General features: G+C 62.6%; 206 protein-coding genes, 1 other RNA gene and 1 riboswitch (1 of these 208 only partly in view). Of the genes, 79 read left to right on the forward strand and 128 right to left on the reverse strand.

The window, feature by feature from the left end; all coding sequences use genetic code 11:
* Both ACT6QH_RS09985 and ACT6QH_RS09990 read right to left on the reverse strand, forming a co-directional pair.
* The coding region (locus ACT6QH_RS09985) for a bile acid:sodium symporter (RefSeq protein ID WP_444974682.1) at positions 1–189 on the reverse strand (189 nt) is incomplete at its 3' end.
* 253 nt (positions 190–442) lie between these two features.
* Positions 443–1,408, reverse strand: coding sequence for an XdhC family protein (locus ACT6QH_RS09990; RefSeq protein ID WP_444974683.1), 966 nt, complete (start codon positions 1,406–1,408; stop codon positions 443–445).
* A gap of 400 nt (positions 1,409–1,808) precedes the next feature.
* On the opposite strand from ACT6QH_RS09990, the gene ACT6QH_RS09995 reads away from it, so the two are divergent.
* From ACT6QH_RS09995 to ACT6QH_RS10005, 3 genes are read left to right on the forward strand one after another with little or no spacing between them, the layout of a single operon-like run.
* The gene (locus tag ACT6QH_RS09995) at positions 1,809–2,816 is read left to right on the forward strand and encodes an iron ABC transporter substrate-binding protein (RefSeq protein WP_444974684.1); all 1,008 of its coding nucleotides are present in this window, start codon (positions 1,809–1,811) and stop codon (positions 2,814–2,816) included.
* A 9-nt stretch (positions 2,817–2,825) separates the two neighbouring features.
* On the forward strand, positions 2,826–4,427 hold the full coding sequence (locus ACT6QH_RS10000) for an ABC transporter permease (RefSeq protein ID WP_444974685.1): 1,602 nt from the start codon (positions 2,826–2,828) through the stop codon (positions 4,425–4,427).
* A gap of 20 nt (positions 4,428–4,447) precedes the next feature.
* Positions 4,448–5,509, forward strand: a complete 1,062-nt coding sequence (locus tag ACT6QH_RS10005) for an ABC transporter ATP-binding protein (protein WP_444974686.1) — start codon at positions 4,448–4,450, stop codon at positions 5,507–5,509.
* Between the two features lie 23 nt (positions 5,510–5,532).
* On the opposite strand, the gene ACT6QH_RS10010 is transcribed toward ACT6QH_RS10005, so the two are convergent.
* The 16 genes from ACT6QH_RS10010 to ACT6QH_RS10085 form a co-directional block, all read right to left on the reverse strand.
* Positions 5,533–5,706: a hypothetical protein gene (locus tag ACT6QH_RS10010; protein ID WP_444974687.1), complete on the reverse strand. Its 174-nt coding sequence runs from the start codon at positions 5,704–5,706 to the stop codon at positions 5,533–5,535.
* A 330-nt stretch (positions 5,707–6,036) separates the two neighbouring features.
* Positions 6,037–7,020, reverse strand: a complete 984-nt coding sequence (locus ACT6QH_RS10015) for a 2Fe-2S iron-sulfur cluster-binding protein (RefSeq protein WP_444974688.1) — start codon at positions 7,018–7,020, stop codon at positions 6,037–6,039.
* A gap of 2 nt (positions 7,021–7,022) precedes the next feature.
* Positions 7,023–7,358 carry a non-heme iron oxygenase ferredoxin subunit gene (locus tag ACT6QH_RS10020; RefSeq protein ID WP_444974689.1) on the reverse strand — a complete coding sequence of 112 codons (336 nt, stop codon included), beginning with the start codon at positions 7,356–7,358 and terminating at the stop codon, positions 7,023–7,025.
* Positions 7,359–7,395: 37 nt separating this feature from the next.
* Positions 7,396–8,175 carry an SDR family oxidoreductase gene (locus ACT6QH_RS10025; protein ID WP_444974690.1) on the reverse strand — a complete coding sequence of 260 codons (780 nt, stop codon included), beginning with the start codon at positions 8,173–8,175 and terminating at the stop codon, positions 7,396–7,398.
* A complete protein-coding gene (locus ACT6QH_RS10030) occupies positions 8,176–8,775 on the reverse strand; it encodes a flavin reductase family protein (RefSeq protein WP_444974691.1) in 600 nt (199 codons plus the stop codon). It lies immediately after the preceding gene.
* Complete coding sequence (locus ACT6QH_RS10035; protein WP_444974692.1) at positions 8,765–10,054, reverse strand: styrene monooxygenase/indole monooxygenase family protein; 1,290 nt, start codon at positions 10,052–10,054, stop codon at positions 8,765–8,767. The genes ACT6QH_RS10030 and ACT6QH_RS10035 overlap by 11 nt, the downstream gene beginning before the upstream one ends.
* A 4-nt stretch (positions 10,055–10,058) precedes the next feature.
* Positions 10,059–10,562: a nuclear transport factor 2 family protein gene (locus ACT6QH_RS10040; protein WP_444974693.1), complete on the reverse strand. Its 504-nt coding sequence runs from the start codon at positions 10,560–10,562 to the stop codon at positions 10,059–10,061.
* Positions 10,559–10,909, reverse strand: a complete 351-nt coding sequence (locus ACT6QH_RS10045) for a hypothetical protein (protein ID WP_444974694.1) — start codon at positions 10,907–10,909, stop codon at positions 10,559–10,561. Before ACT6QH_RS10045 ends, ACT6QH_RS10040 begins: the two co-directional genes overlap by 4 nt.
* Before the next feature lie 10 nt (positions 10,910–10,919).
* A complete protein-coding gene (locus ACT6QH_RS10050) occupies positions 10,920–12,131 on the reverse strand; it encodes an aromatic ring-hydroxylating oxygenase subunit alpha (protein WP_444974695.1) in 1,212 nt (403 codons plus the stop codon).
* A gap of 12 nt (positions 12,132–12,143) precedes the next feature.
* Positions 12,144–13,442, reverse strand: coding sequence for an acetamidase/formamidase family protein (locus ACT6QH_RS10055; protein ID WP_444974696.1), 1,299 nt, complete (start codon positions 13,440–13,442; stop codon positions 12,144–12,146).
* A 28-nt stretch (positions 13,443–13,470) separates the two neighbouring features.
* Positions 13,471–14,235: a SphA family protein gene (locus ACT6QH_RS10060; protein WP_444974697.1), complete on the reverse strand. Its 765-nt coding sequence runs from the start codon at positions 14,233–14,235 to the stop codon at positions 13,471–13,473.
* Between the two features lie 275 nt (positions 14,236–14,510).
* A complete protein-coding gene (locus tag ACT6QH_RS10065; RefSeq protein ID WP_444974698.1) occupies positions 14,511–15,170 on the reverse strand; it encodes a response regulator transcription factor in 660 nt (219 codons plus the stop codon).
* Positions 15,167–16,678 (reverse strand): PAS domain S-box protein, encoded by a 1,512-nt coding sequence (locus tag ACT6QH_RS10070; protein WP_444974699.1) that lies wholly within the window; start codon positions 16,676–16,678, stop codon positions 15,167–15,169. Before ACT6QH_RS10070 ends, ACT6QH_RS10065 begins: the two co-directional genes overlap by 4 nt.
* A 591-nt stretch (positions 16,679–17,269) precedes the next feature.
* On the reverse strand, positions 17,270–18,106 hold the full coding sequence (gene fghA / locus ACT6QH_RS10075) for an S-formylglutathione hydrolase (protein WP_444975135.1): 837 nt from the start codon (positions 18,104–18,106) through the stop codon (positions 17,270–17,272).
* A gap of 28 nt (positions 18,107–18,134) precedes the next feature.
* Positions 18,135–19,247 carry an S-(hydroxymethyl)glutathione dehydrogenase/class III alcohol dehydrogenase gene (locus tag ACT6QH_RS10080; RefSeq protein ID WP_444974700.1) on the reverse strand — a complete coding sequence of 371 codons (1,113 nt, stop codon included), beginning with the start codon at positions 19,245–19,247 and terminating at the stop codon, positions 18,135–18,137.
* A 25-nt stretch (positions 19,248–19,272) separates the two neighbouring features.
* A complete protein-coding gene (locus tag ACT6QH_RS10085) occupies positions 19,273–19,584 on the reverse strand; it encodes a metal-sensing transcriptional repressor (protein WP_444974701.1) in 312 nt (103 codons plus the stop codon).
* 244 nt (positions 19,585–19,828) lie between these two features.
* Here ACT6QH_RS10085 and ACT6QH_RS10090 point away from each other — a divergent pair, with 244 nt between their 5' ends.
* The 6 genes from ACT6QH_RS10090 (at position 19,829) to ACT6QH_RS10115 (ending at position 29,355) form a co-directional block, all read left to right on the forward strand.
* Entirely contained in the window at positions 19,829–22,060 is a 2,232-nt protein-coding gene (locus tag ACT6QH_RS10090; protein WP_444974702.1) for a DUF3141 domain-containing protein, read from the forward strand.
* A gap of 174 nt (positions 22,061–22,234) precedes the next feature.
* Positions 22,235–23,443, forward strand: a complete 1,209-nt coding sequence (locus ACT6QH_RS10095) for a polysaccharide deacetylase family protein (protein WP_444974703.1) — start codon at positions 22,235–22,237, stop codon at positions 23,441–23,443.
* Between the two features lie 208 nt (positions 23,444–23,651).
* Positions 23,652–24,710, forward strand: coding sequence for an HlyD family secretion protein (locus ACT6QH_RS10100; RefSeq protein ID WP_444974704.1), 1,059 nt, complete (start codon positions 23,652–23,654; stop codon positions 24,708–24,710).
* Positions 24,711–24,727: 17 nt separating this feature from the next.
* Entirely contained in the window at positions 24,728–27,436 is a 2,709-nt protein-coding gene (gene rbbA / locus ACT6QH_RS10105; protein ID WP_444975136.1) for a ribosome-associated ATPase/putative transporter RbbA, read from the forward strand.
* Between the two features lies 1 nt (position 27,437).
* Complete coding sequence (locus tag ACT6QH_RS10110; RefSeq protein WP_444974705.1) at positions 27,438–28,613, forward strand: ABC transporter permease; 1,176 nt, start codon at positions 27,438–27,440, stop codon at positions 28,611–28,613.
* A gap of 79 nt (positions 28,614–28,692) precedes the next feature.
* Positions 28,693–29,355, forward strand: coding sequence for a GAP family protein (locus ACT6QH_RS10115; protein WP_444974706.1), 663 nt, complete (start codon positions 28,693–28,695; stop codon positions 29,353–29,355).
* A 3-nt stretch (positions 29,356–29,358) separates the two neighbouring features.
* Here ACT6QH_RS10115 and ACT6QH_RS10120 read toward each other — a convergent pair whose 3' ends face one another.
* The 3 genes from ACT6QH_RS10120 to ACT6QH_RS10130 form a co-directional block, all read right to left on the reverse strand.
* Positions 29,359–29,805 (reverse strand): RrF2 family transcriptional regulator, encoded by a 447-nt coding sequence (locus tag ACT6QH_RS10120; RefSeq protein ID WP_444974707.1) that lies wholly within the window; start codon positions 29,803–29,805, stop codon positions 29,359–29,361.
* A gap of 51 nt (positions 29,806–29,856) precedes the next feature.
* On the reverse strand, positions 29,857–30,426 hold the full coding sequence (locus ACT6QH_RS10125; protein ID WP_444974708.1) for a septation protein A: 570 nt from the start codon (positions 30,424–30,426) through the stop codon (positions 29,857–29,859).
* Positions 30,427–30,615: 189 nt separating this feature from the next.
* The gene (locus ACT6QH_RS10130; RefSeq protein ID WP_444975137.1) at positions 30,616–31,230 is read right to left on the reverse strand and encodes a biosynthetic peptidoglycan transglycosylase; all 615 of its coding nucleotides are present in this window, start codon (positions 31,228–31,230) and stop codon (positions 30,616–30,618) included.
* A gap of 373 nt (positions 31,231–31,603) precedes the next feature.
* On the opposite strand from ACT6QH_RS10130, the gene ACT6QH_RS10135 reads away from it, so the two are divergent.
* The 3 genes from ACT6QH_RS10135 (at position 31,604) to ACT6QH_RS10145 (ending at position 34,671) form a co-directional block, all read left to right on the forward strand.
* Positions 31,604–32,545 carry a polyprenyl synthetase family protein gene (locus ACT6QH_RS10135; protein WP_444974709.1) on the forward strand — a complete coding sequence of 314 codons (942 nt, stop codon included), beginning with the start codon at positions 31,604–31,606 and terminating at the stop codon, positions 32,543–32,545.
* Between the two features lie 220 nt (positions 32,546–32,765).
* Complete coding sequence (gene apaG / locus ACT6QH_RS10140) at positions 32,766–33,158, forward strand: Co2+/Mg2+ efflux facilitator ApaG/CorD (protein ID WP_444975138.1); 393 nt, start codon at positions 32,766–32,768, stop codon at positions 33,156–33,158.
* Between the two features lie 10 nt (positions 33,159–33,168).
* Positions 33,169–34,671 carry a TrkH family potassium uptake protein gene (locus ACT6QH_RS10145; RefSeq protein WP_444974710.1) on the forward strand — a complete coding sequence of 501 codons (1,503 nt, stop codon included), beginning with the start codon at positions 33,169–33,171 and terminating at the stop codon, positions 34,669–34,671.
* A 48-nt stretch (positions 34,672–34,719) separates the two neighbouring features.
* Here the strand turns inward: ACT6QH_RS10145 and ACT6QH_RS10150 are convergent, their stop codons facing one another.
* The 10 genes from ACT6QH_RS10150 to ccoN form a co-directional block, all read right to left on the reverse strand.
* Entirely contained in the window at positions 34,720–35,505 is a 786-nt protein-coding gene (locus ACT6QH_RS10150; RefSeq protein WP_444974711.1) for an SDR family oxidoreductase, read from the reverse strand.
* Positions 35,506–35,574: 69 nt separating this feature from the next.
* Positions 35,575–36,699 (reverse strand): MFS transporter, encoded by a 1,125-nt coding sequence (locus tag ACT6QH_RS10155; RefSeq protein ID WP_444974712.1) that lies wholly within the window; start codon positions 36,697–36,699, stop codon positions 35,575–35,577.
* Positions 36,696–36,848: a cbb3-type cytochrome oxidase assembly protein CcoS gene (ccoS, locus tag ACT6QH_RS10160; RefSeq protein WP_444974713.1), complete on the reverse strand. Its 153-nt coding sequence runs from the start codon at positions 36,846–36,848 to the stop codon at positions 36,696–36,698. Before ccoS ends, ACT6QH_RS10155 begins: the two co-directional genes overlap by 4 nt.
* Positions 36,845–39,058, reverse strand: coding sequence for a heavy metal translocating P-type ATPase (locus ACT6QH_RS10165; RefSeq protein WP_444974714.1), 2,214 nt, complete (start codon positions 39,056–39,058; stop codon positions 36,845–36,847). The genes ccoS and ACT6QH_RS10165 overlap by 4 nt, the downstream gene beginning before the upstream one ends.
* Positions 39,059–39,203: 145 nt before the next feature.
* Positions 39,204–39,743, reverse strand: coding sequence for a FixH family protein (locus tag ACT6QH_RS10170; RefSeq protein WP_444974715.1), 540 nt, complete (start codon positions 39,741–39,743; stop codon positions 39,204–39,206).
* Positions 39,744–39,821: 78 nt separating this feature from the next.
* Positions 39,822–41,282 (reverse strand): cytochrome c oxidase accessory protein CcoG, encoded by a 1,461-nt coding sequence (gene ccoG, locus ACT6QH_RS10175; RefSeq protein ID WP_444974716.1) that lies wholly within the window; start codon positions 41,280–41,282, stop codon positions 39,822–39,824.
* Between the two features lie 339 nt (positions 41,283–41,621).
* The gene (gene ccoP, locus ACT6QH_RS10180; protein ID WP_444974717.1) at positions 41,622–42,506 is read right to left on the reverse strand and encodes a cytochrome-c oxidase, cbb3-type subunit III; all 885 of its coding nucleotides are present in this window, start codon (positions 42,504–42,506) and stop codon (positions 41,622–41,624) included.
* 4 nt (positions 42,507–42,510) lie between these two features.
* Complete coding sequence (locus tag ACT6QH_RS10185) at positions 42,511–42,672, reverse strand: cbb3-type cytochrome c oxidase subunit 3 (RefSeq protein WP_444974718.1); 162 nt, start codon at positions 42,670–42,672, stop codon at positions 42,511–42,513.
* Positions 42,673–42,674: 2 nt separating this feature from the next.
* Positions 42,675–43,421, reverse strand: coding sequence for a cytochrome-c oxidase, cbb3-type subunit II (ccoO, locus tag ACT6QH_RS10190; RefSeq protein ID WP_444974719.1), 747 nt, complete (start codon positions 43,419–43,421; stop codon positions 42,675–42,677).
* 13 nt (positions 43,422–43,434) lie between these two features.
* Positions 43,435–45,099, reverse strand: coding sequence for a cytochrome-c oxidase, cbb3-type subunit I (ccoN, locus tag ACT6QH_RS10195; protein WP_444974720.1), 1,665 nt, complete (start codon positions 45,097–45,099; stop codon positions 43,435–43,437).
* A gap of 792 nt (positions 45,100–45,891) precedes the next feature.
* Here ccoN and treY point away from each other — a divergent pair.
* Entirely contained in the window at positions 45,892–48,696 is a 2,805-nt protein-coding gene (treY, locus tag ACT6QH_RS10200) for a malto-oligosyltrehalose synthase (protein WP_444974721.1), read from the forward strand.
* Between the two features lie 89 nt (positions 48,697–48,785).
* Complete coding sequence (locus ACT6QH_RS10205; RefSeq protein WP_444974722.1) at positions 48,786–49,151, forward strand: hypothetical protein; 366 nt, start codon at positions 48,786–48,788, stop codon at positions 49,149–49,151.
* A gap of 115 nt (positions 49,152–49,266) precedes the next feature.
* Here ACT6QH_RS10205 and ACT6QH_RS10210 read toward each other — a convergent pair whose 3' ends face one another.
* Entirely contained in the window at positions 49,267–50,220 is a 954-nt protein-coding gene (locus tag ACT6QH_RS10210; RefSeq protein WP_444974723.1) for a pirin family protein, read from the reverse strand.
* Between the two features lie 214 nt (positions 50,221–50,434).
* Here ACT6QH_RS10210 and ACT6QH_RS10215 point away from each other — a divergent pair, with 214 nt between their 5' ends.
* Positions 50,435–50,722 carry a TM2 domain-containing protein gene (locus ACT6QH_RS10215; protein ID WP_444974724.1) on the forward strand — a complete coding sequence of 96 codons (288 nt, stop codon included), beginning with the start codon at positions 50,435–50,437 and terminating at the stop codon, positions 50,720–50,722.
* 108 nt (positions 50,723–50,830) lie between these two features.
* On the opposite strand, the gene typA is transcribed toward ACT6QH_RS10215, so the two are convergent.
* Positions 50,831–52,660, reverse strand: a complete 1,830-nt coding sequence (gene typA / locus ACT6QH_RS10220; RefSeq protein WP_444974725.1) for a translational GTPase TypA — start codon at positions 52,658–52,660, stop codon at positions 50,831–50,833.
* Positions 52,661–52,905: 245 nt separating this feature from the next.
* On the opposite strand from typA, the gene thiE reads away from it, so the two are divergent.
* The gene (gene thiE / locus ACT6QH_RS10225; protein ID WP_444974726.1) at positions 52,906–53,541 is read left to right on the forward strand and encodes a thiamine phosphate synthase; all 636 of its coding nucleotides are present in this window, start codon (positions 52,906–52,908) and stop codon (positions 53,539–53,541) included.
* A gap of 374 nt (positions 53,542–53,915) precedes the next feature.
* Positions 53,916–55,616 (forward strand): 30S ribosomal protein S1, encoded by a 1,701-nt coding sequence (gene rpsA / locus ACT6QH_RS10230; RefSeq protein ID WP_444974727.1) that lies wholly within the window; start codon positions 53,916–53,918, stop codon positions 55,614–55,616.
* A gap of 278 nt (positions 55,617–55,894) precedes the next feature.
* Here rpsA and ACT6QH_RS10235 read toward each other — a convergent pair whose 3' ends face one another.
* The 12 genes from ACT6QH_RS10235 to ACT6QH_RS10290 form a co-directional block, all read right to left on the reverse strand.
* A complete protein-coding gene (locus tag ACT6QH_RS10235) occupies positions 55,895–57,061 on the reverse strand; it encodes an iron-containing alcohol dehydrogenase (RefSeq protein ID WP_444974728.1) in 1,167 nt (388 codons plus the stop codon).
* A gap of 35 nt (positions 57,062–57,096) precedes the next feature.
* Entirely contained in the window at positions 57,097–58,557 is a 1,461-nt protein-coding gene (locus tag ACT6QH_RS10240) for an NAD-dependent succinate-semialdehyde dehydrogenase (RefSeq protein WP_444974729.1), read from the reverse strand.
* A gap of 190 nt (positions 58,558–58,747) precedes the next feature.
* A complete protein-coding gene (locus ACT6QH_RS10245; RefSeq protein WP_444974730.1) occupies positions 58,748–59,905 on the reverse strand; it encodes an iron-containing alcohol dehydrogenase in 1,158 nt (385 codons plus the stop codon).
* A 51-nt stretch (positions 59,906–59,956) separates the two neighbouring features.
* On the reverse strand, positions 59,957–60,601 hold the full coding sequence (locus ACT6QH_RS10250) for an ATP-binding cassette domain-containing protein (RefSeq protein WP_444974731.1): 645 nt from the start codon (positions 60,599–60,601) through the stop codon (positions 59,957–59,959).
* On the reverse strand, positions 60,598–61,401 hold the full coding sequence (locus tag ACT6QH_RS10255) for an ABC transporter ATP-binding protein (RefSeq protein ID WP_444974732.1): 804 nt from the start codon (positions 61,399–61,401) through the stop codon (positions 60,598–60,600). Before ACT6QH_RS10255 ends, ACT6QH_RS10250 begins: the two co-directional genes overlap by 4 nt.
* The gene (locus tag ACT6QH_RS10260; RefSeq protein ID WP_444974733.1) at positions 61,398–62,384 is read right to left on the reverse strand and encodes a branched-chain amino acid ABC transporter permease; all 987 of its coding nucleotides are present in this window, start codon (positions 62,382–62,384) and stop codon (positions 61,398–61,400) included. Before ACT6QH_RS10260 ends, ACT6QH_RS10255 begins: the two co-directional genes overlap by 4 nt.
* Before the next feature lies 1 nt (position 62,385).
* Positions 62,386–63,285, reverse strand: a complete 900-nt coding sequence (locus ACT6QH_RS10265) for a branched-chain amino acid ABC transporter permease (protein ID WP_444974734.1) — start codon at positions 63,283–63,285, stop codon at positions 62,386–62,388.
* Between the two features lie 177 nt (positions 63,286–63,462).
* Positions 63,463–64,815: an ABC transporter substrate-binding protein gene (locus ACT6QH_RS10270; protein ID WP_444974735.1), complete on the reverse strand. Its 1,353-nt coding sequence runs from the start codon at positions 64,813–64,815 to the stop codon at positions 63,463–63,465.
* 31 nt (positions 64,816–64,846) lie between these two features.
* Positions 64,847–66,271, reverse strand: coding sequence for an ABC transporter substrate-binding protein (locus ACT6QH_RS10275; RefSeq protein WP_444974736.1), 1,425 nt, complete (start codon positions 66,269–66,271; stop codon positions 64,847–64,849).
* Between the two features lie 266 nt (positions 66,272–66,537).
* Positions 66,538–67,905 carry a sigma-54-dependent transcriptional regulator gene (locus ACT6QH_RS10280; RefSeq protein ID WP_444974737.1) on the reverse strand — a complete coding sequence of 456 codons (1,368 nt, stop codon included), beginning with the start codon at positions 67,903–67,905 and terminating at the stop codon, positions 66,538–66,540.
* A 36-nt stretch (positions 67,906–67,941) separates the two neighbouring features.
* Positions 67,942–69,711, reverse strand: coding sequence for a sensor histidine kinase (locus ACT6QH_RS10285; protein ID WP_444974738.1), 1,770 nt, complete (start codon positions 69,709–69,711; stop codon positions 67,942–67,944).
* Between the two features lie 36 nt (positions 69,712–69,747).
* Positions 69,748–70,752 carry a LysR family transcriptional regulator gene (locus tag ACT6QH_RS10290; protein WP_444974739.1) on the reverse strand — a complete coding sequence of 335 codons (1,005 nt, stop codon included), beginning with the start codon at positions 70,750–70,752 and terminating at the stop codon, positions 69,748–69,750.
* 107 nt (positions 70,753–70,859) lie between these two features.
* On the opposite strand from ACT6QH_RS10290, the gene ACT6QH_RS10295 reads away from it, so the two are divergent.
* Positions 70,860–72,032, forward strand: coding sequence for a CaiB/BaiF CoA transferase family protein (locus ACT6QH_RS10295; protein ID WP_444974740.1), 1,173 nt, complete (start codon positions 70,860–70,862; stop codon positions 72,030–72,032).
* A gap of 66 nt (positions 72,033–72,098) precedes the next feature.
* On the opposite strand, the gene ACT6QH_RS10300 is transcribed toward ACT6QH_RS10295, so the two are convergent.
* The 8 genes from ACT6QH_RS10300 to leuS all read right to left on the reverse strand — a co-directional run bounded on the left by ACT6QH_RS10300 (position 72,099) and on the right by leuS (position 80,439).
* Positions 72,099–72,854: a carbonic anhydrase gene (locus ACT6QH_RS10300; RefSeq protein WP_444974741.1), complete on the reverse strand. Its 756-nt coding sequence runs from the start codon at positions 72,852–72,854 to the stop codon at positions 72,099–72,101.
* Between the two features lie 78 nt (positions 72,855–72,932).
* Positions 72,933–73,580 carry a thiamine phosphate synthase gene (locus ACT6QH_RS10305; RefSeq protein ID WP_444974742.1) on the reverse strand — a complete coding sequence of 216 codons (648 nt, stop codon included), beginning with the start codon at positions 73,578–73,580 and terminating at the stop codon, positions 72,933–72,935.
* 1 nt (position 73,581) lies between these two features.
* Positions 73,582–74,364, reverse strand: coding sequence for a thiazole synthase (locus ACT6QH_RS10310; RefSeq protein ID WP_444975139.1), 783 nt, complete (start codon positions 74,362–74,364; stop codon positions 73,582–73,584).
* Positions 74,365–74,468: 104 nt separating this feature from the next.
* Positions 74,469–74,675: a sulfur carrier protein ThiS gene (thiS, locus tag ACT6QH_RS10315; RefSeq protein WP_444974743.1), complete on the reverse strand. Its 207-nt coding sequence runs from the start codon at positions 74,673–74,675 to the stop codon at positions 74,469–74,471.
* Positions 74,676–74,692: 17 nt separating this feature from the next.
* Positions 74,693–75,931, reverse strand: a complete 1,239-nt coding sequence (gene thiO, locus ACT6QH_RS10320) for a glycine oxidase ThiO (RefSeq protein ID WP_444974744.1) — start codon at positions 75,929–75,931, stop codon at positions 74,693–74,695.
* A riboswitch (TPP riboswitch) is annotated at positions 75,922–76,017 on the reverse strand. It overlaps the preceding gene by 10 nt.
* A gap of 125 nt (positions 76,018–76,142) precedes the next feature.
* Positions 76,143–77,171: a DNA polymerase III subunit delta gene (holA, locus tag ACT6QH_RS10325; protein WP_444974745.1), complete on the reverse strand. Its 1,029-nt coding sequence runs from the start codon at positions 77,169–77,171 to the stop codon at positions 76,143–76,145.
* A 3-nt stretch (positions 77,172–77,174) separates the two neighbouring features.
* Entirely contained in the window at positions 77,175–77,807 is a 633-nt protein-coding gene (locus ACT6QH_RS10330) for a hypothetical protein (protein WP_444974746.1), read from the reverse strand.
* The gene (gene leuS, locus ACT6QH_RS10335) at positions 77,794–80,439 is read right to left on the reverse strand and encodes a leucine--tRNA ligase (RefSeq protein ID WP_444974747.1); all 2,646 of its coding nucleotides are present in this window, start codon (positions 80,437–80,439) and stop codon (positions 77,794–77,796) included. The genes ACT6QH_RS10330 and leuS overlap by 14 nt, the downstream gene beginning before the upstream one ends.
* A gap of 187 nt (positions 80,440–80,626) precedes the next feature.
* Here leuS and ACT6QH_RS10340 point away from each other — a divergent pair, with 187 nt between their 5' ends.
* The gene (locus ACT6QH_RS10340) at positions 80,627–82,042 is read left to right on the forward strand and encodes a sodium:proton antiporter (protein ID WP_444974748.1); all 1,416 of its coding nucleotides are present in this window, start codon (positions 80,627–80,629) and stop codon (positions 82,040–82,042) included.
* 161 nt (positions 82,043–82,203) lie between these two features.
* Here ACT6QH_RS10340 and ACT6QH_RS10345 read toward each other — a convergent pair whose 3' ends face one another.
* The 4 genes from ACT6QH_RS10345 to ACT6QH_RS10360 all read right to left on the reverse strand — a co-directional run bounded on the left by ACT6QH_RS10345 (position 82,204) and on the right by ACT6QH_RS10360 (position 88,436).
* A complete protein-coding gene (locus ACT6QH_RS10345) occupies positions 82,204–83,448 on the reverse strand; it encodes a saccharopine dehydrogenase family protein (protein ID WP_444974749.1) in 1,245 nt (414 codons plus the stop codon).
* 47 nt (positions 83,449–83,495) lie between these two features.
* Positions 83,496–84,590, reverse strand: coding sequence for a carboxynorspermidine decarboxylase (nspC, locus tag ACT6QH_RS10350; protein WP_444974750.1), 1,095 nt, complete (start codon positions 84,588–84,590; stop codon positions 83,496–83,498).
* A 689-nt stretch (positions 84,591–85,279) separates the two neighbouring features.
* The gene (locus ACT6QH_RS10355; protein ID WP_444975140.1) at positions 85,280–86,545 is read right to left on the reverse strand and encodes a Glu/Leu/Phe/Val family dehydrogenase; all 1,266 of its coding nucleotides are present in this window, start codon (positions 86,543–86,545) and stop codon (positions 85,280–85,282) included.
* Positions 86,546–87,173: 628 nt separating this feature from the next.
* The gene (locus ACT6QH_RS10360) at positions 87,174–88,436 is read right to left on the reverse strand and encodes a cyclopropane fatty acid synthase (protein ID WP_444974751.1); all 1,263 of its coding nucleotides are present in this window, start codon (positions 88,434–88,436) and stop codon (positions 87,174–87,176) included.
* A 358-nt stretch (positions 88,437–88,794) separates the two neighbouring features.
* Here ACT6QH_RS10360 and ACT6QH_RS10365 point away from each other — a divergent pair, with 358 nt between their 5' ends.
* From ACT6QH_RS10365 to ACT6QH_RS10375, 3 genes are all read left to right on the forward strand, one after another.
* Positions 88,795–89,376 (forward strand): YqaA family protein, encoded by a 582-nt coding sequence (locus tag ACT6QH_RS10365; RefSeq protein WP_444974752.1) that lies wholly within the window; start codon positions 88,795–88,797, stop codon positions 89,374–89,376.
* A gap of 133 nt (positions 89,377–89,509) precedes the next feature.
* Positions 89,510–89,887, forward strand: coding sequence for a hypothetical protein (locus ACT6QH_RS10370; RefSeq protein ID WP_444974753.1), 378 nt, complete (start codon positions 89,510–89,512; stop codon positions 89,885–89,887).
* Positions 89,888–89,922: 35 nt separating this feature from the next.
* Complete coding sequence (locus tag ACT6QH_RS10375) at positions 89,923–90,480, forward strand: copper chaperone PCu(A)C (RefSeq protein ID WP_444974754.1); 558 nt, start codon at positions 89,923–89,925, stop codon at positions 90,478–90,480.
* Between the two features lie 147 nt (positions 90,481–90,627).
* On the opposite strand, the gene ACT6QH_RS10380 is transcribed toward ACT6QH_RS10375, so the two are convergent.
* From ACT6QH_RS10380 to ACT6QH_RS10390, 3 genes are all read right to left on the reverse strand, one after another.
* Positions 90,628–91,341, reverse strand: a complete 714-nt coding sequence (locus tag ACT6QH_RS10380; protein ID WP_444974755.1) for a DsbA family protein — start codon at positions 91,339–91,341, stop codon at positions 90,628–90,630.
* A 242-nt stretch (positions 91,342–91,583) separates the two neighbouring features.
* Positions 91,584–92,108 (reverse strand): DUF721 domain-containing protein, encoded by a 525-nt coding sequence (locus ACT6QH_RS10385; protein ID WP_444974756.1) that lies wholly within the window; start codon positions 92,106–92,108, stop codon positions 91,584–91,586.
* Positions 92,109–92,253: 145 nt separating this feature from the next.
* Complete coding sequence (locus ACT6QH_RS10390; protein ID WP_444974757.1) at positions 92,254–92,697, reverse strand: MerR family transcriptional regulator; 444 nt, start codon at positions 92,695–92,697, stop codon at positions 92,254–92,256.
* 91 nt (positions 92,698–92,788) lie between these two features.
* Between ACT6QH_RS10390 and ACT6QH_RS10395 the strand changes: the two genes are divergently transcribed.
* Positions 92,789–95,059, forward strand: coding sequence for a heavy metal translocating P-type ATPase (locus tag ACT6QH_RS10395; protein WP_444974758.1), 2,271 nt, complete (start codon positions 92,789–92,791; stop codon positions 95,057–95,059).
* Positions 95,060–95,122: 63 nt separating this feature from the next.
* Here the strand turns inward: ACT6QH_RS10395 and ACT6QH_RS10400 are convergent, their stop codons facing one another.
* The 3 genes from ACT6QH_RS10400 to ACT6QH_RS10410 all read right to left on the reverse strand — a co-directional run bounded on the left by ACT6QH_RS10400 (position 95,123) and on the right by ACT6QH_RS10410 (position 97,549).
* The gene (locus ACT6QH_RS10400; RefSeq protein WP_444974759.1) at positions 95,123–95,908 is read right to left on the reverse strand and encodes a hypothetical protein; all 786 of its coding nucleotides are present in this window, start codon (positions 95,906–95,908) and stop codon (positions 95,123–95,125) included.
* A gap of 115 nt (positions 95,909–96,023) precedes the next feature.
* Positions 96,024–96,485 (reverse strand): GNAT family N-acetyltransferase, encoded by a 462-nt coding sequence (locus ACT6QH_RS10405; protein ID WP_444974760.1) that lies wholly within the window; start codon positions 96,483–96,485, stop codon positions 96,024–96,026.
* Positions 96,482–97,549 (reverse strand): alpha/beta hydrolase, encoded by a 1,068-nt coding sequence (locus ACT6QH_RS10410; protein WP_444974761.1) that lies wholly within the window; start codon positions 97,547–97,549, stop codon positions 96,482–96,484. Before ACT6QH_RS10410 ends, ACT6QH_RS10405 begins: the two co-directional genes overlap by 4 nt.
* A 145-nt stretch (positions 97,550–97,694) precedes the next feature.
* On the opposite strand from ACT6QH_RS10410, the gene arfB reads away from it, so the two are divergent.
* On the forward strand, positions 97,695–98,117 hold the full coding sequence (arfB, locus tag ACT6QH_RS10415) for an alternative ribosome rescue aminoacyl-tRNA hydrolase ArfB (protein ID WP_444974762.1): 423 nt from the start codon (positions 97,695–97,697) through the stop codon (positions 98,115–98,117).
* A 26-nt stretch (positions 98,118–98,143) separates the two neighbouring features.
* Here arfB and recN read toward each other — a convergent pair whose 3' ends face one another.
* Both recN and ACT6QH_RS10425 read right to left on the reverse strand, forming a co-directional pair.
* Positions 98,144–99,862, reverse strand: a complete 1,719-nt coding sequence (gene recN, locus ACT6QH_RS10420; RefSeq protein ID WP_444974763.1) for a DNA repair protein RecN — start codon at positions 99,860–99,862, stop codon at positions 98,144–98,146.
* A gap of 6 nt (positions 99,863–99,868) precedes the next feature.
* Positions 99,869–100,744, reverse strand: a complete 876-nt coding sequence (locus tag ACT6QH_RS10425) for an outer membrane protein assembly factor BamD (RefSeq protein ID WP_444974764.1) — start codon at positions 100,742–100,744, stop codon at positions 99,869–99,871.
* Between the two features lie 416 nt (positions 100,745–101,160).
* Here ACT6QH_RS10425 and ACT6QH_RS10430 point away from each other — a divergent pair, with 416 nt between their 5' ends.
* Positions 101,161–102,039: a uracil-DNA glycosylase gene (locus tag ACT6QH_RS10430; protein WP_444974765.1), complete on the forward strand. Its 879-nt coding sequence runs from the start codon at positions 101,161–101,163 to the stop codon at positions 102,037–102,039.
* 39 nt (positions 102,040–102,078) lie between these two features.
* Here ACT6QH_RS10430 and ACT6QH_RS10435 read toward each other — a convergent pair whose 3' ends face one another.
* From ACT6QH_RS10435 to ACT6QH_RS10450, 4 genes are all read right to left on the reverse strand, one after another.
* On the reverse strand, positions 102,079–102,537 hold the full coding sequence (locus ACT6QH_RS10435; RefSeq protein ID WP_444974766.1) for a CYTH domain-containing protein: 459 nt from the start codon (positions 102,535–102,537) through the stop codon (positions 102,079–102,081).
* 365 nt (positions 102,538–102,902) lie between these two features.
* Positions 102,903–103,823 carry a S49 family peptidase gene (locus ACT6QH_RS10440; RefSeq protein ID WP_444974767.1) on the reverse strand — a complete coding sequence of 307 codons (921 nt, stop codon included), beginning with the start codon at positions 103,821–103,823 and terminating at the stop codon, positions 102,903–102,905.
* A gap of 69 nt (positions 103,824–103,892) precedes the next feature.
* Positions 103,893–104,666 carry a tRNA1(Val) (adenine(37)-N6)-methyltransferase gene (locus ACT6QH_RS10445; protein ID WP_444974768.1) on the reverse strand — a complete coding sequence of 258 codons (774 nt, stop codon included), beginning with the start codon at positions 104,664–104,666 and terminating at the stop codon, positions 103,893–103,895.
* A complete protein-coding gene (locus tag ACT6QH_RS10450) occupies positions 104,666–104,923 on the reverse strand; it encodes a putative signal transducing protein (protein WP_444974769.1) in 258 nt (85 codons plus the stop codon). The genes ACT6QH_RS10445 and ACT6QH_RS10450 overlap by 1 nt, the downstream gene beginning before the upstream one ends.
* Positions 104,924–105,041: 118 nt before the next feature.
* On the opposite strand from ACT6QH_RS10450, the gene ACT6QH_RS10455 reads away from it, so the two are divergent.
* Positions 105,042–106,049 (forward strand): polyprenyl synthetase family protein, encoded by a 1,008-nt coding sequence (locus ACT6QH_RS10455; protein ID WP_444974770.1) that lies wholly within the window; start codon positions 105,042–105,044, stop codon positions 106,047–106,049.
* An 89-nt stretch (positions 106,050–106,138) separates the two neighbouring features.
* Here the strand turns inward: ACT6QH_RS10455 and ACT6QH_RS10460 are convergent, their stop codons facing one another.
* Entirely contained in the window at positions 106,139–107,008 is an 870-nt protein-coding gene (locus ACT6QH_RS10460; RefSeq protein ID WP_444974771.1) for a 4-(cytidine 5'-diphospho)-2-C-methyl-D-erythritol kinase, read from the reverse strand.
* A 259-nt stretch (positions 107,009–107,267) separates the two neighbouring features.
* Between ACT6QH_RS10460 and ACT6QH_RS10465 the strand changes: the two genes are divergently transcribed.
* Together ACT6QH_RS10465 and ACT6QH_RS10470 are read left to right on the forward strand one after the other, a co-directional pair.
* On the forward strand, positions 107,268–109,028 hold the full coding sequence (locus ACT6QH_RS10465) for a tetratricopeptide repeat protein (RefSeq protein ID WP_444974772.1): 1,761 nt from the start codon (positions 107,268–107,270) through the stop codon (positions 109,026–109,028).
* A 273-nt stretch (positions 109,029–109,301) separates the two neighbouring features.
* Positions 109,302–112,154, forward strand: coding sequence for a DUF2339 domain-containing protein (locus ACT6QH_RS10470; RefSeq protein WP_444974773.1), 2,853 nt, complete (start codon positions 109,302–109,304; stop codon positions 112,152–112,154).
* Between the two features lie 181 nt (positions 112,155–112,335).
* Here ACT6QH_RS10470 and ACT6QH_RS10475 read toward each other — a convergent pair whose 3' ends face one another.
* Entirely contained in the window at positions 112,336–112,578 is a 243-nt protein-coding gene (locus ACT6QH_RS10475) for a DoxX family protein (RefSeq protein WP_444974774.1), read from the reverse strand.
* Positions 112,579–112,748: 170 nt separating this feature from the next.
* Between ACT6QH_RS10475 and ACT6QH_RS10480 the strand changes: the two genes are divergently transcribed.
* Positions 112,749–113,720, forward strand: a complete 972-nt coding sequence (locus tag ACT6QH_RS10480) for a LysR family transcriptional regulator (protein WP_444974775.1) — start codon at positions 112,749–112,751, stop codon at positions 113,718–113,720.
* Positions 113,721–113,724: 4 nt separating this feature from the next.
* On the opposite strand, the gene ACT6QH_RS10485 is transcribed toward ACT6QH_RS10480, so the two are convergent.
* The 4 genes from ACT6QH_RS10485 to ACT6QH_RS10500 form a co-directional block, all read right to left on the reverse strand.
* Entirely contained in the window at positions 113,725–114,147 is a 423-nt protein-coding gene (locus ACT6QH_RS10485; RefSeq protein ID WP_444974776.1) for a hypothetical protein, read from the reverse strand.
* 121 nt (positions 114,148–114,268) lie between these two features.
* Positions 114,269–115,546 carry an MFS transporter gene (locus ACT6QH_RS10490; protein WP_444974777.1) on the reverse strand — a complete coding sequence of 426 codons (1,278 nt, stop codon included), beginning with the start codon at positions 115,544–115,546 and terminating at the stop codon, positions 114,269–114,271.
* Positions 115,547–115,728: 182 nt separating this feature from the next.
* A complete protein-coding gene (locus tag ACT6QH_RS10495) occupies positions 115,729–116,397 on the reverse strand; it encodes a Spy/CpxP family protein refolding chaperone (RefSeq protein WP_444974778.1) in 669 nt (222 codons plus the stop codon).
* A 158-nt stretch (positions 116,398–116,555) separates the two neighbouring features.
* Entirely contained in the window at positions 116,556–117,503 is a 948-nt protein-coding gene (locus ACT6QH_RS10500) for a metallophosphoesterase family protein (RefSeq protein WP_444974779.1), read from the reverse strand.
* A gap of 296 nt (positions 117,504–117,799) precedes the next feature.
* On the opposite strand from ACT6QH_RS10500, the gene ACT6QH_RS10505 reads away from it, so the two are divergent.
* The 3 genes from ACT6QH_RS10505 (at position 117,800) to ACT6QH_RS10515 (ending at position 120,911) form a co-directional block, all read left to right on the forward strand.
* Entirely contained in the window at positions 117,800–119,149 is a 1,350-nt protein-coding gene (locus ACT6QH_RS10505; protein ID WP_444974780.1) for a glycoside hydrolase family 2 TIM barrel-domain containing protein, read from the forward strand.
* A 100-nt stretch (positions 119,150–119,249) separates the two neighbouring features.
* On the forward strand, positions 119,250–120,092 hold the full coding sequence (locus tag ACT6QH_RS10510) for an FkbM family methyltransferase (RefSeq protein ID WP_444974781.1): 843 nt from the start codon (positions 119,250–119,252) through the stop codon (positions 120,090–120,092).
* A 99-nt stretch (positions 120,093–120,191) separates the two neighbouring features.
* Complete coding sequence (locus ACT6QH_RS10515) at positions 120,192–120,911, forward strand: adenosylcobinamide amidohydrolase (protein WP_444974782.1); 720 nt, start codon at positions 120,192–120,194, stop codon at positions 120,909–120,911.
* A 34-nt stretch (positions 120,912–120,945) separates the two neighbouring features.
* Here the strand turns inward: ACT6QH_RS10515 and ACT6QH_RS10520 are convergent, their stop codons facing one another.
* The 3 genes from ACT6QH_RS10520 to ACT6QH_RS10530 form a co-directional block, all read right to left on the reverse strand.
* A complete protein-coding gene (locus ACT6QH_RS10520; RefSeq protein ID WP_444974783.1) occupies positions 120,946–121,635 on the reverse strand; it encodes a fumarylacetoacetate hydrolase family protein in 690 nt (229 codons plus the stop codon).
* A 49-nt stretch (positions 121,636–121,684) separates the two neighbouring features.
* Positions 121,685–122,359 carry a peptide-methionine (S)-S-oxide reductase MsrA gene (gene msrA, locus ACT6QH_RS10525; protein ID WP_444974784.1) on the reverse strand — a complete coding sequence of 225 codons (675 nt, stop codon included), beginning with the start codon at positions 122,357–122,359 and terminating at the stop codon, positions 121,685–121,687.
* A gap of 142 nt (positions 122,360–122,501) precedes the next feature.
* Entirely contained in the window at positions 122,502–122,888 is a 387-nt protein-coding gene (locus ACT6QH_RS10530) for a hypothetical protein (RefSeq protein WP_444974785.1), read from the reverse strand.
* 360 nt (positions 122,889–123,248) lie between these two features.
* Between ACT6QH_RS10530 and ppa the strand changes: the two genes are divergently transcribed.
* Positions 123,249–123,782 (forward strand): inorganic diphosphatase, encoded by a 534-nt coding sequence (gene ppa, locus ACT6QH_RS10535; RefSeq protein WP_444974786.1) that lies wholly within the window; start codon positions 123,249–123,251, stop codon positions 123,780–123,782.
* Positions 123,783–123,886: 104 nt separating this feature from the next.
* Here the strand turns inward: ppa and ACT6QH_RS10540 are convergent, their stop codons facing one another.
* The 5 genes from ACT6QH_RS10540 to ACT6QH_RS10560 all read right to left on the reverse strand — a co-directional run bounded on the left by ACT6QH_RS10540 (position 123,887) and on the right by ACT6QH_RS10560 (position 126,450).
* Positions 123,887–124,711, reverse strand: coding sequence for a TIGR00282 family metallophosphoesterase (locus ACT6QH_RS10540; RefSeq protein WP_444974787.1), 825 nt, complete (start codon positions 124,709–124,711; stop codon positions 123,887–123,889).
* 27 nt (positions 124,712–124,738) lie between these two features.
* Positions 124,739–125,407, reverse strand: a complete 669-nt coding sequence (locus ACT6QH_RS10545) for a 5-formyltetrahydrofolate cyclo-ligase (RefSeq protein ID WP_444974788.1) — start codon at positions 125,405–125,407, stop codon at positions 124,739–124,741.
* Positions 125,408–125,478: 71 nt separating this feature from the next.
* Positions 125,479–125,631: non-coding RNA, 6S RNA (gene ssrS, locus ACT6QH_RS10550), on the reverse strand.
* 125 nt (positions 125,632–125,756) lie between these two features.
* Positions 125,757–126,155 carry a cell division protein ZapA gene (locus tag ACT6QH_RS10555; RefSeq protein WP_444974789.1) on the reverse strand — a complete coding sequence of 133 codons (399 nt, stop codon included), beginning with the start codon at positions 126,153–126,155 and terminating at the stop codon, positions 125,757–125,759.
* Entirely contained in the window at positions 126,145–126,450 is a 306-nt protein-coding gene (locus tag ACT6QH_RS10560; protein WP_444974790.1) for a DUF4164 domain-containing protein, read from the reverse strand. Before ACT6QH_RS10560 ends, ACT6QH_RS10555 begins: the two co-directional genes overlap by 11 nt.
* Positions 126,451–126,926: 476 nt before the next feature.
* On the opposite strand from ACT6QH_RS10560, the gene tkt reads away from it, so the two are divergent.
* The 7 genes from tkt to ACT6QH_RS10595 all read left to right on the forward strand — a co-directional run bounded on the left by tkt (position 126,927) and on the right by ACT6QH_RS10595 (position 135,586).
* Positions 126,927–128,918, forward strand: a complete 1,992-nt coding sequence (gene tkt, locus ACT6QH_RS10565) for a transketolase (RefSeq protein ID WP_444974791.1) — start codon at positions 126,927–126,929, stop codon at positions 128,916–128,918.
* A gap of 205 nt (positions 128,919–129,123) precedes the next feature.
* Positions 129,124–130,131, forward strand: coding sequence for a type I glyceraldehyde-3-phosphate dehydrogenase (gene gap, locus ACT6QH_RS10570; protein ID WP_444974792.1), 1,008 nt, complete (start codon positions 129,124–129,126; stop codon positions 130,129–130,131).
* Between the two features lie 23 nt (positions 130,132–130,154).
* A complete protein-coding gene (locus ACT6QH_RS10575) occupies positions 130,155–131,381 on the forward strand; it encodes a phosphoglycerate kinase (RefSeq protein WP_444974793.1) in 1,227 nt (408 codons plus the stop codon).
* Between the two features lie 123 nt (positions 131,382–131,504).
* A complete protein-coding gene (locus ACT6QH_RS10580) occupies positions 131,505–132,524 on the forward strand; it encodes a class I fructose-bisphosphate aldolase (protein WP_444974794.1) in 1,020 nt (339 codons plus the stop codon).
* A 180-nt stretch (positions 132,525–132,704) separates the two neighbouring features.
* Positions 132,705–133,376, forward strand: coding sequence for a thiamine phosphate synthase (locus ACT6QH_RS10585; protein WP_444974795.1), 672 nt, complete (start codon positions 132,705–132,707; stop codon positions 133,374–133,376).
* A gap of 7 nt (positions 133,377–133,383) precedes the next feature.
* On the forward strand, positions 133,384–134,514 hold the full coding sequence (locus ACT6QH_RS10590; RefSeq protein WP_444974796.1) for a tetratricopeptide repeat protein: 1,131 nt from the start codon (positions 133,384–133,386) through the stop codon (positions 134,512–134,514).
* A 268-nt stretch (positions 134,515–134,782) separates the two neighbouring features.
* Positions 134,783–135,586, forward strand: a complete 804-nt coding sequence (locus tag ACT6QH_RS10595) for an inositol monophosphatase family protein (protein WP_444975141.1) — start codon at positions 134,783–134,785, stop codon at positions 135,584–135,586.
* 98 nt (positions 135,587–135,684) lie between these two features.
* On the opposite strand, the gene mutL is transcribed toward ACT6QH_RS10595, so the two are convergent.
* The 5 genes from mutL to rph all read right to left on the reverse strand — a co-directional run bounded on the left by mutL (position 135,685) and on the right by rph (position 141,093).
* Positions 135,685–137,661 (reverse strand): DNA mismatch repair endonuclease MutL, encoded by a 1,977-nt coding sequence (gene mutL / locus ACT6QH_RS10600; protein ID WP_444974797.1) that lies wholly within the window; start codon positions 137,659–137,661, stop codon positions 135,685–135,687.
* A 110-nt stretch (positions 137,662–137,771) separates the two neighbouring features.
* The gene (hemW, locus tag ACT6QH_RS10605; RefSeq protein ID WP_444974798.1) at positions 137,772–138,959 is read right to left on the reverse strand and encodes a radical SAM family heme chaperone HemW; all 1,188 of its coding nucleotides are present in this window, start codon (positions 138,957–138,959) and stop codon (positions 137,772–137,774) included.
* Positions 138,960–139,010: 51 nt separating this feature from the next.
* Positions 139,011–139,631, reverse strand: a complete 621-nt coding sequence (locus tag ACT6QH_RS10610; protein ID WP_444974799.1) for a sulfotransferase family 2 domain-containing protein — start codon at positions 139,629–139,631, stop codon at positions 139,011–139,013.
* Positions 139,632–139,744: 113 nt separating this feature from the next.
* Positions 139,745–140,380 carry an RdgB/HAM1 family non-canonical purine NTP pyrophosphatase gene (gene rdgB / locus ACT6QH_RS10615; protein WP_444974800.1) on the reverse strand — a complete coding sequence of 212 codons (636 nt, stop codon included), beginning with the start codon at positions 140,378–140,380 and terminating at the stop codon, positions 139,745–139,747.
* The gene (gene rph, locus ACT6QH_RS10620) at positions 140,380–141,093 is read right to left on the reverse strand and encodes a ribonuclease PH (protein WP_444974801.1); all 714 of its coding nucleotides are present in this window, start codon (positions 141,091–141,093) and stop codon (positions 140,380–140,382) included. Before rph ends, rdgB begins: the two co-directional genes overlap by 1 nt.
* Positions 141,094–141,258: 165 nt before the next feature.
* Here rph and hrcA point away from each other — a divergent pair, with 165 nt between their 5' ends.
* Complete coding sequence (hrcA, locus tag ACT6QH_RS10625; protein ID WP_444974802.1) at positions 141,259–142,356, forward strand: heat-inducible transcriptional repressor HrcA; 1,098 nt, start codon at positions 141,259–141,261, stop codon at positions 142,354–142,356.
* A 44-nt stretch (positions 142,357–142,400) separates the two neighbouring features.
* Entirely contained in the window at positions 142,401–143,384 is a 984-nt protein-coding gene (locus ACT6QH_RS10630; protein ID WP_444974803.1) for a zinc-dependent alcohol dehydrogenase family protein, read from the forward strand.
* A gap of 57 nt (positions 143,385–143,441) precedes the next feature.
* Here ACT6QH_RS10630 and ACT6QH_RS10635 read toward each other — a convergent pair whose 3' ends face one another.
* Complete coding sequence (locus ACT6QH_RS10635; protein ID WP_444974804.1) at positions 143,442–145,655, reverse strand: PHA/PHB synthase family protein; 2,214 nt, start codon at positions 145,653–145,655, stop codon at positions 143,442–143,444.
* A gap of 532 nt (positions 145,656–146,187) precedes the next feature.
* On the opposite strand from ACT6QH_RS10635, the gene ppdK reads away from it, so the two are divergent.
* Positions 146,188–148,857, forward strand: a complete 2,670-nt coding sequence (ppdK, locus tag ACT6QH_RS10640) for a pyruvate, phosphate dikinase (RefSeq protein ID WP_444974805.1) — start codon at positions 146,188–146,190, stop codon at positions 148,855–148,857.
* Between the two features lie 125 nt (positions 148,858–148,982).
* Here ppdK and ACT6QH_RS10645 read toward each other — a convergent pair whose 3' ends face one another.
* The 6 genes from ACT6QH_RS10645 to rpsF all read right to left on the reverse strand — a co-directional run bounded on the left by ACT6QH_RS10645 (position 148,983) and on the right by rpsF (position 153,453).
* A complete protein-coding gene (locus ACT6QH_RS10645) occupies positions 148,983–150,410 on the reverse strand; it encodes an aldehyde dehydrogenase family protein (protein WP_444974806.1) in 1,428 nt (475 codons plus the stop codon).
* A gap of 314 nt (positions 150,411–150,724) precedes the next feature.
* Positions 150,725–150,853, reverse strand: coding sequence for a hypothetical protein (locus ACT6QH_RS10650; protein ID WP_444974807.1), 129 nt, complete (start codon positions 150,851–150,853; stop codon positions 150,725–150,727).
* 201 nt (positions 150,854–151,054) lie between these two features.
* Complete coding sequence (gene rplI / locus ACT6QH_RS10655; protein ID WP_444974808.1) at positions 151,055–151,633, reverse strand: 50S ribosomal protein L9; 579 nt, start codon at positions 151,631–151,633, stop codon at positions 151,055–151,057.
* Between the two features lie 44 nt (positions 151,634–151,677).
* The gene (locus ACT6QH_RS10660) at positions 151,678–152,631 is read right to left on the reverse strand and encodes a YybS family protein (protein ID WP_444974809.1); all 954 of its coding nucleotides are present in this window, start codon (positions 152,629–152,631) and stop codon (positions 151,678–151,680) included.
* 157 nt (positions 152,632–152,788) lie between these two features.
* Positions 152,789–153,034, reverse strand: coding sequence for a 30S ribosomal protein S18 (gene rpsR, locus ACT6QH_RS10665; RefSeq protein WP_444974810.1), 246 nt, complete (start codon positions 153,032–153,034; stop codon positions 152,789–152,791).
* The gene (rpsF, locus tag ACT6QH_RS10670) at positions 153,034–153,453 is read right to left on the reverse strand and encodes a 30S ribosomal protein S6 (RefSeq protein WP_444974811.1); all 420 of its coding nucleotides are present in this window, start codon (positions 153,451–153,453) and stop codon (positions 153,034–153,036) included. The genes rpsR and rpsF overlap by 1 nt, the downstream gene beginning before the upstream one ends.
* A 680-nt stretch (positions 153,454–154,133) precedes the next feature.
* Between rpsF and secA the strand changes: the two genes are divergently transcribed.
* Complete coding sequence (gene secA / locus ACT6QH_RS10675) at positions 154,134–156,914, forward strand: preprotein translocase subunit SecA (RefSeq protein WP_444974812.1); 2,781 nt, start codon at positions 154,134–154,136, stop codon at positions 156,912–156,914.
* A 215-nt stretch (positions 156,915–157,129) separates the two neighbouring features.
* On the opposite strand, the gene ACT6QH_RS10680 is transcribed toward secA, so the two are convergent.
* The gene (locus tag ACT6QH_RS10680; RefSeq protein WP_444974813.1) at positions 157,130–158,260 is read right to left on the reverse strand and encodes a L,D-transpeptidase family protein; all 1,131 of its coding nucleotides are present in this window, start codon (positions 158,258–158,260) and stop codon (positions 157,130–157,132) included.
* Between the two features lie 314 nt (positions 158,261–158,574).
* Positions 158,575–159,528, reverse strand: a complete 954-nt coding sequence (locus tag ACT6QH_RS10685; RefSeq protein ID WP_444974814.1) for an acetyl-CoA carboxylase carboxyltransferase subunit alpha — start codon at positions 159,526–159,528, stop codon at positions 158,575–158,577.
* A gap of 409 nt (positions 159,529–159,937) precedes the next feature.
* On the opposite strand from ACT6QH_RS10685, the gene ACT6QH_RS10690 reads away from it, so the two are divergent.
* The 5 genes from ACT6QH_RS10690 to cysW all read left to right on the forward strand — a co-directional run bounded on the left by ACT6QH_RS10690 (position 159,938) and on the right by cysW (position 170,089).
* Positions 159,938–161,200 (forward strand): efflux RND transporter periplasmic adaptor subunit, encoded by a 1,263-nt coding sequence (locus tag ACT6QH_RS10690; RefSeq protein ID WP_444974815.1) that lies wholly within the window; start codon positions 159,938–159,940, stop codon positions 161,198–161,200.
* Between the two features lie 27 nt (positions 161,201–161,227).
* Complete coding sequence (locus ACT6QH_RS10695; RefSeq protein WP_444974816.1) at positions 161,228–164,434, forward strand: efflux RND transporter permease subunit; 3,207 nt, start codon at positions 161,228–161,230, stop codon at positions 164,432–164,434.
* Positions 164,435–164,584: 150 nt separating this feature from the next.
* Positions 164,585–167,947, forward strand: a complete 3,363-nt coding sequence (locus tag ACT6QH_RS10700) for a transglutaminase family protein (protein WP_444974817.1) — start codon at positions 164,585–164,587, stop codon at positions 167,945–167,947.
* A gap of 378 nt (positions 167,948–168,325) precedes the next feature.
* A complete protein-coding gene (cysT, locus tag ACT6QH_RS10705) occupies positions 168,326–169,177 on the forward strand; it encodes a sulfate ABC transporter permease subunit CysT (protein ID WP_444975142.1) in 852 nt (283 codons plus the stop codon).
* A gap of 21 nt (positions 169,178–169,198) precedes the next feature.
* The gene (gene cysW / locus ACT6QH_RS10710) at positions 169,199–170,089 is read left to right on the forward strand and encodes a sulfate ABC transporter permease subunit CysW (RefSeq protein ID WP_444975143.1); all 891 of its coding nucleotides are present in this window, start codon (positions 169,199–169,201) and stop codon (positions 170,087–170,089) included.
* 419 nt (positions 170,090–170,508) lie between these two features.
* On the opposite strand, the gene ACT6QH_RS10715 is transcribed toward cysW, so the two are convergent.
* The 4 genes from ACT6QH_RS10715 to ACT6QH_RS10730 all read right to left on the reverse strand — a co-directional run bounded on the left by ACT6QH_RS10715 (position 170,509) and on the right by ACT6QH_RS10730 (position 172,790).
* Positions 170,509–170,853, reverse strand: coding sequence for a lipopolysaccharide assembly protein LapA domain-containing protein (locus ACT6QH_RS10715; RefSeq protein WP_444974818.1), 345 nt, complete (start codon positions 170,851–170,853; stop codon positions 170,509–170,511).
* Positions 170,854–170,858: 5 nt separating this feature from the next.
* Positions 170,859–171,143, reverse strand: coding sequence for an integration host factor subunit beta (ihfB, locus tag ACT6QH_RS10720; RefSeq protein WP_444974819.1), 285 nt, complete (start codon positions 171,141–171,143; stop codon positions 170,859–170,861).
* Positions 171,144–171,262: 119 nt separating this feature from the next.
* Positions 171,263–172,234 carry a signal peptide peptidase SppA gene (sppA, locus tag ACT6QH_RS10725; protein ID WP_444974820.1) on the reverse strand — a complete coding sequence of 324 codons (972 nt, stop codon included), beginning with the start codon at positions 172,232–172,234 and terminating at the stop codon, positions 171,263–171,265.
* 112 nt (positions 172,235–172,346) lie between these two features.
* A complete protein-coding gene (locus ACT6QH_RS10730) occupies positions 172,347–172,790 on the reverse strand; it encodes an NUDIX domain-containing protein (protein ID WP_444974821.1) in 444 nt (147 codons plus the stop codon).
* 125 nt (positions 172,791–172,915) lie between these two features.
* On the opposite strand from ACT6QH_RS10730, the gene ACT6QH_RS10735 reads away from it, so the two are divergent.
* The gene (locus ACT6QH_RS10735) at positions 172,916–173,206 is read left to right on the forward strand and encodes a YggT family protein (protein WP_444974822.1); all 291 of its coding nucleotides are present in this window, start codon (positions 172,916–172,918) and stop codon (positions 173,204–173,206) included.
* Positions 173,196–173,585, forward strand: a complete 390-nt coding sequence (locus ACT6QH_RS10740) for a DUF167 family protein (protein WP_444974823.1) — start codon at positions 173,196–173,198, stop codon at positions 173,583–173,585. The genes ACT6QH_RS10735 and ACT6QH_RS10740 overlap by 11 nt, the downstream gene beginning before the upstream one ends.
* Positions 173,586–173,646: 61 nt before the next feature.
* On the opposite strand, the gene ACT6QH_RS10745 is transcribed toward ACT6QH_RS10740, so the two are convergent.
* A complete protein-coding gene (locus ACT6QH_RS10745) occupies positions 173,647–174,078 on the reverse strand; it encodes a hypothetical protein (RefSeq protein WP_444974824.1) in 432 nt (143 codons plus the stop codon).
* Positions 174,079–174,391: 313 nt separating this feature from the next.
* Here ACT6QH_RS10745 and ACT6QH_RS10750 point away from each other — a divergent pair, with 313 nt between their 5' ends.
* Both ACT6QH_RS10750 and ACT6QH_RS10755 read left to right on the forward strand, forming a co-directional pair.
* Positions 174,392–174,946 carry a type 1 periplasmic-binding domain-containing protein gene (locus ACT6QH_RS10750; RefSeq protein ID WP_444974825.1) on the forward strand — a complete coding sequence of 185 codons (555 nt, stop codon included), beginning with the start codon at positions 174,392–174,394 and terminating at the stop codon, positions 174,944–174,946.
* Between the two features lie 226 nt (positions 174,947–175,172).
* The gene (locus ACT6QH_RS10755) at positions 175,173–176,621 is read left to right on the forward strand and encodes an MFS transporter (RefSeq protein ID WP_444974826.1); all 1,449 of its coding nucleotides are present in this window, start codon (positions 175,173–175,175) and stop codon (positions 176,619–176,621) included.
* 13 nt (positions 176,622–176,634) lie between these two features.
* On the opposite strand, the gene ACT6QH_RS10760 is transcribed toward ACT6QH_RS10755, so the two are convergent.
* The 4 genes from ACT6QH_RS10760 to ACT6QH_RS10775 all read right to left on the reverse strand — a co-directional run bounded on the left by ACT6QH_RS10760 (position 176,635) and on the right by ACT6QH_RS10775 (position 182,339).
* Positions 176,635–177,393: an RlmE family RNA methyltransferase gene (locus ACT6QH_RS10760; protein ID WP_444974827.1), complete on the reverse strand. Its 759-nt coding sequence runs from the start codon at positions 177,391–177,393 to the stop codon at positions 176,635–176,637.
* Positions 177,390–178,907: a Ppx/GppA phosphatase family protein gene (locus tag ACT6QH_RS10765; protein ID WP_444974828.1), complete on the reverse strand. Its 1,518-nt coding sequence runs from the start codon at positions 178,905–178,907 to the stop codon at positions 177,390–177,392. The genes ACT6QH_RS10760 and ACT6QH_RS10765 overlap by 4 nt, the downstream gene beginning before the upstream one ends.
* Positions 178,908–179,140: 233 nt before the next feature.
* Positions 179,141–179,881 (reverse strand): transaldolase, encoded by a 741-nt coding sequence (locus ACT6QH_RS10770; RefSeq protein ID WP_444974829.1) that lies wholly within the window; start codon positions 179,879–179,881, stop codon positions 179,141–179,143.
* A 130-nt stretch (positions 179,882–180,011) separates the two neighbouring features.
* On the reverse strand, positions 180,012–182,339 hold the full coding sequence (locus ACT6QH_RS10775; protein WP_444974830.1) for a TonB-dependent receptor: 2,328 nt from the start codon (positions 182,337–182,339) through the stop codon (positions 180,012–180,014).
* Positions 182,340–182,671: 332 nt separating this feature from the next.
* Between ACT6QH_RS10775 and ACT6QH_RS10780 the strand changes: the two genes are divergently transcribed.
* Positions 182,672–183,052, forward strand: a complete 381-nt coding sequence (locus tag ACT6QH_RS10780; protein ID WP_444974831.1) for a hypothetical protein — start codon at positions 182,672–182,674, stop codon at positions 183,050–183,052.
* Positions 183,053–183,268: 216 nt separating this feature from the next.
* Here ACT6QH_RS10780 and ilvC read toward each other — a convergent pair whose 3' ends face one another.
* From ilvC to ACT6QH_RS10795, 3 genes are all read right to left on the reverse strand, one after another.
* Complete coding sequence (gene ilvC, locus ACT6QH_RS10785; RefSeq protein ID WP_444975144.1) at positions 183,269–184,288, reverse strand: ketol-acid reductoisomerase; 1,020 nt, start codon at positions 184,286–184,288, stop codon at positions 183,269–183,271.
* A gap of 178 nt (positions 184,289–184,466) precedes the next feature.
* Positions 184,467–184,982, reverse strand: coding sequence for an acetolactate synthase small subunit (ilvN, locus tag ACT6QH_RS10790; RefSeq protein ID WP_444974832.1), 516 nt, complete (start codon positions 184,980–184,982; stop codon positions 184,467–184,469).
* Positions 184,983–185,125: 143 nt separating this feature from the next.
* Complete coding sequence (locus ACT6QH_RS10795; protein ID WP_444974833.1) at positions 185,126–186,901, reverse strand: acetolactate synthase 3 large subunit; 1,776 nt, start codon at positions 186,899–186,901, stop codon at positions 185,126–185,128.
* A gap of 563 nt (positions 186,902–187,464) precedes the next feature.
* Here ACT6QH_RS10795 and ACT6QH_RS10800 point away from each other — a divergent pair.
* From ACT6QH_RS10800 to lpxK, 7 genes are all read left to right on the forward strand, one after another.
* A complete protein-coding gene (locus ACT6QH_RS10800; protein ID WP_444974834.1) occupies positions 187,465–187,959 on the forward strand; it encodes a hypothetical protein in 495 nt (164 codons plus the stop codon).
* 31 nt (positions 187,960–187,990) lie between these two features.
* Entirely contained in the window at positions 187,991–188,935 is a 945-nt protein-coding gene (gene ubiA / locus ACT6QH_RS10805; RefSeq protein WP_444974835.1) for a 4-hydroxybenzoate octaprenyltransferase, read from the forward strand.
* A 291-nt stretch (positions 188,936–189,226) separates the two neighbouring features.
* A complete protein-coding gene (locus ACT6QH_RS10810) occupies positions 189,227–190,060 on the forward strand; it encodes a 3'(2'),5'-bisphosphate nucleotidase CysQ (RefSeq protein WP_444974836.1) in 834 nt (277 codons plus the stop codon).
* 22 nt (positions 190,061–190,082) lie between these two features.
* Positions 190,083–190,331, forward strand: a complete 249-nt coding sequence (locus ACT6QH_RS10815; RefSeq protein WP_444974837.1) for a DUF4170 domain-containing protein — start codon at positions 190,083–190,085, stop codon at positions 190,329–190,331.
* Between the two features lie 121 nt (positions 190,332–190,452).
* The gene (locus ACT6QH_RS10820; RefSeq protein WP_444974838.1) at positions 190,453–191,169 is read left to right on the forward strand and encodes a lysophospholipid acyltransferase family protein; all 717 of its coding nucleotides are present in this window, start codon (positions 190,453–190,455) and stop codon (positions 191,167–191,169) included.
* A complete protein-coding gene (locus ACT6QH_RS10825; RefSeq protein ID WP_444974839.1) occupies positions 191,166–192,461 on the forward strand; it encodes a 3-deoxy-D-manno-octulosonic acid transferase in 1,296 nt (431 codons plus the stop codon). The genes ACT6QH_RS10820 and ACT6QH_RS10825 overlap by 4 nt, the downstream gene beginning before the upstream one ends.
* 2 nt (positions 192,462–192,463) lie before the next feature.
* Positions 192,464–193,531, forward strand: coding sequence for a tetraacyldisaccharide 4'-kinase (gene lpxK, locus ACT6QH_RS10830; protein WP_444974840.1), 1,068 nt, complete (start codon positions 192,464–192,466; stop codon positions 193,529–193,531).
* Between the two features lie 13 nt (positions 193,532–193,544).
* Here the strand turns inward: lpxK and ACT6QH_RS10835 are convergent, their stop codons facing one another.
* Together ACT6QH_RS10835 and xseA are read right to left on the reverse strand one after the other, a co-directional pair.
* Positions 193,545–193,784: a DUF2093 domain-containing protein gene (locus ACT6QH_RS10835; RefSeq protein ID WP_444974841.1), complete on the reverse strand. Its 240-nt coding sequence runs from the start codon at positions 193,782–193,784 to the stop codon at positions 193,545–193,547.
* Between the two features lie 194 nt (positions 193,785–193,978).
* A complete protein-coding gene (xseA, locus tag ACT6QH_RS10840; protein ID WP_444974842.1) occupies positions 193,979–195,544 on the reverse strand; it encodes an exodeoxyribonuclease VII large subunit in 1,566 nt (521 codons plus the stop codon).
* 150 nt (positions 195,545–195,694) lie between these two features.
* On the opposite strand from xseA, the gene purD reads away from it, so the two are divergent.
* Both purD and ACT6QH_RS10850 read left to right on the forward strand, forming a co-directional pair.
* Complete coding sequence (gene purD / locus ACT6QH_RS10845) at positions 195,695–196,972, forward strand: phosphoribosylamine--glycine ligase (RefSeq protein ID WP_444974843.1); 1,278 nt, start codon at positions 195,695–195,697, stop codon at positions 196,970–196,972.
* Positions 196,973–197,079: 107 nt separating this feature from the next.
* Positions 197,080–197,589, forward strand: a complete 510-nt coding sequence (locus tag ACT6QH_RS10850) for an acyl-CoA thioesterase (protein WP_444974844.1) — start codon at positions 197,080–197,082, stop codon at positions 197,587–197,589.
* Between the two features lie 8 nt (positions 197,590–197,597).
* On the opposite strand, the gene ACT6QH_RS10855 is transcribed toward ACT6QH_RS10850, so the two are convergent.
* The 3 genes from ACT6QH_RS10855 to ACT6QH_RS10865 form a co-directional block, all read right to left on the reverse strand.
* Positions 197,598–198,128, reverse strand: a complete 531-nt coding sequence (locus ACT6QH_RS10855) for a lysozyme inhibitor LprI family protein (RefSeq protein ID WP_444974845.1) — start codon at positions 198,126–198,128, stop codon at positions 197,598–197,600.
* A 152-nt stretch (positions 198,129–198,280) separates the two neighbouring features.
* Positions 198,281–198,691, reverse strand: coding sequence for a SufE family protein (locus ACT6QH_RS10860; RefSeq protein ID WP_444974846.1), 411 nt, complete (start codon positions 198,689–198,691; stop codon positions 198,281–198,283).
* Between the two features lie 267 nt (positions 198,692–198,958).
* Positions 198,959–199,447 (reverse strand): DUF5330 domain-containing protein, encoded by a 489-nt coding sequence (locus ACT6QH_RS10865; protein ID WP_444974847.1) that lies wholly within the window; start codon positions 199,445–199,447, stop codon positions 198,959–198,961.
* 274 nt (positions 199,448–199,721) lie between these two features.
* Here ACT6QH_RS10865 and ACT6QH_RS10870 point away from each other — a divergent pair, with 274 nt between their 5' ends.
* The 4 genes from ACT6QH_RS10870 (at position 199,722) to ACT6QH_RS10885 (ending at position 202,951) form a co-directional block, all read left to right on the forward strand.
* Complete coding sequence (locus tag ACT6QH_RS10870; protein ID WP_444974848.1) at positions 199,722–201,389, forward strand: sensor histidine kinase; 1,668 nt, start codon at positions 199,722–199,724, stop codon at positions 201,387–201,389.
* The gene (locus ACT6QH_RS10875; protein ID WP_444974849.1) at positions 201,386–202,144 is read left to right on the forward strand and encodes a peptidoglycan-binding domain-containing protein; all 759 of its coding nucleotides are present in this window, start codon (positions 201,386–201,388) and stop codon (positions 202,142–202,144) included. Before ACT6QH_RS10870 ends, ACT6QH_RS10875 begins: the two co-directional genes overlap by 4 nt.
* A gap of 33 nt (positions 202,145–202,177) precedes the next feature.
* Positions 202,178–202,522: a DUF1491 family protein gene (locus ACT6QH_RS10880; RefSeq protein ID WP_444974850.1), complete on the forward strand. Its 345-nt coding sequence runs from the start codon at positions 202,178–202,180 to the stop codon at positions 202,520–202,522.
* 168 nt (positions 202,523–202,690) lie between these two features.
* A complete protein-coding gene (locus ACT6QH_RS10885; protein WP_444974851.1) occupies positions 202,691–202,951 on the forward strand; it encodes a hypothetical protein in 261 nt (86 codons plus the stop codon).
* Positions 202,952–202,983: 32 nt separating this feature from the next.
* On the opposite strand, the gene ACT6QH_RS10890 is transcribed toward ACT6QH_RS10885, so the two are convergent.
* From ACT6QH_RS10890 to dnaK, 8 genes are all read right to left on the reverse strand, one after another.
* Complete coding sequence (locus ACT6QH_RS10890) at positions 202,984–203,742, reverse strand: DUF1254 domain-containing protein (protein ID WP_444974852.1); 759 nt, start codon at positions 203,740–203,742, stop codon at positions 202,984–202,986.
* Complete coding sequence (locus ACT6QH_RS10895; RefSeq protein ID WP_444974853.1) at positions 203,739–204,332, reverse strand: DUF1214 domain-containing protein; 594 nt, start codon at positions 204,330–204,332, stop codon at positions 203,739–203,741. Before ACT6QH_RS10895 ends, ACT6QH_RS10890 begins: the two co-directional genes overlap by 4 nt.
* Before the next feature lie 134 nt (positions 204,333–204,466).
* Positions 204,467–205,090, reverse strand: coding sequence for a 2,3-bisphosphoglycerate-dependent phosphoglycerate mutase (locus ACT6QH_RS10900; RefSeq protein ID WP_444974854.1), 624 nt, complete (start codon positions 205,088–205,090; stop codon positions 204,467–204,469).
* Positions 205,091–205,110: 20 nt separating this feature from the next.
* On the reverse strand, positions 205,111–205,926 hold the full coding sequence (gene dapB, locus ACT6QH_RS10905) for a 4-hydroxy-tetrahydrodipicolinate reductase (protein ID WP_444974855.1): 816 nt from the start codon (positions 205,924–205,926) through the stop codon (positions 205,111–205,113).
* Positions 205,927–206,134: 208 nt separating this feature from the next.
* A complete protein-coding gene (gene pyrF / locus ACT6QH_RS10910; RefSeq protein ID WP_444974856.1) occupies positions 206,135–206,845 on the reverse strand; it encodes an orotidine-5'-phosphate decarboxylase in 711 nt (236 codons plus the stop codon).
* 115 nt (positions 206,846–206,960) lie between these two features.
* Positions 206,961–207,563: a class I SAM-dependent methyltransferase gene (locus ACT6QH_RS10915; RefSeq protein ID WP_444974857.1), complete on the reverse strand. Its 603-nt coding sequence runs from the start codon at positions 207,561–207,563 to the stop codon at positions 206,961–206,963.
* 285 nt (positions 207,564–207,848) lie between these two features.
* Positions 207,849–209,003 carry a molecular chaperone DnaJ gene (gene dnaJ / locus ACT6QH_RS10920; RefSeq protein ID WP_444974858.1) on the reverse strand — a complete coding sequence of 385 codons (1,155 nt, stop codon included), beginning with the start codon at positions 209,001–209,003 and terminating at the stop codon, positions 207,849–207,851.
* A 407-nt stretch (positions 209,004–209,410) separates the two neighbouring features.
* Positions 209,411–211,318: a molecular chaperone DnaK gene (dnaK, locus tag ACT6QH_RS10925; protein ID WP_444974859.1), complete on the reverse strand. Its 1,908-nt coding sequence runs from the start codon at positions 211,316–211,318 to the stop codon at positions 209,411–209,413.
* Between the two features lie 266 nt (positions 211,319–211,584).
* Between dnaK and pncA the strand changes: the two genes are divergently transcribed.
* Complete coding sequence (gene pncA, locus ACT6QH_RS10930; protein ID WP_444975145.1) at positions 211,585–212,235, forward strand: bifunctional nicotinamidase/pyrazinamidase; 651 nt, start codon at positions 211,585–211,587, stop codon at positions 212,233–212,235.
* A gap of 108 nt (positions 212,236–212,343) precedes the next feature.
* Here pncA and ACT6QH_RS10935 read toward each other — a convergent pair whose 3' ends face one another.
* Entirely contained in the window at positions 212,344–212,766 is a 423-nt protein-coding gene (locus ACT6QH_RS10935) for a VOC family protein (RefSeq protein ID WP_444974860.1), read from the reverse strand.
* 204 nt (positions 212,767–212,970) lie between these two features.
* Between ACT6QH_RS10935 and ACT6QH_RS10940 the strand changes: the two genes are divergently transcribed.
* The 7 genes from ACT6QH_RS10940 (at position 212,971) to ACT6QH_RS10970 (ending at position 218,328) form a co-directional block, all read left to right on the forward strand.
* Positions 212,971–213,591: an alpha-ketoglutarate-dependent dioxygenase AlkB family protein gene (locus ACT6QH_RS10940; RefSeq protein WP_444974861.1), complete on the forward strand. Its 621-nt coding sequence runs from the start codon at positions 212,971–212,973 to the stop codon at positions 213,589–213,591.
* 174 nt (positions 213,592–213,765) lie between these two features.
* A complete protein-coding gene (locus ACT6QH_RS10945) occupies positions 213,766–214,791 on the forward strand; it encodes a hypothetical protein (protein ID WP_444974862.1) in 1,026 nt (341 codons plus the stop codon).
* A gap of 107 nt (positions 214,792–214,898) precedes the next feature.
* Positions 214,899–215,879, forward strand: coding sequence for a 16S rRNA (cytidine(1402)-2'-O)-methyltransferase (gene rsmI / locus ACT6QH_RS10950; protein ID WP_444974863.1), 981 nt, complete (start codon positions 214,899–214,901; stop codon positions 215,877–215,879).
* The gene (locus tag ACT6QH_RS10955) at positions 215,872–216,312 is read left to right on the forward strand and encodes a YraN family protein (RefSeq protein WP_444974864.1); all 441 of its coding nucleotides are present in this window, start codon (positions 215,872–215,874) and stop codon (positions 216,310–216,312) included. Before rsmI ends, ACT6QH_RS10955 begins: the two co-directional genes overlap by 8 nt.
* Before the next feature lie 47 nt (positions 216,313–216,359).
* Positions 216,360–217,304: a glutathione synthase gene (gene gshB / locus ACT6QH_RS10960; protein ID WP_444974865.1), complete on the forward strand. Its 945-nt coding sequence runs from the start codon at positions 216,360–216,362 to the stop codon at positions 217,302–217,304.
* A gap of 131 nt (positions 217,305–217,435) precedes the next feature.
* Positions 217,436–217,942, forward strand: a complete 507-nt coding sequence (locus ACT6QH_RS10965; RefSeq protein WP_444974866.1) for a PepSY domain-containing protein — start codon at positions 217,436–217,438, stop codon at positions 217,940–217,942.
* A 74-nt stretch (positions 217,943–218,016) separates the two neighbouring features.
* A complete protein-coding gene (locus ACT6QH_RS10970) occupies positions 218,017–218,328 on the forward strand; it encodes a polyhydroxyalkanoic acid system family protein (protein WP_444974867.1) in 312 nt (103 codons plus the stop codon).
* Between the two features lie 6 nt (positions 218,329–218,334).
* On the opposite strand, the gene ACT6QH_RS10975 is transcribed toward ACT6QH_RS10970, so the two are convergent.
* The gene (locus ACT6QH_RS10975; protein ID WP_444974868.1) at positions 218,335–219,129 is read right to left on the reverse strand and encodes a class I SAM-dependent methyltransferase; all 795 of its coding nucleotides are present in this window, start codon (positions 219,127–219,129) and stop codon (positions 218,335–218,337) included.
* Positions 219,130–219,284: 155 nt separating this feature from the next.
* Between ACT6QH_RS10975 and ACT6QH_RS10980 the strand changes: the two genes are divergently transcribed.
* Entirely contained in the window at positions 219,285–220,817 is a 1,533-nt protein-coding gene (locus ACT6QH_RS10980) for a YifB family Mg chelatase-like AAA ATPase (protein ID WP_444974869.1), read from the forward strand.
* 91 nt (positions 220,818–220,908) lie between these two features.
* On the opposite strand, the gene ACT6QH_RS10985 is transcribed toward ACT6QH_RS10980, so the two are convergent.
* Positions 220,909–221,520, reverse strand: coding sequence for a hypothetical protein (locus ACT6QH_RS10985; RefSeq protein ID WP_444974870.1), 612 nt, complete (start codon positions 221,518–221,520; stop codon positions 220,909–220,911).
* A 541-nt stretch (positions 221,521–222,061) separates the two neighbouring features.
* Between ACT6QH_RS10985 and olsB the strand changes: the two genes are divergently transcribed.
* The 3 genes from olsB to ACT6QH_RS11000 all read left to right on the forward strand — a co-directional run bounded on the left by olsB (position 222,062) and on the right by ACT6QH_RS11000 (position 224,635).
* Positions 222,062–223,027: a l-ornithine N(alpha)-acyltransferase gene (gene olsB, locus ACT6QH_RS10990; protein ID WP_444974871.1), complete on the forward strand. Its 966-nt coding sequence runs from the start codon at positions 222,062–222,064 to the stop codon at positions 223,025–223,027.
* A 160-nt stretch (positions 223,028–223,187) separates the two neighbouring features.
* Positions 223,188–223,979, forward strand: coding sequence for an SDR family NAD(P)-dependent oxidoreductase (locus ACT6QH_RS10995; RefSeq protein WP_444974872.1), 792 nt, complete (start codon positions 223,188–223,190; stop codon positions 223,977–223,979).
* 98 nt (positions 223,980–224,077) lie between these two features.
* On the forward strand, positions 224,078–224,635 hold the full coding sequence (locus ACT6QH_RS11000; RefSeq protein WP_444974873.1) for an NADPH-dependent FMN reductase: 558 nt from the start codon (positions 224,078–224,080) through the stop codon (positions 224,633–224,635).
* 130 nt (positions 224,636–224,765) lie between these two features.
* Here the strand turns inward: ACT6QH_RS11000 and ACT6QH_RS11005 are convergent, their stop codons facing one another.
* The 3 genes from ACT6QH_RS11005 to ACT6QH_RS11015 all read right to left on the reverse strand — a co-directional run.
* A complete protein-coding gene (locus tag ACT6QH_RS11005; protein WP_444974874.1) occupies positions 224,766–225,836 on the reverse strand; it encodes a CHAD domain-containing protein in 1,071 nt (356 codons plus the stop codon).
* Between the two features lie 103 nt (positions 225,837–225,939).
* The gene (locus tag ACT6QH_RS11010; protein ID WP_444974875.1) at positions 225,940–226,410 is read right to left on the reverse strand and encodes an arsenate reductase/protein-tyrosine-phosphatase family protein; all 471 of its coding nucleotides are present in this window, start codon (positions 226,408–226,410) and stop codon (positions 225,940–225,942) included.
* Between the two features lie 154 nt (positions 226,411–226,564).
* Positions 226,565–227,658 carry the 3' portion of a multidrug effflux MFS transporter gene (locus tag ACT6QH_RS11015; RefSeq protein ID WP_444974876.1) on the reverse strand. 229 nt of this gene lie beyond the right edge of the window, so only the last 1,094 of its 1,323 coding nucleotides appear in the window; its start codon lies off the right edge, out of view — the gene reads right to left on this strand; its stop codon occupies positions 226,565–226,567.

Consider the following 227,658-nt stretch of genomic DNA (forward strand, 5'->3'; position numbering starts at 1 on the left):
GCTTTCCACCAGCTTGCGGGTGGAGAGGGAGACGCCATAGAGGAAGAAGACAATGGCGATGCCCCAGCTGGCGGCCTTGTCCGCATGCAGAGGGCCACCGGAGACACCAAGCTGCGGCCACAGCAGGGCGAGAAGAACCACGGCGACAAGCGCCGGCAGGAACGGATCAATTTTCAGACGGGCAGACATCGGCTCAGACATATCGGCAGGAAGCAGGGCTCCGGACCATCACGCCGAAAATGGCCCCGGAAAATGTGCAGCCGGCCATCAGCCGGCTCGGGCCATGCCTCATGCCACCTTATGCGCATGCGACCCTGGCCCAATGCGCGGCAACCTGAGAAACGGGCCTCTGCAAGCTGCAACGCCACCATCTGTAATGGCTCGGCCACATTGCGCCAGGACCATCGCGCCGTCAACTGCGAAGCGTGCTTCGCATTGCCTTTCAAGCCCTGTACCCCGCATTTTTCACCCGCTCTTGCGCCGTGCGCAGGACATTGGCCTCATCAATGATTTCGGCCAGAACCGAGACGGCCAGCGTCCGCGGATCACGCGAGGAGGGAATAAGCCCGATGGGCCCACGGATGCGCGCCAGATCCACCTCCTCCACACCCGTTTCATACAGCCGCGCCAGCCGCGTGGCCTGCGTGGCACGGCTGCCTTGCGCACCAATATAGAAGGCCGGTGTAGAGAGCAGATATTTCAGGATCATCGGCTCATGGTCATGATCGTGATAAAATAGAACCGTGGCGCAATCGGCATCAATGTCCAACGCGTCCAGCTCGCTCACGCGCTGCAAGCGGCGCACATCGCAGCCCAACACCTGCGCCGCCTTCAGGCTGTCCTCCTCATGAGAAACCAGAAGATGTTCAAAGCCCAGACTGCGCACCAGACTCGCGAAGAGTGACGCCTCCGGCCCCGCCCCGAAAATGACGAAACGCACCGGAGGCCGGAAACCGATCGTGAAACCTTCCCCCTGCGGACCCGTCAACTGATACGCTTCCAGACTGAGCCGCCCCTCTGCCGAAACATGCAGCGCCACCGCCTTCCGGGCCCGGCGCGCCGCAACAAGGCGCGCGAGAATATCCGCATCTCGGATCAGGAACAGATGCACCTCAATGGCCCCGCCGCAAGGCAGGCGCATATCCAGAAAGGGCGAGCCCACGCCATAGCGCACATGCCGGCCCTTCCCCGTGCCGCGCACCTCCCGCGCCTGCAACACAAGATCGGCCTCGATACAGCCTGACGACAGCGCGCCGACATATTGTCCATCCGCAAAGATGGCCATGGCCTCACCCGCGCTGCGATAGGCCGGCCCATGGGTCGCTTCCAGCAATGCGATCACGACCCCATCGCCGCTGGCATGGGCCGCCTCCCACGGGTCCATCAGGGCCGGATGAACGCCGTCCATATTCATCTGCATAGGCTCAACCTGAAATTCGAATGTATACATTCAATATAACACGGAAAATACGCAGCCCGCCCTGGAATGAGGCGGGTTTGCCGGCCTCCTCCCGCCCTGCGAACCGTGCCATTCAGAACGCACCGCGCCACGCGCCCGGCACAGTCCACCCCGGAAAGATTCTAATATATACAAAGATAGAAACTGATTAGAATGATTCAAAACTGCAAATTACACGCCGATCTGCACATCAAAAACAGATTATAGACTTCACTTCCACTGAAGACACGCTACATTTCATGTGCATTTCAAACATTGTCCGGCAAAAACAGGGCTGCGACAACACAGCCCTGAGACACGCATGCCCCAGAGCACGCTTCCGCACCGGAACACAGATATGGAGCGCCCCATGAGGAAAAGCCTGCGCATGTCTTTGCTGGCCCTGACCAGCCTGGCCATCAGCCTGCCGGCCTTCAGCCAGATGGCTGCGGCCGATGAAATCACCATTTATTCCGGCCGTGGCGAAAGCTTCATGGCTCCGCTCATCAAGAGCTTCGAGGAACAGACGGGCATCACCGCCAAGACCCGCTACGGCTCCACGGCGGAACTCGCCGCGCTGCTGCGCGAGGAAGCCGACAAGAGCCCCGCCGATGTGTTCATTGCGCAGGATGCCGGCGCGCTGGGCTCCAACACAGATCTGCTGGTCGTACTGCCGGATGGCCTCTTCGAGGAGCAGTTGCCGGCCTTCCGCGCCGAGGACAAGAGCTGGGTTGGCACCTCTGCCCGCGCCCGCACTCTGGCCTATTCCTCCGAACGGCTGAAGGCCGACGCCCTGCCCGCCTCCGTGCATGATCTCGTCAAGCCGGAATGGAAGGGCAAGGTGGGCTTTGCCCCGCGCAACGCCTCTTTCCAGGCCTTCCTCACCGCCATGCGCGCCACCGAAGGTGAAGACAAGGCCCGCGCCTTCGTACAGGGCCTGAAGGATAATGGCGCGAAAACCTACGCCAACAATGTCTCGCTGATTCAGGCCATTGCCGATGGTGAAATCGACGCGGCACTCGTGAACAACTACTATCTGCCGCGCTTCAAGGCGCGTGATCGCAAGTTCCCCGTGGAGCAGATCTTCTTCGAGAAGGGCGATATTGGCAACCTGCTGTTTGTCGCCGGCGCCGGCGTGCTGAAGTCCTCCGGTGAAAAGGACGATGCGCAGAAGTTCGTTGAATTCCTGCTTTCGCCTGCGGCCCAGCAATATTTTGTCTCCACCGTGGGTGAATATCCGGTGGTGAAGGGGGTCATCCCCAACCCGGCTTTGGGCGCTGTGGCCAATCCCGAGGCCGCAGCCCCGGACGTGAAGCTGGATGTGCTTTCCGACACCGCCGGCACAAAGAAGCTTCTGACGGAGCTTGGCCTGCTGTAAGAGACAGGCATGATTGCCTCTCGCGCCACAAGCGGGGCCCGCCCCCCATTGTTTCTCACCCTTCCGGCCTTTCTGGCCGGAGGGGCCATGCTTGTGCCTCTCATCTATCTGCTGGTGCGCGCCTCCAATGTGGAATGGAGCGAGCTGGCCCTCTTATTGTGGCGGCCGGCCACGGCGCAGCTTCTGGCGAACACGCTGGCGCTGGTGGTGTGCGTGCTGGGGCTTTCCACCCTCATCGCCCTGCCTTTGGCGCTTCTTGTCACGCGCTATCGCATCCCGCTGCCGGGGCTGTTCAGCGCGCTGTTCACCCTGCCCCTCGCCATTCCCGGCTATGTCATGGCTTATGCGCTCATCGGCCTTTCTGGCTATTATGGGCCGCTGAACCAGTTTTTCGGCCTGCGCCTGCCGCGGCTGGAAGGGCTGACAGGCGCTTCTCTGGCGCTGGGGCTTTATGTCTTTCCCTATCTGTTCCTGAATTTGCGCACCGCACTGGCGGCGCTGGACCCGGCGCTGGAAGAAAGCGCCCGTAGCCTTGGGCGCTCACGCCTTTCCACTTTTTTCAGCGTGGTTCTGCCTCATCTCAAACCAGCCTTTCTCTCCGGCTGGCTGGTGATCGCGCTCTATACGGTGGGGGATTATGGGGCCATCGCGCTGATGCGCTATGATGTGTTCTCATCCGCCATCTACAATCAATATGCTGGCGCGTTTGAAGTCTATTATGCTGCCTGGCTCTCTTTGATGCTCATGGCGCTGGCCGCCTCCTTCCTGCTGCTGGAAGCCTGGGCGGTGCGCGGCACAAGGCTTGCGCGCAGCGGCACAGGAGCGGCCCGGCCCGTTCAGCGCCGTCCGCTGGGGCGCATGGCCATTCCCGCTGCCCTCTTTATCGGGCTGGTGCTTCTGGCTTCTCTGGGCGTGCCTTTTGGGGTCATCCTGTTCTGGCTGCTGCGCGCGCCGGTGGATCTGGACTGGGCCGGCATTGGCCATTCCGCCCTGCAAACCCTGGGTATTGCCGGGCCGGTTGCGCTCATCGCCATGGCTGGCGCACTGCCCGTCGCCCTGCTGGCGGCGCGCCATCCCGGCCGCATCTCCTTTCTGTGCGAGCGTCTGGTCTATCTGGGCTATACCGTGCCAGCCCTGCCTTTTGCGCTGGCCATGGCCTTTCTCTCGCTCTCGGCCCTGCCCTTCCTCTATCAGAGCATGGGCCTGCTCATTGCCACGCTGGCCCTGCACTTTCTTGCGCTGGCTATCGGGCCGGCCCGTGCGCGGCTGCTTCAGCTCGGCCCAAGGGTGGAGGAAGCGGCGCGCGCTTTGGGCTGCGGGCCGATGGAAGCCTTCTCCCGCGTGACACTGCCGCAGCTTGCGCGCGCGCTGATCGCCGGCGGGCTTCTGGCCTTCATGGTGGCCGCGAAAGAACTGCCCATCACCTTGCTGCTCTCACCCACCGGCACCCATACGCTGGCCATGAATGTCTTCTCGCATACCACTGAGGGTGCTCTTTATGATGCCGCCCCCTATGCCGCGCTGATGATTGTTTTTTCCGGCCTTTTCATCGGCCTTGTCCTCGCCCGCCCGGACAAGAACGCCAGCGGCGAAAGCCGCCTCAATGACTGACCCCGCCTCAGGCCCGATTCATGCTTCAAACCACGCCGCCCGCCGTCGCCCCCCTGCTCTCCCTTTCCGGCCTCACCAAATGTTTTGGTGATGTGCGCGCCGTGGATGGTGTGCACCTATCGCTGGCGCAGGGGGAAATTCATGCCCTTATCGGCCCTTCAGGTTGCGGAAAATCCACCCTTCTGCGGCTTGTCTCCGGCTTTGAGCGGGCCGATGCAGGGCGCATTGAAATGGCCCATGAAGCCATTGGCCATCTGCCGCCTGAGCGGCGGGATATCGGCATTGTCTTTCAGGATTATGCGCTCTTCCCGCATCTGACGGTAGCCGGCAATATCGGCTTCGGCCTCAACCATCTGCCGCGGGCCACGCGGGAGGCTCGCGTGGATGAGCATATGGCCATGCTGCATCTTCAGGGGCTGGAACAGCGTTATCCAGCAGAACTTTCCGGCGGGCAGCAACAGCGCGTGGCTCTGGCCCGCTCACTGGCGGCGCGCCCGGCCATGCTGCTGCTGGATGAGCCCTTCTCCAATCTGGATGCCTCGCTGCGCGAAGCGGCCCGGCGTGACATGCGGCTTCTGCTCAAAACCCATGGCATTTCGGTGCTGTTTGTCACCCATGACCGGGAAGAGGCGCTGTCTTTCGCAGACCGGGTGAGCGTTCTGCGTGCTGGCCGGCTGGAGCAGGCCGGCCCGCCGGAAGAGCTGTATGCCCGTCCGGCCAATGCCTTTGTCGCCAGCTTTCTGGGGCAGACCAATCTTCTCTCAGGCAAAGTGCCCGGCGCTGCACCCGGCCGACAGGCGCTCACTTTTCTGGGCCCACTGGAACTCGACCGCGATGAGCCCCCCGGCCCTGTCACCCTTTCCCTGCGGCCGGAAGCCCTGCACCTGGCCCCGCTTGCGCAGGATGCCCCGCGCTTCCGGGTGCGGGAGCGGATTTTCCGCGGCTTTGCGACAACCTATGTGCTGACCACAGCAGAGGGCCAGGAATTGCAGGCCCTGGCCCCCAGCCATGCCTCCGCCCTGGAGGGAGAAGAGGTTGGCCTGATCCAGATGGCTCCGGCAGTGGTGGTAGAACGCCCCTAGCGCAACAGAGCTGCGCTGGTCCTCTACAGAATATCCACCACCCGCCCGGACATATCGACAGCACGGACCCGGCATCCGGGATGATTGCGGGCTGTCTGCTGCATGGCCACCTGAATATTCGGCGTGAGATTCTGCACCATCATCACGGTGGTCCAGTTTCCGGTCTTGTTCAGATATTGCACCTGCACCTGATCCATCGCCGATCTCGCCCCCAATATTCAGAAACCACCAGCCATGCCGGCCTCGCGAAAAAAGTTGGCACAGGCGCCTGAACCTTCCACGCGTTGCTGGCGATAGCGATATCCGGCAACAGTGAAAATGTCTCGCCCATTTGTGACATTCTGCATGGCCCCTCTTATCGCATGCCTCATGACATGCCCGCACGGCTCAGCGCTTTGGGCCGACAAAAAAGGGGGGCCGCCCAAAGAGCTGCCCCCTCTCGCCCGAACATTGCGGGCAAGGATCGCACACAAAGACCGTCCGCGCCTTCAAACCCGGCAAATCGCGCGGCTCAGCATGAAAGCGTTTCAGAAAAAGCGATCAAACCGCACACGGCTGGCAGGTAACCCCTGCTGCCGCACCAGCCACTCTTCCAGGGCCTGCGTCATCGGCGGCGGGCCAGCACAGTAATAATCATAGGCGTCAATGTCTGCATGTAGATGATTTTGGGCCACCTCATGCAGAAAACCTCGGGTGAGCCCATCCACATCTTCCTCAGAAAGCGCCGGCCTATAGACAAGCCGCTCATCCAGCCCCGTCATGGCCCGAAGACGCGCCTCATCCAGAATATCCCTGCGGGTCCGCCCGCCATGGAAAAAGATGACCCGACGGCGATCCGCCGCATTCTGCGCCACGCCGCGCGCAATGGACACCATAGGCGCAAGCCCGGAACCGCCCGCAAGGCACACAATATCCCGCTCACCGGGTTGCAGGGTGGCCAGCCCGAAGGGGCCATCCAGCGTGACCTCTTGCGGAGGCGCATCAAACAAGGCGTTGCTCATGCGGCCCTCAGGCACGCGGCGCACCATCACCTCCCACTCGCCGACCTCATTGGGGCAATTGGCCAGAGAATAAGCCCGCTCCACGCCCGCCGCCCCGCTCACCATCACATACTGCCCAGGCATGAAATGCGCCGGCTCTGCGGTGTGAAAGCGAAAGCTGCGAATATCGTGCGTCACCTCCATCACGCCCACAAGGCGGGCGCGCAGACGGCGCGGCGACACCGGAGGAACACAGGCCGGGTCCAGCCGCAACTTCACGGTGCAATCACCCTGCGGACGACACTGGCAGGCCAGAACCCGCCCCTTGCGCCTGTCGCGATCAGAAAGAGCCGGCGCATCCGGCCACATATTCTCAACCGCCCCATCCACCACTTCCACCTTGCAGGTGCCGCACCCGCCTGCATTGCACTCATATGGCAAACCAAGACCCGCCCGCAGCCCGGCGCGCAACAAGGTGTCATCGGCGGCGCATTCATAACTTGCACCGCCCGCAATAGTGATCTGCGCCATGATTACTCCTTCAGAAACAGGCGGCCGTCACGCTCTTCAAAAGCGTGTACACGCAGGGCAACGGTGCAGGGCGCGCCACAGGGCTTTCCCGTGGCCAGCTCAAAAGCTCCGGCATGCCAGGGGCATTCCACAATGCCCTCTTCCACATCAATCTCCCCCTCGGCGAGAGATGCCTCGCCATGCGTGCAGGTATCATCGGTGACATGGAAACGGCCTCCCACGCGGAATACGGCCAAGGGCGGACGCCCCTCCAGCTCCACACGCAGCGCGCCATCTTCCGGCACCTCATCCATGCGACACAGGGCGATGTCCGCGGCCATCAGGCTGGTCTCTGTCATGTGCACCTCTCCCTTTTTCTGTTGTCTCACCGGCAGATCATGTCGCCGCGCCGGAGCGGCCCTCAGGGCCAAGTGCGAGATAACCGCCATCCACCGCCAGCGTGGTGCCCGTGATGAGGGACGCGCGCGAAGACAGCAGGAACCGAATGGCTTCAGCCACTTCGTCCGGGTTCCCAACCCGTCCAGTCATGTGGAAAGGAGCCGCAATGGCATTAGCTTTCGCCCGGTCTCCGCCAGCCATCGCGGCGATGGGCGCGGACCAGGTCCAGCCCAGAGCCACGGCATTCACGCGGATGCCTTCTCCGGCCAGATCCAGAGCGGCATTACGGGTAAGCTGTTCCAAGGCGGCCTTGGTGGCGGGGTAAACCCAGCGGCCGCCCTGAGCAACACTGGCGGAAACGCTGGTGACATTCACCACACTGCCACCACCTTGCGCCGCCATGTGCGGCCGGCAGGCCCGGATCATGCCCGCAGCACCAAACACATTCACATCAAAGCTGCGCGCCCAATCCGTCCGGGGAGAATCCGGCCCGTGATCGGCATAGCAGGCGGCCGCATTCACCAGATAATCAATGCGCCCGAACCGCTCCATCGTCACGCGGACCACATCCGCAATCCCCGCATCGCGGGTGACATCGGTGGGGTGGAACAGAGCCCGCCCCTCCAGCGAAGCGACACATCGCGCACCGCCGGCTTCATCAATATCAGCCACCATTGTCCGAGCGCCGGCGGCGACAAGCGCCTCCACAACCGCAGCGCCCAACAATGTGGCTCCGCCCGTTACAATGGCGACCTTGCCGGAAAGATCCTCCTCCATTCACGCCTCCACCGCAGCGGAAGCAGGCGCTGTCGTGGATGACGCCGCCATGCTCGCCAGAGCCATGGGCCAACTGCGCAACACGCCATTGCAGAAAACCAGCGCATCCGCGCCATCACCCTTGCGATGGCTCAGCACCCGTCCCAGCAGAATGATATGATCGCCAGCCTCCACGACCTGTTCCTGGGCACATTCGAAATGCGCCAGACAGCCGGGCAAAAGCGGGGCCTTGCCAGCCCCATGGGCCACATCAAGGCCCGCAAAACGATCCTCCACCGGACGGGAAAAGCGGGAGCACAACTCCTCCTGCTCTGCGGAAAGCACATTCACCGCAAAATGCGAGGCATTGCGGAACAGTTCCAGCCATGGCGAACTGCGCGCGAGGCTCCACAACACCAGAGGCGGATCAAGCGAGACGGAGGAGAAGGAGTTGATGGTCAACCCCACCCGTTCTCCAGAGGGCGCCGTTGTGGTGACCACACAGACGCCGGTGGCAAATAGCCCAAGAGCGCGGCGCAGGGTGCGGCGAGCCTCTGCGGCCGCCGCCTCCGGCGTGAGCTCATGTGACGCTGTTTCAGACGGCATGATTTCACGCGACATCAGCACACTCCCCGTGACCTGCCGCCCCCGTCTTTTCAGCAATGAGGGCGCGCGCGGCGTCCAGATCGCCAAGAGCCGGCCAAAAATCCGGAGGATTGTTGAAGTTGCGACAGAAACCATCCGCAATCGCCTGAACCTGCGAGGCCGCCCCGAGCAATTCCTGAATGGGCGGTGTCGGCGGCTTCAACAGAGCATTGGTAAAGGCTGTCGTATACTGGCCCGATGTTTCCCAGAAGCCATTGAACAGCTCTTCCATCCATTCCCGATCGAAGGGCTTGTCGCCATGCGCCACGATCGCTTCCAGATAGGCCTTCACCATGCGGTTGGTATTGTTGGCCCCCTGCCCGGCAATGGGGTCATTCAACACCACCGCATCGCCAATGCCGAAGACAAGCCGCCCAGAAGGCAATGTCCCCACCGGCTTGCGGATCGTCGGCGTAAAGCTGCCCTTGAGCCAGGCGTTGGCATCGGCCAGCTGCATGTCATCCGGCACATGCTCGGCCTGGTCGGGCGTCAGGCGCTTCACGCAGGTGCGCACGGCCTCCAGCATCTCGGCGCCATCCTTGGCCTGCTGGAAAATGTCCATGGGGCCACCGGGAACCGCCTCGAACAGATAGCTGCGACACTCGCCACGGGTGTGCGTGTAGAAAGGCAGGGAGAAATATTCACCCGCGCCGGCAATAAAGTTGAAGCGCAGGGGACGGAACGGGATCTCCCGCCATGGCCGGTCTCCCGTCAGGTTCGAGCCTGTCACCAGAACCGCGGCCAGAACGCGGGGCGGCGTTTCATGCGTCGAGCGCGCGGCATCCCGCTCAAACAGGCTGGAAATCGCCCCCTTGCCGGCCGCCACGATGGTGAGATCATTCTCCGCCGAAATTCTGTCCAGATCCGTCAGGGAAATGGACTGGATTTCCAGCCGCCCGCCCCGACGGGAAAATTCATTCATCCAGCGATGAAACTTGGTGCGCTGATCCAGCGCCTGCCCGCGATTGTCGCCCAGCCGCCCCTGTACACTGAGCGCCACGGAGCCATCCGGCCCACGGAAATCAACGTGCATCCCCTCACCATAGGGGCACAGATCTTCCCAGAAATTCAGGCACAGTTCGCGCTCAAGCTTCAAGGAGCTTTCGAACATGAAGGCCGTACTGGCCATACGGGCGTGTAAGACCTGCTCCGCCGTGCGGTCGGAGTAGAGGGTCACGTCATAACCCTTGTCGATCAGGCCGAAGCCGAGCAGCAGCCCGCCCTGGCCCCCACCGATGATGGCGATCTTGCGCATGGTCTCATCCTTGTATTTCTGAGGGGCATGGCCGGATGCGAAATCCGGGCATGTGAGGCGTGACGAGAGGCAGATCCAGCGTCACCTTCGCGAAGCGCCAGCCTTCCGGCGTCTGCCGCAAGCGCGCCTCATAGGTGCCGCCCAGAAAATGCGCCACGGGCTCCGCACCAGGCTGTTCGGTGATTTTCGACAGCTCCCACAACCACCAGCGGCAACTTGCGCCAGCCCCATCGGGATCAATCTCCACAATGGGGGAGGTCATGTAGTGCAAGGTCCACACAATGGTTTCGCGGGCGATGCGCGACAGCGCGTCCACAATCTCGTCCCGGCCCTGGAAGCGGCCGAAACCGGCCGCCTCCCATTCTGCATCTTCAGTGAACAGGCCCGTGAAGATCTCCGGATCATTCCGCCTGTCCGCCCCAAGGGCATAGCGGCCAACCAGATTACGAATGGCCTCGGCACTTTCCAGCCGCGCCAGCCGCTCTTCCAGCCGGCCCGGCCCACTCATGCCGGCACCTTGCCATGTTCGGCGACAAAGCGGCCTTCATCGAAGCTGTAGGGCACCTTCGGCGTTCCCCGATACAGCTCCACATGCGGCGCCACTTCTGCAAGAGAAAGCGCCATCCAGAAAATCGGCTTGGCTTCAGTCGGAATCTGCCCAAGCGGATACTGGTCCACATAGTCCAGAATTTCCGGCATCCGCGGCAGGATGGCATCGTAAAAGGCGCGCAGCTCCTGCGTGGTGGAGTGATAGCGCTTCTGCTGGCGCTCATCCTGCGTGGGCAGCACCCAGCCGGAGAAGGGAGCCAGTTCGGCGAAGGCCGCCGGAAGAGTCTTGTCGATCTGCGTGGTCATCTGTACCCCCTCACTCGGCAGCCATATATTCTTCGATGGCGTGGTAGCCGTGGCGGATCAGGATTTCGTCATCCTGTAGGTGCATCACCTTCTTGGCGCCGGATTCGAGCGCGGCCTGGGTGTCTTCCATGGTCGCGGTATCCTCCAGCCAGGCATTGCGCTGTAAAACCTGAGAGAATTCCTGCGCCCACACTTCCGAATTGGTCTTGGGTTGCGGCAGGTAATAACGCCCCTCCCAACGGGTGCGATTGTGCGAGAGTGGCCAGAACTGGTGCGTGAACCAGATGCCTTCAGACACATGCAGCAGCAGGTTGGGGAACAGCACCGAAAGCTCGAAGGAGAAATCCGGCCGGCGTTCGGGGTTGACGCTCGGCGGCAACATGGATGCACCGCGATTGGTCACCAGCGAGGCCCCGGTAATGTCATTGGCCAGCTTGGCCACCGGCTTTTGCTCGCCATTCATCGACAGGCAAACCGCCGTGGTCCGGTGGGGGCCAAACAGCTGCACATTCTCCAGCCCCGAAGAGAACACATTGGGGAAGGAGCCCGCATGAATGGTGGCGACGTGATACGCCTCCGCGAAGGCGTCATGCGCCACCTTCCAGTTGCATTCCAGATCTGTGTAGTAAGAGTAGCAGCGCGGCATCTGCTCATAGGGATAATCGCCCAGATGCACGCCCATGCCACCGAGGAAATCCGCCAGGCTCTGGGTGCCTTCCGCATCCAGATTGATGAAGACGAAACCGGCCCAAACATCGGTGCGCACTGCGGTCAGGCCATTTTCATGCCGGTTGAAGCAGGCGTGGAACTTCTCCTCCTCCGGCACGGAAACCAGATCGCCCTTCGCATCATAGACCCAGCCATGGAAGCGGCAGGTGACCACGGCCGCCTTACTGGAGCCGAAGGTTTCGTCGCCACTTTCCACGATCACCTTGTTGCCGCGATGCGAGCACACATTGTGAAAACTGCGGATTTCTCCATCCTTGCCCCGCATGAGGATGATGGAAGTATGGGCAAAGGCCAGCTTCTTCACCTTGAAGTCACCGGGCTTGGGCAATTCTTCCACCCGCGCCACCTTCAGCCAGGTTTTGCGGAACACCTTTTCCATCTCCGCATCAAAGAAGGAAGGCGAGATGCAAGGCTCGACCGGAATAGGTCCGGTACCGAGATCCGGATAAGCACTGGCCCACCTGGTCTTGTTTTCAGACACATTCGCAGACATTGGACGTCCTCCTCAAAGTTCGTATTGCGCACGTACGAGATGCGCGATGCCGAGCCGCTCCAGAATGGGCATCGGACACAGGAAGGTGACGCGCACGACACCCGGCAAACGGCTGATTTCAATGGAGCCAGTGATGGTTGCGCGGTTCAGGATCTCGTCATATGGAAGGCCGGTCACAGCAGCGGCGCGTTCCAGGCCATTCTTGGTGGCGTCATTGAGATTGGTGGCCGAGCCAATGAAGGTGATGGGCCCGTTTTCCTCAATCTCGATCTGGCCATAGCGCGCGCCCAGCGCCTTCACAGCCTGCTTCTGGGCGGCCGTCATCGGGCGCGCCATGGGGGGCAGGTCCTCAAGGCGTTGCAGCAGGATGGGCCCGTCAATGGCCAGTCCCTTGATGACCTCCACCTGAATTTCCGTTTCACCGGAAACATCCGTGGCATGGCCAGCTATCTCGCCATTGCCCTGCTGGGCGTGCATATCCCCCATATAGATGCCGGCCCCCTTCACCTTGACCGGGCAGATCAGAATGGCGCCCTCACGCACGGAGTTGGTGTCCATGTGCCCGTCCGTCTTGGCCGCAGCGAGGGCTTCGGCGGTCATGGCGTATTTGTGTGGGGCGTCGATCAGGAAGGCGCCAAAATCACCTGCATTGTGTGAATCCGGCAGATCGGCTGATGGCGTCGTGCCGATATTGCCCAGGAAGGGCTGCATGTGCGCCGCAAGGCCAGAAATATCAGCATGTGCCAGCGTGAGAATGGAATGCTGCTGGGCCTCATGCGGCAGCAGGGCAAATTCCTGCGCATGAGAGGCCAGTTCTTCGGCCACCTGCTTGTTCACCGTCAGGCTCACGCCCGCCTCGCGATCCAGGACAATGACATAGCCATTGGATACGCGAAACGCGTTCACTTCCGAGCCACACACATCACAGTGAATGGCATCATCTCCAATGCCTTCCACATGGCTCGGCGGGCTCATGGTGCCGCAGACCGGGCACAGCTTGGCCACGAAGGGATCGCCGCGATAACGCCCCTCCACAAATTCCATCACGCCAGATGAGGTCGCCAGGGAGGTCACCCGCATGCGGTTGATCTTGATGGCCACCGCATCCCCGACTTCCGCCCCCTCCACAGCCACAGGCTGGGTCACTTCATGGCCACCCTCGAATTTGGGAGTAATCATCGGCCCCCAGCAGCCCGGCGGGGTGCCTGTGCGAATGGTGCCGCCATCCGCCACCGGCCCAAGCATGGGAACGGACGGTCCTACAATACCGCCAGAATAAGAGAAAACCTCAATCACGGACGCAGCAGCCATGGTCTTCGCTCCAGATTGTTCAGAAATTTCAAAATGCGGCGATAATTTTCAGCCAGACTTTCTCGCCTTCCGGCCGGTTCTCAACCGCGAATTCTTTTTGATACTTCGCGATGGCTGTCAGATTGCCGGAGGTGTAGGAGATTTGCGGCCCAAGCGCGAAAGCCTGCCCTTCAAACCCGCCCAACACCGCGCCTGTTCCACGGTCTGGCGTGACCTGACGATACGCATAACCACCAAGACCCACGGCCAGCGGACCAAAATGCTTTGCAAGCGTGAAATCCGCATGCAACTCCTGGCCGGATAGATAGTCCGTCGCCATGTTTTTTGTATTGATGTCATACATAATCTTGGCGGAGACTTCGTATCCATCCTTATTCAGCCAGGTGAAGGCGAATACAGGCGTGAATGTCCAGTAATTCCGTCCGGGATTGGCCAGAGAGTTTGCATCATATCGCCCGGTTGGCAAAGTGATGTCGAAGCCCGTCACAATGTGCCAATCCCCGAAGTGCCACCCCAGAATGAAAGGATCAATAATGATATCGCCAATGCCGGTGGAGTTGTTCGTCATTCCACCCATGGTGACATCCACACTGGCGATGGGCAGAAAAGCATGCATGGCCCAGGTGCCACCAAGGATCTGCACATTACTCACATAAACGCCACGAAAAACAGTTGCCGCGACAGTCGCGTTAAAATCATTAAATGCCGGGAAGCTGTTCTGGAAATTATTGGCTGTGTAATACTGGTTATAGCTCATCAGGTAAAAGCCGGGCGGTGGCAATGCGCCGGCCATGAACCCTTCCGCGCCATTGGGGTAATTTCCACCACCGCTTTCCGTGGCCTGCGCCACATCGGGCACCCCACACGCAAGGACAGCCGCAATGCTGGCCCCGAGAAGATAACGCGCTGTGTAAGACATCGTACCCCCAGAAATCCGGCTGGCCATGATCTGGCCTATTCGCCTCGCCCGTCCTGTCTCCGGGCTTTCTGGAATTACGATAAGAAAAGCTTAGCCTCGCCCTCAATTGGGGGGAATCGCATATCTCTAGGGGTTTTCCCTAGGTCGTCTCAGGTTCTGTTTGGCCCTGAGAGCTGCACCCCAAAGACAAGCTGCACAATTTTGGCCAGACTATCCGCCCCCAGCTTCTGGCGAATATTGCTGCGGTGCACCTCAACTGTCTTGGAGCTGATGCCCAAATCATGTGCAATCTGCTTTGTTTGACGCCCTTCTATCAAAAGATCAAGCACATCCCGCTCTCGCGGAGAGAGCGACAAGAGGCGTTCAGCACGCCGGGAACTCTCTTGCGCCGCAGCAAAAACCCGGACACCTTCCGCCAGAGCGGCCTGAATCGTATCCAGCATGACCTGATAATTGAAGGGCTTCTGGATGAAATCAAATGCCCCGTTTTTCAGCGCCCGCACAGACATCGGCACATCCCCATGCCCTGTCATGAACACAATGGGCAAGGGCACGCCCTGCTCGGCAAGGTATTTTTGCAGGTCAAACCCGCCCATCATCGGCATTCGCACATCCAGAACCAGACATCCAGGACAAGTGCGATCATACATTTCCAGAAATTCCGCAGCACTGGCGCAGAGCTTCAGGTGACAACCCACGGATTCGAGAAGAAATCGCAAGGAGCTGCGCACAGCATCATCATCATCCACGATATAGACGACAGATTCCCGCGCCGCCCCGCGCGGCTTTTGAACATGAAGCGCGCTCATGCGTGGCCTCCCATTCTCTCCGCACCCTCCAGCTCCGCGATTGGCAGAGCAACATGAAATACCGTACCGCGATCCCCCGAGGTGGCCCACATATGCCCGCCATGGGAATCGACAATGGAACGGCACAGGCTGAGCCCAATGCCCAGCCCCGTTTTCTTGGTGGTGTAAAAAGCGTTGAAAATCTGATCCGGATTCATACGCGGCAAGCCATGCCCACGATCCGCAATGGAAATGCGCACCGCGAGAGGCAATCTGTCCGTGGAAATGCGCAAGCGCCGAAGGGGATGCGCCGTTTCCGCCATGGCTTCAATCCCGTTGAAACCAATATTCAGAAGCACTTGTTCTATAAGAATCTGATCCACCACCACCTCAAGCGGGGCAGATGAGAGCGCATACTCCATTTCCACATCAGCCCGCTCCGCTTTCAGGTCGATGAAAGGGGCCACGTCGCGGACAATCGTGTTCACGTCCGCCAACTGACGCTCCGGCACATTCCGGCGGGTGAAATTGACAATAGACCCCATGACCTTGCCCGCACGCTCGGCTTGCTGAGCGGCCTCCCGCAACACCTCCAGCATGGCGGCCTGATCGAAACAGCCACCTTCCAGCCGATGAATGCAGCCCCCCAGATAATTGCTGATGGCCGCAAAAGGCTGGTTCAGCTCATGCGCCAATGCGGAGGCCAGCTCCCCCATCGAACGACAACGCGCCACATGCTCCAGATCCCGTTCGCGTTCACGAGCCATGCGCTCGGCTTCAAGGCGCGCCGTCACATCCCTGAAATTCACGAGGATGCCGCCAATGTCCGGCGCATCCGTCAGATCCTTCACAGTGGCCTCATGATGCCGCCACGACCCATCACGATGCAGAATGCGGTAAGCGGCATTGCGCACCCCGCCCGGCCCATCTGCACGGGCATGGTCCAGCGCCAATCGCAAACGGGCCATATCAGCCGGGTGAATATAGCTCAGCGCATTGCGGCCCGTGGCCCGGCGCTCATCATACCCCAGCACAGTGGCGATTGAGGGCGAAACATAACGCACCTGCCCATCCTGCCGCAGAATGGCGATGCCATCAGAAGAATGTTCGATCAGCCGACGAAAGCGGGCTTCGCGAGAGATCAGCCGCTGCTCATAACGCTTGCGCTCCCGCACATCGCGAAACAACGCAAGAACAAGCTGCTGCCCCTCTACCCGGATCAGCCGCAGCGTCACTTCCACGGGAAAATCCTCACCCTTGCGGGGGCGAATGATCCATTCAAACGTGTAGGCACCCTCCTGTGCGGCGCGGTGCACGCAGGCCACCACCTGCCCCACATCAAAGCGGGCGTCATCCGGGCTGATACCCACCACCGTCATGCCCAGCAGCTCGGCCCGGCTGTAACCCGTGAGCGCCTGAGAGGTGCGATTGGCTTCCAGAATATGTCCATCCCGCGGATCATGCAGGAAGATCGCATCGCTCGCATGTTCAAAGGCCGCACGGTAATGGCTATCGGAGATCTGGTACATGGCCGGCTATTCCGATCGGGAACCGTTGCAGAAACACCTTTCTGCAACATCTGCGCCTGCAAGACGCCTGTTTTCAAGTCACAAATTCAGAATGCCTATAATTTAGGCCGCAGATCTCATGACAAAGACAGGCTCATCACCCGAGACGAACCGGGTGCGGAAGGCACATATCTATGCTGCACATGCCAGCCCGACAGCCGGCACCACCGCGCGCGGCCATGAAGCAGAACAGGCCCGAAAACCGGCCGGCACATCTGGTGAGGGGCCTGCGAAGCCCGCATTCATCCAGAGCCAGCCCTTTTGCGCCCCATTACGATGCCAGGTGATGCAACAGCCATCACCTCCGGCAAAAATATACGTTTTCATCTTGGCGTTCCCTTGCCCCGCTCATGTCCCACATGCTTCTGGCCTTCAGCCAACAGCCTGCGGGGTGCCTTGTTTTGGCGCGGAGTCTCATTCTTTATGCAATGGACCGGACAGGAAGAAAAGACAGTCTGCGTTCCTGACCACGCGCAGCCTGCTGGAAAGCCTGTAAAATCCATAAAAAAAGCCGGGCACAAGGCCCGGCTCTCCTGTTCATGTCACCACCCGTTACGCCCCCAGACGAGCCGCGTGCCAGAGCAGGTGATCCTCCATGAAGGTGGAGATGAAATTGTAGGAATGGTCATAGCCGGGGCGCATGCGCAACTCCAACTCGATCCCTGTTCCCGCACAGGCCTCCACCAGATGCTGGGGCATCAGGCCGGTCTTGAGGAAGGAGTCCGCATTGCCCTGATCCACCAATATGGCCGGCACATGCGCACCATCCTCAATCAGCAGGCAGGCATCATAATCACGCCATGCCGCCTCATCAGCCCCGAGATATTTCTCGAAAGCCGGGCGCGACCAATCCGCCACAGAGGGCTTCACGATCGGCGCGAAGGCCGAAACCGAGCAAAAGCGATCCGGGTTCTTCAGCGCAATGGTGAGCGCGCCATGCCCACCCATGGAATGGCCGAAAATGCCCTGCCGCTCCATATCCGCCGGGAAATGCGCGGCGATGATCTCCGGCAGTTCCTGTGTAACATAGCTGTACATGCGGTAGTTTTCGGCAAAGGGCGTTTGCGTGGCGTCCAGATAAAAGCCCGCACCGGAGCCGAACTGCCAGTTATCCTTCTCATCCGGTACGCCATCGCCGCGCGGAGAGGTATCCGGCAGCACGATAATGAGGCCCAGCTCGGACGCCAGCCGGCGATATTCACCCTTGTCCATGCAGTTGGCATGGCTACAGGTGAGGCCGGAAAGATACCACAGCACCGGCAGTTGAGCCCCCGTTTCATGCGGGGGCACATAGACGGCGAAGGTCATGGGGGTTTTCGTCTCCCGCGAAAGATGACGATAGACCCCCTGAATGCCGCCATGCGCCAGCGAGGTGGAGATGGTTTCCAGTTGCGTGGAAGCGTTATTCATCTCGGCCTCAGAACATCACGACAGAGCGAATGGATTTGCCTTCGTGCATCAGGTCGAAGGCGGTGTTGATCTCTTCCAGCGGCATGGTGTGGGTGATGAGATCATCAATATTGATCTTGCCCTCCATGTACCAGTCCACGATCTTCGGCACATCGGTACGGCCGCGCGCGCCGCCGAAGGCCGAGCCCTTCCACACCCGCCCGGTGACGAGCTGGAACGGCCGGGTTGCAATCTCCGCACCGGCCGGCGCAACGCCGATGACCACCGAGGTGCCCCAGCCGCGATGGCAGCATTCCAGCGCCTGACGCATCACATCCACATTGCCGGTGCAATCGAAGGAGAAATCCGCCCCGCCATCGGTGGCGTCAAGAATGGCGGCCACAACCTTGTCTGCCCCCACCTCGCGCGGGTTGATGAAATCGGTCATGCCGAACTTCTTCGCGATTTCGACCTTGGCCGGGTTGATGTCCACGCCGATGATCTTGTCCGCACCCACCATACGGGCGGCCTGAATGACATTGAGGCCGATGCCGCCGAGGCCAAACACCACCACATTCGCGCCCGGCCACACCTTGGCGGTGTAGATAACCGCACCCACGCCCGTGGTGACACCGCAGCCGATATAGCAGATCTTGTCGAAGGGGGCGTCCTCACGCACCTTCGCCAGCGCGATCTCCGGCAGAACGGTGAAGTTGGAGAAGGTGGAGCAGCCCATATAGTGGAACACTTCACCACCATCGCAGGAGAAGCGCGAGGTGCCATCCGGCATCAGGCCCTGGCCCTGGGTGGAGCGGATGGAGGTGCACAGGTTCGAGCGCTGCGACAGGCAGGTTTTGCACTGGCGGCACTCCGGCGTGTAGAGCGGAATCACATGATCGCCCGGCTTCAGCGTGGTGACGCCAGCGCCCACCTCGCGCACAATGCCTGCGCCCTCATGGCCAAGAATGGCGGGGAACTTGCCTTCCGAATCCAGCCCCGAAAGGGTGTAGGCGTCGGTGTGGCACACGCCGGTGGCCATGACTTCCACCAGCACTTCGCCGGCCTTGGGGCCGCCGATTTCCACGGTTTCGATGGTGAGGGGCTTGTTGGCCTCCCAGGCGACTGCGGCGCGAGACTTCATGGCCGGTGTCCTTCTTTCGGGAACGCTATTTCAGATAGGTGCGGATGATGCGCATGATCTGGTCGATCTCTCCGTGCACATCGGGCGGAGAGATATGCTCTTCGGCCGGCTCCGCTTTGCGCGCAGGGCAGCCGGTTTGCGCGAAGGTTTCACGCAGGTGACTTTCCAGCACCTCCGCCATCAGCCCGTTGGTGGCCCCGCGCAGGGCCGCAAGCTGTTGTAGCAAGGCCCCGCATTCCGTACCGGCCTCCACCGCGCGTTCCAGCGCGGCCGCCTGCCCGCGAATGCGCGAAAGGCGGGTGATGACCCGTTTCTTTTCCTCGGGGCTATGGGGCATCGGACCAGTCGGCTCACATACTGGGGGAGAGTATATTCACTCAGTGCTATATACTGGCCGGGAGTATGGCAAGGGAAATTTCCTCACCGTTTCCCCTCGCGTCTCACACCCTGTCAGGCTGGCTCTTCACGCTTGCGCGAGAAATGCCGCACGCCTGCAATCTGAACGCGAAAATGACGTAAAGTCTGATAAAATCCGACCGGAACAAGCGGCAGATCCGCCCATATGAAAGGGAACGCCACGGATGACCGGAACAACAGCACAGGCCCATGAAGGTTCCGCCACGCCCCCCAGCAATATCGCCCTGGCGGCGGTGGAATATGCGGTGGATGCTTGGCAACGCGCCATTCTCTATGCCGATGTGCGTCGCCAGCGGGGAGACCAGTATCAGGCCCATATGGCCGAAACTGTGCCCAATGTGCTGAACTTTCCGGCCGAGTTGGTGATGGATGGGCGCAACCTGCCCCGGCCAGTCAATTACGGGCTGGTGCGCATCCCCGCCCCGGAAGACACACCAACCGACCCGGCCAAACGCCCCTTCGTGATTGTGGACCCGCGTGCCGGCCATGGCCCCGGCATTGGCGGGTTCAAGCCCGATAGCGAGATTGGCGCGGCGCTCAAGGCAGGCCATCCGTGCTATTTCATCGGCTTCACGCCCTACCCCCAGCCCGGCCAGACCATTGAAGACGTGATGCACGCCGAGGCCGCCTTTCTGGAAAAGGTGATCGCCCTGCATCCAGATGCCGGCAAACCGGCCGTGATCGGCAATTGTCAGGCCGGCTGGCAGATCTTGATGACAGCGGCGATGCGCCCGGAACTGTTCGGCCCCATCATCGTGGCCGGCTCTCCGCTCTCCTACTGGGCCGGCTGGCCAGGCAAGAACCCGATGCGCTATTCCGGCGGCGTGCTGGGCGGAAGCTGGATGACCGCACTGGCGGGCGATCTGGGCCACGGCCTGTTTGATGGCGCATCCCTGGTGCAGAATTTTGAAAATCTGGACCCGGCCAATACGCTCTGGAAGAAAAACTACAATCTTTACGCCAATATTGACACTGAAGCCCCGCGCTATCTCGGGTTCGAAAAATACTGGGGCGGCCATGTCTTCCTGAATGCACAGGAAATGCAATATATTGTCGACAATCTCTTTGTCGGCAACCGGCTATCTTCCGGCGAAATTGTCACCTCGGATGGGGTCAGGCTGGATCTGCGCAACATCCGCTCCCCCATTGTGGTGTTCTGCTCCAGGGGCGACAATATCACCCCGCCTCCGCAGGCGCTGGGGTGGATCACGGATCTCTACCAGAGCGACGAAGAATTGCTGGGCCATAACCAGACCATCGTCTATGCCATGCATGACAGTATTGGCCATCTCGGCATCTTCGTTTCCGGCGCTGTCGGACGCAAGGAACATCGCAAATTCGCCAGCAATATCGAATTGATCAATCTCATGCCGGCGGGCGTCTATCAGGCCGTGATCGCGGAACAGGATGCCGGTCCACACGCGCCGGAAGACGATGCATATCTGATGACCATTGAGCGACGTCGGCTGGAAGATGTGCGCCAGGTGGTGCAGCCCGACCCGAAAAGTGACCGGCGCTTTGCCGCCGTCGCCCGTCTGTCGGAGATCAATCTCAGCCTCTATCGCAATTTCATGCAACCCTGGGTCCGCCTGATGGCGACCAGCCAATCTGCCGAAATGTTGCAGAAGCTGCACCCGCTGCGCATTTCCTATGAGTTGTGGTCCGGCCGCAATCTCATGGCCCCGGCTGTGGCGCGGGCGGCGGAACAGGTGCAGGCCCATCGCCAGCCTGCTCCGTCGGACAATCTCTTCCTCAAGATGCAGAATGACGCTTCAGAGCTCATCATCACCGCGCTCGATAACTGGCGCGATCTGCGCGATGCCGCCTGTGAGCGCTGGTTCGAGATGTTCTATGGCTCACCACTGATCTCCGCTCTGGCGGGGCTGGACGCCCGGCCCGGCATGGATGTGCGCCCGCATCTGGGGGTGGCGCCGGAATATCGCGCCATGCTGAACACGGAGCTGGAGACCCTGCGCGGCGAGGTGAATGAAGGTGGCTTGCTGGAAGCCGGCCTGCGCGCCTTGGGCTATGTGGGCAAGGACCACCCCGGATTGAATGAGCGTCAGTATAATCTGGCCATCGAACTGCGTCCCGGCCTGCGCACACTGCCGGCGGAACAGTTTCGGCGAATTGTACGTCGTCAGGCCGGGCTGATGCTGCTGGAGCCGGAGGCCACCATGGCCGCCCTGCCCCTGCTGCTCTCACGCGCGGCCCCGCAGGATATCCGCACCACCGCACAGGTGCTGGAGCAAGTGCGCAATCTCGGTGCGCCCCCCACGCAGGAGGAACAGAACCGGCTGAAGGAGATGCTGGATCTGTTTGAAACCGCCGCTCAGGCGCAGGAAAGCGGGAAAGCCCCGCAAAACAGCCCGGAGAGCCACCTGAAGCTGGTGTGAGGCCGGAAATGCCCCCTTTCCGGCCTCAGTATGGGCGGAAAGGGCTGGCACATGCAGAAAGCACCAACTACACGTACAGGTTGAATCTTCCGCTGCGTCGCGCTTCACGATTTATCCACGAAATTGAGGAAAACTGGGCGCACTGGTCTTGATCTTGTAACGAAAGTGATCGCCGTGAAACCCCTCGTGCTTCTTTCCGGGTGTCTGGCTCTTGGTGCCGCCGGCGTCGCTTTTGCCTTCGCCCCCGGCCTGACGGAGAAGACGCCCACCCAGGCTGAACTGGTGAAGGCCGCCCTTTCCGCTCCGGATGTGGTGCACAAGGCCCATGACACCTTCCGGCAGGAGGAGTTGAAGGCGCTGCCTGAAACGCCCTCCTCCATCGCCGCGCGCAAGGCGACAAAAACCGCGCTGGTATCTTACATGGAGGAGCGCGAAGCCGTGCGCGCCGCCGCAGAAACCGTGCGCACCGCCACGGTGGAAAGCGTAGCTGGCAAGCGACAGGTTGCCTATCGCTCCTTCAATGTGGACCAGCCCTATATCGCCCTCACCTTCGATGATGGCCCCAACCCGGAGACCACCCCCCGCCTGCTGGACATGCTGAAGGAGCGCGGCGTGAAGGCCACCTTCTTCGTGCTCGGCACCCGCGCCGCCAAGCACCCCGAAATTCTGCGCCGCATGGTGGAAGAAGGGCACGAAATCGGCAATCACAGCTGGAGCCACCCACAGCTCACCCGCATCAGCACCGCAGCCTCCGACAAGCAGATTACGGATGCCTCGCAGGCCATCTTCGACGCCACCGGCCAGCGCCCGGTCTATCTGCGTCCGCCCTATGGGGCCATGCGCGGCACCCTGCAAAACCACATCCACCAGAAGTTCGACATGAGCTTCCTGTATTGGAGCATCGACCCGCTCGACTGGAAATATCGGGACTCGAAGGTGGTTTACGAGAATATCATCTCGCAGGCCAAGCCCGGCGCCATTGTGCTGATGCATGATATTCACGCCACCACGGTGGATGCCATGCCGCAGGTGCTGGATGATCTGATCGCGAAGGGCTACCGCTTCGGCACCATCACCCAGATGGTGGCGCTGGACAAGACCGGAAAGCCGGCGGCCCGCCATGTGGCCAATGCCCGCCCCGCAGCCTCGCCTGAAACCACGGGCAGCATTTCCACGGCCCGCATCGCCTCCCCGCGCCCGGCTCCGGCCCCGCAACCGGCCATGCGCCCTGCGACCCGCCCCGCCGCGGCCCCGCCTCCGCTTTATGCGCCAGCGCCTGCCACCGCCGCAGCGCAAGGCCAGCAGAGAGTCACCACGGCATCATCCGAGCCACGGCCGGCACCTGCCACGGCCTATGCTCCGCCCGTAAGCGGGCTTTACTGAGAAACACAGGGGCGCTCCATTCCGGGCGCCCTTTGTTTTTTGCCCCTTCATGCCCTTGCCCGCAGATACACCGCGCGCCAGAGGCTGCCGGCCGAATTTGATCTGCGCAGAGCATTGCAAAAAATGCGCGCCTCCCCGCCACATTGACAAGCACCACAGAAGAGGCCCATGCCTGTGGTCAAATTATCCTGCGGAGGCTGCCCCGCCGATGAAGCGCATCTCTCTTGTTCTGCTCGCCACTTTCATCCTTCTGTGTGTAGCTGGCGTATATCTTTACTACAGCATGTATGCGCATGAACTGCCGCCGGGCATTGCTTCCGGCAATGGGCGCATTGAGGCGACAGAGGTGGATGTGGCCACCAAGGCCCCCGGCCGCGTGCTGGATGTGCTGGCCGAGGAAGGCGATTTCGTCAAGAAGGGGCAGATTGTCGGCCATATGGATGTGGCCGAAACAGAAGCCGCCCTGCGCGCCGCTGAGGCCCAGGCTGCACAGGCCCGCAAGGCCCGTGATGAAGCCAGCCATGTGATCGAGCAGCGCAAGGGTGAGCTGGAGTTGGCCACCAAGGAGCTGGAGCGCCAGGAAACGCTGGTCGCCAAGGGCTTCGCCACCCAGCAGAAGGTGGATCAGTATCGCACCACCCGCATCACCGCCATGGCCGCTCTGGCCGCGGGCGAGAGCAGCAAAGCCGCTGCGGAAGCCGCCATCCGCGCGGCCGATGCCGAAGTTGATCGCCTAAAACGCATGGTAGATGACGGCACGCTGGTCGCCACCGTTACCGGACGCGTGATCTATCGCCTTGCGGAACCGGGTGAGGTACTGGGCGCCGGCGGCAAGGTGCTGACCCTGCTGGATCTTTCCAATGTCTACATGACCATCTTCCTGCCTGCGGCCGATGCCGGCCTTCTGGCGCTGGGCAGCGAGGCCCGCCTGGTTCTGGAGCCCCTGCCCAACCGCGCTGTGCCGGCCAATGTTTCATTTGTTTCCGCCCGCGCCCAGTTCACCCCCAAGCAGGTAGAAACCCAGAACGAGCGCGACCGCATGATGTTCCGCGTGAAACTGCGCGTGCCCCAGATTCTGGTGGATCACTATCTGGAGCATGTGAAAACCGGCGTCACCGGCGTAGGCTATGTGCGCCTGAACCCGAATGTACAGTGGCCCTCCTGGCTCCAGTCCGATCTGGTGGAACAGGCCAAGGCTGGCAATAAGCCGGGCGAGCCGGGCCCCGCCGGCGGGGATGTGAAGCAGGATCGTGAGGTCGTGCAGTGACAGGCCCTTCCGGCCCGATGGCGGAGCCTGCGCTGCGCCTTTCCGGCATCCATCACCGTTATGGCGCGGAGCAGGCGGTGAAGAAGGTGGATCTGACTATCGCGCGCGGGGCTTCCGTAGCGCTGGTCGGGCCGGATGGGGTCGGTAAATCCACCCTGCTGGGGTTGATCTGCGGGGCCAAGCGCATTCAGGGCGGCACAGTCGAGGTGCTGGGGGCCGATATGGCCAAACGGCATTCGCGAGAGAGTGTACAGCCGCGCATCGCCTTCATGCCGCAGGGGCTGGGGCGCAATCTTTACCCCAACCTCACCGTGGCCGAGAATATCGCCTTTTTCGCCCGTCTGTTCGGTGAAAATGCCGATGCTGGCGGCGCGCGCGTCGCCCCGCTGCTGGAGGCCACCGGCCTCACCCCCTTCACTGACCGGCTGATGCGCAAGCTCTCCGGTGGCATGAAGCAGAAACTGGGCCTGTGCTGCGCGCTGGTGCATGACCCCGACCTGCTGGTGCTGGATGAGCCTACCACCGGGGTGGACCCGCTCTCGCGCCGCCAGTTCTGGGAATTCATTGACGCCATCCGTGCCGAACGGCCGGGCCTCACCCTGCTTGTCGCCACATCGGATATGGATGAGGCGACCCGCTTCGACCGGGTGGTGATGATGGATGACGGGGCGCTTCTGGCTGATGGCACCCCCGCCCAGTTGCTTCAGAAAACGGGCGAAGCCAATCTGGAACGCGCCTTCATTGCCCTGCTGCCTGAAGACCGGCGCGGCGAAACCTGCGCCGATATCGAAAGCGCCCCCATTCCGGCCGATGCCCCCATCGCCATCGCCTCCCGCGGGCTCACCCGGCGGTTCGGCAGTTTCGTGGCGGTAGATCATGTGAGCTTCGATATTCGCCGTGGCGAGATTTTCGGCTTTCTCGGCTCCAATGGCTGCGGCAAATCCACCACCATGAAGATGCTCACCGGCCTTCTGCCAGCGAGCGAGGGCGAGGCCCGGCTGTTCGGCGTGCCGGTGAACCCGAAGGATATCGAGACGCGCCGGCGCGTGGGCTACATGTCCCAGGCCTTCTCGCTTTATGGCGAGCTTACCGTGCGGCAAAATCTGGAACTGCACGCCCAACTCTTCAATCTGCAAGAGGCCGACGCGAAAGCCCGCATTGACGAGCTTCAGCGTGATTTTGACCTGTCCGCCCATATGGACGCCCGCTCTGAAGGGCTGCCCTTGGGCGTGCGCCAGCGCCTGTCTCTGGCGGTCGCCATTCTGCACCGGCCGGAAGTGCTCATTCTGGATGAGCCCACCTCCGGCGTGGACCCGGTGGCACGCGACAATTTCTGGGATCATCTCCAGCGTCTCTCGCGCGAGGAGCAGGTCACCATCTTCGTCTCCACCCATTTCATGGCCGAGGCCGAGCGATGTGATCGCATCTCCTTCATGCATGCTGGCAAGGTCATTGCGACCGGCACGCCGGATGAGCTGAAGCAGGCCCAGAACGCGCCCTCGCTGGAGGCGGCCTTCATCTCCTATATGGAGATGGGCGGGCGAGCGGCTGAAACCCACGCCAAGCCGCCGGCACCCGCCGCCCATGGCGCGCGCCGGCATACCGCCTTCTCCCTCACCCGGCTGGGTGCCTATGCCTGGCGTGAGACGCTGGAACTGCAACGCGACCCGGTGCGTCTCGCCTTCGCCCTGCTGGGCACAGCGCTGCTGATGATTATTTTCGGCTATGGCATCACGCTGGATGTAGACAAGGTGCGCTTCACTGTGCTGGACCGCGACCAGACACCGGAAAGCCGTGCCTATATCGACGAATTTGCCCATTCCTCCTATTTCGTCGTGCGCCCGCCCGCCACCAGCCCGCAGGAACTGGAACGCCGGCTGCAATCCAACGACATCGCCTTTTCCATTGAGCTTCCGCCGGATTTCGGGGCTGATCTGCGCTCCGGCCGACCCACGGAAGTGCTGGTGACTCTGGATGGGGCCATGCCCTTCCGGGCCGAAACCATCAAGGGCTATGTGCAGGCGATTCATCTGCAATTTCTGGAAAAGGCGGCGCAGGCCGCCGGCCAGAATGTGACCAGCCTGGCCACGCTGGAAACACGCTACCGCTATAACCAATCCTTCGAGAGTGTTGCGGCCATGGTGCCGGCGGTGATCGGCCTGCTTCTGGTCTTCATTCCCGCCATTCTCACAGCCCTCGGCGTGGTGACGGAGAAGGAGCTTGGCTCCATCACCAATCTCTATGTCACCCCGGTTACCAAGCTGGAATTTCTGCTGGGCAAGCAGGCGCCTTATGTGGCGGTGGCGCTGTTCAATTTCGTGGTGATGGTGCTGATGGCGCTGTTCCTGTTCGGCGTGCCGCTGAAGGGCTCACTGCTGGGGTTGACGCTGGGGGCCATCGCCTATGTGCTGGCCTCCACCGCCATCGGGCTGGTAGCCTCCACCCTCACCAACACACAGGTGGCCGCATTGTTCGGCACCGCCATTGGCACCATGATGCCGGCCACGCAATTTTCAGGCCTGTTGCAGCCGGTGGCGACCCTCACCGGCGCGGGCTGGGTAGTAGGCACCTTCTTTCCCACCACCTATTTCATGCGCATCAGTGTGGGGGCCTTCACCAAGGGGCTTTCCTTCTCGGAACTTGTGCCCTTCATTCTCTCCACGGCATTGTTCTGGCCGGCATTGCTGCTCATCGCGCATCTCATCTTGCGCAAACAGGAGACGTGAGATGACCTCTTCTTCCGTTCCTCCTGCGGCAACTCCTGTCCATCACGGGCTGGCCGCCAGCCTCGGCAATATCCGTCACCTGCTGGTGAAGGAAATCATCAGCCTGTGGCGGGACAGGGCCTTGCTGATCCTTGTCATCTATGCCTTCACGGCCGCCATTTATATCCAGGCCAACGGTATGGTGCATGACCTCAATCGCGCCACCATCGGCGTGGTGGATGAGGATAATTCGCCCCTCTCCCAAGCCCTTCAGGATGCCTTGCTGCCGCCGCGCTTCCAGCCACCTGTCGCCCTGACACCCGCTCAGGCCGATACGGAAATGGATGCGGCGCGCTACACCTTTGTGCTGAACTTCCCGCCGGAGTTCCAATCCGATGTGCTGGCGGGGCGCTCTCCCAAGGTGCAGCTTCTCATTGACGCCACGGCACTGATGCAGGCCGGCATCGGGGCGGCGAATCTGACCGCCATTTTCCAGCAGGAGGTTCAAACCTTCGTCGCCCGCAATGGCCGCAAAATCGCCACGCCGGCGGAACTCCAGATCCGCGCGGCCTTCAATCAGGGGCTGGAATCTTCCTGGTTCACGGGCACGATGGGGCTCATTTCAAACATCACCATGCTGTCCGTCCTGCTGGCCGGCGCGGCGCTCATTCGCGAGCGCGAGCATGGCACGCTGGAACATCTGCTGGTGTTGCCGGTGCGCCCCTCCCAGATCATGCTGGCGAAGATTTTCGCCAACGGCGCCTTCATTCTGGCCTGCACTCTTTTTGCGATTCTGGTCATTCTGCAACTCATCATGCAGATGCAGATTTCCGGCTCCATTCTGTTGTTCATGGCCGGCACCGCGCTTTATCTGTTCTTTACAGCCTCGCTCGGCATCTTTCTGGGCACGCTGGCCGGCTCCATGCCACAGTTCGGCCTGCTCTTCTTTCTCATCGTGCTGCCCATGAACATGCTCTCCGGCGGGTTCACCCCTCTGGAAAGCATGCCTCAATGGCTACAGATGGCGATGCAGGTTTCGCCCTCCACCCAGTTCGTGTCTTTCGCGCAGGCCATTCTCTATCGTGGGGCAGGGCTGGATATTGTCTGGCCGCGCTTTCTGGCAACCTTTGCGGTAGGTATGGTGTTCTATGGCATCGCGCTGGCGCGCTTCCGCTCCTTCCTCGCCTCGCAGCAATGAGGCGGGAGCAGAGCGCGCATATCACGGAGCCGCCACCGTCCGGGAATTTTCACCCCAGCCCATAGAGTGAAGGCCCGATATGATGACGACCAATCTGCTGGATGTATTCACCCATGGGCTGGGCGTTGCGATCAGCCCGCTTGTGATTATCGCCCTTGTCATGATCCTGCTTTCTCCACGCGCGAAAGAGAACGGGATCGCCTTTCTGGCAGGCTGGCTGTTCGGGTTGGGCGCGCTTGGCGGCGTCATCTTCATGATTGGCGGCTTGAGCGGCATGGGGCACAGGCCCGTCATCCACGGCGCGCTGGCCCTCACCTTCGGCCTGCTCTTGTTCGCTCTGGCCCTGCGCAGTTGGGGGCATCGCAAGGACAAGCAAGAGACCTCCCGATGGCTTTCCGCCGCAGATCATTTCACACCCCTCCAGGCCGGCGCGGCCGGGTGTTTTTTTGCAGCGATCTATCCGAAAAACCTGATCCTGACCGCCGCCATGGCCTCGAAACTGGCAGAGACGGCCAGCCCGCAGCGTATTGAGGATTACGGCCTGTTCATCGTGATTGGCAGCCTCACCATTGCCGGCCCGGTGGTGCTGTATCTTCTGGCCGGAAAAACCATTCAGCCCCGTCTCGATCGTAGCAAGGACTGGCTGGTGCAGCACAGCCGGCAGATACTGATCGCGCTGCTCTGCTTTTTTGGCGCCAGGCTCTCCATACGCGGGCTTCTTCTGCTCACCGGCGGCGGGTGAAGCTCAGATATAGTCCACGAAAGAGGCAAATTCTTCCTGCGAGAGATCGCGCATCTGGGCGAGAGTGTATTTGTCGAGCACCGTGCCAATCGCATCACGCACCCGCACCATCAGCAGGCGCACTTCACACCGGCTCACGTCACAATCCTCGCAGGGCTCATAGGCATTGCGGCTGGCGCAGGGGAAAGGCGCAAGCGGCCCATCCAGCGCGCGGATCATGTCGCCAACGATGATCTCTTCCGGCGGGCGGGCCAGCCGGTAGCCGCCCAGCTTGCCCTTCTTGCTGACCAGAAAACCGGCATTGCGCAATTCACCCAGAATCACATCCAGAAACTTTTTCGGAATCTGGTTGGTCTCGGCAATATCCGCCACCTGTGTGGAGGCCCCCGCAGGCAGGCGGGCCAGATGCACGGTGGCCTTGAGGCCGTATTTGCCCTTCTTTGTCAGCATTCAGAACCCCTTCAGATAAGGCTTATGGGGGCCCGCACCACGCACGTCAACTCAGGGGCGTGAGGCCCCCTCCTCTGCGGCGTCATCCTTCAGTTCATGACGCACCATCAGCGGGGCCTGCGCCATGACGAACACCACGGTCAGCGGCAGGAAGCCGAAGGATTTGAAAGTCACCCAGGTGTCCGTGGAAAAATTGCGCCACACCAGTTCATTCACCACCGCCATGACGAGGAAGAACAGCCCCCAGCGCAGGGTGAGAATACGCCAGCCCTCATCCGTCAGCCGCACCATGTCATCAAACACATAGGGCAGCAGCGGCCGGCGCACCGCCAGCCCACCCAGAAGCACCACGCCGAACAGCGCATAAATGATGGTGGACTTGATCTTGATGAAATGGTCATCCTGCAACCACAGGGTCAGGCCACCGAAAATCACCACCAGAAAGGCGGAGACCAGCGGCATCACGGCAATGCGGCGGGCCAGCACCCACATCACCCCCAGCGCCACAAGGGTGGCCACCATGAAGACGGCCGTGGCGGTGAAAATGCCGGCATAGCTGTTGGTGAGGAAGAACACGCCCAGCGGGCCCAGCTCCAGCGCCATCTTGAGAAGCGGGTTCATATGCCCACGGGCGGCGGGGGCTGGGCGCGGCGAAGTCATCGGATCAGACATAAAAACGGCTACCAGTCAGGTCACGCATGGGGAGACGCATGGGAGAAAAATCCTTCATCATCTGCCTTCATCTGGACCGTGCAGCGGGCCGGATCAAGGGTTGGGCATGAAAAGCCGCCCAAAGACAGGTTTCGCAGCTCAATAGATACAGGCTGCGATCTGCGGCCCCTCTTTCGGCACACGCGCCTGAAGGCGGGCCGCCAGCCGGCGCACACCCGGAGAAGGCGCACCGGCATGGCGGCGCTGCGGGTTGGGCAGCATCACCGCCAGCAAGGCTGCCTCGCGGGCGGAGAGTTTCGAGGGCCGCACACCAAAGGCGGCCTGAGAACCCGCCGCCACGCCGAATTGCCCATCCGGCCCCCATTCAGCGATATTGAGATAGATTTCCAGAATGCGCCGCTTGCTCATCACCAGATCGAGCCAGACAGCCAGCGGCATTTCAAACAGCTTGCGCAGAATTTCCGGCTTCTGCCACAGGAACAGGTTCTTCACCACCTGCATGGTGATGGTGGAAGTGCCGCGCAGATCATCCAGCCCCTGCGCCCGCGAGAGCATTCGCCCCATTTCAGTGATGTCGATACCGCCATGCCGGCAGAATCCAGCATCTTCCGAGGCGATAACCGTGCGCACCAGCGCCGGCGAGATGTCTTCTATCGGGGTCCACTGCCGCTCCACCGGCTGGGCTGTCACCCAGCGGGCCAGCATGAGGGTGGAGACCGGGTTCACCCAGTTATAGAAAATGGCCAGCACCATCGGCACCAGATAGAGAATGGCGACAATCTGGAGCAGCAGGCGCAATATCAGCCCTCCCTTTTCATCCGGCCGCGCAGGGTAAAGATTTCTGCCGGCGGTGGCGAGGGCCGAAGCGCGCCCATTCCCATCTTCTGCGAATGTCATGCCGGTTTATGCTCCAGGCATGACAGTCTCCCGCCTTTGCCATCTGCATGTGACCATCTTTTGGCAACGCCATGGGCCGCCCCTATGGGCAAGCTGGCAAGAGATGTGTAGGTACAGGCTGGGCTACGCCTGATCTGAAGCCGGATCACGGTTCATGCGCCACACACCTGTCTTTCGCTTGCCTGTCCCCTGACTGTCCCTTGCGTCTCTCTGTCTGATGAGGCTGTTCGTGACCCATTCCATCATCACCCGTCTGGAAGCTGCCGCCACCGCAACAGAGGCGCGCCTTGTCGCTGCGCTGAAGGATGTGCCCCTGCCCGGTGAAATCCTGCGACCGGAGCGGCTGATGGCGGCCATGCGCCATGGTGCGCTGGCTGGTGGCAAGCGGCTGCGGCCCTTTCTGGTGCTGGAAAGCGCCGCCCTGTTCGGCCTGCCCCGGCAACAGGCACTGACAGCGGCGGCAGCAGTGGAATGCGTGCACTGCTACTCGCTGGTGCATGATGATCTGCCCGCCATGGATAATGATGATCTGCGGCGCGGGCAGCCTACAGTGCACCGCGCCTATGATGAAGCCACAGCCATTCTGGCTGGTGATGGCCTGCTGACCCTCGCCTTCGATCTGATGTGCGATGACGCCACCCACCCTGATCCCAAGGTACGCCTTGCGCTCACACGCGGCCTGGCGCGGGCCTCCGGTGTGGGCGGCATGGTGGGCGGGCAGATGCTGGATCTGGCGGCGGAAGGCCGCTTTTCCGGCCCGGATGGCGCAGCCGGAACGCCACTCGCCCTTTCCGCAGATGAAATCATCACCCTTCAAAGCATGAAGACAGGGGCCTTGCTGGCCTTCGCTGTCGAGGCCGGCGGCCTTCTGGGGCAGGCAGATGCGCCCGCCCGCACTGCCTTGGCCAGCTATGGCCGGGCACTGGGCGCGGCCTTCCAGATTGCCGATGACATTCTGGATGTGGAAGGCTCCGCCGAGGCTATGGGCAAGAAGGTGGGCAAGGATGCTGCGGCCGGCAAGGGCACGCTGGTATCCACCTTGGGGCTGGATGGCGCACGAGCCCGCCTGGCCACCCTCGTCGAAGAGGCGCAACAGGCGCTCGCCCCCTTTGGCGCACAGGCGGAAACGCTGATCGAGGCCGCCTATTTCGTCGCCGCCCGCCAGAACTGAAACGCGCAGGCGCTGCGGCCCGAACCCAGCCGCAATGCCTGTTTGCAGCCCCTTCACCGTGCGCTCTCCACACCCTGCCCGGCCGTTCCACGGCCCTGTGCCCCCGGCTTGGGCAATATGCTATGGTGCCGCGGCCTTGCGTGCTTCGGCCGCCTTTATCATGGTTCGTGGCGGGCCGGCGCTTTCTGCCGGCACTGGCCCTGAGGGAGATTCACCCGAAATGTACCGCGCCACCACCCGGCAGATTCAGGTGACTGTCACGCCCCGCTACATGGCCGAGCGTTCCGAGCCGGACCACAGCCGCTATTTCTGGGCCTATACAATCGAGCTGGCCAATCTTGGCTCCGAGACCGTGCAGCTGAAGACCCGCCACTGGATCATCACCGACGCGCTGGGCCGCACCGAGCAAGTGCATGGCCCCGGTGTTGTGGGAGAAGAACCCGTGCTGCCCCCTGGCGGGCACTTCGAATATACCAGCGGCGTGCCGCTCTCCACGCCAACAGGCATCATGCACGGCAGCTATGACATGATCTGCGAAACCGGCGAGCGTTTCAGCGTGGAGGTTCCCGCCTTCTCGCTGGATCTGCCTGATGCCCACCGCATCCTGAACTGAAGCCGCCCACATGCACCTGCATTCCGCGCACCTGCCCGAGATCGAGACCCGCGCCGTCTCCATCCTCGATATTCGCCCGGTCGTGGCCATCCTTGGCATTCTGCTCTCCGTTCTGGGCGGCAGCATGCTGATCCCCGCAGCCGTGGATTATGCCTATCAGTCCGGCGGGCACTGGGCGTTCATCGGCTCTGCCGCCATCACCGTCTTTGTGGGCGTGTTGATGTGGATGGCCGGGCGCTCCACCGAAATCCGCAAATTCGATTTGCGACAGGCCTTCCTGCTCACCGGCAGCGTGTGGGTGGTGCTGACTGTTTTTGCCGCCCAGCCCTTCATCTGGGGGGGCGCGCATCTGTCCTTCACCGATGCCATGTTCGAGAGCATGTCCGGCATCACGGCCACCGGCGCGAGCGTCATGTCCGGGCTGGATGCCCAGCCGCGCGGCATTCTGCTGTGGCGGGTCATGCTGCACTGGTTCGGCGGCATCGGCATTATCGCCATTGCCATCGCCATTCTGCCCATGCTGGCCATTGGCGGCATGCAGCTGTTCCGCACAGAATCATCCGACCAGTCAGAAAAGCTCATGCCGCGCACCGGCTCTATCGCCAAGGGTCTTCTGGTCGCCTATTCCCTGCTCACCGTGCTGTGCATTACCGGCTATGCCATGGCCGGAATGAGCACATTCGATGCCGTGACCCTCGCCATGTCGACGGTCTCCAGCGGCGGCTTCGCTAATTCCGATTATTCAATGATGGTGTTTGACGAGCCGCGCGTGGAATATGTCGCCATCGTCTTCATGCTTCTGGCGGCCCTGCCCTTCACCCTTTATGTACGCGCGCTGAATGGCGATGTCCGCCGGCTTTTCCTGAATCCCGAGGTGCGGGTTTTCTTCCTGATCGTCGCCCTTTTTACCGCCCTGTCCTTCTCCCAGCAGGTGATGCAGGGCGTGGCCGATGGTGAGAAAGCCTTCAGGGGAGCGCTGTTCACCGTCTCCTCGGTGATCTCCACGACCGGGTTCATGGCGGTGGATTATACCAACTGGGGAGCCGCCTCGGACGCGATTTTCTTCGTGCTGTTGTTCTTCGGCGGGTGCACCGGCTCCACCTCCGGTGGGCTCAAGGCCATGCGTATCGCCATTACCGCAAAGGCCATTCGGCAGCATCTCAAGCGCATCTGTTTCCGGCGCGGCGTGTTTCCGCTGCGCTATGGCGGCGCCACGGTGGATGACAGCGTCGTCACCTCCGTGCTCAATTTTGTCTTTCTCTATCTGCTCACCTTCGTGGTGGTCGCGCTCATCCTCAACCTGATGGGGCTGGACCCGATGACAGCCGCCAGCGCGGCCATTGCCAGCGTGGCCAATGTGGGTCCGGCTCTGGGGCCGGTGGTGGGGCCTTCCAGCAATTATGCCGGCCTGCCAGACCACGCCATCTGGGTTCTCACCCTGGCGATGATGCTGGGCCGGCTGGAAATTCTCACCGCTCTTGTGCTGTTGCAGGCCCGGTTCTGGTCTCGCTGAAAACCGCAGACGGAATGGCCTCATCCATTCCGTCTGAAGCCGCCTGTTTCAGAAATGCGCGAGATAACCGCCATCCACCGCCAGCACATGCCCGGTGATGTAGGAGGCCGCTGGCGAAGCCAGAAAGACCGCTGCGCCAGCCACTTCCTCCGGCCGGCCCCAGCGGCCCAGTGACGTGCGCCGGGAGAGCCAGTCTCCAATCTCGCGATCATCCGCCCAGGGCAGGTTCGGCTCGGTCAGGAAATAGCCTGGCGCAATGGCGTTCACCGTTATGCCATGGGCCCCCAGATCCGCCGCAAGCGCGCGTGTGAAGGCGGTGATGGCACCTTTCGCCGTGGTATAGGCGGTGTCTCCCGCCCGTGAGATCAGCCCCGCAATGGACGCGATATTGACGATGCGTCCATACATGTCGCCGCCCGCGCGCGCCCGCGCAACCATGGCCCGCGCCACCAGTTGGGTCAGGTGAACCGGAGCCAGCAGATCCTCATCCACCAGCTTGCGGAAATCCGCCATCTCCATATCCAGCAAGGCCCGCCTATCACGCGAGCCGGCATTGTTCACGAGGATATGGATGGGCGGCGCACTGGCGAAATGCGCCTCAACGGCTTCCACATCGAACACATCCAGAATACAGGAACTGGCATCCCCGCCTTCTGCCCGCAAAACCTCCACCGCATGCGCCACGCGGCCTTCATTGCGCCCATTCACCAACACATGCGCCCCGGCCTGCGCCAGCCCTCGGGCAATCTCGAAACCAAGCCCGGAAACAGAGCCCGTCACCAGCGCCGTGCGGCCGGCGAGAGAAAAGGGCATGGGGAGCGCAACAGGGGTCACAGCACATCTCCAGCAGAACCAACCATTGCGGGGGCCTTCAGCAGTCTCAACCCCGCCTGAGCAGGCGCATCAGAACAGGACGCCGCCCAGTGCGGCCCCCACAATGGCGAAGGAAAACAGCGTGCCATCATGCAAGGCCAGCGCCAGCCGGCTAGGCGCGCCAGCACGATAGATCCAGCCCGTAGCGCCAACCGTGGCGACAGACCAGCCCGCCCCCACCAGAATGAGCGCTGCGGTAATCGTCTCCGGCGTGCCTTCATATTGCAGGGGCACGGCGGCGGCGACCAGCCCCAGCCCGCCCAGCGCCACCAGAATGGGTGAGATCCTGTCGCCCAGAAAGGCCAGTGGCACGGCCGGGGCATACATGGCCGCCACATGCAGGGCGATGAAGCCGAACACCGCCGCCTCTCCAATGCCGCAACCCACCAGCGCCAGCGGCGCGCCGGACATCACGGCATTCATGCCGAACCAGGCCAGAGCCCCCAGAATGGTGGGCCACACAATGGCGCTGAGCGGCGCGGTTTCCTTCGGGCGGAAGATGGCCGGCGGATCAGACGCCAGCGTCACCGCCACGCCGAGAGAACAGGCATGGGCCAGCGCAGCAAGCCCCGCAGCCCCGACAAGAAAGAAGGGTGAGACAAGATCTTCCGCAACGCCAGCAAGTGTCGGCCCGGCCAGTGCGGCCAGCACGCCACCGCCCAGCACGCCAGCTGTGGCCGCCGTGGGCCGCCCGCTCGCCGCAGCCGCCTCATGCCGATAAAAGAAGGAAAAGCCCTGCGCCATGCCCAGCCACAGCGCCCCCAGACAAGCCCAGCCAAACTGGCGCTGAATCAGCGCCACCACCAGCAGCGCCCCGCCGGCAATGCCCAAAGAGGCCCCCAGCGCAAAGCCCGTGCGCCGGCCAAAGGCATCACGCAGGAAAGAGGCGGGAAAAGAAGCCAGCGCCGCTCCCAGAAGCATGGCAGCGAAGGGCCATGTGGCCATATCCATGCTGGGAGCCAGTTGCGCACCGGCCAGCGGCAGGGCTGCGGAAGCCACCGTCTGCGCCAGCACGGCAAAGGCGAAACCCACCGCCAGCGCCAGCGTTGAAACCGCCTTGGGCCCGTTATCATTGGCGGGGGGGTCGAATTGCGGGTCGCAGATGCAGACCAGCATACCCGCCCGTGGCTCAGCCGCCGGCACCGGATTGTTCATTTCTGCGGCAGATCATCATCGGAAAGAACGCGCACCGACGCCCCGTCCAGATCATCAAACTGGCCGCTCTTCATGCTCCACAAAAAGCCCAGCAAGCCGACAAAGCCCAGAAACAGGGCCAGAGGAATAAGATAGACGAGGACGTTCACGCGACGACCTCCTTCATGGCTGTCACTTCGGAAAGAGCCTTATCCTTGCGCCCGGGCCGCGCTGCGCGCAAGGCATTGAGCGTGACAAGGATGGATGAACCTGACATGGCCAGCGCCGCCACCAGCGGGGTGACGAAGCCGAACACGGCCAGAGGCACGGCGATAATATTGTACAGGATGGCAAGGGCCAGATTCTGGCGCATCAGATGCGCGCCCTTGCGTGCACCATCCACCATCACCAGAACCGGGGCGAGATGACGGCCAAGGAACACCGCATCGGCATGAGCCTGCGTCACAGCCGCCCCTGTAGCCGGTGAAAGCGAGGCCGTGGCGGCGGCCAGAGCGGGGGCATCATTCAGCCCATCCCCCACCATCAGCACACGATGGCCCTCGGCCTTCAAGCTCTCCAGCATCTCAATTTTCTCGGCGGGCTTCAGGCCGCCAACCGCATGGACAATGCCCAGTTCCGCCGCCACTGGGGCCACGGCCTCCGGTCTGTCGCCGGAGAGCATCCACACCGTCAGACCGCGCGCCTTCAGCCCCTCCACCACAGCGTGCGCATCCGGGCGCAAGGCCTGCTCCACGCCCATCACAAGCGTGCAGGCACCACGGCGGAAGGCGATGAGAGATGCCGTATCCGGCATGTTTTCCGGCGCGCGCGCCTCACAGAAAGCGAGACTGCCAAGGCGCAGCTCCTCCCCCTTCCACATGGCGCTGACACCCGCACCTGTGGTTTCCCGCACGTCATCCAGCGCAACACCACCGGGCGCACTCTGCGCCACGGCGCGCGCCAGCGGGTGATGGCTGGACAGGGCCAGACGGGCGGCCAGCGCCACATCCGCCGGGTCCGCACCTTCGGGCAGGCGCAGGGTTGGTTCCGGCAGGGTGAGCGTGCCGGTCTTGTCAAACACCACCGTATCGACCGGAGCGAGGCGCTCCAGCACATCGCCGGCATTCACCAGAAGACCGGCCCGAAACATGCGCCCCATGGCGGTGACCTGCACCGTAGGCACCGCCAGCGCCAACGCACAGGGACAGGTGATAATGAGCACCGCCACCGCGATCAGCACCGCATGATGAAGCCCTGCCCCCAGCAGCAGCCAACCAATGGCCGAAAGCAGCGCGGTGAGGTGCACCATGGGCGAATAATAGCGCGAGACCCTGTCGGCCAGGCGCACATAGGCGCCCTTCTCGGCCAGTGCGCCATCCAGCAGGCGCTGCACATCATCCACCAGCGTGTTCTCGCCACCGGCTGTCACGCGGACATGCAGCGCGCCATCGCCATTCAGGCTACCGGCATAAACACTCCCGCCCGCATTCAGGGCGCGCGGCAGGGTTTCACCCGTTACCAGGCTTTCATCCACGCTGGAGGAGCCGGAAACCACCACGCCATCTGCACCGATACGCTCTCCCGGTGCGACGAGAAGAGTATCGCCGGGCTGAAGCGCCTGCACCGGCACCAGCACCGGCGTGCCCGCAGCATCCAGCCGGTGAGCCATCTCGCCCCGCAAGGCGGCGATATTGCCGGCCAGCGCGCGGGTGCGTCGGCGCGCTTCGTGATCGAAATAGCGACCCGCCAGCAGGAAAAAGAGCAGCATCACCGCGCTGTCGAAATAGGCGTCGGGCTGGCTCAACGCGGTTTCCACTACGCTCATGCCCAAGGCCAGCATGATGCCCACCGTAATGGGCACATCCATGTTCATGCTGCCATTGCGCAGGGCGCGAAAGGCGCTCTGATAGAAAGGCAGGCCCGCATAGGCTGCCGCCGGCAGCGCAATGAGCGCCGAGAGCCAGTGAAAGAAATCCCGCGTTTCCGGCGTAATATCGCTGACATTGCCGGACCAGACTGAAACTGACAGCAGCATGATGTTCATGGCGGCAAAACCCGCCACACCCAGGCAGCGCAACAGCCATTTGGCATAGCGCGCCTCGCTGTCCTCCGCCCGGCCGGCAAAGGGGTGGGCGCGATAGCCCAGTTGTTCCAGCCGCTCCACCACATTGGTGGCCGCGCCCCCCTCGCCCCATTCCACCGTGAGGCGATGGGTGGTGTAGTTCAGCCGCGCCCGCACCACGCCGGGCAGGTCTTTCACCCCATCCTCGATCTGCGAGATGCAGGCGGCGCAATCAATCCCGTCAATGGCCAGACTCATGCGCGACAGGCCATCGTCATCCTGTGTCACGAAAAGGGAGTAATCGACCGCTTCCGCCATGCTCTCATCCGGGGTTGAACCAGCATATGCCGGCAGCGCCAGCCACCTGAACCGGCCTATTATGGGGCCTGATTCCGGCATTCATCAGGCCACCCGGCCGGAAGAAGACAAGGCCCGGACCATGCCGGTGGGCCTTCAGGCTGGATTAGTGCGACGCTCCAGCCGCCGCCTGATCTGCCTGCGGCAGATAGATTCGGTTGCGCGAGCGGAACATCCGCTCATCGCCCTTGGTGAAATCAATCACCAGAACCCATTGGCCGGGGTTTGCCGTCACATCCGCCCGGTAGCGTCCATTGCCCAGAGGCTCCAGATCCAGCCGCACATCCTTGCGCGCATCGGTGGGGTGCGCCAGACGGCCTTCCGCCACCAGCCCGGTAAGGGGCTTGCCTGCGGCATCTTTCGCATTCACCGTAACTTCGCGCAGCCCGCTGGACAGTGTTTCAAGATCGACCTCCACCTGCCAGTGACGATTGTTCTGGCGGGCGGCGGCTTCCCGTTCCGCAGTGAATTCCAGACCGGCCTTGTAGGAGCTGGGTGTTTCCACGCCGGCAAAGGTGGAGATGGCGTAATGCGCCATCACGATGTTCACGGCCACGACAATCATGAAAAAGAACAAAATGCCGGCGAGCACCATGCGCCCGGAAATCTGCTTTCCGGAATGCACATCTGTGGAACTCTTCGCCATAAACGCACCTCCCTGTGCCCTGCCCGCGAAACAGATCCGCGGGCAGGAACATGCAAGCTTGCATCACCTCCACCGGCCTCAGGGGCCGATGAAGTGATCCTGCACGCTGGCTTCCACGCCAGTCGCCGCATCCCTGATACGGAAGGTGATAGGCAAGGATGCCTTCGGGGGCAACTTCTCATGGGTGGTCACAAGGACGCGGACTTCCTGAGTCTGGTCAGGACCAACCATTACGACACCACCACTCTCACCCACAACCTGAAGGGTTGCACCGGGCACACCAGTAATGGCCAGACCGAAGGCCCGCTCCTGCCGCTGCTTGTTGGTGAGGCGCAGCGTATAGGCATTGCGCACGCTGCCATCTGAAAGCTTCACGAACAACGGGTTACGGTCATGAATAGCCGCCACGCCCTCGGAAGAACGATTGATGAGCGTGGAGAGCATGAGCCCGCCCACAAACAGGATGAGCAGCGTATAGAGAACGGTTCGGGCCCGGATGATCCGCCGCACGAAGGGCTTACCCTCAACGCGTGCTTCCAGATTGGCCTCACTATCATACATGATGAGGTTACCGGGACGCCCCACCTTCTCCATCACCGTGTTGCAGGCATCAATGCACAGGCCGCACTGGATGCAGGACAACTGCATGCCCTGGCGAATATCCACGCCCGTGGGACACACATGCACACACTGTCCGCAATCAATGCAATCACCCGCAGCCTGCCCGGCTGCACGCGCTGCCTTGGCCTTTTTCATGGATGCGCGCGGCTCGCCCCGATCATAGCAATAGGTGACGTTGAGCGCATATTCATCGGTGAGCGAGGCCTGAATACGCGGCCAGGGGCACATATAGGTGCACACCTGCTCGCGCATGAGGCCCGCCAGCGCATAGGTGGTGAAGGTGAGAATACCCACCGTGGCATAGGCCGTGAACGGTGCCTGTAGGGTCAGCATCTCCCACAGGATGGTCGGCGCATCGGCGAAGTACAGCACAAAGGCCGCACCCGTAACCACGCCAATGAAGACCCACAAAATATGCGTCAGCGCCTTGCGGATGAACTTGTTGGCGCTCATGGGCGCAGCATCCAGCATCATGCGTGCACGCCGGTCACCCTGCACCAGCCGCTCAACCCACATGAACAGATCCGTCCAGATGGTCTGCGGGCACATATAGCCGCACCACACACGGCCAGCGACAGCCGTCATGAGAAACAGGATCAGCGCTGCCAGAATAAGCAGGCCAGCGACATAATAAAATTCCTGCGGCCAGATCTCGATGAAGAAGAAATAGAAGCGCCGCGCGGGGAAGTCGATCAGCACAGCCTGGCTGGGTGCATCCGGTCCGCGATCCCACCGCACGAAGGGCAGCAGATAATAGACAGCAAGCGCGAAGATCAGCATCGCCCATTTGATGGAGCGAAAGCGCCCGCGCACGCTCTGCGGATAGATCTGCTTGCGCGCCTCATACAGAGGGATGTCTTCTTCAGGCTCACCCAGATTTGGATCTGGTGCATGTGCTGTATTTGCTGCGGACTTCATAGATGGGCTGCCATGCTGTCGTCAGTGATTGAAAAGCGGCATCCTGTTCTGGTTGGAACAGGAATGTGGCGCCGGAACTGGTGGCCGAAAAAGCGTCTGCGGCATGTTGTGCCCCGGATGGCAGGATGACTGCGGCAATCCTTCTTCGGCACCTTTACGAACTTTAACCAGTTTGGAGCTGTTTAAATCATCAGGCCCCAGAATGTCACGTCCGGCAAGCCCCCTAAGGGGGACCCCAGACGTTTGGTCGCGGCTTCACGCCTCATTTGCCGGTGAAGACATAAAAAAACTCCCGGAAACGCTGTTTCCGGGAGTTCTGTTTGCGCTGGGTCGGGGGCCTTACTGGCCACCACCCAGAGAATGCACATAGACCGTCAGCGCCTTGATGGTCACCGGATCGAGGCGATCATGCCAAGCTGGCATGGTGTTGCCGCGACCATTGTAGATGCCATACTCAATCACCTTCTTATCCGAGCCGAAGAGCCAGATATCATCGGTGAGGTTCGGCGCACCCAGTTCCTGGCTGCCCTTGCCATTATCGCCATGACAGGACGCACAATTGGCGATGAACAGCTCCTTGCCCTGTTCAGTCTGGGCGTTGGGCTCGCTCCGGCCCGAGAGCGTGAGTACATAATCCGCCACCGCAGAAATTTCCTGACGGGAGAGAATGCCATCACGCCCGAAGGCCGGCATGTTGCCGACATGCGCCAGTTCGTGACCGGAACGTGCACCATAATTGATGGTCTGGAAGATCTGGTCGAGCGTGCCGCCCCAGAGCCAGGAGTCATCGTTCAGGTTGGGATAGCCCGGCGCACCACCGGCACCGGCGCCATGGCACGGTGCGCAGTTATCTGCAAAGGCCACACGCCCCTGAGCCCGCGCAAGCGTGAGCAGAGCCGGCGTATCCTCAATCTGCTGGAGAGAGGATTCCGCCAGCTGGGCGGTGGAGGCCTCACGCAGGGAGCGCAGCTCCTGCAATTCGATGGCCACGGCGCTGCGCGAGTTCCAGCCCGCAACACCTTGCGTGTTGGTGGTCAGAAGCGGCCAGGCCGGATACATGATGCAGTAGCCGATCGCCCAGACGATACAGGCATACCATACCCACAGCCACCAGCGCGGCAGCGGGTTGTTCAGTTCCTCAATACCATCCCATTCATGGCCAGTGGTCCGCACGCCGGTTACGGCATCGAGGCGACCGTGGGAATTATTGTCTGTCGAGCTCACGGGATCAGTCCTCTTTCAGCGGAATATTGGCCGCGTCTTCAAAGTCCTTCTTACGCTTGCGAGAAGGCCAGAACACATAGACCAGCACCAGCACAAAGGCGAAGACGAAGAGCAGAAGCCCCCAAGTCTGGGCCAATGAGGAGAAAAACGAGTAAGTCTCGTCCATGTTCACCTCACATTGGCCTGGTTGTCATAGAGCTTGAAGTCCACCAGCGTGCCCAGCATCTGAAGATAGGCGATCAGCGCGTCGGCTTCGGTGACCTTGTCACCATTGCCAGCGAAATCCCGAGCCACGGCCTTGGGGTAACGGCTGTCCAGCCCCTCGGTGTCGGCATCGGTGGTTGCCTGGGCCTTCAGATCCGCTTCCGCCGCCTCGATCATCTCTTCGGTGTAGGGCACCCCCATGATCGAGAGAACGCGCATGTCTTCAGCGATATGCTTGGTGTTCAGGCGGGTTTTCGCCAGCCAGGGATAAGCCGGCATGATGGACGCCGGAACCACCGCACGGGGGTTCTTCAGATGCTCCAGATGCCACTGGTCGGAATATTTCCCACCCACGCGGGCGAGATCCGGGCCAGTTCGCTTGGAGCCCCACTGGAACGGATGGTCATACATGCTCTCGGCGGCGAGAGAATAATGGCCATAACGCTCCACCTCGTCACGCAGTGGGCGGATCATCTGTGAGTGACAGTTGTAGCAACCTTCACGCACATAGATGTTTCGGCCGGCCAGCTCGAGAGGGGTGTAGGGCCGCATGCCCTCCACCTTCTCGATGGTGTTCTTCAGATAGAAGAGCGGAGCAATCTCGACGATGCCACCAATGGAGACCACGAAGAGAATGCCGATGGTCAGCCAATACGAGTGCTTCTCGAAGATGGCGTGCTTGGACCAGAAGGACGAACCTTGAGTTGCCATTTTCGCCCCCTCGTCATTCAGCCGCGGCGAGGGCGAGCTCACGCTCTTCCTCGGTCTGCGGGGTTCGGATGGTCATCCACACATTCCACGCCATGATAAGACCACCTGTGAGGAAGAGAATGCCGCCAACAGCACGGATCACATAGAGCGGGTGCACCGCTTCCACGGTTTCGATGAAGGAATACTCCAGGAAGCCGAGCGAGGTGTAGGCGCGCCACATCAGGCCCTGCAGGATACCGGCGACCCACATCGAAGAGATGTAGAGCACGATGCCCAGAGTGGAGACCCAGAAGTGCCAGGAAACGGCACGCAGGGAGTACATGTCCTTCTTGTGATACAGCCAGGGCACCATGGTGTAGATGGCGCCGAAGGAGATGTAGGCCACCCAGCCCAGAGCGCCGGAATGCACGTGACCAACAGTCCACTCGGTGTAGTGGCTCAGGGAGTTCACGGCCTTCACAGCCATCATCGGACCTTCAAAGGTGGACATGCCGTAGAAGGCCACGGCCACAACCATCATACGGATGACGGGGTCTGTCCGCAGCTTGTCCCACGCACCGGAAAGGGTCATCAGGCCGTTAATCATGCCACCCCAGGAGGGCATCCACAGAATGACCGAGAAGGTCATGCCGAGGGTCTGCGCCCAGTCCGGCAGAGCCGTATAGTGCAGGTGATGCGGGCCGGCCCAGATATAGATGAAGATCAGGGACCAGAAGTGCACGATGGACAGGCGGTAGGAATAGACCGGACGGTCCGCGCGCTTGGGGATGTAATAATACATCAAGGCGAGGAAGCCGGCGGTCAGGAAGAAGCCCACCGCATTATGGCCATACCACCACTGGAACATCGCATCCTGCACACCCGACCACAAAATGTAGGATTTGTGCGAGAAGATGGACACCGGGATCGAGAGATTATTCCCGATATGCAGCATCGCGATGGTGATGATGAAGGCGAAATAGAACCAGTTCGCCACATAGATATGCGGCTCCGTGCGCTTCAGGACCGTGCCGAGGAACACCAGAAAGTAGGTGACCCAGACAATGGTCAGCAGCAGATCCGCATACCATTCCGGCTCGGCATATTCCTTGGACTGGGTAATGCCCAGAAGGTAGCCCGTACCGGCGATGAGGATGAAGAAGTTATAGCCCCAGATCACGAACCAAGGCGCAAGATCACCCGCAAGACGCGCACGGGACGTACGCTGCACCACATAGAAGGATGTGGCGATCAGCACGTTGCCGCCGAACGCGAAAATCACGGCTGAAGTGTGCAGCGGGCGCAGGCGACCGAAGGAAATCCATTCGGTATCGAAATTGAAGGCGGGGAAGGCCAGCTGCAATGCAGCCCACACACCCAGCGTAAAGCCTGCAATACCCCAGAACACCGCGAAGATCGTACCGACCTTCACGACATCGAAATTGTAGTTTGGCTTGCCATTAATGGTCTGCGGCACAGGCTGTGCGTCGCGATCCATATAGCGGTTACCCACCGCAAACACCGCCGCAATGCTCGCTGCCGCGAACAGATAGGCATGAAATGCGTATTCCGGCGAGTAAGCCTTGGCGGCCACGATAACGGAAAAAAAGGCCATGGCGGCAAACGCCACCAGAAGCCCGGCCTCACCAAACCGCAGGGACTTCGCCGGGGTCTGGATTGGATCTTGAACAGTCGACATTGCAGAACCCCTTGCGCCGAGGCGTAAAGCTGCACCTAAGGAACCTTCAGCGCACCATGCGCGGGAGGCTCATTTTAGCCTTGATACATATCAAAGGTACAGAACGGGACGTGACTCATGACGAATGTGGCGAAATGTCGCAGCATGTGGACAATTCCCGCCGCATTTCCCTGCCGGGCCGCACGCAGCTTCAATTCCTCAAAGCCGCCGGCTCCTTTAGTTTCATGAAAACACACCTCCTTCTTCGCCGGTTTTGAAGGAACGTCCTCCAGGGGTCAAGGGTTCCCCCCGCCCCCATCTCGCCCACTTTCGGAATGTGAAATGTCATGGATGCCACATTTCAGTACCATTTCCGATTCGTGACAGCGCTGCGAATCCCCGTCTGGCCCCGCTCTCGCCAGACGCATCTGGTGCATCATAAAGAATGCACATGAATGCGTTTCCCCGCCTCGCAAACGCTTATGCTATGAAACCGGAAGCCGGGAATAAGGGCCGGGCGCGCGGGCTTAGAGGCACAAGCAAGCGTCTCTCATGGACAGGCCCGCATGAAGAGGGGATGCGCGTGAAGCAGCAGGCGCCGGAAAGAAGACAGGCCCATAACGCACCGCGACAGCGCCGGCCTTCCACATCAATAATGCCGCAAAAGCAGAATCGCGGCCGGATGGATGCGAGATCTTCTGGCGGGGGAAAGAATCCTATAAGCAATTGTGGCCTCTCCGGGGCATTCCCGGCTGTCGTCCCTTGCGGCGTTCAGCAAAGCCGCTCTTCCCTCTCTCCTGACTGGAGCCGGTCGTGACGACCCCGCGCGCCATTGCTCGCCTTGAACTGCACAAGGATTTCACACTGGAGGCAGCCCTGCCACTGGTGGAGCATTTTGCCGAGCTTGGCATCAGCCATCTGTGCGCCTCTCCCCTGTTGACGGCCCGCGCCGATATTCCCGCCGGCCTTGGCGTGACGGACCACACCGCCATAGACCCCGCTCTGGGTGGCGAGGCCGCGTTACGCCGGCTTGTCAGCGCGCTACGCCGCCATCATATGGGGCTGATTGTGGAGATCACGCCGGGCCATATGGCCACCGGCGGGGCGGACAACGCCGCCTGGAACGATCTGCTGGAATGGGGGCGCGACAGCACATATGCAAGCTGGTTCAATGTGGACTGGCACGCCGCAGATGGCCAGCTGCGTCACAAGCTTCTCACGCCTTTTCTGGATCGCCCCTATGGCATGGCGCTGGCGGAAGGGGCCATCACTCTGGCCTTCGAAACAGCCACAGGGCGCTTTGTCGTACGCCACCGTCACCATGCCTTTCCCATCTGCCCGCTGGATTATCCCCGCATTCTGGAGGCCGGAACACAGCCTGTTGCAACGGAGATGGCCGGGGCTTTTGCCTCCCTTTCCCGCATCCGCCTGAAAGGCGAAAGACTGAGGGCAGCCCACACGCAATTGCACGAACGCGCCTCCACGGGGGAAGGTCGCACCGCTATCAATACCGCCCTCTCCGCCTTCAACCGCCGGGATGAAAATGGGCGCACCCGCCTTCATACCCTGCTGGAGCGACAATCCTATCGTCTGGCCCATACAAGCATGGGCCGGGATGAAAACAACTGGCGCAGCCATCCCGATCACCCCGAACTGATCGGCCTGCGGGTGGAACGCCACGATGTATTCGACGCCACCCATACCCACCTGCTGGACCTTTACGCCGAGGGACTGGTGGACGGCTTCCGTATTGCGGGCTGGAATGATCTGGCAGACCCTGCCGCCTATGCCTCCCGCCTGCGGCTCAAGCTTTCCGGGCGCACCAGCCAACGGCCGGAAGGACTAAGTGCGGCCTATCTGGTTGCCGCTGCGGCCCTGCGCCCCGGCGCGCCCCTGCCCCATGGCGGCGAACTTGCCGGCACCACTGGCGCAGAGGCGCAGGAGGCCATCAGCGCCGTGCTGCATGATGCCCTCTCCACCGCCACCCTCACCGATATCTGGATGGGGCTGACAGGGGATCGCCTGCGGTATGATGATAAATATCTGCAAACCCGCCGGGATATCGTCACCCGCCAGTTCGAAGCGGATCTGCATGCAACAACCCGCACCCTTCAGGATGTGGCTGAAGCGGACCTGACAACGCGGGATTTCTCCTTCCCCGCCCTGCGCCGGGTCACGCTGGAACTGGCGCTGGCTTTCCGCGTGCCGCGCACCTGCGCCGACATGAACGGGCTGGGCGAATGGGATGCCCGCCAGTTTTCCGAAGCCCTCGGCCGGGCTCGCCGCCGCCTTCAGCCGCAAGATCTGCCCGTGCTGGAACAGGTGGCGGACTGGTTGGCCAGCCCGCCCTCCAGCGCCTTCGGCGATATAGAACAGAATGGCGCGCGCGCCAGCGCTCTGGCTCGGTTCGAACAATTCACGGCAGCCATTCATCAGGTGGCCGTGGATGAGGCCCTGTCCTTCCGCCATGGCCGTCTGCTTTCCCGCAGTGAAGCGGGAGCGGACCCGACATTGCTGGGGCTGCGCGCTCCCGGTTTTCATGAGCGTATGGCCGAGCGCGCCGTGCGCAGCCCACATGCCATCACCGCCACCAGCGGGCGCACAAGGCGGCTGGGGGAGGATGCCCGCGCGCGGCTGGCCGTGGTGAGTGAAACCCCGCGGGAATGGGAAACCCTGCTCCAGACCCTACAGCAGATCATGGCCCCCTTCCGCACCCGCCTTCTGGATGGGGTTGCGCCGGAACCTGCCGATGAAATCCTGCTGTATCAGGCACTGGTCGCCAGCTGGCCGCCCGCTGTCCGGCTGGACGATGCGCTGGCCCTGGGTGCCTTGCATGACAGGGTGACCCAATGGCTGCGTCTGGTCATCCGCTCTGCCGGGGTGCGCACCTCTCATCTGCTGCCCAACGCTGATTATGAAGAGGGATGTGCCAGGTTTCTCTCCACACTGATGGAAGGCGAGGCCGGCGCACCGGCCCGCAAGCTGCTCCATGCCTTTGTGGGGCGTATCGCGCGGGCCGGCACCTTGAATGCGCTCTCGCAATGCGTGCTCAAACATACAGTGCCCGGCGTGCCGGAACTGTATCAGGGCGGCAGCCTGTGGGATTACCGGCTGGAAACGACGGATCGCGCTCCAACGCCGGCCCTGCTGTCCACCGGCCGCCCTCCTGCGCTGCCCGCCGCCCTGCCAAACGCCCTGCTGGACAGCTGGCCGGATGGGCGGGTGAAGCAGGCTGTGACAGCCCGGCTGCTCGCCCTGCGCGCCCGGCACCCCGCCCTGTTTGCACAAGGGCGCTATGAACCGCTGATGATGGAAGGCCGACAGCAGGACCGCGCCCTCGCCTTCATGCGCCGCCATCGCGATCAGCTTCTGGTGGTACTGGTCAGCCGGCTGGCTTTTCCCCTGCTGGAAGATGGGCTGAATGCCCCGCGCGTGCCCGGCCTGCGCTGGGCGGATACCGCCCTTGTGCTGCCCCATGGGCTGCACGGCCCCTTCCGCGATATTCTGACAGAACGGGAGGTGGACAGCCGTCTGAGCCGGGTGGAATGCGCTGAAGCTCTGGCCACCTTCCCCGCCGCCGTACTGCTGAAGGAAAGCGCCGCCGGGCGGGCGGGCTGAAGGCCCTCTTCATCGCCCCCCTGTGTTTTTCTGTTTTCCGGCGGGAACCTTCCCCACCTCCCCACGTTGTTTGTGCAAGGAGGTGTGCAATGAACAGGCTTTCTGATCATCCACACGAGAAGGACCCGCACAAGGCCAGCGCGCCCGAGGAAGCAGGCGGAGAAGCCTGCCTCACACCGGCAGCCGCAAGCCAGATGCTGGATGAGGAACTGGACCAGAGCTTTCCGGCCAGTGACCCACCCTCCATGGTGCGCGCTCCGCACAATCTGTGTGGAGACCCGGCGCAGGAAGCCCGTGAACGCGAGGCGGAAGCCAGAGAACAGGCCCATGAATCCACCCTTCTGGATGAGGCTCTGGATGAAAGCTTCCCAGCCAGCGATCCACCGGCACCCGCCCAGCCCCATCCGCACCACAAGGATGCCACGCGAGGGGATGGGCCGCCCGGAAAGGCCTGACACACTGCGAATGTCCTCCATGGAGCGCGCTCCGGTACCTTGAGCCGGGGCGCGCTCCAACCTTAAGAGGAAACCCCAACCAACAAACTCCCCAGCCGGTCAGGCGCGGTTCAGATCATTCCACAGCGCGCGGCTTTTGCGCCCGCGGACGCCCCGGCCCATCTGATGGGGCGGGAATGAAGCTGTCATGATCCATTGGAATGGGCGGAAACCGGCGGGTGCGCCAATCCTGCGCAGCCGCCTTCAGCCGCTCCGGGTCGGACGAAACGAAATTCCACCAGATATGGCGAGGGCCATCCATGCTTGCTCCGCCCAAAAGCAGCAAGCGCGCCGGCGTGCGGGCGCGCACCTGTGTCGCCAACCCCTGACGCACCACAATCAACGTATTCGGCGCACAGCTGACGCCATCCACCTCAACCTCACCCTCAAACGGAAAGACGGCGCGCTCCTCCTCCCCAGTCTCCAGCGGCAGGCTTGCACCGGCCTCAAGCCAGGCTTCGACGAACAGGGTGGAAGAGGCCAGCGGCACCGGCGCGCGCACCCCAAAGGCCGCCCCAAGCACAACCCGCGCGAATAGCCCCTTCTCTTCCACCACAGGCAGATCTTCAGCGCTTGCATGATGGAAGGTTGGTGCGCTTTCTTCCCCACCGGCCTGTGTGCCGCGCGGCAAGGCCAGCCAGGTTTGCACCCCGGAAAGCCCCCCACCCTGCGCCCTCACCTGCCCGTCATGCCGCTCCGAATGCACAATGCCGCGCCCGGCAGACATGAGATTAACCGCGCCCGGCGCAATAACCTGCGCAGTACCGAGGCTGTCGCGATGGGTCATCCGGCCATCAAACAGATAGGTCACGGTCGCGAGGCCAATATGGGGGTGCGGCAGCACATCTTCCGCCTCACCGGGACCAAATAGCGTGGGGCCAAGACGATCCATGAAGATGAATGGCCCCACCATCTCTCCGCGCGCCGATGGCAGAATGCGCCCGACACGCATGCCACCAATATCGCGCGGACGCGGCTTCAGCACATGATCCACGCCGGGCTGTGAAGCGGGGAATGTCAGCTGGCTCATGGCAAAACTCCGACAGGGCGCAAGAAGAGGAGCAAGAAGGGCCGCAACACGGGGCAGCTTGCTTCCAGATGGCGGGCAGGTCAAAAAGGCGCACGGCCTGTAGCGGCAGCCTCTTTCATTCCCGGCCCGGCGCATGATGCCTGTCGCGACACTCCGCCTTCATTGCCGAATGACAGGCCCGCGCCGGCCTCCCCCCAGCCAGCAGGACGACAACATGCCTCGTGACCTTATCTCACTGGATATTCAGCAGAAAACCTATATCGAAGCCCGCCTGACCAATGAGGGGCCCAGTCTTGCGCTGGCCTACTTCTTCTGGCTGTTTCTCGGCATTTTCTCCGCCCATCGCTTTTATCTGGGCCGCACTCTCAGCGCCGTGTTGCAGGTGATTTCCTATCTGTTCGTGGTCGGCATCATCTGGTGGATCATAGATCTCTTCCTGCTGCCGGATATGGTGCGGGAACGACAGGATGAGGTGCGCCGCCGGATTGCCGAGCGCCTCTGAACCGCCCAAACAAAAAGGCTGCCCCGGATAAACAGGGCAGCCTTTTTCAATTGGAATGTGCTGCGGAGAATATGCCGGAGCAGGACGCTCCGGCCCTCTCCGGGCTCATCACGCGAGACCTTCAGCCTCGCGGCGGCGCTCTTCACGCTTGCGGTCATTCGGGTCCAGCAGGCGCTTGCGCAGACGGACGGACTTGGGCGTCACTTCCACCAGCTCGTCGTCCTGAATCCAGGCCAGAGCACGCTCCAGCGTCATGCGGATCGGCGGGGTGAGGCGCACGGCCTCATCCTTGGAGGTGGTGCGCACGTTGGAGAGCTTCTTGCCCTTCAGCACGTTGATTTCCAGGTCATTATCGCGGTTATGAATACCCACGATCATGCCCTGATACACCTTCCAGCCGGGCTCGATCATCATCGGGCCGCGATCTTCCAGGTTCCACAGCGCATAGGCCACGGCCTCACCCTGATCGTTGGAGATCAGAACGCCATTGATACGGCCCGCGATTTCACCCCGGTAGGGGGCATATTCATGGAACAGCCGGTTCATGATGGCAGTACCGCGCGTGTCAGTCATCAGTTCGGACTGATAGCCGATGAGGCCACGGGTGGGGGCGTAGAACACCAGACGCTGGCGGTTGCCGCCGGAGGGGCGCATCTCGACCATCTCGGCCTTGCGCTCACTCATCTTCTGCACGACGGTACCGGAATATTCCTCATCCACGTCGATGAGAACTTCCTCGATCGGCTCCAGAATGGTGCCATCCTCGTCCTTCTGGAACACCACGCGCGGACGGGAAACCGCCAGCTCGAAGCCTTCACGGCGCATGGTCTCGATCAGAACGGCAAGCTGCAATTCACCACGGCCGGAGACGAAGAAGGAATCCTTGTCGCTGGATTCCTCGATCTTCAGCGCCACGGAGCCTTCCGCTTCCTTCAGCAGACGATCGCGGATGACACGGCTCGTCACCTTGTCGCCCTCGGTGCCGGCCAGCGGCGAATCGTTGACGATGAAGGTCATGGTCACGGTCGGCGGATCAATCGGCTGGGCCACCATCGCCTCGGTCACTTCCGGGGCGCAGAAGGTATCGGCCACCGTGCCCTTGGTGAGGCCGGCAATGGCGACGATATCACCTGCCACACCTTCCTCGATGGGCTGGCGCTCAATGCCACGGAAGGCGAGGATCTTGGAAACGCGGCCCTGCTCCAGCAGCGAACCATCGCCAGCCAGCACCTTGATGCTCTGGTTCGGCTTCACCGAACCAGAGGTGATGCGCCCGGTCACGATACGGCCCAGGAAGGGGTTGGCTTCCAGAATGGTGCCGATCATGCGGAACGGCCCTTCCTCTACCTGCGGCGGCTGCACATGCTTCAGCACCAGATCGAACAGCGGGGCCATGCCCTGATCCATCGGGCCTTCGGGGCTCTCTGCCATCCAGCCGGAGCGGCCGGAACCATAGAGAATCGGGAAGTCGAGCTGCTCATCCGTGGCATCCAGCGCCGCGAACAGATCGAACACCTCATTGATGACTTCGGTGGGGCGGGCATCCGCGCGGTCCACCTTGTTGATGGCGACGATCGGCTTCAGGCCGATCTTCAGCGCCTTGCCGACCACAAACTTGGTCTGCGGCATGGGGCCTTCGGCGGCATCCACCAGCACGATGGCACCATCCACCATATTCAGGATACGCTCCACCTCACCGCCGAAGTCGGCGTGGCCGGGGGTGTCCACGATATTGATGCGCACATCCTTCCACACCACCGAGGTGGCCTTGGCGAGGATGGTGATGCCACGCTCCTTTTCGATATCGCCGGAGTCCATCACGCGTTCGGCGACGCGCTGGTTCTCACGAAACGCGCCCGACTGCTTGAGGAGTTCGTCAACCAGCGTGGTCTTGCCGTGGTCAACGTGAGCGATGATGGCGATATTGCGCAGCTGCATTAAGGGGTCCAACGCGGAAATGCGGGCATGGGCGCCACATGACGCCACGAAGGCCCGACGAAAGCTGAGATTGTGCGGCGCAAATTACACACACAGCGCGACAGATCAATGCACAGCCGGGCATTATGACGCAGAAACTGACGCGCTCCAGACGCGCAGCACCCATGCGCGGCCTGCCACTGGCCCTATATATAAGGTGTGAGCGCTTTTTATACCTCACCTCTTTTTCCTGATGGAGCAAGACCTTGGCCCCTGCCTTTGACCTCACTTTGTATCTTGTCACAGACCCGTGCCTCACGGCACAGCATGGGCTGGAGGCCACGGTGGAGGCTGCGGCAAAAAATGGCGTCACCCTGGTGCAATTGCGCGATCCCCAGGCCCATGGCCGGGCGCTGGTGCAGCAGGCGCGCGCCCTGAAGGCGCTTCTGGCCCCGCTCGGCATTCCCCTGCTCGTGAATGACAGGGTGGATGTCGCCATGGCCGCCGGGGCGGATGGCGTCCATCTGGGGCAGGATGACATGACCCCGCAGGATGCCCGCGCCCTTATGGGGCAGGAGGCCATTATCGGGCTTTCCGTGGGCAGCCCGGCCGAATTGGCCGGTTCTGATCTCACCGGCGTGGATTATCTCGGCACCGGCCCCATCCGCGCCACCGGCACCAAGGCCAATGCCGGCGCGGCCATTGGCCCGCAGGGGCTGGCGGCGGTGCGCGCCCTCACCCTGCTGCCCATTGTGGGCATTGGCGCGGTGACAGCCGACAATGCGGGCGATGTCATCCGCGCGGGCGCAGATGGCATCGCTGTCGTCTCAGCCATCTGCGCAGCGCAGGATGTTGGCGCAGCAACAGCCCATTTGCGCGCCCGGATTGAAGACGCACGCTGAAACCGGCACCACCCCTCTCCCACTATGCCGAAAAGGCGCAATCCAGAGGTGGAATGCCTTGCAACCGGGCGGCTTTTCCCTTAAGAGAAGCCGCACCGACGCTGCGCTCCCCTCAAAGGTGAGTGCCGCCAAGGCGGGCACGAGGTTTCCGCGGGATACGCGGCCTGGTTTGTGGAGGCAGCCCGCCACGGCTTTCGCTGAGTGCGCATCGGCCCGCCTGAAGGGCAATCCCCAAAGCTCGTTTCATCCGGCATTGCGCCGGCCTGCCGGTTAAACGGCGGCTGTTCTGCACCCATCCGCGTTGGGGGCTGAACATCCGGGTGATACGGGCATCTCAACACGAGATGCCGGCGCACAGATGTTTCGGAGCGTGAATGTCCGTAGAAACCACCCGTGAAGATTTCGCCGCCCTTCTCGACGAAAGCTTCGGCCGTGTCGACCTTCAGGAAGGCAGCGTTGTCAAGGGTATCGTCGTCGCCATCGAAAAGGATCTGGCGATCATCGATATCGGCCTGAAGACCGAAGGCCGCGTTGCCCTGCGCGAGTTTGCCGGCCCGAACCGCGAAAACACCATTCAGGTGGGTGACGAGGTCGAGGTCTATCTCGAGCGCGTCGAAAATGCGATGGGCGAAGCCGTTCTCTCGCGCGACAAGGCGCGCCGCGAAGAGAGCTGGGTGAAGCTGGAGAAGGCGTTCAACGCCAATGAGAAGGTCACCGGCGTGATCTTCAACCAGGTCAAGGGTGGCTTCACCGTTGATCTCGACGGCGCCGTGGCCTTCCTGCCGCGCTCGCAGGTCGACATCCGTCCGATCCGCGACGTCGCCCCGCTGATGCACACGCAGCAGCCCTTCCAGATCCTCAAGATGGATCGCCGCCGCGGCAACATCGTGGTCTCCCGCCGCACCGTGCTGGAAGAGACCCGCGCCGAGCAGCGCCACGAGCTGGTCCAGAACCTCGAAGAGGGTCAGGCCATCGAGGGCGTGGTCAAGAACATCACCGATTACGGTGCGTTCGTTGATCTGGGCGGCATTGACGGCCTGCTGCATGTCACCGACATCGCATGGCGCCGCGTGAACCACCCCACCGAAGTGCTGTCCATCGGCCAGACGGTGAAGGTGAAGATCATCAAGATCAACCACGAGACGCACCGCATCTCGCTTGGCATGAAGCAGCTCCTCGGCGATCCGTGGGAAGGCATCGAGGCCAAGTATCCGGTGCAGGCCCGCTTCAAGGGTCGCGTCACCAACATCACCGACTACGGCGCGTTCGTGGAACTGGAGCCGGGCATCGAAGGCCTGATCCACGTTTCCGAAATGTCGTGGACCAAGAAGAACGTGCACCCCGGCAAGATCGTTTCCACCTCTCAGGAAGTGGAAGTGCAGGTGCTGGAAGTGGACAGCGCCAAGCGCCGCATCTCTCTGGGCCTCAAGCAGACCCTTCAGAACCCCTGGGAAGCCTTCGCCGAGAAGTATGCTCCCGGCGCGGTTGTGGAAGGCGAAGTCAAGAACAAGACCGAGTTCGGTCTGTTCCTCGGCCTCGACGGCGATGTGGATGGCATGGTCCATCTCTCCGACCTCGACTGGAACCGTCCGGGCGAGCAGGTCATCGACGAATACCGCAAGGGCGACATGGTCAAGGCCGTGGTGCTTGACGTGGACGTCGAGAAGGAGCGCATCTCCCTCGGCATCAAGCAGCTTGCCGGCGACCCCTTCGCCGAAGCTGGCGATGTCCGCAAGGGCGCTGTCGTGACCTGCGAAGTGACCGACGTGAAGGATGGCGGCATCGAGGTGAAGCTCACCAGCTCCGACCTGTCCTCCTTCATCAAGCGTTCCGAGCTGGCCCGCGATCGTAACGACCAGCGCCCCGAGCGCTTCTCCGTTGGCGACAAGCTGGATGCCCGCGTCACCCTGTTCGACCGCAAGGCGCGCAAGGTGCAGGTTTCCATCAAGGCGATGGAAATCGCCGAGGAAAAGGAAGCCGTGGCGCAGTACGGTTCCCAGGATTCCGGCGCTTCGCTGGGCGATATCCTGGGCGCCGCTCTGAAGCAGCGCGAGGATGCCGACAAGGAAGACTGATCGTCTCCTTGAAGGATGTTTTCGGGAAGGGCCGGCGCAAGCCGGCCCTTTTCTTTTGGGCCAAGCTCTTCTGCCATTTCGCCCTTCCGCGGAAGGCGGGCACAAAAAACCCGCGCCGGGGAGGAAGCGGCGCGGGTTACAGGGAAGGATAACAGGCTATTGTCCCGGCCTTTGCCCGCCGCCAATGGGCGCGCGCCAAACCGGGCTGGACTGACGCCGCGGGACACGAGGAAGCGGGACACCCAGCCTCACACGGGCTTCACCAAAGGGACAGCCGATCAGTAGACGCTTTCATAAATGGCTTCGATATCGGCCCGGCTCATATCGCGCGGATTGCAGGCGATTAACCGGCGAATGCCAGTATCCACTTCATCCGCCATGGAAGGGATGGCTTCCCGCGGCACCCCCAGCTCCCGCATCTTCAGCTCCAGCCCCATGGCCGGCACCAGTTCCTCCACCTCGACCACCAGCGCTTCCGCAGCGGCGGCATCGGTGGCGAAGCTGCGTTCCGGCATCATCTGGCGGGCCAGTTCCGCATAAGCGGGGGCAGCCACCGGCAGGTTGAAGCGCATGATGGGGGCCATGACGATGGCGTTGCTGTGCCCATGAGGCACATGGTAGCGCGCCCCCAGCGGATAGGCCAGCGCATGAATGGCCGCCACGGAGGCATTCACGAAGGCCATGCCTGCCAGCAGCGAGCCTTGAAGCATGGCGGCCCGCGCCTCCACATTGGCGCCATCGGCCACCGCTGTGCGGATATTCCCGCCCAGAAGCTGCAACGCCTTCACCGCCAGCGCATCGGAAACCAGATTCTTCGCCGTGCGGCTGGTATAGGCTTCAATGGCATGCACCATGGCATCCAGCCCGGTGGCGGCGGTGATGCGTGGCGGCAGGCCCAGCGTCAGCATGGGGTCCAGCAGCGCCACATCCGGCAGAAGCTGGGGCGCATAGATGGCCTTCTTGCGCCCCTCATCATCTGTCACCACCGAAACCCAGGTGACTTCCGATCCGGTGCCCGCCGTGGTCGGCACCTGGATCAGCGGCACCCGCGTGCCGGTGGCCAGATTGGTACCATACATCTCCTCAATGGGCTGGCTACTGTCGATCATCAGCGCGACCAGCTTGGCGGTATCCAGCGAGCTGCCGCCGCCAATGCCAATCACCCCGTCAGCCTTGAAGGTCCGCGCCGCAGCCACTGCCTCCTGAACCATGGAGACCGGCGGATCAGCCGCCACCCGCGCATACACCTCCGCCGCAATACCGGCTTGCGTCAAAGACGCCACTGCGGTTTCGGAAAAGCCAAGGGTGACAATGCCGGGATCGCACACAATCAGCACACGGCTGGCGCCGAGGCCCTGCATGAGTCCCCCGACACGCGCTAGGCCGCCGCTTTCGCACAGGATCTGGCGCACGCTTCTGAAGCTGTAATCCATCATATGGCCCATTGAGAAAAGATGTTGCACTCAGGAGAACTTGCGCTTCAGCGAATACCGCCGAGGCACATATATTTAATCTCCACAAAATCATCGATTCCGTATTTGGAACCTTCCCGACCCATGCCGGATTCCTTCACACCGCCAAAGGGAGCAACCTCGGTGGAGATAATACCTTCATTGATGCCGAGAATGCCGTATTCCAGCGCCTCGCCCACGCGCCAGATGCGGCCGATATCGCGGGCATAGAAATAGGCGGCGAGGCCATATTGGGTATCATTGGCCATGCGGATGGCTTCTTCCTCGGTCTCGAACCGGAAGAGCGGGGCCACCGGGCCGAAGATTTCCTCGGAGAACAGTTCCATCTCCTTGGAGACATTGGTGAGAATGGTGGGCTCAAAGAAGTTGCCCCCCAGCGGCTTGCCACCCACCAGGGTCTTGGCACCCTTGGAAACGGCGTCCTGCACCAGACGCTCCACCTTGGAAACCGCCTTGCCATTGATGAGCGGCCCGGTGGTCACGCCATTCTCAAAGCCGGAACCGACTTTCATCTCCTTCACAGCCTGCGCCAGTTTCTCGGCGAAGGCGTCATAAACGCCAGCCTGCACCAGCAGGCGGTTGGCGCACACGCAGGTCTGCCCGGCATTGCGATATTTTGAGGCCATGGCCCCGGCCACGGCCGCATCCAGATCGGCATCATCGAACACGATGAAGGGGGCATTGCCGCCCAGCTCCAGGCTCACCTTCTTCACCGTGCCGGCGCATTCAGCCATCAGCTTCTTGCCCACGGCGGTGGAACCGGTGAAGGAAAGTTTGCGCACGGTGGGGTTGGAAGTCAGCTCTCCCCCCACAAGCGCCGCCTGATTGGTGGTGATGATATTGAACACACCGGCGGGAATGCCCGCCCGCTCTGCCAGTTCGGCCAAAGCAAGGGCCGAGAGAGGCGTATCCTCACCGGGCTTCACCACCACGGTGCAGCCTGCCGCCAGTGCCGGCGCCACCTTGCGGGTAATCATGGCATTGGGGAAATTCCACGGCGTAATGGCCGCCACCACGCCGATGGGCTGGCGGATGACCACAATGCGCTTGTCCGCGCCATGGCTGGGAATGACATCGCCATAGACGCGCTTGCCCTCTTCCGCGAACCACTCGATGAAGGAGGCCCCATAGGCCACCTCTCCGCGCGCCTCGGCCAGCGGCTTGCCCTGCTCGGCCGTCATGAGCTGGGCCAGATCTTCCTGCGCCGCCATGATGAGCTCGAACCAGCGCCGCAAAATCACGGCCCGCTCCTTGGCGATCTTCGCCCGCCAGGCCGGCAGGGCCTTGTCTGCGGCCTCAATGGCGCGGCGGGTTTCCTGTGCGCCCATATCCGGCACATCAGCCAGATGCGTACCATCCGCCGGGTTGGTGACGGCGAAGGTCTTGCCCGTATCGGCTGCGGCCCATGCGCCATCAATATAGGCTTTGTCACGCAGAAGGGCGGTATCGGAAAGGGTGGGAAGGGACATGAAATCAACCTCCAGAAACACGGCCGGAAAGCCGCCGGGCCGGTAAAACACGGCCCTGATGATCCAAACAGATAGCAGGGCGACAATAGCGACAGATGCCGGACAGGCCGCGAAAGAGCCGGTCGTCGGGCGCGACCTTACTCCGCTTCACGCCCGGCCATCAGGAAAGAGCTGGCACAGGAATGCCGCCTCACAGGACCGAGGCATAGATAGCGAAGGCGTCTTCCTTCGTCATGGCGCGCGGATTGTTCATCAGCAGGCGTTCCACCTTCATGGCGTCAGTGGCGAGCATGTCGAGATGCGTTTCTTCCACGCCGACCTCAGCCAGATGCTGGGCGAAGGGCATGCGCGCCACCATCTCCTTCATGAAGGTGATGAAGGCGTCCGCCGCCGCCGCATCGCTGGCGAAGCCCTGTTCGGGCAGCACCACGCCGGCCAGTTCCGCATAAAGACGCTCGGCCTCCGGCTTGTTGAACTGAAGCACGGGCACCAACACCAGCGCATTGCTCAGCCCGTGCGGTACATGGAAATGGCCTCCCAGCGGATAAGCCAGCGCATGAACCGCCGCCACCGGCGCATTGGCGAAAGCCATGCCCGCCAGCATGGAGCCCTGAAGCATCGCCGCCCGCGCCTCCAGATCCGCACCATTGGCGATCACCCGGTCCATATTACCGGCCAGAAGACGCAGGGCCTGTACCGCCAGCGCATCGGAGACCACATTCTTCTTGTGCTTGCTGGTATAGGCCTCAATGGCGTGCACCATGGCGTCAATGCCGGTGGCCGCCGTCACAGCTGCAGGCAGGCCCACGGTGAGAGAGGCATCCAGCAGCGCAATATCGGGATAGAGCAGCGGGCTCACCACCCCCTTTTTCTCATGGGTCGGCGTGGTGACAATGGAAATCGGCGTCACTTCAGAGCCGGTGCCAGCCGTGGTCGGCACCTGAATCAGCGGCAGGCGCGGGCCGCGCGCCAGACCGATGCCATAGATCTCCGGCAGAGCCTGCTGGGCCCCCAGCAGCAGGGCCACCAGCTTGGCCGTATCCATGGAGCTGCCGCCGCCAAGGCCGATGATGACATCCGCCCCGGCCTTGCGCGCCGCCTCGACAGTCGCCAGCACCACCTCTTCCGGCGGATCGGCCTGCACATCGGTGAAAAGGTGCACGCTCTGGTCTGCCGCAGCGAAGGCGTCCAGCACCGGAGCCAGAACACCGGCCTTGTACAGCCCCGCATCGGTCACGATCATGGGGCGCTGACCACCCAGCTCGGCCACAAGGGCGGGAAGCTGCGTGGCACCACCCGTCTGCTGGATCATGCGCGGGGTGGTTTCAAAGGTGAAGTTCAAAGACATCGCGATCACCATTTCTTCAGAAGGCAGGGCAGCAGACAGACTGGCGCGTCCTCACGCCGGCGTCACGACCCCACGCTCGATATGGAACACCCGGTCCACCAGATCGGCGGAATGGGTGGCGTCGGATTCGGAAAGCAGCACGCACAGGCCCTCGCTGCGCAGGCGGGCAATCACCTCGGTGAGACGACGTGAGAGCACCGGGGCCACCCCCTCGAAGGGCTCATCGAGCAGCAGCAGGCGACGGCCCGGCATGAGCGCACGGCCCAGCGCCACCAGCTTCTGCTGGCCGCCGGAAAGCTGCAAGGCCTTGCGATCGCGATACTGGGCGATTTCCGGCATCAGGGAATAGATCCACTCCAGCCGCTGCGGGGCATCCTTCAGCTTGTTGGCCCAAGCCGGCATGAGGATGTTTTCCTCCACCGTGAGGGTCGGGATCAGCCGGCGATCTTCCGGCAGATAGCTGATGCCCAGGCCACCACGGGTGTGGGCTTCCTTTTCGCTGATGGTGACGCCATCGAAATCAATGCGTCCTGACACCGGAGTCAGGCCCATGATGGAGCGGATCAGCGTGGTCTTGCCCGCGCCATTGCGGCCGATCAGCCCCACCATGCTGCCGGTGGGCACATCCATATTCACATTGCGCAGAATGGGAATGCCGGCAATGGACACATCCAGATTGGAGACAGACAGGGTCATGCGCGTGCGCTCCCTTCCTGCGCCGCATCAGAAGCGGGAGCGGCAGGTTTGTGGTCAGAATGCCCGGTCACAAGTTCACGCACCTTCTCATCGGCCAGCACGTCATCGGGCGGGCCATCGGCGATGATCTCGCCACTGTAGAAGGCCAGAATGCGTGACACATAGCGGCGCACCACATCCATATCGTGCTCCACGAACAGCACCGTCAGGCCATGGTGGCGCACGGCGGCCATCACCGTGTCCATCAGGTCGCCCTTCTCGTCCACGCTCACGCCAGAGGTGGGCTCATCCAGCAGCAGCATTTTCGGCGTGCCGATCATCGCCATGGCGATGTCGATCAGCTTGCGTGACCCCTGCGGCACGGCGGTGACCAGCGCATCGCGATAGGCCGCAACCTTGAACTCCTCAAGGATCTCCTCCGCCTTCGCGATCCGCGCCTTTGTATGCAGCGGACGGAAGAAGGAAGGATGCGGGCTTTCTGCCGCCGCCAGCGCGATGACGAGATTGTCCAGCACCGTCAGTTCGGGAAAGAGCTGCGCCACCTGGAAGGAGCGCGCCAGCCCGGCGCGGGTGATGGCCCGTGGCGCCAGCCCGAGGATGGGGCGTCCATCCATGAAGATCTCGCCCGAGGTCGGCGGCAGATAGCCGGTGACCATATTGATGAAGGTGGTCTTGCCGGCGCCATTGGCGCCAATGACGCCAACAATCTCGCCCTGACCGATCTTCACATTCAGATCCTTGGCCGCGGTGACAGCGCCAAAGCTCTTGTTCAGCTTGCGGGTTTCCAGAATCGGGGTCATGCGCCGGCCTCTCCCGTGCTGGTTTTCGAGGGGGCGGGCGCAACAGCGCCAGCATTCTTGCGCGTGAACAGGCTCCACAGCCCCTTGGGCAGGAACACCACGATGGCCAGCAGCGTGAAGCCGAGGATCATCTGCCAGCCATTGGGCACGAACTCGATGGCATAGGTGCGCACCAGCGCAAACACGATAGCCGCCAGGAAGGGGGCGAACACATGGCCCGTACCACCCAGAAGGGCGATGAACACGAATTCACCGGATGTCGTCCAGTAGGCCATATCCGGGTCCACATGGCCGGCAGCCAGCGCGGTGAGCCCTCCGCCCAGAGCCGAAATGCCCGCAGCCATCACATAATTGGCATACTGTATCCAGCGCGGGGACAGGCCGAGATATTCCACCCGCACCTCATTCTCGCGAATGGCCTCGCAGGTCATGCCCACGGCCGAGCGCGCATAGCGGTTGAGGAACAGCGCCACCACGCCCGCGCACAGTACGGTGAGAATGAACACCGTCATGGTCGCCTGCGTGCCATCCTCCATGGCGGAGCCGAACAGGGTCCAGTTGTTGACGTTGAAGCCATCGGTGCTGCCCAGCTCCTGGCTCTTCACCAGCACACCGTACAGGATCATGGAAAAGGCCAGCGACAACATCGCAAAGAAGATTTCGCGGTAGCGCGTCAGCAGCAGGCCCAGCACCATGGCGATGATGATGGCCACCACCACGCCCAATGCCAGCAGCACCAGCGCGGCATTGATGCCGAGGAACTGGCCGCCCATGCCCACCGCATAGCCGCCCACGCAGTAGAAGAGCCCCTGGCCGAATGAGACCAGACCGGCCTTCATCTGCATCACCACGCCCTGCACCACCAGCGCCTTGGCCAGCGCCACAGTCATGAGGAACACCAGCCAGCCGGGGGCCGCCATGCCGCCCAGCACGAACACGACCACAAGGCCGATCAGGGCAAGTTCTGTCTTGTCGAGACGCATCTCAGATCTTCCTCGCAAGGGTGCGGCCGAACAGGCCCTCCGGGCGGATCGCCAGAACCAGCGACATCACGCCATAGATGACGAACAGCTCGAACTGCGGGGCAAAATGCACGGCGGCTGCACGCGAAAGCCCCAGAAGCAGCGCGCCGACGGCCGCGCCCTCGATGGAGCCAAGGCCGCCCACCACCACCACGGCGAAGGCGAGCACGATGACCTCGACACCGATACCGGGCACCACAGAGATGGAGGGGGCCGTGAGGCCGCCGGCCAGGGTGCCGAGCGTGGTGCCGATAAGGAAGGTGAGCAGGAACATGCGGCGCACATTCACGCCCATGGCGCTGGCCACTTCCCGATCATGGATCACCGCGCGCAGGATCTTGCCCAGATTGGTGCGCTCCAGCCACACCCACAGGGCCAGCCCCACCGCAATGGCGATACCGATCAGCGTCAGGTCATAATTGGAAACACGCAGCCCGGCGATGGTGCTGCGACCCAGCGCCGTATAGGGCTGGTAGGCGAAATACGGGTCCACACCCCAGACCAGCTTCATCGCATCTTCAAGGATGAGCAGCAGGGCATAGGTGATGATGACCATGAGGATTTCATCGCGCCCATACATGAAGCGCAGCAGGCCGCGTTCCACCAGCGTGCCCACCACGAGCCCGGCGATGAGCGCCGCCGCGATGAGCAGGATGAAGCTGACCCCGGCCGAGCCGCTGCCGCCGGCAAAATACCAGCCCACCGCCGATGCGCCGGCATAAGCGCCAATGGCGTAGAAGCTGCCATGCGCCATGTTGAGAATGCGCATGACGCCATAGATGACTGTCAGGCCGGCAGCGACCAGAAACAGCCATGAGGCATAAATGGTGCCGTCCACCAGCACGGCGAAGAAACTCAGCATGAAACCCATCCGTCATTGTGGGTACAGGTCGGCCGGCAGGGCCGGCGGCCCGCCACCGGGACCGGAATGCGCGCGCCACAGCCCCCGCATTCCGGCTCGCCGGGAGGAAAGAGCGGCTCAGCCGTGCGCTCCTGCGCGCACGTCTGAGCGCCTTATGCCCAGTTGTGGTGAACCGGCTCAGTCACACTTCGCGCCGGGAAAACCCGCTTCGATCCATTCCGCAGAAGGCGTGCCATCGGGCGGCGTCACGCACTCACCCGAGAAGGTCACGACATTTTCCACCACGCCCTTGCCGGTCGCCGGGTCATAGCGATAGGTGCCGTAGCCGATATCCTGCACGTTCTGGTGGCCACCGGCGCGGGCCATATTGGCCGTGCCGCTGACGGATTCGAAGGTCGCACCCTTGAAAGTGTCGGCAATAGCCTTGGGAGCCGGGATGGAGCCGTCACCGCCGCCGGCCTTGTCGGCCGCATGCTTCAGGCCCAGAATGGCATGCGCCATCTTGGTGGCGGGATAGGTCGGTGCCGTGCCATTCTGGGCCGCGCTGTAAGCCTTCGTGAACCAGCCATTCAGGGCATTATCAGGCGCGAAAGCGCCAAACGGACCGCGCGCACTGATGATGGTTCCGTCGGGGGCCTGATCCTTGAAGCGATCAATGCCGGATTCACCCGTTGTCAGCAGAGCCACGGAATCTTCCAGCAACCCGCGGGCATTGGCCTGCAACACGAAGGCTTCCATGTCGCCACCCCAGAAGCTGGAATGCACCACATCCGGCCGGCTCACGGAAAGGGCGGAGATTTCCGCGCCATACTGGCCCTGGAACACCTTGGGCATCTGGCTTTCCACCACCTTGGCGTTGGGCAGCGTGTGCGGCAGCGCCTTGGTGAAATCGTTCCAGCTGTCATGGCCCCAGGCATAATTCTGCTGGATGCCGGCAATGCGGGTGGCGTCCGGCTTGGCGGTGGCCAGATATTTGGCCGCGCCGATATTGTCCACCGCCGCATCAAGACCGGTGCGGAACACATATTCCGGCTTGCCATTCTCATCGAACAGACGCGAGGTGCCGCAATCATAGAAAACGGTCAGCGCCTTCAGCTCTTCAGCGACCGGGGCAATGGCCAGGCAATCGCCGGAAGAGATATAGCCAACCACGGCATCCACCTTCTGGCGCTGCACGAGATTGCGGAACTCCTCGACCTGCTTGGTCGCGCCGCCGGCCTCGTCAATCATCACCAGTTCAATTTCAGCGCCATTGATGCCCTTGGTGTTATAGGGCGCGGGCAGCTCGCCCTTGTTCAGTCCGTCCACAATCACCTTGGCGGCATTGGCGGAAGGAATGCCGAAGGGGCCGGCCGCCGGGCCGGAGAGGAAGGTGACGACGCCGAGGCGGAACTTGCCATTCTCGGCTGCAGCGGCATTACCCACCGCAAACGGGGCCAGCAGCGCAGCCGCAGCCACACCGAGGGTGAGATTGCGGGCCAGGTCCTTGATGGCCGTGCGGGCCGTCTTTTCGGAAGAGATGGTATTCACTTGAGCTTCTCCCAGTTGAACATGCTTTTGCTTATTGAGGGGCGACAGGGACTGAGGGGGTTGAAGAAGGTGAAGGGGGCGGTTCAGCCGGAGGCGATGCAGGCGCATCCAACCGGCTGCGACGGGCATGCACCAGCGCTGCGGGCGGCCGCAGATCTTCCGCGCCATAAGCGCGAATATTGCCGAGCATGATTTTCGCCGGAGGAAAATCCGTGCCAGGCACCGGCTCACCCACGGCCTGCGCCTGTAGCGCCTGATGGGTGAGCGGATCAATCACGGTTTCATAGCCTTCCGGGTCTTCCGGCAGGGCCAGCCGCATGCCTTCCAGCGCACGGATGAGGGCGGCATCCTCGGTGGCGTTGCCAACTGCGGCGACAGCCCGCGCAATGGCGATGACACCGCTGTAAGCGCCTTCCGCCGCATAGGTAGGGTAGCGCCCCGTCATATCGTGAAACGCCTGCACGAAACGACGATTGGCGGGCGTATCGGGCCAGTTGTTGAGATGACGGGCCGATCCGATCAGCCCCGGAGGCGGATTATCACCCAGCGCTACCAGCACATCATAATTTGCGCCGGTATCAAAATTCGCCACCCGCATATGCGAGAACAGCTCCGCCGCCCGCGCCTGCTTCAGAAAGGCGATATAATCACCACCCCACAGGGCTGTAACCACAAGATCCGGCTTCGCATCCTTCAGCGCCTGAATATAGCTGGAGTAATCCGGCTCATAGAGCTTGGGCCACAGTTCGGCGACCACCTCATAATCCAGCCCCAACTCATCCATGGCGGCGAGGAAATCATCCCGCGAGACATGGCCATAGTCATAATCCGGGTTGAGAATGGCGATGCGCTTCCAAGGGTGCTGCGCCCGCGTATCGCGCAGATAACGCGCACCGGCGGCATTGGAGGTCCAGCTGTCATTCGTCACCCGGAAATAATGCGGGTGTCCGGCCTCCATGGTCAGGCGTGAGGAGGCATGGTCCGTGCCAATGAGAATGATGCCGCGCTGGCCCGCCAGCTTGCTGACTTCCTGCGCCACACCGGAAGACACCATGCCACACAGGAAATTCACATGGTCCTTGTCGATAAAGTCTTCGGCCAGCCGCCGGCCATAGGAGCTTTTGGAGAGGGCGTCATCCACGATAACGCGCAGGCGTGGAAACACATAACCGGCCTCCCCCGCCTTTTCACGGCGGGGCAAACCCTTCACACGGCCTTCGGCAATATCCTTGAGCGCCAGACGAATGCCGACAATTCCATCTTCGCCATAAATGGCGGCACGGCCCGTCATGGGATAGATGCAGCCGACAGTTGCGTCAGCCTGTTGCGGGCTGGCGCCCAGCACGAGGCGCTCGGCCAGCGCTGCGGGAACCGGCCCGAAAACGGACAAGCCCAACATCAGCATACCAGCAGTCGCAACGCACCGCATGATGCGGCGCAGCCTCAATGCCTTCACGGCGTCCTCCCTGTGGGGGTTTGCTCCCCCGGCGGCGGTGTGCCCGCCATTCATTGTTGTCATATCTGTAGCAAATGGCGTGCCAGAAATGCGGATGCTGCATTTGCCGGATGTTTGCGCCCCCTGCCCGGATTTTTCCGCGCCCAAGCATCAAGAAAATGAGCGCAGCCCGCTCAATTGAGCGGGGTCCTTGAGCGGTTCCCGCTCATCCGGGGCTTTGAGCGCTCAGAAGATGCGCCCCAACCCGGCCCTCGCCTCAGCCTCTCTCACAAGCCCAGACGCTGCAATCTGCGCTTCAGCGCATGGCGGGAAATGCCCAGCGTTTCCGCCGCACGCCCCTTGTGACCGCTGGAGCGATCCAGCGCATCCAGCAGCAATTGCCGCTCGGTCTGGTCCAGATGGGCGTTGATCGAGGCTGCGTCCCCCGCTACCTCTCCTGAAGCCTCTCCTGCCGGCGGGGCCGGCATCTCCCTCAATTCCTGCGGCAGAAGATCCGGCGTGATCCGCGCGCCGGGATAGAGAATGGTGAGGCGCTCAATCAGGTTTTTCAGTTCGCGCACATTGCCCGGCCAGGCATAGTTACGAAACAGCTCCTCCGCCTCGGGCGAGAGGGAAATGGCCGCGCACCCTTCCTGCGCCGCATAGCGTGCAGCCAGATGCGCGCTCAGCAGCAGTGCATCATCCGCCCGCTCCCGCAGGGCCGGCACGGATACGCTGATGACATTGAGACGGTAATAAAGATCTTCCCGGAACCGGCCCTCCTTCACCAGCGCCGCCAGGTCACGATTGGTGGCCGCCACCACCCGCACATCGCCCACGCTCACCGCAGCGGCCCCAACCGCGCGATAGGTGCCGTCTTCCAGAAAATGCAACAGCTTGGCCTGAAGTGCGAGAGGCACCTCGCCAATCTCATCCAGAAATAGCGTGCCCCCCTCGGCCAGCGCCACGAGGCCGGCACGCTTCTGATGCGCGCCGGTATAGGCCCCCTTCTCCGCCCCGAACAATTCCGCCTCTATGAGCTGCTCCGGCAGGGCGGCGCAGTTTACCTCCACGAAAGGCTGGCCCGCCCGACGGCTGCCGGAATGAATGGCCCGCGCCACCAGCGCCTTTCCCGTGCCGCTCTCCCCATGCACCAGAATGCGCGATGTGCCGCTGGCGGCCACCTTCTCCACCTCATCGCGCAGCTGCACCATGGCCGGGCTTGCTCCGATGAGGCTGGCGATGGAGACTTCCCGGCTGCGATGATACTGGATCTCCTCCTGCATGCGCTGACGATCCAGTGCCTGATGCAGGCAATGCAGCAGATCATCCAGCTCGAACGGCTTGGTAAGATAATCCACCGCCCCGGCCTTCACCGCCTGCACCGCCGCGCGGGTGTCGCCATGGGCGGAAATCATGATGACAGGCAGATCCGGCGACACCCCGCGCAGGCGCGCCAGCGTTTCCATGCCATCCACCTCCGGCATGCGCAGATCCACCAGCGCGACATCCACCGCACCACCGCGCAACACCTCCAGAGCGGCCGCGCAGCTATTCACGCCTGTGGGCTTCAGCCCCTCCTTTTTCAGCGCATAGACGAGAGAGCGCACAAACGGCGCTTCATCATCCACGACCAGAACAGATGCCGGGCGCATGGCGGCCCTCCTCCCTTTCAACCGGCCTGCGCACGCTCAAGGCATGGCGACCTTTTCTTGTTGTTCTTCGCTCTTGTCCGGCCCTGCTGCCGGGAGGCTGAGACGGATCAGCGTGCCCACCCCCAGCATGCTGTCCATCGTCATGGTGCCGCCATTGGCTTCCACCATCTGTTGGCAGATGGTGAGGCCGAGGCCGGAGCCGGTGGATTTGGTGGTGAAGAAAGGCTCTGTCACCCGCGCCAGATCCTCCGGCGAAATCCCCACCCCGTCATCCGCGATCTCGATGAAGATGCGCGACCCTGCCCGGCCCGAGCGGAAACGCACCGTACCACCCCGTGCGCAGGCCTGAAGCGCGTTCAGGCCCAGATTGACCAGAATCTGCTGCATGTGGTCCTCATCGGCCAGCACGCTCACGCTTGAATCCCCGGTGGAAGCGATGTTGACCCCGCGCTCGACCGCAGCCGGCTTCAGCAGGCGCGTCACCCGGCGCAACAATGAGCGTACACCAACAGAAGCGCAGGCCGCCGGGTGCGGACGCCCATAGGTCAGCAGATCATTCACCACCCGGTTGAGGCGATCCACCTCGCTTTCCAGATCCAGCAGCAGTTCGCGCCGGTCCGGGTCGGGTTCATCGCGGCTCAGGGTTTGCACCGTGGTCTTCATGGTGGCGAGAGGGTTGCGTACCTCATGGGCAACGCCGGTGGCGAATTCTCCCAGCACGGCCATTTTCTCGGTCCGCACGGTGCGATCCAGCAGATCCTTCACCTGCTCGGCCATGGTGTTGAAGGCCAGCGACACCGCATTGATTTCATCGGCATCACGGGAAAGAGGCAGGCGATAGGTGAAATTGCCGCTGGCCACGGCATCCGCCCCCTCCACCAGCTGGTTCACCCTGCGCCGCATGCGCAGACCTAAATGCACGAACAGCGCCACCACCATGAACATGATGGCCGCCCCGCCCGCATAAAGGCCGGCGCGGGCCGAACGCAGCGAAGCCATCCATTCCGGCGCGCGCCATTCCCGCATCAATTGCCAGCCCGGCAGCACCTCCGGCCCCGGCGCCAGTTCATGGCCGACGCCAATGGGCCGGCCGGTGGCATCCAGTATCGCACCGGAAGGTGTGCCCAGCAGCATCCGCACGGCCGGGCTGGTGCTGGATTTTTCCAGTTGCTCGGTCAGCGAGGCCAGCCGCACATGCAGGCCGACGCTCCCCGCCGGGCCACTCTCACCACCACGCATGGGCCGGCGCATCACAATCCAGCCCGCACGCCCCGGCTGCGGCAAAGCCGGGCCGATAATTTCCACCCCATCCTTCAGCACCACCGGCAGCCCGTCCAGATTCCAGCCTGAAGCGCCGTGATAGGGCGGGCCAGAAGCCGCCTGCCCGGCAATGGTCTGCCGCAAACGGCCCTGCGCATCAAAAAAAAGCAGGCCATACAGATCCGGCACATCCGCTTCCAGCCGCAGCAGGGCGGCGATATCGGCATTTCCCCGCGCATCCGGGCTCGCCAGAAAGGCATTGAGGCCGGGATAGTTGGAAATCTTCGCCAGCAGGGTCTGCATGTTTTCAAGAAACACCACCATGCGATTGGCCGTGGCGGCCTCCTGCGCAGACTGGCGCTCGCCCACCAGCGTGGTTTCCAGCTCATTCGCGAAACGGTCATAGAGCATGCCCACGCTCACCAGGGCCAGCGCGAACACGGAAACAGTCACCACCACATAGCGCCCCACAATGGAGGACATGCGCGGGCGGCGCAGATGACGCACAGGGTTCCTGAAACTGGCCGGGGCAGAGCCAGACGACATGGCAATTCGCTTTTTGCTTCGCAGACAGGCCAGACGCTACAGGGCGCAGCCCGGCCCGGCAATGTTGCCGATAGGGTGATCTCTCATATCCGGCCCAGAACCGGCACTGTCCACCTCCTGCGCCAGCCAGCGCCGGAAAATCTCCAGTGGTGGATAATCCGCCCGCGCCACCGGCCAGACCAGCCAGTAGGCTCCCGTTCCCTCCACGGAACCGCCCAGCACCGGAACCAGCCGGCCGGCTTCCAGCTCCGGGCGGGCCAGATATTCCGGCAGCAGTGCCACCCCCAGCCCGGCAATGGCCGCCTGAATCATCGGGGCGAACTGGTCGAACAACATGCCGCCCCGTGCACCGCCCCGCGCCGGACGTGCGCCTGTCCGCCCCCCACCCTGCCCTGCACTCTGCCATGCGCCCTGCGCCCTGAACCATGTGGCCCAGGCGCTGGTGCGGGTTTCCAGTTGCAGCAGGGCCAGCCCCTCCATATCCGCCACGCATTCCACCGGATGCACGCGCAGCAGATCCGGCGCGATGCAAGCGGTGAGGCGCTCGTCGAACAGCTTCATATGGCCTGCGTCACGCCAGTCCGCCGCGCCAAAATGGATGGCGGCGTCAAACCCTTCCACCTCGAAATTGAAACGGCGCAGACGGGTGGCCAGATTGATGGAAATACCGGGGTTTCGCTCGGCGAAACGCCCCAGCCGCGGGGCCAGCCAGCGCGTGCCCAGCGCCGGCAATATGGCCAGAGACAGCGTTCCCCCGCCCGGATTCGCCACCAGTTCCATGCTGGCTCTCTGGATCAGATCCAGCGCGCGGGAAATATCCCGTCCATAAGCCTGCGCCGCAGCCGTAGGCACAAGGCGCTGGCGCTGGCGCAGAAACAGCACACAGCCCAACTGGCTTTCCAGATTCTGCACCAGCCGGCTCACCGCCCCCTGAGAAAGATCCAGCTCGCGCGCAGCCGCCGCCGTGGAGCCGGTACGCAACACTGCCTCGAAGGCGTTCAGCAGGCTGACAGAAGGCAGGAAGCGACGGGAACGGGACATGAAACTATGCCTAACATGCATGAACTTACGTTCAAACATTGTTATGGATCACCACAGGCTTTTGCTAAATCTCTTTTTCAAACGCCAAACATATCTGGAAGAGACATATGCCCCAGCAAGATCTGCCGCCCCTCGCCGGCCTGAAGGTTGTGGAACTGGCCCGCATTCTCGCCGGTCCGTGGATCGGCCAGACGCTGGCGGATCTGGGAGCCGAGGTCATCAAGGTGGAAAGCCCCGCAGGCGATGACACCCGCAGCTGGGGCCCGCCCTTCATTGAGCGGCCGGATGGCAAGGGCGGCACGGAGCGTGTGGCGGCCTATTTCCATGCCGCCAATCGCGGCAAAACCTCCATCACCTGCGATTTTTCCAGTGCGGAAGACCTGTCCCGCGTGAAGGATCTCATCCGTGAGGCGGATGTGGTGATCGAGAATTTCAAGCTGGGCGGACTCAGGAAGTTCGGGCTGGATTATGACAGCGTGGCCACCCTCAATCCCCGCGCGGTCTATGCCTCCGTCACCGGCTTCGGGCAAACTGGCCCGCGCGCCACAAGTCCGGGCTATGATTTTCTCATTCAGGGCATGTGCGGCATCATGGACCTGACCGGCGAGCCCGATGGCGAACCACAGAAGGTCGGCGTGGCCTGGATTGATATTTTCACAGGGCTTTACGGCGTTATCGGCATTCAGGCCGCGCTGGCGGAACGGGCGCGCTCCGGCCGGGGCCAGCATGTTGATCTCTCGCTTCTGGATACCGGCGTGGCTGTGCTGGCCAATCAGGCCATGAATTTTCTGGCCGGCGGCATGGTGCCCCACCGCATGGGCAATGCGCACCCCAATATTGTGCCCTACCAGCTTTTTCCCGCATCCGACGGGCATCTCATCATCGCCTGCGGCAATGACAGGCAGTTCAAGGCCCTGTGCCGGGTTCTGGATCTGCCCGGCATGGCGGAAGATGAAGCCTTCGCCACAAATCCTGCGCGGGTCAGCAACCGCACCCATCTGTGCGCGCATATTGCGGAAAAGACCGGCACGCGCACCCGCGCGGATCTGATCGCAGCTTTCGAGGCCGCCGGGGTACCGGCAGGGCCTATCAATACCGTCGCGGAGGCGATTGAAGACCCGCAAATTCAGGCCCGCAATCTTGTCATCCATCCCGAAGGCATGGCGGGCCTGCGCACGCCCATCGCCTTCTCCCGAAGCCCTCTGGTGCTGGAGAAGGCCGCGCCGGCTCTTGGCAATGGCGCGTGCGGCTTTACCGACCGGCCGGAAGACAACTCCTGACGCCAGTCAGAATGAAAAGGGCGCAGGCCCATACGGCCTGCGCCCCCGTTAACTCGATTTGCAGCCTCACTGCATCTGAAGCAGGAAGCGCCGGTTCATTGCCTGAAGCGGGCGCGCATTCATCGGGAAGATGGCGCGAAAGGCTTCAATATCCTGCGCATCCACACTCACCGGCGCAGCATAGATATTCCAGTCCACCACTTCGGCACAGGGCGGCGTGGTGAGCGAACCTTCATAACGATAAAGAGCCCGCTTCTTCGGCAGCAGGGCAGAAGGGTCCATAGGCTGCTTCAGGGCCTCGGACCCCTGTTTTTTCGGGGCGGCCGCCATGAGGGTGGAAAAGGCATCATTGGCCTCGCCCGGCACAAGAAACACCCCGATCACCAACAGCTTGCCGTCTTCGCCAACATGCACGAAATGCGCTTCCATGGCGGTGCGCTGGCCATCTATGGCATGCTCGCTGGGCGCGTGGAAATGGAACTGGCGCAGCGCATAAGGCTTGCCATTCATCAGCACGCCGCCAGCATCGCCCTCAACATCCAGCTGAATGGTGTGGCCATTATTGACCACCTTGAACGAGGCCGGCTTCCAGCCCAGTAACGGCCCGGTCGCCTCCGCCCGCACTGCTCCTTGCAGATTGACCGGGGATTGCTGAGCGCCAATGGCGCAGGCCTCATAGGCTTTTTCCAACGACCCCCAATGTTCAGGGCCGCCAGCCCCTTCATAACCCCAGGAAGGGCCCATAGGGGCATCCTGGGCCAGAGCCGTGCCGGCACAGATGGGGCAGAGCGCCAGGCCAGCCAGAAAACTGCGTCTTTTCATGATGGTGCCCTCTCAAAGAGGAGGCGTCTGAGCGAAAGACAGAAAAGCTGCTCCCGCAGACACGGACGATACGAGAATCTAATTCAGGCCCGCAATCAAGAGGGCAATGTGTGCGGCCGGCAGTTTTGCGCGCATCACATCTCCCATCACCGCCACACCCAATGCACCTGCCGCACGGCAAATGGAGACCCGTTCCACACCAATGCCCCCCAACGCCACCACCGGCACGGGAGAAGCCGTAACAAAATGCGCCAACCCTTCCGCACCCAGAGCCGGCCCATAGCCCGGCTTGGATGCTGAAAGAAACACCGGGCTGGCTGTCACATAATCAACGCTTCCGGCCGACAAGGCCCCGATCTCGGTCACATCATGAAGAGAAAGCCCGATGAGTGCCTCTGGCCCCAGCAATGCGCGGGCCGCACGGGCATCACTGCCGGCCGGCAAATGCACCCCATCCGCCCCTGCCGCCAGCGCGAGTTGCGCAGAACCATGCAGGGTCAGGGCCGCGCCGAAGGGCTGCGTCACCTCACGCAAGCGCACGAAAAGCGCCCGTTGCGCCTCCGGCGACAGATCCTTTTCGCGCAGGCTCACCCAACGGCAACCGGACGCGCAGGCCCCGGCCACTACCGCAACCACATCACCGCCCCGCACTTGCCGCCGATCCGTAATCAGCAGCAAGGGGGGATGGGGCAAGGATGACGACACGCGCGACCGGAAAGCCGGCATCTCAGCCGCCGATCAGGCCAAATTCCGGGCTGGAAGCTTCAGCATGAAGCTTTCTGGGAATACGCCCGGACAGGCGCGCCAGCCGCCCGCCTTCCACCGCGTAGCGAAAGGCCCGCGCCATGCGCACCGGGTCCAACGCCTTGGAAACGGCGGTGTTCAGCAGCACAGCCGAGCATCCCAGTTCCATGGCCAGCGCCGCATCGGAAGCCGTGCCCAGGCCCGCATCCAGTACCACCGGCACCGGCGAGCGCGAGCAGATCAGTTCGATCATGTGCGGATTGGCAATGCCGAGACCAGAGCCAATCATGGAGCCCAGCGGCATCACTGTGGCTGCGCCCAGATCCGCCAGCTTCTGGCAGGTCACCGGGTCATCATTACAATAGGGCAGCACCACAAAGCTGCGGTTCACCAGCTCTTCCGTGGCCTTCAGCAGCTCTTCCACATTGGGATAGAGCAATTCGCGATCACCGATGACCTCCAGCTTCACCCAATCCGTTTCCAGCGCCTCACGGGCGAGCTCGGCAGTGAGGATGGCGTCTTTCGCCGTCTGGCAACCGGCAGTATTGGGCAGAATATGCACCCGGTCGGTCAGCAGATCCGTCAGGCTTTCCTCATAGCCGGAAAGCGAGATACGCCGGATGGAGGCCGTGGCCATTTCCGAGCCGGAAGCCTCCAGCGAATCCAGAAACACCTGCTGGTTGGGATAACCCGCCGTGCCCAGAAACAGGCGCGAACGGAAACTGCGCCCTGCAATCACCAGCAGGTCATCCTGAGGGGCCGCCATGGACGGCACGCTGGAGGGGTGAGAGGTTGAAAGCGTGTTCACGTCACTCTTGCCTTATCTGATGGGGGCGGATCATCGGGGAAAGTAATGGGGCGCGGCGCCCTTCACCCCCCCTGCCGGGCGGTGATGATTTCCACCGTATCGCTATCGGCCAGAATGGTCTGCGCCCAGTTGCGACGCGGCACCACGGCTCCATTGAGCGCCACGGCGATGCCCTTGCGTTCCGGTTCGATCTGCTGCGACTGCAACAGATCAGCCACGGTCTTCACCGCGAGTTGGATCTCTTCGCCATTCACCTTCAGCGACAGCATCTTCTTCTCCTGCCCACTCATTCTGCTGCGACACGCGGATGGAAGCGCGCAGCGGCGAAGGGCGCGGCGACCTCATCCATCCGCCCTTCCAGAACCAGACGGGCAATGACCCGCGCTGTAACGGGCAACAGCAAAAGGCCATTGCGATGGTGGCCCGTGGCATAGATCAGCCCGTCCACCTCATCGCTCGACCCCAGAATGGGCGCATCATCCCGGCTGCCCGGCCGGAAGCCGACCCATTGCTCGATGATCGGCAGCTCCTCAATAGTGGGCAAAGCGCGCCAGGCATTGGTGAGCAGCGCCAACTGGCCACCGGCCGTGATCTGCGTATCGAAGCCCTTTTCCTCGGTGGTTGCCCCCAGAATGAGGCGGCCACTGCGGCGCGGCGCCAGGTAGATACCCGGCCCCCACAACACATGGTTCAGCAGCGGAGCGGCCGGGTCCATCTGCACGGCGGCCATCTGCCCCTTTACAGGGCGCACCGGCAACCGCTTTGCGGGCGTGATCTCCACGCCCCGGCTCCAAGCGCCAGCCGCCAGAATGACAATATCCGCCGGCACATGGCGTTCTCCGGCCTCCGCCGTGCCCGCCACCACGCCAGTGACACGCCCACCCACCGTTTCCACGCGGGAAACCGGGCAATGCTCATGCAGGGCGACACCGGCGCGGACAATGGCCAGCTTCAGCGCTTCCACCACCTTGCGATTGTCGACCTGATGATCCTCCGCCGTGAGAATCGCGCCCGAAAGCTGGGTGGCCAGATGCGGCTCCAGCCGGCGCGCCTGCGCCGGGCTCAGCCATTCCACCGGCAGGCCGAGAGATGTTTGCAGGGCGAAGAGATGGCGCAGCCGCGCCCCATCATCCGCCGTAATGCCGATGGTGATGGTGCCTTCCGTGCGCAGATCCACACTCTGGCCGGCATCCGCCTCCAGCTCGGCCGCGAAGGCCGGCCACAGCGCCTGGCTGGCCCGGTTGAGGCCGAGAAGCGCATCCTCCCCCGGCTCTGCCTCCGCACAGGCGGCCAGCATGCCGGCAGCAGCATGGCTGGCCCCAAGGCCGGCGATACCGGCATCGAACAGCTCCACCGCGCAACCGGCCTTCGCCAGCAACCAGCCAATGGAAAGCCCCATGACACCGGCACCCACCACCGCCACGCGCGGTTGCGCGCCAGCTACAGGCGATGCGGACGAAGAAGAATCAGATGTGGACGAGATGAAATTGGAAGACATGGAACCGGACGACAAGCCCTTGCTCATCGGCACCTCCCTACGCTGGCATGATCCAGACAGGTTCAATGGGTATGTTCTCAGCCGCATGGAGAGCGGCACCCCAGGCCAGCCTGTACTATCTCACGCACACAGGAAGGCGGCAAGAGGAGGTCGCAAGAGGAGGCGCAAGAGGAGGCGGCAAGAGGTGGGCACACGAGGAGCAAGGCGCACAGTGCCCAGCCGCGGTGTCCCCGCAAGCTCATCTGCGCCGGCGAGCCGCCTGCTGGGCCACCTGCAACACCACACGTTCACAGATGGAAGGGGCAAGCGGCGCATTGCGACGACCGGAAAGGATCGCCTCATCCACCGCCAGCATCAGCTTCGCGCAGCGGTCTGCGCTCAGCACGCGCAGGGCTTTCTCCAGTTTGGGCTTGCGGGAAAAATGCACCATGGGGCGGGCCTTTTCTACCGCCCGCTCCGGCGGCAGGCCGGCTTCCACCTGTAGGGCCATCTGATGCAAGCTGGAAAGACCACGCAGCAACGCACCCAGCACCGCATCCGGCCGGGTGGCGGCCCCAAACGCCTTGGCCAGCGCCTTCACCGCGCCGGCGGCATTCCCGGAAAGTGCGCAATCCACCACATCATCCAGCGCCAGCGCCGAAGCATCGCCCACAATGGTGCGCACATCCTCCACACTGACCCGGCCCGTGCCTGCCGCATAGAGAGTGAGTTTGGCGATTTCCCCACGCGAGGCCATCCGGTCCCCGCCGATCAGGGACACCAGCAGCTCCTTCGCATCCCGATCAATGGAAAGGCCGGCCTCGGCCATCATCGTATCGACAAGCCGGGCCAGATCGCGCTGGGTATCGGCATAGCAGGCAATGGCCAGCGCATTGGGAGAACCTTCGCACAGGCTGCGCAAGGCAGCTCCACGCTTGAGATCTCCGGCTTCCACCACCACCAGCGCCCCGGCCGGGCCTTCCAGCACCGGCTTGAGAGCCGGCACGATATTTCGGGAACCCGCGCGCACGCGAATGACACGCTCGCCCCCGAACAGGCCGATGGTGCTGGTTTCATCAATCAGGCGCTGGGGGTCGGCAGACAGCTCATCCCCCTCCAGCCGCACAAGGGCGAAGGGGTCGCTGGCATCCGGCACCGCCGCCTTCACCACGGCATCGGCGCGCTCACGCACCAGCCCGGTATCCGGGCCAAACAGCAAAATGACGCTCTTGCCCGGATCCCGCCGGGAGAGGGCCGTTTCGGCATCTCCCGGCCGCACCGCCACCATGGCTTATTTGCCCGGTGCCGCAGGCTGACCCGCTGAACGGATGAAATGCGCGAGCAGCTGTGTACGGATATCGGCGACGATTTCCTGAGAGGCCCGCCGTTCAGCATCCTTGGCAGCGCTGTAATTGGCGAAGCGCTGATAGCTGGTGTCGATCGTGGCGGAGCCCTTGGACTTGCCCTTCGCCACCTTCGTCTTTTTCGGATCGCCCTTGCGCACCAAGGTCCAGTCCGCTTCCACGCGGATGATCTCGTTATCCGGCAGGCCGGATTTCTTGTTCACCAGCGCCGTGCTTTTGCTCAGTTTGGTCTTGATGAGCAACTGATAGGCTGCATGCGCCGGATTACCCGCGCCGCCGTTGAAATCATAAATCAGATCATTGCGCAGCACATGGCCGAGGCTGCCATTGATGGGCATTACCTCCACGCTGCTCAGCTGCTCGCGCAGGCCCGGCCCGCCATCCGGCGTGCTGGCGGCATACATGGGCTGGAAACAACCGGCCAGCGCCGCCGAGGCGAGCCCGACAAAAGTCAGGCGCGCGGCGACCACCCACCCCGCCGCGTGCCGGGCACGCATGCGGGAAAAGGCACGGGGCGCCGGGCAGGCGGCGCCATTGGGGGCAGTGTCAGGCAACGACATTCACGATCCTCTGCGGCACCACGATGACCCGCTTGGGCGCACGCCCTTCCAGCACACGCTGCACGGCTTCCAGCTTCAGCACCGCGGCTTCGATCTCAGCCGGGGTCGCCTCACGCGGGACAACAATATCATCCCGCTTCTTACCATTGATCTGCACCGGAAGGGTCACGGAATCGTTCTGCAACAGCGCATCTTCCACTACGGGCCAGCCGGCTTCCGCCACCAGCCCCTCATGGCCAAGATGCTTCCAGCACTCCTCCGCCAGATGCGGGATCATCGGCGCCACCACACAGGTGAGCATTTCACCCGCCTCGCGCAGGGCAAAGGCGAGATCGGCGGGCACCGTGTCCACCTTGCGGGCCTGTGCGATGGCCGAGCCAAACACATTGGCAAATTCATGCACATGCGCCACGGCCACATTGAAGCGCAGGCGCTCCACATCCTCGGCCACGGTAGACACCAGCCCATGGGTGGCCCGGCGCAGGTTCAGCGCCACATCGCCGAACGCCTCGGGCTTTGCCGTGCCGGCAGACGCGCCATATTCGATGGCCTCATTCACCAGACGCCACACGCGCTGCACAAAGCGCCATGCACCCTCAATGCCGCTCTGGGTCCACTCACTGTCGCGCTCGGGCGGCGTATCAGAGAGCATGAACCAGCGGGCGCAATCCACGCCATAGGTATCGGCCACCACTTCCGGGGCCACCACATTGCGCTTGGACTTGGACATCTTCTCCGGCGGCAGAACCGTCACCGGCGTGCCATCGGCAATCTTCACCGCCCGGCCATCGGCCTCGCGCTTCACCTCTTCGGGGAAGAGCCAGCGGCCATCCTGATCCTTGTAGGATTCATGGACGATCATGCCCTGAGTGAACAGGCCGGCGAAGGGCTCCGCCACATCCACGCGCCCGCAGGCCTTCAGCGCACGGGTAAAGAAGCGCGAATAGAGCAGATGAAGAATGGCATGCTCAATGCCGCCAATATACTGATCCACCGGCAGCCAGTGGGCCACGGCCGCCTTGTCCAGCGGCTTTTCCACATTGTCCGATGCATAGCGCAGATAATACCAGGACGAATCCACGAAGGTATCCATCGTGTCCGTCTCGCGCCGGGCCGGCTTGCCGCATTTGGGGCAGGCCACATCGCGCCAGGCCGCCGCCCGGTCCAGCGGATTGCCGGGACGATCGAAGGTCACATCCTCCGGCAGCGTCACCGGCAGCTGATCGCGCGGCACACCCACCGGGCCACAGCTTTCGCAATGGATGATCGGAATCGGGCAGCCCCAATAGCGCTGGCGGGAGACACCCCAGTCACGCAGGCGGAAATTCACCTTGCGCGTGCCCTGCGGCTCACGCCCCACGCGGAAGCGCTCCAGCTGGCGCGCCACGGCTTCCTTCGCGTCCGGCACGCTCATGCCATCCATGAAGCCGGAATTGAACAACGCACCATCGCCATCATAGGCTTCATCGCCAATGGCGAAGGTCTCCGGGTCGGCATCCGGCGGCAGCACCACCGGCACCACCGGCAGCTTGTATTTGCGGGCGAAATCGAGGTCGCGCTGATCGTGGGCCGGGCAACCGAAGATAGCGCCGGTGCCGTAATCCATCAGCACGAAATTGGCGACATAAACCGGCACGGTGCGTTCGGCATCCAGCGGATGCACCACCTTCAGGCCGGTATAGAAGCCCAGCTTTTCCTGGGTCTCGATTTCCTCGGCGGAGGTCCCGCCCTTCTTGCATTCGGCAATGAAGGCGGCGAGTTCCTCATTATCCTGCGCCAGCTGGCGCGCCAGCGGATGATCCGGCGAAAGCGCCAGGAAGGATGCGCCGAACAGCGTATCGGGCCGCGTGGTGTAAACCTTGACCGCGCCAACGCCTTCCGGCGCACAACCGCGCACGAACTCGAACAGCACTTCCATGCCTTCCGAGCGGCCGATCCAGTTGCGCTGCATCAGGCGCACCTTTTCAGGCCAGCGCTCCAGCGTATCCAGCCCGTCAAGCAGTTCCTGAGCAAAATCGGTGATGCGCAGGAACCATTGCGAGAGCTTGCGCCGCTCCACCAGAGCGCCCGAGCGCCAGCCGCGCCCGTCAATCACCTGCTCATTGGCGAGCACGGTATTGTCGACCGGGTCCCAGTTGACCTCGCTTTCCTTGCGATAGGCCAGGCCATGATCGAGAAAATCGAGGAAGATACGCTGCTGCTCCACATAATAGCTGGGGTCGCAGGTCGCGATCTCGCGATTCCAGTCCAGCGAGAGGCCCAGAAGCTGGAGCTGCTCGCGCATGGAGGCGATGTTCTCATAGGTCCATTCGCGCGGATGGATGCCCCGTTCAATGGCGGCATTTTCCGCCGGCAGGCCAAAGGCGTCCCACCCCATGGGGTGCAACACATTGAAGCCCTTCATGCGCTTGTAGCGCGCCAGCACGTCGCCCATCACATAATTGCGGCCGTGCCCGATATGAATGCGCCCCGAAGGATAGGGGAACATTTCCATTACATAGAATTTCGGGCGCGGGTCATCATTGCGGGTGCGGAAGGTGCCCTTCTCTGCCCACGCTTTCTGCCAGCGCGGCTCGACTTCACGGGCGTTATAGCGGTCGGAGCCCTGCTCCACGGTGCGATCGTCTGTCATGGTGCCGTCAAAGGGTCGGAATGTGGCGGGGACTAGGGCAGAAACCGGCGCGCGGGTCAACCACCAGAGGGGCCAAGGTCTGGTTTTCCTTGCCTCATGCCATGCCATCGTCCATCAAACGGGGGCACAGCTAAACAGGGGAACCTCGATGGATGTACCACAGTGGAAGCACTCTGCTGCGACCGCGATGGCCAGCATAGTGCTTGCAACAACACTCTTTTTTCCTGCTGCCGCCTGGGCCGCAGATGGCGTGCCCGCACTGAGCGGGGCGACTCTTTCACCCCTGTGGGCCATTCCATTTGTTGGCATTCTTCTGTCCATCGCGCTGTTTCCACTGCTCGCCCCCCAGTTCTGGCACCATCATTATGGCAAGGTCGCGCTGTTCTGGGCCCTCGCCTTCGTGGTGCCCTTCGTGGCGCAATATGGTGCCGGAGCAACCACGCATGAAGTGATGCACACGGCATTGCTGGAATATATTCCCTTCATCATCCTGCTCTATGCGCTGTTCACCGTTTCTGGCGGCATTCTGGTATCCGGCAATCTGCATGGCAGCCCGGTCATGAATACGGGCCTTCTGGCGCTGGGCACGGTGCTGGCCAGCATTATCGGCACCACCGGCGCATCCATGGTGCTCATCCGCCCGCTGCTGCGCGCCAATGATAACCGGCGCTATAATGTGCACACGGTGGTGTTCTTCATCTTTCTGGTCTCGAATATTGGCGGCTCGCTGACCCCGCTGGGTGACCCACCACTGTTTCTGGGCTTCCTGAAGGGGGTCGACTTCTTCTGGACCACAACGAATCTGCTGCATGACACCTTGTTGGTGGCGGGCATTCTGCTCGTGTGCTTCTATCTTCTGGATCGGTATTTCTACGCGCGGGAAGAGGGCCTGAAGCCCGTGCCCGACCGCACCCCCGATACAGACAGCATCAGCGTGCGCGGCCTGCGCAACCTGCCGCTTCTGGGCGGCATTATTGGCGCCATTCTGCTCAGCGCCCTGTGGAAGCCCGGAATCAGCTTCAAGATTCTCGGCACCCATATGGAGATTCAATGGGTTGTGCGTGATGTGCTGTTGGTGGCGATGGCGCTGATCTCCCTGGCCATCACCCCCAAGATCATCCGCGAGCGGAACGGCTTTGACTGGGAGCCGATTCTCGAAGTCGCCAAGCTGTTCGCCGCCATTTTCCTCACCATCATTCCCGTCATTGCCATTTTGCGGGCCGGCTCGGAGGGCGCATTCTCCGGGCTGGTGCAACTGGTGACAGGGCCAAATGGCGAGCCGGTGAATGTGTGGTATTTCTGGCTGACAGGCACCCTTTCCGGCTTCCTCGACAATGCCCCCACCTATCTGGTCTTCTTCAATCTGGCCGGGGGTGACGCCCACCAGCTCATGAACCAGATGGCGGTGACGCTGGAGGCGATCTCGGCTGGCGCGGTGTTCATGGGCGCGCTGACCTATATCGGCAATGCGCCAAACTTCATGGTGCTGTCCATTGCCCGCCATCGCGGCGTGAAAATGCCGAGTTTCTTCGGGTACATGGCCTGGTCCGGCGTCTTCCTGCTGCCCTGTTTCGCGCTCATCACCTTCCTCTATTTCCTGTGAGGATGAGAGCGCACTGAAGCGCAGATAACCCAAAACCTGAAACGCCGCGCCCAGACGGGTGCGGCGTTTTCATTTACCGGATACGAACCATGGACGAGGCATGAAAAAGCCGGGCCAGAAACCGGGCCCGGCTCAATCTCAAATGAAGTCAGACGCTGCGATCAGGCATCAAAGCTGATCGCGCGGTCACCCTCTTCATCCTTGATGCGCGTGGGCAGGCCCATCACATTCAGCAGACCAAGGAAGGGATGCGCCGGCAGCTCTTCCACATTCGCCATGGTCTTCACATCCCACTTGCCATTGGCGACAAGAAGCGCCGCGGCAACCGGCGGCACGCCGGCGGTGTAGGAAATGCCCTGGCTGCCCACTTCGGCATAAGCCTCTGCGTGATCCGCCACATTGTAGATGAAGACTTCACGCGGCTTCCCGTCCTTCGTGCCCTTCACCACATCACCAATGCAGGTCTTGCCGGTGTAATCCGGCGCAAGCGAGGACGGGTCCGGCAGCAGGGCCTTCACCACCTTCAGCGGCACCACTTCCTGCCCATTGTGCAGGCGCACCGGCTGCTCGGACAGAAGGCCGAGATTGTTCAGCACGGTGAACACATTGATGTAATGATCGCCAAATCCCATCCAGAAACGGATGTCCGGCACATCGAGATTCTTCGAGAGCGAATGGATCTCGTCATGGCCGGTCATGTAGGCGGTTTGGGTGCCGACCACCGGCAGATCCCATTCCTTGCGGATTTCGAACATCTTGTTCTTGGTCCACTGGCTGTTCTGCCAGGACCAGACACGGCCGGTGAATTCGCGGAAATTGATCTCCGGGTCGAAATTGGTCGCAAAATAGCGACCATGACTGCCAGCATTGATATCCACGATATCAATGGATTCGATCTTGTCGAAATAATCATCCTTGGCGAGGCGCGCAAAGGCATTCACCACGCCGGGGTCGAAACCGGCCCCCAGAATGGCGGTGACGCCGGCCTTGGCGCACTCCTCACGGCGCGGCCACTCATAGTTGCCATACCATGGCGGATCTTCGCAGATCTTGAGCGGGTCTTCATGGATGGCGGTGTCGATATAGGCCGCGCCCGTAGTGATGCAGGCCGAGAGCACCGACATGTTGAGGAAGGCCGAGCCGACATTGATGACGATCTGACAGCCCGTCTCGCGGATAAGGGCGGAGGTGGCCTCCACATCCAGCGCATTCAGCGCATGGGCTTCCAGCTTGCCCTCAACCTTGAGGCTCCCCTTCTCCTGGATGGAGCGGATGATCTCCTCGCACTTCGCGAGGGTCCGCGAAGCGATATGGATATCGCCCAGCACATCATTGTGCTGCGCGCATTTATGGGCCACCACTTGACCCACGCCACCGGCGCCGATGATCAGGATATTCCTCTTCATTTGGGCCAGGGCCTCCTTTTCAGATGCAAGAGAGAGAAGGGTGAACCTCAGGAGAGGTTCGATGAAAAATCCTCATAGGTGAATTCGCGCACCAGGCGCTCTGTTCCATCCAGCTCGCGCACGGCGATGGAAGGCATTTTCACCCCGTTGAACCAGTTCTTCTTCACCATGGTGTAGCCGGCCGCATCCTGAATGGAGAGGCGGTCTCCGGTGCGCAGCTCATGGGGAAAGGCGAACTCGCCAAACACATCGCCCGCCAGGCAAGACTTGCCACAGATCATGTAATTGTGCGGGCCTACATTAGGCAGCATCTTCGCGCTTTCACGATAGATCAGAAGATCCAGCATGTGCGCCTCGACTGAGCTATCAACAATAGCCAGTTTCTTGCCATTATACAGCGTATCCAGCACCGTCACTTCCAGCGTGGTGCTTTTGGTGATGGCCGCCTCGCCGGGCTCCAGATAGATTTGCACGCCGTATTTTTCGGAGAAGGCTTTCAGCCGATCGCAGAAAGCGTCCAGATCATAGCCCTCTCCGGTGAAGTGAATGCCGCCGCCAAGGCTGATCCACTGCGCCTTGCCAAACAGCGCGCCGAACTTCTCCTCAATCTGGCCCAGCACCTCATCGAACAATTCGAAGCTGCTGTTCTCGCAATTATTATGGATCATATAGCCCGTGACCTGATCGGCCACCGCCGCCACTTTCTGAGCATCCCACTCCCCCAGCCGGGAGAAGGGGCGCGCCGGGTCCGCCAGATCGAAGCCCGATGTACTCACGCCGGGGTTCAGCCGCAGGCCGCGGGCAATCGCCCCGGTGCGATCAGCAAAACGCTCCAGTTGGCCAATGGAATTGAAGATGATCTTGTCGGCATGGCCGACCACTTCATCAATTTCGTGATCCGCATAGGCAACACTGTAGGCGTGGGTTTCCCCGCCGAACTTCTCGCGGCCCAGCCGCACCTCATAAAGCGAGGAAGACGTGGTGCCCGCCATATAATCGCGCATCAGATCGAACACGCACCAGGTGGCAAAGCATTTCAGCGCCAGCAGCGCCTTTGCGCCCGAGCGCTCCTGTACCTGGCGGATGATGTCCATGTTCCGCTGCAAGGCACTCTTGTCGATCAAATAGTAGGGCGTTTGCATCTTCGGGCGTTCCTGCTGTTCCCGCCATGCGACCACCCGTGTGGCCGGAACGGAAACACTGCCAGATGTTGAGAAAATTCATGTGACGCGCGCGGCAAACATGACGGCATGTTGCCAGCCACGCGCATGGCCCTGCGCTTCAGGGGCGCAAAGTGGCTAAAGCTGCCACAAGCTCTGCACCGGCGCGGCATGCTGCAATGGCAGACATGCGGCGCCCGGATCTATGCCTTGAAAGGGCTGGCCACCGGCCAGGCCGAAACGAAGCCGCGATGGAGGCCGGAACCCGCAGGTGCGGGCGCGGCGAAGGCGCGGTTCTTTCGTTCCAGAAAACAGAAACCTTCCGCCCACGCATTCAGCGCGCACGCAGCAAAAGTGTCTTCCGTTTGGGTGGCATCCAGTCTGACTGAGCCCATCCCCAATTGGAAGAGGGCGTCGCAAGACATGGCGTCCTCCCCAACCAGCAGATGTACCTGTAAAAGCGCGTCAGAACCCAAATGAGCCTGAGAGAATGCGCTGGCAGGTCAAGGCGCTCTTATATCAGCCTGTGGCCGGAATACAATATCACAAAGCTGCGTTTCGCCGGAAACATCGAACACAGCCCGCAATGACATGAAGGCGCACACGGCCGGGCCGGTGCGCCTTCAGGTTTTTCGTGTCATTCAGGCGGACGCAGAAGCGCGCCCATCCTTTCAGCTGACGAAGAAGTTCTGCGTGCCGTGAGCCTCAATGGCCTCGGCCAGGCGACCCAGCGCATGCACATAGGCGGCGGTGCGCATGGTCACATTTTTCTCACGAGAAACATCCCAGATGGCCCGCCCCTCACGCTCGGTGATGGTGCGCAGGCGATCATGAATTTCTTCCACGGACCAGTAATAGCCCTGACGGTTTTGCACCCACTCGAAATAGGAGACCGTCACGCCGCCGGCATTGGCCAGAATATCCGGCAGCACGACCACGCCCTTCTTGGCCAGAATTTCATCCGCCTCGGGGGTCACGGGGCCGTTGGCCAGCTCCAGCACCAGCTTGGCCTGCACGCTTTCGGCATTCTTGGCGTGGATCATGTTTTCCAGCGCCGCCGGCACCAGCAGGTCGCAATCCACACTCACCAACTCGGAATGGGAGATCAGCTCATGGCCACCCTTGCCGGCCGTGCTGGTGACGGAAAGACCATTGGCCTTGGCCTCCAGCAGCATGTCAACATGCAACCCTTCAGGCGAATAGACCATGCCGGCGGAATCCGACACCGCGACGATCTTGTGGCCATCGCCCGCCAGCAGGCTGGCAATGTGCTGGCCGGCATTTCCGAAGCCCTGCACCGCCACGCGCATGGTCTTGCTCAGGCCCAGATCCTCGGCCAGATGGCGCACCAGATAGAAGCCACCGCGCGCCGTGGCATCGCCACGACCCAGAGAACCGCCCAAGGCAATGGGCTTGCCGGTGATAACGGCCGGCTCGGCGCGCCCGACAATCTGCGCATATTCATCGGCCATCCAGCCCATGATCATGGCGTTGGTATAGACATCCGGCGCGGGAATATCGCGATCCGGGCCAATGATGCGGGCGAAAGCCTGCATATAGGCGCGGGAAAGACGCTCCAGCTCAGCCTTGGAGAGCTGGCGGGGGTCCACCTGCACGGCGCCCTTGCCGCCGCCATACGGCAGGTTCATCACCGCGCACTTGAAGGTCATCCAGAAGGCCAGCGTCTCCACTTCATCATCCGTCGCATCGGGATGGAAGCGAATGCCGCCCTTGGTGGGGCCGCGGGTGTCATCATAGCGGCAGCGCCAGGCGAGGAACGATTTGCGAGACCCGTCATCCATGCGGATCATCAGCCGCACCTTGGTGGTCTCACGCGGGAATTTGAGCTTCTCGATCACATCCGGATCAATGGTGAGATGAGAGGCAGCCTCATCCAACCGGACGAGTGCGTTATCGAGAAGGCCGTCTTCCTGCATCATATCTCCGTCAGTTCCGCTATGGTGGAATTTGGGCAGAACAGAACGGGAAGGAAGTCTGGCGTCAAGATGGCGCCCCGTACGCAGAAGGTATCATGGAACCGCAAGCACCCAAGCACGGGCCTTATGGGAGATATTCCGCCGCGGCGCAAGACGCCCTTGTGTGCCCGGCTGAACTTGTTGCCTCCGCCCCCTCCGCAAAACATGACATACCGCAAGGGAAAGCAGGCAAACCCTTTGAAAAGGCTTGCAGGCTGTGCACAGCCCGGCGGTGCGATCCCCCCTTCAGCGGCCTCTTCAACACGAGGCCGCACGAGCCCCTACGAAGGTCCATACAGGCCGCGACGATATGCCCATTCATGGCGTGCAAAAAATGCGCAAAATATCGAAGATTTGCACATTTTATTCGCACCTTCCGATGCGGAAATGGCGACTCACCCCTCCTCAAGCGTGCCGACATGCCACTCATTTCAGCATCGTGCGCACATCACTGGCAGATGCAAAGCGCCCCGCCCCCTGCGCCAGATCTGTCAAAGGGCCCGGCAACAAAAAGGGAGGGCGAAGCCATGCTCCCCCTCCCGTTTCAGCGCATCCGCAACCATGAAGGCTCCTCTGGAAAACCGCAGTCCTACTCCCCCGCCAACCGCATGGGGGCCAGCGCCTTCTCCTCCATCGTACGCAAGCGCGTTTCCTCCCGCTCAATATAGTTGCGAGTCAGCGGAACAGCCTCCTGCCGGCGCGCCATCTGGATCTGGAAGACATTCAGCCCCTGATGGCGGAACCCCATCTCACTCCCGGCCAGATAAAACTCCCACATGCGGCAGAAGCGTTCGTCCATAATGTCTCTCGCTTCGTCCCAATGCGCCATGAAGCGTTCCCGCCAAGCTTTCAGCGTTTCCGCATAATGCAGGCGTAGCAATTCGATATCGGTCATCACCAGCCCCGCCCGCTCAATATGGGGCGTGACTTCCGAAAGGGCCGGAATATAGCCGCCTGGAAAAATATATTTGGCGATGAACGGGTTGGTAACGCCCGGCGGGTCCGAGCGACCGATGGAATGCAACACCATCACGCCCTTCTCATCCAGCAGATCATGGATCTTGCGAAAGAATGCGCCATAGTGATCCACGCCGACATGCTCGAACATGCCGACCGAGACGATCCGGTCAAACGGGCCTTTGATGTCGCGATAGTCCTGAAAACGGAAATCCGCCTGGTCGGACAGGCCACCATCCACGGCGCGTGATCTGGCGATAGCCAGTTGCTCCTTCGAGAGCGTGACACCGGTAACCTTCGCCTGTGCAATCCGCGCCAGATACAGCCCCAGCCCTCCCCAGCCGCACCCAATATCCAGCACGCTCATATCTTCACGCTCAAGCACCATCTTGGCTGCCAGATGGCGTTTCTTCGCCAGTTGCGCATCTTCCAGGCTCTGGCCCGGATATTCAAAATAAGCGCAGCTGTACTGGCGGTCTGGATCGAGGAAGAGATCATAGATCTTTCCATCAATATCATAATGATGCGCCACATTGCGCTGGGAGCGTCCACGCGGATTGAACTGATCCACCCGCCGCCAGGCATGGCGCGCCAGCCCCATCAGGCGCCCCATTGTCGATGCAGTGTTAACCCCCGGCTGAGACATCAGCAGGCTCAGCAAGTCCGTGATGGTTGAGCCTTCCTCCATCACCAGCGTGCCGTCCATATAGGCTTCGCCCAGCTTCAGCTCCGGGTCCAGACATATATTCTTTTGCGCGGCATCCGTCATAAAGCGCACGGCAACATGCGGTGCGTCACCATCTCCGACTGTGATCCTCCTGCCCGAAGCCATGGTCACGGTCAGTGATCCATGTTCCATGGCCCGACGCAGAACTTTCTCCAGCAACCGTTCCATCGGCCGCCTCCACAATGTGCAAGTCCGATATCCGGCTCCCGTCCGCCCCTGAGAACAGGCAGAAACCGGGCCCTGTCCATGTCTGGACATGCTTGCGAAAGAAATGGCCGCCTGCTCAGACAGTCGCAGCGCACACCAACCTCCGCAAATTGTATCAAAACACCATCATTGTGCAGCCGCAACAGCAGAAGAGCTTACAAAGGACATTCAGCGTCATAAAATTTCATATAAATACATATGAAATTTGGGAATATCCCGCCAGCCCCTCACAATGACGCAGGAGGGGCACAAACCCGCTTTGACTCCCGCACACACGCAGCTTAATCCGAAGCCATTGCCTCCAGACAAGAAACTCACAATGCTCCGCAAACTTTATGACCGGGTCATCGCCTATTCCGCGAAACCCTCTGCCCCTTGGGCGCTGGCCCTCGTCTCGTTTGCAGAAAGCTCCGTCTTTCCCATTCCGCCGGATGTGCTACAGGTGCCGATGACCCTGGCGCAGCCGCAAAAGGCTTGGCGTTATGCGCTCATCGCCACCATCGCCTCTGTTCTTGGCGGGGTGGTGGGCTATGCCATCGGCGCGCTGCTGTATGACAGTGTGGGCAAATTCCTGATTGATCTGTATGGCTACGGCCAGAAGGTTGGAGCCTTTCAGACCGCATATGACCATTATGGACACTGGGTCATTCTGCTGAAGGGCATCACCCCCATCCCCTACAAGCTGGTGACGATCACCTCCGGCTTCGCCCATTACAATATCTGGTGGTTCCTCGGCCTGTCGCTCATCACGCGCGGGGCGCGCTTCTTCCTGCTGGCCGGCATGCTGCACTATTTCGGCCCCATGGCGCGCGATTTCATCGAGCGGCGGCTGGGGCTGATGACCTTCGGCCTGCTGGGCGTGGTGGTGCTGGGCTTCCTTGCGGCCATCTATCTCATGTGAGAAAGGCGGGGGGCAGCAGAGGCACAGAGCCGCAGCCCTCTTGCTGCCAGCCGCATCTGCCATTAAGCGCAACATTATGGTTGCGCGCCGCATATCTGTTTCAGCCGGGAGAACGCCGGGCCATCAGGCCTCGGTGTTTCGCGCGCTGGCCCTGCGCCTTGCGCTGGCTTACATGCTGGTGGCACAGGGGCTTTTGGGCGGCTTCGCCTCCGGCGCGGCCGCAGCCCCCCTCATGGGAGAGGCTGGCTGGCCCCCGGCCCTGTGCCTTGGCGCAACGCAGGGCCCACCGGCTGACCCGGATGGCAAGCCCCTGCCACCCCACGACAATCGCTGTTGTCTGGCCGGCTGTATAAACGGGCACGCCCCCGCTCTGGCGCAAAGAGGGGCCGCCCCCCTGCCCCTGCCGGAAGCCAGCCTCACCCGACACACCCGCCCTGCGGCAGAAACACAGGCCCATCCGCGCCCGCCCGCAGCCGCCTTTCACCCCAGAGCACCTCCTTCCGCGTCCTGAACCGGCATTCATTCTTTCCATTCAGGAGCGTTCTCATGTTTCAGTTTTCTGTTTCCGGCACGGTCAAGGCCGTCGCCCTTTCCGCCGCCCTCATCCTCACGCCCGCCATTCTTGCACCCGACATTCTTGCACCCGCCATGGCGTCCGAGCACGAGGCCCATGGCCACTCCGGCAGCATGCAGCCTGCGGAACTGAAGATCGGCGATCTCACCCTCACCGCGCCCTGGAGCCGCGCCACGCCGGGCGGGGCCAAGGTGGCTGCCGGCTACATGCAGATCACCAATCACGGCAAGACTGCGGACTGGCTCACCGGCGGCACTTTCTCCCGTTCGGCGCGGGTTGAAATTCATGAAATGGCGATGAAGGACGGCATCATGACCATGCGCCCCCTGAAAGACGGGCTGGAAATTCCTCCGGGCAAAACCGTCACCCTCGCCCCCGGCGGCTATCACATCATGTTTATGGGGCTGCAAAACCCGCTGAAGGAAGGTGAGAATGTGGCCGGCACGCTGGATTTCAAGACCGCAGGCAAGCTGGATGTGACCTATCAGGTGCGCAGCATTGCGGCGGGCCACAAGCATTCCCGGCACTGATGCACGTACGGCCCCCATTCGAGCGGGCTGCCGGTGATGCGAACCATTGAAAACGAAAAGGGCCGGTCCATATGGACCGGCCCTTTTCAATATGCGCGAACCGGCCCGGTACCACGCGGCCAACAAAATGTTGGCCAACGGCAGGGCTCATTCCGCCTTCGGCGCTTCAGCAGGCTTGTCCGCCGTGCCGGAAGCGGCCAGAAGCGGCTCCAGTTCCTTGTCCCATGCCTCCATGCCAATGGCGCCATTCACGCGCTTGCCATTGACAAAGAAGGTGGGCGTGCCGCGCACTTCCAACTCCTTGCTGGCATAGGCGGAACCTGCCTGCACCTTGGCGGCCAGTTCATTATCCGTCAGGCATTTTTCAAAGGCGGCGTCATTCATGCCGGCCTGCTTGGCCACGGCACGCAGACCCGCAGCCGGATCATTGCTGAACGCCCAGCTGCGCTGGGTTTCAAACAGGGCGCTGACGGTAGGAAGATATTTGTCCTCCGGCATGCAGCGCGCCAGCATGAAGCCCGCTGTGGCAACCGGATCAAACGGCATTTCACGGAAGATGAAATACACCTTTCCGGTGTCGATATATTTCGCCTTCAGCTTGGGAAGCACCTCATTGTGAAAATCCGCACAATGGCTACAGGTGAGCGAGGCATATTCCACCACCGTCACCGGCGCCTCCGGGTTGCCCAGCGCGTGCATGCTCAGGGGCGTGGCCGCAGGGGCCATCAGCTTCTCCTGAGAGACGGTTTCGGCCGGGGCCGCCAGAAGCGGCGTGGCCGGCAGCGCAAGAGCTGCCGCAGCAAGGGCAAAAAAGGCGAACAGGCGAGTGCCGGTGCGAACACGGCGACGGATGATGGACATGCGTTTCTCCGAATGATCCCGACACATGAAGACGGATGCAGAAAGACCGGGCGATGAGCCCATGGCCGTTTCAAACGCGCCAGCCCGGTTCGCCTGAGTGCAAAGCGTTGGAACCAGAAGGCTAGAGCATTGTGGCGATTCAGCGAACTGGAAATCACCGCCCTGTGGATGATGCAGCCCGAGAACCTGTTGCTGTGATTTCAGAGCAGGCCCCCGCGCGCGACACTCTCCGGCAGTCCAGCTCAGTTGCTCCCGCCACGCCGTTCCCGCCGCACCAGAGCCCCAAGCCGCGCAAGCGAAGCCGCCAGTTCCTCATCCTCAAAGCGGCCAATCTCCTGGCGCACTTCCTGCACCATGGCCGGCTCCGGCGGGGGCGGCAGGCGGGGGCGCGTGTGGCGGGGTGGAACCGGCCCCTGACGCAGCAGAATGCGCCCCACGCAACGCCAGCCGAAATAGGTATTGATCCGCTCCAGAACCACTGGAATGGCATATTGCATTTCAATGGCATAGGCCCCTGTCACCCGTACCAGAAGGGTGGCGGCGTCACTGCCCTCATGGCGCGGCCATTGCAGCTTCAGCGGCATGGAATGGGGTGCGAGGTCCGGCCCCACAATCTCATCCCAGTGGGTCACCACTTCCACGACGGAAAAACCGGCCTTGCCACACACAGCAGCAATACCCGGCGTAACAAAATCCGCCAGAGGGCGCACGCCACGCCGGCGGCGCGGTGCGGATGAGGCTGATGTAAAGGGCTTGAAAGCGGTCATACGCGGATAAGACTTCCGGGAGAATCACTTGTTCTGGAAGAACAGGAGAAATTGGCGAAAAGGGGAACAGCCTTCTCTTTTCGTCGAATAAAGCGATATTTGGCTCAGGCAGCGCATAAACACCGCCTGCTCCCCCTTTGCTGGCTCACCCTTCTGCCGGCAAGGTGGCGGGGGCGGCATGCTCATGCGTACACAAGGCGTGGTTGCCCAGAACCTCGATCACCCGGCATTCGGCGATGGTACCATGGGCGCAATGCTGCACCATGCGGGCCAACTCATCGCGCAGCGCCGTGAGACGGGCAATGCGCGCCTCCACCTCAACCAGCTGGCGCTGAGCCAACGCATCCGCATCTGCACAGGAGCGAGACGGATCATCCGAGAGGCTGAGCAAATCGCGGATCGCCTCCAGCGGAAAGCCCAGCTCCCGTGCATGGCGTATGAAGCTCAACCTCTCGCGGGCCCTGGCATCATACAGACGCTGGTTGCCCTCGCTACGCTCTGGCGTCGCCAAAAGGCCGATCTGCTCATAATAGCGAATGGTGGGCACCTTCACCCCGGTGGCCCGAGAAAGCTTCCCGATCGTCCACACTGAAACACCCCTTGAACCTATAGTCGCTAGAGACATTAGATATGCTCCCGGTCATCGCAGGCAAGGCCCTGCGGGCGGTGGGAGTGGTGAGATGAACAGGCCGGTCGAAACCCGAGAGTGGACTGTGACAGGCATGGATTGCGGGTCCTGCGCGGAAAAAATCCGCACTGCGGTGGAACGCCTGCCGGGGGTGAGTGATGTGGAGGTCGCGATGATGAGCGAGCGCCTGCGCGCCACTCTGGCCAGCGATGCCGCCAGCCCCGACACCATTGAAAAGGCCGTGCGCAAGCTGGGTTACGATATTGTGCCGCGCAAGGCTGCATCTGTACCCGCCCCCGCTTCCAGCTCCTCCAGCAGCACCTCCTGCTGTGGCGGAGCTTGCGCCGGAAGCGCACCCGCCCATAACCATTCAGATCACGACCATCCCGATCATGCGCATGCGCACACCCACGCGCACAGCCATGATGACCCGGCCGAGCGCGGCCAGAACTGGTATCGCACCCGCAAGGGCACGCTGGTTCTGCTGACAGGCACGCTGCTGGTGGCGGCGTGGGCGGTGGAAGCCATTCTGCCCGGTTTCGGCCTGTGGCCGTTTGTCGCCGCCTGCCTCATCGGCCTTTACCCTGTGGCGCGCAACGCCCTGGCCCTGCTGCGCACCGGGCAACCCTTCTCCATCGAAAGCCTGATGACCATTGCCGCCATCGGCGCACTCTTCATCGGGGCGGCGGAAGAGGCAGCGCTGGTGGTGTTTCTGTTCGCCGTCGGCGAGGTGCTGGAAGGGGTTGCCGCCAACAAGGCGCGCGATGGCATTCGCGCCCTCTCCCGGCTGGTACCCAAGACGGCCCGGCTGGAAACCGCGCAAGGCGTCGAGGAGGTGCCGGCCGAAACACTGGCCATCAATCAGGTGGTGCGTATTGCACCCGGTGATCGCATCCCGGCCGATGGGGTGGTGCTGGATGGCATTTCCGGCGTTGATGAAAGCCCTGTCACGGGGGAGAGCGTGCCGGCGCTGAAGCAGGCGGGCGACACCGTCTTTGCCGGCTCCATCAACAGCGAGGCCCAGTTGCGTGTGCGGGTGACGAAAGCCGCCGCTGACAACACCATCGCCCGCATCATCCGGCTGGTGGAGGAGGCCGAGAGCGCCCGCGCCCCGACCGAGCGTTTCATTGATCGCTTCAGCCGCTGGTACATGCCCGCCGTGGTAGGCATTGCCCTGCTCACCGTGCTCATTCCCCCGCTGCTGTTCGGGCAGGCGTGGGATGTCTGGATCTATCGCGGCCTCGCTCTGCTGCTCATCGGTTGCCCCTGCGCGCTGGTGATCTCGGTTCCCGCCTCCATCGCCTCGGCTCTTTCCACCGGCGCGCGCCATGGCCTGCTGCTGAAGGGTGGCGCTGTGGTGGAAGCCGCCGCCCATGTGCGTCATGTCGCCTTCGACAAGACTGGCACCCTCACGCGCGGTCGCCCGGATGTGACTGATGTGGTGCCCCTTGAGGCAAACGAAGCCGAACTTCTGGCCATCGCCGCCGGTATCGAGGATGGCTCGCGGCACCCGTTGGCAGAGGCCATTTTGCGGCGGGCGCAGATGGACAATATCACCCCCACCCCCATGCACGGCGCGCGCGCCCTGCCCGGACAAGGGGCCGAAGCCCTGCTGGATGATGTGCCCCACTGGGTGGCCAGCCCCGCTTTTGCGGAGGAAAGCGGCGTGCTGGACAAGGAGGCCCTGGCCTGCGCCGAAGCACTGGAAGGACAAGGCAAAACCACGGTCGTGGTGTTTCGCCCCGGCCGCGCTCTCGGCCTTCTGGCGCTGCGTGATGAACCCCGCGATGATTCCGCCGAAGCAGTGCGCCAGCTCAGCAAAATGGGCGTGAGCGCCACCATGCTCACCGGCGATAATCCACGCACGGCGGCGGCCATCGCCGGCACGCTCGGCATGGATTATCGCGCCGGCATGATGCCGGAGGACAAGCTCGTCGCCATTCGCGAACTGGGCAGCCCTTCAGGAAAAGCCGGCGTGATGATGGTGGGGGATGGCATTAATGATGCCCCGGCCCTGCGGCAGGCCACTGTGGGTGTGGCCATGGGCTCCGGCACCGATGTAGCGCTGGAAACCGCGGATGCCGCCATTCTGCGCAACCGCGTGCTGGATGTGCCGGCCAAGATCCGGCTGGCCCGCAAGGCCATGCGCAATATTCACCAGAATGTGGCGCTGGCGCTGGGCTTGAAGGGGGTCTTTCTGGTCACGTCCATTCTCGGCATCACCGGGCTGTGGATCGCCATTCTGGCTGATACCGGCGCAACCGTTCTGGTAACGCTGAATGCCCTGCGCCTGCTGGGCTATAATCCCGGCCGGGAGAACTGAACGGATGTGGGCGCGCCATTGGGGGCGCCCACATCCGCCTTGTGGCCATCACCGGCCGAGAACCTAGCGGTGCTTTTTCCGGTCCTCATCGTCCGTCTCTGAAAGCGGCAGGCTGCCCCGCCCCAGCGCACAGCCGGAAGTTGCCGTGAGGCCATTGGGGGTGCCCCATTCATTTTGCGGCAGATCCGCATATGCGCCGGTGAAAACCTGCTTCTTCATCTCGAATTTCAGCGGCTTTCCCGTCTCCGGGTCCAGGTCTATGATCCAGAAATAATTGTAATTGCTGTCAGACCATGTCTCCGGCACGCCCTCAAGCGCATGAAGTCCGAGAAGATTGTAGAGAGTGACAGACATATCCGCGCTTTTATAATGCGGATGCTTCTCCTGAATGATGCGGGTATTGTCCCACACCACAATCACGGTCTTGCCCTTCCACGCGGCGGAATGGGTCATATCCTCCACGGCCTGTGTGGTGCGCGGACCAAAAGCGCCATACCAGTCTCGCGGGGAGACGCCCCGCACCACGCTGTAATTGATGACCGGCATGGGCCATGAAAGTGCTGTGGGCGAGCTGGTTTCCAGCGTATGCGGGGTAATGGCCAGAATAGCCGCCGGCTGCTCTCCCGGCTTGAACAGGGATTGCGAGGCCCCCTTGCCCAGATATTGCTGCGCCAGCGCATCCGAGCGCCGCTCACCTGTTTCGCACAGTCTGTAGGCGCTCGCTTTTTCTCCATGGCGCAGAAGAATGATGCGCGCAGGCATGGCCCAGGCCTGAAGCGCCGGAGCGACAAAAAACAGCGTCGCCAGCGCCCCCACAACGCTCGTGCGCTTCAGAAGGACGCCTTTCATGCCGCCCGGTTTCTCCCCGGCTCGTGTCTTGTCCTGCATCATTCTCTCCAGCCCCTGTCCTTCACCGGAAAATGAAAGACCCATATGCCACATGGTCACCGGCCGTAACCACCACCTATTGCCGCGCGCTTGTCATGCGGATGACGGGAAAGGGCAGCCCCTCATCATCCTTGTCCTGCCGCCCTGTTTCCACAAAGCCGAGCCGCGCATAAAAGGCCCGCGCGCCGGCATTGGCCTCATACACATTCAGGCTCAGCCCTCCCTTCAGCGCCTGCGCATGGCGCACCAGAGCCGCGCCAATTCCCTGCCCATAGCAGGAGGGATCAACAAACAGCCCTCCGATGAAGGCATCCAGCAGACCAACAAAGCCCAGCAAGACTGCGCCCCGCGCGGCCACAAAGGTTTCGGCCTGCGGCAAATAGACCTCGCCTACCAGCCTCTTCTGCGCCTCAAGCCGCTCTGCTCCAAGAAAAGGGTGCCCCAGCGCAGAGGCCGCATGCCAGATCTCCAGCAACCGCGGCTGATCCTCCGGCCGGTACGGGCGGATGAAGGGCCGCTGCGCAACCTGAAGCGTCACCGCGTCGAGCCTGAGATCGAAGCGCCGGGCGCATGGTCCTTCACATATGTGGTTATGGCCGGCACCAGCCTTGGATCAAGCGGCAGCTTCGGGTCAGTATAGGTGGCATAGGGTGCACCGGGCTGATCCGGTTTCAGCATATGGGTTGCACCGGGCAGAAGGCGGGTTTCGGCCTGCGGCATGGCTGCGCCCAGCATTTCGGCATCTTCCGTGCGCACCTGAATATCATGCGTGCCCTGAAGGATCAGCACCGGCCCTTTCCAGCCCTGCGCAACCCTTGCCGGATCACGGCTGAACAGGTCGATCATGTAACGTTGCAGGCCGGGTGAGAAGAGGCCCTGCAAGGGCGCGGGAATGGTATCCGGCGCGCGGGTTCGGCCAGCCTCCAGATCGGCCACAATGCTGCGCAGCACCGGCATCAGTTGCGTCATGGCCGGGTTGGCCTGCATCTGCTCCACCATCAACTGGCCAATGGGCCGGCCGGGCGCCGCCATGAGGATGAGGCCGCACACCTCACCCGGCGCACCCGTGGCCGCCTCCAGCGCCACCAGCGCCCCTTCCGAATGGCCCGCCAGCCACACGCACGGGGCCAGTTCCTTCGCCTTCCTCGCCCAGCCGCGCACATCATCCGCATAATTGGCGATTGTCACCTGATTGGGGTCGGCAATAGCCTTCTCGCTGCGGAAGAAACCACGCTTGTCGGTGCGCAAGGATGCAATGCCCTGCTGCGCCAGCCCTTCCGCCAGCAAAAGATAGGTGTTGGAAGCCATGCCCATGGCGGGGCTGTTGCCATTGCGGTCTGTCGGGCCGGAACCGGGGATGATGACAACCACATGCTCTGCCCCCGGCACAGTCAGCGCTTCGCCCCCCAGCGGCCCGGCGGGGCCGGAAATTTCAACCGGCAGCCCCTTCATGGCGGACGCATCCGCCCCGGATTGCGCAAAGGCCGGAACAGCCATACCGAAGGAGGCAGCCCCCAAAGAAGACACGCCAAATGCACCGATCAATGCCATGGCCATGAGCCATCTGCGCCCGGAACGGGTGAACACATGCCCGGTTTTCATCTTTCACACCTTCCCTCTCTTTACGGAAGGTGGTGGCACACCAGCACGCCGGTGGCCAGCGCCACCACCTGAAAAGAGATGTTTTTCATCTTCCGTGCCATGGCGCATTGGCGGATGCGCGCGCGGCGCTTATGTTTTCCGCGCCATGATCGAAATCACCAGCCGCATCGCCATCACCGAGCAGGAACTTGAGTTCAGCTTCATCCGCGCAGCCGGGCCGGGCGGGCAGAATGTCAACAAGGTTTCCAGCGCCGTGCAGATGCGCTTCAACATGGCGGCATCACCCCATTTGCCCGAAGGCGTGAAGATGCGCCTGGCCCGCCTCGCCGGCCAGCGGTTGACGCGTGACGGGGTGATCGTGATTCAGGCCCAGCGCTTCCGCAGCCAGGAGCGCAACCGGCAGGACGCCATTGAGCGGCTTGTGGAGCTGATCCGCGCCGCCACCGTGGTGGACCCGCCCCGCCGCCCCACACGGCCCACACGCGGCTCGAAGGAACGACGGCTGGCCGCCAAGAGCCGGCGCGGGCAGATCAAGAATCTGCGCCAGAACAAGCCTTCACTGGATTAGGTGGAAAGCCGCAGCCGCGTCGTGCCTCAATGTTCCGCATTCAAAAGCCGCTCGGCGGCGGCGCGGGCTTCATCAGTCACCGTTGCGCCGGCCAGCATGCGGGCAATCTCCTCCCGGCGGTGCTCCGGTGAAAGCGGGGCCACGCGGGTGACAGTACGCGGGGCGCCTGGATCGTCCACTGTCACGTTTTCCGCCGCGCCTGTGCTTTGCGTTCCCGAGCTCTCCTTGGCGATCAGCAGATGGTGACGCGCACGGGCCGCCACTTGCGGCGCATGGGTCACGCACAGCACCTGTACGGTGTGTGACAGGCGCGCGAGACGCTGGCCAATGGCGTCGGCCACTGCACCACCCACGCCCGTATCAATTTCATCAAAAATCAGCGTGGGTGCAGAACCCTTGTCCGCCAGCACCACCTTCAGCGCCAGCAGGAAGCGGGACAGCTCACCGCCCGATGCCACTTTCATCATCGGGCCGGGACGGCTGCCGGGATTGGTCTGCACCCAGAACTCCACCATATCGCACCCCTCGGCACCGGCCGTTTGCGGATCGGTCGTCACCTGGGTGATGAAGGTGGCATTGCCCAGCTTCAGCGGGCCCAGTTCCAGCGCCACGGCCTTGTCCAGCGCGGCAGCCGCACTGCGGCGAGCCTGGGAAAGATGGGCGGCGGCAGCGTGATAAGCAGCTTCGGCATCCGCAGCCGCCTTGTCCAGCTTCGCCAGCAGGCTCTCGCTCTGGTCCAGCTGCTCCAGTTGCTCACAGAAGCGGGCCGTCACCTTCGGCAGATCATCCACCGGCACGGCATATTTGCGACCAGCCGCGCGCAGGGCGAACAGGCGCTCTTCGATACGCTCCAGCTCTGCGGGCTCGAAGGCGGCCTCATCCAGCGCAGCTTCCAGATGGGCGCGCGCGCTTTCCAGCGCATCCAGCGCCTGATCTATCGCCTCCACCGCCGGACGAATCAGGTTCTGCCCCTCATCTCCCGCCCGGCGCTCCAGGCGGCGCACCGCTGCGGAAAGATTGGGAATGGGCGAAGACCCGCCCCCCACCGCATCCAGCGCCTCGGAAAGATCGCCGGCGATTTTTTCCGCATGCATCATGGCGGTGCGGCGAATGGCGAGATTTTCCTCCTCACCCTCCTCCGGGCCAAGAGCGGTCAGTTCCTCCACGGCATGGCGGATGAAATCAGCCTCGCGGGCGGCTTCTTCCAGCCGTCGCCGCTCACTGCGGGCGGTGTTGTGCGCGCTGCGCCAGGCCCGCCACAACCCTCCGAGCGCAACCACATCCGCATTCAGCCCGGCGAAGGCATCCAGCACGGCGCGATGGGTCGCCGGGTCTACCAGCGCCCGGTCGGCATGCTGGCCGTGAAGTTCGATCAGGCTGGCGCTGATGCGGCGCAGCGTCTGCACATTCACCGGCTGGTCATTGATGCTGGCGCGGGTGCGGCCATCTGCCATCTGCACCCGGCGCAGGATGAGTTCGCCTTCATCCGGCAGGTCTGCTTCGGCCAATGCGGCGTGGGCGGGATGGTCCGCAGCCAGATCGAAGCTCAGTGTCACCTGCCCACGCGGTGCGCCATGGCGCACCAGCCCGCCATCTCCCCGCCCGCCGAGGGCGAGGGAAACAGCGTCCAGCAGAATGGACTTACCCGCGCCCGTCTCGCCTGTCAGGACGGTCAAACCATCCGACAGGGCCAGATCGAGCTTCTCGATAAGGACGATGTCCCGGATCGAGAGCGAGGTCAGCATGTGGCCTCAGCTCCTGCCCCCGGAGAAAGCCTGGCTGATCCAGGAGGATTTGTTCTCCTGCGGCTCCAGCCCGCGGGACTGAACAATCTTGTGGGCTTCCTTGTACCACTTGCTGTCCGGGTAATTGTAACCCAGCACGGCGGCGGAGGTCTGCGCCTCGTTCACCACACCCAGCGCCATATAGGCTTCGGTCAGGCGCATCAGCGCCTCTTCCACCTGCCGCGTGGTCTGGTAGCGGGTCACCACCATCTTGAAGCGATTGATTGCGCCCGTATAGTTGCGCTGCTTCAGATAATAGCGGCCGATCATCATTTCCTTGCCGGCCAGCTGGTCCCGCGCCACCTCGATCTTCTTGCGCGCGGTCGCGGCATATTCCGAATCGGGATAGCGGTTCACCACTTCTTGCAGGGCGTTCAGCGCCTGCTGGGTCTTGCGCTGGTCGCGGGTGATGTCGGGAATGTTCTCGTAAAGGGAGGACGCGACGAGATACTGCGCATAGGCCGCATCTTTCGAGCCGGGATACATGGTGAGATAACGCCGGCCGGAGGTGATGGCCTCGTCGTAATTGCCCGCCTCGAAATTGGAATAGGTGGTCATGAGCAGCGCCTTGCGCGCCCATTCCGAATAGGGGTGGATACGGTCCACATCCTCGAAGCGCTTGGCGGCGGCCTGCGGATCATTCTTGTTCAGGAGGGTCAGGCCCTCATTATAGATCTTCTCGGCCGGCTCATCGGGGATGGCCATGTCGTCCTTGTCGTTGCTGGCACAGCCGCCCAGCATCATGCCGCCAACCAGCAGCACGGCCAACCCCGCCATCAGGCCGGTTCTGCGGCCCTTGCCGCTCCGCCCAGCAGAAGCCCCGTCTGTTCCGATCGCACGCATGTGCTCCGCCTCTTTCATGAATTGCATACCGTCCAGCTTCCATCCCCGCCAAGGCGGTGCAGTTCTAATGCAGGATCGCGAACAAGGGAACCATCAAGCCGCGCGTCCCCCTCCGCCTTTTTCATCCGGCAGGCAGGCGCAAGCCCGCCCTTTCGGGTGAAACCGGCTTTGCCATGGCACAAGCCCGGCTTCAGGCATAGCCGGAAAGTGCGGACAGGGCAGCTTTCCGGCAAGCTTTACCGCGCTATCGCCCCATTCCGTCCGCAATATGGCGCGCGAGCCTATGGGCGAAACATTTACAATTCTTCCGGCCCGCAAAAAATGGCGCGCGCCGCCCATGGCTTCACCCCGGCCCGCGTTCATGCCATAGCAGGGGCACGGGCTGAAGGTAGCCAGCATTTTCCAACCGGGTTCCAATGACGCAGCTTTCCTCCGATGAGTGGTTCGACATTCTCGCCTTCCATGCGGAAGCGGGGGTGGATGTCGCGCTCGCGGATGCGCCCATTGACCGTTTTGCGGAAAGCGCCGCTGAAGCCAGTGCACCCCGGCAGCCCGCAGGGGCTGGCTTGCGCCCGGACACGCCCCCGGCAGCACAAGCCGCCCGGCAAGCGGCAAGCGGAGCCGCTTCTTTTCATGGCGCCCCTGCACCCGCATCGGCGGCTCATTCCGCCGCGCCACATGCACCGGATGAAGCCGCACTGGCCGCCCGTGAAGCCGTGGGCGCAGCGATGGATCTTGATGCGCTGCGCGCCATCATGGAACAGTTCGAGGGCTGTGCGCTCAAACGCACCGCCAGCCGGCTGGTGTTTGCAGATGGCAACCCACAGGCGCGGGTGATGTTTGTGGGTGAAGCCCCCGGTCGCGAGGAAGACCAGCAGGGCCTGCCCTTTGTCGGGCGCGCCGGCCGCCTGCTGGATCTGATGCTGGCCTCCATCGGGCTTGACCGCACCAGCGCCTATATCGCCAATATCGTGCCCTGGCGTCCGCCGGGCAACCGAACCCCAACCCCGCAGGAAACCGCCATCTGTCTGCCCTTCATTCGCCGGCAGATCGAACTGGCCAACCCGGATATCGTGGTTTGCCTCGGCAAACCCTCCGCACAGGCGCTGATGAACAGCACCCAGAGCATCTCCCGCCTGCGCGGGCATTTTGTGGATTATGAAACCGGCACGCGCACCATTCGCGCCATCGCCACGTTCCACCCGGCCTATCTGCTGCGTGCACCTATTGGCAAGCGTCAGGCATGGCAGGATATGCTGGCCGTGGAAGCCGCGCTGAAACAAGGCGCAGAGTAAGCGCGGAACCGCAGGAGAGAATGGGCCTTGCGGCCCACATCAGCCCCCCAGAGGCGCACTCACCAACGCGGAATTACGGTAGCGCGGATCATCCGTCACTTCCTTGCCCACCCATGCCGGAAGAGCCACCTCTTCTTCGGGTGAGACCAGCTCCACCTCGGCCACCACAAGGCCGGTATTGGCGGCTTCAAACACATCCACCGTCCACAGCTTACCGGCATGATCCACGCTGTAACGTGTCTTCTCGATCAGCGGCTTGGCACACATGTCCAGCATGGCGAGGGCATCATCCAGCGGGATCGGATATTCAAACTCCGCGCGGGAAATGCCTTCCGTCTTGCTTTTCACGGTGAGAAAGGCCCGTTCTCCAGCCACGCGGATACGCACCGTCGCCCTGGCTTCACGGGCCAGATAGCCCTGCCGGATATGACAGGCCCGCGCCCCAATTCGCCATTCTTCCGAGATGACGAGAAATTTGCGTTCGACTTCGACAGCCATGGCCTCAACATGCTCTGTGAATTTGACAGTCCTTTTGTGGACCCGTCCAACCCCTCAGGTCCAGCGCCTGAAAGCCCCGTGACCTCGGATTGTTGCCAGAATGCTGAACCATTGTCGGCAAAACAAAAAGATTTGTTCATTCAAATAAAAATGAACACGCCCGCAACAGCGCCTCTGTTCACGAATGAAGAGCGCCTGGAGCGGGCTGGAAAATACAATCCCCATTCTGTCCACAAGCGCGGCAAACTTTAGCACCCGCAATATGATTTGCCGACTTCTCTCCCATTTATCCTCTCGGGAGAGCTTTATTTTGAGAGACTCAGCCGCCACATCATACCGCACGGCACAATTGAGACATGCCGGCGCTACAGGCCCAGGCGCGCCCACAAGGCACGCTCTTCCGCCGCCGCCAGCGCACCAGCAGCCCCCTGCTGCGCCAGATGCTGCGCCCAGCTCCCGGCCTTTCCGGCCACGGCCTCCGGCCGGCGCAGGAAGAAGCGGGAAGGCCCCTCGACCAAGGACAGCTCCACCTTCTCCCCATAGCGCTGGCGCAGCACGGCCCGCACATCTCCCAGCCCATCAACCAGACCCAGGCTGACAGCCTGCGTGCCCAGCCAGAAGGCGCCGGAGAACAGCTCTTCATCCTCCCCTTCCAGCGCATCATCCCGGCGGGCGCGCACCAGCTCGATGAAGACCCCGTGCAATTCCTTCAGCAGCGTATCCAGCCGCGCCACATCTTCCGGCTTCTGGGGGCTGAAAGGGTCCAGCGTGGCCTTGTTCTCCCCGGCCGTATACAGGCGACGCTCAATACCCAGCCGCGTCATCGCCTTGTCGAAGCCGAAGCTGGATGTGACCACACCAATGGAACCAACAATCGAGCAGGGATCAGCGAAGATTTCATCGGCGGCGCAGGCGATCATATAGCCGCCGGAGGCCGCAGCATCCTCGACAAAAGCGAAGACATGCTTCTGCTTTTCTTCTGCCAGCGCCCGGATGCGCCGGTAGATAAGATGGGATTGCACCGGCGAACCGCCCGGCGAGTTGATGAGCAGCGCCACGGCGGGCGCATCCTTCACGGCAAATGCCCTTTCCAGCGCCTTCGCTACGGCTGAAAGAGTGAGCCCCGGCGAGAAGGGCACGCCGACGCCGATGGTGCCAGCAAGACGCACCACCGGAATGGTAACATGCTCACCCCGCAGGCTACGGGGCAGAAGACGGCGCAACGGCCGGCGAAGGGAAGAGAAAAATCCGCTCATATTCCAGATGTAGCGGAAAGGCGCAGGCATTTCACGCACCCTTGCGGCTCACGCACAACTCTGCGTCTCCCGGTTGGAAACGGAGACGCCCATCGCACCTCAATCCGCCAGCCCCAGCCCGCCGCGCAACACCGCCTCTGCACGCGCGGTCTGGCCTCCCTGCTCATCCGCCAGCACAAGGCCCGGCAGAAAGACCGGCGCGGTGCGCCTCTCCTTGCGGGCACGCACCAGAAGGCGCATGGCCGGCGCATCCGCACGCGCATGGACCGGCAAAATCTCGATCGCGCCGAACCGGCCGGACAAGGCTTCGAGTATCATCCCGATAGCTGCGGGGCGATGGATAAGGCACAACATGCCCGCCGGACGCAGGCAACGGCTGGCCGCCGTCACCCACTCATGCAGGAGATTCGACGGAGCCATATGAGCCAGCGCCCGCCCGGCGTGGGGCGAGGTGCGATGGGCCGCCGCCATATTGTAGGGCGGGTTCATCAGCACCAGGTCGGCTTCAGCCGGCTCTGGCGTGGAAGGCCCGCCCGGCCGGGCCAGTTGCGCCACATCGGCGCAGACCACATGACAGCGCTCCGCCATGGCATTGAGCATCACATTGCGCCTGGCCAGGCGCGCCATATCCGGCTCCAGCTCCACCAGTGCCCCTCCGGCCTGCGGGCAGCGTGCAAGAAAGGCCAGCCCCGCACTGCCTACGCCAGCCCCCAGATCCACCATGCGCAGCGCATCAGCCGGTGCGATGGCCGCCAACAGAATCGCATCATGCCCCACACGATGCCCGCGCGCGGCTTGAAGCAGCTTCAGCCGGCCGCCCAGAACATGATCGAGCGTGGTTTCAAAGGGGAGAGGGAAATCGGGTTCCGCCATCACCGCGGCCCATCCCAGAAACCGCTCTTCTCCGCCAGAGGCGGCAGAGCCTCGCCAAAACCTGCCCCCATCAGCAGGCGGCGGGCGCGCACCATATCCTCATCCATCACCATCAGCCGGCGCGGCAGCACCCCGATAGACCCTTCCAGCGCACTGATATGCGCATCCAGCACCAGATGGCCAATGCCCGCCGAGCTCAGGAAAGCCTCGATCGCGCCCAGCAGGACCAGATCATTGGTTCGCAACAATTCGCGCATGCCGCCGTCTTTTCCCGTACAAGGCTATAAATTCCACCCTTCGGGCACCGTTGCCCTTGCGCGGAACCCATAGGCATCCCTATGGTGCGCCCCGAAGAATGACAAGCGGGAGCGTTTCTTGTCCCTCGTCCTTCCGTTCGAGCCCAAGGACCCCTCAATCGAGACGCTGGTGCGCCTCGTGAAGGGGGATATGGAGCGCGTCAATGCCGCCATCCTCGCCCGCACCGGGTCGGATGTGGCCATGATTCCAGAGGTGGCCAACCACCTCATCTCATCTGGCGGCAAGCGGCTGCGGCCCATGCTGACTCTCGCCAGCGCGAACCTGTGCGGCTATGCCGGCGAAGGGCATGTGACCCTCGCCGCCGCCGTGGAATTCATGCACACCGCCACATTGCTGCATGACGATGTGGTGGATGAGAGCGACATGCGGCGCGGCAAACTGGCCGCGCGCAAGCTCTGGGGCAATGAAGCCAGCGTGCTGGTGGGGGACTTCCTGCTGGGTCAGGCCTTCCGCATGATGGTGGAGGTGGGCTCTCTCACCTGTCTGGATATTCTCTCCGGCGCCGCCTGTGTCATCGCCGAGGGCGAAGTGATGCAGCTGGCCGCCGCCAAGAACATGAACACCACGGAAGAGCAGTATCTGGCCATCATCCGCGGCAAGACGGCGGAACTGTTCGCCGCAGCCTGCGAAGTGGGCGCGGTGCTCGCCGCCCGTCCACAGGCCGAGCAGCGGGCCTGCCGAGACTATGGCATGGATCTCGGCATCGCCTTCCAGCTGGTGGATGACGCGCTGGACTATGGCGGAAGTCAGGACAAGCTGGGCAAGAATCTCGGCGATGATTTCCGCGAAGGCAAAATCACCATGCCGGTGCTTCTGGCCTTCCAGCGCGGCGATGAGGTAGAGCAGGCATTCTGGCGCACATGCCTTGAAAAGGGCGAAGCCAGCGATGCCGATCTCGCCCGCGCAATCGCCCTGCTGCACAGCCGCAACGCCATTGCCGATACGGTGGAGCGCGCCCGCCACTATGGTGGCAGGGCCAAGGCCGCACTTGATATCTTCCCGGACAATCCCGCACGGGCGGCACTGGCCGAGGCGGTGGATTTCTGCCTCTCCCGCGCGCACTGAGCTACAAACGCCAGCCCAACAGATGAAAGCCCGGCTTCATGCCGGGCTTTGTCATATCCGGGTGGACCGGTGCGCCGGCATCACAGATCTCAGCGCAATATGGTAGGCCGCACCCACCATTCGGGCTGGGCCGCAGCAATGCGGCGCGCCAATACCGCCGCGGCGTGGCAATCCTTCACCAGAGCAAACGCGGTTGCACCAGAACCGGACATACGCACCAAAAGCGCCTCCGGCTGGGCGGCCAGCAGATCCATCACCCGGCCAATCTGCGGTGCGATGACCTTCGCCGGCGGCTCCAGATCGTTCGGCAAGGCTGAAAGCAGGGCAATCAGTTCGCCCATATGCTGCGGCATATCCGTGGGATGGGTCGGGCCGGGCAAGTCCTCACCCGCCCGCAAGGCCAGCGCCCGGAACACATCCGCCGTTGGCACCGGCACCCTGCAATTCACCAGAACGCCAGCCAGACGCGGCAGCTCCAGCGGCGCGGAAAGGCGCTCGCCCACCCCGCCCATCAGCCGGGCGCGCGGATCGACACAAACCGGCACATCTGCCCCGCAATGGGCCGCCGCAGAAAACAGACGCGGATCATCCCCCTCAAGCCCATTCAGCCGGGCCAGCAGGCGCAGCGCTGCGGCAGCATCGGCAGAACCGCCCCCAAGGCCAGCCGCCACCGGCAGGCGCTTCACCAGCCGAAAGCCGCCCATCCGAGCCCCCGGCACCAGCCGGGCAAAGGCCTGCGCCGCGCGCAGAACCAGATTATCCTCATCCGGGCCGGCAGCCTCGGCCATCGGGCCATCCACATGCAGGGCCAGGGGCTGATCGGGTTCAAGGCTCAGAAGATCTGCTGTACCAGCAAAAGCCACAAGGCTGACAAGCTCGTGAAAACCGTCCGTCCGCCGGGCGGTGACACGCAGGGTCAGGTTGATCTTCGCCGGAGCGCGGGCGACAAGCTTATCCATATCTTTTCTTATGCGCACGGTGGCGCACGGCACTAGTGCACCAACCCCACACCCGGCAGGAAACACCCTGGCACGATCGCCTGCGCCAGACCGTGCTTCTTCCTCACCACTCCATGCCCGAACAAGATTGCCTGCCGAAAATTACCTGCCAAAACTTGCAGGCGCGGCGGAAAATCGCCATCCTCCCGCCATCTCGCACCGCTTCAATGCCTTGCAAAATCCGTTTCTTCCGCTCTTGAAGCGTTTCAGGATTGTGTCCGTGAAGATCTCCCGCTCTCCATCCCTTGCGGTTCTTGCCACAGCGTTTGCCGTCACATTCCAGGCCGTCGGCCCCGCCATGGCGCGGACAGACCTGCGGGATGATGTCGAGCCCACGGTTTCGGGCAGCTATCTGGCAGCCCGTTTCGCCAGTTCCGAGCGCGATAATGACGCCGCCGTCACGCATCTGCGCAATCTGCTCAAGCTGGATGCCGACAATCCGGAAGTGGTGGAGCGCACCTTCATCGCCACCCTTGTGGACGGACAGATGAATGATGCCGTGGCGCTGGCGCGCCGGCTGGTGGAAATTGACAGCAATAACCGTCTGGCCCGCCTCACCCTTGGGGTGAACGCCATGCGCAAGAAGCATTACCGCACCGCCCGCTCCAATCTTGCGCTTTCGGTCAGCGGCCCGATCGGGGATCTTACCGCCACGCTTCTGGCTGGCTGGAGCTTTCTCGGCAGCGGCCAGCCCAAAAATGCCGTGACCGTGATCGAACGCCTCAAGGGGCCGGAATGGTATGCCGGCCTCAAGGCCCTGAATGCCGGGCTGATCCTGCAAGTGGCAGGCAAGGACAAGCAGGCCGGCAAGCTGTTGCGACAGGCCGCCGAGCTGGACCCCAACTCCCTGCGTGCGGTGGAAGCCTATGCGCGCTGGGTCTCCCGCAATGAGGCCCCGGAAGCCGCGCTCGCCATCTTCAATGCGCTGGATTCGCGTCTGCAACGTCACCCCATGGTGAAGCAGCAGAAAGCCACGCTGGAAAGCGGAAAGCCCCTGCCTGCACTGGTCAACACCCCGCAGGAGGGTGCCGCACAGGTGCTTTATGATCTGGGCACACTGCTGGCCCGGCAGGGTGGTGAGGATCTCGCACTGGTCTATCTTCAGCTCGCCACCTGGCTGAACCCGGATCACCCCTTCGGCTATCTCACGCTGGCCGAGCTGTATGAGCAGCTCAAGCAGCCGGAAAAGGCCATCGCGGCCTACCGGCTGGTGCCGGCCTCTTCGCCCATGAAGCGGGATGCCGAAATTCAGTTGGCCGTCAATCTGGATGCCACTGACAATTTTGACGAGGCTCAGGAGCACCTCAAGGCGCTGGTGACGACCCAGCAGAGCGAGCCGGATGCTCTCATTGCCCTGGGTCGCATCCAGCAGGGCCGCAAGAAATTCGCGGACTGCGCGCAGAGTTATGCCAGCGCCATCAAGCTCATCACAACGCCGGGCCAGAGCAACTGGCCGCTTTTCTATCTGCATGGCATCTGCAATGAGCGCGCGGAGAACTGGCCTATCGCCGAAACCAGCCTGAAAAAAGCGCTGGAACTGGAGCCGGACCAGCCTCATGTGCTGAATTATCTGGGTTATTCCTGGGTCGATCAGGGCATTCATCTGGATGAAGGGCTGGGCATGATCCGCAAGGCCGTGGCGCTGCGGCCGGATGACGGCCCTATCGTCGACAGTCTTGGCTGGGCCTATTACCGCCTTGGGCGCTATCAGGAGGCGGTGAAGGAGCTGGAACATGCGGTGGAGCTGATGCCGCAGGATCCGGTCATCAACGATCATCTGGGCGATGCCTACTGGAAGGTGGGCCGCAAGCTGGAGGCCGGCTTCCAGTGGAACCACGCACGGGATCTGAAGCCCGAACCGGATGATCTCGAAAAGATCGAGAAGAAGATCAGGCTCGGCCTTGATGCCGCGGAAGCCCCCGCCCCGATCAAGAAAGCCGAAGATGTGAAGAAGACGGACGACAGCAGCGCCCCCCAATAAAGGCCGGCTGTTTGCAAACGGGGCGCAGCCGCGAAAGCCGCGCCCCACTCATGCAGACATCACCGCATGGCGCTCTGGTCCGCCAGAGTTGGTGGCGTCTTGGCTGAGGCCCCTCATCGCCTCCGGCTCCAGCCAGAATGAAAGATATGCGGACGCTGGTGCCTGCCACAGGCTCTTCCGCTTTCCCCCGCAAATCGTGCTGTTCCGAAAAGCGCCATTACCGGAAAAACAGGAGCTCTCTCTTTCCCGGTGATACGGCCCAAGGTGATGTTGATGGATCAGGAACTTCTCTGGCTGGTGCTGTTGCTTCTGGCCTTCCCCTTCATCGCCATCATGGCGCTGGTCCTCAGCCTTCATCAGCGCAGCCGTCTGCAACATCTTGAAGCGCGACTGGATGGAACGGAAGCCGCGCTCTTCCGGCTCAGGCAGGAATATAAGGCGCTTGCCGAAGGCAGAGCCAGCCCCGCTTCATCCCCCCTTTCGGCAGAAACGCCGGATGAAACCGAGAGCGCTCAGCCTCCCCCACAGACAGGCAAGACGGAGCCGGAAACATCCGTGCCGGATCATGCCCTGCCTGTGCCACCGCCCCTGCCCCTGCCCTTCGGCCGGCGCAAGGGAGCAGACAGCGCTATCAGCTTCGGCGGTGGCGAGACGCCCCTCGGGACAGCCCCTCTCGCAGCCGCCAAGGCCGCTTTTGCAAAGGGCTTTGAAGAGAAGATCGGCGCACGCTGGAGCGTCTGGGTCGGCGGGCTGGCGCTGGCGCTGGGCGGGGTTTTTCTGGTGCGTTTTGCGGTGGAAGAAAACCTGCTTGGCCCGATTGGGCGGGTGATGCTGGGATTGCTGCTGGCCGCCATTCTGCTCGCCACCGGCGAAGTGCTGCGCCGGGCCGACAACCGACGAGTGGCGGAGCAGCCTGTCACGCCTGAGCCAGAAGGTGAGGAGGCGACATTCCCCGGCCCTGCCCGCAGCCGCCGCACCTTGCTGCCCTCCATTCCGGCCACCCTCACTGCGGCTGGCACGATGACAGCCTTTGGCAGCATTTATGCCGCGTATGAACTTTATGCCCTCATCTCCCCGGTCACCGCCTTCGTGCTGCTGGCGCTGACAGGCATCGCCACGGTCTTTGCCGCCCTGCTGCATGGCCCGGCCCTCGCGGCGCTGGGCTTTGTGGGTGCCGCACTTACCCCTTTCCTTATCATCACGAATAACCCCAACGCCTTTGGCGTGGCCATTCTCATCAGCGCAGTCGGGGCCAGCGCGCTTGTGGTGGCGCGGGCGCGCTATTGGCGCTGGCTGGCGCTGCTCTCTATCGCCGGCATGGGGGCATGGGGCTTCACCCTGTTGCTGGCTCTCGTTCCGCAGGCGGTGCCAGCCACAGGATTGCTCGGGCTGGTGCTGCTGGCCCTCACTGCGCTCTTGCTGTCGCCGGGCCTGTTCTACGGCCCTCCGGCGGATGGGCGGCGACTGGATGCGATCTCCTGCCTTGCGGCCACGATCACGCTGGCACTGGGCGCACTGGCGGCGGTGGATGATGGCACCATCCCCACCTCTGCCCTCGCCATTTTTCTGCTGCTGGGGTTGGGCGCTCTGGTGCTGTCCTGGCGAGCACCGGCCACAAGCCTGGTGGTGCCAGCTCTGGCGGTGATGGCACCGCTTCTCAGTGCACAATGGCCTCTGCCCCCACCCCCCGGCACGGCGCTGGCCGCCCCCGGCCCCATGGCCGGTGTGGTGGCGGAATTGCCCGGCCCCTCTCTGGCGTCCTTCCTGCTCTATAGCATCGGCGTCGGCGGTGTTCTGTTTCTGGCGGGGCTGGCTGGCGCATGGCGCAAGAACCGGCGCATGGCTCTGGTGTGGGCGGCTGCCGCCGCCATCGGCCCCGTGCTCATGATGATCGCGGCCTATGCCCGGCTGACAGGGCTTGAGGAAAGCCCGCCCTTCGCACTGGCCGGCCTTGTTCTGGCACTGCTGTTCACCTTCGCATCCGAAGCCCTGACGCGTCATGGACGCTTGGCGGCGGCCGCCATCTTTGCGGCCGGAGCTGTGGTCAACCTGGCGCTGGGGCTGGCCTTTGCGCTGGAAAAGGGCTGGCTCACTGTGGGGCTGGCGCTGGCGGCGCTGGGTGTGGCCTGGGTTTCCACCCTGCGCCCGCTGCCCGGCCTGCGCCAGCTTTCCGCCGCGCTGGGGCTGGTGGTGCTGGGTCGGGTCATGTGGATGCCCAGCATCGCCGGCGATATGCTGAGCACCACCCCCATCTTCAACTGGCTGTTGTGGGGCTATGGCGTGCCGACGCTGGCTTTCGCCGCCGCCGCCCGCCTGCTGGCCCGCAAGGGTGATGACTGGAGCCGAAGAGTTCTGGAAAGCCTCTCTCTCGTGTTCGCCATACTGCTGGCCGCGCTGGAAGCGCACCATTATGCCCATGGCGGCACCATATCCGTAGAAGAGGCCGGCACCGGCAACCAGCTGTTCCAGAGCGGCCTGCTCTCCACCCTTTATGGCGCTTATGCGCTGGGGCTCATCCGTCTGGCCCGGATCAGCGCGCGCCCCTTCTTCCGCCTGCTCGCCAGTGTGGTGGCGGCGCTGGCGGCGGTGCTGGCGCTGGGTAGCCTGCTCTGGGCCAATCCCTTCGCCACGGAACAGAATGTGGGCGGCCCCATCATCAATGATCTGCTCACCGGCTATGCCCTACCAGCCCTTCTGGCGCTGCTGATCGCCCGTGAGCTGCCGGAAAACCGCCCCCGCTTGCGACTGGGCGTGCTGGCCAGCGCGCTGGTGCTGGGGCTGGCATGGCTCACCTTCGAGATCAGCCGCCTGTTTCAGGGCCCGGTGCTACGGGTGGAGACCATATCCGCCATGGAATGGTATGCGTGGTCCGCCGCCTGGCTGGGAGTGGGCATCGCCCTGTTGCTGGCCGGGCTGGCGCTGCGCTCCCGCGGCTTGCGTCTGGCTTCGGCAGCTGTCACCGGCATTACGGTGGCCAAGGTTTTCCTCTCCGATATGGCGGATCTGGAAGGGGCGCTCCGCGCTTTCTCCTTCATTGGCCTTGGCGTGGTTCTGGTGGGTATGGGCTGGCTGTATCAGCGCCTTCTGACCTCACCCACCCAAACCGATGCCGACAGCCCCGGCTGAAGCCGCTGCGCAGCCGCCGGGCGAAACGGAATGAGCGGCGATGGCTTCCGCGCGAAAGCCCCCTCTCCCGCCAGCGCCACCACCACCGAGCTGGCGATGAGGAAGGCGGGGTATTCCCATCCGCCCCCGGCTGCGGAAAACACCCAGCCATTGGGAATATGCACGCTCATGGCCCCGGCCATCACCGGAATGAGCAGCACAGCGACCGGCGCGCATAAACACCGCCGATCAAGGCCAGACCGCCCAGACATTCGGCTAAAATCACCGGCACAGCCAGAATGCCCGGCAGGCCCTGACTTTCCAGAAAACCGGCAAACCCCGGAATGGTGAAGACAGACAGCTTCATGAGCGCATGAGACGCCCATATGAGGCCGAGAGACACCCGAAGAATGAACAGGCCATAGGGGCCGGTCCGCATATCCATGATAAACCCTTTCCGCACTGGAAAGGCGCTGATGAACAGCACCCGGAACCTGTCATCCGGCCTTGCTGTCATATCCCGGCCCAGCGCCCATTGATGCAGAGCTATTCCTTTCAATACCGCAATGCGATAAGCTGTTTTGCCCTAGAAATTTTGCGCAGGTGCAATGAAGCATGATTGCATGGGATGATTTCCGCCTCGTTCGCGCTATTGCACAAAGCGGCTCTCTGGCCGGTGCGGCGGAAATGCTGAGTGTCAACCATTCCACTGTGTTCCGCCGCCTTGGCGCGTTGGAGGAGCAACTGGGCACGCGGCTGTTCGAGCGTTCTCGCGCGGGCTATGCGGTTACCCCCACGGGCGAGGAAATGGTGCGGCTGGCCGAGCGCATGGCCGAAGATGTGGTGGCAGTGGAACGGCGCATCACCGGGCGGGATCTGCGCCCCTCAGGCGAATTGCGGATCACCACGAACGACATTCTGCTCACCCACATGCTCACACCCATATTGGCGAGCTTCCGCACTGCCTTCCCGGAAATCCGGCTGGATGTCGCCGTCTCCAACCAGTCTCTCAACCTGTCGAAGCGGGATGCGGATATCGCCATCCGCGCCAGCAATCATCCCGGCGATACGCTGGTGGGCCGACGCATCGCCAATATCGCCTGGGCGGTCTATGGCCGGCCGGACATGCTGGGCAGCATCCGGCTGGAACCGGGCGATCTGCGCCGTCATCACTGGATCGGCTTTTCCGAGGGGCTGGGGGGCATCAAGCCGGCAAAATGGCTGCGCGAGCGGGTGGGCGAAGACCAGCTTGTCTACCGTGTGAACACCGTTCTGGGGCTGGCGGAGGCGGCTGCGGCCGGAATCGGGCTGGCGGTTCTGCCCTGCTTCATCGGCGCAGGCATTCCCGGACTTGCCCGGCTGATGCCGCCGGACACCGAGATGGAAGCCGGGCTATGGCTGCTGACACACCCCGATATTCGCTCAACAGCACGGGTGCGCAGCTTCATGGAACATGCCGGGCGGGAGTTGGCCCGCTTGCGCCCGGTGATTGAAGGGCGCGAAAGCACCATGCCGCAGATTCTGCCGGCCATTGCCGCAGCCGCACCCCACAGATCGGATGCGCCAGTTTCCCCCTCTCAGGACTGATAGCTCAGTCGCGCCTGTGGCGAGAAGCCATGCGGGCGCGCTCACGCCCCACATGCTTGAAATCGCACCACATGGTGCTGACCCCGGCCAACGTGCCGCGAAAAGTGGAAGAGCCTGTACGCACCACATCAAAGCAGGGCTCAAACGCCATGCCCTTGAGATAGCCGCATACAGCGCCATCACGCACACGCAGCGTGTTGGCCGGCAGTTTCACATAGCGCAGGGGGCGTGCACGCAGCGAGATCGTGCCCGCTACGGAGCCATCGGCATGCACCTTGCCTTGCCCGCTGGACCCCTCAAAGCAGGAGAAGGAGAAGGTACGCCCCACCACAAAGGCGCGAGCCTTTTCGGGTGAGAGTTGCTCGGCGCTGGCAGGCGCTACGGCCAGCGTGGCCGAACCGAGCGCGGCGAAAATGGTCTTGCGCATGAGATCAGGTCGCGGCTGGCTGAATGATGAAATCGGAATCCGGATCGCTCAGGATTCGCAAGATGAAAACATGAAAAGGCTTTCCGTTTCCTTACCCCAAGCAAGAGCGAGCCGGCGCACATCAGGCCGTGGCCAACGCCGGCGCAGGGGCCGGACGCTCACGGATCGGCAGATTGATGACGGCCGAGGCGAAGGAGAGAGCCACAGCACCCCACCACACCCAATCATAAGAGCCAGTGCTCTCATAAAGCTCGCCACCCAGATAAACGCCGATGAAGCCCCCCACCTGATGCGAGAAAAAGGCAAAACCATACAACATGGCCATATAGCGGGTGCCGAACATCATCATCACCAGGCTGGAAGTGGGCGGCACGGTGGAAAGCCACAACAGGCCCAGCACAGCACCGAACAGATAGCAGCTCAGCGGGGAAACCGGCACCAGAAGGAAGGCGATGATCGCCACGCCGCGCGCCGCATAAATCCAGGCCAGAAGCCATTTGCGTGACATGCGCCCGCTCAGATATCCGGCCGAGAGCGAGCCCACAATATTGCACAGGCCAATCAGCGCCAGCGTGGTGGCCCCCACCTCAAGGCTCATGCCCGCATCCACCAGATAGGCCGGCAGATGCACGGTGACGAAGGCCAGTTGAAAGCCACAGGTGAAAAAACCCAGCACCAGAAAAATATAGCTGGGATAGCGCACCGCCTGCGCAAAGGCCGTGCCGGCACTCATCTCGGCAGCCGGCGCATTCCCCTCTCCTTGGTGCGGGTCATCCTGCGCAACGCCCCGTGTGGCCAGCGCGAAGGAGAGCGGAATCACCAGCAGCAGCACCAACCCGAAGCAGACAAGGGTGTCCTGCCAGCCCACCGTGTGGATGAGACCACTGGTCAGCGGGGGAAACAGGAATTGACCGAAAGAGCCGGCGGCGGTTGCAGCCCCAAAGCCCAAAGGCTTCCAGCGATGCGGCAACAGCTTGCCGAAGGCCGCCAGAACCAGATTGAAAGAGGCGGCGGAGAGGCCGAAGCCCACCAGAACACCTGCACTGAGATAGAGCATGCCCGGCGTCATCGACCAGGACATCAGCACCAGGCCGGCCCCATAGATCAGGGCCCCCACACACAAGACGCGCACAATGCCAAACCTGTCGGCAATTGCCCCGGCGAGGGGGGAGCCAATGCCCCAGAGCAGATTTTGCACCGCCACGGCAAGCCCGAACACGTCGCGCCCCCAGCCCAGCTCATTCGACATCGGCACCAGAAACAGGCCGAACACGGCGCGCGGGCCGAAGGTGAGCATGGCAATGGCGCAGCCTGCAAAAATGATGAGCAGTACCGCACGGCTGCCCCCCGAAGACGATGCTGAAGGCTGTGGAGGAGCGGGCGTACGCATTTGGGGCATGGGGCTTCTCTGTACGGCGCCCGATATGGGGCTTCCTTGCGCCCTTATATCAGCACGCCGCTTCTGTCATCCGACAACAGCTCCCTCACATGCAAATGGCGCGATCAGCCGGGCTGGTCGCGCCATTCAACTCTCAGAGCACGCGCCCTTTCAGCGCGCGCCCTGTCCCTCGCGGGGCACCATCACTCGGCGGTGTCGTCATCCCCCGAGGCGTCATCAGCCGGAGCCATCATGCCGGGACCGCCCATGCCCTGCCCCTTACCCATCATGCCGGGACCACGCATGCCAGGACCACCCTTGCCCATGCCGGGGCCGCCAGGGCCACGCATGCCGGGGCCATAACCATGAGCGCCGGGACCACCAAAGAAGCTGGCAAGCCCGCTGCGCATCAGCACGCTGAGGCGCTGCTTCTGGGCATCATCCAGGCTTTCATAAAGCGGGGCGGCGGCATCGGCCACCTTGCGCATGGAGGCCGCGCGCTCGTCCATGCGATCGGCGGCGGTCCGCATCCGGGTGATGGGATCGAAGGCCGGGCGTTCACCCTTTGCACGGGCTTCCTGCCGCGCCTCACGGTGGGCCTCACGCATCTGCTGGCGGGTTTCCATGCGCTCCTTGTTCACTTCGAGAAGGGTGGTCTCGAACTTGGTCCAGAGCTTGTCCTGATCTGCATTCAGCTTCAGAACATCCTTCACGGCGGCCAGGCGCGCCGACATCACAAGAGCCCGATCCTCAGCCGTCCAGCCACCGCGCGGGCCAGGGCCGCCCGGCCCACCCATGCCGCCCGGACCGGCATAAGCCGCAGTACCGGCAACAAGAAAAGCGGCGGTGGCAGCAATAACAGCTTTTTTCATGGAACATCCTCCTTAAAGGCTGAAGACATCATGCAAAGCTGAACCTTCGAACTCAACTTAAAGTTCCGTAATTATCTATGCGGCAATCTGTTACCTGCCAGCGAAAAAGGAAAGTCGCGAAACGATATCGTCGGCAAACTTTTGCCTCAACTCTAAACTCAGCGCATCCCATCCAATGCGGCGGCCCCCAGAATGAAGCTGCGCGACAGGCTCTGCACCCTGGGGGGCTGCCCTTCCACACCCGCTCCAAAGCCTCGCCGCTCAATTTCACAATGCCATGCGCCCAACTGGCCGGAAACGCGATACAGCGCATATCCTCCGGCTTTGGCGCTCGCGCGTGGTCCGGCCGAAGCCGATGGCACGCCCACCACCGGAATGCCCTCTTCGGTTTCGCCGGGCAGCAAGGAGACATGATCCAGAGTGGCCTTGTGCTCGTGCCCATGCAGCACCAGTTCCGCCCCGGCCTGCACCAGCACGCGCCGCACAGCAGCCGCATCCCGCAACCGGCGATGCCAGGCCTGTTGCCCAACCGGCGGGTGATGCAGCATCACCACCCGGAACAGCCCTTCCTGCCCCAATTCCTCCAGCACGCGCGACAGACGCTGCAACTGTCGGTGCCCCACCCGGCCAGAGGCCATGAAAGGCGCTGTCGGCACGGCTGTGGAAAGCCCCACCAGCGCCAGCGGCCCACGCCGGCGCACATAGGGAAACGTCTCCGCGCCTGTCGGCGCGCTGACGCCATCACCCGTCAGATAAGCCCCCCATTGTTCCAGATGCAGCTGACGGGTGGAGCGCACATAAACATCGTGATTACCGGGCACCATGCTCACCTGCTCCGGTGAACCCAGCGCCCTGAGGAAGGCCGCGCCGGTAACAAACTCCCCCGGCAAGCTCACATTGGCGAGATCTCCGGTGACACAGATATGATCCGGCGCCTGCGCTTTCAGATCCTCCAGCAGCAGATTGAGCGTGGAAGGCCCCAGATTGTGCCGGCGATGGCGCTTCCAGTTCATCACGCCCAGAATGCGCTTGCCCAGAAGTTGAGACAGGCGAGCCGACGGCAGCGGGCCAAGATGCGGGTCCGACAAATGAGCGAGCACGAACATGCACCTTGCCTCTTTTCACAGGCCGCCAGAATACGCGACAGCATCTCTTAGCTTATTTTGGCCGGAAAGAGAGGCCCGCAACCCCTCTCGCACAAGAGGAATATTTTCAGTAAAAATCATTCCAATGAATAGTCTTCTATATTTTTCACATGGTTTTTTGCATGAATTCAAACCAACACCCTTGCGCATGACGCGCTGGACCCGCAATTTCCAGCAACATGAAGCCCAGTGTCACAGGCTCTGGCATCATGCCTTCCACCTTGTTTGAGATCATAAATCAGGAAGCCCCCTCCTCCGTGTCTATTCCGCGTCTTTGCATCATGCCCATTGTGCCCAATTCCTCTGCTTTCAATACCCGCCGGCTGTGTGCTGTGGCGGCCCTGTGCGCACTTCTTGCACCCACGGCCCTGCACGCCGCGCAGCAGCCTCCCACAGCCTCGCCTGCCCTTCAGAAGCAGGATGCCAGCCATGATGATGTCACTGTGCGCGGCACCCATATTCTGGTGAATGGCCGGCCCTTCCTGGCCAATGGCGCAGGTGGGCGGGCCGGCTTTGAGGATCTGGCCCGGCTGGGAGCCACCACCGTGCGTACCTATGGGCAGGACCCCGGCCCGGTTCTGGATGCTGCGGAAAAAGCCGGGCTGAAGGTGATTGCCGGCTTGTGGCTGGAACATCCGCGCCACGGCTTCGATTACCTAGATACTGCGGCCCGCAAGGCCCAGCTTGAAAAGCTGCGCCCCATGGTGGAGCGCTACCGCAACCACCCCGCCCTGCTGATGTGGGGCGTTGGCAATGAAATGGAAGTCGCGGTGAGCGATGAGGAGGCCCGCCCTGTCTGGCCCGCCATCGAGGAAGCCGCGCAGTTCGTCAAGACGCTGGACCCGCACCACCCTGTCATGGCTGTCACAGCCGATACCGGGGCCGACAAGGTGGCGCAACTGGTGCGCCATGCCCCCTCCGTGGATGTGCTGGGCCTGAATGCCTATGGTGACAGCCTTCTGACCACCGCAGACCGGGCGCGGGCGCAAGGCTGGAAAGGCCCCATCATCTTCACCGAAATGGGGGCGGATGGGCACTGGAGCGTGCCGCGTGCACCATGGGGCGCACCGATCGAGCCCAACACCACCGCCAAGGCGGACAAGATGCGCCAATATCTGCAACGGGCGAAACAGCAGGGCATCGGGGCAATTCCCATCGTGTGGGGCGACAAGCAGGAGGTCACCCCCACCTGGTATTCTTTGCTGTTGCCATCGGGCGAATGGACCGAGACAGTTGGCGTGATGGCCGAGCTGTGGGGGGGCACCCCTCCCGGCGGCCCCAACCGCGCACCGCGCATTGAGGGGCTGAATTTTGAAGGCCCCATGAGCTTCCCCCCCGATGGCGAAACCCGCCTGAAGCTGACCGCCAGCGACCCCGATGGCGACCCGCTGGATGTGACCTGGCAGGTGATGGCGGAAACCACGGCCCACAGCGTGGGCGGCGCGCCGGAGCCCGTGCCCCCATCCTTCCCGCAGGCCGTCCATGAACCCACGCGGGACAGCGCACGCATCGCCGGCCTGCCGCCGGGCCGCTACCGGGTGTTCGCCACGGTGCGTGATGGCAGGGGCGCGGCCGCCAGCATCAATCTGCCGTTTGAGGTGAAGTAACCCGGCCTCCGAACGATTTCGGGCTCGCGCGGAATGAATTACGCGCTATGGTTGCAATTCATTCCGCCATGCCCTTTGCGGGCCTTTTCGGAGGTCAATCGTGTTCGGCAGACGCCATTCTCCACACCCACTGGCCCTGCAAATGGAGCAGGGCTTCGCCAGGCAGAATGAAAAACTGGATGAGATCCTGCATGCGCTCGCGGCGCGGGAGGAGCAGATCCGGCAATCAGAGAATGCAGACCCCCAACTGGCGATTTATGAACGCATGGGCCTGCGCCTCCTGCTCGACCCGACCTCCTATGTCGACCGCTACATGATCGACAATGGGCAGTGGGAGGAGGCCCAGATTTCCTATCTGTGCCACATCATCCAGCAACTCCAGCGCCATGGGCCCGTGACATTTCTGGATATTGGCTCCTATTGGGGGCTCTATAGCCTGCATGTCAGGAAACTGAATGTACGCGCCATTCACGCCTTTGAAGCAGACCTGCACAATTTCTCCCAGCTCCATGCCCAGATCTTCCTGAATGATGCAGCCGGATGGGTCCAGACCCATCAGGTCGCCATCTCCGACAAGAGGGAGATGGTCACCTTCATGGACAGCCGCGGGCACCCGGAGGGCAATCGCGGCGGTGTCGGCATTGTGGATGAGAAGGTGGCGGTGCGCAGTTTTTCCATTCAGGCAGAAACGATCGACCAGACCCTGCCGCTCTCCGGGGCCCTGATCGTGGCGAAGCTGGATCTGGAGGGCCATGAAAGCAAGGCGCTGGAAGGCATGCGCCAGACCATCAGCGCAAACCGCATGTTTCTTCAGGTCGAATGTTTTGAGGAAAACGCCATGAAAACAACCGGCATGCTGGACAAGCTGGGCTTGCGGCCGGTTCATGAAATCGGCCCGGACAGATACTATACGAACATGCCTGAAACCGCCTTTGAATCATGACATAAGAGCGGTGTGGAAGGGTGTCGATGCGCCATCCACATATCTCCCCCACAGGTGCGCCCCACTTGTTCCGCCCTTCTCATGATTGAGTGCACAGTGATGGCAGCCTTGTTTGATGTCACCTTCCGCCGTCCGCTGCTGATTGCGGGGTTTGACGCCCCGCAACGCATGGTCTCCTGGTCTCTCAACCGGCCCGGTTTCGTGACGGCGCAGCAGGTCGCCTGGCTGGAAGTTCGCGATGCCGACCTGACAGAAGAGATGGACCCGCTCGCCTGGTTCCGCGCCCGGCTGGAGGCGGAAGGGCTGGCGGATGCCGTGGGGCTCATGACCTCACGCAATGTCACCCATCATCACCTGGCCGTACGGCAGGTGGAGGGCATCACGGCCGCCAGCCTCGTCACGCTCGGCCTCAATAATGGGGAATGCGTGGGGGCGCGGTTTTCCGCTGCGGAGGCGGCGCGGATTCTGGGGGAGACCAAGCCCCAGCACGCCTTGCACCCCGGCACGGTGAATATTCTGTGCGCGGTGAATGTGCCCCTCACCAATGCCGCCCTTCTGGAAGCCTCCTCCATCGTGGTACAGGCGCGCACCCGCGCCATTCTGGAGGCCGATTTCCACCGGCCGGGAAATGACAGCGCCATTTCCGGCACCGGCACGGATTGCGTGGTGATGGCCACGCCTCTGGCGGAGCCGTGTGCACGCCAGCCCTATGCCGGCCTGCACACGGCAGCCGGTGAGGCCATAGGCTCTGCCACCCTCGCCGCCGTGCAAGAGGCCGCAACCGTGTGGCTGGACGATCCGGGGCGGCATGTGTTCTGAACCGATCCCGCCCCGCGCAGGAGCAGACCAGTTCTCAGGCGATGGTCAGACGAATATCGCCCACACCTTCCACGCCGCCCTCCAGCACATCCCCCATCTCCACCGGGCCGACACCGGATGGTGTGCCGCAATAGATCAGATCTCCCGGCACAAGGCGGAACAGGGTGGAGAGGGTGGCGATCATTTCCGGCACCTTCCAGATCATCTGGCCAAGGTCGCCCTGCTGCCGGATCTGGCCGTTGATCTTCAGGAAGATCCGCCCGGCCTGCGGATGGCCGCAGCTTTCCGCCGGCACCAGGGCCGAACAGGGTGCGGCATTCTCGAAGGCCTTGGCAACCTCCCATGAGCGCCCCAGCTTCTTCATCTCGGCTTGCAGATCGCGCCGGGTGAGATCAATGCCCACCCCATAGCCGAACACACAATCCAGCGCCTTTTCGGCCGGAATATTCTCTCCGCCCGCCTTCAGGCCCACCACCATCTCGATTTCATGGTGCAGATCACGGGTGCCGGAAGGGTAAGGCATGGTGGCCCCGGATGCGACCAGCGTATCCGGGTTCTTCTGGAAGAAGAAGGGTGGCTCGCGCGAAGGGTCGCCTCCCATTTCCATGGCGTGGTCGGCGAAATTGCGGCCGACACAATAGATGCGATGCACGGGAAACAGCGCTGTCTGCCCCTTTACGGGAAGGGCCGGCTGCGCAGGCGGAGCAAAGACATAAGACGCCATCTCATCCTCTTGAACTGGGGTGCAAAAACCGCCCGGAAAAGACCGTCAGTCACCCGGCCTGCCCGTCTTCTTTCTGTGGCGACAGCAAGCCCGCCGGGCAGGAAACGCCCGTGCCACCCAGCCCGCAATAGCCCGCCGGATTTTTCGCCAGATATTGCTGGTGATAGTCCTCGGCGAAATAAAAGGGGCCGGCCGCGGCGATTTCCGTAGTGACAGGGGAGAAACCTCGCACCTTCAGCGCCTGCCCATAAGCGGCCTTCACCTGCTCGGCAGCGGCGCGCTGTTCCGCCGTCATCACATAAATGCCGGAGCGATATTGGGTGCCGATATCATTGCCCTGCTGCATGCCCTGTGTCGGATCATGGGATTCGAAGAACAGCCGCAACAGTTCTTCATAGCTCACCACCGCCGGATCATGCACAACCAGAACGGCCTCGGTATGGCCGGTGAGGCCCGAACAGACTTCCTCATATGTCGGGTTGGGCGTGAAACCGTTCACATAGCCCACGGCCGTCACCCACACGCCCTTGATTTGCCAGAACCGCCGCTCCGCGCCCCAAAAGCACCCCAGCGCGAAAATGGCCTGCGCCATGCCTGCTGGATACGGCCCCTTGAGAGGATGGCCCGAAACCGCATGCGCAAGCGCTGTGGGCAGGGCCTCGGCCCGGCCCGGCAAAGCCTCCTGCGCCGTGGGCATGCGGGGTGCGCTTCTGTTCCAGAACATGGGGCCCTTCCTGCACGCCTGCGGCGCGCCATCATTTCTCAAAGCCGGTCTGGCCTGATTATCACAACAGGGCAAACCCTGCGCAGGTTCCACACGGCTCCATCGCCGGCCCCGTCATCAGCTCGTGGCGGATGTCACATGCCTATATCCGAAAGGGACGATGCGCCGGCCGCTGGCCCAGCGCCAGCAATAACAGCCCCAGCACGCCGGGCAGCAGAAAGGCCGGCAGCGAAAGCAGGGGCAACATCACCCAGTTCCAAAGCTCGGGCCAGCGGATCAGCACCATCATTTCCGCCTGCTCCAGCATATGGGGTGCCAGCGCATACAGGGCATCACCTGCCGAGGTGAGCCGCAAGCCCGAGGCCGCAATGGTGCGCGTGCCATCCACGATCAGCGCCGAACATGCGCCAACCAGCAGCCAGAACCCGATGAAACGCGCGACAAACCGCATGGCCTCTCCCATATGGCCTTCCACGCCGTGCTGATTCCCAACCGCGGCGCGGTGCATCTGCGGGGGCGTACGCATCATAAGATGCGAAACCTTTTGAAGCGACCTCCTGAATGGGCCGTATGGCACCCGGCAACATGAAGGGGGAAAGCCACGGGCTTTATCGGCCCGGCCCGATCAGGTCGTCGCCCCCGGACCGACGCCTGTTCAGCGTGGCCCGGCATGATCTTGCCCTGAATGGACCAAAAGGGGCGATGCTGTGGGCATTGGCCAAAAATTCAACCACCTCAGGCTTTTATGAGGCATCTGGCAACCACATCATGGCCCATACTACCGAAAAGTTCGGCACAAAAACGCTGGACAAGATCGCATTTGCTTGGCAGCGGTAGGGCCTCCGCGCAGGTTCTGCCTGCGCATAGCGTGGCTTGAAGCGAGAAAAACATGCGCATCGAAGCGATTCCGGTTGGCAAGAATCCCCCCAATGACGTGAATGTCATCATCGAGGTGCCCCTCGGTGGCGAGCCCATCAAGTATGAGATGGACAAGGAATCCGGCGCCCTGTTCGTGGACCGCTTCCTCTACACCTCCATGCGCTATCCGGGGAATTACGGCTTCATCCCCCACACCCTCTCCGGCGACGGCGACCCCTGCGACGTACTGATCGCAAACAGCCGTCCGCTTGCGCCGGGTTCCGTCATCAGCGCCCGCCCTGTGGGCGTGCTCATCATGGAAGATGAAGCCGGCCAGGACGAGAAGATCGTCGCCGTGCCCTCCTCCAAGCTCACCAAGCGTTATGATCGGGTCGACAATTACAATGATCTGCCCGAGATCACGCTGAAGCAGATCGAGCATTTCTTCGAGCACTACAAGGATCTGGAGCCCAACAAGTGGGTGAAGGTGGTGCGCTGGGGCGACAAGGAAGAAGCCCACCGCATGATTCAGGAAGGCCTTGAGCGCGCCAAGGCCGAAGGCTGAGCGCATCAAAGCGGCCCAAAAGGAAATGGCCGGGTGCAGACCCGGCCATTTTCATATGTAGATGTATCGGCGAGCCAGGCAACCGCCTGCACCGGAACAGCAGCTCAGCTTTCCCAGAAGGCCGGGCGCGCATCTTCCAGCCCGCCGCCAAGCCGCACCGGCCCCACCTTCTGCGCCAGCCCTGTGCGGTCACAGGTTTCCACCGCCACGCCACTCAGCGTACCGGGGCCGGAAACCGGCTCAAACCGCCCCGAGGCCACCTTGCGGGTGAAGCGACGAATAGGCTCTTCCTTGTCCATGCCGATCACCCCGTCATAGCAACCGCACATGCCAGCATCGGTGAGATAGGCGGTGCCATGGGGCAAAATGCGATGGTCAGCCGTGGGCACATGGGTGTGCGTCCCCACCACGAGGGAGGCCCGCCCATCGCAATAATGGCCGATAGCCTGCTTCTCACTGGTGGTTTCGGCGTGCACATCCACCACCACTGCATCCACCATCTCACCCAGAACGGCCCCGTCCAGTGCCGAATCAAGACCCGCGAAGGGGTCATCCAGCGGGTCCATGAAGATCCGGCCCATCACATTCATCACCAGAACGCGCGCGCCATTCTTCGCTTCCACAAGCGCCGCGCCCCGCCCCGGCGTGCCTCGCGGATAATTCAGCGGACGTACCAGCGCCGGCGCACGCTCGATGAACACCAGCGCCTCGCGCTGATCGAAGGCATGATTGCCCAGCGTGATGGCATCCGCGCCAGCTTCCAGCAGATCCTCATAGATGGCCTCGGTAATGCCGAATCCGCCGGCCGCATTCTCCGCGTTCACCACCACCAGATCCAGCGACCAGTCAGAGACCAGCCCCGGCAGGCGTGAGAGCACACACTCCCGGCCCGGACGGCCCACCACATCACCCAGAAACAGAATGCGCATCGTCTCGTTCCAATCGCTGTACCCGGCTCAGCCCACGGGGCGCGACAGGGGCGCGCCAGGGAGCACACAAGGGGATGCACAGGGCAGAACCCCGTTTTCGGTAATCATCATGTCCATCGGCTCGTCATGCGGCTCATGAGGCACCTGCTCCGTCTGCTGGCAGGCAAAGGCATACCCCATGGCGCGCAGCGGACCAATGGCCCGCAGCCCGGCCAGCGTGCGATCATAGAAACCGCCCCCATAGCCGATGCGGAACCCCTGCCCGTCAAAGACCGCCAGGGGCACCATCACCACATCAGGGCTCACCTCCGGCGCATCGGGCGCGGGGGTGGGAATGGCGTAACGGCCCTGCGGCGTCAGCGGATCATTTTCGGCCCAGTGGCGAAACAGCAACGGCATGTCGGCACCCACCACCACCGGAAGCGCCAGTTGCACCCCCTGCGCCCGCAGCAGGGCCGCCAGAGGACGCGGGTCGATTTCATCGCGAATGGATGCGAACAGGGCGACATGACGAGCCGGCCCCCGCAGGATTTCCCTACAGGCCAGATGCGCAGCTCTCTGCCCGGCCTCGGCCCGCGCCGCCTCACCCATGGCGCTGCGCCGCGCCAGCGCCACCTGACGCATCCGCCCCTTTTCCGCACGCATATATGCGGCGCTAACGGAAGAGCGCGGATCGGGAGAAAGGGAATCAGTCACGGCCAGCGGGCTCCCTGGCGTCGCCCCGACTGTGAAGACAGGCCCGGAACCGGCCATCAAGAACAGAAATGTGCGGAGCCGCAAAAGCCGTCGGAGTCGATCCCGGGAAACCTACAGCGTAGGTGGGCGCCGTATGTCCAAGCCCAAAGGCGAGGTCAGGGACTGCTCCCTTAAGGATCGATAAGGCCCCGGGGAATAGTTCCTAACGTACCCCGCAGCCCCGCATGTTCTATTTAGGAGCAGCGCCCCCTTCCCGCCAGCCCCTGCGGGCCGCCGCGCACAGCTATTGGCCGGGAAGCTGAGAAAAACCGGCGTCAGGCTCCAAAAGCAGGCAAGTGACCTTGCCCGCTCACCCCATGCCCACGGTCCCCTTTTCCGGCGGGGCCAGATCTGCGACCAGCTTTTCGATGCGCTCGGCAACATCCTCGATGGCGCGCGCCACTTCCTGCTCGCTCTCCTGAATGCGGGCAAGCGCGGAGGCGCGTGCATCGCGCTGGCCTTCAATATCGCTTTCCAGCCCGCGAATGCGCCCGCGCGCCTCGGCCAGCTCATCAGCGATGGTAATGGCAGCCATGACCACGAGGCGCTGATCGCCAATCTCGCCAAAGGCCGCGCGCAACTGGGCAATGCGCGTGTCGATATCATGGGCGAGGCGCATCAGATGGTCTTCCTGCCCTTCATCGCAGGCCATCCGATATTGCCGCCCGGCTATGGTGACGGAAACGTGCGGCACGGCTTCAGCCACCATGGGTGGCGAGCACATCGCGCACCGTGCTCATGGCCACATCAAGCCGACGCATGATTTCCTGCCCGGCTTCGGCCACCTCGCCGGAGCGCGCCTGCGCCTGATCCAGCTCCGAGGCCAGACGAGCCCTGTCATTGCTCAAAGCGTGGAGCTGGGCCATCAGCGCCTCCTGATGACGTTCTGCTTCCTTCCGGCGCTCCAGCGCGTCGGTCAGGGTGTCGAGAGCCGCATGCAGACGCCGCGTGGCGACCTGGATGGGCATCTCCTGCTGGGGCGGGTTTTGCTTGAGCGCATACATGATGTGATTTTATGCCGAGTCGATTTCAAACGCGCCATCTATTGAGGCGTTGTCAACGAGAAACGCCCGTGCGTGACACCCCGGACATTCTGAAAAAATACTTAACACGAAATGCAGGCCGACGCTCCAGACGGCTTTGCCTGCACGACAGGTTCCGAGCCTGCCCCATGGCCGGTTTTGCAGCATATCCCGCACTTTGCGGCCTGTCATGTCCGGGCCTTGAGCGGCAAAATAGGCATCCGGTAATGCTCTCGCGCACCCGCACAACATGGCCCATGCAACTATGTTGCTATTGACCTTTCGTGAAGATGTGCGTTTGACAGCCCCGAAGCATTGAGACAAAACCGCCGCAGGCGGCAGGCTGCCTTTGTGTGACGCCCCTGCGGGCTTTACCCCTTCAGAGGGTCACGCAACGGAACCTCCACCGCCTCCGACCACCGAATTGTCGGCCAGCACCGCGGGAGAAATAGGGTTTCATGTCAGACCGCACGCGCCATGACCGTATGGCCAACGCCATCCGTTTCCTCGCCATCGACGCCGTGGAAGCGGCAAACAGCGGGCATCCGGGCCTGCCAATGGGCGCGGCAGACATTGCCACCGTTCTGTTCACACGGGTTCTGAACTACGACCCGAGCCAGCCGAAATGGGCTGATCGCGACCGCTTCGTGCTCTCCGCCGGCCATGGCTCCATGCTGCTTTATGCGCTGCTGCATCTTGTCGGATACGAGAAGATGACGATCGACGAGATCAAGCGCTTCCGCCAGCTGGGTTCGCTGACACCGGGCCACCCTGAGAATTTCGTCACCGAAGGTGTGGAAACCACCACCGGCCCGCTGGGCCAGGGCATCGCCACCTCCATCGGCATGGCTATGGCCGAGCGTCTGCTCTCTGCCCGTTTCGGTGCGGATGTGGTGAACCATCGCACCTGGGTGCTCGCCTCCGACGGCGATCTGATGGAAGGCATCAGCCAGGAAGCGATCGACCTTGCCGGTCATCTCAAGCTCTCCAAGCTCACCGTGCTGTGGGATGACAACCGCATCTCCATTGACGGCCCCACCTCCATTTCCACCTCCACCAACCAGATCGCCCGTTTCGCCGCCTCCGGCTGGGCCACGATCGAGGTGGACGGGCATGATCCAGAAGCAATCTTCGCCGCCACCGAAGTGGCCCGCGCATCGGACAAGCCCACCCTGATTGCCTGCCGCACCACCATTGGCTATGGCTCGCCGAAGCACGCCAATACCGCCAAGGTGCATGGCGCGCCGCTGGGGGCGGAAGAAATCGTCGCCACCCGCGCGGCTCTGGGCTGGGATGCCGCGCCCTTCGAGATTCCCGCCGATGTGCTGGCGGACTGGCGCGCTGCCGGTAGCCGTGGCAAGGTTCTGCGCGAAGCGTGGGAAGCCCGCATGGCCACCCAGCCGGCCGCCGAGCGCGCCGAGTTCGAGCGTCGCATGGCCGGCATCCTGCCCGCGACCCTCACCGACGCCATCGTTTCCGCCAAGGCACAGGCCGTGGCTGATGGCAGCGCTGTCGCCACCCGCAAGTCGTCCGAGAAGGTTCTGGATGTCATCACCACGGTGGTGCCGGAAATGATTGGCGGCTCTGCGGACCTGACCGGCTCCAACAACACCAAGGCCAAGGGCGCGAAGTCCATCACGCCGGATGATTTCTCCGGCAGCTTCGTGCATTGGGGCATTCGTGAGCACGGCATGGCTGCGGCCATGAATGGCATGTCGCTGCATGGCGGCGTGGTGCCCTTCTCCGGCGGCTTCATGGTGTTCTCCGATTACTGCCGCCCCTCCATCCGCCTCGCCGCTCTCATGGGCCAGCGCGTCATCCATGTGCTGACGCATGATTCCATCGGCCTGGGCGAAGATGGCCCCACCCATCAGCCGGTGGAACATCTGGCCGCCCTGCGCGCCATTCCCAACCTCACTGTGCTGCGCCCCGCCGATACGGTGGAAACTGCGGAAGCCTGGCAGATCGCGCTGGAGAACGACAAGGGCCCGACCGCCCTCATCCTCTCCCGCCAGAACCTGCCGCTGGTGCGCAAGGATGCTGAGGCGAAGAACCGTTCCGCCGAAGGCGCTTACGAGCTTTCCCCGGCCAGCGGCAAGGCGCAGGTTTCCCTGTTCGCCACCGGCTCTGAAATCTCCATCGCGCTGGATGCCCAGAAGAAGCTGGAAGACGCTGGCGTGCCCACCCGCGTGGTGTCCGTGCCCTCCTTCGAGCTGTTCTTCGCCCGTCCGGCGGCCGAGCGCGCCGCAGTGGTTGGTGACGCCCCGGTGAAGGTGGCGGTTGAAGCCGCCATACGCATGGGATGGGATGGCATTATCGGCTCCGAAGCCGGCTTTGTGGGCATGGACAGCTTCGGCGCCAGCGCCCCCGCCAAGGCGCTCTATGCCCATTTCGGCATTACCGCCGACGCCGTGGCCGAAACCGCGCAGAATCTGCTGAAGCGGGCATAATTTCGACGATCTGCCCTGCCATGTCGCATCCCATTGCGACATGGCGCTGTTTCCCGGTGGGGCACTGACACCCGCCAGAGAGAAGACATATCCTGCCGGAGCGTTCCGCCAGCCCTTCCGGGGCGCGGCCTGCTCTACAAAACGCCCTCTGCGGCAAAACTGTTCAAGATGAGAGCTGCTGCGAGCGGCTCATGGAGGAAGTGACATGACGGTGAAGGTCGCCATCAATGGCTTCGGTCGTATTGGTCGTAACGTGCTGCGCGCCATCATCGAGTCGGGCCGGACCGACATCGAGGTGGTCGCCATCAACGATCTGGGCCCGGTGGAAACCAACGCCCACCTTCTCCGCTTCGACAGCGTGCATGGCCGCTTCCCGGCCGAGGTGAAGGTTGAAGGCGACACCATCAATGTCGGCCGCGGCCCCATCAAGGTCACCGCCGTGCGCAACCCGGCCGAGCTGCCCCACAAGGCGATGGGCGTGGATATCGCGCTGGAATGCACCGGCATCTTCACCTCCAAGGAGAAGGCCGCAGCCCATCTGGAAGCCGGTGCCAAGCGCGTTCTGGTATCCGCCCCCGCCACCGATGCCGACCTGACGGTGGTGTATGGCGTGAACCATGACAAGCTCTCCGCCGAGCATCGCGTGGTGTCCAACGCCTCCTGCACCACCAACTGCCTGGCCCCGGTGGCCAAGGTGCTCAATGAAGCCGTCGGCATCGAGAAGGGCTTCATGACCACCATTCACGCCTATACCGGCGACCAGCCCACGCTGGACACCATGCACAAGGATCTGTACCGCGCCCGCGCCGCAGCCATGTCCATGATCCCGACCTCCACCGGTGCGGCCAAGGCCGTGGGCCTGGTGCTGCCGGAGCTGAACGGCAAGCTGGATGGCACCTCCATCCGCGTGCCGACCCCGAATGTCTCCGTGGTGGATCTCAAGTTCATCGCCAAGCGCGCCACCACCCGTGAAGAGATCAACGAAGCCATCATCGCGGCCGCCAATGGCCCGCTGAAGGGCATTCTCGGCTTCACCGACCAGCCGAACGTCTCGATCGACTTCAACCACGACCCGCACTCCTCCACCTTCCACCTCGACCAGACCAAGGTCATGGAAGGCACGCTGGTGCGCGTTCTCTCCTGGTATGACAATGAATGGGGCTTCTCCAACCGCATGAGCGATACCGCTGTCGCCATGGGCAAGCTCGGCTGAACCGGGAGAGGTCGCAGTATATCATGGTTGCCTACCTCACCCTGGACGATGTGGACCTGACGGGCAAAGCTGTCGTGGTCCGCGTCGATCTGAACGTGCCCATGGACAATGGGCGCGTCACGGACGACACCCGGCTGAAAGCCATTCTCCCCACTATTCGTGACATCACGAAAGTGGGCGGCAAGGCCATTTTGATCTCCCATTTCGGCCGCCCCAAGGGCAAGCGCGACGACAGCCAGTCGCTTGCCCCGCTGGTGCAGCCCATGGCGGATCTGCTGGGGCATGAGGTGGCATTCGCGCCGGATTGCATCGGCCCGGCCACGGAAAAGACCGTGGCCGAGCTGCCGGCCGGTGGCGTCATCATTCTGGAGAACACCCGCTTTCATCCGGGTGAGGAAAAGAATGATGCCGATTTCATTGCGGCCATGGCACGCCATGGCGTGCTCTATGTGAATGACTCCTTCTCCACCGCCCATCGCGCCCATGCCTCCACCGAGGGGCTGGCCCATGTGCTGCCGGCCTGCGCCGGCCGCGCCATGCAGGGCGAGCTGGATGCGCTGACCCACGCGCTGGAAGAGCCCGAGCGGCCCGTTCTGGCCGTGGTGGGCGGGGCCAAGGTATCCACCAAGCTGGAACTGCTCGGCAATCTCGTTCACAAGGTGGATATTCTGGTCATTGCCGGTGGCATGGCCAACACCTTCCTTGCCGCGCAGGGCCACACGGTTGGCAAATCCCTGTGCGAGCGGGAGATGGGTGAGACCGCCCGCAACATCCTCGCCGAAGCCGAAAAGGCGAACTGCGAGATCGTGCTTCCGGTGGATGCTGTCGTGGCCAGGGAATTCAAGGCCAACGCCCCCCACCGCACGATTGATGTGGACCATGTGGCCGAAGATGAAATGATCCTCGACGCTGGTCCGCGCACGGTGGAACTGGTGAAGCAGAAAATGCAGGGCGTGAAGACGGTGGTCTGGAACGGCCCCTTCGGCGCTTTTGAGCTGAACCCCTTCGACGCCGCCACCGTGGCGGTGGCGCAGGAAGCCGGCGCACGCACCCTGGCGGGCAAGCTGCTCTCCGTAGCGGGCGGCGGCGATACGGTTGCCGCTCTCAACCACAGCAAGGCGGCGGACCATTTCTCCTACGTCTCCACCGCCGGCGGCGCCTTCCTGGAATGGCTGGAGGGCAAGTCCCTTCCCGGCGTGGAAGCCCTGCGCCCCAAAGGTGTGAGCCAGCAGGCTGCGGCTTCCGCCTGATCCCTTTCGGCGGAATGTCCCACATTCCGCCAGAACAACGTGACCCATAATTGCAGGGTATCTTTCACAACAGGAAAGGCCCCTGCCGCGCCGCAAAGCGGCCCAATCCAAGGATGAATGCACATGAGCGCTGAAATCGACGTGAATGCGCAGAAGATGGTTGCTGAAGGCAAGGGCATTCTGGCCGCCGACGAAAGCACCGGCACCATCAAGAAGCGTTTCGACGCCATCAATGTGGAATGCACAGAGACCAACCGCCGCGATTATCGCGAGCTGATGTTCCGCACCACCGAGGCGATGCAGAACTACATCTCCGGCGTCATCCTCTATGATGAAACCATCCGCCAGAAGGCCGCCGATGGCACGCCGCTGGTGCAGCTCATCGCCGAGAGCGGCGCGCTGCCGGGCATCAAGGTGGATATGGGCGCCAAGCCCCTGCCCTTCTGCCCCGGTGAGACCATCACCGAGGGTCTGGATGGCCTCGCCGGCCGCCTGAAGGAATATTATGATCTCGGCGCTCGCTTTGCGAAGTGGCGCGCGGTGATTGATATCGGCGCGGGTATCCCTTCCCGCACCGCCATCGAAACCAATGCCTCGGCACTCGCCCGCTATGCGGCCCTGTGTCAGGAAGCCAGCATCGTGCCGATCGTCGAGCCGGAAGTGCTGATGGATGGCGACCATACCATCGAGCGCTGCTATGAAGTGACCGAAGCGGTGCTGAAGGAAGTCTTCCAGCAGCTCTTCGCCCAGCGCGTGCGCCTTGAAGGCATGGTGCTGAAGCCCAACATGATCGTGCCGGGTAAGAAATCCGGCCAGAAGGCCTCCGTGCAGGAGGTGGCTGAGAAGACCGTGCGCGTGCTGAAGAACTGCGTGCCTTCCGCCGTGCCGGGCATCGCCTTCCTCTCCGGCGGCCAGTCTGACGAAGAAGCCACCGCGCATCTTGACGCCATGGTGAAGCTGGGCGGCCTGCCTTGGGCCCTCACCTATTCCTATGGCCGCGCTCTTCAGGCTGCGCCTCAGAAGGCGTGGGCGGGCCAGGTCGAGAATGTGGCGGCGGCGCAGGCAGCCTTCACCCATCGCGCCCGCATGAACTCTCTGGCCGCCCGCGGCCTGTGGTCTGCGGCGGAAGAAAAGGCGGCCTGATCCGCCATCTCCCATCAGGTTCAGGAAGGGCCGGCGCAAGCTGGCCCTTTTTCTTTTCTCCCTCCACACCCAAATTGAGGGTTCAAAACCCTTGCCGCCCGGCCTGCTGCGGTAGCAAGTTGGCGGCGCACCTGCTACCCGCCCCTTAAATTGCCCCTTTTCTGGCTGACTGATTCACACATGTCCGATTCCGAGCTGCCCCCCGCCCGCCTGATGTTGATTCTGCCCGCTGGCCCGGACCTTGAGCCGGCCCGGCTGGAAGCCGCCGTGAAGGCGGGAGATGTCGCGGCGCTGATTTTCACCATGGCTGCGCCAGCCCCATCCGGCACATCCAAACTGCTGCGCCGGCTGGCCGCGCCGCTTCAGGAGCAGGATGTTGCCGTGCTGGTGACAGACGCAGCCGAAGTGGTGGGCCCCGCAGGTCTGGATGGCCTGCATGTGAGCCTTGCCACGCCGGAGCCGCTGGAAGATGCCCTCTCGGCCATGAAGCCCGAGGGCATTGTGGGTGCGGGTGGCCTTACCACCCGCCACGAAACCATGGAAGCTGGTGAGAGCGGAGCCGATTATGTGATGTTCGGCCCGCTTGCGCCCGCGCCGGAAGATGCCGCCCATATTCGCGAGATGGTGAACTGGTGGGCAGAGCTGTGCGAGGTGCCCTGCATTGGCGTGGCCACATCTCTGGATGAGGTGGAAGCGCTGGCTCAGGAGGGCGCAGATTTCGTGGCGCTCACCGCCACGCTGCTCACCGCGCAGGAAGAGGCTGATATGGCACAGCTGGTCGCTGCCGCGCAGGCCCGGCTGGAAGCGGGCCACGCCACACGGCTTTCTCTTCTGCCTTCTGAAGAATCTTGAGGCCGGCATGATGCGCATTTCCCGACAGACGCCCCGGCGGGCTCGCCGCCTGCTGGCTGCATGGGGTACGGGCCTTGTGGCTGCCGCCCTGATGCAGCCGCTTCCGGCGCTGGCGGCCAAGGATACGGCCAAGGATACGGCCCAGAACACGGTCAAGGACAGCAAGGCGAAGAAAGAACGCCCGGCCACCTCGCGATACCCCCATAACGACCCCTTTGCCAATGCGCCGGCCGAAGGCGATACCGCCTATGGCGCGTATCAGCGCGGCTATTATCGCACCGCTTATGAGCTTGCCCTGAAGCAGGCGGAAGACAAGGGCGACGCCGCCGCCATGGTGCTGCTGGGAGAACTCTACCAGCACGGCTACCATGTGCCGCGGGATACGGAAAAAGCCCGCGACTGGTACCGCAAGGCCGCAGACAAGGGCTCGACCGACGCCATGTTCGCGCTCGGCATCATGCATCTTTCCGGCGAGGGCATGCCGGAAGACGAGCTGGGTGCTGCGAAACTGTTCCAGCAGGCGGCAGACAAGGGGCATGGGCCGGCGGCCTATAATCTGGGCCTGCTCTATCTTCAGGGTCGCAAGATCCCGGAGAATGTGGAAACCGCCGCCCGCTGGTTTCAGGTCGCGGCGGATCGTAATGTGGAAGATGCGCAATATGCCCTCGCCGTGCTGATGAAGGAAGGCAATGGCGTCCAGCAGGATCTGGCGGCCTCCGCCGGGATGATGCGCCGGGCGGCGGAGCGGGGGCATGATACGGCCCAGCTTGAACTTGCCATCATGCAGTTCAACGGCATTGGCATACCCAAGGATGAGCCAGCGGCCGCCATTCTGTTCCGCAAGTCTGCGCTGGCCGGTAACGCCATCGCCCAGAACCGCTATGCCCGCCTGCTTTATGCCGGGCGTGGCGTGCCACAGGATAAGGTGCAGTCTGCCGCCTGGCATCTGCTGACCAAGAGCCGCGGCCTTGGAGACCCCCTTCTGGATGAGATGATGGCCGCCATGTCTCCAGAAGACCGGACGAAAGCCGAGCTTCTGGCGCAGAAATGGGGGCTGGACCCGCAGCATATCCGCAAGGCCGAACCGCTGGCAAAGGCCCCCGAGCCTCCGCAAAAAGAGCCCCCTCAGAAGAAGTGAGACACCGGCTCCGCGCCGTCTCTTTCAAGATGATATGCCGGACTGCGGGCAACGAATATGCGCCCGTAGTCCAGCCTTGCCCCCAAGCCCTGCTTGCGACGCGCGCCGGCCCGGCCCTTTGCGGCCTTGACGGCGAAGCACAAGGCGGGCACACGTCTGCGCCAACACCCTTTCCAAGGAAACCATGTGCGTCGGGCGATTCGCGTCTCCCATGGACCGGGCTATCTGCCCGGCCCTGCTGCCGACGCCGCATTTTCGGGTAAGCCCCATGATCCGCACGCCCCTCATCACTGTCATGACACAGGCTGTCCGCAAGGCCGGCCGCGCCCTCATCCGCGATTTCGGAGAGGTGGAACAGCTCCAGGTTTCACGCAAGGGCCCTGCGGATTTCGTTTCCGCAGCAGACCGCAAGGCCGAGGATATCCTGTTCACCGAGCTTTCCCGCGCGCGCCCCAATTACAGCTTCAACATGGAAGAGCGCGGAAAGGTCGAGGGGACCGACCCCGAGAATGAATGGGTGGTGGACCCGCTGGATGGCACCACCAACTTCCTGCATGGCATTCCCATGTTCGCCATTTCGGTGGGGCTGGTGCGCAATGGCATGCCCTATGCCGGCGCCATCTATAACCCTATCGCCGATGAACTTTTCATCGCGGAACGTGGGCAGGGCGCATATCTGAATGATCGCCGGCTACGGGTTGCGGCCCGGCAGAAGCTGGCCGATTGCGTGGTGTGCTGTGGCCTGCCCCATATGGGCCGGGGCGACCATGCCCAGTTCAACCGCGAGCTGCGCGTGGTCCAGCGGCAGGTGGCGGGTCTGCGACGCACCGGCTCGGCCGCGCTGGATCTGGCCTGGGTCGCCGCCGGGCGCTTCGATGCCTTCTGGGAACGCGGCCTTGCACCCTGGGATATCGCCGCGGGCCTCACGGTGGTGCGTGAAGCCGGGGGCTTTTCCTCCGATATGAGCGGCCAGGAAAAAATGCTGAAGACCGGCGATGTGCTCTCCGCCAATGAGGTCATTCATCGCGATCTGCTGCGCCTGCTGAAGACCGCCGGTCCGGCCGAAGCCTGAGCCTTTTGCAAGAGCCTTTTGCAAGAGCCTTTTGCAAGCGCGCCCACACGGCGCTCTCTTGAAAAGCCGCCCTTTGGGGCGGCTTTTTGCTATGCGCCTCACCGCCGGGCGAAAAGCTTCTCCACATCCTTCAGGGAGAGTGTCACGAAGGTCGGCCGGCCATGGTTGCACTCGCCGGAATTGGGGGTCGCCTCCATTTCCCGCAGCAGGGCGTTCATCTCCTCCACCCGCAGGCGACGGCCCGCGCGCACAGAGCCATGGCAGGCCATGGTTGCCGCCACATGCAGCAGGCGCCGCTCCAAGGGCAAAGCATCATCCCATTCAGCGGCATGCTCGGCCAGATCACGCACCAGCCGGGTAACATCAGCATTCTTCAGCAAGGCGGGCACTTCGCGCACCAGCACCGCGCCGGGTCCGAAGCTCTCCAGCACCAGCCCCAGGGCCTCTAGGTCACTTGCCTTTTCCGCCAGCCGCTCGGCTTCCGCCGGGTCGAGATCCACCACGGCGGGAATGAGCAGCCCCTGCCGGGCCACGCCATCACGCCCGATCCCGGCCTTGAGCCGCTCATAAACGAGGCGCTCATGGGCGGCGTGCTGATCCACCAGAACCAACCCTTCACGGGTCTGGGCGACGATATAGGTTTCATGCAGCTGCGCGCGCGCTGCCCCCAAAGGCCGGTCCAGATCCGGCGCATGAATGGGCGCGGCGTCGGCGCGGGCATCAGCGGAAGGCGGGGCGATATCAAACGCCCCCTGCCCTTCTGCTCCGAACCGCACGGCAGATGCGTCCTGATCCGGTACAGGAGCAGATACGGCAGCCTCGGCAACTCCTTCCGGCTGGGTAAAGGGCCGTGCCGGAGAGGCCCGCCAGTCATATCCGCCAGCCGGCACCCGCTCGGCAGCCGGACGCTGCCAGAAGGGCGCGCCTGCACCACCCCCCAGCCCGCCACCGGCAACAGGCCCCCCCCCACCAAAGGGCGTGGCCGGCGCAGCGGATGAGGTGGGCGAGGCCAGCACATCCAGCTCCGGCGCGCGGGCCAAAGTCACGAGCCGTTCGGCGATGGTCGCGGCAGTGCGCGGTACGCGGGTGGCCAGCGTATCGCCGATGGTGCGCACCACCAGCGCCCGCACATTGCCGCCATCACGGAACCGCACTTCAGTCTTGGCCGGATGGACATTCACATCCACCTCACGCGGATCGAGGCTGAAGAACAGCGCCAGAACCGGAAAGCGATCAGAAGGCAGAAGATCAGAATAGGCTGCGCGCACAGCCCCCATCAGCAGCTTGTCACGCACGGGGCGGCCATTGACGAACAGATACTGGCTCAGCGAATTGGCCTTGGAGAAGCTGGGCAGGCCAGCCAGCCCTTCCAGCACCACCCCTTCGCGCTGGCCGCAAATCTCCACCACATTGCGCCCAGCCTCCGCACCCAGCACATCGGCAAGGCGCGCCTTGCGGCCTTCGGCATCACATGCGCGGGCCGGCCAGGTTACAGGAGCCTTGCTCTCGCTCACCAGAGTGAAGGCCACATCCGGCCGCGCCAGCGCCAGGCGACGCACCACATCCACCGCCGCCGTATTCTCCGCCCTGTCGGATTTCAGGAATTTCAGCCGTGCCGGCGTGGCGAAGAACAAATCCCGCACCTCCACCCGCGTGCCCTCGCCCAGTGCGGCAGGTCGCGGCGGGGTGATGACGCCGCCATCCACCCGCACCTCGAAGGCATGCTGCGCCCCCCCTGGCCGGCTGGTGATGGACAAATGCGACACCGCCCCGATGGACGGCAGAGCCTCCCCCCGGAATCCAAGGGTGGAAATCGCCAGCAAATCCTCATCCGGCAGCTTTGAAGTGGCGTGGCGCTCCACGCACAGGGCCAGATCATCCGGCCCCATGCCCTTGCCATTATCCGTGATCCGCACCAGACGCCGGCCGCCGCCATGGATCACCACCTCCAGCGTGGTGGCCCCGGCATCCAGCGCGTTTTCCACCAGCTCCTTCACCACCGCAGCCGGGCGCTCCACAACCTCACCGGCAGCGATGCGATCAACCAGAACAGGGGGCAGGCGGCGAATGGGCATGAAAGGGCAGCTCCGGCGACTCGGGACATGATGAACAGGATGTTAACGTGCTTCGCCCACCCCCGCAGCACGGCCGGCCACACCGGCCTGTGCATGAAGGCCGTGCAAGCCTAGCCCACCAGTGCCGACAGCACCCCATTGAGCACCGGAAAGCCCTGTTCCGTCGCCATCAGCCGGTCGCCTTCGCGGCGGACGAAGCCATCTTCCGCCAGCATGGCGATGCGCCCTTCATCCAGCACCGTGCCGGAGAGGCGCTCATAGCGGGCCAGATCCACACCTTCGCGCAGGCGCATACCCATCAGCAGCATTTCATCGGCCTGCTCGGCGGGGGTCAGCGGCTCATCGCTCACCAGTCCGTGCCCCTCCTGCGCCACACGCGCCAGCCAGGCATCCGGCATGCGCTCGATAAAAGTGGCGCGCCGGCCCAGATTATCGCCGGAGCGGCTGGAAAGAATGCGCCCATGCGCGCCCGGCCCAATGCCCACATAGCTGCCATAGCGCCAGTAGACGAGATTATGCCGCGCCTCCGCCCCCGGCCGCGCATGGTTGGAAATCTCATAGGCGGGAAGCCCGGCGGCACGGGTCACATCCTGTGTCACATCCCACAAGGCGCGGGAGAGATCGTCGTCCGGCAGAAGCAGCTTACCGGCGCCATAAAGCCGCTCGAAGGGCGTACCCGGCTCGATGGTGAGCTGGTAGGCGGACAAATGCTCGCAGCCTTCCTCCAGCGCGCGGGCCAATTCCGCCGCCCATTGCTCCGGGGTCTGGCGTGGGCGGGCATAAATGAGATCGAAGGAAACGCGCTGAAAGGCCCGGCGCGCCACGCCCACCGCCTCCAGCGCCTCAACCGCACTGTGCATGCGGCCCAGCGCCTGCAAATCGGCATCATTCAGCGCCTGCACACCCAGCGAGACGCGATTGACCCCCGCCGCACCATAGCCCATGAAATTGGCAGCCTCCACCGAAGTGGGGTTGGCCTCCAGCGTGATTTCAGCATCCGCAGCCAGGGGCCAGGCCGCATGGATGGCCTCCAATATGCCGCCCACCAGCGCCGGCTCCATCAGCGAGGGAGTACCACCACCAAAGAAGACCGTTTCCGCCTGCTGCGGGCCGGTCAGCTCCCGCATATGGGCGATTTCCCGCCGATAGGCCGCCAGATAGGCGTTCTGGTCGGGCGGATCACGCCGCACATGGCTGTTGAAGTCGCAATAGGGGCATTTGGCGCGGCAGAAGGGCCAGTGCACATACACACCAAAGCCACCTTCCGGTGCGCGCGAGAGCTGAGGCCGCGCGCTCATGCCGCCGAGACCCACATTGCCGCCCATACTGTGACGGGGCAGCGCCTTGCCTCAGCGCGCATAATCCAGAAGGGCATAATCTTCCGCATAAAACTCTTCCACCCGCGCCCGGTCGGCCGCAGAAATCCTGGGTTGCGACACATGAGCGCTTTTATTGTCATGCAGAAGCGGGATACGCACGCCAAGATCGGCGCAGAATACCGGCCAGTTCTGCGAGAGGGTTTCCAGCTTGTAGATCTGGTTGACCAGCATGCGCCCCTCTTCATCCCGAAGAAAGACATGATGTGGCGTCCACTGCACATGGGCCTTCGCGAAGATGGCATCAAGATAGGTGGAAAAATCAAAATGCTCCGGCAGGCCGACAAAATCCCGCAGATCCGGGCGTGACGCCATATATCTGTATTGCGAAATCAGCCGCGCCAGCGGATGGCGCACAATTGCGAAGCGGAAACAGGTTTCGAAAAGCTGAGACCCCACCTCGGTGCGGATCTGCTGCGCCGTGAGATGCTGCAAGCCACCGGTCTGGTACTTGTTGTACATGGGCCGCACAAAACCCATCCAGAGATTGGCCTCGGTGCGGTCCGCCTCATGCGGCCACAAGGCATTTTCTATGGATGTGCCCCCGCATTTGGGAATGTGCACAAAGATAATGTTCCGCTTTCTGCAAATCATGCGCCCCCGCCTGATTGTAACTGACCCGGCGGCACATAGTTGCAGAAAGCACACAACCTGAAAACCACCCGCCAAGGGCGGATGGTATATTTCAGGCTTTTTTCAGGCTTTTTTCAGGCGCTTTTCAGGCAGCCCTCAGCCAGTTTCAGAAAAGCGCGGGCGCGATGGGAGAGCCCCTCGCCCAGCGGGGGCAAGCCGTGCTTTTCCTCGGCGTTCATTTCGCCAAAGGTGCGGGTGTGGCCTTCCGGCTGAAAAACCGGATCATAGCCGAAGCCCTTCTCGCCGCGCGGGGGCCAGACGATCTCGCCCTTCACCTCGCCAAGAAACTCTTCCACATGCCCATCCGGCCAGGCCACGCACAGGGCCGAGACGAAGCGGGCCGCCCGCTCTGCCCCGCTTTTGGCGCCGGTGGCCTCCAGCGCATGATGCACCTTGGCCATGGCGGCGGCGAAATCCTTCTCCGGCCCGGCCCAACGGGCGCTGAAAATGCCGGGCGCACCGCCCAGACCTTCCACCGCAAGACCGGAATCATCGGCGAAAGCAGGAAGCTGCGCCGCCCGCGCCGCCGCTTCCGCCTTGATGCGAGCATTGCCGGCAAAGGTATTCTCGGTCTCTTCCGGCTCGGGCAGGTTCAGTTCCGCAGCAGACACCAGCTCAATGCCATAAGGCGCGAGCAGCTCGCGCATTTCCTTCAGCTTGCCAGCATTATGGGTGGCGATGACCACCTTGCCTTCGAGAATGCGACCCATCACTTGAGCGCCTGTTTCTGAAGCGCCACGAGATGGTCCACCCCTTCGCGCGCCAGACCAAGAAGCGAGAGCAATTCATCCTGGGTAAAGGGGGTCTTCTCGGCCGTGCCCTGAATTTCAACAATGCCGCCAGAGCCGGTCATCACGAAATTGGCGTCGGTCTCGGCGGTGGAATCCTCGGCATAATCCAGATCGAGCACCGGCGTGCCGTCATAAATACCGCAGGAGACGGCAGCGACATGATCCTTCAGCGGATTTTGGCGCACCATGGAGCGCGAATACATCCACTCGAAGCAATCATGCAGGGCTACCCACGCCCCGGTAATGGCCGCAGTGCGGGTGCCACCATCGGCCTGCAACACATCACAATCCACCGTGATCTGCTTTTCGCCCATACCGACGAGATCGGTGGCGGTGCGCAGGGAGCGGCCGATCAGGCGCTGGATTTCCTGCGTGCGGCCGGACACCTTGCCGACGGACGATTCGCGGCGGGTCCGGTCATGGGTGGCGCGCGGCAGCATGGAATATTCCGCCGTGACCCAGCCCTTGCCCTGGCCCTTCAACCATGGCGGCAGGCGCTCTTCCAGCGTGGCGGAAACCAGCACATGGGTATCGCCGAATTTCACGAGGCAGGAGCCTTCCGCGTGGCGCATCACGCCCCGCTCGAAGGAAACTGCGCGCATTTCATTGGCGGCGCGCTTGCTGGGGCGCATGGGAAACCTCATTCATCTTGAGCCGTGTGGCGCCCCTTTTAGGAGGATGGCGGCGCAAGCACAACGAAACTTGAAGCCATGAGTGCAAGTCGACACATATTAAGGGTGACGACACATATAAGGGTGATGTCACATATAGGGGTGATGTCACCGGAAAGGCTCGCCATGCGTGATCTGCTGTTCTCCACCACGGCCGGCGCTCTGGCGCAGATTGATGCCCGCTCCCGCGAGATCTTCCGGCAGATCGTGGAAAGCTATCTGGCCACGGGAGAGCCGGTGGGTTCGCGCAATGTGGCGCGCCTGCTGCCCATGCAGCTTTCCGCCGCCTCGGTGCGCAATGTGATGGCGGATCTGGAATCCGCCGGCCTCATCTATGCGCCACACACCAGCGCCGGGCGTCTGCCCACGGAGAGGGGCCTACGCTTCTTCGTGGATGCGTTGATGGAAATCGGCGATGTGAATGAGAGCGACCGCTCCAGCATCGAGGCGCAAATGGCCGCCGCCGCCCGCGCCAATACGGTGGAAGGCGTGCTGAAGGAGGCCACCAGCCTGCTTTCGGGCCTGACCCGCGGAGCCGGCGTGGTGACCGCTACCAAGACCGACCCGGCCTTGCGCCATGTGGAATTCGTTCCGCTGGATCCGGGGCGGGCGCTGGTCATTCTGGTTTCGGAAGACGGGCAGGTGGAAAACCGTATTCTAAGCCTGCCTCCCGGCCTGCCGACTGCGGCGCTGACCGAAGCCACCAATTTCCTCAACGCCCATATTCGCGGCCGCACCCTGGCGGAAGCCCGCGCCGAAATGGAACATTTACGAGCCGAATTGCAGAACGATCTGGATTCGCTGACCGCGCGTGTGGTGGAGGCCGGCCTCGCCTCCTGGTCGGATGGCGCGCCCCATGAGCGCAAGCTGATCGTGCGCGGACAGGCCAAGCTGCTGGAAGATCTGCATGCGCTGGAGGATCTGGAGCGCATCCGCCTGCTGTTTGATGATCTGGAAGCCAAGAGCGAAGTGGTGGATCTGCTGGGCCGGGCGGAGGAAGGCCAGGCCCTGCGCATCTTCATCGGCTCGGAGAACCGGCTGTTCTCGCTTTCCGGCTCATCCACCATTGTTGCGCCCTATCGCGACGGGCAGGGCCGCGTGCTGGGGGTTCTGGGCGTCATCGGCCCCACAAGGCTCAATTACGGGCGGATCGTGCCCATGGTGGATTTCACCGCCCGCATCGTCTCTCGCGTGCTGGGCGCGCCGGGTGACGAGGGCAGCTAAGCCAGCCTCTCATTTTCCGTCTGCCCCAGCAAAAGGAATGCGTCATGGATGTGATGGTTCTCAACAAACCCGGCGGCCGGCTGGAGATGGAGCATCGCCCCATGCCGGAACCCGGACCGGGCGAGGTGCGCATCAGGGTTCTGGCCTGTGGGGTCTGCCGCACGGATCTTCACGTGCTGGATGGCGAATTGCCGGAAACCCGCCTGCCCATCGTGCCCGGCCATGAAATTGTAGGCCGGGTAGACAAGCTGGGCGCGGGTGTCACCCATCTGAAAATGGGTGAGCGTGTGGGCGTGGGCTGGCTGGGCCATGCCTGCGGCACCTGCCCTTATTGCGCAGCGCATGAGGAAAATCTCTGCGACACGCCGGAGTTCACTGGCTGCACCCGCGATGGCGGCTTCGCCACCCACACCATTGCCGACGCCAGCTTCACCTATCCCATGGGAGAAGAGGGAGAGGATACCGCCCTTGCGCCACTGCTGTGTGCGGGGCTGATCGGCTGGCGCACGCTGAAGATGGCTGGCGACGGCAAGCGCATCGGGCTTTATGGCTTTGGCGCAGCGGCCCATATCATTGCGCAGGTGGCGCGCTGGCAAGGGCGCGAATTCTATGCTTTCACCCGCCCCGGCGATGAAGCCGCGCAGGCATTTGCCCGCAGCATGGGCGCGGCATGGGCCGGGCCTTCCGATGCACCCTGCCCGGTGGAACTGGATGCGGCGCTCATCTTCGCCCCGGCGGGTGAGCTGGTGCCACAGGCCCTGCGCGCCGTGCGCAAGGGCGGGCGCGTGGTGTGTGGCGGCATTCATATGAGCGATATTCCCGCCTTTCCCTATCGCTGGCTGTGGGAAGAGCGGAAGATTTTCTCGGTGGCCAACCTCACGCGTGAGGACGCCCATGAGTTTCTGGCGCTGGCTCCACAGGTGGGCCTCACCCCCCATGTCACCCCCTACCCGCTCGCCAAGGCCAACGAGGCGCTGGATGATCTGCGCCATGGCCGACTTCAGGGTGCGGCCGTTCTGGTGCCCTGAGCCTCCCTCAAGCACAAAAGGGCGGACCTTCCGGCCCGCCCCTGTCTTTTCAGCCTGTCAGCGCTGCATGATGTAAGTGCCCGGCGCGGGGCACAGCGGCTCATAGCCCGGCGCACCCATGGGAGGCAGGCTGAAGCGCCCGGACGAGGAATGCGCGGTGAGCCATTCCTCCCATGCCGGCCACCACGAACCCTCATGCGGGATATTGGCTTCCACCCACTGCTCAGCGCCCATATGCAGCTCCTGCGCCCGCGTGGTGTGGATGCGATAGCGTCGACGCGGATGGCCCGGCTCGCTCACAATGCCGGCATTGTGGCCGCCGGATGTGAGCACGAAGGTGATCTCCGAACTGGTAAGCTGGTGGATTTTGTAGACGGAGCGCCACGGCGCAACATGGTCCCGCTCCGTGCCCACGGCGAAGATCGGCGCGCGCACATTGAGCAGGGAGATCGGCCGTCCATTCACTTCATAACGCCCTGCCGCCAGCTCATTGTTGAGGAACAGCTTGCGCAAATAATCCGCATGCATCCGATAGGGCATGCGGGTGGCATCGGCATTCCAGGCCATCAGATCATTCATGGGCGCGCGCTCACCCATGAGATTCTCCTTCACCATGCGCGACCACACCAGATCATTGGAGCGCAGCATCTGGAAGGCCCCTGCCATCTGCCCGGCGGTGAGATAGCCCTGATCCCACATCATGCTTTCCAGCAGATAGAGTTCGGCCGGATCGACAAAGAGCTGAAGCTCTCCCGGCTCGGTGAAATCGGTCTGCGCAGCAAACAGGGAGATGGAGGCCAGCCGGTCATCGCCCGCCTGCGCCATGGCCGCCGCCGTAATCGACAGGATGGTGCCGCCCAGACAATAGCCGGTGGCGTGGATCTTGAAGCCCGGTGCAATCGCGCTCACGGCATCCAGAGCGGCCATTACGCCCTGCGTGCGGTAATCATCCAGCCCCAGATCGCGATCTGTCTCATCCACATTGCGCCAGGAAATGCAGAACACCGTGTGCCCCCTGGAAACCAGATAGCGCACCAGCGAATTGTGGGGAGACAGATCCAGAATATAGTATTTCATGATCCAGGCCGGCACGATCAGCACCGGCTCAGCCACCACATCATCGGTCTGCGGGCTGTACTGGATCAGCTCGATCAGCCGGTTGCGATAAACCACCTGTCCAGGTGTCACGGCCACATCACGCCCCGGCACGAAATTCTCGGTGCCCACCTGCGGACGCCCCGCCATTTTGCGGCTGAAATCCTCTGCCGCATTGCGCAGACCTTCGGCGAAGTTGGCGCCGCCCGTCTCCCGCGCCTTGCGGATCACCTCCGGGTTGGTGAAAGGGCTGTTGGTGGGCGAGAACATGTCCAGCATCTGACGCGTCAGGAAGGAGACGACCGCCTCATTGTGCGGCGAAACGCCGGGCACGCCATGGGTGGCGTTGTGCCACCACTGCTGGTTCAGCAAAAAAGACTGATACCACAGCCGATAGGGCCACTCCTGCCATTCCGGCGCACGGAAGCGATCATCACCGGCCAGAGGGTGGATGCAATCCTGCTTGCTCTTGTCGAGGCTGGCGGCGGCCAGATAGCCGGTGAAGCGCAGCATCTTGCGCCACGCCTTCACCATCAGTTCCGCGCGTTTGCCGGGTGCCACGGAAAGGTGCATGCCCCAATCCAGCCAGGCCAGCGCCAGCGCCGTGGGCGAGAAGCCGGAGGTCAGACGCCCCACCATCGCCGCCGTGCTGCGATCCAGCGCCCGCAACGCTTCCGGGCCGCGGCCTTCATCATAATCCGGATCATCCAGACAAGAGAGTGAGGCCAGAAGCTGTGCAATCGCCTCATAAGGGCGCGGCAGGGGCAATGAAGACAGAGAAGAATGCGCCGTGGCGGGAAGCGACCAGTTCGCCATGGGCCAGGACGGCATGGAAGGCACGCCGGCCAGCCCCTGCATCATGGGAATCGGCAAGGCCGGATCGGATTTGACCGGCACATTGGCCCCCGCCCACGGAGCCGGAAGCAGAGCCCCGGAAGGCGACACCTTCTCCACCGCGCCATCAGCCCCTTGCGGGTTGAGCACAGCCGGCAGGCCAGCCGTCAACTGTTCCAGCGGCGCCAGCATCTGCTCTGTCAGGGCGGAGCCCAGCGCCGTCCACGGTGTCATCCAGGCTGAAAGAAAAGCACCACCGGCTGTCGCCGGCACCTCGGGGGAAGCAAGAGAGGGGGCAGTTATGGGCAGCTTCGTCCCCCCCTTTCCATTTTCCTCAGACATCCGCTCTCCTTCCATTCCCGCCGCACGGTCGGCCCGCCGGATCTGGCGGCGCACCATACTGACCCCATCCTACCCCAATTCCTCGCGGCGATGAGAGCCTCGATCATGGGCAAGCTGACGCAACTTTGCCTGCATCCTGTTCAGCAGCTGCGCGCCCCCGCGCACAGCCGCCGGAATTGCAGGCATCCCCCGCGACTCAGCCGGCAAAAAATGCCGAAGACGGATGCACAGGGACTTTTGCGCACCGCAGCATCGCCATCACAAAAGGTTTCATTATGGTGAACGCGCGCGCCGCAAATTTCAGCCCACAGACATGGCGAAAATGATTTTTTTGATGATTTCCAAATAGCTAAGCCCCCATCGAGGAGGCTCCCCCCTGCATCAGGCTCTTCACTTTTTTGCCTGTTTCTGCTCGAAGCAGGGCGAGTTTGATGCACGGAAGAGCTTTACGCAGTTGATGGTTTTGCTCGTGCGAGCTAAAGCATCCGCGCATTGAATATGCCAGTAGCCCCCTCGACAAGGGATCTCTTAGATGACGAAATGGGTCTACACCTTCGGCGACGGCAAGGCCGAGGGCAAAGCCGACATGAAGAACCTGCTCGGTGGCAAGGGTGCGAACCTCGCCGAGATGTCCAATCTCGGCCTGCCCGTACCGCCCGGCTTCACCATTCCCACCGAGGTGTGCACCTATTATTACAAGAACGGGCACACCTATCCCCCGGAGCTGAAGGGGGATGTGGAGAAGGCGTTGGCCGAAGTCGGTCGCCTCACCGGAAAATCCTTCGGCGATGCCGAGAACCCGCTTCTGGTGTCCGTGCGCTCCGGCGCCCGCGCCTCCATGCCGGGCATGATGGACACCGTGCTGAACCTCGGTCTCAATGACCAGACGGTGGAAGCCGTGGCCTCGCTCGCCGGCGACCGGCGCTTCGCCTATGACAGCTATCGCCGTTTCATCACCATGTATTCCGACGTGGTGATGGGTGTGCCGCACCACCATTATGAAGAAATTCTCGAAGCCTATAAGGACGAGAAGGGCTTCACGCTCGACACCGAGCTGACTGCCGATGACTGGGCCTATCTGATTGGCAAGTACAAGGCCAAGTATGAGGCCGAGCTTGGCAAGCCCTTCCCCCAGCAGCCGGAAGAGCAGCTGTGGGGCGCCATCGGCGCCGTGTTCAGCTCCTGGATGAACAATCGCGCCATCACCTATCGCCGCCTGCACTCCATTCCGGAGAGCTGGGGCACGGCTGTGAATGTGCAGTCCATGGTGTTCGGCAATATGGGTGAAACCTCCGCCACCGGCGTGGCCTTCACCCGCAACCCCTCCACCGGCGAAAACGCCCTTTATGGCGAGTTCCTCGTGAACGCGCAGGGCGAAGACGTGGTGGCGGGCATCCGTACCCCGCAGAACCTCACCGAACAGGCCCGCATCGAGGCCGGTTCCGACAAGCCCTCCATGGAAACCGCCATGCCGGCGGCCTTCAAGGAATTCGAGAAGATCTCGCATATCCTTGAAAACCACTACCGTGACATGCAGGACATGGAATTCACGGTGGAGAAGGGCAAGCTGTGGATGCTCCAGACCCGCTCTGGCAAGCGCACCGGCAAGGCCGCCCTGCGTATCGCCGTCGAGCTGGCCAATGAGGGGCTCATCACCCAGGAAGAAGCCGTCAGCCGCGTCGATCCGGCCGCGCTCGATCAGCTTCTGCATCCGGCTATCGACCCCAAGGCCGCGCGCACCGTGCTCACCACCGGCCTGCCGGCCTCTCCGGGCGCAGCTTGCGGTTCCATCGTGTTCTCCGCCGACGAGGCCGAGGCCGCCAAGGAGAAGGGCCTGAAGGTCATTCTGGTGCGCGTCGAGACCAGCCCGGAAGACATTCACGGCATGCATGCCGCTGAAGGCATTCTCACCGCCCGCGGCGGCATGACCTCGCACGCCGCCGTGGTGGCGCGCGGCATGGGCAAGCCCTGCGTGTCCGGCGCGGGTGCGCTGCGCATCGACGGCGCCGCCCAGACGCTGACCGTGGGTGGCCAGACCTTCAAGAAGGGTGATCTCATCACCATTGACGGTGGCAACGGCCAGGTGCTGAAGGGCGAAGTGCCCATGCAGCAGCCGGAGCTTTCCGGTGAGTTCGCCACGCTCATGAACTGGGCTGACAAGGTCCGCCGCCTCAATGTGCGCGCCAATGCCGAAACCCCGGCTGACGCCCGCATGGCCCGCTCCTTCGGTGCGGAAGGCATCGGCCTGTGCCGGACCGAGCACATGTTCTTCGATCAGGGTCGCATTCTCGCCGTACGCGAGATGATTCTGGCCGAGGACGAAGCCGGCCGCCGCATGGCTCTCGCCAAGCTGCTGCCCATGCAGCGCGATGACTTCACCGAGCTCTTCAAGATCATGAAGGGCCTGCCGGTGACCATCCGCCTGCTGGATCCGCCGCTGCATGAGTTCCTGCCCCACACCGAGGCGGAAACCCTTGAGGTGGCCAAGAGCCTTGGCGTTGACCCGGAAAAGATCACCCGGCGCAACAAGGAGCTGCACGAGATGAACCCGATGCTCGGGTTCCGCGGCTGCCGTATCGCCATCGCCTATCCGGAAATTGCCGAGATGCAGGCCCGCGCCATCTTCGAGGCGGCCGTGGCTGCTGCCCGCGAAACCGGCGAGGCCGTGGTGCCGGAAGTGATGGTGCCGCTGATCGCCACCTCTGCCGAGTTCAAGATCGTGGAAACCGTGATCCGCAACACCGCCATGGCGGTGGAAGAGGAAACCGGTGCGAAGCTCACCTTCAAGGTGGGCACCATGATTGAGCTGCCGCGTGCCGCCCTTCAGGCTGGTGAAATCGCCAAGAGCGCCGAATTCTTCTCCTTCGGCACCAATGATCTCACCCAGACCACGCTCGGTATTTCTCGCGATGACGCCGGCAGCTTCCTGGGCGTTTATGTGCAGAAGGGCATCATGGAAATTGATCCCTTCGTCTCCATCGACGTCGATGGCGTGGGCGAACTGGTGAAGATCGGCGCAGAGCGTGGCCGCGCCACCCGCCCGGACATCAAGCTGGGCATTTGCGGCGAGCATGGCGGCAACCCCGCCTCCGTGGCTTTCTGCGAAAGCATCGGGCTGGATTATGTGTCCTGCTCGCCCTATCGCGTGCCAATTGCCCGCCTCGCCGCAGCGCAGGCCGCTCTGGTGAAAAAGAACGGATGATCCGAGAAGGGCCGGAAACGGCCCTTCTTTTTGCCGGCTGCGCCGTGCAAGGAAACACCCATAAAAAACGGGAGAGCAGGCCCCTGCTCTCCCGTTTCCTGTTTCAGGCCCCTGTGGCGACAGGCTCAGGCCCGGCAGCCCACAATGCCCTTGGTCTCCAGAAACTCCTCCAGCCCATACACGCTCCATTCACGGCCATTACCAGAGCGCTTGTAACCACCGAAGGGAGCGCTGATATCCGTGGCCGGGCTATTGATATAGACTGAACCCGCACGCATCTGCCGCGCCACCTCCTCGGCCTTCTCGACATTGGCGGAAGAGATATAGGCCGCCAGCCCATATTCAGTGTCATTGGCCATCTCGATAGCCTCTTCCTCACTGTCATAGGGCAGGATGGAAAGCACCGGACCGAAAATTTCCTCACGCGCAATGCGCATATCCGGGTGCACATCCGCAAAAATGGTGGGGCGTGCATAATAGCCCACCTCCAGCCCCTCCGGCCGCCCCGGTCCTCCAACCACAAGCCGGGCACCTTCCGCCACACCGGCTTCAATCAGCTTCTGCACCTTGTGGAACTGGGTTGCGCTGGAGAGCGGGCCCAGATTGGCATTCTCGCTGCGCGGATCTCCGGGAATGAACCCCTCCGCCGCCTGACGCGCCAGTTCGATCACTTCTTCCTGTCGGTCCCGCGGCACCAGCATCCGGGTGGGGGCGTTGCAGCTCTGACCGCTATTGCCGAAACAGCCCGCCACGCCCCGCGGCACGGCCTTTGCGAAATCAGCATCCGCCAGCAGAAGATTGGGGCTCTTGCCACCCAGCTCCTGATGGATACGCTTCACCGTCTCGGCACCCGCCTTCGCAATCAGAATGCCGGCGCGCGTGGAGCCGGTGAAGGACACCATGTCCACATCCGGATGCGCCGAAAGCGGTGCCCCAACCGAAGGGCCATCCCCGTTCACAAGGTTGAACACCCCCTTCGGCACACCGGCCGCCTCCATGATCTCCGCGAAGATCAGGGCATTGATGGGGGAAATCTCGCTCGGCTTCAGCACCATGGTGCAGCCGGCGGCAATGGCCGGGGCCACCTTGCAGGCAATCTGATTCAGCGGCCAGTTCCAAGGCGTAATCATGCCCACCACACCAACCGGCTCCTTCAACACCCGCAGATGCCCCTGCTGATGCTCGAACTGATAGGTCTCCAGTACCCGCAGCATCTCTTCCAGATGCGCCTGGCCAATCCATGTCTGTGCGGTGCCCGCCAGGCTCATGGGTGCACCCATCTCTCGGGAGAGGGCATCCGCCAGTTCATCATAACGCTTCTTGTATTCCGCCAGAATCGCGGCCAGCAATTCACGCCGCTCCGCCACCGTAGTGCGCGAGAAACTTCTGAACGCCCGGCGGGCGGCCGCCACGGCCCGGTCTACATCCGCTGCACTTCCGGCGGCAATGCGCGTGAACACCTTTTCCGTGGAGGGATCTTCCACGTCAATGAAGGCAGGCACTTCCGGCATCACCCATGCGCCGTCAATATAGAATTCGGTCTCATGCGCCATGGTGCGTTTCCTGTGTTCTGATTTGCACGAAAAGATGCCCGCCCGCACACCGCTGAAGCGTGGCCTTCTGATGCATCATATTGGGCCCTGCGGCTTCCCCTGCAAGGCATGCTGAGATGTGCAACAAAAATGAAGCGGGTTTGAACGCCGGAGAGTGGGAGCAGGCTCAACCACAAACACTGCCATGGGCCACCACAGGGCCTGGCTCTCGTCAAAAACATTCGCCCGCGGGCCTCAAGCCAGCGGGCGAATAAAAATTCTGAAATACCCCTGCCGCGCAACATCTCTGCCGCGCAGAGCGCATGCCGGATGAATCAATCCGCCGCGCTGTTGTGCGCCGTCACAGTCGCTGGCGCATCGCCGGGCTGGCTGGCATTCAGCGCCATTCCGGTAAATGCATAGCCGAGAACCAGAGCCGCAAAAACGGCAATCCGCTTGACCATTCTTTCCCCCAACCACAATCAGTCCGGGGCATGAACCCTGTCGTATGGCAGCACAGGACACCACACAGCCGAATCCCGACCCAAGCCGCTTTTTATAGAAAGGACTCCAAACAGACGATGAACGCCGCGCCACAAAATGCGCGACGTTCTGCCGCAGAACCGCCATAACAGCCGGGAAGTCCCCCTCCCGGCTGTTCGCGATCAGATTTCGCCTTCTTCTTCCTCAAGCTCGGCCGCCACTTCGGCGCGGGCTTCGGCCAGTTCGGCTTCGATTTCGGCATCTTCGTCACGGGCGGTGCGCACGTCTTCACCACGGGCCTGACGCTCGGCCTCGTCAGCGGTACGAGCCACATTCACCGTAACAGTGACTTCGACTTCCGGATGCAGGGTCACCGGCACCACATGCAGGCCCAGAACCTTGATCGGGTGGTTCAGCACCACCTGCAAACGATCCACGGTAAAGCCTTCAGCGGTGAGGCCATCGGCGATGTCACGGGTGGAGACGGAGCCATAGAGCTGCCCGCTGTCGCCGGCCTGACGCAGCATGGTGACGATCTGGCCTTCCATCTTCTCCGCAACGGCCTGAGCCTCCTGGCGACGCTCCAGGTTCCGGGCTTCCAGCTCGATCTTCATGTTGTCGAAGCGGACGCGGTTTTCGCGGGTGGCGCGCAGGGCCTTGCCGGTGGGCAGCAGGAAGTTGCGGGCGTAACCGTCACGCACCTTCACCACATCGCCCATCTGGCCCAGCTTCGCGACGCGCTCGAGAAGGATGATTTCCATGGTTCTGTCTCCGTTTGTTCGTATGTTCAATTCAGGCTGAAAAATCAGCGGTCATTGGCGGCCGGGGGCCGCCTGTTTGTTCCAAAGCGCGCGCGCAGGTCCAGCACGGCATCCGCGCAGCCCAATCCGGCCAGAATAATGGCCGGCCAGCCGAGCAGCAGCGTGGTCCCCCACACAACACCCAGAATGATGAAACGCGGCCCCATGCCCATGGTGATGGCGTGGACCACGGAAAACCCGGCCAGCATGAAAGCCAGCGCCAGCGTGGCCACCGCCACCGAAGCGCACAGCCCGACCATGCCCGGTACCATGGACAGCACCGCAACAGCGGCCAGGGATGGCAGGGCGTAGCCCGGCAGGCGCAGCGCTGCCAGCGAGGGCCAGGGCCTGTTCAGCCGGCCGGAAACCAGCGCCGCACGCCCGGCCAGATACAGACACACCAGCAGGGAAAGCATGCTGGCGACACCGGCCATGGGCGGCAGGACAAGAGCGACGAGATTCGCTGTTTCCACGATCTCCTGCTCCGGCGGCGCATTGGCCCGGCTTGTCGCCAGAGCGTCCACCAGATTGACGACCGTCGTGCGATAACTCTCATGATCCGCACCGGACATGCTCAAAATGGCGATGATGACGCCGATCGTGGCGAAAAGAGCGGACAGAAAAACAAGCCCGCCGACCGGGAACCAGAGCAGGCCATTTTCACCGGCAGGTTCCGCCCGCGCCAGAAGAGCCGCATAGGAAAGCCCCACGGCGGGCAAGCCCATGCCGACCACATAGGCCATGAGAAATGTACTGTCGAAGGAAAAGCCGAGCCCGATGGCCGCGAACAGGGCCGCCAGAAGGGCGGCCAGCGGCGAAAAGGCTACGCCCGCCACCATAACCGGCATGGGCGCGAGATAGAACAGCGGCACAGCCAGCACCGAGCCTGCCGCGACACCGGCGGCAAGAAGGGCTGAAGCTGCCCCGGCCAGAAGGGCTATGAAAAGAAGCAGAAGCATCTGAACAAGCTGTCCCGCGCGGTTCGCGGTTAGAGGCGGTTCACCCCAACTGACGCCCCGGACGATACCGCGGCGCATCTCTCACATCAGCCCATCACCGGATGAGCCGGACGCCACGGCCCCGAAAGCTGAAAGCATCGGGGCCGGGCAAATCGGATCAGTGGATCACGAACGGCAGCAGGCCGAGGAAGCGGGCGCGCTTGATGGCCTGGGCCAGTTCACGCTGCTTCTTGGCGGACACCGCAGTGATACGGGACGGAACGATCTTGCCGCGCTCGGAAATGTAGCGCTGAAGCAGACGCACGTCCTTGTAATCAATCTTCGGAGCATTCGCGCCGGAGAAGGGGCAGGTCTTGCGACGACGGAAGAACGGACGACGGGCGCCGGAGGGAGCGAATGCCATCACTTGTCTCCTTCGTTCTGCTGGGCAGAGTTGGCGTTGGACTCGGCCTGACGCGGGCCGCGACGCGGACGATCGCCGAAGCCGCGGTCATCGCGCTCACGCTTCTGCAGCATGGCGGAGGGGCCCTCTTCGAGAGCCTCCATGCGCAGGGTGAGGGCGCGCAGCACGTCTTCGTCGATACGCTGCTGACGCTCCAGCTCCTGCACCGCAGCCGCAGGGGCGTCGATGTTCATGAGCGTGAAGTGCGCCTTGCGGTTCTTGTTGATGCGATAGGTCAGGGACTTCACGCCCCAATACTCGGTCTTGCCGACCGAGCCGCCATTCGCCTCGATGATACCCTTGAACCGGGTGGTGAGTTCCTCGACCTGCTGCGCGGACACGTCCTGACGCGCGAGGAACACGTGCTCATAGAGCGCCATGTTTCTTTGCCTTTCGTTTCACCCCATTACACCGGCGCCGAGCCCTTCTTGCCTTTTCCGAAAGGCGCGAAGCGCGGAAGGCGGAGACACGGGACGCCGGGCCTGAGGCCCTGCCCTGTACAGCGCACCAATCCACTCAAGGATTCATGCGGCAATACAAAGCCGTCCGTTCAGCCCCCGGCCGGGTGCAACGGGAGCGGGGCATATAGCACGTTTGCCGACGAAAGCAAGTTCCACGCACGAATACAGCAGACAACCTCGCACGGCTTGCACGCGTGCCCTTCACGCGCGGCCTCACGCGGGAACGAGCCCATAAAGGCGGGCAAACGGCATTTTCAGGCACATTTCCCCGCCTCCGTCACATTGACATTGCGCGGGGCGGTTCATAAGTCTCCGCATGTTGCGTACACAGGGTGGAGACGCGCGCCGGCATGCTTCAGGCCGGCCCGTGCATATGAGCGGGCAGCGGAATCATCAAGGAAAATGCGCGCTCTGCGCTTTCTCCTGACGGGCCTTTCGCCCGGTGGCGCGCAACGGGATGAAGGCCATCTCACACGCAGACGGCGTTCGGACTTGCTGACGCCGCATTGCGGGTGTCGATAGGCACGCACATTGCCTGAAGGAGCCGGCGGCGCAGCCTCGCTCTCCCGAAGGCCTGACGGATCGGAACAGAGATTACCATGCTTGGTGGACTTGCCCGCAAGCTCTTCGGCTCGGCGAATGATCGCCGGGTGAAAGGGTATCGCTCCCGCGTTCAGGCGATCAACGCGCTGGAAAAGGAGCTGCAACCCCTTTCCGACGAGGCGCTGCGCGCCCGCACTGAGGATTTCCGCCGCCAGATCGCGGAAGGCGCCAGCCTGGACAGCCTGCTGGTGCCGGCTTTTGCCACCGTGCGCGAGGCTTCGCGACGCGCGCTGGGCATGCGCCCCTTCGATGTGCAGCTCATTGGCGGCATGGTGATTCATGAAGGCGCCATCGCCGAAATGAAGACCGGCGAAGGCAAGACGCTGGTGGCCACCCTGCCCGTCTACCTCAATGCGCTCGCCGGCAAGGGCGTGCATGTGGTGACGGTGAACGATTACCTGGCCCGGCGCGATGCCGAGACCATGAGCGTGCTCTATGGCTTCCTCGGCCTCACCACCGGCATCATCGTGCATGGCATGGATGATGAGGAACGCCGCCAAGCCTATGCCTGCGACATTACCTACGCCACCAATAACGAGCTGGGCTTCGATTATCTGCGCGATAACATGAAGTATGAGCGCGCGCACATGGTGCAGCGCCCCCATGCCTTCGCCATCGTCGATGAGGTGGACTCCATCCTCATTGATGAGGCCCGCACGCCGCTCATCATCTCCGGCCCGCTCGACGACCGCTCCGAGTTCTACAACACCATCGACGCCTATATTCCAAGACTCGACAAGTCGGATTACGAGGTCGATGAAAAACAGCGCGCCGTGACCATGACCGAAGCCGGCATGGAAAAGATGGAGCAAATGCTCTCGGAAGCCGAGCTGCTGAAATCCGAAAGCTTGTATGACATCGAGAATGTGTCTGTCGTTCACCATGTGAACCAGGCCCTGCGCGCCCACGCCCTGTTCCAGCGCGACAAGGACTATATCGTCCGCAATGGTGAAGTCGTCATCATCGACGAGTTCACCGGCCGCATGATGCCGGGCCGGCGCTATTCCGAAGGGCTGCATCAGGCACTGGAAGCCAAGGAGCATGTGAAGGTTCAGCCCGAGAACCAGACTCTGGCCTCCATCACCTTCCAGAATTATTTCCGCCTCTATGAGAAGCTGGCCGGCATGACCGGCACCGCCGATACCGAGGCCGCCGAATTCGCCGATATCTACAAGCTGGACGTGGTGGCCATTCCCACCAATGTGCCGGTGGCCCGTATTGACGATGACGACGAGGTTTATCGCACCGCCGGCGAGAAATATAACGCCATCATTGATCTCATCCGGGAATGCGAGGAGCGCGGCCAGCCGATTCTCGTCGGCACCACCTCCATTGAGAAATCCGAGATTCTGGCGGAGCTGCTCAAGAAGGCCGGCTTCAAACAGAAGGACTTTTCCGACCCGGAAGCCTTCACCGGCCGCAAGCGGATAGCCAAGAGCTTCGCCGTGCTGAATGCCCGTTATCACGAGCAGGAAGCCTTCATCGTCTCGCAAGCCGGTGTGCCGGGCGCGGTCACCATCGCCACCAACATGGCCGGCCGCGGAACGGACATCAAGCTGGGCGGCTCCGCTGAAATGCGCATCACCGTCGAGCTGAAGGATATGCCGGAAGGCGCTGAACGCGAGGCTGCCGAAGCCCGCATCCATGAGGAAGTGGAAGCGCTGAAACAGGAGGCGCTCAAAGCCGGTGGCCTCTATGTCATCGGCACCGAGCGCCATGAAAGCCGCCGCATCGACAACCAGTTGCGCGGCCGCTCCGGCCGTCAGGGCGATCCGGGGCACTCCAAATTCTTCCTCTCGCTCGATGATGACCTGATGCGCATCTTCGGCTCCGACCGTCTGGATGGCATGCTGCAAAAGCTGGGCCTGAAGGAAGGCGAAGCCATCATCCACCCCTGGATCAACCGGGCGCTGGCCAAGGCCCAGCAGAAGGTGGAAGCGCGCAACTACGACATGCGCAAGAACGTTCTGAAATATGATGACGTTCTGAACGACCAGCGCAAGGTGGTATTCGAGCAGCGCCTAGAACTCATGAATGATGAGGATATCGCCGAGACCGTGGTGGATATGCGCCACGCTCTGGTGAACGATATCGTCCTCAAATTCATTCCCGAAAACGCCTATCCCGAACAGTGGGATACGGAGGGCCTGCATGAGGCCCTGCTTCAGGGCCTGAACCTGGATCTGCCGGTGCAGGAATGGGCGCAGGAAGAGGGCATTGCCGGGCCCGAGGTGACAGAACGCATTCTCCAGAAGGCCGATGAGCACATGGCCGCCAAAGCCGCCCATTACGGGCCGGAACTGATGCGCTATGTGGAAAAATCCATCCTGCTCCAGACGCTGGATCATCTCTGGCGCGAGCATATCGCCATGCTGGATCATCTGCGCCAGGTGGTGGGGCTGCGCGGCTATGCCCAGCGTGATCCGCTGAACGAGTACAAGAGCGAGGCGTTCAATCTCTTCTCTGCCCTGCTCAACAATCTGCGTGAAGTGGTGACAAGCCAACTCATGCGGGTGGAAATCGTCACCGAGCCGCCGCCCATGATGGAACCGCCCATGATGGAAGCTCATCATGCCGATGCGATCACGGGCGAGGATGAAATGTCCATGGCCGGCGCGGCGCTCAGCTCCCGGCCGGACCCGATGCTGACAGGGGAAGTGCCCGCTGAGGAGCGTGATCCCAACAATCCTGAAAGCTGGGGCCGGGTGGGGCGCAACGAGTTGTGCCCGTGCGGTTCCGGCAAGAAATACAAGCACTGCCACGGCAGCCTGAACTGAGGGCGGCCACCACCAGATACGTTAAAATCACCCGGCCCCGTGCCGGGTGGTTTTTTTGTGCCTCTCCCCAACGGCCTCATAACCAGAAGAGATGACCAAACAAAAGGCCGGCCTCCAACGGGGCCGGCCTTCAACAAGGGCGTCACAAATCTGGAATCAGGCCCGCTCCACCTGATGAGCGCCGGCTATCCCGGCTGGTATCTGGCAGCGTCCGCCTATTGCGAAACGCTTCCGGTTTCCAGCGATGCGGGGGCAGCAGCTGCCGTACGTTCAGCCTCTGATGGCGGGCCAGACATGGGCGGAACCGGCTCGCTCAGCAGCGCCTCCATTCCACCGGGCGGGTTCACCACTTCCGGCACGGTTCCCGGCGCGGTGGGCGCAAAGGCGAAGCTGCCCTGCCCTTCCCGGCGCTTGATTTCAGCCTGAAACACAGGATGCATGCCACCATCCTTGCCCGTGCGCACCGGTGCGACTGGCGCATTACCGCTCAGCGCTGTTACGCGGGCATTGTCCTGTCTTGCCTTGCCGGCCACAGCCGAGGCGATAACCGGCGGCACCTGATAGCTGGGGCAAGGCGCGGCAGCATCAAACCGCCCCCCTGCGGACTGGGCGTCGAAAACATATTTGTAGCCGCACATATCCACCTTCGGCACCTGCCGGGTCACGGCGAAGTGGTCATACCCTTCCTTCAGATTTTTCCAGAATGGCATGTTGGGATTCTTGCGATGGCGGGCCAGATTTTTCGGCGTCATGCGGAACGGATAAGCCTGCACCTGAAAGGCGCGCTGCCCGCCGGCAAAGCTCTCTCGCGCCAGAGAAAAGATTTCGGAGATCTGCTCATCGGTCATGGCGTAGCAACCGGCGGACGAACAATCCCCATGCACCATGAGGAACTCGCCGGTGCGCCCCAGCGCCTTGTCATAGGCATTGGGGAAGCCGAGATTGAAGGACAGATAATAGCTGGAGCGCGGGTTCATCTGTCCGGGCGTGATGGTGTAGAAGCCTTCCGGCGCCTGACGATCACCGATTTTCTTCTTCGGCCCCAATTCGCCCGACCAACGGCAGATTGGATAGGTCTTCAGCCGCGCATAAGTGCCATCCGCCGTCTGCTTCCACACCTCCAGTTCGGATTCTTCCTTGAAGATCTGCACCAGAATGGGGCTGGCCGGGGCCATATCCTTCTGCGCCAGCAGAGAAAGCATCTGCGGAGAGAGCGGCTTGTTGGCCTTGCGGGAGGCAGAATCGGTCTGATTACAGGCGGCAAGGGCCAGCGCAGCCACACCCGCCAGCGCCACAAGACGCAGACGTGATGTGAATGTCTTCGGACGGCTCAACGCGAAACTCATCAATGCCGACTCCTGCTCAGCCCCACACGCGCACCCCTTCGGGCCGGATACCCATTCACCCTATTTTCCGCCACCGGACTTGACGAAGCGTTACCATTCGCAAGCCCTGCCGCGAACCGCGAGGCTCTGATGCCTTACGGCTTTACAGGCCAGCAAAGAGAGGGACGAAATACGGCCAAGATGAGATAAGCCGCCCGCTTTTTTGGCTCATATGGTTACCGCGCCGGGCCACCCGCTGGTGCCCCAAAGGTGGCAGATATGAAAACGGCGCCCTGTCTGGCGCCGCAATCACATCAGAAAGGCTGGCCCTGGCCTCAAAGCTTGCGGCCAATGGCGAGAAACTTCTCACGCCGGGCTTTGCGCAGGCTCTGGCCATCCTGCCCGGCCAGGCTTTCCAGAGATGCCTGAATGGCATCACCCACCGCTTCCACCGCCGCATGCGGATCGCGATGCGCGCCGCCCATGGGCTCCTTCACGATAGAATCAATCACGCCGAACCTCAGCAGGTCCTGCGCGGTGATCTTCATGTTGGTGGCCGCTTCCTGCGCCTTGGACGTGTCGCGCCACAGGATCGAGGCCGCCCCTTCCGGCGAGATGACCGAATAGATGGAATGCTCCATCATCAGCACCTTGTTGGCCGTGGCCAGCGCAATCGCGCCACCGGAGCCACCCTCGCCGATGATGACCGCCACATTCGGCACGCTCAGCCCCAGACAGACATCGGTGGACCGGGCGATGGCCTCGGCCTGCCCGCGCTCTTCCGCGCCAATGCCGGGATAGGCACCAGCCGTATCGACCAGCGAAATCACCGGCAGCTCGAAACGGTCCGCCAGTTCCATGATGCGCACGGCCTTGCGGTAGCCTTCAGGCCGGGCCATGCCGAAATTGTGCTTGATGCGGGTTTCCGTGGTGGAGCCCTTTTCGTGGCCCAGCACACAGACCGCCTCGCCACGAAAGCGGGCGAAACCACCAATGATGGCCTCATCCTCACCAAACTTGCGGTCACCCGCCAGCGGGGTGAAATCCTCAAAAAGGCCCTTCGCGAAAACCTCGAAATGCGGCCGCAGGGGATGGCGGGCCACCAGGGTCTTCTGCCAGGGCGTCAGATTGGCATAGAGGCTGGCGAGAGCATCGCGGGCCTTGGCTTCCAGGCGCTGGACTTCATCGCCAATCGCGACACCGTCACCGGAAGCGGAAAGGTTACGCAATTCCTCGACCTTGGCCTCGAGTTCGGCAACCGGCTTCTCGAAGTCCAGATAGCTGCGCATGCTTGTCCGTAAAAGTTGAACAGGGCGCACAAACGCCCTTCATATCAAGTGCCCGGAAGCTGCCCCCACACTGCCCTCAAGTCAAGGCCGGTGCACATCAACCCCTCGGGAGGGCGCGCATCCCCTGTATGCACGCCCTTTGCAAAGCCCTGCCTGTACGTCAGCCAAAGCCTGTTAACACTGGCAATTCTCATTTTGCGTCATCCACTGTGGCACAGACTCTTCTACCTGCCATTTTATCGCCCAACTCAACCTATGCTGCCTCTTCGCGCATAGACTCACCCCGGCTGCGTCCTTACAATTCGCGCAATGCAGCTTGAGGGCCGAGGGGCAACGAATGACACGGTTTGAAGGGGTTAAAGAGGGTCTCCGCCAAATCGGCGCGGCAGGTGCGGCCGGAGCCAGGCATGTGCGATGGGCCGCCCTTGCAGCCACCACCCTTCTTGTTGCAGCCTGCGGCGAGGAGAAAAACACTTATGTCCCGCCCCCGCCCCCGGAAGTAACGGTGGCCCCGGTGCTGAACCAGCCCGTGACCCGCTTTCTGGAATTTACCGGCAATACAGCGTCCATCAATGAGGTGGATCTGAACGCCCGTGTGCAGGGCTATCTGCGCTCCATCAACTATACCGATGGCCAGGCGGTGAAGAAGGGCACGGTGCTTTTCGTCATCGAGCAGGACAATTACAAGGCCAATGTGGAACAGGCCAAGGCCACGCTGGATGCCGCCCAGGCCCAGCAGGTGCAGGCCGAAGCCGAATTCAACCGGCAGAACCAGCTCGCCGCAAAAGACTTTGCCTCCCAGGCCGTGCTGGATGTGGCGCGCGCCAAGCGCGACGCGGCCATCGCCAATGTTGAAAATGCCAAAGCCTCGCTTGAGCTGTCGCAGATTCAGCTGGGCTATACGGAAGTGACCGCCCCGTTTGATGGCGTCGTCTCCGCCCATCTTCAGGATGTTGGCGCACTTGTGGGCTATGATGGCCCCACCAAGCTGGCCTCCATCGTGCAGCTGGACCCGATCTATGTCTGGTTCACCGTGAATGAACAGCAGGCCCTGCGCCTTCAGGAAGGGATGCAGCAGGCCGGCTCCGCCCTCTCCACCCTGCGCAAGGACCCCTCCATCGTGCCAGTCGAGATCGGGATGCAGACGGATCAGGGTTTCCCCTATTCCGGCCATCTGGATTACATCGCCCCGCAGATCGACCCCAATCTGGGCACACTGTCCATGCGCGGCCTGTTCGCCAACAAGAACATGCAGCTGCTTCCGGGCCTGTTCACCCGCGTGCGTGTGCCGCTTGGCAAGCCGACGGATACAATCCTGATTCCAGAAAGCGCCCTCAGTTCCAACCAGCAGGGCTTCTATGTGCTTTCCGTGAATGCGGAGAATGTCGTCGCCCAGACCTATGTCACCCTTGGCCAGTTGCAGCCTGATGGCCTGCGCGCCCTTGAAGGCGGCCTGAAAGCGGGCGACAGAATCATCATTGGCGGCCTGCAAAGGGCCGTGCCCGGCTCCAAGGTGACCCCGAAGGATAGCGTCATCAAGGGCGTGGAAGTCAAGAAAGCTCCGGCCGAAAAGACAATCACCATTGATGAGGCCGCATCTGCCGGCAAGCCCGCCGCCGACGCCCCGGCAGCGACGCCATCTTCGCCGGACGCCTCTGCGTCACAGAACTGACCGTCCCTCGAACGACAGGTAGCGGCCATGATTTCCCGCTTTTTCATCGAGCGACCGGTTCTCTCAAACGTTTTGGCCCTGGTCATCGTTCTGATTGGCCTGGTTTCGCTGATCCGTCTTCCGGTGGCCCAGTATCCCAATGTGGTGCCCCCAACCGTCTCCGTCACCACCTCCTATCCCGGAGCCTCGGCCACGACGATGGTCAACACCGTAGCCCTGCCGATCGAGCAGCAGGTGAACGGCGTGGAGGGCATGCTCTACATGCAGTCCTGGTCGGCGTCGGATGGCTCCTACACGCTGGTGGTGACCTTCGCCATCGGCACCGATCCGAACATGGCGCAAGTGCTGGTGCAGAACCGCGTGTCCATCGCCCTGGCCTCCCTGCCGCAAGCCGTGCAGGTGCAGGGCGTAACGGTGTTGCAGAAGGGCACATCCATTCTGGAATTCGTGTCGCTGACCTCGCCGGACAACCGCTTCGACAGCCTGTTCCTGAACAATTACGCCGTCATCAACATCCAGAATGAGCTGGCCCGTATTGAAGGCGTCGGCAATGTCATGGTGTTCGGCGCCGGTTCCTACGCCATGCGCGTGTGGATGGACCCCAACAAGATGCAGGCTGTGGGGCTGACCCCGCAGGATGTCATCAGCGCCATCAAGAACCAGAGCCAGGAAGTGACCGCCGGCCAGCTTGGCATTCCACCCGCCCCGGAAACAGCGAGCTTCCAGTATACGCTGAACATCAAGGGCCGGCTGAATGATGTGGCCGATTACGAGAATATCATCGTCAAGGTCGATAATGAAAATGGCGGCCGCATCGTCCGGGTGCGGGATGTCGCGCGGGTGGAGCTTGGCTCCCAGAGCTATTCACGCAGCTTCACCCAGATGAACAAGCCAGCGGCAGGCATCGGCCTCTACCTGCTGCCCGACGCCAATGCGCTGGATACAGCCGCACGGGTGAAGGCCAAGATGGAAGAGCTCTCCAAGAGCTTCCCCGAGGGCCTGGAATACAGCATCCCGTTCGACACCACGCTGTTCGTCACCGCCTCGGTCAACGAGGTCTATCACACCCTGTTTGAAGCCGCGATTCTGGTGCTGATCGTCATCATGCTGTTCCTCCAGGACTGGAGGGCCATGCTGGTGCCGGCCACCACCGTGCCCGTGACCATTATTGGCGCGTTCGCCGCCATGGACGCCATGGGGTTCACGGTCAACATCTCCACCCTGTTCGCCATCATTCTGGCCATCGGCATCGTGGTGGATGACGCCATCGTCATCGTGGAGGGCGTCTCCCGCCATGTCGAGGAAGGCATGCCACGACGCGCCGCCGCCGAGAAGGCGATGGATGAGTTGTTTGGCCCCGTTATCGGTATCACCCTGGTGCTGATGTCGGTGTTTCTACCCGCCGCCTTCATTCCGGGGCTGACAGGTGAGATGTTCCGCCAGTTCGCGCTGGTCATCGCCTCCACGGCGCTGATTTCCGCGGTGAACGCCATCACGCTGAAGCCCACACAGTGCGCCCTGTGGCTGCGCCCCCCCGTGCCGATGGAGAAGCGCAACATCATCTTCCGCGCCTTCAACGCCGGCTATGGCGCCGCCGAGCGCTGGTATGTACGCCTTGTGACCCACATGGTGAACCATGCCAAGCTGATGGTGCTTGTGGCCATCGCGATGATGGGCCTTTCCGTCTATGGCCTGACACGCGTGCCCACATCCTTCCTGCCCATCGAGGATCAGGGCTATGTGCTGATTGCAGCACAGTTGCCGGATGGCGCCAATCTCCAGCGCACGGAAGACGTGATCGCCCAGGTCACGGATATCGCCAAGGATGTGCCGGGGGTTGAAGTCGTGTTTGGCATCAGCGGCATTTCCGCGCTGGATAACAGCGCAACCCTGGCCAATGCCGGCGTGGTTTATGTCACGCTCAAACCATGGGATGAGCGCTATGCCACAACGGGACAGGGCCTTCGGGATATCTATGAAAACCTGAACAAGGCGCTACAGGTCGTTGAGAATGCCTCAACCTCGGTGCTGGTGCCGCCGGCCATTCAGGGCATCGGCAATGCCTCCGGCTTCACCATGCAGCCGCAGCTGCTCAACGGCAATTTTGATTATGGCCTGCTGTCACAGCTGACGGATTCAATCGTCGAGAAGGCGAACTCCCAGTCCTCTCTCCAGCATGTCTTCAGCTCCTTCCGTGCCGGAGCGCCACAGATTGATGTGGAGATCAACCGCACCATGGCGGAAACGCTGGGCGTGACGGTGGATCAGGTGTTCAGCACCATCTCCTCCTATCTGGGTTCGACTTACGTCACGCAGATCAACAAATACGGCAATGTGTTCCAGGTTTATGTTCAGGCGGAACCCCAGTTCCGTGTGACGCCGACCGACCTCATGGCCCTGAAGGTGCGCACGCCCGGCGGCACCATGGTGCCCCTTGGCAGCATGATTGATGTGCGCTTCGTACAGGGCCCGCCCCTGATCTCGCTGTACAATCTCTACCCCTCCTCCACGGTCATGGGCGGCCCGGCTCCCGGCTTCTCCTCCGGTCAGGCCATGGATCTGATGACGCAGATTGCCGATGCAACCCTGCCACCGGGCTCCAGCTTCGAGTGGTCGGCCATGTCCTATCAGGAAAAGATTGTCGGCAATCAGATCTACTATGTCTTCGCGCTGGCGATCCTTCTGGTCTACTTCGTTTTGGCGGGCCAGTATGAGAGCTGGATTCTGCCGCTGGCCGTCATTCTGGCGGTGCCGCTGGCGTTGCTGGGCACGGTGGTTGCGCTGCTGCTGCTGCAAAGCTCCGGCCTGTCCAACAATCTCTATACGCAGATCGGCCTTGTGCTGCTGATCGCGCTGGCGGCCAAGAACGCGATTCTCATCGTGGAATATGCGATTGAACAACATGAGCTCGGCAAACCGATACCAGAGGCGGCGGAAGAGGCTTCAAGGCTCCGTTTCCGCCCCATTCTGATGACATCCTTTGCCTTCATTCTCGGCATGTTGCCGCTGGTCTTCGCCACCGGCGCGGGGGCTTCATCGCAAATCTCCATCGGCGTCACGGTGGTGTCCGGCATGCTGGCCTCCACCTGCCTTGCGGTTCTGTTTGTGCCGTCTTTCTACACGGTGCTTCAGGAGCTGGATAACCGCCTGAGAAACAAAGACGACGAGCCTCCGCACATGGCCTCCGAAGGCGAGGCGACCCCGGTGTCGCCATCCTCTCCGGCCTCGGCCTGACCCGCGACGGTTCAATCAGAACAGGCGGGCTTTGCTCATCATTTGGGCAGAGCCCGCCTGAAAGACGTACTTCCGGCCCGGCTTCAGCTTGTTTACCTTCGAGACATCAGACTTGGGCCGCAGATGCAGCCCGAAGGATGGGGTGTCTGAATGTCGATCCTCGCCAGCCTGCGTCATATCACGCGATACAGCTATCCACGTCCGGTTTCCCTCGGCCCGCAGACTATTCGTCTGCGCCCGGCACCACACAGCCGCACCGAAATTCCGGCCTATGCGCTGAAGATCCGTCCCTCCGAACATTTCATCAACTGGCAGCAGGACCCGTTCGGGAACTGGCTGGCCCGGATCGTGTTTCCCGAGAAAGTTGAAGCGTTCGAGATTGATGTCGATTTGCTCGCGAAGCTTGATGTCATCAATCCGTTCGATTTCTTCGTCGAGGATTATGCCGAGCATTTCCCCTTCACCTATGCGCCGGAACTGAAGGCCGAGCTTGCCCCCTATCTGGAACTGGAGAAGGAAGGTCCGCTCTTCCACGCATTTCTCGCCTCCATTCCGCGGGACAAGACCCGCATCGTTGATTTTCTCGTGGCGCTGAACCAGCGTCTCCAGGAGGAAATCGGCTATGTCATTCGCATGGAACCGGGCGTGCAAACGCCGGACCAGACCCTTGAGAAACATCTCGGCTCCTGCCGCGACACCGGCTGGCTGCTGGTGCAGCTGCTGCGCCATCTGGGCCTCGCCGCGCGGTTCACATCCGGCTATCTCATCCAGCTCAAGCCCGATGTGGAAGCACTGGATGGCCCCTCCGGCACGGATGTCGATTTCTGCGATCTGCACGCCTGGTGCGAGGTGTTCGTGCCCGGCGCCGGCTGGATCGGGCTGGACCCGACCTCCGGCCTGCTATGCGGGGAAGGCCATATTCCGCTGGCCTCCACACCGCATTATCGCTCGGCGGCCCCCATCTCCGGCTATCTCAACGAGAAGGCCGAGGTGGAGTTCGATTTCCAGATGGAAGTCGCCCGCGTCGCCGAAGCGCCTCGCGTCACCTATCCCTTCTCGGATGAGACCTGGAACGCGCTGGATGAGCTGGGCCGCAAGGTGGATGAAGATCTCATCGCGGCCGATGTGCGCCTGACCATGGGCGGCGAACCCACCTTCGTCTCCATTGATGATTATCAGGCAGATGAGTGGAACACCGAGGCCATGGGCCCGCACAAGCGCGAGCGGGCGGATGACCTGATCCGCCGCCTGCGCAAGCGCTTCTCCACCGAGGGCGTGCTCCATTATGGCCAGGGCAAGTGGTATCCCGGCGAGACCCTGCCGCGCTGGTCGTTCGACCTGTTCTGGCGCAAGGATGGCCAGCCCATGTGGCAGCGCGAGGATCTTATCGCGCTGGAAAACGTGAACTACGGGGCCACTGCGGCCGACGCCGCGCGCTTCTGCACCGCAGTGGCCGAAAAACTGGAGGTCGGCAGCCAGTTTGTTCAGCCCGCATACGAGGACAATATCTACTATATGTGGAAGGAGCAGAGCCTTCCCGAGAATATCGCGCCGGGCGACAAGCGCATGGCCGATCAGGTCGAGCGACGCATGCTGGCGCGCACCTTCAATCAGGGGCTGGGCACACCCACCGGTTCGGTGCTGCCACTGCGCCGGGTGTGGACGCCAGAAGGCTCTGTGTGGCGCTCCGAAGCATGGAGCTATCGGCGTGAATTCCTCTTCCTCATCCCCGGCGAGAGCCCCATGGGCTATCGTCTGCCGCTGGAATCCCTCGCCTATCTCGCACCGACGCGTTACCCCTTCACCGAGCAGATGGACACGTTCGAGCCGCGTGGCCCGCTGCCGGATGCGGATGCGCTGGCCGAGCGTTATCGCGCCAGCGAACCGGCCCGCCAAAACCTCGCGCCACGCCGGGATGCCTATAGTGTGGGTGATCGCGCCCAGACCATGGCAAAAGACTATCTTCAGCACAACGATCAGCAGATAGACGCCACCGAGACCCGCACCGCCCTGTGCGTGGAACCACGCAATGGCCGGCTGTGCGTCTTCCTGCCCCCGGTGGAAACGCTGGAGGATTATGTGGATCTCATCGCCGCCATCGAGCAGGTGGCGATTGAGCAGAACATGCCTCTCCATCTGGAAGGCTATCCGCCGCCCTTCGATTACCGCCTCAACCTGATCCGCATTGCGCCCGATCCGGGTGTGCTGGAAGTGAATGTGCACCCTTCCAGCACATGGGAAGGCTGCGTGAACATCTCTCGCATTCTCTATGAGGAAGCGCGCCTGGCCCGGCTGGGCACCGAGAAGTTCATGGTGGATGGTCGCCACAGCGGCACCGGCGGTGGAAACCATGTAGTGGTGGGCGGCAGCACTCCGGCCGACAGCCCCTTTCTGCGGCGGCCGGATCTGCTGAAGAGCCTGCTGCTCTACTGGCAGCGCCACCCTTCGCTCTCCTACATGTTCTCCGGCCTGTTCATCGGCCCCACCTCACAGCATCCGCGCATTGATGAAGCCCGCCATGACAGCCTCTATGAGCTGGAAATCGCGCTGGGCATGATCCAGCCGCCCGGCGGTGCCTATACGCCGCCATGGCAGGTGGACCGCATGTTGCGCAATCTGCTGGTGGATGTGACGGGCAACACTCACCGCACGGAAATCTCCATCGACAAGCTCTATTCACCGGATGGCCCCACGGGCCGGCTGGGGCTGGTGGAGTTCCGCTGCTTCGAGATGCCGCCAGACTGGCGCATGAGCCTGGCCCAGCAGCTTCTGTTGCGCGCGCTCATCGTGCGGCTGTGGAACAACCCGGTGGAGGGCGATTGTTGCCGCTGGGGCACCACGCTGAATGACCGTTTCATGCTGCCGCACTATGTGTGGGCGGATTTCATGGATGTGCTCGAGGATCTGGGTGATGCGGGCTATGCCTTCGATCCCGAATGGTTCAAGGCGCAGTATGAGTTCCGCTTCCCCGCCTTCGGCAAGGTGCAGCATGCCGGGGTGGACCTTGAAATCCGTCAGGCGCTGGAATGCTGGAACGTGCTGGGCGAAGAAGGCGTGACAGGCGGCACCGCCCGTTATGTGGATTCCTCTGTCGAGCGGCTTCAGGTGAAGGTGGAAGGCTTCAACCCGGCCCGTCATATCGTCACCTGCAACGGGCGGGAGGTGCCGGTAGCTCCCACCGGGCGCAATGGCACGTTTGTGGCTGGCGTGCGCTACAAGGCCTGGCAACCCTGGTCCGGCCTGCACCCTAGCATTCCGGTCCACACGCCGCTGGTGTTTGATATTGTTGATGGCTGGAGCCAGCGCTCACGCGGGGGCTGCGTCTATCATGTGTCTCATCCCGGCGGACGCAGCTATGATACTTTCCCGGTGAATTCCTATGAGGCCGAGGCCCGCCGCCTTGCCCGCTTCCAGGATTACGGGCACACGCCGGGGCCGATGAATGTGGTGCGCGAGCATGGGCCAGACGAATTCCCCACCACGCTGGACCTGCGCCGCGGGGTTGGGCAGTAGGCCGGCGGCGACACCGCTCCATACATTCATGGGGTCACGCAACATATGAGATCATGACCAGATCATGGGATGAGGAGGGCTACCCGGCACCAACGGGTAGCCCTTCTCCTTTTAGCGGGCCTTTTTTCAGGCCGCATGCCCGCCACCGCCTATTCAACATTCAAATTTTGATATTATTTGTATTTACAAATTTTACATGACATGACGGGATAAAACGGGCATAAGGGCTTCTCGCTGTGTCTCAGGCTTTCCTGAAAGTTCCCAGTTCTGCCCATGCCCCGTACATGCACCGCCCCTGCCTTTCATGCTCCCTCCGCCCCCTCCTGCCGGCAGAAGCCTGCCGCCATGAGTGGCACACATACGCGCATGGATGAGAAGATGGGCCCGGCTCCGCGCGGTCGGTCGGGCCGGCGGCATGTTCTGCCCGGCTTCCGCCTGTCTCTGGGGCTGACACTGCTCTATCTTGGCATCATCGTGCTGCTGCCCATTGCGGCCCTGCTGCTGAAATCCGCCGATGTGGGACTGGTGCGCTATTTCGAGATCATCACCTCTCCGCGCACACTGGCAGCCTTCCGCGTCACCTTCAGCACGGCCGCTGTGGCCACGCTGTTCAACATGGCCTATGGGCTCGCCTTGGCCTGGGTGCTGGTGCGCTATGAGTTTCCCGGCAAACGCCTTCTGGATGGGTTGGTGGATGTGCCCTTCGCCCTGCCCACTGCGGTCGCCGGCCTCGCGCTGACAGCCCTGTTCGCCAAGAATGGCTGGTATGGCGCGCCACTCGCCCAGTGGGGCATCGAGGTGGCCTATGCCCCAGCCGGCATTGCCTGCGCCATGGCTTTCACCTCCATCCCCTTCATCGTGCGCACGGTGCAACCCGTGCTTGAGGATCTGGAGCCGGAGTTGGAGGAAGCCGCCGCCAGCCTTGGCGCTTCAGACCTCACCATCTTCCGCCGCGTGATCTTCCCGGCCCTGTTCCCGGCCTTTCTGGCTGGAGCCTCTCTGGCCTTTGCCCGTTCGCTCGGCGAATTCGGGGCCGTGGTCTTCATTGCCGGCAACCAGCCCTTCCGCACCGAGATCGTGGCCCTGCTCACCTATATCCGGCTGGAAGAATATGATTATGCCGCTGCGGCAGCCATTGCCGTGACCATGCTGGGCATCGCCTTCATCCTGCTGCTGGTGGTGAACCTCATTCAGGCGTGGCACCACCGCCGCTCTGGCCGGGAGGCCTGACCCATGGCGCATTCTTCACCTATGGCCCAGCCTTCCCCGCGAACCGGACACCAGGCCGGAAAACGCCTGCGTGTGGGTGACCAACCCGCCGCCCGCGCCATGATGCTTGGTCTTGTGATGCTGGTCACCGCGCTTGTTCTGCTGGCACCGCTTTCCGTCATCTTCGCGGAAGCTTTCCGGCAGGGCATTGGGGCCTATCTGGAGGCGCTCGCCCGGCCGGATACGCTGTACGCCACAGGACTCACCCTGTTTGTGGCGCTGCTGTGCGTGCCCATCAATGTGGCTTTCGGCATCGCCGCAGCCTGGACGGTGACGAAGTTCAGCTTCCCCGGTCGCAGCCTGCTGCTGGCCGTGGTTGAGTTGCCCTTCTCCATCTCCCCCATCGTGGCCGGCGTCGCCTATCTGTTCGTCTATGGCGCACAGGGGCTGCTCGGGCCGTTCCTGATGGAGCATGATATCAAGATCCTGTTCGCCATTCCGGCGATCGTGCTGGCCAGCCTTTTCGTGACAGCTCCTTTCGTCGTGCGCGAACTGGTGCCGCTGATGATGGCGCAGGGGCGCGATGCGGAAGAAGCTGCCGTGACGCTTGGGGCCAGTGGCTTTCAGGTACTGCGTTATGTCACGCTGCCCAATGTGAGCCTCGCCCTGCTCTATGGCGCGGCGCTGTGCAATGCACGGGTGATGGGCGAGTTCGGCGCGGTCTCCATCGTCTCCGGCAATATCCGGGGGCAGACCTCGACCCTGCCGTTACAGGTGGAGCTGCTCTATCAGGATAGCCAGGTCGTCGCCGCCTTTGCTGCCGCCACCCTTCTGGTGGGCGTGGCGTTGTTTACCCTGGTCGCGAAATTCCTCATCGAACGCGCACAGCACAAGCGTCAGGAGAGAGTGACGGTGGATACGCTGGACGGCTGATCCAGCACCCACCCTCAGCATCCGAGTGGCCCATCATGCAGAAAACCGCTCTGCGGAAACGAGGCGGATGGGCTTGCGGGCAACAAAATGAGAATCTTGAGCGAGCCAGCATGGAAGATGCTGATTTCGCCATTTGGGGGCAGGCACCCCCGGCCACATCAAGCCAGAGAAGAGGCGATGGGTACAGAAATAGCCCGTTGAAACATCAGCCCCATGAAAAGGCGGGTGATAACAGCACCCATCCGGCTCAGTGGCGGCACACCCAAACGCGCTCTCCACCAAACGCGCTCTCCATGAGAAGGCAGCGCTATTCATTTCCGGCACGCAAAAGGGCCAAGCCCCCTGACGCCACAGCCACAAAAAGAGCCGCGTTCAGAAGCGCAACTCTTTACAGTACGTCACTCAGGAAAAAGGCAATCTCAGCGCGGTGGCGTGGGCAGGGAAAGTGCAGCGACAGCCGCCGCATTGGCCTCGCGCTTTTCTTCAGCCTTGCGCACCTCTTCCTTGCGCGCTTCACGGCGGGCCTCGCGCGCTTCACGCCGATAACGGGACTGGCGCAGCCATGTCACCCCACCGCCCAGCACAACGCCGATGATGAGGGCCGCAAACACAACGGCGAACAACGGCACCTGCACCGCAAGCGAAGGGTCCGTGGCGGAGAAGGGGTCGAACGACACCGTCACCATCCGCCTGTTGGCCACGGCCAGCGCCAGAATGATGATGGACAGCGGCAGGCCGATGAGAATGGACAGAAAACGCGACACCAGTTTCACTTCCCGTCATTGAGACGCTCACGCATCTCCTTGCCCGTCTTGAAATAGGGCACGACCTTCTCTTCAACTTCAACCTGTTTGCCTGTGCGCGGATTACGCCCCACGCGGGCATCACGCTTCTTCACCGAAAAGGCACCGAAGCCACGCAACTCCACCCGGTCGCCCTTCTCCAGCGCGGAGACGATCTGTTCGAGGATGGCGTTGACGATGTTCTCCACATCCCTCTGGTAAAGATGGGGGTTAGCCTCCGCGATCTTCTGAACAAGTTCGGATTTGATCATGCTGGCCCCGCTCCTCTCACAAATGACCCTAAGGGTCTGAGGACATCTTCAAGTGAGGATGACTTGCACTGATATGATGACGTTTCCGCGCCGTTGACAATGACTTAAGACAAAAAAGATCACTTGTCCGCCTGAGGGTGCCAGAGGGCCAGAAGACCGTCAAGCTGGCTGCGTTCCAAAGCAGCCTTCGTGTGGCCACCCAGCATATCTCCCAGCTGAGGCAGCCCCACTGCGGAAAATGCGCCGCGTACGGCTGTGCTCATCCAGCCAAACTGGCTGTCGAACCGTTCCGTCCGCCAGGTCCGCACGCGCAGATCTTCTGAAACACCCTTGTTGGCGGCCAGCCAGGCGCGGGCGGTACGTTCATCGCCAATCTCGTCCACCAGCCGCAAGGCCAGCCCCTGATGGCCGGTGAAAACCCGCCCATCGGCGACAAATTCCAGTGCATCACCGGAAATATCACGCCGTTCTCCCACCAGATTGCGGAACCAGGCATAGCTGTCCTTCACCAGCGAATCGATCGCCTCACGCGCGCCCGGCGGCGTAATGGTGAAGGGGTTGGGCTCGGCCTTCAGCGGGGAGGATTTGATCTCTTCCACCGAGACGCCGACATTCTTCAACAGCTCGGTCACGTTGGGAAACTGGTAGAGCACCCCCACCGAGCCCACCAGGCCATTGCGACGGGCGACGATATGATCCGCCCCCAGCGCGGCGATATAAGCGCCCGAAGCCGCCATGCCTTCCACCACGGCCACCACCGGCTTTTTCTCCGCCAGACGGCGCAGCGCATCATAAAGCTGCTCAGAGCCGGTAATGGTGCCACCGGGGCTGTTAATGGAAAGAATGACAGCCTGTGCGTTGGATTCGCGGATGCGATCCAGCATTTCCACCCGCGCGCGATCATTGCGGATGAGGCCGCCAATCGGCACGCGGGCCACATGCTCCATGCGCGAGGGCAGAACCGTGCCTGAAAAGGACGCGACAGCCACGATCACTGCCGCGACCACAGCCAGCACCCCCAAAGCCCGCCAGAAGGTAAGCTTGCGCCGCAGCATACGGCGATCGACGATCTGGTCGGCATCAGGCGACATGGACGCGTTCCTCTCCCAAAACCGGGATCTCAGACGGAAACAGGTTGCAGGCAGATAAGCGGCACAGCCTCTGCTTGGCAAGTGCGCTGGTGAGCCTGCCCGCAAACACAGCCTACCACATCGGATCCGTCGAGAGGCCCTGTCGCCATTCGGCAAGACGACGGGCTGTGGCGGGTGTCACCCCTTCCGGCAAGGCGTCCAGCGGGAAGAACTCCGCCGCCCGGATTTCCAGATTGGGCTTCGGGCGCGGGCCAATCTTCACATGCGGGGCGTGGTAGCACACCACATGATCCCGCCCGGCCATGCGGGCATTGAAATAGACGCCAATCAGCCGCAACGGCCCGGTCACATCCACACCGGCTTCCTCGCGCAATTCCCGCCCGGCAGCCTGTTCGGCATTTTCACCCACATCCACACCACCGCCCGGCAAATGCCAGCCGCGCGTATAGCTGTGGCGCACCAGCAGGATGCGCCCGTCCTGATCCGTCACGATCACCCGCACGCCAAGGGTCAGGCCATGGCGGATGCGCCGCAGGAAAGACTGGAAAGGCACCATGAAAAGCCTCGCAAGGTGAAAGACGCATCAAATTGGGTAAGCTATGCCTTGTTCAAGCCCCTTTCCAAGGGTTATTGCCAAGGGCTATTGCTTGCCGCAAATCTTGCCCCGGGGATCTTGCCGATATGCGCGCGCTGCTGGATGTCGTTCTGGTTGTTCTGAATCTTTATGTGTGGCTGCTCATCGCGGCGGCCATCCTCTCCTGGCTGATGGCCTTCAATGTGGTGAACCCATACAACAAGTTCGTCAGCAATGTGGGAGAGTTCCTCTATCGCATCACGGAGCCGGTTCTGGCGCCGGTGCGCTCCATTCTGCCCAATCTGGGAGGGCTGGATCTCTCGCCTATGGCGGTGATCCTCATCATCTTCTTCCTTCAGCGGGTGATCTATCTCTACATCTACCCCAATGTGTTCTGAGAAGGCGGGCTTCTGCCGCCCCACGGCAACCGGGCTGGAGCTTTTCGTGCGCGCAACGCCAAAGGGCGGACGCGACGCGCTGGATGGCGTGGTGACGCTTTCAGACGGGCGGGATGTGCTGAAGGTTCGGGTGCGCGCCGCACCGGAAGATGGCGCGGCCACGGCTGCCGTAGGCAAGGTGCTGGCGCAGGCGACAGGTGTTCCGCCCTCCCGTGTGGTGCTGACAGCCGGTGCGACCGCCCGGCTGAAGACCTTTCACATCGAAGGAGACAGCGCCGCACTGGCGCAGGCCCTGGATGCCACCCTTGCCGGGAATGCGGGCAAAGGCGGCAAAGGTAACAAGGCCGGCGCAAAAGCGCGCAAAAAAGCCGGTTCATGAACTGGCGCAGAGCCGGAGCGGAAGCCGAACAGCCCCGCTCCGCCGCACTGCAAAGCGCAGCTCAGTCTGCCGGATCTTCGCAGCTATAGCCAACGAAACAGTGCGGATCATCCGGCGTTGCTGTCCAGGCTGGCTTCAGAACCTGCTCCTGTTTGCAGAAGCTTTGCTCCCGCACGAAGCGCATGTCATAGCCATCCGGCACGGTCACCAGCGCCTCACCCTGATTTTTCACCAGGGCGGAAAGTTCACCACAGCGATGCGCCACAGCGGGAATCGCCGTGGCCGGCGGGGGCACGTGATCGCCAATATCGGTGGTGTCATCCGGCACCGGCACATCCCCGGCGTCCAGATCCGCCGGCGGGGCGAGATCATCATTCATGGCCTGCGCCAGTGCAGATGTGGAAAACTGCGGCAGCATCAGCCCCATCGGCAGGGCCAATGCGCCAGCCAGCATCGCAAGCCTTATTGTCTGAGCCGGTACAATTCTTTTCATGGCTTTCCGCATTCCGTCATCTTCCATGCGAATCCTGCCGATAATGCAGCCTCGCAACTCCTTTACAACTATTGCAACGCAGCAATGAAAAGATGGCAAACGGACCTGCCCCAAGGGCCGAATACAGCCCCTGTGACACGCGACGGTTAAGCACGTCGTGCAAAAACCCGCAGATATGTGCAGTTCGCTTTGAAATTAAGCAACAAGACGGTAAAAGAAGTATGAGTATGTGGTTCTGCTCAGGTGTCGGAAGGCGCGTGTCAAAAGCAGAATCGCTGTGATTTTTGTTCCCCGAAGAGGGTGGAGTTGCGTGATGGCGAATCCGCGCGTGTATGTTTATCAGTTCGCCACCGGGGCCCAGTGGGCTGCTGGTGACAGCGTGGAGACCTATCTCCGCCGGTTGATGGATGTGGATTTTACCCAGTCGCTGCGGGCTGATCGCCTCGCCGCGCTGACGGGCTTTCTGGATGAAGCCTTCCAGCTGGCCCATTCCCTCGGCTGGATCGGCACCTCGCGCGAATCTCCGCAGATGTTCTCCTTCCCCGGCATGCCTGTGGATGAGGAAATCTACATGATCGCCTGGGAGCAGGAAGACGGCGTTGCCTATATCGCCTCGCCCTTCCCCCTGCCGTGGCTGGACGCCAAGGCCTCCCGCACCACGGATTCCAGCCGCGCCGTTCCCGTGGAAGAGGGCCTGCCCCCCGCCACGCCGGTGAACCGCCCCCAGCCGCTGGAAGTGGCCCCCGCCGCCAGCCGGGAAGACAATCGCGACCCTTTCACGGATTTCATGCGCCGTGACGACGCCACGCGCATGACCCGTGAACCGGGTGCCATTTCCGAAGAGGAAAGCGGCCGTCGGTTCTTCTGAGGCGTCCAGAGCAGATACAGGCCTACAGCCTGCAAGCGGAATGCGCGCCCTGTGGCGCGCATTTTCATTTTGCCCGCACCTTTTCCACCTCTCAGGCGCAGGCCGGCCTTGCATTCCCGCATCTTCATTCTCGCGGCAAATACACCTAAAGCACCTTGGCCGGGTGAGCTGCCGTTCCCGGCATGGCGACACAGCCCATATGATCCGGCCCAGACAGGATGCCCCGGTGCCCCGTCTTCTTCTGCCCCCGCATATTCTCATTCCGCTGATCGTGGCGTGCGCCCTGTTCATGGAGCAGGTCGATGCAACGGTGCTTTCCACCGCCTTGCCCGCCATCGCCGCAGATCTGAATGAAGACCCGGTGGCCCTGAAACTGGCACTGACCTCCTATCTTCTCTCCCTGGCCGTGTTCATTCCCGCCAGCGGCTGGGCCGCGGACAGGTTTGGGGCGCGCACCATATTTCGCGCGGCCATTGTGGTGTTCACGCTGGGCTCCGTTCTGTGCGGGCTCTCCACCTCTCTGCTGGATTTTGTGCTCTATCGCATCATTCAGGGCATGGGCGGAGCCATGATGGTGCCGGTGGGGCGGCTCGTCATCCTGCGGGCGGTGCCGAAATCCGAACTGGTGTCCGCGCTGGCCTGGCTCACCATTCCCGCCCTGCTGGGGCCCGTGTTCGGCCCGCCTCTGGGGGGCTTCATCACCACCTATTTTGACTGGCGCTTCATCTTCTTCATCAATGTGCCCATCGGGCTTCTGGGTGTGGTTCTGGCCTCCCGCTTTATCGAGAATATCCGGGAGGAGAATCCGCCGCCGCTGGATCTGCGCGGCCTCATCCTCTCCGGCATCGGGCTGGCCGGGCTGGTGTTCGGCTTTGCCGTTTTGGGCCAGCCCTTCGTGCCACTGTGGGTGGCTATCACCTCAGCTGGCGTGGGGGCGGCGGCGCTGGGGCTTTATGTGCGCCATGCGCATGTGACGCCCCATGCCATTCTGGATCTGAAGCTGCTGCGCTACCCCACATTCCGCGCCGGCGTTGTGGGCGGCGCCCTGTTTCGCATCGGCGTGGGGGCAACCCCGTTCCTGCTGCCACTGATGCTGCAACTCTCCTTCGGCCTCTCCGCCTTCGCCTCCGGGCTGCTGACCTTCGCCTCCGCAGCTGGCGCCATTGTAATGAAGGTGACTGCGGCCCCCATTCTGCGCACACTGGGCTACAAGCCCGTGCTGGTGGTGAACGCCCTTCTGGCCGCGGGCTTTCTGGCCGTCAACGCCGCTTTCACCCCCTTTACGCCGCACTGGCTCATCCTCACCCTTCTGCTGGTGGGCGGTTTCCTGCGCTCTCTGCAATTCACCGCGCTGAATGCGCTGAGTTATGAAGAGGTGCAGCCACAGGAAATGAGCCACGCCACATCTTTTGCCAGCGTCATGCAGCAGGTCTCGCTTTCCATGGGGGTGGCCCTTGCCGGGCTGGTTCTGGAAATCATGCGCGGCGGGCGAGGAGAAACGGCCGTTTCACAGGCCGATTTCATCGTCGCCTTTCTGGTGGTCGCCGCAGTCGGAGCCAGTAGCTTTTTCTTCTTTATCCGCCTGCCGGCCAATGCCGGAGCTCAGCTGAATGGACGCAAGCCCAAATCGGCTCCCGCTCACAAGAGCCCCCACGAAGCTGCGGCGGAAGGCTGACGGGGCGAACTGGTCACCCCTCCTGCGTGTCGTCTTCAGGCGTCTTCTGCCGGCCCCGGAACCCGGTCGCCAACACATAAAGCTCTGCCGAATCGGCCCGGCTGGCGGCCGGCTTCATATGCTTGACCACGGCAAAATCCCGCTTGAGATTGGCCAGCAACTCGCCTTCCGTTCCGCCCTGAAAGACCTTGGCCAGAAAGCTGCCGCCGGGCGCCAGCACCTGCCGGGCGAAATCCACCGCCATTTCCACCAGCGCGACAATGCGCAGATGGTCTGTCTTCTTGTGGCCGGTGGTGTTGGCCGCCATGTCCGACATGACGAAATCCGCAGGCCCGTTCATCATCGCCATCAGCCGCTCGGGGGCATCGGGCTCCAGAAAGTCCATCTGCGCGAACAGCACGCCGGGAATGGGCTCAATTTCCAGAAGATCAATGGCCACCACACGCCCATGGCCTTCCGCGAGCCCGATCTTCTTGGCCGCCACCTGGCACCACCCGCCGGGGGCCGCACCCAGATCGAGAACCCGCATGCCGCGCTTCAGCAGATGGGCTTTTTCGTCCATCTCCAGCAGCTTGTAAGCCGCGCGGGAACGCCAGCCATCCCGCTTCGCCTTGGCGACATAGGGATCATTCAACTGGCGCTGCAACCATTTCTGCGATGAGGTAGAGCGTTTGCGCGCGTTTTTCACACGCACTTTCAAGGGGCGGCTATCCTTGCTGCCCTTGCCCCCTTCGGGGTTGCCACGCCCCGGTGTCCGACCCGGCGTGCTCATGCGCGCGCTCCCTGCCCTGCTGTCTGCCCGCCAGAGGGGGCGGAAGAGCCGCCCTTGCCTGCCGAGCCACCCTTGCCTGTACCATCGCCCCGGAAAGCAGCCGGTTTTGCACCTGCCGCCGCTGGGCCCTTGCCATTCCAGCCCGGCCCCTGTCCGCCAAAGGCCGGCTTATCCTGAACGCTCTTGTGCGGGGCCGCCTTGTTTTCAGCACCCGCAGCAACATCACGGGGCCGGGCATCCCTGCCGGCAGAACCATGGGCGGGCTTGCCGGAGCCATTGGCCGCAGCCCGGCTTTGCCCCGAATTATGCCCCACACGCGTGGCCTGTCCATGCGGTTCGGCCCTTGCGGCTTCCTTGTCCCGGCGTTGCCCGGACGGGGCATTGCCATTCATCCGCCCCCGCCGCCAGGCCCCGTCAGCCCGCATCAATTGCACCAGCATACCTTCGCGCAGGCCCCTGTCGGCCACGCGCAGACGCTCCGCTGGAAAGACAGCACGAATGGCTTCCATGATGGCGCAACCCGCCAGCACCAGATCCGCCCGCTGCGCCCCGATGCAGGGATTGGAAACCCGCTCGTCAAACGACATATCCATCAACTGGCCCACGACGCCTTCCACATCATGGGTGCGCAGCCATGCGCCATCCACCCGCATGCGGTCATAGCGCTCCAGCCCCAGATGGATGCCAGCCACCGTGGTGACGGTGCCAGACGTGCCGAGAAGATGGATGCGATCACACCGGCGCACGCCCCAGCTTTCACGTACACCTTCCAGCATGGTGCGCACTTCACGCACCATGGAGCGGAAAATATCCCGCGAAACCCGGTTGCCGCCATAACGCTCGGAAAGAGACACCACCCCCACCGGCAGCGAAACCCAGGAACGGACACGGGCGCGCGGCGGGCCATCATCCCCGGCCCCGCGCCGGCCCAGCCACACCACCTCGGTGGAACCACCGCCAATATCGAACAACACCGCGCCTTCGCTGTGCGGGTCCACCAGCGGGGCGCAGCCCGCAGCAGCCAGCCCGGCTTCGGTGCGCCGGTCCACCACCTCCAGAACAAGGCCGGTATTTTCACGCACACGGGAGCAGAATTCATCGCCATTGCCGGCCGAGCGACACGCTTCCGTCGCGATGATGCGTGCCCGCGTCACTCCCCGCAGCGACATCTTGCTGGCGCAGACATCCAGCGCAGCCGTGGCGCGGTTCATGGCGTCCTCACCGAGCTTTCCTGTCGAGGTGAGGCCTTCTCCCAAACGTACGATACGCGAAAAGGCATCCACCACGCGAAACCCGCGGGAGGTGGGGCGCGCCACCAGCAGGCGGCAATTGTTTGTACCCAGATCTATGGCAGCATAAACAGGGCAGGCATTGGCCTGCGCGGAAAAGGCGGGCCTGCTGCGCCGCCCTTTTGGTCGTGTCGGCCCGCGCTCCGCTTCGGCGGCATCCCGCCCGGTTTGCGCAGGGCGCGACGGCTCCGGGTCCGGCTGGGGCCCGTGCGCCTCGTCCCTCATCTGCATCCCCTCGCCGCAAGGCGAATCACGCGCTCAAACCTGTTGCGAGTGTCACGAACAGGCTGCGCCTTGAGGAGAAGTCTAACAGGCTCCCGCAGGGGTGCAATGCCGCATCTTCACCTTCCGCGCGGAAGCTTTGGGCAACTGCCTCAAAAGGCTGTGCCAAGCCATTTATCAGGTGGCCGGGCCCGTGCCCGGCCACCTGATAACATCATGAAACAGGAATACCGCTCTCAGCTGCGCGCAGCGGTCTCCAGCGTGAGGCCGGCGGCGATTGCATCGGCGCGGAAAGCCTTCACTGCATCCAGAGACAACTCCGCCGCCGTGCGTGAACCCAGCGCGGGCAGCTTCTTCAGCACATCAGCCGGTGCGGTGATGATGTGGCAGCCCATGCGGTCAGCCTCGATCACATTCCACACCTCACGGGTGGAGGCCCAGATGACTTCGACATTGTCTGTCGCGCGGGAGAGCTCCACTGCACGCGTCACGGCCGGCACATAATCAATGCCGGTATCGGCCAGACGGCCCGCGAACACCGAGATGCAGGAGGGCGCGCCACCGGCCAGCGCCTTCACGCCCTCTTCCACCTGCGCCACATCGAAAATGGCGGTGAGGTTCACCCGCACCCCATCCTGCACCAGCTCACGCACCAGCCCATAGAGCGTCTCGCCTTTGGTATTGGTGACGGGCAGCTTCACATGCACATTCTCGCCCCAGGTGGCGATGATGCGGGCCTGGGCGCGCATCTCGTCAATCTCGTCGGAGAACACCTCGAAGGAGATGTGCCTGTCGGGCACGGCAGCCACGAGATCACGGGCATAGGCCTCATAATCGGAGACGCCGGCCTTGCGCAGCAAAGAAGGGTTGGTGGTGAAACCGGCAATATGGCCATGGGCCGCCATTTCCACGATCTGCGCCTTGTCGGCGCCATCGGTGAACAGCTTCACATTCAGATCTTCGAGCTTCACGGACACGGCGAACCCTCTCCCCACATATGATTTGCCAGCACGCTACAATAATGCGGGGCAGATGTCGCGCCCGTTACAACCAGAGAGGCAACGGGCGCGATCTCAGGGTTCTCCACAGCTGTGATGCAGAGCCCGTTCAGAAAGTGACCTTGGCGAAGCCGCGGATATTGCGGCCCGGCAGCAGGACTTCCGCACTCTTGAAGGAGGCCGAGTTGCGGATATCCTCATTCAGCAGGTTGGAGCCGGTCACCCCCACCAGAAGCTGGACGGGATTGGCCCCCGCCATACCGAGATCGCGCCGGTAGGTGATTTCCGCATTCAGCAGATTGTAACCGGGCGTCTCATCTTCATAAATGGCCACTTCATCCTGCGCGAAGGCGTGCAGCAGGTTCAGCCGGGCCGCCCATGTGCCATCGCCCCAATACACCCCGCCTCCCAGACGATGCGGCGGCATGCGCGGCACATAGGAGCCATCGGCGAAGGTGGCGTGCACGAAATCATACTGGCCTTCCACGCCGAAAATACCGCCGGCCATCTCCGCCACATCATATTGCGCCTTGATCTCCACCCCATAGAAGGTGGCATCGCGCTGGGCATAGATGATCTGGTCGAACTCGCCTGCCGCGCCCCCGCAGGAGCCGAAGCTTTCATTACAGGTCACACCCGTGAGTTGCTTGTAGATGAAGCCGCTGAAGCGGGTGTAATAGGCGCTGGCGTCAAAGCGGAAATCCCCTTGCGCGCGGGACAGGCCAATCTCGAAACTGGCCGCGCCCTCCTTCTCCAGATCCGCATTGCCGATATCGAAGGTGCCCGTGGCATGGTGCGGCCCCTTGGAATACAGCTCCAGCGCGGAAGGCGCGCGCTCCACATATTGCGCGGACAGGCGCCCGCTCATACCCCAGGCCAGATCCTGCAACAGACCCACCGAAATATTCATGGGCGCGAAGCTGGCGCTGGCCGGCATGGTGGTGAGCTCATCCGGCGGCGGCAGATAATCGGCCGGAATATTGGCCGCCTCGCCGTGAATGTTCACCGCCTCGATGCGGGCGGCCGCCTGTAGGCGGGTGGAGGGTGTCAGCTCCACTTCCTCAAACAGATAGGCCGCAACATTGGAGGTGCGGGCCGGAGCAAGAAACTCACGGGCCTCGCCAAAGGTTTCAAGGTCATCATAGTTCACCTGCACGCCCAGCGCACCGCGGGCCACGCCGAAGGGCAGGCTGAACGGAACATGCTGAAATTCCAGCCGCCCTTCAAAGGCATGGCTGCGGAAGGTGCCGTGCACATATTCAAGCTGATCCAGCACATCCGAGCCATCCTCATGATCGTGATCGTCATGATCGTGCGCATGGTCCTCATCATGGTCATGGTCATGGTCATGGTCATGATCGTGATCGTGATCGTGATCGTGATCGTCTTCATGCTCATGGTCATGCATGTGGGGCAAGCCGCGCTCATCGTGCCGGTAACGCGACAAGCCGGCCCAGAAGCGGATGGTCTCAATGGGCCCGCTCTCAAGGTTGAACTCACCCTTGCTCAGCCATTTGAGTTGCTCCATCTCGATATTCGTCTTCAACTCAGCCTCTTCCCCACCGGGAATGCCATAATTAGAGGCGAAACGTTCAATGGCGCTGCCGATATAGCCACCGTCGAAATTATAGGTGAGGCCAAGGGCCTGCCCATTGCTGCGCACATAAGAATTGTCCTGCACGCCACCGGGAATGTCATAATCTTCCGCATCACGGCCGAACGCGTCAAAATGGAAGGCGAAGGCATCCTTGCGGGCATCCAGCCGCACCGCCCCTTCCAGCCCCGTATCCACCGTGGCACCGGAGCCTTCCACACTGATGCGATAGCCATTTTCCGTCAGCTCGGTGGGAATGCGGTTATTGATGGCATTCACCACACCACCAATGGCCTGCGAGCCGTAACGCAGCGTGGCCGGGCCACGAATAACCTCGATCTGCTGGGTGGAAAGCGGATCAATCGGCACCGCATGGTCTTCACCCAGAGTGGAGACATCCAGCGCATCAATGCCATCCTGCGCCATCTTCACACGGAAACTGTCGAGGCCACGAATGATGGGCCGGCTGGCTCCAGGCGCAAAGGTGCTGGAGGTGATGCCCGGCTGGGTGAAAAGCACATCACCCAGCGTATAGGTGGGGTTCAGCTCAATCTGGGTCTGGCCCACCACTGTCACCGGCACGAAGGCCCCGGTGACAAAGGCGAAGGAGCCCATGTTCCAGAAGGCTGCCGCGTTATCATCGCTGGAAACCGGGCTGGCTGAGGTCACCGTCAGCGCCGGCAGGGCAATGCTTTCCTGCCCGCCGGCATTTTGTTCTTCCGCACCCACCCCCGTGAGGGCGACGCCCTGCTGCTGCACCGCCTGAGCCCAGACAGGGGCACACAGGCTGGTTGCAGGCACAATGACCCCGAGAGACAGGCACAGGCGAAGGGTGGCAGACACGGCACGGCTCCTAATTGATACTTTATATCAATTAATCGAGAAGAATGCGCCGACGCAATATAAGATATATTATATCCTACAGCTCTTGCAGTACCCGTTGCAGAAAGGACACATTTCGTATCAACCGACTGCAAGATCGTGTGGAAATGGAGGTCTCGGCATCACGGGTACAAAGAGCGATGCGCCCCTGCCTCACAAAATTACCTCCCGGATTCAGCCTGCGTTTACCATGCTGGCAAGGCTCCTCTGGCTGACAACTTTCAGGAAACCCTCACGCGGGCACAGTGGCTCCACATTCAGGATTTCACCCAGTTTCGCCGAACGAGGGGCGCATGATCTCGACAGACATGGTGGAGCGCATGGCGCAGGCAATGCACAGCTTCTCGCAGAGCCGCTATCCCCTGCTGGAGCAGTGGGAGCAGCTCACGCCGGAGCGACGCGCCTATCAGCGCCAGATGGCGGCCCATGCGCTTCAGGCGCTGACCGCCCATGACATCATTGAAATCAGCTCGCACAATGCGCCGGAAATCGTGGCCCTGCCGGTGGAGCCCAACCCCTGGGCGCTGGCCGAGCTTCAGGAAGCCGCCATTTGCGACAATGGCACCGCCATGGATGCGCGCCGGCGCTACCATTCCTTCCTCGTCACGGCCTCCCTGCCTTTGGGCACACGCCATGCGCACGGTGAAGAGGCGGCTGCGGAAAGCGCCGTCTGATCTTTCCGAAGGCCAGCATCAATAGAATTTCAGAACGGGGCTTCGGCCCCGTTTTTTGTGCGCGCCCACACCCTGAAGACTCGTTTTTCACCGCCTGCTTGGTCGGGCCATAAAAAAGCGGGCGAAACGGGCCGGGCCTCAACCCCGCCTGTTTCACCCGCCAGAACCGGCCCCGCACGCAAGGCACGGGGCCAACCGGAACAACCCGGTTCAGACTCAGTTCTTGGACTTGTCGACCAGAGCCTTTTCCTTGATCCACGGCATCATGCCGCGCAGCTTCTCGCCCACGTCCTCAATCGGATGAGCGTTGTTGCGGGCGCGGGTCGCCTTGAAGGAGGCCTGGTTCACCTTGTTCTCCAGCATCCAGTTGCGGGCAAAGGTGCCAGACTGGATATCCTCGAGCACGCGCTTCATCTCGGCCTTGGTTTCCGAGGTGACGATGCGCGGGCCGGTGACATATTCACCATACTCGGCGGTGTTGGAGATGGAGTAGTTCATGTTGGCGATGCCGCCCTCATAGATGAGGTCGACGATCAGCTTCAGCTCGTGCAGGCACTCGAAATAGGCCATTTCGGGCGCATAGCCGGCTTCCACCAGCGTTTCGAAACCGGCGCGGATCAGTTCCACGGCGCCACCGCACAGCACTGCCTGCTCGCCGAACAGATCGGTCTCGCACTCTTCCTTGAAGGTGGTCTCGATGATGCCGGCGCGGCCGCCGCCAATGGCGGAGGCATAGGAGAGCGCCAGATCATGCGCATTGCCGGTGGCGTCCTGCGCGATGGCGATGAGGGTGGGCACACCGCCGCCACGCAGATATTCGGAGCGCACGGTGTGGCCGGGGCCCTTCGGGGCGGCCATCAGCACGTCGAGATCCTTGCGGGCCTCGATGAGGTTGAAGTGCACATTGAAGCCATGGGCGAAGAAAAGCGCAGCGCCTTCCTTCATGTTCTCGGCCAGGCTCTCATTGTAGATGTCGGCCTGCAACTCATCGGGGGTGAGCATCATCACCACGTCGGCCCACTTGGCGGCCTCGGCGGGGGTGAGCACCTTGAAACCTTCGGCCTCGGCCTTCTTGGCGGTGGCGGAACCGGGACGCAGCGCGATCACCACTTCCTTCACGCCGGAATCGCGCATGTTCAGCGCATGGGCGTGACCCTGGCTGCCATAGCCGATGACAGCGACTTTCTTCCCCTTGATGAGGTTCAGATCCGCGTCGCGGTCGTAATATACACGCATCATAATCTCCTGATGGACGTCATCTCGAAACGTTATGTTTATGGGCGGGCCACCGCGCTGGCCTTTTGCACTGGATTCCAGCGAAAGTGAACCGCTTTCATACGCAAGTCATGAACTTTGGGCGTAGAAGAACCGAACTCTTCCACCCACCTGACATGATCCGCCTCACTGATCCGCCTCACATGGCCTCCGGCCCGCGGGAAATCGCCACCACGCCGGTGCGCGCCACTTCCACAAGGCCCAGCGGCTCCATGAGATAGGCGAACTGGTCGATCTTGTCGGACTTGCCAGTGATCTCGAACACGAAACTCTCGCGCGTGGCGTCAATCACGCGGGCGCGGAAGGCATCGGCAAGGCGCAGGGCCTCCACCCGGTTCTCGCCCACGCCGCGCACCTTCACCATGGCCAGCTCGCGATCAAGACAGGCGGCCTCCACCGTCAGATCCAGCACCCGATGCACTGGCACCAGCCGGTCCAGCTGATTGCGGATCTGCTCGATAACCATGGGCGTGCCGGTGGTGACGATGGTGATGCGCGACAGATGCACCTCCTGGCTCACCTCGGACACGGTCAGGCTGTCAATATTGTAGCCGCGGCCGGAGAACAGGCCGATGACGCGCGCCAGCACGCCGGGCTCATTGTCCACCAGCACCGAAAGGGTATGGCGTTCGATGGTCGCAGATTGCGTAGGCATGGAAAATCCTGAGGGGCAATCGGAAGGGAAGACCCGCCGGCCGGCCCCTGCCGGGGCGACAGACTGGCGGGCGGAGTGAGTTTGCAAGAAAAATGGGCGGCGCCTGCAACCGGAAGGCCCGGCCGAGGCCGCCCGCGCCGGCATCACACCAGCATCTTGCCCTCGTCGGTGATGGCGGTGTCGAGATCGACAGCCATATCGCCAAGGATCATTTCATTATGGGCGCGGCCCGACGGGATCATCGGGAAGCAGTTTTCCTGCTGGTCCACGATGCAATCGAAGATGACCGGGCGCTTCACATTGATCATCTCCTGGATCGCACCATCCAGATCCCCCGGCTTGTCACAGCGAATGCCGACGCCGCCAAAGGCTTCGGCCAGCTTCACGAAGTCCGGCAGGGCCTCGGAATAGGAGTGCGAATAGCGCCCGCCATGCAGCAGTTCCTGCCACTGGCGCACCATGCCCATATATTTGTTGTTCAGGATGAACACCTTCACCGGCAGGTTGAACTGCATGGCGGTGGACATTTCCTGCATATTCATCTGGATGGAGGCTTCACCGGCAATATCAACCACCAGCGCATCGGGATGCGCCTTCTGCGCGCCGATGGCTGCCGGCAGGCCATACCCCATGGTGCCGAGCCCGCCCGAGGTGAGCCAACGATTGGGCTCTTCGAAATGCATGAACTGGGCGGCCCACATCTGGTGCTGACCCACTTCGGTGGAGATGTAGACATCCTTCTCCTTCACCGCCTCATAGAGACGCTGAAGTGCATATTGCGGCTTGATGATCTCATCGGAAGGCCGATAGGCGAGGCAGTTGCGGGCCCGCCACAGATTGATCTGCGACCACCAGCTCTCCATCGCGGCGCTGTCCATGGAAAGCCCCTTCGCCTTCCATGCGGAAATCAGCCCCTCCAGCACCCGCGCGCAATCCCCGATAATCGGCAGATCCACCTTCACATTCTTGTTGATGGAGGACGGATCAATGTCGATGTGGATCTTCTTCGAGCCGGGCGAGAAGGCGTCCAGACGGCCGGTGATGCGATCATCAAAGCGTGCGCCAATGCACACCATCACATCGCAATCATGCATGGCCATATTGGCCTCATAGGTGCCGTGCATGCCCAGCATGCCCAGCCACTGCTTGCCGGAGGCCGGGAAAGCGCCAAGCCCCATGAGGGTGGAGGTGACGGGCACGCCGGTGATGCGGGCCAGCTCGCGCAGCAGCAGGCTGGCCTGCGGGCCGGAATTGATGACGCCGCCGCCCGTATAGAAGATAGGCTTCTTTGCCGAGGCGATCAGCTCGGCCGCAGCGGCCAGCTGATTATCCTCCGCCACCAGCTTGGGCCGGTAGGTCTTGTGCTGGATGTTCTCGCGGCCGACATAAGTGCCGGCAGCGAACTGCACATCCTTCGGAATATCGACGACGACCGGGCCGGGACGGCCATTCTGGGCCACATAGAATGCCTCATGCAGCACGCGCGCGAGGTCGTTCACGTCCCGCACCAGATAATTGTGCTTGGTGCATGGGCGGGTAATGCCCACCGTATCGCATTCCTGGAAGGCGTCGGAACCGATGAGCTGGGTGGCCACCTGCCCGGAGATGCAGACGATCGGGATGGAATCCAGCATGGCGTCGGCAAGGCCGGTCACGGCATTGGTCGCGCCGGGGCCGGAGGTAACGAGCACCACGCCCACCTTGCCGGAGGACCGGGCATAGCCTTCCGCCGCATGCACGGCCGCTTGCTCGTGGCGCACCAGAATGTGCTCCAGCGCATTGTGGCTGAACAGCGCATCATAGATGGGCAGCACCGCACCCCCCGGATAACCGAAGATGTGCTCGACGCCCTGATCGATGAAGGCCTGGATCACCATTTCAGCGCCGGACATCTCCTTGGTCGTCATCTCCTTGGTCATGGCCTTGCACTCCCGCGGCGCCCTTGCGCCGGACATATTCTGTTTCAAACCTTCAGGCCCTGCCCGGCCTGAAGACCTGTGGCGAAAGCCGCTCAGAAACGACGAAGGGGCCCGATGGGCCCCTCGTCACGCGCCACGTCAGTGTTCGTCACGGCCATCAGGCCGCACCGACAGTGGCGCCCTTACGTACGATAAGATTAATGAAATTGCGCCTCACAACGCAGCTCCTTCCAAAAGTTGCGCGAAAGCTAGCTGTGACGACGCGATCCGTCAAGCGCCTTCCACCCGCGCGAGGCGATCAAATCACGTTCCCGCATGGCTGAACAGCCCGGATGAAGCTGAAAAGAACAGAAAAAGCAGTCATGCTGGAACCATGGCGCCCCACACCCACCACCGGACCGGCCCAGAAGATGACGCGGTATCAGAAGATGACGCCGTTATGGGCTATATGCCCGCGCCTTCCTGCATCATTTCCTTGCTGCCCCAAGGTTGCCCCATCTGCCTGCTGTATATATCTGCATGTCATGCCCCTCGGGGCGATCAGAACAAGGCTGGGCTCCCACATGAGGAAACTGACTTGGGTGATGGCGGCTGCGTGCCTCTCCGGCGTGCTCTCCATCTCCACCGCATATGCCGACTGCCAGACCGACGCCATGTCGCTGAGGCAGGATCTGGAAGCCAAGGGCAAGGCGTTGCAGGCCGCGATGAAGGAAGGCGCACAGCCCGACCCGCGCGAGCTGTGTCCCCTGTTCCGCTCCTTCGCCACGGCGGAAGCCAAGTGGGCCAAGTTCCTCACTGAGAACAAGGAATGGTGCCAGATCCCGGATGAGGCCATCACCCAGGCCAACAAATCCCACAAGCAGACGCTCACCATGCGCAACCGCGTGTGTCAGGCCGCAGAGGCCGGCATGGGCGCTGGCGGACCGGCTCCGGCTCCGGCCCAGGGCTCCATCTCCAGCGCGCTTGGTATCACCACGGGCTACAACATCACGCCGGAAGTCAGCCGGCGGGGTGGCGTTTTCGATACATTGCAGGGCAATGCGCTGCTGAACAAATAGGCCGTGAATCGTGAATATGCGTGAAGGGGCCATGGACAGCACGGTTTCCGATGCCCCGCAGGGCAACTGGGTGGATCGCCACGCGCCCGCAGCGTTGCGCCCTTATCTGCGCGTCGCCCGGCTGGACCGCCCCATCGGCTCCTGGCTGTTGTTGCTGCCCTGCTGGTGGTCCACCGCACTGGCGGCCATGGCCGCAGGGCAGCCCTGGCCGGATGTGCGACTGCTGGTTCTGTTCGCCATTGGTGCCGTGGCCATGCGCGGGGCGGGCTGCACCTGGAATGACATTCTCGATCGCAAGATCGACCGGGCCGTCGCCCGCACCCGCAACAGGCCGGTGGCCAGCGGGGCGCTGAACGTGCCCATGGCCTTCGCGTTTCTGGCCCTGCAATGCGCCATTGGCCTTGCTGTACTGCTGAGCCTGCCCCGTTTCGCGGTGGTGACAGGGCTGGCTTCCATGGGCGTGGTGGCCATCTATCCGCTCATGAAGCGCATCACCTCCGTGCCCCAACTGGTGCTGGGCATTGCCTTTTCATGGGGTGCGCTGATGGGCTGGGCCTCTGTGTTCCACACCATCTCGGACCCCGCCCTGTTGCTGTTCGCCGGTTCCGTGGCATGGGTTTTCGCCTATGACACCATCTATGCGCACCAGGACAAGGAAGATGACGCAGTGGTGGGCGTGCGTTCCACGGCCCTGCTGTTCGGGCGCAAGACTCGCCTTGCCGTCGGGCTGTGCTACGCGCTGGTTGTAGTGCTGTTTACCCTCTCGATCCTCTCCGTCTCTCCCGGCCTGTTCGCCCTGCTGGGGCTGGCCGGTTTTGCACTGCATCTGCTCTGGCAGGTGCGCACGCTCGATATTGATGATGGGGACCGCTGTCTGGCCCTGTTCCGCTCCAACCGGGATGCCGGGCTGATTCTGTTTGCCGGGCTGGCGCTGGATTCGCTGGTGCCCACCCTGCTGCACTGGCTGTTGCCCTGAGCTGATGCCATACCCGGATGACACGCCCCCACCTCGCCTTTCCGGCCCGGAGGGGGCATTGTCCGCGCTGGCGGGGGTGCGAAATTTTGACGCAGGCATTTTGAGCATGCCCATACGTATCGGCATATCTCTCTCATCGCCCGGCGCTCAAGGCCCAAGAATATACGGGTTCCGCACAGGCCGTCGCACAGGCCCCGGCGGGCAGAACGGCCCCTCTTCCCTGCCACCCGCATTGCTCATCCGACGCAATGTGAATTGCCTTCCCCAGCGTCCGCTTCTACATGGCGTGGCATGACAGCCGAGACCACCAGCATGTCCCCCCAGAATGTGGGCATCTCCCCGGCGGACCAAAGCGTCGCACGCCAGCTCGCCGAGGCTGTTTCAGCCGCCGGTGCGCTGGCTCTCGACATGAATCGCGCCGGCATCAAATCCTGGACCAAGAATGACAGCTCCCCTGTCACCGAGGCCGATCTGGCGGTGGACCGCTTCCTGCGGGACGCCTTGAGCGCCATCGCGCCCGGCTGGGGCTGGCTTTCCGAAGAAACCGCAGACAATGCCGAGCGCCTCTCCGCCTCCCGCATCTGGGTGGTGGACCCGATTGACGGCACGCGCGGCTTCATGCGCGGTGCGCCGGATTGGGCTGTTTCCGCCGCTGTTGTGGAAAATGGTCGCCCGGTGATCGCGGCGCTGTTTGCGCCGGTGACAGGCGAGATGTTCACCGCCCTGCGTGGGCAGGGCGCATGGCGCAATGGCATGGCGCTCAAGGCCGGGGACCGCAATGCCCTGGCGGGCGCAACCGTTGCCGGCCCAAATGATGCACTGGATGCACTGGAACGCGCTGCGCCCATCACCCGTGTGCCCCGCGGCCATTCACTGGCCCTGCGGCTGGCGCGCGTCGCCACGGGAGAGGTGGATATCGCCCTCTCCCGCGCCAACAGCCATGATTGGGATCTGGCCGCCGCAGACCTGCTTGTTCAGGAAGCGCAAGGCCGATTAACCACCTATGATGATGCGCTGATCCGTTATAATGAAGTCGTGCCGCGTCACGCCCCGCTTGTCTGCGCCGGCCCGGCGCTGCACGGTCCGGCCCGGCATGCGGCCAGTGCCGTTTCCCCTTCCGTTTGAGCCCCCCAGCCAAGGCATCCCCATGACCGACACGTCCACCAAGCAGCTGCCCCACCTCGTCTTTGGCGGCGAACTCACCGATCTGGAAAACAACGAGTTCAAGGATCTCTCGAAGGTCGATATCGTTGGCATCTTCCCCAATTACGCCAGTGCTGTCGCCGCATGGCGGGCCAAATCCCAGCAGACGGTGGACAACGCCATGATGCGCTACTTTGTGGTACATCTGCACCGCTTGCTGGACCCGGAAACCGGGGAAGTGAAGGGCAACTGAGCTTCTTCCTCTTCAGAGGGCTTGATCGGGGCGCATCAACGGCTATTCATGTGCACACAGCGTGGCACCCGAAAGGGCCGCGCCCCGATGAAGGCGAGCATTCAGACATATGTGGCGGAGATTGAGGACCAACCGTGCCTTTCAGCTGGCAGCGGGAACGACGTTTGCTTACTATTTCAAGCTGGTGGCGAAGACCTCCCGCTTTGTTGTCGAGCCGGAAAATATTTTCGACACCATTGATGAGCAAATGCCTGTCATTCTGACCTTCTGGCATGGGCAGCATTTTCTGACACCCTTCGCCATGAAGCCGCACCACAAGGCCAAGGTGCTCATTTCCCGCCATGCCGATGCGCAGATCAACGCCATCGCCGCAGAAAAGCTGGGCGTGGGCACCATTCGCGGTTCCGGCTCCACCTCGAACCGCGATTTTCACCGCAAGGGCGGCGTCTCTGCGACATATGAAATGCTGAACACGCTCGCGGAAGGCGTGAATGTCGCCATGACGGCGGATGTGCCCAAAATCGCCCGTCGCGTTGGCCTTGGTGTCGTCACCGTGGCCCGCTATTCAGGGCGTCCGATTATTCCGGTCGCCATGGCAACCCGCAATCGCATCACCCTGAACAGCTGGGATCGCGCCAGCCTCAACCTGCCCTTCGGGCGGGGTGCGGCTGTAGTGGGCGAACCCATCTTCGTGGCCCGCGATGTGGACGATGCCGGGCTTCAGGCCGCGCGCGATCAGGTGCAGGCCAGCCTTGAGGCTGTCACGGCCCGCGCAGAGGCCCTTGCCTGTGGCGAAGCCACCACCCTTCCCCGCACCTCGGGACTTCCCAAAGGATGAAAGCGCCCGCCCTGCCCCTCACCCTGCGCCTGTATCGTGGCGCCAGCACTGTCGCCTCACTTCTGGCCCCGGCCTGGCTCGGCTATCGCATCCGCAAGGGCAAGGAAAACCCCGCCCGTATTGGAGAGAGGCGTGGCCTCGCCAGTGAAAACCGGCCTGAAGGCCCTCTGGTGTGGGTCCATGGGGCCAGTGTGGGTGAAGTGAACTGCGTGCTGCCTCTGGTGGGGGAGTTGCGGGCGCGCGGCTATGCCGTGCTGCTGACCTCCGGCACGCTCACCTCCAGCCGGGTGGCCGAACGGCGCGCGCCGGAAGGGGTCATTCACCAGTTCTGCCCGCTGGACGCCGCCGGTTTTGTCTCCCGTTTCCTGAAGCACTGGTCCCCGGATCTCGTGCTCCTGGCCGAATCAGAGTTATGGCCCAATCTGCTCACCGAGCTGAACCGCCGCAAAACCCCGGTTGTACTGGTGAACGGGCGGCTCTCGCCTCGCAGCACCCGGCGCTGGAAGCGCATGCCCAAAAGCGCCCGCGCCCTGCTCAGCCGCATTGATCTGTGCCTCGCCCAGAGTGAGGATGATGGCGCCCGCTTCCGAATGCTGGGCACCGAGCGGGTGGATGTCTCCGGCAATCTCAAATTCGATGTACCCCCGCCGGGCGCGGCCCCCGATGCCCTGGAAGAACTGCGCGCCGCCATTGATGAGCGCCCCCTTCTTCTGGCGGCCTCCACCCATCCCGGCGAGGATGAAATGGTGATCGCGGCCCATGCCCGCCTGCGCGCGCAGGTGCCGAACCTTCTCACCATCATCGCCCCGCGCCACCCCGAGCGCGGGCCGGATATTGTGGATCTCGGGCGCACAGCCGGTTTCGCCACCCTGCGCAGGACGGAATCCGGTCTGCCCACTCAGAATACCGAGCTTTATGTGGCCGATACGATTGGCGAGCTGGGGCTGTTCTACCGTCTGGCTCCAGTGTCCTTCATTGGCGGCTCGCTGGTGGCCCGCGGAGGGCAGAACCCGATTGAAGCCCTGAAACTCGGAACGGTTGTGCTGCACGGGCCGCACACCTATAATTTCCAGGATATTTACGGTCGCCTTGATGCTCACAATGGCGCAGTGATGGTGGAAGACGCTCCGGCCCTGGCCGAAGCCGCCCACAAGCTGCTTGAAGATTCCAGCCTGCGAGGGCAAAGGGGCTCTGCCGCAACGGAGATACTGGATAGCATGAGTGGCGCCCTAGACCGCACCTTGCGGGCCATTGAGCCCTATCTCCTTCATATTCGCCTACAGCATCATTGACCATGCGCGCACCATCCTTCTGGTGGCGACGCGGAGTTCTCTCCCGCCTGCTGGCATTTCCGCTCTGGCCCATTGGGGCGCTCATTGGGCGCATCACCCTGCGGCGCATGAAAAAACCGGGGCAGAGCGTACCCGTGCCCGTTATCTGCATTGGCAACCCCACCGTCGGTGGCGCCGGCAAAACCCCCACGGCCATTGCCTGCATCAATCATCTGCTGCATCAGGGCGCGCATCCCTTCGCCCTCTCCCGAGGGCATGGCGGCTCTGCAAGAGCCCCCCTTCTGGTTGAATCCAACCAGCATGGGCCGGAACGGGTGGGGGATGAAGCCCTGCTCCTGGCACGTCATGCCCCCACTCTCATTTCCGGCGGTTCAAACCGCCACGCCGCCGCACAAATGGCGCAGGCTCAGGGCGCGACCCATATCATCATGGATGATGGCTTCCAGAATCCCAGCCTTGTGAAGGATGTATCCATTCTGGTGGTGGATAGCGTGGTGGGCGTCGGCAACAACCACATATTGCCCGCCGGCCCCCTGCGCGCGCCACTGGCACCCCAGCTTGAGCAGGCCGATGCGGTTCTGCTGATTGGCCTCAAGGGAATGGAAGAAGGCGAGCCCGGCTACGACGTGGCGCAACTGGCCCGGCAACATGGCTGTGCGGTTCTGCGTGGCCATCTGGAAGCCGACCCGGCCACGGTCACCGCCTTGCAGGGCATGAAGCTGCATGCTTTCGCCGGTATTGGCCGCCCTGAAAAGTTTTTCAATACGCTGCGCCGAGTGGGGCTGGATGTCGCCTCAACCCGCGCCTTTCCCGATCACCACCCCTTCACGCCCGAGGAAGTGGAAGTCATGGTGCAGAATGCAGCGCGGCAGCGCGCGCTTCTGGTCACGACGGAAAAGGATATGGCGCGGCTCTCCGGCCAGACATTCCGCCTGCTGCGCCAGCGTATCGCCTGCCTGCCGGTGCATCTGGTTCTGGATGATCCAGCCGAGCTTGACACCCTGCTGGAAACAGCCGCGCAACGCGCCGCAGCCCGCATGGCGGTTTCAGCCTCGCGCGCTGCATCCTGACGAGGCGTAATCCTCAGTGACGATCCTCAGGCACCGGGCGTCCGGTTTCCTGCACACGCGCCATCACGGCTTCGGGGCTGGCATAAGCCTCCTGAAGATCGACGCTCCAATAATGCAGCTCATCCAGCGGAATTACCTGCCCCGTCACCGCGCAACGCACGAAACGACCGGGGCGGACGATGCGAAAATCGCCGTCCATATATTGGAGCTGCGCTTCGCCATTGGCATCGGAGAAGGGTTCAAAACGGTTCATGAAAGCACGCAAAATCCCAAATTGACCGAATAAAGATAGTGCCTCGCGCAAGCGGGCGAAAGGGGTTGCAGGCTCTTTCATGGCTGCCCTTCCTGCCCGGACAACCTTGCCGGCCCATATCCACGAGACAGGCGGCGCAGTTCAATGATCGCGCCTGGAAGGCGGGGCCTGTTCAATAGGGTCATCATGCCATCTCAGAGATCAAACAGGGTCGGCCCTTCATTCACCGGCTTGCGACGGCGCGCCGAACGAGCAGCCGGGCGCGGCCCCTGCGGTTGATCCCGCGCCGCCACCTCCCCAGAGGCGGAAGGTGGCACATCTCCCGCCCCATCCAGCGCCAGCACCGGGCGGCGCCCATCGGCAAACTGAAGCTCCACCCGTGCACCGGGAGCCAGCGCGGCGGCGCGGCGCACAGCCGCCCCCGTTTCATCGCGCACCAGAACAAAGCCGCGATCCAGCACTCCCTGATAGGACAATGCCTTGAGCAACTGGGCAAGCCCGGCCAGATGACGCGCGCGATCATCCATCTGCCGCGCCAGCGTACGGCGAGCGCGCTGCATATCGGTGGCGATCTTCTCCCGCTGGCGACGCCAGTCACGCCGCTGCACCTGTCCGGCAGCGGCAAATCGGGCCTCGCGGGCATTGAGCCGATCCCGCGCCCGGTCCAGCCGGCCCCGCAGCGCCTCTGGCGAAAGCCGGGCCGACGCACGGGTGAGGCGCAGGCGATGCGCGCCTGCATTGGCTTTCAACGCGCGCGGCAGCCGATCCGCCACCTGATCGAAACGCTGGCGCGGAATGGCCAGAAGATCCTCGGCCCGCGGCAGCAGACGCACCAGCGCCCTCATGTCGGCCCGTCGCCGCTCCAGCAGGCGCACCGGGGCAGCCCGCAGCCGCGCCCCCAGCCCCTCCACCGTCGCGATCAGATCGGAACGCACCGGCACCACCATTTCAGCGGCGGCCGTAGGCGTAGGCGCGCGCACATCGGCGGCGAAATCAATCAGGGTTACATCGGTTTCATGGCCAACGGCTGAAATGAGCGGAATGGCGCTTTCCGCCGCCGCACGCACCACTTCCTCATCGGAAAAACCCAGCAGATCCTCCAGAGAGCCACCGCCACGGGCCACCACCAGCACATCCGGCCGGGGAATCGCGCCCCCTGCCGGCAAGGCATTGAAACCGCGAATGGCCTCTGCCACTTCCGCGCCGCAGGTCTCCCCCTGAACCCGCACTGGCCACACCAGCACATGACGGGGGAAACGATCCGCCAGACGATGCAGAATATCCCGGATTACCGCACCCGTCGGCGATGTGACCACGCCGATCACCCGTGGCAGGAAGGGCAACTCCACCTTACGGGCGGGGGCGAACAGGCCCTCGGCCGCCAGCCGGCGCTTGCGCTCTTCCAGCATGGCCATGATGGCCCCTGCTCCGGCGAATTCGAGCGATTCGATCACAATCTGGTAGCTGGATTTGCCGGGATAGGTGGTAAGCCGGCCAATCGCCACCACTTCCAGCCCCTCTTCCGGGCGCACGCGAAGGCGATTGAAGACACCTTTCCACACCACCGCATCCATGCGCGCGCCGGCGTCCTTGAGCGAGAAATAGGCGTGCCCGGAGGAATGCGGACCACGATACCCGGAGATTTCGCCCCGCACCCGCACATGGCCAAATGCATCTTCCACCGTGCGTTTCAGCGCCGAAGACAGCTCCGACACGCTCCATTCCGGAGCATTGGCCCGTCCGTCTCCTGCCTGCGTCATCGAATCAACCTGCCCTGTGTGAACCCATGAGAGAGCATAGCCCCAGCCCGGCCCATGCGGCGAGCGCAGAACCGGGGACTTGTTTGGAAGGCTCCAAGCCGATAGCCAGAACAACGAGATCAGGGAGCCAAGGCAAGGGGAAGGCAACGCATGAACATTCTGCTGCTCGGTTCGGGGGGGCGTGAACACGCCCTCGCATGGAAACTGGCCCAAAGTCCCTCCATGGGGCAGTTCTATGCCCTTCCGGGCAATCCGGGCATTGGCCAACATGCAGAGCTGATAGAGGGCATTCCCCTCTCGGCCCATGATACGCTGGTGACCTGGTGCAAGGATCACGGCATCGAAATGGTGGTGGTGGGCCCCGAGGCCCCGCTGGTCGCCGGCCTGGTGGACCGTCTGGAAGCTGAAGGCATTGCGGCTTTCGGCCCGCGCGCGGCTGCCGCTCGGCTGGAAGGCTCCAAGCTGTTCACCAAGGAGCTGTGCAAGGCCAACAACATTCCCACCGCCGGCTTTGCCCGCTGCACCAGCCTTGAAGAGGCCGAAGCCTATATCCGCAAGGAAGGCGCGCCCATCGTGGTGAAGGCCGACGGGCTGATGGCCGGCAAGGGCGTGGTGGTGGCGATGACGCCAGAAGAAGCCATCACCGCCGTGGAACAGGTGTTTACCGGCGGCGGCACGGAAGTGCTGATCGAGGAATTCATGGAAGGCGAGGAGGCCAGCCTCTTCTGTCTGGTGGATGGCGAAACCGTTCTGCCCTTCGGCAGCGCACAAGATCACAAGCGCGCCTTTGACGGCGATCTGGGCCCCAATACCGGCGGCATGGGCGCTTATTCCCCCGCCCCGGTGCTGACGCCCGAGCTGGAACAGCGCGCCATTGAAGAGATCATCCGCCCCACCGCAAAGGCCATGGCCGCAGCCGGCACCCCTTACCGCGGCGTGCTCTATGCCGGGCTGATGCTGACCCAGCATGGCCCCAAGCTGGTGGAATACAACTGCCGCTTCGGCGACCCGGAATGTCAGGTGTTGATGCTGCGCTTTACCGGCGATCTGGTGGATGTGCTGCATGCGACAGCCACCGGCCGCCTCGCCGAGATCACGCCCTCATGGTCTGATGAACACGCCATGACCGTGGTCTATGCTTCGCGCGGCTATCCCGGCCCGCATCAGATCGGCAGCGAGATCCGGGAACTGGATGCGGCGGAAGCCGAACCCGGTGTACGGGTGTTCCAGGCCGGCACCAGAATGAAGGGCACCGCACTTGTTTCCAATGGCGGGCGCGTGCTGAATGTGACCGCCACCGGCGCAACCCTCGGCGAAGCGCAAACACGAGCCTATGAAGCCATTGCCCGCATTGACTGGCCCGATGGCTTCTACCGTACGGATATTGGCTGGCGCGCTCTGGGCCAGCCGGCCAAGGCTGCCGACTGACAACACAACAGACGGCACAAGCCGCCCCGATCTCCTCGACCAGATCTCATGGCGCAGGCCATGCCGGCTTTTGTCGGCATGGCCTGTATCAGCACGGAGGAAACGCCATGTCCCAGGATGCACTCCCCAAGGACACTCTCCCCAACGCCGCATCAGCATCCGCAAACGCAAAGCCTGATGCAGCACCGGCCCGCCGTCCGCGCGCGCCCTTGCCCCGCCTTGAGGATTTTCCGGGCCGGGCCTTCGATACGATTCGCTTTGGCGATACCGACAAGTTCGGCCATGTGAACAATGCCGTCTTTTCCACCTTTCTGGAAACCGGACGCGCCATGCTGCTGATGAACAAGGAAGCCCCCATTGGCCCGGAAGGCGCTTCATTTGTCATCGTAAGGCTGGCCATGGATTTCCGGGCGGAATTGATGTGGCCGGGCGAAGTACAGATCGGCACCCGCGTGTGCAACATTGGCCGCAGCTCTTTCGGCATGGATCAGGCCATCTTTCAGGGTGAGCGGTGCGTGGCCACGGCGGAAACCGTGATGGTGATGTTCGACACCACCCAGCGCAAACCCATGCCGTTGGAGGAAGACACCATCGCCGCCCTCAACCGTTTCTGCTGAAATCACATCTATTGCAGAGTCGGATAGCCCGGCAGGGTCCAGCTCCCCAGTTGCGGAGCCGGGCCCCCAGCCCCCGGCCGGATCTGCCCCGGCACCCCATAGCGCCGATACAGCGCCTGCGCCCGCCTGTGGTTGCCGGCAATGAGGCACAGCGCCCGCCGCTCAAAATTGCCAATGCCCCGCGGGCCTTCAAAGGGGGCCACGCTCTGGCAATCATAATTGCGAAACATCACGAAACGATGTTGCGCCTCTTCCAGAAGATTGCGCCAGGCATTGCGCTGGACAGCGGCCAGATCCTCCCGCCGGGAGATAACCGTGAGCGCATTGGTGAGCGCAACGTCCAGCGCCTTCTCACTGGTCTGGGTCGCATCAAACAGGCAGCGGTTGTAGGCGCGCGGGGAAATCTCATCACGCGGGCACAGCGCTTCACCCATCCCGGCCGCGCTGCCCTTCTCTTCCCCATCTTCCGCAGCCTCTGAAGCGGGCACACGGCCGGGCGGGCGCGAAGACATGCCAGAGGCCCGCAGAACATCCGCCATGCTTCGACCGGAACCGGCATGTGTCACAGGCCCATTTGCGGCCAGAGTGAGCCCTTCCTCAGCTCCGGCTGGGAAGGCTGCAAAACCGACGCAGAACAACAGGCACAATCCGGCCAGCCTCTTCACACGGCCCCATATCCGCCGGCGCGGCCTCACGCAGCCTCGGCAAAGGCGCGGATACGCTCCACCATGGATCGCAAGCCATTGGAACGCTGCGGGGTCAGGTGCCCTTCCAGCCCGATTTGCCGGAAGATGCCCAGAATATCCATATCCAGAATCTCTTGCGGCGTGCGCCCGGAAACCAGCAGCAGCAGCACCGCCACCAGGCCGCGCACGATATGGGCGTCAGAATCACCCAGAAATTCCAGAACCACGCCATCCGGGGTCTGCTTGCGCGCGCACACCAGCCATACCTGGCTGGTGCAGCCCTGCACCTTGTTGGCCTCGGTCCGCTCCTCTTCCGGGAAAGGTGTCAGAGATTTGCCCAGCTCGATCACATAGCGGTAGCGGTCTTCCCAATCGTCGAGAAATTCGAAATCCGCGACGAGATCGTCAATATTCATCACAATGGTCCTTTTGCGCAGCCATCCCGCCTTGCCAAACCCTGCAAGACCTGCCGCGCCATCCCTGCCATTTCTGCATGGATATGGCGCATTTTCAAGCGAAGTGAAGCACGGTCCGCGTGAAGAAAATGCGATCACTCAATGTGTTAGAGCGTTTCATCGCAATTGGGGCCATCCCGCTGCGGCAAGCCCCTTTCGCCACACAAAAAGGGCCGGCGCAGCGCCAGCCCGTTTCGCAAAGCAGCCCTGCAAGCCACTCGCCCGGCGTCAGCTTGGGCTGTAACCGCCCGGCGCAACACGCGCCGCACCTTCGCGCGGGGCTGGCTGATAGGGTGAGGACGCCCCCGCCCCCTGAGGAACGGCCTGCGGAACCACATGCGGGGCCGGCCCCACAGGCTGCGCCTTGTCTCCCCCGCCCCATTCGGGAGCAAGGTCATGCTGGGTCAGGCCCGCGCCATCCTGCGCCAGATTGGTGGGGGCAGCGGCCTGCTCGCTCAGGGTTTCGGCCAGCCACTGGGCTCCGGCCTGCGCCTTTTCCGTAAGATGGGCCACCATCTGCCCCCCTACGGCACACGCTTCCGGCTGGCGCTCACAGAAACCGCCGGCATCGGCAACCACAGCCTGAACGGCACCGAAGGCATCGAACATGCTGACATCTTTGCCGGTGGTGCCCTTCAGGCCCAGAGGCAGCAGCAGAAGCAGCAAGCCAATCCAGAAGGTCATACGCAACAGGAAGAACATCACACACTCTCGCATGGTGCGCTGCGCATGTTCCGCAGCGGCGTCATCATAACAGCCCGCCGCTGCGACATGGGGAAGGCCGCGGCCTCTTTCGCAAGACATCGTTAACGCTGGGGCCAGCCCATTGGCCCGCCTTAGCAATCGCTTAAAGGCCCCGTGGCACGGTTCCCCCATGGCCGGAAAGATACGGGGCGTTTCGCGCCGCCCTCTCCGGCCCACAAGAAGAACGGCGGCGGGCCTGCCCGCCGGAACGGATCTCCAGGAAGGGGGCGTGGTGGCTGAGTTCGGCATGAACGATTTGCGTAGTGCGCTCGGCCCCGCCGGCACGAATGCAGGCAGCAGCATGAATGCAAGCGCGATGAAGACTGGCGAAAATGCCGGCTCCGGCCTGGCCTTTCCCCGGCTGGCGACACTGGGGCGGCTGATGGCGCTCATTCTCGGCGGGCTGGGGGTGCTGGCGCTTCTCAGTTCCGGGGCGGTGCTGCTGGGGCAGGCTTCCGGCCTTCTGGTGGGCGACCCGATTGATTCCTTCTTCCTGCTGGGCGTCGGCCTGCTGTGCGGAGCATTGGCCGTGCTTTCCACCGGGCTCAGCCTTGCCGCCAAAGGCGCCAGCGAGGCAGAACTCGTCTCCGGCTCCACACTTGTCACCCTTCATGATGCCCAGGGCACAGCCATTGTGGTGGAGCGCCATGATGGCCCCTTCGCACAAAGCGCAGAAGCCACATTGCTGGGGATGCCCCTGTTCGAGCGCGTTCAGGTGGCCGACAGGCCGGCCTTCATGGCGGCGGTACGCAGCGCGGCGGCAGGCTCCATGGCTGTGAGCTGTGATGTGCGCCTGCGGAAAGACAGCGCATCCGGGCTGGTGCATTTTCTGCCGCTGACCATCCGCGCCATTCCGCTTGCAGAACCTGCCGCTTCCGGTGCGCAGGTGCGCGTGGTGTGGCGTGAGGCCAGCGTCCCGCTGCATCAGGTGGAAGCGGAAGTGCGCGCCCGCGCCGATGCGGAAGAGGCCAATGCCGCCAAGAGCCGCTTTCTCGCCGCCATGAGCCATGAGTTGCGCACGCCGCTCAATGCCATTCTGGGTTTTTCCGAACTGCTTTCCACAGAGGCCGGCGCCGCGCTGGAAGATGAACGCAAGGCGGAATATGCCCGCATCATTCATGAAAGCGGCCAGCATCTGCTGGGGCTGGTGAATGATATTCTCGATCTTTCCCGCGTGGAGGCCGGGGCCTATCTGCTGGAGCCGGAACCGCTCGATATGGCCGAGCTGGTGGAAAGCTGTACCCGCATGCTCAAGATGGATGCCGAGCGCGCCGGCGTGCGTCTTCAGACCGCGCTGGATGGCCGCCTGCCCCCTCTGACCGCAGACAAGCGCGCTTTGCGCCAGATTGTGCTCAACCTCATTTCCAATGCGCTGAAATTCACGCCGGAGGGCGGCCGGGTGCGGGTGAGCATACATCGCACAGCAGACCAGATGATGTTGCGCGTGCGCGACAGCGGCCCTGGTATGCAGCCGGATGAGGTCGCCCGGCTTGGTGAACCCTTCTTCCAGGCCGGAGACCGCGCCCAGCAAGCCCGTGGCAGCGGGTTGGGGCTGGCTGTGGTGAAGGGGCTGGTGAAGCTTCATCAGGGTGAATTCCGGGTCGACAGCTCGCCCGGTCGCGGCACCTGCGTCACCATCATGCTCCCGCGCACGCAAGCCGCCGGCGCAGCAGCCACCAGGGCCGTTTCCGCAGCCGAGGCCACAAACAGGGTGGCTGGGGCCGCCATTCTGGCTTCTCCCGTCGCCGCGCAACTGGCCCAGAGCCTTTCACACACATCATCTCAGGAAGACGGGCCACTGGAAAATGGCGCGCCGCCGGCCGGGCTGGATGGGAAGAGCGTGATCTCCCCCTTCCCCACCCAGAAGGGCGCGGAAGCCACCTCCGCTGAACCCCGCACGAGGAAAATGGCATGAGGCTCCATCACGCTGCCGAACCGGATATCCAGCTTGCCGCGGATGAAGAGCGAGACCCCCACCATGGTGCCGGGCGCGGACTGCGCTTTCTGGATCTGTGCGCCAGCGCCATTCTGGTGGCCGGTGCACTGGCCGTTCTGGGCAATGCCCTGCTGCTGCAAACCCCGCGCACAAGCCTGGCGACAGCTGGCACGACAGGGGGCGAAGCCACCTCCATTCCCCTACCCCGCGCCACGCCGGAACAAGCCCATGGCGGGCAGAAAGATCTGGGCTACCTGGTCTCCAGCACACCGGTGGTCGACATGTCCTCCGTCATGGTGCCGGTCAAGCCGGATGAAACAGATGTGAAGGGGCTGACAACGCCCCGTCGCATGTCCACACAGCGCATCTCCGCACCCACCACCTCGCGCCAGCAGGTGAACGGGCAGGGCTGGACCGCCCGTGGCGCATCTCCTGCCATTTCCGGCCCGGTGGACCCCATTCCGCGCCCGCCAGCCAATGTGGGGCCAGCCAGAGCCGGTTCCGGCGTCACGCTTCCGCCGCAGGCCCTTCCCACCTCGCCCCGCACCTATGCCGTACAACGCGCCCTGGCCCGGCTGGGCTATGGCCCGCTGAAGGTGGATGGCGTGGAAGGCGCGCAGACCCGGCAGGCTATCCAGCGTTTCCAGAGCGATCGCCGCCTGCCGGTGACCGGGGAAGTTGACGCCCGTCTGTTGCAGGAGCTCTCCGCCGTTTCCGGCATGAGGCTACAATAATCCCCGGCCACACCGCGCCGGAAGGAGGAAGCCATGCGGCTCAAGAGCGAAATTTTTGTCTCGGCCCTGTTGCGCCGCGCCCAGGTAGAAGGTGCCTATGGGCTTGTGGCGCGGCGCGGTTCGGAAGAGGCCGGCGCCATTTTCGTGAAAGTGAATGCGCTGGATGGCACCGCCGCCCTCTATGGCCCTGCTCTGCAAGGCGCCTTCGGGGAAGACCATCCGGCAGATCGCAAATTCTCCATTCTCGTGCCCCCCGGCCAGCCGGAGGCAGAGGCTGATGCGCGCCTACAGAAGGAAATCCGCTTCGATCCCGATCTGTGGGTGGTGGAGCTGGAAGACAGGCAGGGCCGCCACTTTCTGGATCTTGCGCACGATTGAACCCGGCTGGGCCAAACACCCCATCTTGTGATGAAACCATTCCGGCCTGCCAGCGTTGAGCCCATGAGAGCCCTGCCGCATGGCCGGGGGCAATGGCAGGTTGCGTTTCTTCCCGAAGCTGAAGCCCGCACATGAAGAACCGCCCTGCCCCACAAATGGGAGCAGCAGATGGGTACGGTTCTTTTCTTCCCCGCCTCAGGCACCCCCACATGCGGCACAGCCATGCCAACGGCACCACCAAAGCCGCGCCCGGCCTCCCGCTCCATGGCCATGGAAGGACCGCGCGTGGTCATCCTGCCTGTGGTGCGGATCGAACGCCACATACAGGGCAAGACACCCGCAAATATCCTCTCTCCCCACTTCAGCCCGCCCGGCCATGCAGGCGGAAGCGCCGGCCAACCGGACAGGGAGCCGCCCGTTCCGGCCTGAGATTCAGCACAGGACAGAACGAAGGGGAAAGATCAATCGGCCGGTGCCAGATCCGTGGACGGAGCCATGGATCTGGGAGATGGCGTACAGCTTGCCCGCTCCAGCATGTGGCGGATCTGCCCATGCAGGCTCGGGCTGCTGACAAAGGCCCGTACCGCAATGATGCCACGCGGCACCGGCGCAACAATGATGAGCCGGTCCGCAGCCGTGATGGTTTCATCCTCTGGCAACACCGCCTTCTGCTCCGCCGTCATCAGATCGAGCTCAATTTCCTCTTCTTCCCGGACGGCGTCGGGAGGGGCAGCCAGTTCCGGCGCGCGCGCGGCAGCCTTGTCCGTCAGCGCATAAAAGGCCAGCCCCTTGTCCGTATAGAAGGAGACGGAGACATAATCGGAGGTCGCCGGCACCTGCACTTTCAGCGGCTGGGAGGCAATATCGAACAGGCAAATGGCAGTGATGAAGGCCGGGTCCATCATGGGCAGCGCCATATGCTGGGGCGTGGGGTCGGCCAGTAGCACCATCTCATTCTGTCCAGCCAGACCGGAAAGCCGCGCATAGGCTCCGCGCTCCGCCACAGTGGGCATCAGCAAAATCGAGACGATATGCGTGATGCCCGCCAGCACCACGGCAAAGGCCAGCGGCAGAAGCAGCCAGCCCGGTTGCAGCAGGTGCCAGAACCGCGCGGCGATAGCGGAAGCCGATGCGCGCCAGCTCGCCAGCCCGCGCCGCTTGCGACCTCTGCTCCTGTGCGTTTGAGCAGCATCATATGAGGACGGCAGATGCAGCTTCACGGGCAATGTTCCTGCACGATTGCGGGCAAGGCGCTGCCACCCTCCGCCTCTGAAAGGAAGGCGAAAGGCGCATCATGCAGCCGCAAGGCCAGTTGCAGCCGGGTGCGCGCCCCGGTGGGCAGCCAGTTGCCCGGCCGGGCGCGCGGAGACAGCACCATTTCCACCGCGCCATCCGGGCGATAAACCACTTCGGAGCTGGTGAAGCCATAACGCCGGGCATCATTCGCGATAAGCCGGCCTTCATGATCCATCACCGTCAGCGTCCACAGCCGCGCGGAGGGCAGCGTTCCACGAATGCGGATCTCGCAGCGTCCATCCAGCGCTGCGCCATCATCATCGGCTGTGGCGAAAAACATCAGCCCATCCGCCAGCTCCAGCGGCAAATCCCCGGAATGGGCAATGGCGGCACGGGCATAAGGGTCGGCATTCACGGTGCCGGCCCGTGGCCAGCTCTGCCAAGGGCCAATGCTCACCCTGTCCAGCCCGCGCGAGCTGGCCACCATGTACCAGGTGCCCCCCAGCCCCAGAAGGATGGCGGCAAGCAATGTGAAGAGCAAAGGCAGCAAACGCACGGCAAGGCCCGAAAACACGCCTCCTCCCCGGAGGCGACCGTATGCTACACGAGCCGCGCCCGGCACGCAGCCTCACCATGAAAAAGGCCACGCGTACATGCCGCGTGGCCTTGATCCACCCCAAGAACCGGGCGCGCGAAAAACCTCCGGCCTCAGCCAGCCAGATCGCGCTTGTCGGCCACGGTGGAATCCGCATTCAGGCGATAGATAATGGGTGCACCCGTGCCCAGCTCGCGCTTGATGATGCTTTCCGGCGTGTGCTTCTCCAGCACCATGATGAGCGCGCGCAGCGAATTGCCATGCGCAGCCACCAGCGTGCGCTCACCGCGCAGCACTGCCGGCAAAATCTCCTGCACATAATAAGGCAGCGTGCGGGCCACCGTATCGCGCAGGCTTTCGCCGCCGGGCGGGGGCACATCGAAGGAACGGCGCCAGATATGCACCTGCTCCTCACCCCATTTCTCGCGGGCGTCATCCTTGTTGAGGCCGGAAAGGTCGCCATAATCGCGCTCGTTCAGGGCGATGCTCTGTTGCGGCTTCAGATCGGACTGGCCCATCGTATCCAGAATGAGCCCGCAGGTACGCTGCGCCCGACCCAGACAGGACGTGAAAACAGTATCAAAGCGGAGACCTTCAGCCTTCAGCTTCTCACCCGCCCGGATGGCTTCCGCCACGCCCTTCTCGGTCAGATCCGGGTCGCGCCAGCCGGTGAAAAGATTCTGTAGGTTCCATTCGCTCTGCCCATGGCGAACGAGAACAAGAATACGATCGGACATTGAAAACTCCCGGCGTCTTTTCAGAAATCGGCAAGGCCGAGCACATCGGCCATGGTGTAGAGGCCCGGTGCGCGCCCCTTCGCCCAGCGCGCGGCTGCCAGCGCGCCACGGGCGAAGATCATGCGATCCTCGGCCTTGTGGGTCAGTTCGATCCGCTCGGCCGGGCCTGCAAACATCACCGTATGTTCGCCCACCACCGTGCCGCCGCGCAGGGCCGCAAAGCCAATATCGCCGCGCTTGCGCGCCCCGGTGATGCCGTCACGCCCGCGATCAGAGCAGGCTTCCAGATCCACCCCGCGGCCTGCCGCCGCCGCCTCGCCCAGCAACAGGGCCGTGCCGGAGGGTGCATCCACCTTGCGATTGTGGTGCATCTCGACGATCTCGATATCGAAATCCTCATCCAGCGTGGCCGCAACCCGGCGAGTGAGCGCGGCCAGAAGGTTGACCCCCAGGCTCATATTGCCGGACTTGACGATCGCCACCTGAGCCGCAGCCGCCGTGATGGCGGCATTTTCCTCAGCGGAAAAGCCCGTGGTGCCGATAATATGGGCGATGCCCGTACCGGCGAGGCGCTGCGCCATGGCTACGGTGGCGGCCGGCGAGGTGAAATCAATCACCACATCCACATTCGCCAGCACGGCACTGTCCTGCATCTCAACCTGGACGCCCAATGCGCCGACACCGGCCAGAAGGCCCGCATCCTCGCCCAGATGGCTGCTGCCGGCATGCTCCAGCGCACCCGCCAAAGTGAGATTTTCATCATCATGAATGGCGCGGATCAGCGTGCGGCCCATGCGGCCACCGGCCCCGGCAATAATGATGCGCAGCTTCGACATGCGTTCTGCTCCCTGTGCCCCGCGTTTCGGCTCGCGCATGCAAGCGCCTCACATGGCGGCACATTTGCGGAAAAATCAGGCCCGCAGCCGGCAATGATTCGCCAGCCCGGAAGTTGCTGCGAGCGATAGCACGGGCGACGGGCCATCACACCCCCACATGGCATGGGCCTGCAAGATGGCGCGTGCAAGATGCCCCCGAAAGAAAGCCTCAGGCCCCTTCCAGCTCCGCCACGATCTGTTCCACCGCCGCACGCGGGTCTGCCGCCGCAGTGATGGGGCGGCCGATCACCAGATAATCCGCACCGGATTTCACTGCCTCGTGCGGGGTGGCGATACGCTTCTGGTCGCCCACCGCCGCTCCGGCCGGGCGCACGCCCGGTGTCACCACCAGCCGGTCCGGCCCCAGAATGGTGCGGACCATGGTGGCGTCAGTAGGGGCGCAGACCACGCCGGCAATACCGCTTTCACGGGCCTGCGCCGCGCGCAGACGCACCGTTTCCGTCACCCCGGCTGCATAGCCGGCGGAGGAGAGATCCGCATTGTCATAAGAGGTGAGCACGGTCACGCCCAGCACCTGAAGCCCGGAGCCCGCCGCGCCACGCGCAGCCGCCGCCATGGTCTGCGGATAGGCATGCACGGTCAGCAGGCTCACACCGCGCGCTGCCGCAGCAGCCGTGGCCTTTTCCACCGTATTGCCGATATCATGCAGCTTGAGATCGAGAAAAACCTTGCGGCCAGCCTGTACCAGCTCATCCACCAGCTCCAGCCCGCCGGCGATGGTGAGTTCGAGCCCCACCTTGTAGAAATCCACCGTATCGCCCAGCATGCGCACCAGCGCGCGGGCCTCATCGGGGTGCGGATAATCGAGCGCGACGATGATGCGCTCACGCGCCGCCAGCCTGTTATGCTTCTCGCTCATGCCCATTTCCTCACATCCGGCCGCAGGTTGCCCGCGCGTCACCTTATGAAAAAGCGGGCACGGCTGACCGTACCCGCCCGCAACATTCAGGATCATCCCATCCCGGCAGAACAGCTCAGGGACGGTGATAAACCCACACCCGCGCCGGGGGAACATTCATCCACACGCGCGGAGAAACCTTGCCCTCGATCTTGCCCGGCACCAGCGGCACCGGCGTCACCACCGCATAGGTGAACTGCACGAAGGGTGCACCCGGATGGCACAGATCAAACGCCTCATTCACCATGCGATGGCGCTCCTCCACCGGCATGGTGAAGAGCGGCAGCGAGGAAATAACGCCAGCAGCCCGACTGGGCAGGCAGCCATTCAGCGTCTTGTCCATCGCATAGGCATCGCCCTGAATGACCGTGACGCCGGGATAGCGCTGGCGCAGCAGGGTGCAGAATTCGGGATTATATTCAATGAGGAACAGCCGCTCGGGCGCAAAGCCCCGCTCCAGCAGCGCCTTTGTCACCGGCCCGGTGCCCGGCCCCAGCTCGATGACTGGTCCTTCGGAATGCGGGTCGAGATAGCTCGCCATCATGCGGGCCAGCCCCGGACTGGAGGGCGACACCGCGCCGGTCTTCAGAGGGTTGGTGATCCAGGAATGCAGAAAACGAACATGATCGCTGATGCGCGGCTTCTTGCTGGAGCTGCGCGGTTCCTGGGCATTCAACATCAGGGGCACCTCGATCGCCCGGTCATGGCCGGGGTAGCTGGGCGATAGACGGGAATGCAGGCCCGGTCAAGGATTTCCCGCATTCCGATAGGACAGGCAGCGGCCCTTTCCGGGCAACCCTTCCTGCGTGTCACATGGGGATACACCCATCCGTCACACCGTGTTGTGACAGCAGGGCATGGCAGATGCGCACATTATAGATATGCACATGACTTGCGCCTTCACTGGCGCAGCCAGCCCGAAAGCGCACAAGCGTGCGCCCCCGGCGGCTTGTGCGGCAATAGACTAGACGCCCTCGCCCGCCCCCTGGAAGAACTCCTTCACCTTGCCGAAGAAGCCGCTTGATTCAGGGTGCGTCTCGCCCGAACATTCCTTGTCGAACTCGGCCAGCAATTCCTTCTGGCGCTTGGTGAGCTTTTGTGGGGTTTCCACCACCACCTGCACATACATATCGCCAAAAGAATGGCTGCGCAGAATGGGCATGCCCTTGCCAGCCAGACGGAAGCGCTTCTGGGACTGGGTGCCCTCCGGGATCTTCACCCTGGATTTCTCACCGCTGATGGTGGGCACTTCCACGGAACCGCCAAGTGCCGCCGTGACCATGGAAATGGGCACACGGCAATACAGGTCCGCCCCTTCACGCTGGAAGAAGGGGTGAGGCTCGATGGAGAGGAAGATATACAGATCTCCCGCAGGCCCGCCCCGCACACCGGCCTCGCCCTCGCCGCTGAGGCGAATGCGGGTGCCATCTTCCACGCCTGAGGGTATCTGCACCGAGAGCGTGCGCTCCTTGGTGACACGGCCCGCGCCGCCGCAATCCGGGCACGGATCTTCAATGACACTGCCGCGCCCCTGACATGAAGGGCAGGTGCGTTCCAGCGTGAAGAAGCCCTGAGCATGGCGAATCTTGCCCGCGCCACCACAGGTGCGGCAAGGCTTGGGCTGGGTGCCGGCCTTGGCCCCGGTGCCATTGCAGGTTTCGCAGGAGACGGAGGCGGGAATCTTGATCTGCGCCGTCTTGCCGGCGAAGGCTTCTTCCAGCGTAATATCCATGTTGTAGCGCAGGTCCGCCCCACGCCCGCGGCCACCGCCGCCGGCTGCGCCACCGCGCCCGCGACCCATTGTACCGCCGAACAGATCATCAAAGATATCAGCGAATGAGGAGGCAAAATCATTGCCGAAGCCGGGGCCGCCCGGCCCGCCTGCGCCGCCATTCTCGAAGGCCGAATGACCGAAACGATCATAGGCCGCGCGCTTTTGTGGGTCTTTGAGAACCTCATAGGCCTCATTGACTTCCTTGAAGCGGATTTCGGCCTCGGGGTTGTCCTGGTTCCTGTCCGGGTGCCACTTCATGGCCAGCTTGCGGTAGGAGGATTTCAGCACCACCTCATCCGCGCCGCGGTCGCACCCGAGAACTTCGTAATAATCACGCTTGGACATGGTTGCTCTTCATCCGTCGCCACCAGCCCGGCCTGCACACCGGCCCGGTCTCTGCCGCCCATTACGCATTCTGCCTGATGCACCTTGAGGCATGGCCCCGGAGCAGCACACAGAACAGGCCCGGCAGTTGGGTTTCAAACAGCAGCCTGATCCGGTCCGAAAATGGCACCCGACGCCATATCGCCCGAAAGGACCTTGTGACCTGCGCACATTGCCGGCCTCATCCCCGTCATCTTTCTGCGGCGCACGCCTGAAGCAATCAGGGCGAAGGCAGAAACAGGAGCGGGCGTATTTCCGGGCCCTTGGCAATGTGACCCGAACGGCTGCGAATCACTCATATACAGAAGCTCTCCGGGCCGTAGCCCGGAGAGACAATGCGTTTTGCGCTGCAAGACAGCAGACGTCAATCAGGAAGACTTCTTCTTGTCGTCGTCAACTTCGGTGAACTCAGCGTCCACCACGTCATCTTCCGCCTTCTTGCCGGCATCCGCAGAGGGCTCATCACCATCCTGCTGAGCCGCATACATGGCTTCACCCAGCTTGAGCGAGGCCTGAGCCAGCGCCTGGGTCTTGGCCTCGATGGCTTCGGCGTCATCGCCTTCCACCGCGGTCTTCAGCTCGGCCAGAGCCGCCTCAATGGCGCCCTTGTCAGCCTCGCCCACCTTGTCACCGTGCTCGGACAGCGCCTTCTCGGTGGAGTGGATCAGCGCCTCGGCGTGGTTCTTCGCCTCGACAGCCGCCTTGCGCTTCTTGTCCTCTTCGGCGTGGGATTCGGCATCCTGCACCATCTTCTCGATGTCGGCGTCAGAGAGGCCGCCGGAAGCCTGAATGCGGATCTGCTGCTCCTTGCCGGTGCCCTTGTCCTTGGCGGAAACCTGCACGATGCCGTTGGCGTCGATATCGAAGGTCACTTCCACCTGCGGCACGCCGCGGGGCGCCGGCGGGATGCCGACGAGATCAAACTGGCCGAGGATCTTGTTGTCCGCAGCCATTTCACGCTCACCCTGGAAGACGCGGATGGTCACCGCCGTCTGGCCATCTTCCGCCGTGGAGAACACCTGGCTCTTCTTGGTGGGGATGGTGGTGTTGCGGTCGATCAGGCGGGTGAACACACCGCCCAGCGTCTCAATACCCAGCGAAAGCGGGGTCACGTCGAGCAGCAGCACATCCTTCACGTCGCCCTGAAGCACGCCACCCTGGATCGCGGCGCCGATGGCCACCACTTCATCCGGGTTGACGCCCTTGTGGGGTTCCTTGCCGAAGAACTGCTTCACAACTTCCTGCACCTTGGGCATGCGGGTCATGCCGCCGACGAGAACCACCTCGTCGATCTGCCCGGCGGTGAGGCCGGCATCCTTCAGCGCCTTCTTGCAGGGCTCGATAGTGCGCTGAACCAGATCTTCCACCAGCGCCTCGAACTTGGCGCGGGTCAGCTTCATGGTCAGATGCTTCGGGCCGGAAGAATCGGCGGTGATGAAGGGCAGGTTGATTTCGGTCTGAGCCGCAGACGACAGCTCGATCTTGGCCTTTTCCGCAGCTTCCTTCAGGCGCTGCAAGGCCAGCTTGTCGTTGCGCAGGTCAATGCCCTGCTCCTTCTTGAACTCGTCCGCCAGATAGGAGACGAGCCGCATGTCGAAGTCTTCACCACCGAGGAAGGTGTCACCATTGGTGGACTTCACCTCGAACACGCCGTCACCGATCTCGAGGATGGAGACGTCGAAGGTGCCGCCGCCAAGGTCATACACGGCGATGGTGCCGGCCGACTTCTTGTCGAGGCCATAAGCCAGGGCGGCCGCAGTCGGCTCATTGATGATGCGCAGCACCTCAAGACCGGCGATCTTGCCAGCGTCCTTGGTGGCCTGACGCTGGGCGTCATTGAAGTAGGCCGGAACCGTGATGACGGCCTTTTCCACCGTCTCGCCGAGGAAGGCTTCCGCGGTTTCCTTCATCTTCTGAAGGGTGAAGGCGGAAATCTGCGAGGGCGAATATTTCTTGCTGTCCGCTTCCACCCAGGCATCGCCATTGTCGGCGCGCACAATGTGGTACGGAACGAGATCCTTGTCCTTCGCCACGGTCGGATCATCAAAGCGACGACCGATCAGGCGCTTCACCGCGAAGATGGTGCGTTCGGGATTGGTGACGCTCTGGCGCTTTGCGGGCTGGCCCACGAGACGCTCGCCATCTTCCGTGAAGGCGACGATGGACGGCGTGGTGCGCGCACCTTCAGCGTTTTCGATAACCTTGGGGGAGGTTCCCTCCATCACCGCAACGCAGCTGTTGGTGGTGCCCAGGTCGATACCAATGATCTTGGCCATTCAGTTTCTCCTTGCCGGCAGACCGACCGGGCCATGTCAGCACCCGTTGAAGACGACAGCGGGCCCCACCCGCTGCACGCCTGCCGGCCCCCTTGCCAAAAATTGGGGTTCGTCGTGTGCACGACGATCGAGGCGGATATAGGGGGGGTGATATGGCGCTGCAAGGCATGCTAGCTGGCAGTTCTGTGCTTTTTCATTCTCGCGCGAGGGCATTTTTCATGGCCACACCCGAAACCAACGGCACAACGGCCACCTCCATCCCCGGCATGGGGCAGGTGGTCCAGATGCAAAAAACCCGCAACCATGCCGTTCTGCTGATTGTGGATCTGCAAGTGGACTTCCTGCCCGGCGGCACGCTGGCTGTGCCAAACGGCCATGAGGTTGTGGGCGTTGCAAATTATGCCGCGCGCTTTTTCCCCAATGTTGTTCTCACACAGGACTGGCACCCGGAGGGCCACATCTCCTTCGCCAGCAGCCATACCGGCAAGGCCCCGTTTGAAACCATCACCCTGCCCTATGGCGAACAGGTGCTGTGGCCAGAGCATTGCGTGCAGGACAGCCCCGGTGCGCGCCTGTCCTCCCGGCTGGATGTGCCCCATGCCCAGCTTGTTTTGCGCAAGGGCCACCATGCCGGCATTGACAGCTATTCCGCCTTTTTCGAGGCGGATCGCACCACGCCCACGGGCCTGGCCGGATATCTGCGCGAGCGCGGCATCACGGATGTTTACATCATGGGACTGGCGACGGATTTCTGCGTCTGCTGGTCGGCGGAAGATGCGGCACGGCACGGCTTTTCCACCCATGTGGTGGAAGATGGCTGCCGCGGACTGGATGTGAACGGCTCGCTGGAACAGGCATGGGCCCGCATGGAGGCGGCCGGAGTGAAGCGCGTAAGCCTTGACGATATTGCCGCGTGAGATACCCGGTGATGTGAATGCAAAGCGGGCCCTTCCGGGCCCGCTGCACAAGAGGCGTCTTTTCAGAGAACCGGCACGGCAAATCGCCCGCCAGTGAAGGCCGAGCCCTCAGTCCTCGTCTTCATCCTCATCGCCCTCTTCGGCGGTCATCCAGCCCATGGATGCACCTGTGGCATCCGCCACAATGGCGATGCGCCCAATGCCCGGCACATCGAAGGGCTCACGCAGAACCTGCCCGCCGGCAGCCACCAGCTTTTCCAGCCGGGCGTCAATATCATCCACATTGATGTAGCTGAACCAGTGCGGCGGCACGGAAGGCGGCACCATGCCGGTCTTGTCCATCAGGCCGGCCACGGGTTCATCATCCATCATGGCGACGAAATAGGAGCCCTCTTCGCCTTCCATGGGCATTTCCTGAAAGGTCCAGCCCAGCGTTTCCGCGTAGAAGGCCAGCGCCTTCTCCACATCGTCGGTCAGAAGTTCATTCCAGTAGAATTTGCCATGATAAGACATCACGCCCTCGTCAGACATGGACCTCTCCCCCAGTTGGCCGGGCGCATCTCAAGACCGCGCGGCTCATGCTCACGCTGCGTTTAGAGCATCTTTGTGTTGCGCTGTCCTGAAAATATGTTCCGATATCCAGAAGGCCTGTGACATGGCGCGCCCGTTCTACGACACGGGCGAAATGCAGGCTGCCGGAGACCGCGCCCCGACGCCCCGCAGATGGAGCCCAGCATGACGCGCCTTGTTCCCGCTCCCGGTGCTTTCTGGTTTCCCGGCGCACTGGACCGGACGGCGCAGGAAGCGCTTCTGGGAGAGATCCGGGCGATTCTGGCCGAGGCTCCGCTTTTCACCCCCACCATGCCGCGCACCGGCAAGAGCTTCTCCGTCCGCATGAGCAATTGCGGGCCACTGGGCTGGGTTTCAGATACGGCCGGTTATCGCTACCAGAGCTTTCATCCCCAGACCCGCCAATCCTGGCCTCTTATGCCGGCCACATTGCTGGAAATCTGGGCACGCTTCACCGCGCCGGAAACCCGCCCGCCGGAAGCCTGCCTCATCAATTACTACAGCCCGGATGCCCGCATGAGTCTGCATCAGGATCGCGATGAAGATGATCTCACCGCCCCGGTGCTCTCCATCTCGCTGGGGGATACCGCCCTGTTCCGTCTGGGCGGAGAGGAGCGGCACGCACCAACCCAATCCTTCCGGCTGGAATCGGGAGATGTTTTCGTGCTGTCCGGCCCCAGCCGGCTGGCTTTTCACGGAGTAGACCGGATTTTTCCGTCCTCATCCACCCTGCTGGCCGAAGGCGGGCGCTTCAATCTCACCTTGCGACGGGTTCATGTGGACTGAAACAGTCTGAAAATGTCCTGAACTGTCATGTCGCATCAGATAAAAGCGAAATATTCAGCTTTCAGGCCCTCACAAAACGGCCCCGCCCTGTTTTTGCAACAATACTGCCATTGTTTATCTGGTGATTTGATATTGTCGGGTTGCGCGCAGCCCGGCCCTGACCCGGAGTTGCCCATGTTTTCTGGCGCCACTGTGCCCGGTACCGCCTCTTCAGCTTCCGCAGCACCCTGCACCACCCGCTCCGGCCTCATCCGTCTCGGCCTTTCCCGGCTGGCGATGGTGGCGCTTGGCGCCTGTTTGCTGTGGAACAGCCCGGCCCTGGCGGAAGACATCACCTATCCACGCGGCTCGGTGGTGGGCATGGTGCCACCGGCCGGCATGGTGGAAAGCAACAAGTTCAGCGGCTTCGAAAGTGAGAAGCTCAAGGCTTCCATTCTCATCGTCGACCTGCCGCCTGAAGCCTATCCGCAGGTCGAGGCCGGCTTTACCGATACCGCGCTGGCCGCCAAGGGCATCCGCGTCACCTCCCGCACGCCCTTCAAGCTGAAGAACCTGCCAGATGCGAAGGCCGTGCTCATCAGCGGCACCCAGACAGCCGGCCCGCTGACCGCGCATAAATGGATACTGCTGGTGGGCACGGACATGCTCACCTCTCTGGTAACGGTGCAATCAGCCAATGGAGAAGGCGACAAGCTGAGTGATGCGGATGTGCGGGCGGCGCTCTCCACCCTCTCCTTCCGCTCCCCTCAGGATCAGGTCGCCGCCCTGCCCTTCACCATGAAGGATCTGGCCGGCTTCCGGGTGCTGCGCACGCTGGGCGGCACCACAGCCATTCTCACTGAGGGGCCGGATAATATTCTGGAGGGCGCCAAGCAGCCCTATTTCGTGATTTCCGTCGCCCCCGGCGCACCGCGAGAAGATGAACGCCGGCAATTCTCCATCCGCGCCCTGGCCACAGTTCCGGGCCTGAAGGATGTACGCATCGAGCGGGCCGAGCCGCTGCGCATCAATCAGGTGCGCAGCTTCGAGATCATGGCCAATGCGGTGGACGCCAAGACCGGAGAGCCGGTGAAGGTGGTGCAGTGGATTCGCTTCGGCCAGACCGGCCATCTGCGCATGGTCGCCATCACCCGGAAAGATGATTTCCCGGATCTGTATCCGCGCCTGCGCGCCATCCGTGACGGGGTGGACGGGCGCTGAAATCCGAAGGTCGGCGGAAGGGAGCCCCCTTCCGCACAGGCCGCATTCTTTCCGCAGGGCATCCGGGGGGCGTTTCCAATGTCACGTCCGGGGATTATGTTAGGCACATGAGCACCTCCGCATCGTCGCATGCCCCCTCCCGGCATTCTGCCTCTTCCACCTCCACAGATGACGGCCAGAACAGCTTTCTGCTGGCTGGCACGCAGGTGAAGGCCCCGGCCCTTTCACCCGGCCTGCATGTGGTGGCCACCCCCATTGGCAATCTGGGAGACATCACCATTCGCGCGCTGGAAACACTGGCCGGCGCGGATGTGATCGCCTGCGAAGACACACGCATGTCGCGCCGCCTGCTGGAACGCTATGGCATTTCCACCCCTCTGGTGCCCTATCACGATCATAATGGAGCCAGCGCCCGCCCGCGCCTGCTGGCGAAGCTGGAGGCCGGGGAGCGCGTGGCGCTGATCTCCGACGCCGGAACGCCGCTGGTGTCGGATCCCGGTTACAAGCTGGTGGTGGAAGCCGCCCGCGCCGGCCACAAGGTACACCCTCTGCCGGGCGCATCGGCCCTGCTGGCAGCTCTAGTGGCCGCTGGCCTGCCAACCGATTGCTTCCTGTTCGATGGGTTTCTGCCCCCCAAGGCCGGGCAGCGACGCAATCGCATCACGGCGCTCGCCAATGTGCCGGCAACGCTGGTGTTTTATGAAAGCGGGCCGCGACTGGCCGAAAGCCTGTCAGATCTGGCGGCGAAGCTGGGCCCCCGCCCCGCCGCTGTCTGCCGTGAACTCACAAAGACCTTCGAGGAGGTTCGGCGCGAGACACTGGATACACTCGCCGCCCATTATGCCGGAGCCGATGCGCCGAAGGGTGAAATCGTGCTGGTGGTCGGCCCGCCACTGGAAGAAGCAGCGGGTGACGCCGATGTGGATGCGGCCCTGACCCGCGCTTTGGCGCAATCTTCCCTCAAGGATGCGGTGGCGGCCGTCACCGCCATGACAGGACGCCCCAAGCGGGATGTTTACGCCCGCGCCCTAGCCCTGACCGAGGGGCGCAAGGCCACCTCCGCCCCGGCAGAGCCCGAGAATGGCTGAAGCCGCCACACCGCCCGGCCAACCCGGAATCTCACCGGATACGCCCGAGGCGCGGCAGGCGCGGAACAGGCGTGCTGCCCGTCGCGCCGCCAATGCCCGCGGTCTGGCCGGAGAAGAGCAGGCCGGCACATTTCTCGCCGCGCAAGGCTTCAGTCTTCTGGCCCGCCGCCTGCGCACACCCGCCGGGGAAATCGACCTGATCGCCCGCAAGGGTGATCTGCTCATCTTCTGCGAGGTGAAGCAGCGCACCAGCGTGGATGCGGCGGCCGCATCCCTCAGCCAACGCCAGCGTGGCCGCATTGTCGCGGCAGCAGAATGTTTCCTCGCCAGCCAGCCGGAACTGTCCGGGCTCGATATGCGCTTTGACGCCATACTGATCGCCCGCAATGGTGCCTTGCGCCACCTGCCCGGTGCATTCGACTGTACGGGCTGAACACCCTACCCCTTTCCATTATTGCCCCGATCCGCCCGGAGAGAGAGATGAAGCTTCAGGTCGCCGTCCAGATGGACCATATCGCCGCCATCAACATTGCCGGCGATTCCTCATTCGCCCTGATGCTGGAAGCACAGGCCCGCGGCCACAGCCTGTTCCACTACACGCCAGACCGCCTCGCCATGCGTGATGGCAAGGTGTTCGCCACGCTGGAACCGCTGGCCGTGAGGGATGAAGCCGGCGCGCATTTCCAGCTCGGCGAAAAGCAGCGCATGGCGCTGGATGAGATGGACGTGGTGCTGATGCGACAAGACCCGCCCTTCGATCTCGCCTATATCACCGCCACCCATCTACTGGAGCGCATCCACCCGAAAACGCTGGTGGTGAATGACCCCGCCCATGTGCGCAATGCCCCGGAAAAGATTTTCGTCACTGAATTTCCAGACCTGATGCCGCCCACGCTGATTACCCGCGATCTGGATGAGATCAAGGCCTTCCGGGCCGAGTTCGGCGATGTGGTGATGAAGCCGCTTTATGGCAATGGCGGCGCGGCGGTGTTCCGGCTCACCGCAGATGACCTCAATTTCGGCTCGCTCTATGACCTGTTCGCCACCACCTTCCGCGAACAATGGGTGGTGCAGCGCTTTTTGCCGGAGGTAAAGCATGGCGACAAACGCATCATTCTGGTGGATGGCGAGGCCGCCGGCGCGGTGAACCGTGTACCCGGCGAGGGCGATTTGCGCTCCAACATGGTGCGCGGCGGGGCGGCCCACCCCACCGACCTCACCGATCGGGAAAAGGAAATCTGCGCCCGCATCGGCCCGGCCCTGCGCGAGATGGGGCAGATTTTCGTCGGGATTGATGTGATTGACGGCTATCTCACAGAGATCAATGTCACCTCTCCCACGGGGCTGCGCGCCATCAAGCGCCTGGGCGGCCCCGATATTGCCGCGCAGATCTGGGATCGTATCGAGGACAAGCGCCGCAGTTGAAACTGCGGTGATTGAAACCGGCGGCGCGGCCCTTTCGAGACCGCGCCGCCGCCCCCATATCTTCCGGGTCTGCCTGCTTTCGCGCCCGTCGTGAGACGGAAGGTGACCCACTGAAGCTGAGGAGCCGCACCGTGAACATTTCTGCGATCCACCCCCGCCGCACCTTCTGCATGGCTCTGGCACTTTCGGCGGCATTGTGCGCGCCGGCGCTGGCCCAGCCCGCCATGGCACCCGCAGAAAAAGCCGCAGGAGAGGTTCAGAACTGGCGCTCCCTGTCCGACATCGCCACCCATCTCGCAGAAAACGGTTTTCGCGTTCTGGAGATCGAAGTGGAGCGTGACCGCTATGAGGCAGAGCTGGTGGATCGCGACGGCAATATTCTGGATGTCCGGGTAAATCCTACCACCGGCGAACTGCTCCGCAGCCGCACCAAGGGCCGCGCCAACCAGCCCGCTGATCCAAAATGGAAAACCGTGGCGCAGATTGCCGGCCAGCTGGAAAAGCAGGGCTATATCGTCCGCAAGGTGGAAACCGAGCAGAATGGTTATGAGGTGGAGCTGACAGACCGCACTGGCCGCCATCTGGACGCGAAGGTAAACCCCGAGACTGGCGACATCACCCGCTCCAAGCCGGACTGATCCCGCATCCCTCTCCCGGCGGGCCGTGAACATGGCGGCCCGCCCTTCCCGTTCCGCATATCTACGGTTCCGAAATGGCCAGCCCTTTCAAGGTTTCCCTCCCTCACCGCCTCGGACAGGCGGAAGCCACCCGGCGCATTCAGACCGGACTTTCCACCGTGCGCGCCCGCTTCGGCAGCTACATCACCATTGCCGAGGAACAGTGGGACGCTTCCCATCTGGATTTCCGCATTATCGCTCTGGGCAAAACCGCAACCGGCACACTGGATGTGACGGAAGACACCATACATCTGAGCATGGAACTGCCCACACTGCTCAACATGCTGGCCCGCAAGGCCGAGCCCATGTTGCGCAAGGAAGGCCAGTTGATGCTGGAGAAAAAATAAGGCCGGCTAGACCGCCCGCAGTTCAAGGCTGAGCGTATCCACGGTGAAGGTGCCATCAGGCTGGATCGCGAAATGGCGCACCACCTCATCACTGGCCGCCTGTTGCAGAGCGCGTATGGCCTCCACATGAAGGGCCGGCGTGCGGATGCGCGCCACCCAGCTTGAAAATTCCAGCGTCAGACGGCGCGGCGTCACCGACTTGATCTGGAAGCTGGCGTTCTGTGCGTGTCTTTCCCATTCCGTACGGCTGTAATCACGGGCATGGGAGGGGTCTCGCAGCAATTCCACGGCTTGCAAGAAAGTGTCTGCCACGGCCATTTCCGGTGCAACTACATCCATGAAAATGGCCGCACCACCGCACCTGAGCACCCGTCTGGCCTCTCGCAGGCCCGCAGCCACATCGCGCCAGTGATGGGCGCTGTAGCGCGAGGCCAGCATGTCGAAGGACTCATCGGCAAAAGGCAGGGCTTCGGCCACACCCTGTTGCGTGGACACATGGCCCAGCCCGCGCCGGAGAGCTTCCGAGGCAACGGCTTGCAGCATCTGCATTGACAGATCATAAGCCACCACGCTCCCCGCATGAGGCGCAGCCGCAAAACTGACATGGCCGCCGCCGCACCCCAGATCCAGAAAACGGACCGGGCGCATCTGCTCCAGAAGAATGCCGAGCGCTTCCAGATCCTCCCCCTTCGCATGCACGGCGCTGGCCACATAGGCTTGCGCCTGCGGGCCGAACTGCCGCTCCACAAGATAGTGCAAAGCCTGGGCGGCAGAGGGAGAATCAGAAGATGCACCACCCATTTCAGCACTCCTCTTGCTGATGCGGCATGAATAGACTTCTTTGGGTGTACGCTCCGCTCTCTGCGGTCGCAACTATTTTGTTCACAATTCGTTCTTGCCTGAACACAACCAATGCGCTACCTGAGGAAACGGTTTCGCAAGAACGGGGTCGGGTGGTGATCCAGCGTATCGCGACGGTGGCGTTTGAAGGGGTGGAGGCGCGCCCCGTGGATGTGCAGGTGCATGTGGCCTCCGGCCTGCCTGCCTTCACCATTGTGGGCCTGCCGGACAAGGCCGTGAGCGAGGCGCGCGAGCGGGTGCGCGCGGCGCTTTCCGCATCAGGTCTGGCGCTGCCCGCCAAACGCATCACCATCAACCTTGCCCCGGCGGATCTGCCGAAGGAAGGCTCTCATTATGATCTGCCCATCGCTTTGGGGCTGATGGCCGCGATTGAGGCCATTCCCGGCGAAACGCTGGGCGGGTTCACCGTTTTGGGAGAGCTGGGGCTGGATGGGTCCATCGCACCCGTCACCGGTGCGTTGCCGGCGGCCATAGGAGCCAATGCGCGCGGCCATGGGCTGATCTGCCCGGCAGGCTGCGGCGCGGAAGCGGCATGGGCGAGCCCGGATATGGACATTCTCGCCCCGGCCACGCTGCTGGAACTGGTCAATCATCTCACGGATCGACAGGCTCTCACGCGCCCCAGCCCACAGACCCACCCCGAAAATGCCGCCCTGCCCGACCTGCGGGATGTGAGAGGGCAGGAAACCGCGAAGCGCGCGCTGGAGGTGGCCGCGGCCGGTGGGCACAATCTGCTCATGGTGGGGCCACCGGGATCAGGCAAATCCATGCTCGCGCAGCGCCTGCCCTCCATTCTGCCACCTCTGTCCCCGGCAGAAATGCTCTCTGTTTCCATGGTCTCCTCGGTAGCCGGGGCTATCCGCGATGGCGCACTGGTAAGCCAGCGCCCCTTCCGCGCACCGCATCATTCCGCCAGCATGGCGGCCATGGTAGGAGGCGGCGCACGTGCCCGGCCGGGCGAAGCCTCGCTGGCCCATTACGGCGTGCTGTTTCTCGATGAATTGCCCGAATTTTCGCCTCAGGTTCTGGATTCGCTGCGCCAACCGCTGGAAACGGGCGAGGTTCTGATCTCGCGCGCCAATCACCGGGTCAGCTATCCGGCGCGGTTTCAGCTTGTTGCGGCCATGAACCCCTGCCGCTGTGGACGAGCGGGCGAGCCCGGCTTCACATGCAAGCGCGGCGCACGCTGCGCAGAGGATTATCAGGCCCGCCTCTCCGGCCCCTTTCTGGATCGCATCGACATTCATCTGGATGTACCGGCCGTCAGCGCGGCCGATCTCGTGCGGCCCGCCCCCTCCGAAGGCTCCAGAGACGTGGCGGCGCGTGTGGCGGCAGCGCGCCATGTGCAGGCAGAGCGCTATGCTGCTCTGGGCCGGCCGGATGTGCGCACCAATGCCGAAGCCTCCGGCCCACTGCTGGAAGAGGCCGCCCGGCTGGAAAACAGTGGGGCCAGTTTACTGCGCGATGCCGCCGACACCATGCAGCTGACAGCGCGCGGCTATCATCGTGTGCTGAAGGTGGCGCGAACTCTGGCGGATCTTTCCGGTGCGGACGGTGTGGGGCGCGTCCATCTCGCCGAAGCCCTAGCCTATCGCCCCGCTGCGGAACGCTCACGCGCGGCAGCCTGAAAAATGCGGCGCAATCTCTCAGGCCCAACAATCGGCCCCACGCCACAACTGGCATGGGGCCACAACAGACAAGATCTTCTGCAACCCCGCATCACGGCGTGGTGATGGAAAGACCTTCCATATAGCTGATCTGCGCCAGATCACCCGGATCCATGGTCTTGAGAATCTGCAAAACCTTGGCGTCAAACACGCGCATGGTGCGCACCTGACCATCCGGCCCTTCAAACGTGATGGAGCCCGTCTCCGGCTCAATACCGATGAAAGGGGTCGTCAACGTCACGCTCAGCAGGCCATAGCCTTCAGGCAGGCCCGGCAGTCCATCATTCACCACCGTCTGATTCATCACCTCACCCGGCTTGCCGCTCTGCGCCTTGGCAATATTCGTCACCACTGCCGGCAGCAGACGCACAGTCAACTTTTCACTGTTCTGCAAGGCGGCAAGATCCGCCACACCCGGCGGCACCACGATTTCCCAGCGCTTGCCATCAGCACTTTCAAACACCGCCTCGCGGGTTTCAAGATTGGCGGAAACAAAGCGCGCCGGATAGGTCAGCACCTTCACCGCGCCAATATCACCGAAAATCACCACATCCGTCTCGGCCGGAGATGGCATGGTCTGGGCCAAGGCCCCCTGCACAGCCCCCAGCCCGGCCAAGGCGGCCACGCAACCCGCAATCAGAAGCTTCTGCGCTTTGTTCATCATGTCCCCCAATCGGCAAGCTGGACCTGCCTGGATGGCAATCTGTCGAAGCACTTGCCGGCAGATAAACTGCATGCTCCTGAAGAGCCTGACAACAAAAGATGAGTTGCCGGCAAAGCACACAGACTGTTCAAGCGCCCCGTCATGGGCGGACATCACCTAGGGGCATTGTCACAATGGCGTATGAAAACTATGGTGTTTGATAGGTTCATGTCGGCAAGAGCGGGCTCTTCCCGCATCGTGCCGTTCCGTAGGGCGATGCTTTGAAGCGACGCCGCAGACGGCCAGAAAGAATGCGGAAAAACCAGCAAGGTTGGGGCGGTGTGGAGATGGCAGGGATCTTCCATAGCAGCGGGGAAGGGATCGTTGCATGAAAGGCTTCGATCACATGCCTTCCAGCCCGGAGGGCGCATATGGCGCACCACCCATGCAGACTCATCCCGCTCCTGTGCCCTCTTCAAGGTCACACCTCAATGGCAGGCATGAGAATGCTGCCCGCCAACCCTTGCTGAACACTGCCGCCCCGCTGGAGGATGCGCGCACCATGTCTCCCTTTCGCAATGATGCCGCCCTCGCCTATGCTTATGAACCGCCCGTGCTCGTGCAGCCCGCATTGAGCGCACCGCGCAAGCTGGTGGAAGATCTGCGAGCTTATTCCGGCATTCGTCATCGCGCCGCCCTGCCATCTCACGAGGAATCTCTGGTTCTCGGGCGGATCGGGCCGCTTGAGGTGCGTCTGGCCCGCAGTGCCCGTGATGTGCGCCGCGCGCAGAAACTGCGCTATCAGGTTTTCTATGAGGAAATGTCAGCCCAGCCGGATGCAACCGCCCGCCTGACCCGGCGCGACATGGATAGCTTCGACGCCATTTGCGAACATCTTCTCGTGCTGGATTATGACGCCGGCAAAATGGTTCTGGGCCGCCAGCGTCCAAAGGTGGTCGGCACCTATCGCCTGTTGCGGCAGGATATGGCCATGCGCCATGGCGGTTTCTACACCCAGAGCGAATTTGACGTGAACAGCGTCATCGCCACCCACCCGCATGTGCGGTTTCTGGAACTGGGCCGCTCCTGCGTGCTGAAATCCCACCGCAACAAACGCACGGTGGAACTGCTGTGGCACGGCATTTGGACCTATGTGCTGCGCAACAAGATCGAGGCCATGTTCGGTTGCGCCAGCCTTGAAGGTACAGACCCGGACGCCTTGGCCCTGCCCCTTTCCTTCCTCCACCACAATGCTCTGGCACCGGAAGAATGGCGCGCCCGCGCGGTGGATAATCGCTATGTGGACATGAACCGCATGCCGAAGGACCAGATTTCTCCCAAGGCAGCCTTCCTGAAACTGCCACCCATGGTGAAGGGCTATCTGCGGCTGGGCGGCCATGTGGGCGATGGCGCGGTTGTCGATTATCAGTTTGGCACCACGGATGTGCTCATCATCCTGCCGGTTTCAGCGCTCAGCTCCCGCTATGTGGAGCATTTCGGCGCTTCGGCCAATCGACACGCCATCTGAACACAGCCCCCCAGCCCCCTCCTCCGCACAGGCCAGATAACAGGATACCCCTCGCGCCTTCAGCACATGCTGTGCTTATCTGATGGCGCGGGGCATGATGGCGAGCAGGCCGCATGCTGATGCTCGCACATGAATCCGCCTGTGCAGAGGGAGGAACACCATGCAAATCAACCTTTCCGGCAAACGCGCCATCGTGACCGGCTCCACGGCGGGTATCGGGCTGGCCTGTGCGCGGGAGCTGGCGGCCTGCGGCGCAACCGTGGTGGTGAATGGCCGCAGTTCCACTTCTGTCGAACGGGCAGGCGCAGCCATTCTTGAACATGTGCCGGGGGCGCAGATCCATGGCCATGTCGGCGATCTGGGCCATGCGGAAGGCTGCGCCGCGCTGGTGAAGGCGCATCCTGCCTGTGATATTCTGGTGAACAATCTCGGCATTTATGGCCCGCAAGATTTCTTTGAAACGCCGGATGAAGAGTGGAGCCGCTTCTTTGAGGTGAATGTCATGTCCGGCGTGCGGCTGTCGCGCACCTATTTGCCGGGCATGGCGCAGGAGGGCTGGGGCCGGGTGGTTTTCATCTCCTCCGAATCCGCCCTCAACATTCCGGCGGACATGATCCATTACGGCTTCACAAAAACAGCCCTTCTCTCCATCTCGCGCGGGCTGGCCAAACGGATGGCCGGCACGGGAGTGACCGTAAATGCCGTTTTACCCGGCCCCACCCTTTCGGAAGGGCTGGCCGCGATGCTTGCACCCGAAGCGGAAAAGACCGGAAAATCACTGGAAGAAGTGGCCGCCGCATTCGTGATGGCGAACCGCCCCTCCTCCATCATCCGCCGCGCGGCCACGGTGGAAGAGGTCGCCCATATGGTGAGCTATGCCTGCTCGCCCCAGGCTTCTGCCACCACAGGCGCGGCCCTGCGTGTGGATGGCGGCGTCGTGGACAGCCTCTGACTCCAGAGAAGACCTGAAGAGCCTGCCATTTTCTGGTGACAGAAGATGCGCCTTGCCAGAAGATCAAATCACCATCACGGACAATCAGGAGTTTTTCCATGTCTCTCCGCATTGCCGTTATCGTCGGAAGCCTCCGCAAAGGGGCTTTCAGCCGCGCCATTGCTTTGGCCCTGAAAGAACTCGCGCCCCCGCAACTTGAGCTGAACATCATCGAAACGGGTGATCTGCCGCTCTATAATCCGGATCTGGATGAGGCTACGCCCCTCGCCCCTTGGCAGCGCTTCCGCGAAGAGGTTGCACAGATGGATGCGGTGCTGTTCGTGACCCCGGAATATAACCGTTCCGTACCCGCCTCTTTGAAAAACGCGCTGGATGTTGGCTCCCGCCCCTATGGGCACAGCGTTTGGAGCAAGAAGCCCTGCGCCATTGTCAGCGTTTCACCGGGAGGCATGGGCGGGTTCGGCGCAAACCACCATCTGCGCCAGTCTCTGGTGTTTCTGGATATGCCGGTGATGCAACAGCCGGAAGCCTATATCGGCCATGTGAATGATGCGCTGGATGCCGAAGGCAAAGTAAAACAGGACAATATGCGGAGCTTCCTCAAGACCATAATCGACAGTTTCGCCGATTGGACCGAGCGAACCCGCCCGCAATAAGCTCAGGGTTGGCCCGCCAGCTTAAACGGAAAAAACAACATGACGGAAGCCGGTGAAAAAGTATCGGCTTCCATCTTTCAGGCCCAATGATCCAGCTGATATCCGCGAAGACCAGACCAACAGCGCGGGCTTATTCCCGCCCTGTATCCGGCGTTCCATCCGCATCAGGCAAGGGCTTCTCCAGCTCGCCATCACCCGGCTCCGCCGGCAACGCGTCCATCTCCTCCGCCGGCAGCACCTCCATCGCCTCCGCCGGCAGCACATGCCAATCCGCCGCAGTGCGTATGCGCGGCGGGGGTGTCGGTGTGCCCAACGGCTGAATATGCTGGGCAAAACCACGGGAAGAACGACGGAATAGCCGCGCATGCTGCTTGCGCGCCTGCTTCTCCAGCCTCTTCTGCAAGCGCTTCATGGCCCGCTCCAGACGTGCGAGCGTGCCTTCCGGCACATCTGCCCGCACAGCATCCAGCAGAGGGCGCAGGGTTTCAATATCCTGATAAGCTCCCAATGCGTCGCGCAGACGTTGGGCGCGAATGGCCCGCTTTGAGCCCTTGCCACCGAACCACGCCGCCACGAAGCTCATCTGGTAGCGATGCGTCACCACCCGCTTGCGCGCCTCATGCATAGCATGGGGAGCAGCGCGACCTGTCTCCTTGTCCTCTGCGAAATCAGCCTTGCGGGCAGCACGATAAGCCCGCCGCAAACCTGAGACCAGATCCGCCTCAGCCGCTTGCCGGGCCAGCCCCATGGCCAGACGCGCATCGGCATCTTCCAGGAAGATGCGCAGCAATTCCCGCAGGTGATCTGCCTCCTGAGCGTCGTCATGGTCCGCCCCGATGGCCTTCTGCGCCAGGGCGATATCTTCCTCGCGGGCCAGACCGGCCTGTTGCAGCATCTGCAAGGCCTCCTGCGCGGTTGCCCGGTCTCGCGCATGGGCAAGGCCGCGGGCGGCGGCGGCCACTTCATGGCGCGCCTGTCGCGCATCCTGCCCCGGAATGAGCCGCAGCAAGGCACGATATTCCTTCATCGCCTTGCGGGCATCATGCACCATTTCCACCGCATCAGGATCAAGCTGAGCTGCTCGAACTTTATCAAGCACAGCAGTCAGAGCGCACACCAGTGGCGGCGCAGTCACAACAGTGGTGGATTGATCTATCACCCGGCTCTTCTTCCCGTCAGATTTGTTTTTCTTCTTGGACATGCTGCACCCCTTTTTCTGCGGCGGGACACTGCCGGCCCTGTCCATCTTCATCAAACCGCACAAAACAGTACAGAACAAGGCCGCAAGCCGGCCCCTTCACCGTTCAGGCCGCGGCCTGGGCCATACCCGCCCCTTCCAGAGGAGCCAGTTCCAGAATCGCCTGTCGCAGCGCAGGCAGAAGATTGCGATAGGCCAGCCGGCGCGCATGAGCGTCCGCCATCAGCGCCGCATCTTCAAACCGCATGGCCCGCAACCGCAAACGATGCAACCAAGGATGACCTGTTGACACATGGTGCGCCCCCTTGACCAGCGGCACCACGACATCCACCCGTGGCGCACCGGAAAGTGCAAACAATTCCAGAGGCTTGGAAGATAGTCCATCGGCCGGCACGCCGGCCTCATGCAAACATTCCAGCGCCACCACATCTACCGGCGCAGTCTGGCCGGCCGCTGCGCTGAAGGCTCGCAAATTCAGGTTCAGCCGCGCGGAAACATGCATAGCAATGGCTTCAGCCATCAGGCTGATACCGGCATTGTCCCGGCACAGAAAAAGGATGGAATGTCGCCCGATCATGGTTCAAAAGCCTCTCGAAGACATCGGCGCACCTTCGCCCGCTTCGTTCGGCGCGGACCATAGGGCCCTCTCTCAACGGAGAGATGACACTTTGCGACCATTGTGGATGGGCGCCATGTTTTCTTCGCCCCATTCACCTTTCTGGCCGAAAACCTCAATTCATCTGTTGTTTTTCATTCCGACGGAAAGTACCGGCTTCGATTTCATCGCCAGCCGCCCCCACCACGCCCAGCGGATCTGCCGCCAGTTCCAGATCGGTCGCATCCATAAGAGGGCCGGCCGTGGCCGCACCCTCTCCCTCCTGCCCACTGGAAAGCGGGCGCAGCAATCCATAAGCCGCCAGCGCGATCAGGCACATGATGGGCAGCAGGGTCATCAATGCCGCCAACGGGGTTGGAAACAGCAGGGCCGCGAAGGTGCCGCACATGCCGCCGCCAATCTGCATGAAGCCGGTGAGCGCGGAGGCCGCGCCGGCAATATGTGGAAAATTGGCCAGCGCCGCCGTGGTGCAACCGGGCATCAGCATGGCCACCCCGAAGGCCCACAGGGCAATGGCCCCCATCACCGAAAGAACGGAGGGCTCCACCACCCGCAGGCCAACTCCCAGCCCTGCGGCCCCGCACAGCACCAGCACCAGTGCCGGCAGCACAAGCTGCATCGCGCCATATCTGCGCAGCAAACGGCCTGTCACCAGCGTGCCGCCCATGAAGGCTCCGGTCTGCATCAGCATGGCCATGCCGAACTGCACCGGGCTCAGCCCCACCGTGTCGATCAGAACGAAGGGCACCAGAGAGGCCATGGTGTAGATGCCGCCCAGCGTCGCGCCAATCACCAGCCCCGCACGCATGAAGCTACGATCCGCCAGCAACTGCCCATAGCTGCGGATGATTTCCACCGGGCGCATCAGGGCGGCATTCTTGTTGCGATTGGTTTCCGGCACCATCAGCACCAGAACCAGCACCAGAAACAGCCCGTAAAGACACATCAGGGCGAAGATACCATGCCAGCTCACCACCCCCAGCAGCAGCCCCCCAATGGTGGGAGAAACCGCCGGTGCGATAGCCAGCATGGTGCCGACGAGATTCATGATCCGCGCCGAAGCCTGGCCCACATACTGATCGCGCACAATGGCGCGTGATATGGCGATGCCCGCCGCACAACCCACGCCCTGCAACAGCCGCCCGGCAATCAGCCATTCCATGGATGTGGCCGTAACCGCCACAAGGCTGCCGGCCAGATAGGTGCCGA

The sequence above is a fragment of the Haloleucobacter albus genome, from assembly GCF_052492075.1.

What these genes read in the sequence shown, in the direction of transcription:
- ACT6QH_RS09990 (WP_444974683.1), bottom strand. Translation starts at nt 1,408, where the DNA reads ATGGACGGCGTTCATCCGGCCCTGATGGACCCGTGGGAGGCGGCCCAT.
- ACT6QH_RS09995 (WP_444974684.1), top strand. Translation starts at nt 1,809, where the DNA reads ATGAGGAAAAGCCTGCGCATGTCTTTGCTGGCCCTGACCAGCCTGGCC.
- ACT6QH_RS10000 (WP_444974685.1), top strand. Translation starts at nt 2,826, where the DNA reads ATGATTGCCTCTCGCGCCACAAGCGGGGCCCGCCCCCCATTGTTTCTC.
- ACT6QH_RS10005 (WP_444974686.1), top strand. Translation starts at nt 4,448, where the DNA reads ATGCTTCAAACCACGCCGCCCGCCGTCGCCCCCCTGCTCTCCCTTTCC.
- ACT6QH_RS10010 (WP_444974687.1), bottom strand. Translation starts at nt 5,706, where the DNA reads ATGGATCAGGTGCAGGTGCAATATCTGAACAAGACCGGAAACTGGACC.
- ACT6QH_RS10015 (WP_444974688.1), bottom strand. Translation starts at nt 7,020, where the DNA reads ATGGCGCAGATCACTATTGCGGGCGGTGCAAGTTATGAATGCGCCGCC.
- ACT6QH_RS10020 (WP_444974689.1), bottom strand. Translation starts at nt 7,358, where the DNA reads ATGACAGAGACCAGCCTGATGGCCGCGGACATCGCCCTGTGTCGCATG.
- ACT6QH_RS10025 (WP_444974690.1), bottom strand. Translation starts at nt 8,175, where the DNA reads ATGGAGGAGGATCTTTCCGGCAAGGTCGCCATTGTAACGGGCGGAGCC.
- ACT6QH_RS10030 (WP_444974691.1), bottom strand. Translation starts at nt 8,775, where the DNA reads ATGTCGCGTGAAATCATGCCGTCTGAAACAGCGTCACATGAGCTCACG.
- ACT6QH_RS10035 (WP_444974692.1), bottom strand. Translation starts at nt 10,054, where the DNA reads ATGCGCAAGATCGCCATCATCGGTGGGGGCCAGGGCGGGCTGCTGCTC.
- ACT6QH_RS10040 (WP_444974693.1), bottom strand. Translation starts at nt 10,562, where the DNA reads ATGAGTGGGCCGGGCCGGCTGGAAGAGCGGCTGGCGCGGCTGGAAAGT.
- ACT6QH_RS10045 (WP_444974694.1), bottom strand. Translation starts at nt 10,909, where the DNA reads ATGACCACGCAGATCGACAAGACTCTTCCGGCGGCCTTCGCCGAACTG.
- ACT6QH_RS10050 (WP_444974695.1), bottom strand. Translation starts at nt 12,131, where the DNA reads ATGTCTGCGAATGTGTCTGAAAACAAGACCAGGTGGGCCAGTGCTTAT.
- ACT6QH_RS10055 (WP_444974696.1), bottom strand. Translation starts at nt 13,442, where the DNA reads ATGGCTGCTGCGTCCGTGATTGAGGTTTTCTCTTATTCTGGCGGTATT.
- ACT6QH_RS10060 (WP_444974697.1), bottom strand. Translation starts at nt 14,235, where the DNA reads ATGGCCGGCGCATTGCCACCGCCCGGCTTTTACCTGATGAGCTATAAC.
- ACT6QH_RS10065 (WP_444974698.1), bottom strand. Translation starts at nt 15,170, where the DNA reads ATGAGCGCGCTTCATGTTCAAAAGCCGCGCGGGGCGGCGCGGGAATCT.
- ACT6QH_RS10070 (WP_444974699.1), bottom strand. Translation starts at nt 16,678, where the DNA reads ATGTACCAGATCTCCGATAGCCATTACCGTGCGGCCTTTGAACATGCG.
- ACT6QH_RS10080 (WP_444974700.1), bottom strand. Translation starts at nt 19,247, where the DNA reads ATGAAGTCTCGCGCCGCAGTCGCCTGGGAGGCCAACAAGCCCCTCACC.
- ACT6QH_RS10085 (WP_444974701.1), bottom strand. Translation starts at nt 19,584, where the DNA reads ATGCCCCATAGCCCCGAGGAAAAGAAACGGGTCATCACCCGCCTTTCG.
- ACT6QH_RS10090 (WP_444974702.1), top strand. Translation starts at nt 19,829, where the DNA reads ATGACCGGAACAACAGCACAGGCCCATGAAGGTTCCGCCACGCCCCCC.
- ACT6QH_RS10100 (WP_444974704.1), top strand. Translation starts at nt 23,652, where the DNA reads ATGAAGCGCATCTCTCTTGTTCTGCTCGCCACTTTCATCCTTCTGTGT.
- rbbA (WP_444975136.1), top strand. Translation starts at nt 24,728, where the DNA reads ATGGCGGAGCCTGCGCTGCGCCTTTCCGGCATCCATCACCGTTATGGC.
- ACT6QH_RS10110 (WP_444974705.1), top strand. Translation starts at nt 27,438, where the DNA reads ATGACCTCTTCTTCCGTTCCTCCTGCGGCAACTCCTGTCCATCACGGG.
- ACT6QH_RS10115 (WP_444974706.1), top strand. Translation starts at nt 28,693, where the DNA reads ATGATGACGACCAATCTGCTGGATGTATTCACCCATGGGCTGGGCGTT.
- ACT6QH_RS10120 (WP_444974707.1), bottom strand. Translation starts at nt 29,805, where the DNA reads ATGCTGACAAAGAAGGGCAAATACGGCCTCAAGGCCACCGTGCATCTG.
- ACT6QH_RS10125 (WP_444974708.1), bottom strand. Translation starts at nt 30,426, where the DNA reads ATGAACCCGCTTCTCAAGATGGCGCTGGAGCTGGGCCCGCTGGGCGTG.
- ACT6QH_RS10130 (WP_444975137.1), bottom strand. Translation starts at nt 31,230, where the DNA reads ATGGTGCTGGCCATTTTCTATAACTGGGTGAACCCGGTCTCCACCCTC.
- apaG (WP_444975138.1), top strand. Translation starts at nt 32,766, where the DNA reads ATGTACCGCGCCACCACCCGGCAGATTCAGGTGACTGTCACGCCCCGC.
- ACT6QH_RS10145 (WP_444974710.1), top strand. Translation starts at nt 33,169, where the DNA reads ATGCACCTGCATTCCGCGCACCTGCCCGAGATCGAGACCCGCGCCGTC.
- ACT6QH_RS10155 (WP_444974712.1), bottom strand. Translation starts at nt 36,699, where the DNA reads ATGAACAATCCGGTGCCGGCGGCTGAGCCACGGGCGGGTATGCTGGTC.
- ACT6QH_RS10165 (WP_444974714.1), bottom strand. Translation starts at nt 39,058, where the DNA reads ATGGCGGAAGCGGTCGATTACTCCCTTTTCGTGACACAGGATGACGAT.
- ACT6QH_RS10170 (WP_444974715.1), bottom strand. Translation starts at nt 39,743, where the DNA reads ATGGCGAAGAGTTCCACAGATGTGCATTCCGGAAAGCAGATTTCCGGG.
- ccoG (WP_444974716.1), bottom strand. Translation starts at nt 41,282, where the DNA reads ATGAAGTCCGCAGCAAATACAGCACATGCACCAGATCCAAATCTGGGT.
- ACT6QH_RS10185 (WP_444974718.1), bottom strand. Translation starts at nt 42,672, where the DNA reads ATGGACGAGACTTACTCGTTTTTCTCCTCATTGGCCCAGACTTGGGGG.
- ccoO (WP_444974719.1), bottom strand. Translation starts at nt 43,421, where the DNA reads ATGGCAACTCAAGGTTCGTCCTTCTGGTCCAAGCACGCCATCTTCGAG.
- ccoN (WP_444974720.1), bottom strand. Translation starts at nt 45,099, where the DNA reads ATGTCGACTGTTCAAGATCCAATCCAGACCCCGGCGAAGTCCCTGCGG.
- ACT6QH_RS10205 (WP_444974722.1), top strand. Translation starts at nt 48,786, where the DNA reads ATGAACAGGCTTTCTGATCATCCACACGAGAAGGACCCGCACAAGGCC.
- ACT6QH_RS10210 (WP_444974723.1), bottom strand. Translation starts at nt 50,220, where the DNA reads ATGAGCCAGCTGACATTCCCCGCTTCACAGCCCGGCGTGGATCATGTG.
- ACT6QH_RS10215 (WP_444974724.1), top strand. Translation starts at nt 50,435, where the DNA reads ATGCCTCGTGACCTTATCTCACTGGATATTCAGCAGAAAACCTATATC.
- typA (WP_444974725.1), bottom strand. Translation starts at nt 52,660, where the DNA reads ATGCAGCTGCGCAATATCGCCATCATCGCTCACGTTGACCACGGCAAG.
- rpsA (WP_444974727.1), top strand. Translation starts at nt 53,916, where the DNA reads ATGTCCGTAGAAACCACCCGTGAAGATTTCGCCGCCCTTCTCGACGAA.
- ACT6QH_RS10235 (WP_444974728.1), bottom strand. Translation starts at nt 57,061, where the DNA reads ATGGGCCATATGATGGATTACAGCTTCAGAAGCGTGCGCCAGATCCTG.
- ACT6QH_RS10240 (WP_444974729.1), bottom strand. Translation starts at nt 58,557, where the DNA reads ATGTCCCTTCCCACCCTTTCCGATACCGCCCTTCTGCGTGACAAAGCC.
- ACT6QH_RS10245 (WP_444974730.1), bottom strand. Translation starts at nt 59,905, where the DNA reads ATGTCTTTGAACTTCACCTTTGAAACCACCCCGCGCATGATCCAGCAG.
- ACT6QH_RS10250 (WP_444974731.1), bottom strand. Translation starts at nt 60,601, where the DNA reads ATGACCCTGTCTGTCTCCAATCTGGATGTGTCCATTGCCGGCATTCCC.
- ACT6QH_RS10255 (WP_444974732.1), bottom strand. Translation starts at nt 61,401, where the DNA reads ATGACCCCGATTCTGGAAACCCGCAAGCTGAACAAGAGCTTTGGCGCT.
- ACT6QH_RS10260 (WP_444974733.1), bottom strand. Translation starts at nt 62,384, where the DNA reads ATGCGTCTCGACAAGACAGAACTTGCCCTGATCGGCCTTGTGGTCGTG.
- ACT6QH_RS10265 (WP_444974734.1), bottom strand. Translation starts at nt 63,285, where the DNA reads ATGCTGAGTTTCTTCGCCGTGCTGGTGGACGGCACCATTTATGCCTCA.
- ACT6QH_RS10280 (WP_444974737.1), bottom strand. Translation starts at nt 67,905, where the DNA reads ATGCGCCCGGCATCTGTTCTGGTCGTGGATGATGAAGCGCCGTTTGTG.
- ACT6QH_RS10285 (WP_444974738.1), bottom strand. Translation starts at nt 69,711, where the DNA reads ATGTCGTCTGGCTCTGCCCCGGCCAGTTTCAGGAACCCTGTGCGTCAT.
- ACT6QH_RS10290 (WP_444974739.1), bottom strand. Translation starts at nt 70,752, where the DNA reads ATGTCCCGTTCCCGTCGCTTCCTGCCTTCTGTCAGCCTGCTGAACGCC.
- ACT6QH_RS10295 (WP_444974740.1), top strand. Translation starts at nt 70,860, where the DNA reads ATGCCCCAGCAAGATCTGCCGCCCCTCGCCGGCCTGAAGGTTGTGGAA.
- ACT6QH_RS10300 (WP_444974741.1), bottom strand. Translation starts at nt 72,854, where the DNA reads ATGAAAAGACGCAGTTTTCTGGCTGGCCTGGCGCTCTGCCCCATCTGT.
- ACT6QH_RS10305 (WP_444974742.1), bottom strand. Translation starts at nt 73,580, where the DNA reads ATGCCGGCTTTCCGGTCGCGCGTGTCGTCATCCTTGCCCCATCCCCCC.
- ACT6QH_RS10310 (WP_444975139.1), bottom strand. Translation starts at nt 74,364, where the DNA reads ATGGCGGCCCCTCAGGATGACCTGCTGGTGATTGCAGGGCGCAGTTTC.
- thiS (WP_444974743.1), bottom strand. Translation starts at nt 74,675, where the DNA reads ATGCTGTCGCTGAAGGTGAATGGCGAAGAGATCCAACTCGCGGTGAAG.
- thiO (WP_444974744.1), bottom strand. Translation starts at nt 75,931, where the DNA reads ATGAGCAAGGGCTTGTCGTCCGGTTCCATGTCTTCCAATTTCATCTCG.
- holA (WP_444974745.1), bottom strand. Translation starts at nt 77,171, where the DNA reads ATGGTGGCGGTGCGGCCGGGAGATGCCGAAACGGCCCTCTCCCGGCGG.
- ACT6QH_RS10330 (WP_444974746.1), bottom strand. Translation starts at nt 77,807, where the DNA reads ATGTCGTTGCCTGACACTGCCCCCAATGGCGCCGCCTGCCCGGCGCCC.
- leuS (WP_444974747.1), bottom strand. Translation starts at nt 80,439, where the DNA reads ATGACAGACGATCGCACCGTGGAGCAGGGCTCCGACCGCTATAACGCC.
- ACT6QH_RS10340 (WP_444974748.1), top strand. Translation starts at nt 80,627, where the DNA reads ATGGCCAGCATAGTGCTTGCAACAACACTCTTTTTTCCTGCTGCCGCC.
- ACT6QH_RS10345 (WP_444974749.1), bottom strand. Translation starts at nt 83,448, where the DNA reads ATGAAGAGGAATATCCTGATCATCGGCGCCGGTGGCGTGGGTCAAGTG.
- nspC (WP_444974750.1), bottom strand. Translation starts at nt 84,590, where the DNA reads ATGCAAACGCCCTACTATTTGATCGACAAGAGTGCCTTGCAGCGGAAC.
- ACT6QH_RS10355 (WP_444975140.1), bottom strand. Translation starts at nt 86,545, where the DNA reads ATGCAGGAAGACGGCCTTCTCGATAACGCACTCGTCCGGTTGGATGAG.
- ACT6QH_RS10360 (WP_444974751.1), bottom strand. Translation starts at nt 88,436, where the DNA reads ATGGAACGGTTGCTGGAGAAAGTTCTGCGTCGGGCCATGGAACATGGA.
- ACT6QH_RS10365 (WP_444974752.1), top strand. Translation starts at nt 88,795, where the DNA reads ATGCTCCGCAAACTTTATGACCGGGTCATCGCCTATTCCGCGAAACCC.
- ACT6QH_RS10375 (WP_444974754.1), top strand. Translation starts at nt 89,923, where the DNA reads ATGTTTCAGTTTTCTGTTTCCGGCACGGTCAAGGCCGTCGCCCTTTCC.
- ACT6QH_RS10380 (WP_444974755.1), bottom strand. Translation starts at nt 91,341, where the DNA reads ATGTCCATCATCCGTCGCCGTGTTCGCACCGGCACTCGCCTGTTCGCC.
- ACT6QH_RS10385 (WP_444974756.1), bottom strand. Translation starts at nt 92,108, where the DNA reads ATGACCGCTTTCAAGCCCTTTACATCAGCCTCATCCGCACCGCGCCGC.
- ACT6QH_RS10395 (WP_444974758.1), top strand. Translation starts at nt 92,789, where the DNA reads ATGAACAGGCCGGTCGAAACCCGAGAGTGGACTGTGACAGGCATGGAT.
- ACT6QH_RS10400 (WP_444974759.1), bottom strand. Translation starts at nt 95,908, where the DNA reads ATGAAAGGCGTCCTTCTGAAGCGCACGAGCGTTGTGGGGGCGCTGGCG.
- ACT6QH_RS10410 (WP_444974761.1), bottom strand. Translation starts at nt 97,549, where the DNA reads ATGAAAACCGGGCATGTGTTCACCCGTTCCGGGCGCAGATGGCTCATG.
- arfB (WP_444974762.1), top strand. Translation starts at nt 97,695, where the DNA reads ATGATCGAAATCACCAGCCGCATCGCCATCACCGAGCAGGAACTTGAG.
- recN (WP_444974763.1), bottom strand. Translation starts at nt 99,862, where the DNA reads ATGCTGACCTCGCTCTCGATCCGGGACATCGTCCTTATCGAGAAGCTC.
- ACT6QH_RS10425 (WP_444974764.1), bottom strand. Translation starts at nt 100,744, where the DNA reads ATGCGTGCGATCGGAACAGACGGGGCTTCTGCTGGGCGGAGCGGCAAG.
- ACT6QH_RS10430 (WP_444974765.1), top strand. Translation starts at nt 101,161, where the DNA reads ATGACGCAGCTTTCCTCCGATGAGTGGTTCGACATTCTCGCCTTCCAT.
- ACT6QH_RS10435 (WP_444974766.1), bottom strand. Translation starts at nt 102,537, where the DNA reads ATGGCTGTCGAAGTCGAACGCAAATTTCTCGTCATCTCGGAAGAATGG.
- ACT6QH_RS10440 (WP_444974767.1), bottom strand. Translation starts at nt 103,823, where the DNA reads ATGCCTGCGCCTTTCCGCTACATCTGGAATATGAGCGGATTTTTCTCT.
- ACT6QH_RS10445 (WP_444974768.1), bottom strand. Translation starts at nt 104,666, where the DNA reads ATGGCGGAACCCGATTTCCCTCTCCCCTTTGAAACCACGCTCGATCAT.
- ACT6QH_RS10450 (WP_444974769.1), bottom strand. Translation starts at nt 104,923, where the DNA reads ATGCGCGAATTGTTGCGAACCAATGATCTGGTCCTGCTGGGCGCGATC.
- ACT6QH_RS10460 (WP_444974771.1), bottom strand. Translation starts at nt 107,008, where the DNA reads ATGGATAAGCTTGTCGCCCGCGCTCCGGCGAAGATCAACCTGACCCTG.
- ACT6QH_RS10470 (WP_444974773.1), top strand. Translation starts at nt 109,302, where the DNA reads ATGGATCAGGAACTTCTCTGGCTGGTGCTGTTGCTTCTGGCCTTCCCC.
- ACT6QH_RS10475 (WP_444974774.1), bottom strand. Translation starts at nt 112,578, where the DNA reads ATGGATATGCGGACCGGCCCCTATGGCCTGTTCATTCTTCGGGTGTCT.
- ACT6QH_RS10480 (WP_444974775.1), top strand. Translation starts at nt 112,749, where the DNA reads ATGATTGCATGGGATGATTTCCGCCTCGTTCGCGCTATTGCACAAAGC.
- ACT6QH_RS10485 (WP_444974776.1), bottom strand. Translation starts at nt 114,147, where the DNA reads ATGCGCAAGACCATTTTCGCCGCGCTCGGTTCGGCCACGCTGGCCGTA.
- ACT6QH_RS10490 (WP_444974777.1), bottom strand. Translation starts at nt 115,546, where the DNA reads ATGCCCCAAATGCGTACGCCCGCTCCTCCACAGCCTTCAGCATCGTCT.
- ACT6QH_RS10495 (WP_444974778.1), bottom strand. Translation starts at nt 116,397, where the DNA reads ATGAAAAAAGCTGTTATTGCTGCCACCGCCGCTTTTCTTGTTGCCGGT.
- ACT6QH_RS10500 (WP_444974779.1), bottom strand. Translation starts at nt 117,503, where the DNA reads ATGTTCGTGCTCGCTCATTTGTCGGACCCGCATCTTGGCCCGCTGCCG.
- ACT6QH_RS10515 (WP_444974782.1), top strand. Translation starts at nt 120,192, where the DNA reads ATGGCAGCCTTGTTTGATGTCACCTTCCGCCGTCCGCTGCTGATTGCG.
- ACT6QH_RS10520 (WP_444974783.1), bottom strand. Translation starts at nt 121,635, where the DNA reads ATGGCGTCTTATGTCTTTGCTCCGCCTGCGCAGCCGGCCCTTCCCGTA.
- msrA (WP_444974784.1), bottom strand. Translation starts at nt 122,359, where the DNA reads ATGTTCTGGAACAGAAGCGCACCCCGCATGCCCACGGCGCAGGAGGCT.
- ACT6QH_RS10530 (WP_444974785.1), bottom strand. Translation starts at nt 122,888, where the DNA reads ATGATGCGTACGCCCCCGCAGATGCACCGCGCCGCGGTTGGGAATCAG.
- ppa (WP_444974786.1), top strand. Translation starts at nt 123,249, where the DNA reads ATGCGCATCGAAGCGATTCCGGTTGGCAAGAATCCCCCCAATGACGTG.
- ACT6QH_RS10540 (WP_444974787.1), bottom strand. Translation starts at nt 124,711, where the DNA reads ATGCGCATTCTGTTTCTGGGTGATGTGGTGGGCCGTCCGGGCCGGGAG.
- ACT6QH_RS10555 (WP_444974789.1), bottom strand. Translation starts at nt 126,155, where the DNA reads ATGGTGGCTGAAGCCGTGCCGCACGTTTCCGTCACCATAGCCGGGCGG.
- ACT6QH_RS10560 (WP_444974790.1), bottom strand. Translation starts at nt 126,450, where the DNA reads ATGTATGCGCTCAAGCAAAACCCGCCCCAGCAGGAGATGCCCATCCAG.
- tkt (WP_444974791.1), top strand. Translation starts at nt 126,927, where the DNA reads ATGTCAGACCGCACGCGCCATGACCGTATGGCCAACGCCATCCGTTTC.
- gap (WP_444974792.1), top strand. Translation starts at nt 129,124, where the DNA reads ATGACGGTGAAGGTCGCCATCAATGGCTTCGGTCGTATTGGTCGTAAC.
- ACT6QH_RS10575 (WP_444974793.1), top strand. Translation starts at nt 130,155, where the DNA reads ATGGTTGCCTACCTCACCCTGGACGATGTGGACCTGACGGGCAAAGCT.
- ACT6QH_RS10580 (WP_444974794.1), top strand. Translation starts at nt 131,505, where the DNA reads ATGAGCGCTGAAATCGACGTGAATGCGCAGAAGATGGTTGCTGAAGGC.
- ACT6QH_RS10585 (WP_444974795.1), top strand. Translation starts at nt 132,705, where the DNA reads ATGTCCGATTCCGAGCTGCCCCCCGCCCGCCTGATGTTGATTCTGCCC.
- ACT6QH_RS10590 (WP_444974796.1), top strand. Translation starts at nt 133,384, where the DNA reads ATGATGCGCATTTCCCGACAGACGCCCCGGCGGGCTCGCCGCCTGCTG.
- ACT6QH_RS10595 (WP_444975141.1), top strand. Translation starts at nt 134,783, where the DNA reads ATGATCCGCACGCCCCTCATCACTGTCATGACACAGGCTGTCCGCAAG.
- mutL (WP_444974797.1), bottom strand. Translation starts at nt 137,661, where the DNA reads ATGCCCATTCGCCGCCTGCCCCCTGTTCTGGTTGATCGCATCGCTGCC.
- hemW (WP_444974798.1), bottom strand. Translation starts at nt 138,959, where the DNA reads ATGAGCGCGCGGCCTCAGCTCTCGCGCGCACCGGAAGGTGGCTTTGGT.
- ACT6QH_RS10610 (WP_444974799.1), bottom strand. Translation starts at nt 139,631, where the DNA reads ATGATTTGCAGAAAGCGGAACATTATCTTTGTGCACATTCCCAAATGC.
- rdgB (WP_444974800.1), bottom strand. Translation starts at nt 140,380, where the DNA reads ATGGGTCGCATTCTCGAAGGCAAGGTGGTCATCGCCACCCATAATGCT.
- rph (WP_444974801.1), bottom strand. Translation starts at nt 141,093, where the DNA reads ATGCGCCCCAGCAAGCGCGCCGCCAATGAAATGCGCGCAGTTTCCTTC.
- hrcA (WP_444974802.1), top strand. Translation starts at nt 141,259, where the DNA reads ATGCGTGATCTGCTGTTCTCCACCACGGCCGGCGCTCTGGCGCAGATT.
- ACT6QH_RS10630 (WP_444974803.1), top strand. Translation starts at nt 142,401, where the DNA reads ATGGATGTGATGGTTCTCAACAAACCCGGCGGCCGGCTGGAGATGGAG.
- ACT6QH_RS10635 (WP_444974804.1), bottom strand. Translation starts at nt 145,655, where the DNA reads ATGTCTGAGGAAAATGGAAAGGGGGGGACGAAGCTGCCCATAACTGCC.
- ppdK (WP_444974805.1), top strand. Translation starts at nt 146,188, where the DNA reads ATGACGAAATGGGTCTACACCTTCGGCGACGGCAAGGCCGAGGGCAAA.
- ACT6QH_RS10645 (WP_444974806.1), bottom strand. Translation starts at nt 150,410, where the DNA reads ATGGCGCATGAGACCGAATTCTATATTGACGGCGCATGGGTGATGCCG.
- ACT6QH_RS10650 (WP_444974807.1), bottom strand. Translation starts at nt 150,853, where the DNA reads ATGGTCAAGCGGATTGCCGTTTTTGCGGCTCTGGTTCTCGGCTATGCA.
- rplI (WP_444974808.1), bottom strand. Translation starts at nt 151,633, where the DNA reads ATGGAAATCATCCTTCTCGAGCGCGTCGCGAAGCTGGGCCAGATGGGC.
- ACT6QH_RS10660 (WP_444974809.1), bottom strand. Translation starts at nt 152,631, where the DNA reads ATGCTTCTGCTTCTTTTCATAGCCCTTCTGGCCGGGGCAGCTTCAGCC.
- rpsR (WP_444974810.1), bottom strand. Translation starts at nt 153,034, where the DNA reads ATGGCATTCGCTCCCTCCGGCGCCCGTCGTCCGTTCTTCCGTCGTCGC.
- rpsF (WP_444974811.1), bottom strand. Translation starts at nt 153,453, where the DNA reads ATGGCGCTCTATGAGCACGTGTTCCTCGCGCGTCAGGACGTGTCCGCG.
- secA (WP_444974812.1), top strand. Translation starts at nt 154,134, where the DNA reads ATGCTTGGTGGACTTGCCCGCAAGCTCTTCGGCTCGGCGAATGATCGC.
- ACT6QH_RS10680 (WP_444974813.1), bottom strand. Translation starts at nt 158,260, where the DNA reads ATGAGTTTCGCGTTGAGCCGTCCGAAGACATTCACATCACGTCTGCGT.
- ACT6QH_RS10685 (WP_444974814.1), bottom strand. Translation starts at nt 159,528, where the DNA reads ATGCGCAGCTATCTGGACTTCGAGAAGCCGGTTGCCGAACTCGAGGCC.
- ACT6QH_RS10695 (WP_444974816.1), top strand. Translation starts at nt 161,228, where the DNA reads ATGATTTCCCGCTTTTTCATCGAGCGACCGGTTCTCTCAAACGTTTTG.
- ACT6QH_RS10700 (WP_444974817.1), top strand. Translation starts at nt 164,585, where the DNA reads ATGTCGATCCTCGCCAGCCTGCGTCATATCACGCGATACAGCTATCCA.
- cysT (WP_444975142.1), top strand. Translation starts at nt 168,326, where the DNA reads ATGGGCCCGGCTCCGCGCGGTCGGTCGGGCCGGCGGCATGTTCTGCCC.
- cysW (WP_444975143.1), top strand. Translation starts at nt 169,199, where the DNA reads ATGGCCCAGCCTTCCCCGCGAACCGGACACCAGGCCGGAAAACGCCTG.
- ihfB (WP_444974819.1), bottom strand. Translation starts at nt 171,143, where the DNA reads ATGATCAAATCCGAACTTGTTCAGAAGATCGCGGAGGCTAACCCCCAT.
- sppA (WP_444974820.1), bottom strand. Translation starts at nt 172,234, where the DNA reads ATGTCGCCTGATGCCGACCAGATCGTCGATCGCCGTATGCTGCGGCGC.
- ACT6QH_RS10730 (WP_444974821.1), bottom strand. Translation starts at nt 172,790, where the DNA reads ATGGTGCCTTTCCAGTCTTTCCTGCGGCGCATCCGCCATGGCCTGACC.
- ACT6QH_RS10735 (WP_444974822.1), top strand. Translation starts at nt 172,916, where the DNA reads ATGCGCGCGCTGCTGGATGTCGTTCTGGTTGTTCTGAATCTTTATGTG.
- ACT6QH_RS10740 (WP_444974823.1), top strand. Translation starts at nt 173,196, where the DNA reads ATGTGTTCTGAGAAGGCGGGCTTCTGCCGCCCCACGGCAACCGGGCTG.
- ACT6QH_RS10745 (WP_444974824.1), bottom strand. Translation starts at nt 174,078, where the DNA reads ATGAAAAGAATTGTACCGGCTCAGACAATAAGGCTTGCGATGCTGGCT.
- ACT6QH_RS10750 (WP_444974825.1), top strand. Translation starts at nt 174,392, where the DNA reads ATGGCGAATCCGCGCGTGTATGTTTATCAGTTCGCCACCGGGGCCCAG.
- ACT6QH_RS10760 (WP_444974827.1), bottom strand. Translation starts at nt 177,393, where the DNA reads ATGAGCACGCCGGGTCGGACACCGGGGCGTGGCAACCCCGAAGGGGGC.
- ACT6QH_RS10765 (WP_444974828.1), bottom strand. Translation starts at nt 178,907, where the DNA reads ATGAGGGACGAGGCGCACGGGCCCCAGCCGGACCCGGAGCCGTCGCGC.
- ACT6QH_RS10780 (WP_444974831.1), top strand. Translation starts at nt 182,672, where the DNA reads ATGATCTCGACAGACATGGTGGAGCGCATGGCGCAGGCAATGCACAGC.
- ilvC (WP_444975144.1), bottom strand. Translation starts at nt 184,288, where the DNA reads ATGCGTGTATATTACGACCGCGACGCGGATCTGAACCTCATCAAGGGG.
- ilvN (WP_444974832.1), bottom strand. Translation starts at nt 184,982, where the DNA reads ATGCCTACGCAATCTGCGACCATCGAACGCCATACCCTTTCGGTGCTG.
- ACT6QH_RS10795 (WP_444974833.1), bottom strand. Translation starts at nt 186,901, where the DNA reads ATGACCAAGGAGATGACGACCAAGGAGATGTCCGGCGCTGAAATGGTG.
- ACT6QH_RS10800 (WP_444974834.1), top strand. Translation starts at nt 187,465, where the DNA reads ATGAGGAAACTGACTTGGGTGATGGCGGCTGCGTGCCTCTCCGGCGTG.
- ubiA (WP_444974835.1), top strand. Translation starts at nt 187,991, where the DNA reads ATGGACAGCACGGTTTCCGATGCCCCGCAGGGCAACTGGGTGGATCGC.
- ACT6QH_RS10810 (WP_444974836.1), top strand. Translation starts at nt 189,227, where the DNA reads ATGACAGCCGAGACCACCAGCATGTCCCCCCAGAATGTGGGCATCTCC.
- ACT6QH_RS10815 (WP_444974837.1), top strand. Translation starts at nt 190,083, where the DNA reads ATGACCGACACGTCCACCAAGCAGCTGCCCCACCTCGTCTTTGGCGGC.
- ACT6QH_RS10825 (WP_444974839.1), top strand. Translation starts at nt 191,166, where the DNA reads ATGAAAGCGCCCGCCCTGCCCCTCACCCTGCGCCTGTATCGTGGCGCC.
- lpxK (WP_444974840.1), top strand. Translation starts at nt 192,464, where the DNA reads ATGCGCGCACCATCCTTCTGGTGGCGACGCGGAGTTCTCTCCCGCCTG.
- ACT6QH_RS10835 (WP_444974841.1), bottom strand. Translation starts at nt 193,784, where the DNA reads ATGAACCGTTTTGAACCCTTCTCCGATGCCAATGGCGAAGCGCAGCTC.
- xseA (WP_444974842.1), bottom strand. Translation starts at nt 195,544, where the DNA reads ATGACGCAGGCAGGAGACGGACGGGCCAATGCTCCGGAATGGAGCGTG.
- purD (WP_444974843.1), top strand. Translation starts at nt 195,695, where the DNA reads ATGAACATTCTGCTGCTCGGTTCGGGGGGGCGTGAACACGCCCTCGCA.
- ACT6QH_RS10850 (WP_444974844.1), top strand. Translation starts at nt 197,080, where the DNA reads ATGTCCCAGGATGCACTCCCCAAGGACACTCTCCCCAACGCCGCATCA.
- ACT6QH_RS10855 (WP_444974845.1), bottom strand. Translation starts at nt 198,128, where the DNA reads ATGGCGGATGTTCTGCGGGCCTCTGGCATGTCTTCGCGCCCGCCCGGC.
- ACT6QH_RS10860 (WP_444974846.1), bottom strand. Translation starts at nt 198,691, where the DNA reads ATGAATATTGACGATCTCGTCGCGGATTTCGAATTTCTCGACGATTGG.
- ACT6QH_RS10865 (WP_444974847.1), bottom strand. Translation starts at nt 199,447, where the DNA reads ATGCGAGAGTGTGTGATGTTCTTCCTGTTGCGTATGACCTTCTGGATT.
- ACT6QH_RS10870 (WP_444974848.1), top strand. Translation starts at nt 199,722, where the DNA reads ATGAACGATTTGCGTAGTGCGCTCGGCCCCGCCGGCACGAATGCAGGC.
- ACT6QH_RS10875 (WP_444974849.1), top strand. Translation starts at nt 201,386, where the DNA reads ATGAGGCTCCATCACGCTGCCGAACCGGATATCCAGCTTGCCGCGGAT.
- ACT6QH_RS10880 (WP_444974850.1), top strand. Translation starts at nt 202,178, where the DNA reads ATGCGGCTCAAGAGCGAAATTTTTGTCTCGGCCCTGTTGCGCCGCGCC.
- ACT6QH_RS10885 (WP_444974851.1), top strand. Translation starts at nt 202,691, where the DNA reads ATGGGTACGGTTCTTTTCTTCCCCGCCTCAGGCACCCCCACATGCGGC.
- ACT6QH_RS10900 (WP_444974854.1), bottom strand. Translation starts at nt 205,090, where the DNA reads ATGTCCGATCGTATTCTTGTTCTCGTTCGCCATGGGCAGAGCGAATGG.
- dapB (WP_444974855.1), bottom strand. Translation starts at nt 205,926, where the DNA reads ATGTCGAAGCTGCGCATCATTATTGCCGGGGCCGGTGGCCGCATGGGC.
- pyrF (WP_444974856.1), bottom strand. Translation starts at nt 206,845, where the DNA reads ATGAGCGAGAAGCATAACAGGCTGGCGGCGCGTGAGCGCATCATCGTC.
- ACT6QH_RS10915 (WP_444974857.1), bottom strand. Translation starts at nt 207,563, where the DNA reads ATGTTGAATGCCCAGGAACCGCGCAGCTCCAGCAAGAAGCCGCGCATC.
- dnaJ (WP_444974858.1), bottom strand. Translation starts at nt 209,003, where the DNA reads ATGTCCAAGCGTGATTATTACGAAGTTCTCGGGTGCGACCGCGGCGCG.
- dnaK (WP_444974859.1), bottom strand. Translation starts at nt 211,318, where the DNA reads ATGGCCAAGATCATTGGTATCGACCTGGGCACCACCAACAGCTGCGTT.
- pncA (WP_444975145.1), top strand. Translation starts at nt 211,585, where the DNA reads ATGGGGCAGGTGGTCCAGATGCAAAAAACCCGCAACCATGCCGTTCTG.
- ACT6QH_RS10935 (WP_444974860.1), bottom strand. Translation starts at nt 212,766, where the DNA reads ATGTCTGACGAGGGCGTGATGTCTTATCATGGCAAATTCTACTGGAAT.
- ACT6QH_RS10940 (WP_444974861.1), top strand. Translation starts at nt 212,971, where the DNA reads ATGACGCGCCTTGTTCCCGCTCCCGGTGCTTTCTGGTTTCCCGGCGCA.
- ACT6QH_RS10945 (WP_444974862.1), top strand. Translation starts at nt 213,766, where the DNA reads ATGTTTTCTGGCGCCACTGTGCCCGGTACCGCCTCTTCAGCTTCCGCA.
- rsmI (WP_444974863.1), top strand. Translation starts at nt 214,899, where the DNA reads ATGAGCACCTCCGCATCGTCGCATGCCCCCTCCCGGCATTCTGCCTCT.
- ACT6QH_RS10955 (WP_444974864.1), top strand. Translation starts at nt 215,872, where the DNA reads ATGGCTGAAGCCGCCACACCGCCCGGCCAACCCGGAATCTCACCGGAT.
- gshB (WP_444974865.1), top strand. Translation starts at nt 216,360, where the DNA reads ATGAAGCTTCAGGTCGCCGTCCAGATGGACCATATCGCCGCCATCAAC.
- ACT6QH_RS10970 (WP_444974867.1), top strand. Translation starts at nt 218,017, where the DNA reads ATGGCCAGCCCTTTCAAGGTTTCCCTCCCTCACCGCCTCGGACAGGCG.
- ACT6QH_RS10975 (WP_444974868.1), bottom strand. Translation starts at nt 219,129, where the DNA reads ATGGGTGGTGCATCTTCTGATTCTCCCTCTGCCGCCCAGGCTTTGCAC.
- ACT6QH_RS10985 (WP_444974870.1), bottom strand. Translation starts at nt 221,520, where the DNA reads ATGATGAACAAAGCGCAGAAGCTTCTGATTGCGGGTTGCGTGGCCGCC.
- olsB (WP_444974871.1), top strand. Translation starts at nt 222,062, where the DNA reads ATGTCTCCCTTTCGCAATGATGCCGCCCTCGCCTATGCTTATGAACCG.
- ACT6QH_RS10995 (WP_444974872.1), top strand. Translation starts at nt 223,188, where the DNA reads ATGCAAATCAACCTTTCCGGCAAACGCGCCATCGTGACCGGCTCCACG.
- ACT6QH_RS11000 (WP_444974873.1), top strand. Translation starts at nt 224,078, where the DNA reads ATGTCTCTCCGCATTGCCGTTATCGTCGGAAGCCTCCGCAAAGGGGCT.
- ACT6QH_RS11005 (WP_444974874.1), bottom strand. Translation starts at nt 225,836, where the DNA reads ATGTCCAAGAAGAAAAACAAATCTGACGGGAAGAAGAGCCGGGTGATA.
- ACT6QH_RS11010 (WP_444974875.1), bottom strand. Translation starts at nt 226,410, where the DNA reads ATGATCGGGCGACATTCCATCCTTTTTCTGTGCCGGGACAATGCCGGT.